Annotated in this window: 214 protein-coding genes, 2 pseudogenes and 2 riboswitches (1 of these 218 only partly in view); of the genes and pseudogenes, 112 read left to right on the top strand and 104 right to left on the bottom strand. The window is 74.0% G+C overall.

Annotated elements, in window-relative coordinates:
• Window positions 1–192: 192 nt before the first annotated feature.
• Complete coding sequence (locus AB0424_RS00005) at window positions 193–837, bottom strand: FMN-binding negative transcriptional regulator (RefSeq protein ID WP_366300902.1); 645 nt, start codon at window positions 835–837, stop codon at window positions 193–195.
• A gap of 15 nt (window positions 838–852) precedes the next feature.
• A complete protein-coding gene (locus AB0424_RS00010) occupies window positions 853–1,536 on the bottom strand; it encodes a pyridoxamine 5'-phosphate oxidase family protein (RefSeq protein WP_366300903.1) in 684 nt (227 codons plus the stop codon).
• Window positions 1,537–1,559: 23 nt separating this feature from the next.
• Here AB0424_RS00010 and AB0424_RS00015 point away from each other — a divergent pair, with 23 nt between their 5' ends.
• On the top strand, window positions 1,560–2,894 hold the full coding sequence (locus tag AB0424_RS00015) for an aminotransferase class I/II-fold pyridoxal phosphate-dependent enzyme (protein WP_366300904.1): 1,335 nt from the start codon (window positions 1,560–1,562) through the stop codon (window positions 2,892–2,894).
• Window positions 2,895–3,126: 232 nt separating this feature from the next.
• Here the strand turns inward: AB0424_RS00015 and AB0424_RS00020 are convergent, their stop codons facing one another.
• Entirely contained in the window at window positions 3,127–4,116 is a 990-nt protein-coding gene (locus AB0424_RS00020) for a DMT family transporter (RefSeq protein ID WP_366300905.1), read from the bottom strand.
• Window positions 4,117–4,190: 74 nt separating this feature from the next.
• Here AB0424_RS00020 and AB0424_RS00025 point away from each other — a divergent pair, with 74 nt between their 5' ends.
• The gene (locus tag AB0424_RS00025) at window positions 4,191–5,093 is read left to right on the top strand and encodes a LysR substrate-binding domain-containing protein (RefSeq protein ID WP_366300907.1); all 903 of its coding nucleotides are present in this window, start codon (window positions 4,191–4,193) and stop codon (window positions 5,091–5,093) included.
• Window positions 5,094–5,160: 67 nt separating this feature from the next.
• Here AB0424_RS00025 and AB0424_RS00030 read toward each other — a convergent pair whose 3' ends face one another.
• A complete protein-coding gene (locus AB0424_RS00030) occupies window positions 5,161–5,628 on the bottom strand; it encodes a pyridoxamine 5'-phosphate oxidase family protein (RefSeq protein ID WP_366300909.1) in 468 nt (155 codons plus the stop codon).
• Between the two features lie 76 nt (window positions 5,629–5,704).
• Here AB0424_RS00030 and AB0424_RS00035 point away from each other — a divergent pair, with 76 nt between their 5' ends.
• Complete coding sequence (locus tag AB0424_RS00035) at window positions 5,705–6,385, top strand: cysteine hydrolase (RefSeq protein WP_366300910.1); 681 nt, start codon at window positions 5,705–5,707, stop codon at window positions 6,383–6,385.
• On the opposite strand, the gene AB0424_RS00040 is transcribed toward AB0424_RS00035, so the two are convergent.
• On the bottom strand, window positions 6,372–6,779 hold the full coding sequence (locus AB0424_RS00040; protein WP_366300912.1) for a Rieske (2Fe-2S) protein: 408 nt from the start codon (window positions 6,777–6,779) through the stop codon (window positions 6,372–6,374). The genes AB0424_RS00035 and AB0424_RS00040 overlap by 14 nt on opposite strands.
• A 196-nt stretch (window positions 6,780–6,975) precedes the next feature.
• Here AB0424_RS00040 and AB0424_RS00045 point away from each other — a divergent pair, with 196 nt between their 5' ends.
• Window positions 6,976–8,040, top strand: a complete 1,065-nt coding sequence (locus AB0424_RS00045) for an AraC family transcriptional regulator (RefSeq protein ID WP_366300914.1) — start codon at window positions 6,976–6,978, stop codon at window positions 8,038–8,040.
• Window positions 8,041–8,190: 150 nt separating this feature from the next.
• Window positions 8,191–8,799 carry a signal peptidase I gene (gene lepB, locus AB0424_RS00050; RefSeq protein WP_366300916.1) on the top strand — a complete coding sequence of 203 codons (609 nt, stop codon included), beginning with the start codon at window positions 8,191–8,193 and terminating at the stop codon, window positions 8,797–8,799.
• A gap of 61 nt (window positions 8,800–8,860) precedes the next feature.
• Here lepB and AB0424_RS00055 read toward each other — a convergent pair whose 3' ends face one another.
• Window positions 8,861–9,502: a TetR family transcriptional regulator gene (locus AB0424_RS00055; RefSeq protein WP_366300918.1), complete on the bottom strand. Its 642-nt coding sequence runs from the start codon at window positions 9,500–9,502 to the stop codon at window positions 8,861–8,863.
• 190 nt (window positions 9,503–9,692) lie between these two features.
• Between AB0424_RS00055 and AB0424_RS00060 the strand changes: the two genes are divergently transcribed.
• The 6 genes from AB0424_RS00060 (at window position 9,693) to AB0424_RS00085 (ending at window position 13,441) form a co-directional block, all read left to right on the top strand.
• Window positions 9,693–10,373, top strand: coding sequence for a DUF6230 family protein (locus AB0424_RS00060; RefSeq protein WP_366300920.1), 681 nt, complete (start codon window positions 9,693–9,695; stop codon window positions 10,371–10,373).
• 102 nt (window positions 10,374–10,475) lie between these two features.
• Complete coding sequence (locus AB0424_RS00065; RefSeq protein ID WP_366300922.1) at window positions 10,476–10,973, top strand: DUF6114 domain-containing protein; 498 nt, start codon at window positions 10,476–10,478, stop codon at window positions 10,971–10,973.
• Window positions 10,970–11,746, top strand: a complete 777-nt coding sequence (locus AB0424_RS00070) for a DUF6230 family protein (protein ID WP_366300924.1) — start codon at window positions 10,970–10,972, stop codon at window positions 11,744–11,746. Before AB0424_RS00065 ends, AB0424_RS00070 begins: the two co-directional genes overlap by 4 nt.
• A complete protein-coding gene (locus AB0424_RS00075; RefSeq protein ID WP_366300926.1) occupies window positions 11,740–12,132 on the top strand; it encodes a DUF6114 domain-containing protein in 393 nt (130 codons plus the stop codon). The genes AB0424_RS00070 and AB0424_RS00075 overlap by 7 nt, the downstream gene beginning before the upstream one ends.
• Entirely contained in the window at window positions 12,129–12,743 is a 615-nt protein-coding gene (locus AB0424_RS00080; RefSeq protein ID WP_366300928.1) for a hypothetical protein, read from the top strand. The genes AB0424_RS00075 and AB0424_RS00080 overlap by 4 nt, the downstream gene beginning before the upstream one ends.
• Entirely contained in the window at window positions 12,740–13,441 is a 702-nt protein-coding gene (locus AB0424_RS00085; RefSeq protein ID WP_366300930.1) for a DUF6230 family protein, read from the top strand. Before AB0424_RS00080 ends, AB0424_RS00085 begins: the two co-directional genes overlap by 4 nt.
• A 66-nt stretch (window positions 13,442–13,507) precedes the next feature.
• Here AB0424_RS00085 and AB0424_RS00090 read toward each other — a convergent pair whose 3' ends face one another.
• From AB0424_RS00090 to AB0424_RS00105, 4 genes are all read right to left on the bottom strand, one after another.
• Window positions 13,508–14,266 (bottom strand): anti-sigma factor, encoded by a 759-nt coding sequence (locus AB0424_RS00090; RefSeq protein ID WP_366300932.1) that lies wholly within the window; start codon window positions 14,264–14,266, stop codon window positions 13,508–13,510.
• Complete coding sequence (gene sigK / locus AB0424_RS00095; RefSeq protein WP_366301823.1) at window positions 14,263–14,799, bottom strand: ECF RNA polymerase sigma factor SigK; 537 nt, start codon at window positions 14,797–14,799, stop codon at window positions 14,263–14,265. The genes AB0424_RS00090 and sigK overlap by 4 nt, the downstream gene beginning before the upstream one ends.
• A gap of 53 nt (window positions 14,800–14,852) precedes the next feature.
• Complete coding sequence (locus AB0424_RS00100) at window positions 14,853–17,126, bottom strand: MMPL family transporter (RefSeq protein WP_366301824.1); 2,274 nt, start codon at window positions 17,124–17,126, stop codon at window positions 14,853–14,855.
• Window positions 17,127–17,291: 165 nt separating this feature from the next.
• Entirely contained in the window at window positions 17,292–17,783 is a 492-nt protein-coding gene (locus AB0424_RS00105; RefSeq protein ID WP_366300934.1) for a MarR family winged helix-turn-helix transcriptional regulator, read from the bottom strand.
• Window positions 17,784–17,906: 123 nt separating this feature from the next.
• Between AB0424_RS00105 and AB0424_RS00110 the strand changes: the two genes are divergently transcribed.
• The 4 genes from AB0424_RS00110 (at window position 17,907) to AB0424_RS00125 (ending at window position 22,751) form a co-directional block, all read left to right on the top strand.
• Complete coding sequence (locus AB0424_RS00110; protein ID WP_366300936.1) at window positions 17,907–19,541, top strand: SDR family oxidoreductase; 1,635 nt, start codon at window positions 17,907–17,909, stop codon at window positions 19,539–19,541.
• Between the two features lie 171 nt (window positions 19,542–19,712).
• A complete protein-coding gene (locus AB0424_RS00115) occupies window positions 19,713–21,086 on the top strand; it encodes a deoxyribodipyrimidine photo-lyase (protein ID WP_366300938.1) in 1,374 nt (457 codons plus the stop codon).
• 110 nt (window positions 21,087–21,196) lie between these two features.
• A complete protein-coding gene (locus AB0424_RS00120; RefSeq protein WP_366300940.1) occupies window positions 21,197–21,814 on the top strand; it encodes a sigma-70 family RNA polymerase sigma factor in 618 nt (205 codons plus the stop codon).
• A 286-nt stretch (window positions 21,815–22,100) separates the two neighbouring features.
• Window positions 22,101–22,751, top strand: coding sequence for an alpha/beta fold hydrolase (locus AB0424_RS00125; protein WP_366300942.1), 651 nt, complete (start codon window positions 22,101–22,103; stop codon window positions 22,749–22,751).
• A 79-nt stretch (window positions 22,752–22,830) separates the two neighbouring features.
• Here AB0424_RS00125 and AB0424_RS00130 read toward each other — a convergent pair whose 3' ends face one another.
• The 3 genes from AB0424_RS00130 to AB0424_RS00140 form a co-directional block, all read right to left on the bottom strand.
• Window positions 22,831–23,418: a GNAT family N-acetyltransferase gene (locus AB0424_RS00130; RefSeq protein ID WP_366300944.1), complete on the bottom strand. Its 588-nt coding sequence runs from the start codon at window positions 23,416–23,418 to the stop codon at window positions 22,831–22,833.
• 124 nt (window positions 23,419–23,542) lie between these two features.
• On the bottom strand, window positions 23,543–24,544 hold the full coding sequence (locus AB0424_RS00135) for a MerR family transcriptional regulator (protein WP_366300946.1): 1,002 nt from the start codon (window positions 24,542–24,544) through the stop codon (window positions 23,543–23,545).
• A 43-nt stretch (window positions 24,545–24,587) separates the two neighbouring features.
• A complete protein-coding gene (locus tag AB0424_RS00140) occupies window positions 24,588–25,298 on the bottom strand; it encodes an adenosylcobinamide amidohydrolase (protein WP_366300948.1) in 711 nt (236 codons plus the stop codon).
• A gap of 213 nt (window positions 25,299–25,511) precedes the next feature.
• Between AB0424_RS00140 and AB0424_RS00145 the strand changes: the two genes are divergently transcribed.
• From AB0424_RS00145 to AB0424_RS00185, 9 genes are all read left to right on the top strand, one after another.
• Window positions 25,512–26,162 (top strand): fasciclin domain-containing protein, encoded by a 651-nt coding sequence (locus AB0424_RS00145; protein ID WP_366300950.1) that lies wholly within the window; start codon window positions 25,512–25,514, stop codon window positions 26,160–26,162.
• Window positions 26,163–26,344: 182 nt separating this feature from the next.
• Window positions 26,345–28,504 (top strand): hypothetical protein, encoded by a 2,160-nt coding sequence (locus tag AB0424_RS00150; RefSeq protein ID WP_366300952.1) that lies wholly within the window; start codon window positions 26,345–26,347, stop codon window positions 28,502–28,504.
• A 9-nt stretch (window positions 28,505–28,513) separates the two neighbouring features.
• Window positions 28,514–29,359 (top strand): HipA family kinase, encoded by an 846-nt coding sequence (locus AB0424_RS00155; RefSeq protein WP_366300953.1) that lies wholly within the window; start codon window positions 28,514–28,516, stop codon window positions 29,357–29,359.
• The gene (locus AB0424_RS00160; RefSeq protein ID WP_366300955.1) at window positions 29,356–29,739 is read left to right on the top strand and encodes a DUF3037 domain-containing protein; all 384 of its coding nucleotides are present in this window, start codon (window positions 29,356–29,358) and stop codon (window positions 29,737–29,739) included. The genes AB0424_RS00155 and AB0424_RS00160 overlap by 4 nt, the downstream gene beginning before the upstream one ends.
• Window positions 29,740–29,921: 182 nt before the next feature.
• The gene (fabG, locus tag AB0424_RS00165; protein WP_366300956.1) at window positions 29,922–30,683 is read left to right on the top strand and encodes a 3-oxoacyl-ACP reductase FabG; all 762 of its coding nucleotides are present in this window, start codon (window positions 29,922–29,924) and stop codon (window positions 30,681–30,683) included.
• A gap of 28 nt (window positions 30,684–30,711) precedes the next feature.
• On the top strand, window positions 30,712–31,479 hold the full coding sequence (locus AB0424_RS00170; protein WP_366300958.1) for an SDR family oxidoreductase: 768 nt from the start codon (window positions 30,712–30,714) through the stop codon (window positions 31,477–31,479).
• Window positions 31,480–31,627: 148 nt separating this feature from the next.
• Entirely contained in the window at window positions 31,628–33,205 is a 1,578-nt protein-coding gene (locus AB0424_RS00175) for an ABC transporter substrate-binding protein (RefSeq protein WP_366300959.1), read from the top strand.
• An 82-nt stretch (window positions 33,206–33,287) separates the two neighbouring features.
• Window positions 33,288–33,971 carry a uracil-DNA glycosylase gene (gene ung, locus AB0424_RS00180; protein ID WP_366300960.1) on the top strand — a complete coding sequence of 228 codons (684 nt, stop codon included), beginning with the start codon at window positions 33,288–33,290 and terminating at the stop codon, window positions 33,969–33,971.
• 70 nt (window positions 33,972–34,041) lie between these two features.
• Window positions 34,042–34,515, top strand: coding sequence for a hypothetical protein (locus tag AB0424_RS00185; RefSeq protein ID WP_366300961.1), 474 nt, complete (start codon window positions 34,042–34,044; stop codon window positions 34,513–34,515).
• 30 nt (window positions 34,516–34,545) lie between these two features.
• On the opposite strand, the gene AB0424_RS00190 is transcribed toward AB0424_RS00185, so the two are convergent.
• The 3 genes from AB0424_RS00190 to AB0424_RS00200 all read right to left on the bottom strand — a co-directional run bounded on the left by AB0424_RS00190 (window position 34,546) and on the right by AB0424_RS00200 (window position 36,526).
• Window positions 34,546–35,028: a hypothetical protein gene (locus tag AB0424_RS00190; protein WP_366300962.1), complete on the bottom strand. Its 483-nt coding sequence runs from the start codon at window positions 35,026–35,028 to the stop codon at window positions 34,546–34,548.
• A gap of 240 nt (window positions 35,029–35,268) precedes the next feature.
• Window positions 35,269–35,796, bottom strand: coding sequence for a DinB family protein (locus AB0424_RS00195; RefSeq protein WP_366300963.1), 528 nt, complete (start codon window positions 35,794–35,796; stop codon window positions 35,269–35,271).
• 100 nt (window positions 35,797–35,896) lie between these two features.
• The gene (locus AB0424_RS00200; RefSeq protein WP_366300964.1) at window positions 35,897–36,526 is read right to left on the bottom strand and encodes a TetR/AcrR family transcriptional regulator; all 630 of its coding nucleotides are present in this window, start codon (window positions 36,524–36,526) and stop codon (window positions 35,897–35,899) included.
• Window positions 36,527–36,628: 102 nt separating this feature from the next.
• On the opposite strand from AB0424_RS00200, the gene AB0424_RS00205 reads away from it, so the two are divergent.
• Window positions 36,629–37,861, top strand: a complete 1,233-nt coding sequence (locus tag AB0424_RS00205) for an FAD-dependent oxidoreductase (RefSeq protein ID WP_366300965.1) — start codon at window positions 36,629–36,631, stop codon at window positions 37,859–37,861.
• A 55-nt stretch (window positions 37,862–37,916) separates the two neighbouring features.
• Window positions 37,917–38,822 (top strand): Gfo/Idh/MocA family oxidoreductase, encoded by a 906-nt coding sequence (locus AB0424_RS00210; RefSeq protein WP_366300967.1) that lies wholly within the window; start codon window positions 37,917–37,919, stop codon window positions 38,820–38,822.
• On the opposite strand, the gene lnt is transcribed toward AB0424_RS00210, so the two are convergent.
• Window positions 38,767–40,380: an apolipoprotein N-acyltransferase gene (gene lnt / locus AB0424_RS00215; protein ID WP_366300968.1), complete on the bottom strand. Its 1,614-nt coding sequence runs from the start codon at window positions 40,378–40,380 to the stop codon at window positions 38,767–38,769. The two genes, AB0424_RS00210 and lnt, sit on opposite strands and share 56 nt — an antisense overlap.
• A 114-nt stretch (window positions 40,381–40,494) precedes the next feature.
• Window positions 40,495–40,938 carry a nuclear transport factor 2 family protein gene (locus AB0424_RS00220; protein WP_366300969.1) on the bottom strand — a complete coding sequence of 148 codons (444 nt, stop codon included), beginning with the start codon at window positions 40,936–40,938 and terminating at the stop codon, window positions 40,495–40,497.
• Window positions 40,939–41,018: 80 nt separating this feature from the next.
• Between AB0424_RS00220 and AB0424_RS00225 the strand changes: the two genes are divergently transcribed.
• Window positions 41,019–41,612 (top strand): flavin reductase family protein, encoded by a 594-nt coding sequence (locus AB0424_RS00225; protein WP_366300971.1) that lies wholly within the window; start codon window positions 41,019–41,021, stop codon window positions 41,610–41,612.
• A gap of 7 nt (window positions 41,613–41,619) precedes the next feature.
• Here the strand turns inward: AB0424_RS00225 and AB0424_RS00230 are convergent, their stop codons facing one another.
• Both AB0424_RS00230 and AB0424_RS00235 read right to left on the bottom strand, forming a co-directional pair.
• Window positions 41,620–42,492, bottom strand: coding sequence for an undecaprenyl-diphosphate phosphatase (locus AB0424_RS00230; RefSeq protein ID WP_366300973.1), 873 nt, complete (start codon window positions 42,490–42,492; stop codon window positions 41,620–41,622).
• 81 nt (window positions 42,493–42,573) lie between these two features.
• Window positions 42,574–43,056, bottom strand: coding sequence for a helix-turn-helix domain-containing protein (locus tag AB0424_RS00235; RefSeq protein ID WP_366300974.1), 483 nt, complete (start codon window positions 43,054–43,056; stop codon window positions 42,574–42,576).
• A gap of 124 nt (window positions 43,057–43,180) precedes the next feature.
• Here AB0424_RS00235 and AB0424_RS00240 point away from each other — a divergent pair, with 124 nt between their 5' ends.
• Window positions 43,181–44,350: a thiolase family protein gene (locus tag AB0424_RS00240; protein ID WP_366300976.1), complete on the top strand. Its 1,170-nt coding sequence runs from the start codon at window positions 43,181–43,183 to the stop codon at window positions 44,348–44,350.
• An 18-nt stretch (window positions 44,351–44,368) separates the two neighbouring features.
• Here AB0424_RS00240 and AB0424_RS00245 read toward each other — a convergent pair whose 3' ends face one another.
• Complete coding sequence (locus AB0424_RS00245; RefSeq protein ID WP_366300977.1) at window positions 44,369–45,124, bottom strand: TVP38/TMEM64 family protein; 756 nt, start codon at window positions 45,122–45,124, stop codon at window positions 44,369–44,371.
• A gap of 94 nt (window positions 45,125–45,218) precedes the next feature.
• Between AB0424_RS00245 and AB0424_RS00250 the strand changes: the two genes are divergently transcribed.
• A complete protein-coding gene (locus AB0424_RS00250; protein ID WP_366300978.1) occupies window positions 45,219–45,920 on the top strand; it encodes a DNA alkylation repair protein in 702 nt (233 codons plus the stop codon).
• Window positions 45,921–45,976: 56 nt separating this feature from the next.
• Window positions 45,977–46,822, top strand: coding sequence for a fused MFS/spermidine synthase (locus AB0424_RS00255; protein WP_366300979.1), 846 nt, complete (start codon window positions 45,977–45,979; stop codon window positions 46,820–46,822).
• A gap of 23 nt (window positions 46,823–46,845) precedes the next feature.
• On the opposite strand, the gene AB0424_RS00260 is transcribed toward AB0424_RS00255, so the two are convergent.
• Window positions 46,846–48,177 (bottom strand): MFS transporter, encoded by a 1,332-nt coding sequence (locus tag AB0424_RS00260; protein WP_366300980.1) that lies wholly within the window; start codon window positions 48,175–48,177, stop codon window positions 46,846–46,848.
• Window positions 48,178–48,235: 58 nt separating this feature from the next.
• Window positions 48,236–49,372: a hypothetical protein gene (locus AB0424_RS00265; RefSeq protein WP_366300981.1), complete on the bottom strand. Its 1,137-nt coding sequence runs from the start codon at window positions 49,370–49,372 to the stop codon at window positions 48,236–48,238.
• 82 nt (window positions 49,373–49,454) lie between these two features.
• Here AB0424_RS00265 and AB0424_RS00270 point away from each other — a divergent pair, with 82 nt between their 5' ends.
• Window positions 49,455–49,907, top strand: a complete 453-nt coding sequence (locus AB0424_RS00270; protein WP_366300983.1) for a DUF4442 domain-containing protein — start codon at window positions 49,455–49,457, stop codon at window positions 49,905–49,907.
• A gap of 246 nt (window positions 49,908–50,153) precedes the next feature.
• Complete coding sequence (locus AB0424_RS00275) at window positions 50,154–50,807, top strand: DedA family protein (protein WP_366300985.1); 654 nt, start codon at window positions 50,154–50,156, stop codon at window positions 50,805–50,807.
• 95 nt (window positions 50,808–50,902) lie between these two features.
• Here AB0424_RS00275 and AB0424_RS00280 read toward each other — a convergent pair whose 3' ends face one another.
• Complete coding sequence (locus tag AB0424_RS00280) at window positions 50,903–51,430, bottom strand: gamma carbonic anhydrase family protein (RefSeq protein ID WP_366300986.1); 528 nt, start codon at window positions 51,428–51,430, stop codon at window positions 50,903–50,905.
• A gap of 131 nt (window positions 51,431–51,561) precedes the next feature.
• Between AB0424_RS00280 and AB0424_RS00285 the strand changes: the two genes are divergently transcribed.
• Window positions 51,562–52,329 carry an acyltransferase gene (locus tag AB0424_RS00285; protein ID WP_366300988.1) on the top strand — a complete coding sequence of 256 codons (768 nt, stop codon included), beginning with the start codon at window positions 51,562–51,564 and terminating at the stop codon, window positions 52,327–52,329.
• Window positions 52,330–52,348: 19 nt separating this feature from the next.
• On the opposite strand, the gene AB0424_RS00290 is transcribed toward AB0424_RS00285, so the two are convergent.
• Window positions 52,349–53,212 (bottom strand): DMT family transporter, encoded by an 864-nt coding sequence (locus AB0424_RS00290; RefSeq protein ID WP_366300989.1) that lies wholly within the window; start codon window positions 53,210–53,212, stop codon window positions 52,349–52,351.
• Window positions 53,213–53,324: 112 nt separating this feature from the next.
• On the opposite strand from AB0424_RS00290, the gene AB0424_RS00295 reads away from it, so the two are divergent.
• Both AB0424_RS00295 and AB0424_RS00300 read left to right on the top strand, forming a co-directional pair.
• Window positions 53,325–53,897 (top strand): XRE family transcriptional regulator, encoded by a 573-nt coding sequence (locus tag AB0424_RS00295; protein WP_366301825.1) that lies wholly within the window; start codon window positions 53,325–53,327, stop codon window positions 53,895–53,897.
• A gap of 44 nt (window positions 53,898–53,941) precedes the next feature.
• Window positions 53,942–54,505, top strand: a complete 564-nt coding sequence (locus AB0424_RS00300; protein ID WP_366300990.1) for a YbaK/EbsC family protein — start codon at window positions 53,942–53,944, stop codon at window positions 54,503–54,505.
• A 149-nt stretch (window positions 54,506–54,654) separates the two neighbouring features.
• Here AB0424_RS00300 and AB0424_RS00305 read toward each other — a convergent pair whose 3' ends face one another.
• From AB0424_RS00305 to AB0424_RS00315, 3 genes are all read right to left on the bottom strand, one after another.
• Complete coding sequence (locus AB0424_RS00305; RefSeq protein ID WP_366300991.1) at window positions 54,655–55,095, bottom strand: CoA-binding protein; 441 nt, start codon at window positions 55,093–55,095, stop codon at window positions 54,655–54,657.
• A gap of 79 nt (window positions 55,096–55,174) precedes the next feature.
• Window positions 55,175–56,659 carry a carboxylesterase family protein gene (locus AB0424_RS00310; RefSeq protein ID WP_366300992.1) on the bottom strand — a complete coding sequence of 495 codons (1,485 nt, stop codon included), beginning with the start codon at window positions 56,657–56,659 and terminating at the stop codon, window positions 55,175–55,177.
• A 77-nt stretch (window positions 56,660–56,736) separates the two neighbouring features.
• Window positions 56,737–58,221 (bottom strand): long-chain fatty acid--CoA ligase, encoded by a 1,485-nt coding sequence (locus AB0424_RS00315; protein WP_366300994.1) that lies wholly within the window; start codon window positions 58,219–58,221, stop codon window positions 56,737–56,739.
• Window positions 58,222–58,444: 223 nt separating this feature from the next.
• On the opposite strand from AB0424_RS00315, the gene AB0424_RS00320 reads away from it, so the two are divergent.
• The 4 genes from AB0424_RS00320 to AB0424_RS00335 all read left to right on the top strand — a co-directional run bounded on the left by AB0424_RS00320 (window position 58,445) and on the right by AB0424_RS00335 (window position 64,936).
• Window positions 58,445–59,803 carry a helix-turn-helix domain-containing protein gene (locus AB0424_RS00320; protein WP_366300995.1) on the top strand — a complete coding sequence of 453 codons (1,359 nt, stop codon included), beginning with the start codon at window positions 58,445–58,447 and terminating at the stop codon, window positions 59,801–59,803.
• A 9-nt stretch (window positions 59,804–59,812) separates the two neighbouring features.
• Window positions 59,813–60,439: a YigZ family protein gene (locus tag AB0424_RS00325; protein ID WP_366300997.1), complete on the top strand. Its 627-nt coding sequence runs from the start codon at window positions 59,813–59,815 to the stop codon at window positions 60,437–60,439.
• A gap of 226 nt (window positions 60,440–60,665) precedes the next feature.
• Window positions 60,666–61,835 carry an exonuclease SbcCD subunit D gene (locus AB0424_RS00330; protein WP_366300999.1) on the top strand — a complete coding sequence of 390 codons (1,170 nt, stop codon included), beginning with the start codon at window positions 60,666–60,668 and terminating at the stop codon, window positions 61,833–61,835.
• Window positions 61,832–64,936, top strand: coding sequence for an SMC family ATPase (locus AB0424_RS00335; protein WP_366301000.1), 3,105 nt, complete (start codon window positions 61,832–61,834; stop codon window positions 64,934–64,936). The genes AB0424_RS00330 and AB0424_RS00335 overlap by 4 nt, the downstream gene beginning before the upstream one ends.
• On the opposite strand, the gene AB0424_RS00340 is transcribed toward AB0424_RS00335, so the two are convergent.
• From AB0424_RS00340 to AB0424_RS00350, 3 genes are all read right to left on the bottom strand, one after another.
• A complete protein-coding gene (locus AB0424_RS00340) occupies window positions 64,926–65,375 on the bottom strand; it encodes an Lrp/AsnC family transcriptional regulator (protein WP_366301001.1) in 450 nt (149 codons plus the stop codon). The two genes, AB0424_RS00335 and AB0424_RS00340, sit on opposite strands and share 11 nt — an antisense overlap.
• 88 nt (window positions 65,376–65,463) lie before the next feature.
• Complete coding sequence (locus AB0424_RS00345) at window positions 65,464–67,167, bottom strand: DUF885 domain-containing protein (protein WP_366301002.1); 1,704 nt, start codon at window positions 67,165–67,167, stop codon at window positions 65,464–65,466.
• A gap of 49 nt (window positions 67,168–67,216) precedes the next feature.
• Window positions 67,217–67,714 (bottom strand): Lrp/AsnC family transcriptional regulator, encoded by a 498-nt coding sequence (locus AB0424_RS00350; protein WP_366301003.1) that lies wholly within the window; start codon window positions 67,712–67,714, stop codon window positions 67,217–67,219.
• 59 nt (window positions 67,715–67,773) lie between these two features.
• Between AB0424_RS00350 and AB0424_RS00355 the strand changes: the two genes are divergently transcribed.
• Entirely contained in the window at window positions 67,774–69,000 is a 1,227-nt protein-coding gene (locus tag AB0424_RS00355; protein ID WP_366301004.1) for an aminotransferase class I/II-fold pyridoxal phosphate-dependent enzyme, read from the top strand.
• Here the strand turns inward: AB0424_RS00355 and AB0424_RS00360 are convergent.
• From AB0424_RS00360 to AB0424_RS00380, 5 genes are all read right to left on the bottom strand, one after another.
• Window positions 68,912–70,369 carry a GNAT family N-acetyltransferase gene (locus AB0424_RS00360; protein ID WP_366301005.1) on the bottom strand — a complete coding sequence of 486 codons (1,458 nt, stop codon included), beginning with the start codon at window positions 70,367–70,369 and terminating at the stop codon, window positions 68,912–68,914. The genes AB0424_RS00355 and AB0424_RS00360 overlap by 89 nt on opposite strands.
• Before the next feature lie 97 nt (window positions 70,370–70,466).
• The gene (locus AB0424_RS00365; protein ID WP_366301006.1) at window positions 70,467–73,235 is read right to left on the bottom strand and encodes a DUF6493 family protein; all 2,769 of its coding nucleotides are present in this window, start codon (window positions 73,233–73,235) and stop codon (window positions 70,467–70,469) included.
• 92 nt (window positions 73,236–73,327) lie between these two features.
• Window positions 73,328–74,713, bottom strand: a complete 1,386-nt coding sequence (locus tag AB0424_RS00370) for an SWIM zinc finger family protein (RefSeq protein ID WP_366301007.1) — start codon at window positions 74,711–74,713, stop codon at window positions 73,328–73,330.
• A 126-nt stretch (window positions 74,714–74,839) separates the two neighbouring features.
• Window positions 74,840–76,444: an alkaline phosphatase D family protein gene (locus AB0424_RS00375; RefSeq protein ID WP_366301008.1), complete on the bottom strand. Its 1,605-nt coding sequence runs from the start codon at window positions 76,442–76,444 to the stop codon at window positions 74,840–74,842.
• Window positions 76,445–76,925: 481 nt separating this feature from the next.
• Window positions 76,926–78,332: a PLP-dependent aminotransferase family protein gene (locus AB0424_RS00380; RefSeq protein ID WP_366301009.1), complete on the bottom strand. Its 1,407-nt coding sequence runs from the start codon at window positions 78,330–78,332 to the stop codon at window positions 76,926–76,928.
• 150 nt (window positions 78,333–78,482) lie between these two features.
• Between AB0424_RS00380 and AB0424_RS00385 the strand changes: the two are divergent.
• A pseudogene (locus AB0424_RS00385) lies at window positions 78,483–78,887 on the top strand (EamA family transporter); the annotation flags it as partial.
• Window positions 78,888–79,367: 480 nt separating this feature from the next.
• Here AB0424_RS00385 and AB0424_RS00390 read toward each other — a convergent pair.
• Window positions 79,368–80,198 (bottom strand): alpha/beta fold hydrolase, encoded by an 831-nt coding sequence (locus tag AB0424_RS00390; RefSeq protein WP_366301010.1) that lies wholly within the window; start codon window positions 80,196–80,198, stop codon window positions 79,368–79,370.
• 139 nt (window positions 80,199–80,337) lie between these two features.
• Between AB0424_RS00390 and AB0424_RS00395 the strand changes: the two genes are divergently transcribed.
• Window positions 80,338–81,234: an RNA polymerase sigma-70 factor gene (locus AB0424_RS00395; protein ID WP_366301011.1), complete on the top strand. Its 897-nt coding sequence runs from the start codon at window positions 80,338–80,340 to the stop codon at window positions 81,232–81,234.
• Window positions 81,235–81,477: 243 nt separating this feature from the next.
• A complete protein-coding gene (locus tag AB0424_RS00400) occupies window positions 81,478–82,218 on the top strand; it encodes a GntR family transcriptional regulator (RefSeq protein WP_366301012.1) in 741 nt (246 codons plus the stop codon).
• A 281-nt stretch (window positions 82,219–82,499) separates the two neighbouring features.
• Here the strand turns inward: AB0424_RS00400 and AB0424_RS00405 are convergent, their stop codons facing one another.
• Window positions 82,500–83,657: an ROK family transcriptional regulator gene (locus tag AB0424_RS00405; RefSeq protein WP_366301013.1), complete on the bottom strand. Its 1,158-nt coding sequence runs from the start codon at window positions 83,655–83,657 to the stop codon at window positions 82,500–82,502.
• A 140-nt stretch (window positions 83,658–83,797) separates the two neighbouring features.
• On the opposite strand from AB0424_RS00405, the gene AB0424_RS00410 reads away from it, so the two are divergent.
• A complete protein-coding gene (locus tag AB0424_RS00410) occupies window positions 83,798–84,247 on the top strand; it encodes a hypothetical protein (protein WP_366301015.1) in 450 nt (149 codons plus the stop codon).
• Here the strand turns inward: AB0424_RS00410 and AB0424_RS00415 are convergent.
• The 4 genes from AB0424_RS00415 to AB0424_RS00430 form a co-directional block, all read right to left on the bottom strand.
• Window positions 84,238–84,360, bottom strand: a complete 123-nt coding sequence (locus tag AB0424_RS00415; RefSeq protein ID WP_366301016.1) for a hypothetical protein — start codon at window positions 84,358–84,360, stop codon at window positions 84,238–84,240. The two genes, AB0424_RS00410 and AB0424_RS00415, sit on opposite strands and share 10 nt — an antisense overlap.
• A 23-nt stretch (window positions 84,361–84,383) precedes the next feature.
• Window positions 84,384–84,881: a G/U mismatch-specific DNA glycosylase gene (mug, locus tag AB0424_RS00420; RefSeq protein WP_366301018.1), complete on the bottom strand. Its 498-nt coding sequence runs from the start codon at window positions 84,879–84,881 to the stop codon at window positions 84,384–84,386.
• 62 nt (window positions 84,882–84,943) lie between these two features.
• The gene (gene purB, locus AB0424_RS00425; RefSeq protein WP_366301019.1) at window positions 84,944–86,386 is read right to left on the bottom strand and encodes an adenylosuccinate lyase; all 1,443 of its coding nucleotides are present in this window, start codon (window positions 86,384–86,386) and stop codon (window positions 84,944–84,946) included.
• 73 nt (window positions 86,387–86,459) lie between these two features.
• Window positions 86,460–87,269, bottom strand: coding sequence for an SGNH/GDSL hydrolase family protein (locus AB0424_RS00430; protein WP_366301021.1), 810 nt, complete (start codon window positions 87,267–87,269; stop codon window positions 86,460–86,462).
• 64 nt (window positions 87,270–87,333) lie between these two features.
• On the opposite strand from AB0424_RS00430, the gene AB0424_RS00435 reads away from it, so the two are divergent.
• Window positions 87,334–88,470: a maleylpyruvate isomerase N-terminal domain-containing protein gene (locus tag AB0424_RS00435; protein WP_366301022.1), complete on the top strand. Its 1,137-nt coding sequence runs from the start codon at window positions 87,334–87,336 to the stop codon at window positions 88,468–88,470.
• 55 nt (window positions 88,471–88,525) lie between these two features.
• On the opposite strand, the gene AB0424_RS00440 is transcribed toward AB0424_RS00435, so the two are convergent.
• The 8 genes from AB0424_RS00440 to bioB form a co-directional block, all read right to left on the bottom strand.
• Window positions 88,526–89,545, bottom strand: a complete 1,020-nt coding sequence (locus AB0424_RS00440; RefSeq protein WP_366301024.1) for a hemolysin family protein — start codon at window positions 89,543–89,545, stop codon at window positions 88,526–88,528.
• On the bottom strand, window positions 89,542–90,894 hold the full coding sequence (locus tag AB0424_RS00445) for a hemolysin family protein (RefSeq protein WP_366301025.1): 1,353 nt from the start codon (window positions 90,892–90,894) through the stop codon (window positions 89,542–89,544). The genes AB0424_RS00440 and AB0424_RS00445 overlap by 4 nt, the downstream gene beginning before the upstream one ends.
• A 314-nt stretch (window positions 90,895–91,208) precedes the next feature.
• Window positions 91,209–91,634 carry a GNAT family N-acetyltransferase gene (locus AB0424_RS00450; RefSeq protein WP_366301027.1) on the bottom strand — a complete coding sequence of 142 codons (426 nt, stop codon included), beginning with the start codon at window positions 91,632–91,634 and terminating at the stop codon, window positions 91,209–91,211.
• Between the two features lie 138 nt (window positions 91,635–91,772).
• The gene (locus tag AB0424_RS00455; RefSeq protein ID WP_366301028.1) at window positions 91,773–92,363 is read right to left on the bottom strand and encodes a class I SAM-dependent methyltransferase; all 591 of its coding nucleotides are present in this window, start codon (window positions 92,361–92,363) and stop codon (window positions 91,773–91,775) included.
• An 82-nt stretch (window positions 92,364–92,445) separates the two neighbouring features.
• Complete coding sequence (locus tag AB0424_RS00460) at window positions 92,446–92,790, bottom strand: VOC family protein (protein WP_366301029.1); 345 nt, start codon at window positions 92,788–92,790, stop codon at window positions 92,446–92,448.
• Window positions 92,791–92,833: 43 nt separating this feature from the next.
• Window positions 92,834–93,550: a dethiobiotin synthase gene (bioD, locus tag AB0424_RS00465; RefSeq protein ID WP_366301031.1), complete on the bottom strand. Its 717-nt coding sequence runs from the start codon at window positions 93,548–93,550 to the stop codon at window positions 92,834–92,836.
• Between the two features lie 50 nt (window positions 93,551–93,600).
• Window positions 93,601–94,881, bottom strand: coding sequence for an adenosylmethionine--8-amino-7-oxononanoate transaminase (locus tag AB0424_RS00470; RefSeq protein WP_366301032.1), 1,281 nt, complete (start codon window positions 94,879–94,881; stop codon window positions 93,601–93,603).
• Window positions 94,874–96,142, bottom strand: coding sequence for a biotin synthase BioB (bioB, locus tag AB0424_RS00475; RefSeq protein ID WP_366301033.1), 1,269 nt, complete (start codon window positions 96,140–96,142; stop codon window positions 94,874–94,876). Before bioB ends, AB0424_RS00470 begins: the two co-directional genes overlap by 8 nt.
• 143 nt (window positions 96,143–96,285) lie before the next feature.
• On the opposite strand from bioB, the gene AB0424_RS00480 reads away from it, so the two are divergent.
• On the top strand, window positions 96,286–97,464 hold the full coding sequence (locus AB0424_RS00480; protein ID WP_366301034.1) for an 8-amino-7-oxononanoate synthase: 1,179 nt from the start codon (window positions 96,286–96,288) through the stop codon (window positions 97,462–97,464).
• Between the two features lie 212 nt (window positions 97,465–97,676).
• Window positions 97,677–98,114: an ATP-binding protein gene (locus tag AB0424_RS00485; protein WP_366301035.1), complete on the top strand. Its 438-nt coding sequence runs from the start codon at window positions 97,677–97,679 to the stop codon at window positions 98,112–98,114.
• Window positions 98,115–98,357: 243 nt separating this feature from the next.
• Here the strand turns inward: AB0424_RS00485 and AB0424_RS00490 are convergent, their stop codons facing one another.
• From AB0424_RS00490 to AB0424_RS00500, 3 genes are all read right to left on the bottom strand, one after another.
• The gene (locus tag AB0424_RS00490) at window positions 98,358–98,834 is read right to left on the bottom strand and encodes a C40 family peptidase (protein WP_366301036.1); all 477 of its coding nucleotides are present in this window, start codon (window positions 98,832–98,834) and stop codon (window positions 98,358–98,360) included.
• Window positions 98,835–98,837: 3 nt separating this feature from the next.
• Window positions 98,838–99,044: riboswitch (cyclic di-AMP (ydaO/yuaA leader) on the bottom strand.
• A 314-nt stretch (window positions 99,045–99,358) separates the two neighbouring features.
• Window positions 99,359–99,664, bottom strand: a complete 306-nt coding sequence (locus tag AB0424_RS00495) for a hypothetical protein (protein WP_366301038.1) — start codon at window positions 99,662–99,664, stop codon at window positions 99,359–99,361.
• A gap of 7 nt (window positions 99,665–99,671) precedes the next feature.
• Window positions 99,672–100,199 carry an ATP-dependent Clp protease proteolytic subunit gene (locus AB0424_RS00500; RefSeq protein ID WP_366301039.1) on the bottom strand — a complete coding sequence of 176 codons (528 nt, stop codon included), beginning with the start codon at window positions 100,197–100,199 and terminating at the stop codon, window positions 99,672–99,674.
• Between AB0424_RS00500 and AB0424_RS00505 the strand changes: the two are divergent.
• Together AB0424_RS00505 and AB0424_RS00510 are read left to right on the top strand one after the other, a co-directional pair.
• Window positions 100,186–100,815 (top strand): annotated as a pseudogene (locus AB0424_RS00505) (aminotransferase class I/II-fold pyridoxal phosphate-dependent enzyme); the annotation flags it as partial. The gene AB0424_RS00500 and the pseudogene AB0424_RS00505 sit on opposite strands and share 14 nt — an antisense overlap.
• A gap of 212 nt (window positions 100,816–101,027) precedes the next feature.
• Entirely contained in the window at window positions 101,028–101,465 is a 438-nt protein-coding gene (locus AB0424_RS00510; protein ID WP_366301035.1) for an ATP-binding protein, read from the top strand.
• Window positions 101,466–101,708: 243 nt separating this feature from the next.
• Here AB0424_RS00510 and AB0424_RS00515 read toward each other — a convergent pair whose 3' ends face one another.
• The 3 genes from AB0424_RS00515 to AB0424_RS00525 form a co-directional block, all read right to left on the bottom strand.
• Window positions 101,709–102,185, bottom strand: coding sequence for a C40 family peptidase (locus tag AB0424_RS00515; protein ID WP_366301036.1), 477 nt, complete (start codon window positions 102,183–102,185; stop codon window positions 101,709–101,711).
• A 3-nt stretch (window positions 102,186–102,188) separates the two neighbouring features.
• A riboswitch (cyclic di-AMP (ydaO/yuaA leader) is annotated at window positions 102,189–102,395 on the bottom strand.
• A gap of 314 nt (window positions 102,396–102,709) precedes the next feature.
• The gene (locus tag AB0424_RS00520) at window positions 102,710–103,015 is read right to left on the bottom strand and encodes a hypothetical protein (protein ID WP_366301038.1); all 306 of its coding nucleotides are present in this window, start codon (window positions 103,013–103,015) and stop codon (window positions 102,710–102,712) included.
• A gap of 7 nt (window positions 103,016–103,022) precedes the next feature.
• The gene (locus AB0424_RS00525) at window positions 103,023–103,646 is read right to left on the bottom strand and encodes an ATP-dependent Clp protease proteolytic subunit (protein ID WP_366301040.1); all 624 of its coding nucleotides are present in this window, start codon (window positions 103,644–103,646) and stop codon (window positions 103,023–103,025) included.
• A gap of 58 nt (window positions 103,647–103,704) precedes the next feature.
• Between AB0424_RS00525 and AB0424_RS00530 the strand changes: the two genes are divergently transcribed.
• Complete coding sequence (locus tag AB0424_RS00530; protein ID WP_366301041.1) at window positions 103,705–103,983, top strand: type II toxin-antitoxin system Phd/YefM family antitoxin; 279 nt, start codon at window positions 103,705–103,707, stop codon at window positions 103,981–103,983.
• Window positions 103,984–104,055: 72 nt separating this feature from the next.
• Here the strand turns inward: AB0424_RS00530 and AB0424_RS00535 are convergent, their stop codons facing one another.
• A complete protein-coding gene (locus AB0424_RS00535) occupies window positions 104,056–105,051 on the bottom strand; it encodes an ABC transporter permease (protein WP_366301042.1) in 996 nt (331 codons plus the stop codon).
• A gap of 103 nt (window positions 105,052–105,154) precedes the next feature.
• Between AB0424_RS00535 and AB0424_RS00540 the strand changes: the two genes are divergently transcribed.
• From AB0424_RS00540 to AB0424_RS00575, 8 genes are all read left to right on the top strand, one after another.
• Window positions 105,155–105,787, top strand: coding sequence for a helix-turn-helix domain-containing protein (locus AB0424_RS00540; RefSeq protein ID WP_366301043.1), 633 nt, complete (start codon window positions 105,155–105,157; stop codon window positions 105,785–105,787).
• Between the two features lie 163 nt (window positions 105,788–105,950).
• Window positions 105,951–106,253, top strand: a complete 303-nt coding sequence (locus AB0424_RS00545; RefSeq protein ID WP_366301044.1) for an urease subunit gamma — start codon at window positions 105,951–105,953, stop codon at window positions 106,251–106,253.
• Between the two features lie 14 nt (window positions 106,254–106,267).
• Complete coding sequence (locus tag AB0424_RS00550) at window positions 106,268–106,627, top strand: urease subunit beta (RefSeq protein ID WP_366301045.1); 360 nt, start codon at window positions 106,268–106,270, stop codon at window positions 106,625–106,627.
• Window positions 106,620–108,341 carry an urease subunit alpha gene (locus tag AB0424_RS00555; protein ID WP_366301047.1) on the top strand — a complete coding sequence of 574 codons (1,722 nt, stop codon included), beginning with the start codon at window positions 106,620–106,622 and terminating at the stop codon, window positions 108,339–108,341. Before AB0424_RS00550 ends, AB0424_RS00555 begins: the two co-directional genes overlap by 8 nt.
• Before the next feature lie 10 nt (window positions 108,342–108,351).
• Window positions 108,352–109,017, top strand: a complete 666-nt coding sequence (locus tag AB0424_RS00560; RefSeq protein ID WP_366301049.1) for an urease accessory UreF family protein — start codon at window positions 108,352–108,354, stop codon at window positions 109,015–109,017.
• Between the two features lie 38 nt (window positions 109,018–109,055).
• Complete coding sequence (ureG, locus tag AB0424_RS00565) at window positions 109,056–109,733, top strand: urease accessory protein UreG (protein ID WP_366301050.1); 678 nt, start codon at window positions 109,056–109,058, stop codon at window positions 109,731–109,733.
• Window positions 109,730–110,473: an urease accessory protein UreD gene (locus AB0424_RS00570; RefSeq protein ID WP_366301051.1), complete on the top strand. Its 744-nt coding sequence runs from the start codon at window positions 109,730–109,732 to the stop codon at window positions 110,471–110,473. Before ureG ends, AB0424_RS00570 begins: the two co-directional genes overlap by 4 nt.
• A gap of 169 nt (window positions 110,474–110,642) precedes the next feature.
• Window positions 110,643–112,220, top strand: a complete 1,578-nt coding sequence (locus AB0424_RS00575) for an alpha/beta hydrolase (RefSeq protein ID WP_366301052.1) — start codon at window positions 110,643–110,645, stop codon at window positions 112,218–112,220.
• Window positions 112,221–112,277: 57 nt separating this feature from the next.
• On the opposite strand, the gene AB0424_RS00580 is transcribed toward AB0424_RS00575, so the two are convergent.
• The gene (locus AB0424_RS00580) at window positions 112,278–113,315 is read right to left on the bottom strand and encodes an NAD-dependent epimerase/dehydratase family protein (RefSeq protein ID WP_366301053.1); all 1,038 of its coding nucleotides are present in this window, start codon (window positions 113,313–113,315) and stop codon (window positions 112,278–112,280) included.
• 64 nt (window positions 113,316–113,379) lie between these two features.
• Window positions 113,380–114,099, bottom strand: coding sequence for a lysophospholipid acyltransferase family protein (locus AB0424_RS00585; RefSeq protein ID WP_366301827.1), 720 nt, complete (start codon window positions 114,097–114,099; stop codon window positions 113,380–113,382).
• A gap of 78 nt (window positions 114,100–114,177) precedes the next feature.
• Between AB0424_RS00585 and AB0424_RS00590 the strand changes: the two genes are divergently transcribed.
• On the top strand, window positions 114,178–115,209 hold the full coding sequence (locus AB0424_RS00590; protein ID WP_366301054.1) for a DUF3048 domain-containing protein: 1,032 nt from the start codon (window positions 114,178–114,180) through the stop codon (window positions 115,207–115,209).
• 43 nt (window positions 115,210–115,252) lie between these two features.
• On the opposite strand, the gene AB0424_RS00595 is transcribed toward AB0424_RS00590, so the two are convergent.
• From AB0424_RS00595 to AB0424_RS00615, 5 genes are all read right to left on the bottom strand, one after another.
• Window positions 115,253–115,462: a hypothetical protein gene (locus tag AB0424_RS00595; protein WP_366301864.1), complete on the bottom strand. Its 210-nt coding sequence runs from the start codon at window positions 115,460–115,462 to the stop codon at window positions 115,253–115,255.
• Window positions 115,463–115,654: 192 nt separating this feature from the next.
• Window positions 115,655–116,599 (bottom strand): cytochrome c oxidase assembly protein, encoded by a 945-nt coding sequence (locus AB0424_RS00600; RefSeq protein ID WP_366301055.1) that lies wholly within the window; start codon window positions 116,597–116,599, stop codon window positions 115,655–115,657.
• 104 nt (window positions 116,600–116,703) lie between these two features.
• Window positions 116,704–117,729: a 6-phosphofructokinase gene (locus AB0424_RS00605; RefSeq protein WP_366301057.1), complete on the bottom strand. Its 1,026-nt coding sequence runs from the start codon at window positions 117,727–117,729 to the stop codon at window positions 116,704–116,706.
• Between the two features lie 158 nt (window positions 117,730–117,887).
• The gene (locus tag AB0424_RS00610) at window positions 117,888–118,616 is read right to left on the bottom strand and encodes a glutamine amidotransferase (RefSeq protein WP_366301059.1); all 729 of its coding nucleotides are present in this window, start codon (window positions 118,614–118,616) and stop codon (window positions 117,888–117,890) included.
• A 19-nt stretch (window positions 118,617–118,635) separates the two neighbouring features.
• Window positions 118,636–119,883 carry a MurT ligase domain-containing protein gene (locus tag AB0424_RS00615; RefSeq protein ID WP_366301060.1) on the bottom strand — a complete coding sequence of 416 codons (1,248 nt, stop codon included), beginning with the start codon at window positions 119,881–119,883 and terminating at the stop codon, window positions 118,636–118,638.
• Between the two features lie 126 nt (window positions 119,884–120,009).
• Between AB0424_RS00615 and def the strand changes: the two genes are divergently transcribed.
• On the top strand, window positions 120,010–120,570 hold the full coding sequence (gene def / locus AB0424_RS00620; RefSeq protein ID WP_366301061.1) for a peptide deformylase: 561 nt from the start codon (window positions 120,010–120,012) through the stop codon (window positions 120,568–120,570).
• A 66-nt stretch (window positions 120,571–120,636) separates the two neighbouring features.
• On the opposite strand, the gene AB0424_RS00625 is transcribed toward def, so the two are convergent.
• On the bottom strand, window positions 120,637–121,284 hold the full coding sequence (locus tag AB0424_RS00625; protein WP_366301062.1) for a TetR family transcriptional regulator: 648 nt from the start codon (window positions 121,282–121,284) through the stop codon (window positions 120,637–120,639).
• A gap of 162 nt (window positions 121,285–121,446) precedes the next feature.
• Here AB0424_RS00625 and AB0424_RS00630 point away from each other — a divergent pair, with 162 nt between their 5' ends.
• The gene (locus AB0424_RS00630; RefSeq protein WP_366301064.1) at window positions 121,447–122,661 is read left to right on the top strand and encodes an acyl-CoA dehydrogenase family protein; all 1,215 of its coding nucleotides are present in this window, start codon (window positions 121,447–121,449) and stop codon (window positions 122,659–122,661) included.
• Between the two features lie 19 nt (window positions 122,662–122,680).
• On the opposite strand, the gene AB0424_RS00635 is transcribed toward AB0424_RS00630, so the two are convergent.
• Together AB0424_RS00635 and AB0424_RS00640 are read right to left on the bottom strand one after the other, a co-directional pair.
• Window positions 122,681–122,857 (bottom strand): hypothetical protein, encoded by a 177-nt coding sequence (locus tag AB0424_RS00635; RefSeq protein WP_366301066.1) that lies wholly within the window; start codon window positions 122,855–122,857, stop codon window positions 122,681–122,683.
• A gap of 264 nt (window positions 122,858–123,121) precedes the next feature.
• Complete coding sequence (locus tag AB0424_RS00640; RefSeq protein ID WP_366301068.1) at window positions 123,122–123,616, bottom strand: VOC family protein; 495 nt, start codon at window positions 123,614–123,616, stop codon at window positions 123,122–123,124.
• A gap of 144 nt (window positions 123,617–123,760) precedes the next feature.
• On the opposite strand from AB0424_RS00640, the gene AB0424_RS00645 reads away from it, so the two are divergent.
• The gene (locus AB0424_RS00645; protein ID WP_366301070.1) at window positions 123,761–125,140 is read left to right on the top strand and encodes a cytochrome P450; all 1,380 of its coding nucleotides are present in this window, start codon (window positions 123,761–123,763) and stop codon (window positions 125,138–125,140) included.
• Window positions 125,141–125,194: 54 nt separating this feature from the next.
• Here AB0424_RS00645 and AB0424_RS00650 read toward each other — a convergent pair whose 3' ends face one another.
• The 4 genes from AB0424_RS00650 to AB0424_RS00665 all read right to left on the bottom strand — a co-directional run bounded on the left by AB0424_RS00650 (window position 125,195) and on the right by AB0424_RS00665 (window position 130,032).
• Window positions 125,195–126,403 (bottom strand): helix-turn-helix domain-containing protein, encoded by a 1,209-nt coding sequence (locus tag AB0424_RS00650; RefSeq protein WP_366301071.1) that lies wholly within the window; start codon window positions 126,401–126,403, stop codon window positions 125,195–125,197.
• A gap of 216 nt (window positions 126,404–126,619) precedes the next feature.
• Window positions 126,620–127,564 (bottom strand): hypothetical protein, encoded by a 945-nt coding sequence (locus AB0424_RS00655; protein ID WP_366301072.1) that lies wholly within the window; start codon window positions 127,562–127,564, stop codon window positions 126,620–126,622.
• A gap of 65 nt (window positions 127,565–127,629) precedes the next feature.
• A complete protein-coding gene (locus tag AB0424_RS00660; RefSeq protein ID WP_366301074.1) occupies window positions 127,630–129,267 on the bottom strand; it encodes a DUF6801 domain-containing protein in 1,638 nt (545 codons plus the stop codon).
• A gap of 129 nt (window positions 129,268–129,396) precedes the next feature.
• Window positions 129,397–130,032 (bottom strand): hypothetical protein, encoded by a 636-nt coding sequence (locus AB0424_RS00665; RefSeq protein WP_366301076.1) that lies wholly within the window; start codon window positions 130,030–130,032, stop codon window positions 129,397–129,399.
• Between the two features lie 580 nt (window positions 130,033–130,612).
• Between AB0424_RS00665 and AB0424_RS00670 the strand changes: the two genes are divergently transcribed.
• Genes AB0424_RS00670 through AB0424_RS00730 form a run of 13 tightly spaced genes read left to right on the top strand, consistent with a single transcriptional unit; the run spans window position 130,613 to window position 142,700 of the window.
• Entirely contained in the window at window positions 130,613–131,626 is a 1,014-nt protein-coding gene (locus AB0424_RS00670) for an ATP-binding cassette domain-containing protein (protein WP_366301079.1), read from the top strand.
• Window positions 131,623–132,387 (top strand): ABC transporter permease, encoded by a 765-nt coding sequence (locus AB0424_RS00675; RefSeq protein WP_030316734.1) that lies wholly within the window; start codon window positions 131,623–131,625, stop codon window positions 132,385–132,387. The genes AB0424_RS00670 and AB0424_RS00675 overlap by 4 nt, the downstream gene beginning before the upstream one ends.
• A gap of 2 nt (window positions 132,388–132,389) precedes the next feature.
• Window positions 132,390–133,196, top strand: coding sequence for an ABC transporter permease (locus AB0424_RS00680; protein WP_030316736.1), 807 nt, complete (start codon window positions 132,390–132,392; stop codon window positions 133,194–133,196).
• Window position 133,197: 1 nt separating this feature from the next.
• Window positions 133,198–134,451, top strand: coding sequence for an MCE family protein (locus tag AB0424_RS00685; protein ID WP_366301081.1), 1,254 nt, complete (start codon window positions 133,198–133,200; stop codon window positions 134,449–134,451).
• Window positions 134,448–135,503, top strand: coding sequence for an MlaD family protein (locus AB0424_RS00690; RefSeq protein WP_366301082.1), 1,056 nt, complete (start codon window positions 134,448–134,450; stop codon window positions 135,501–135,503). The genes AB0424_RS00685 and AB0424_RS00690 overlap by 4 nt, the downstream gene beginning before the upstream one ends.
• A complete protein-coding gene (locus AB0424_RS00695) occupies window positions 135,500–136,546 on the top strand; it encodes an MCE family protein (RefSeq protein ID WP_366301083.1) in 1,047 nt (348 codons plus the stop codon). The genes AB0424_RS00690 and AB0424_RS00695 overlap by 4 nt, the downstream gene beginning before the upstream one ends.
• Entirely contained in the window at window positions 136,546–137,586 is a 1,041-nt protein-coding gene (locus tag AB0424_RS00700) for an MCE family protein (RefSeq protein WP_366301084.1), read from the top strand. The genes AB0424_RS00695 and AB0424_RS00700 overlap by 1 nt, the downstream gene beginning before the upstream one ends.
• Window positions 137,583–138,794 carry an MCE family protein gene (locus AB0424_RS00705; RefSeq protein WP_366301086.1) on the top strand — a complete coding sequence of 404 codons (1,212 nt, stop codon included), beginning with the start codon at window positions 137,583–137,585 and terminating at the stop codon, window positions 138,792–138,794. Before AB0424_RS00700 ends, AB0424_RS00705 begins: the two co-directional genes overlap by 4 nt.
• Window positions 138,791–140,065, top strand: a complete 1,275-nt coding sequence (locus tag AB0424_RS00710) for an MlaD family protein (RefSeq protein WP_366301087.1) — start codon at window positions 138,791–138,793, stop codon at window positions 140,063–140,065. Before AB0424_RS00705 ends, AB0424_RS00710 begins: the two co-directional genes overlap by 4 nt.
• The gene (locus tag AB0424_RS00715) at window positions 140,062–140,577 is read left to right on the top strand and encodes a hypothetical protein (RefSeq protein WP_366301090.1); all 516 of its coding nucleotides are present in this window, start codon (window positions 140,062–140,064) and stop codon (window positions 140,575–140,577) included. Before AB0424_RS00710 ends, AB0424_RS00715 begins: the two co-directional genes overlap by 4 nt.
• Window positions 140,574–141,326, top strand: a complete 753-nt coding sequence (locus AB0424_RS00720; RefSeq protein ID WP_366301091.1) for a hypothetical protein — start codon at window positions 140,574–140,576, stop codon at window positions 141,324–141,326. The genes AB0424_RS00715 and AB0424_RS00720 overlap by 4 nt, the downstream gene beginning before the upstream one ends.
• Before the next feature lie 26 nt (window positions 141,327–141,352).
• Window positions 141,353–141,895, top strand: coding sequence for a nuclear transport factor 2 family protein (locus AB0424_RS00725; RefSeq protein ID WP_366301093.1), 543 nt, complete (start codon window positions 141,353–141,355; stop codon window positions 141,893–141,895).
• A 46-nt stretch (window positions 141,896–141,941) separates the two neighbouring features.
• Window positions 141,942–142,700, top strand: a complete 759-nt coding sequence (locus tag AB0424_RS00730) for a hypothetical protein (protein WP_366301094.1) — start codon at window positions 141,942–141,944, stop codon at window positions 142,698–142,700.
• A gap of 76 nt (window positions 142,701–142,776) precedes the next feature.
• Here AB0424_RS00730 and AB0424_RS00735 read toward each other — a convergent pair whose 3' ends face one another.
• A complete protein-coding gene (locus AB0424_RS00735) occupies window positions 142,777–143,559 on the bottom strand; it encodes a putative protein N(5)-glutamine methyltransferase (protein WP_366301095.1) in 783 nt (260 codons plus the stop codon).
• On the bottom strand, window positions 143,552–144,034 hold the full coding sequence (locus tag AB0424_RS00740; RefSeq protein ID WP_366301098.1) for a glutathione peroxidase: 483 nt from the start codon (window positions 144,032–144,034) through the stop codon (window positions 143,552–143,554). Before AB0424_RS00740 ends, AB0424_RS00735 begins: the two co-directional genes overlap by 8 nt.
• Before the next feature lie 36 nt (window positions 144,035–144,070).
• Between AB0424_RS00740 and AB0424_RS00745 the strand changes: the two genes are divergently transcribed.
• Complete coding sequence (locus AB0424_RS00745; protein WP_366301100.1) at window positions 144,071–144,292, top strand: DUF6011 domain-containing protein; 222 nt, start codon at window positions 144,071–144,073, stop codon at window positions 144,290–144,292.
• Between the two features lie 134 nt (window positions 144,293–144,426).
• Complete coding sequence (locus AB0424_RS00750) at window positions 144,427–145,497, top strand: RNA ligase (ATP) (RefSeq protein WP_366301102.1); 1,071 nt, start codon at window positions 144,427–144,429, stop codon at window positions 145,495–145,497.
• Window positions 145,498–145,540: 43 nt separating this feature from the next.
• On the opposite strand, the gene AB0424_RS00755 is transcribed toward AB0424_RS00750, so the two are convergent.
• The gene (locus tag AB0424_RS00755) at window positions 145,541–146,404 is read right to left on the bottom strand and encodes an acyl-CoA thioesterase II (RefSeq protein WP_366301103.1); all 864 of its coding nucleotides are present in this window, start codon (window positions 146,402–146,404) and stop codon (window positions 145,541–145,543) included.
• 12 nt (window positions 146,405–146,416) lie between these two features.
• Window positions 146,417–148,930, bottom strand: a complete 2,514-nt coding sequence (locus tag AB0424_RS00760) for a DUF3516 domain-containing protein (RefSeq protein WP_366301104.1) — start codon at window positions 148,928–148,930, stop codon at window positions 146,417–146,419.
• 132 nt (window positions 148,931–149,062) lie between these two features.
• Here AB0424_RS00760 and AB0424_RS00765 point away from each other — a divergent pair, with 132 nt between their 5' ends.
• Together AB0424_RS00765 and AB0424_RS00770 are read left to right on the top strand one after the other, a co-directional pair.
• On the top strand, window positions 149,063–149,854 hold the full coding sequence (locus AB0424_RS00765; protein WP_366301105.1) for a metal-dependent hydrolase: 792 nt from the start codon (window positions 149,063–149,065) through the stop codon (window positions 149,852–149,854).
• A 23-nt stretch (window positions 149,855–149,877) separates the two neighbouring features.
• On the top strand, window positions 149,878–150,711 hold the full coding sequence (locus AB0424_RS00770) for a DUF429 domain-containing protein (RefSeq protein WP_366301106.1): 834 nt from the start codon (window positions 149,878–149,880) through the stop codon (window positions 150,709–150,711).
• Window positions 150,712–150,788: 77 nt separating this feature from the next.
• On the opposite strand, the gene AB0424_RS00775 is transcribed toward AB0424_RS00770, so the two are convergent.
• Both AB0424_RS00775 and AB0424_RS00780 read right to left on the bottom strand, forming a co-directional pair.
• Window positions 150,789–152,570, bottom strand: a complete 1,782-nt coding sequence (locus tag AB0424_RS00775) for an ABC transporter ATP-binding protein (RefSeq protein ID WP_366301108.1) — start codon at window positions 152,568–152,570, stop codon at window positions 150,789–150,791.
• Window positions 152,567–154,372, bottom strand: a complete 1,806-nt coding sequence (locus AB0424_RS00780) for an ABC transporter ATP-binding protein (protein ID WP_366301109.1) — start codon at window positions 154,370–154,372, stop codon at window positions 152,567–152,569. The genes AB0424_RS00775 and AB0424_RS00780 overlap by 4 nt, the downstream gene beginning before the upstream one ends.
• Window positions 154,373–154,573: 201 nt before the next feature.
• Here AB0424_RS00780 and AB0424_RS00785 point away from each other — a divergent pair, with 201 nt between their 5' ends.
• Complete coding sequence (locus AB0424_RS00785; protein ID WP_366301111.1) at window positions 154,574–156,193, top strand: peptide-N4-asparagine amidase; 1,620 nt, start codon at window positions 154,574–154,576, stop codon at window positions 156,191–156,193.
• 56 nt (window positions 156,194–156,249) lie between these two features.
• On the opposite strand, the gene AB0424_RS00790 is transcribed toward AB0424_RS00785, so the two are convergent.
• The 3 genes from AB0424_RS00790 to AB0424_RS00800 all read right to left on the bottom strand — a co-directional run bounded on the left by AB0424_RS00790 (window position 156,250) and on the right by AB0424_RS00800 (window position 161,367).
• Window positions 156,250–157,656 (bottom strand): Gfo/Idh/MocA family oxidoreductase, encoded by a 1,407-nt coding sequence (locus AB0424_RS00790; protein ID WP_366301112.1) that lies wholly within the window; start codon window positions 157,654–157,656, stop codon window positions 156,250–156,252.
• A gap of 253 nt (window positions 157,657–157,909) precedes the next feature.
• Entirely contained in the window at window positions 157,910–160,834 is a 2,925-nt protein-coding gene (locus AB0424_RS00795) for an FAD-binding and (Fe-S)-binding domain-containing protein (protein WP_366301113.1), read from the bottom strand.
• Window positions 160,835–160,875: 41 nt separating this feature from the next.
• Complete coding sequence (locus AB0424_RS00800; protein ID WP_366301114.1) at window positions 160,876–161,367, bottom strand: MarR family transcriptional regulator; 492 nt, start codon at window positions 161,365–161,367, stop codon at window positions 160,876–160,878.
• Window positions 161,368–161,457: 90 nt separating this feature from the next.
• On the opposite strand from AB0424_RS00800, the gene AB0424_RS00805 reads away from it, so the two are divergent.
• Window positions 161,458–163,368, top strand: coding sequence for an ABC transporter ATP-binding protein (locus tag AB0424_RS00805; RefSeq protein WP_366301116.1), 1,911 nt, complete (start codon window positions 161,458–161,460; stop codon window positions 163,366–163,368).
• A gap of 379 nt (window positions 163,369–163,747) precedes the next feature.
• Window positions 163,748–164,584, top strand: a complete 837-nt coding sequence (mltG, locus tag AB0424_RS00810) for an endolytic transglycosylase MltG (RefSeq protein WP_366301829.1) — start codon at window positions 163,748–163,750, stop codon at window positions 164,582–164,584.
• A gap of 7 nt (window positions 164,585–164,591) precedes the next feature.
• Here mltG and AB0424_RS00815 read toward each other — a convergent pair whose 3' ends face one another.
• The 5 genes from AB0424_RS00815 to AB0424_RS00835 all read right to left on the bottom strand — a co-directional run bounded on the left by AB0424_RS00815 (window position 164,592) and on the right by AB0424_RS00835 (window position 169,699).
• On the bottom strand, window positions 164,592–165,659 hold the full coding sequence (locus AB0424_RS00815; protein WP_366301831.1) for an NAD(P)-binding domain-containing protein: 1,068 nt from the start codon (window positions 165,657–165,659) through the stop codon (window positions 164,592–164,594).
• A 139-nt stretch (window positions 165,660–165,798) separates the two neighbouring features.
• Entirely contained in the window at window positions 165,799–167,010 is a 1,212-nt protein-coding gene (locus AB0424_RS00820) for an LLM class flavin-dependent oxidoreductase (RefSeq protein ID WP_366301117.1), read from the bottom strand.
• Complete coding sequence (locus AB0424_RS00825) at window positions 167,010–168,041, bottom strand: ABC transporter substrate-binding protein (protein ID WP_366301119.1); 1,032 nt, start codon at window positions 168,039–168,041, stop codon at window positions 167,010–167,012. The genes AB0424_RS00820 and AB0424_RS00825 overlap by 1 nt, the downstream gene beginning before the upstream one ends.
• 90 nt (window positions 168,042–168,131) lie before the next feature.
• Window positions 168,132–168,866 (bottom strand): ABC transporter ATP-binding protein, encoded by a 735-nt coding sequence (locus AB0424_RS00830; RefSeq protein ID WP_366301121.1) that lies wholly within the window; start codon window positions 168,864–168,866, stop codon window positions 168,132–168,134.
• Window positions 168,839–169,699 (bottom strand): ABC transporter permease, encoded by an 861-nt coding sequence (locus AB0424_RS00835; RefSeq protein WP_366301122.1) that lies wholly within the window; start codon window positions 169,697–169,699, stop codon window positions 168,839–168,841. Before AB0424_RS00835 ends, AB0424_RS00830 begins: the two co-directional genes overlap by 28 nt.
• Window positions 169,700–170,105: 406 nt before the next feature.
• Between AB0424_RS00835 and AB0424_RS00840 the strand changes: the two genes are divergently transcribed.
• Together AB0424_RS00840 and AB0424_RS00845 are read left to right on the top strand one after the other, a co-directional pair.
• Window positions 170,106–170,654 (top strand): FABP family protein, encoded by a 549-nt coding sequence (locus AB0424_RS00840; protein WP_366301123.1) that lies wholly within the window; start codon window positions 170,106–170,108, stop codon window positions 170,652–170,654.
• Window positions 170,655–170,656: 2 nt separating this feature from the next.
• Complete coding sequence (locus AB0424_RS00845) at window positions 170,657–172,675, top strand: prolyl oligopeptidase family serine peptidase (RefSeq protein ID WP_366301124.1); 2,019 nt, start codon at window positions 170,657–170,659, stop codon at window positions 172,673–172,675.
• A 42-nt stretch (window positions 172,676–172,717) separates the two neighbouring features.
• Here AB0424_RS00845 and AB0424_RS00850 read toward each other — a convergent pair whose 3' ends face one another.
• Window positions 172,718–173,701 (bottom strand): LuxR C-terminal-related transcriptional regulator, encoded by a 984-nt coding sequence (locus AB0424_RS00850; protein WP_366301125.1) that lies wholly within the window; start codon window positions 173,699–173,701, stop codon window positions 172,718–172,720.
• Window positions 173,702–173,851: 150 nt separating this feature from the next.
• On the opposite strand from AB0424_RS00850, the gene AB0424_RS00855 reads away from it, so the two are divergent.
• From AB0424_RS00855 to AB0424_RS00880, 6 genes are all read left to right on the top strand, one after another.
• Window positions 173,852–175,264, top strand: coding sequence for an aminopeptidase P family protein (locus tag AB0424_RS00855; RefSeq protein WP_366301833.1), 1,413 nt, complete (start codon window positions 173,852–173,854; stop codon window positions 175,262–175,264).
• A gap of 208 nt (window positions 175,265–175,472) precedes the next feature.
• Complete coding sequence (locus AB0424_RS00860; RefSeq protein ID WP_366301835.1) at window positions 175,473–176,666, top strand: sialidase family protein; 1,194 nt, start codon at window positions 175,473–175,475, stop codon at window positions 176,664–176,666.
• A 162-nt stretch (window positions 176,667–176,828) separates the two neighbouring features.
• Window positions 176,829–177,272 carry an STAS domain-containing protein gene (locus AB0424_RS00865; RefSeq protein ID WP_366301126.1) on the top strand — a complete coding sequence of 148 codons (444 nt, stop codon included), beginning with the start codon at window positions 176,829–176,831 and terminating at the stop codon, window positions 177,270–177,272.
• A gap of 151 nt (window positions 177,273–177,423) precedes the next feature.
• A complete protein-coding gene (locus AB0424_RS00870) occupies window positions 177,424–177,939 on the top strand; it encodes a PadR family transcriptional regulator (RefSeq protein WP_366301128.1) in 516 nt (171 codons plus the stop codon).
• A gap of 127 nt (window positions 177,940–178,066) precedes the next feature.
• Window positions 178,067–179,251, top strand: coding sequence for a DUF2306 domain-containing protein (locus tag AB0424_RS00875; protein WP_366301130.1), 1,185 nt, complete (start codon window positions 178,067–178,069; stop codon window positions 179,249–179,251).
• Between the two features lie 56 nt (window positions 179,252–179,307).
• Window positions 179,308–180,318, top strand: a complete 1,011-nt coding sequence (locus tag AB0424_RS00880; protein ID WP_366301132.1) for a hypothetical protein — start codon at window positions 179,308–179,310, stop codon at window positions 180,316–180,318.
• A gap of 85 nt (window positions 180,319–180,403) precedes the next feature.
• Here the strand turns inward: AB0424_RS00880 and AB0424_RS00885 are convergent, their stop codons facing one another.
• Entirely contained in the window at window positions 180,404–181,030 is a 627-nt protein-coding gene (locus tag AB0424_RS00885) for a hypothetical protein (protein ID WP_366301133.1), read from the bottom strand.
• A 130-nt stretch (window positions 181,031–181,160) separates the two neighbouring features.
• Between AB0424_RS00885 and AB0424_RS00890 the strand changes: the two genes are divergently transcribed.
• Window positions 181,161–181,739, top strand: coding sequence for an isochorismatase family protein (locus tag AB0424_RS00890; protein ID WP_366301134.1), 579 nt, complete (start codon window positions 181,161–181,163; stop codon window positions 181,737–181,739).
• Between the two features lie 66 nt (window positions 181,740–181,805).
• Here AB0424_RS00890 and AB0424_RS00895 read toward each other — a convergent pair whose 3' ends face one another.
• Window positions 181,806–182,468 carry an NAD(P)-binding domain-containing protein gene (locus AB0424_RS00895; protein ID WP_366301137.1) on the bottom strand — a complete coding sequence of 221 codons (663 nt, stop codon included), beginning with the start codon at window positions 182,466–182,468 and terminating at the stop codon, window positions 181,806–181,808.
• A gap of 173 nt (window positions 182,469–182,641) precedes the next feature.
• Complete coding sequence (locus AB0424_RS00900) at window positions 182,642–183,445, bottom strand: AraC family transcriptional regulator (protein WP_366301139.1); 804 nt, start codon at window positions 183,443–183,445, stop codon at window positions 182,642–182,644.
• A 50-nt stretch (window positions 183,446–183,495) separates the two neighbouring features.
• Between AB0424_RS00900 and AB0424_RS00905 the strand changes: the two genes are divergently transcribed.
• Window positions 183,496–183,930, top strand: a complete 435-nt coding sequence (locus tag AB0424_RS00905; protein ID WP_366301142.1) for a DUF2000 domain-containing protein — start codon at window positions 183,496–183,498, stop codon at window positions 183,928–183,930.
• A gap of 169 nt (window positions 183,931–184,099) precedes the next feature.
• The gene (locus AB0424_RS00910; RefSeq protein ID WP_366301144.1) at window positions 184,100–187,294 is read left to right on the top strand and encodes a LuxR family transcriptional regulator; all 3,195 of its coding nucleotides are present in this window, start codon (window positions 184,100–184,102) and stop codon (window positions 187,292–187,294) included.
• On the opposite strand, the gene AB0424_RS00915 is transcribed toward AB0424_RS00910, so the two are convergent.
• Together AB0424_RS00915 and AB0424_RS00920 are read right to left on the bottom strand one after the other, a co-directional pair.
• Window positions 187,276–189,087 (bottom strand): serine/threonine-protein kinase, encoded by a 1,812-nt coding sequence (locus tag AB0424_RS00915; RefSeq protein WP_366301145.1) that lies wholly within the window; start codon window positions 189,085–189,087, stop codon window positions 187,276–187,278. The two genes, AB0424_RS00910 and AB0424_RS00915, sit on opposite strands and share 19 nt — an antisense overlap.
• A complete protein-coding gene (locus AB0424_RS00920) occupies window positions 189,042–190,727 on the bottom strand; it encodes a hypothetical protein (RefSeq protein ID WP_366301146.1) in 1,686 nt (561 codons plus the stop codon). The genes AB0424_RS00915 and AB0424_RS00920 overlap by 46 nt, the downstream gene beginning before the upstream one ends.
• A 293-nt stretch (window positions 190,728–191,020) precedes the next feature.
• On the opposite strand from AB0424_RS00920, the gene AB0424_RS00925 reads away from it, so the two are divergent.
• A complete protein-coding gene (locus AB0424_RS00925; protein WP_366301148.1) occupies window positions 191,021–193,015 on the top strand; it encodes a SpoIIE family protein phosphatase in 1,995 nt (664 codons plus the stop codon).
• A gap of 18 nt (window positions 193,016–193,033) precedes the next feature.
• Here AB0424_RS00925 and AB0424_RS00930 read toward each other — a convergent pair whose 3' ends face one another.
• The gene (locus AB0424_RS00930) at window positions 193,034–193,666 is read right to left on the bottom strand and encodes a DinB family protein (RefSeq protein ID WP_366301149.1); all 633 of its coding nucleotides are present in this window, start codon (window positions 193,664–193,666) and stop codon (window positions 193,034–193,036) included.
• Between the two features lie 265 nt (window positions 193,667–193,931).
• Complete coding sequence (locus AB0424_RS00935; protein ID WP_366301151.1) at window positions 193,932–194,417, bottom strand: Lrp/AsnC family transcriptional regulator; 486 nt, start codon at window positions 194,415–194,417, stop codon at window positions 193,932–193,934.
• Window positions 194,418–194,593: 176 nt separating this feature from the next.
• On the opposite strand from AB0424_RS00935, the gene AB0424_RS00940 reads away from it, so the two are divergent.
• Window positions 194,594–196,297, top strand: coding sequence for a protein kinase (locus AB0424_RS00940; protein WP_366301153.1), 1,704 nt, complete (start codon window positions 194,594–194,596; stop codon window positions 196,295–196,297).
• 161 nt (window positions 196,298–196,458) lie between these two features.
• Window positions 196,459–197,277 (top strand): ribonuclease BN, encoded by an 819-nt coding sequence (locus AB0424_RS00945; RefSeq protein ID WP_366301154.1) that lies wholly within the window; start codon window positions 196,459–196,461, stop codon window positions 197,275–197,277.
• Between the two features lie 170 nt (window positions 197,278–197,447).
• On the opposite strand, the gene AB0424_RS00950 is transcribed toward AB0424_RS00945, so the two are convergent.
• Window positions 197,448–198,512, bottom strand: coding sequence for a substrate-binding domain-containing protein (locus tag AB0424_RS00950; protein ID WP_366301156.1), 1,065 nt, complete (start codon window positions 198,510–198,512; stop codon window positions 197,448–197,450).
• A 541-nt stretch (window positions 198,513–199,053) separates the two neighbouring features.
• On the opposite strand from AB0424_RS00950, the gene AB0424_RS00955 reads away from it, so the two are divergent.
• Together AB0424_RS00955 and AB0424_RS00960 are read left to right on the top strand one after the other, a co-directional pair.
• Window positions 199,054–200,553, top strand: a complete 1,500-nt coding sequence (locus tag AB0424_RS00955; protein WP_366301837.1) for an FUSC family protein — start codon at window positions 199,054–199,056, stop codon at window positions 200,551–200,553.
• A gap of 201 nt (window positions 200,554–200,754) precedes the next feature.
• The gene (locus AB0424_RS00960; RefSeq protein ID WP_366301157.1) at window positions 200,755–201,810 is read left to right on the top strand and encodes a lactonase family protein; all 1,056 of its coding nucleotides are present in this window, start codon (window positions 200,755–200,757) and stop codon (window positions 201,808–201,810) included.
• A 187-nt stretch (window positions 201,811–201,997) separates the two neighbouring features.
• On the opposite strand, the gene AB0424_RS00965 is transcribed toward AB0424_RS00960, so the two are convergent.
• Both AB0424_RS00965 and AB0424_RS00970 read right to left on the bottom strand, forming a co-directional pair.
• Window positions 201,998–202,918: a hypothetical protein gene (locus AB0424_RS00965; protein WP_366301159.1), complete on the bottom strand. Its 921-nt coding sequence runs from the start codon at window positions 202,916–202,918 to the stop codon at window positions 201,998–202,000.
• Between the two features lie 180 nt (window positions 202,919–203,098).
• Window positions 203,099–204,094 (bottom strand): BadF/BadG/BcrA/BcrD ATPase family protein, encoded by a 996-nt coding sequence (locus AB0424_RS00970; protein ID WP_366301161.1) that lies wholly within the window; start codon window positions 204,092–204,094, stop codon window positions 203,099–203,101.
• Window positions 204,095–204,257: 163 nt separating this feature from the next.
• On the opposite strand from AB0424_RS00970, the gene AB0424_RS00975 reads away from it, so the two are divergent.
• Entirely contained in the window at window positions 204,258–204,935 is a 678-nt protein-coding gene (locus tag AB0424_RS00975; RefSeq protein ID WP_366301163.1) for a uracil-DNA glycosylase, read from the top strand.
• A 13-nt stretch (window positions 204,936–204,948) separates the two neighbouring features.
• Window positions 204,949–205,236, top strand: a complete 288-nt coding sequence (locus tag AB0424_RS00980) for a hypothetical protein (RefSeq protein ID WP_366301164.1) — start codon at window positions 204,949–204,951, stop codon at window positions 205,234–205,236.
• Between the two features lie 43 nt (window positions 205,237–205,279).
• On the opposite strand, the gene AB0424_RS00985 is transcribed toward AB0424_RS00980, so the two are convergent.
• Both AB0424_RS00985 and AB0424_RS00990 read right to left on the bottom strand, forming a co-directional pair.
• Window positions 205,280–206,362, bottom strand: coding sequence for an exo-alpha-sialidase (locus AB0424_RS00985; protein WP_366301166.1), 1,083 nt, complete (start codon window positions 206,360–206,362; stop codon window positions 205,280–205,282).
• Window positions 206,363–206,516: 154 nt separating this feature from the next.
• The gene (locus tag AB0424_RS00990; protein ID WP_366301168.1) at window positions 206,517–207,599 is read right to left on the bottom strand and encodes an NADH:flavin oxidoreductase/NADH oxidase; all 1,083 of its coding nucleotides are present in this window, start codon (window positions 207,597–207,599) and stop codon (window positions 206,517–206,519) included.
• A gap of 121 nt (window positions 207,600–207,720) precedes the next feature.
• Between AB0424_RS00990 and AB0424_RS00995 the strand changes: the two genes are divergently transcribed.
• Window positions 207,721–208,095, top strand: coding sequence for a transcriptional regulator (locus AB0424_RS00995; protein WP_366301170.1), 375 nt, complete (start codon window positions 207,721–207,723; stop codon window positions 208,093–208,095).
• 42 nt (window positions 208,096–208,137) lie between these two features.
• Here the strand turns inward: AB0424_RS00995 and AB0424_RS01000 are convergent, their stop codons facing one another.
• Window positions 208,138–208,788 (bottom strand): DUF305 domain-containing protein, encoded by a 651-nt coding sequence (locus AB0424_RS01000; protein ID WP_366301172.1) that lies wholly within the window; start codon window positions 208,786–208,788, stop codon window positions 208,138–208,140.
• Between the two features lie 281 nt (window positions 208,789–209,069).
• Here AB0424_RS01000 and AB0424_RS01005 point away from each other — a divergent pair, with 281 nt between their 5' ends.
• Window positions 209,070–210,491, top strand: coding sequence for a hypothetical protein (locus AB0424_RS01005; protein WP_366301839.1), 1,422 nt, complete (start codon window positions 209,070–209,072; stop codon window positions 210,489–210,491).
• On the opposite strand, the gene AB0424_RS01010 is transcribed toward AB0424_RS01005, so the two are convergent.
• The 4 genes from AB0424_RS01010 to AB0424_RS01025 all read right to left on the bottom strand — a co-directional run bounded on the left by AB0424_RS01010 (window position 210,479) and on the right by AB0424_RS01025 (window position 213,886).
• Entirely contained in the window at window positions 210,479–211,141 is a 663-nt protein-coding gene (locus AB0424_RS01010) for a helix-turn-helix domain-containing protein (protein ID WP_366301173.1), read from the bottom strand. The two genes, AB0424_RS01005 and AB0424_RS01010, sit on opposite strands and share 13 nt — an antisense overlap.
• A gap of 129 nt (window positions 211,142–211,270) precedes the next feature.
• Entirely contained in the window at window positions 211,271–212,026 is a 756-nt protein-coding gene (locus tag AB0424_RS01015) for a phosphatase PAP2 family protein (protein ID WP_366301174.1), read from the bottom strand.
• A gap of 240 nt (window positions 212,027–212,266) precedes the next feature.
• Window positions 212,267–213,202 (bottom strand): M56 family metallopeptidase, encoded by a 936-nt coding sequence (locus tag AB0424_RS01020; RefSeq protein WP_366301175.1) that lies wholly within the window; start codon window positions 213,200–213,202, stop codon window positions 212,267–212,269.
• Between the two features lie 117 nt (window positions 213,203–213,319).
• Complete coding sequence (locus AB0424_RS01025; RefSeq protein WP_366301176.1) at window positions 213,320–213,886, bottom strand: DUF5134 domain-containing protein; 567 nt, start codon at window positions 213,884–213,886, stop codon at window positions 213,320–213,322.
• A gap of 186 nt (window positions 213,887–214,072) precedes the next feature.
• Between AB0424_RS01025 and AB0424_RS01030 the strand changes: the two genes are divergently transcribed.
• The 5 genes from AB0424_RS01030 to AB0424_RS01050 all read left to right on the top strand — a co-directional run bounded on the left by AB0424_RS01030 (window position 214,073) and on the right by AB0424_RS01050 (window position 218,728).
• Window positions 214,073–214,624, top strand: coding sequence for a GNAT family N-acetyltransferase (locus AB0424_RS01030; RefSeq protein WP_366301178.1), 552 nt, complete (start codon window positions 214,073–214,075; stop codon window positions 214,622–214,624).
• Window positions 214,625–214,780: 156 nt separating this feature from the next.
• Window positions 214,781–216,181, top strand: a complete 1,401-nt coding sequence (locus AB0424_RS01035; protein WP_366301179.1) for a DUF6421 family protein — start codon at window positions 214,781–214,783, stop codon at window positions 216,179–216,181.
• Between the two features lie 35 nt (window positions 216,182–216,216).
• Window positions 216,217–216,978 (top strand): SDR family oxidoreductase, encoded by a 762-nt coding sequence (locus AB0424_RS01040; protein WP_366301180.1) that lies wholly within the window; start codon window positions 216,217–216,219, stop codon window positions 216,976–216,978.
• Window positions 216,975–218,054, top strand: coding sequence for a low specificity L-threonine aldolase (locus tag AB0424_RS01045; protein WP_366301841.1), 1,080 nt, complete (start codon window positions 216,975–216,977; stop codon window positions 218,052–218,054). The genes AB0424_RS01040 and AB0424_RS01045 overlap by 4 nt, the downstream gene beginning before the upstream one ends.
• Before the next feature lie 77 nt (window positions 218,055–218,131).
• Window positions 218,132–218,728, top strand: a complete 597-nt coding sequence (locus AB0424_RS01050; protein ID WP_366301182.1) for a transglutaminase family protein — start codon at window positions 218,132–218,134, stop codon at window positions 218,726–218,728.
• Between the two features lie 73 nt (window positions 218,729–218,801).
• On the opposite strand, the gene AB0424_RS01055 is transcribed toward AB0424_RS01050, so the two are convergent.
• On the bottom strand, window positions 218,802–219,524 hold the full coding sequence (locus AB0424_RS01055; protein ID WP_366301183.1) for a lysophospholipid acyltransferase family protein: 723 nt from the start codon (window positions 219,522–219,524) through the stop codon (window positions 218,802–218,804).
• A 221-nt stretch (window positions 219,525–219,745) separates the two neighbouring features.
• On the opposite strand from AB0424_RS01055, the gene AB0424_RS01060 reads away from it, so the two are divergent.
• From AB0424_RS01060 to AB0424_RS01080, 5 genes are all read left to right on the top strand, one after another.
• On the top strand, window positions 219,746–220,057 hold the full coding sequence (locus AB0424_RS01060; protein ID WP_366301184.1) for a thioredoxin family protein: 312 nt from the start codon (window positions 219,746–219,748) through the stop codon (window positions 220,055–220,057).
• A 305-nt stretch (window positions 220,058–220,362) separates the two neighbouring features.
• Window positions 220,363–220,887, top strand: a complete 525-nt coding sequence (locus AB0424_RS01065) for a flavin reductase family protein (protein WP_366301185.1) — start codon at window positions 220,363–220,365, stop codon at window positions 220,885–220,887.
• Window positions 220,888–221,086: 199 nt separating this feature from the next.
• On the top strand, window positions 221,087–221,872 hold the full coding sequence (locus AB0424_RS01070) for an electron transfer flavoprotein subunit beta/FixA family protein (RefSeq protein WP_366301187.1): 786 nt from the start codon (window positions 221,087–221,089) through the stop codon (window positions 221,870–221,872).
• Between the two features lie 54 nt (window positions 221,873–221,926).
• The gene (locus tag AB0424_RS01075; RefSeq protein ID WP_366301189.1) at window positions 221,927–222,889 is read left to right on the top strand and encodes an electron transfer flavoprotein subunit alpha/FixB family protein; all 963 of its coding nucleotides are present in this window, start codon (window positions 221,927–221,929) and stop codon (window positions 222,887–222,889) included.
• Window positions 222,890–223,042: 153 nt separating this feature from the next.
• Window positions 223,043–223,056: the beginning of an aldolase/citrate lyase family protein gene (locus AB0424_RS01080; RefSeq protein WP_366301191.1), read on the top strand. Its footprint extends 1,276 nt past the window's final position; 14 of the gene's 1,290 nt are visible here — the first part of the coding sequence; it begins with the start codon at window positions 223,043–223,045; the stop codon falls past the right edge of the window.

The following is a 223,056-nucleotide window of genomic DNA, read 5'->3' on the forward strand; positions in this document are numbered from 1 at the left end:
CGTACGGGGCGTACTCGCGCTTTCGCCCGGTGCGGCGAGAGCGCGTGCCAGGCGTCGCGGGGCAGAGGGGAATGTGACGACAGGCCCTAGGGGGCGTCTCGTCGGCCGGCGCGAGCCCTGCCTGATCGACAAGCCTCCCAAGGGGGGGGCGAGGGCACGGGCCGCCCGGCCCGTGCCCCCGTCGGCTCCGTCTCAGCCTGTGGTGCGGCGGCGGAGCTGGTGGGCGCGGGCGGCCAGGTCGCCGGGACCGGAGCGCTCGGCGAGTCGGTCCGCCACGCGGTCCTGGACGTCCTGCGGCTTGTTGCCCGCGTACTTGAACTTGGCCCGCACCTCGGTCACCTCGAGGCTCAGCACCCGGATGCCCGGCAGCATCCGGCCGAACGGGGCCTCGCCGGGAACGGCCGGCGCGGTGCCGCCGTCCGGCTGGAAGTGGGCGACCTGCAGGTTGAGCAGCTCGGCCTTCTCCGCCGCGTCGTCGACCACGCGTGCGGTGCAGCGCAACTGGACGGCCGCGTAGTACGAGGTGGGGGTGCCGTGCTCGGCCGGGGCGCCGGCAGGGGCCGTCCAGGTGCCCGGCACGAAGACGTAGTCGTCGACCACGCTCAGCAGCACCACGGGGTCGGCCTCGACGGCCCGCCACAGCGGGTTGGGGCGGGCGAGGTGGGCCAGCACCCGACCGTACGGGCCCGGCTCGGCGTCGTACCGGAAGTGCAGCGGCTGCACCCACGGCGGGTCGCCGGGGAGGCCGTTGACGGCGAGCTGGCCGAAGTCGTGGCGGGAGAGCCACGCGCGCCACTCGCCCTCGTCGTGGGCGGCGTCCCAGGGATGGATCAGCATCGGGTCCGTCCGTCCTCAGAGCGCGGCGAGGTAGTCGGGCAGGGCGACGGCCGGGTCGAGGTCGTCGGCCGGGACCGGGGCGCCGTAACCGCCCTGCAGGGGGACCACGCCGGACCAGTGGGGCAGGCCGAGGTCCTCGGCGTCGTCGTTGGGACCGCCGGTGCGGACCTTGGCCGAGACCTCGTCCAGGTCGAGCCGGATCACGGCCGTGGCGGCGAGCTCCTTGGCGTTCGCGGGCCGCGAGTCGGCGGATCGGCCCGGGACGACCTGGTCGACGAGGGCGTCGAGGGCGGTGCGCAGCTCCTCCGGGTCGGTGACCTGGTGGGCGGTGCCGTGGACGACGACCGAGCGGTAGTTGAGCGAGTGGTGGAACGCCGACCGGGCCAGGACCAGGCCGTCGACGTGGGTCACGGTCAGGCAGACGGGCAGGCCGGGGGCCTTCACCCCGTCGCCCGTGGCGCGCAGCGGGCGCGAGCCGGTCGAGCCGTGGACGTAGAGCCGGTCGCCGACCCTGCCGTAGAGCGTGGGAAGCACGACGGGAGCCCCGTCGCGGACGAAGCCGAGGTGGCAGACGTACGCCTCGTCGAGTATCGAGTGGACCAATGCCTTGTCGTACGACGCACGCTGCCTGGAGCGGGTGGGCACGGTCCGGTCGGTGGGCGTGTAGGTCTCGGCGGCGGCGGTCATTGCGTACTCCATTGCACTAGTGCATAATCTCTTTTGTGCTAGGAGAGTATCGGATCGAAGGTCGTCGCGCATCGGACATCGCCGCCAGCGTGGAGCGCGGAGTCGGCACGGGAGCCCTGGAGCCCGGTCAACTGCTGCCGCCCATGCGCGAATTGGCCCAGACGCTCGGCGTGAACGCCAATACGGTCGCCGCCGCCTACCGCACCCTGCGGGAACGCGGCGTCATCGAGACGGACGGACGGCGCGGCAGCCGCGTCCGGCCCCGGCCCGCCACGACCGCGCGCGGCTCCATCCGGGTCGACGCCCCCGCCGGCGTGCGGGACGTGAGCAACGGCAGCCCCGACCCCGCCCTGCTGCCGCCGCTCGGCGACGCCCTCGCCGAGGTCGCGCGGCGGTACGCCGAGCACCCCGGCCTGTACGGAGAAGCCCCGGTCGACGAGGAGTTCGCCCGGCTCGCACGTGCCGCCTTCGACGCCGACGGGGTGCCGGACGGACCCGTCGGCGTCGCCTCCGGCTCCCTCGACGCCGTCGAGCGCGTCCTCGCCGCCCACCTCAGGCCCGGCGACGCCGTGGCCGTCGAAGACCCCGGCTGGGGCAGCCTCCTCGACCTCGTCCCCGCGCTCGGCCTGCGGCCCGTCCCCGTCCCCGTCGACGACGACGGGCCGCTCCCCGAGGACGTCGAACGCGCCATCCGGCAGGACGGCGCCCGCGCCGTCATCGTCACCGACCGCGCGCAGAACCCCACCGGAGCGTGCGTCACCGCGGACCGCGCCCACGCCCTGCGCCGCGTCCTCGCCGCCCACCCCGACGTCCTCCTCGTCGAGGACGACCACGGCCACGGCATCGTCTCCCAGCCGCTCCACCCGCTCGCCGGCGTCACCGACCACTGGGTCCTCGTCCGCTCCGTCGCCAAGGCGTACGGCCCCGACCTGCGCATCGCCGCCTTCACCGGCGACCCCGAGACCCTCGACCGCGTCCTCGGCCGCCAGCAGCTCGGCCCCGGCTGGGTCAGCCGCCTCCTCCAGGGTGCCGTCGCCCACCTGTGGGCCGCCGACGCCGTCGACCCCTCCGCCGTCTCCCGCTCCTACGGCAGGCGCCGCGACGGCCTCGTCCGCGCCCTCGCCCGTCGGGGCGTCCCCGCGCACGGCCGCGGCGGCATGAACGTCTGGGTCCCCGTCGCCGACGAGACCGCCGCCGTCGCCCGGCTCATCGCCGAGGGGTGGGCGGTCGCGCCCGGTGCGCGCTTCCGCATGAACACGGGGCCGGCCGTCCGGCTGACCGTCTCCTTCCTCTCCCCGTCCGACATCGAGCCGCTGGCGGATGCGGTGGCGGGGGCGGCGCGGAGGGGGGTGGCGCGGAGCTTCGGGTAGGGATGCCTGGAGCCTAGGCCCGGCAGGGGGCGCTGTTCCGTTGTGCCCACCCTCCCCCAAGCTCTCGGCTTCGCTCGAGCAGGGGGGACCCCCATCGCCCCAGCGGAACGATTGCCCACAACGAGGTGGACCCCTTGGCCCCGTCCGATGGGTGGGCCCGCCCCGGCGGAACGATTGCCCACAACGGGGTGGGCCCACGGCCCCGTCCGAGGGTGGGCCCGCGCCGGCGGGGTCAGGGGCGGGGGCGGCGGGAGGTTCGGGTTTGGGTGAGGGCGGCGCCGGCGAGGACGACGAGGGCGCCGACGGGGGTGTTCCAGGTGAGGTGTTCGTCGAGGAGGGCGACGCCGGCGGTGGTGGCGATGACGGGGATGAAGTAGGTGACCATCGAGGCAGTGGTGGGGCCGACCTCGGCGACGACGCCGTACTGGAGGAGCATCGCGTACCCCGTGCCGAGCGCGCCGAGCGCGATGACGGCGAGGAGGGGGAGCAGTTCGACGGAGTGGGGGACCGAGGTGAAGAGCGGGGTGACCACGGCGAGCTGGAGGGTGGCGAGGCCCACCTGGGAGCCGGCGAGGGAGAGGTGGGAGGCGCCGGTGTCGGCGAGGGTGCGGCGGACGTAGATCCAGCCGACCGCGTAGCTGAAGGAGGCGAGCAGGGCGAGCGCCGTGCCGGTGACGTCGAGGCCGGAGAAGCCCTGCCAGGCGCCGAGGACCGTGAGGACGCCCATGAAGCCGATGCCGAGGCCGGCGGCGCGGACCCGGGTCGGGCGGTCCTCGGAGAGGGCGACGAGCGAGAGCAGCATGCCCCAGAGCGGGGTGGTGGCGTTGCAGATGCCCGCGAGGGTCGAGGGGATCGTCAGCTCCGCGTACGCGAACAGCGAGAACGGCAGCGCGTTGAGGAGGAACGCCGCGACCGTCAGGTGGCCCCAGACGCGGGCTCCCCGCGGAAGGCGGTCACGCTTCACGACGAGGGCGACGGCGAGCACCGCCGTGCCGAACAGCAGCCGCCCGAAGGTGACCTGGAACGGGGCGAAGCCCTCCGTGCCGACCTTGATGAAGAGGAAGCTGAAACCCCAGATCAGCGCCAGTGCGCCGAAGCGGACCCGCCAGTCGAGCAGCCGTGCGCCACGGCCGGGACCGGCGGGGGTCGCGCGGGCGGCGGAGGCGGGGGCGGGGGCGGCGGTGCGGGCGGGTGACGGCGAGGGCGGTGCTGCGGGGCTCATGCCCCTCAGGGTGACCGGACCGACGTCGTAGAACAAGCGAGAATTCCTCGACCCCTTCCCTTAGCATCGCTTACATGTTGAATATGGAGCGCCTGCGCACGCTCGACGCCCTCGCGCGGCACGGTTCGGTCAGCGGCGCGGCCGACGGACTGCACGTCACGACCTCGGCCGTCTCCCAGCAGCTGTCCAAGCTGGAGCGCGAGGTGGGGCAGCAGCTGCTCGCCAAGAACGGCCGGGGAGTGCGCCTCACCGACGCCGGCCTCCTGCTCGCGGAGCACGCCGCCCGCATCCTCTCCCAGGTCCAGCTGGCCCAGGCCGACATCGAGGCCCAGCGCGGACAGGTCGTGGGCGAGGTACGGGTCGCGGGCTTCCCGACGGCCGCCCGCGGGCTCTTCCCCACCGCGCTCGCCGCCCTGCGCGAGGGGCATCCCGAGCTCCGCGTCCGCACGACGGAACTCGAACCCGAGCAGGGTGTCCGCGCGGTGCTCCGCGGCGACGCCGACCTCGCGCTCGTCCTGGACTGGAGCAACAAGCGGGCACCTGTCCCCGGCGGCCTGCAGCGCGCCCACCTCCTCGACGACACCGCCGACGTGGCCCTGCCCGCCGGGCACCGGCTCGCCGGGCAGGACGCCGTGGACCTGGTCGACTTCGCCGACGAGGAGTGGGTGTCCTGGCCCGAGGGCGAGTTCTGCCACGACTGGCTGATGTTCACCCTGCGGTCGCAGGGCATCGAGCCGCGCATCGGCCACCTGGCGGGGGAGCACCACACCCAGCTCGCGCTCGTCGCGGCGGGCCTCGGCGTCTGCGTGACCCCGCGGCTCGGCCGCGCGGTGCCGGACGGCGTCGTCTTCGTTCCCGTACGCCAGCAGGTCCGCCGCCACATCTACGCCACCTGGCGCGCCGACGCGGGCCGCCGCCCCTCCGTACGGGCCGTGGTGAGCGCCCTGCGCGCGGCCGCCGGGCCGCTGGAGAGCTGACCTGCGCCGGAAGCCCCGGCCGTCGCGGGCCGGGAGCCCGCGGTGCCGGCCGGGGTGGACGGGCCCGTCAGAGGGCGGCCAGTTTGCGGAAGTCCCACGACGCGACCGCGTCCGGGGTGAGGCGGAGCCAGGCGTGGCGTCCGTCGTGGGGCATCTCGGAGAGGCCGAAGTTCTTGGCGGCGAAGAGCTGTTCGGGGACGTCGAGTTCGGGACAGGGGGCGCCGGTGCGCGGCGCCTCGCCGACGAAGACGGCGGTGCCCGACAGCTCGACCCCGCGCAGGTCGCCGTACTCCTCGCCGTCGTCGATCACGACCGCGATCCGCGGATCGGCCCTGAGCTCCGCCCAGCGGCGGCTACGGGTGATCGAGTACAGCCACAGGGAGGTTCCGTCCCAGGCGAACCAGAGCGCGCTGACGTGTGGTCGGCCGTCGGCGGAGACGGTGGCGACCCGGCAGGTGCGCTGTTCGGCGAGGAAGGAGTCGAGCTCGGCCGGGGTCATCATGATCCGGCGTCCGCGGCGCTGTGCGACGCTCATCGTGCGCACCCTTCTAGATTTCTGACGAGACGTCAGAAAGCATGGAGGGCCATCCGCGCGCGTGCAAGGGGAGACCATGGGTCAGAGTTCGACAGAACGGCTCGGGGAGCGGCTCCGGCCGGACGGCGGGGTCGTGCTGCTCACCGTCGAATGCCAGCAGGGGGTCGTCGGACCGGAGAGCGCCCTGCCCGAACTGGCCCTGGCGGCCCGCAGGTCGGGCGCCCTGAGGAACGTCGCGCGGCTGGTCGCCGCGGCGCACGAGGCCGACGTCCAGGTCGTCCACGCCGTCGCCGAGCGGCGTCCCGACGGACGGGGCGCCAACTCCAACGCGCGGCTGTTCCGGGCCGCCGCCCGGCTGCCCGTGCAGCAGCACAGCGGCAGTACGGCGGTACGGATCGCCGAACCGATCGAGGTCGCCGACGAGGACCTCGTCGTGCGGCGTCTGCACGGGCTCTCGCCGCTCGCCGGCACGGACGTCGACGCGCTGCTGCGCAACCTCGGCTGCCGGACGCTGATCGTCACCGGCGTCTCCGCCAACGTGGCCGTGCCCAACGCGGTTTTCGACGCCGTGAACCTCGGCTACACCGTGGTGGTGCCCGGGGACGCCATCGCGGGGGTGCCGGCCGACTACACCCCCGCGATGATCCGGCACACCCTCGCGCTGGTCGCCACGATCACGACGACCGACGACGTCCTGGCGTGCTGGAAGGCGCCCAGGGGCGCCGGGCGTCCCGGAGGCGCCGTCAGCCGAGGCTGATCTCCTCGCCCACCACCTGGATCGGCATCGGCGGCAGCGGGGCGGTCGCCGGGCCGGACTTCACACTGCCGTCCGACACGTCGAAATGGCTCTGGTGGCACGGGCAGACGATCGCGCCGCCCTCGACGGCGCCCACGGCGCACCCCGCGTGCGTGCACTTCGAGGAGAACGCCTTGAACTCGCCGGCCTTCGGCTGGGTGATCACCAGCCCCCGGTCGGCGAGTACCTTCCCGCCGCCCACCGGGATGTCCCCGGTCTTGGCCAGCGGGGCGTCCGTCGGCGTGTCCGCCGCCGTGTTCTTGTCGTCCGCGCCGCCCCCGCAGGCGGCGAGCGCCGCCGCCAGGCCCGCGCTGCCCGCCGCCGCGACCACCGTCCGGCGTGCCACTCCGCTCATGTACTGCCCCTCTTCCCTCGGTGCACTGCTGTCGGCACCTGACGGTACGGCTGTGAGCTGTGTCCCGTTCACAGGATGGGGTCTTCGACCGCCTTACAGTTCGCAGTAGAGTGTCGGAAGTTGGACATCCTTCGATGAAAGTGTCCAGCCCTGGCTGCCCGGGGCTGCCCGACGTCGCCGGAACGGGGGCCCGTACATGCCGACGCACTCGGTCGGCGCCCATCACGTACGGGCCGTGCTCCTGGGCGCGGAGCGGCGCGGGATGGCCGCCACGTCGCTGCTCACGCGCGCCGGGCTGCCTGCCGCACTCGTCGACGACCCCCGCGCGCGCGTGTCGGCCGACCAGTTCTGCCGGCTCCTTCGGATGCTGTGGGCCACGCTGGACGACGAGTTGATCGGCTTCGGCGGGGCGCCCAGCAAGGTGGGCACGTTCGCGATGATGGCCCACGTCGCCGTCCACGGCAGCCGGGACCTGCGCGAGGCGCTCCGCCGCTGCCAGACCTTCTACTCCCTGTTCCCCGCCGGACCGCGCTTCCGGCTCGTGGAGCCCGTACCCGGCGGGGACGGCGAACCCGACGAGGCCCGCGTGGAGTTCGACGTCTCCGCGTACGACGATCCGCTCCACTTCGGCGCGGAGTCCACAGTGCTCGTCGCGGACCGCTTCGCCGGCTGGCTCATCCGGCGCCGGATCGGGCTGCGGCGGGTCGAGTTCGTCCATCCCGCCCCCCGGCACGCGCGCGAGCACGCCCTTCTGTTCGGAGCCCCTTGCGTCTTCGGCGCGGCCCGCACCGTCGCCGTCTTCGACCGCGCGGACCTCGACGAACCCGTGCTGCGCGACGCGGCGGCGCTCAAGACCTTCCTGCGCCGCGCCCCGGTCGACGTGCTCGTCCGCGCCGACCACGGCGCCACGGTGACGGGCCGGGTGCGCCACCTCATGGGCCGCGCCCTCCCCGCCGGGCCCGTGCCCACCCCCGAACAGCTCGCCGAGCGGCTGGCCGTCAGCCCGCAGACCCTCCGCCGCCGACTGGCCGCCGAAGGCACCACCTACCAGCGCCTCCGCGACCAGGTGCGGCGCGACCACGCCATCGCGGAGCTGGCCGCCGGCCGCGTCTCCATCGAACGCCTCTCCCACCGACTCGGCTTCTCCGAACCCAGCGCCTTCCACCGCGCCTTCCGCCGCTGGACCGGCGAGACCCCCCGCGCCTACCGCGCCCGCCCCGGGACGGCGGCCCCCCTCTCCCAGGGCGGCCGCCACGAGTGAGGCACCGGCCGCCCGCCCGCCGGCGCCCCCGGGGTCAACAACCCTGAGCGGTACGGTCACGGCCGTGGTGCGTGGGTGGGCCTACCGTCCCGGCATGACCGAAAGGGACGGGTCCGGGGGCGCGAGGGCTCCGGGCGGGGAGTGTGGCCGGTGAGGGCGGGGCGGGCGGTCGGGGTCGCCGCGGGGGTGGTCGTGCTGCTCTGCGCGGTGGCCGGGGTGGCGGTGACGGCTCTGGCGGTGCGGGTGGACGGGACGAGCATGGCGCCGACGCTCCGGCCGGGGGACCGCGTACTCGTGGCGCCGGGGTCGGACGGGGAGGCGCACCGGTTCGACGTGGTGCTGCTGCGGGCGACGGGCAGGGACGCGCTGCTGGTCAAGCGGGTGATCGGGCTGCCCGGTGATCGGGTGGCGGTGGTCTCCACTCCCGACGAGCCGTTCGTGGTCCTGCTCCAGGAGGGCGGGCGGGGGCCGGTGTACCGGGTGGTGGCGCCGCAGTGGGACGCGCAGGCCCGGCGTACCGGGGCCTGCTGTGCGCCGGACGGGACGCGGTCGGGGCGGCCGGGGCTGAGGACCGTCCCCGAGGGTGCTTTCTTCTACCTGGGCGACAACCCCGACCTGTCGGACGACTCGCGGGTGTACGGCTGGGGGGAGATCGGCCGGGTCGAGGGGAGGGTCGGACTGCGGGCCTTCCCCGTCGCCTCGGCGCGGGACATCGGCCACCGTCCCGTGCTGGAGGAGTACCGGGGGGCGAGCCCGTGACGGCCGGGCCCCGCGCGGCGGGCGCGATCCGGAGAGCGGCGCCTGGGGGGTGTCCTGCCGATCATGCCGGGCTCGCGGCGTCCGGCACCGCGCCTCGCGGCCCCTGGTGCGCGTTCTCGTGGCCGGTGCTCAGGGCGACCCGGACGACGGTGTCGGCGATGCGACGGGCCGACACCTCGGGTGAGGGGCCGGCCTGGACGATGTGGCTGGCGGTGAGCCGGACGGCCGCGTCCACGGCGAGTTCGCGGGCGACGGGGTCGACGCTCGGCCATGCCTCGGTGACGTAGGCGTCCGCCATCGCCGTCGCCGTGTCGAAGGCCGCCGCGGAGCGCGTGGTCAGGTAGGAGAGGAGTCCGTCCTCGCCGGTGCTGGTCAGCATGGCCTTGATCAGCGGATTGCGGCCGGCGAGCGTGAGGGTGAAGCCGACGGCCGCCTCGACGGCCGCGTGCAGGTCGTCGGGGTGCGCGTCCAGGCCCTGCTGGATGCCGACGAGGCAGCGCTCCAGCTCGCGTCGGAAGAGGGCCTCGCCGACGGCCTCCTTCGAGGGGAACTCGGAGTACAGCGTCTGGCGGCTGACGCCGACCGCGTCGGCCAGGTGCGCCATGCGCAGCTTGTCGAAGCCGCGGTCCGCGACCGCCTCGTACGCGGCGTCCAGCAGCCGCTCGCGCAGCAGTGTCCGGACCGTCTCCCTGAAGCGTGGCATCGGCCAAGCCTAGTGCCGGCGCAATTCTTCCCAGGATTGTCCGAAGTGTTGACACTCCCTCCAAGAGTGTCCAATTCTCGAACAGGCAGCCGCACGGTGTCATCCGTCTCGGACCATCCGGCCGCGGGACGTACGGCTGCGTTCGCCTCCCCACCCGCGCGCCTCGTGCGGGACGACGGTTGGAGATCACATGCAGAACGAGACCAGGGGCGTCACCCGCTGGCGGAGATCGGCCTTCCTGGCCCTTCCGGCGACCGCGGCCGTCGCCGCGATGGCCACGGCGATGGTCCAGGGTGCGCTCGCCGCGAACCTCTCGCTGACCAGCGTCCCCTTCACCCTCAGCTCGAAGACCGTCGCCGCGCCCCAGGGCATCGGCGCGGTGATGCACACCATCGACGCCGGCGGGGCCAAGGGCGCCGCCGAGGTCGGCATCGCCAAGGCGGGGCTCGACGGCATCTGCGTCCACGCCGTCCAGTCCGTGAACCTCCCCGTCATCGGGAGTCTGGGCACCTGGTCGCTCAACATCTCCTCGCCCGCCGCGGCGACCCCGCTCACCAGCGACCAGCTCGTCTCCGGCGCCGGGCTCCAGGCCAACAAACTCGTCCTGGACGCCCAGTCGCTGAAGGCGGCGACGGCCACGCTGAACGCCGGCGACGCCACCCCGAACGTCATCGGCGCGGCCGCCGACGGCGCCGGGATCAAGGGCACCGGCATCAACGACGGCACCCCGGGCCAGTTCGGCCTCGACGCCACCGGCGGCCGGACCGACATCAGGAACCTCAGCGCCGACGCCAACGGCGCCACGATCTCCGGCGCGATCACCCTGCCCGACCTCGCCATCGCCATCGCCCACGGCGACAAGGGCTGCTGACCCCGCGCGCCACCCGCCACCCTCACGGACCGGGTCCCCGCGCGACCGGTACGCGCGCGGGGACCCGGCCCCTCCCCCCCGACCCACCGCTGAGAGGCAGCCATGACCACCGATCCGCCGCCCGAGCCGACCGAGGGGCCCGCCCCGAGCCGACAGCGCCGCGCGCGCCGCGCGTTCCGCCGCTGGCGCCGCACCCGGCCCTTCTGGGCGGCCCTGTGGACCGGCGCCGGCGGCTTCGTCGTCTTCTTCCTGCCGATGGCGCCGCTCGGCAAGATCCTCCAGGTCGGCGTCGGAGGGATCGCCGGCATGGCCGGCGGCGTCGTCCTGATGGCGATGGCCGCGCTGATCCTGCTGATGCCCGGCCAGCGGCACACCGCCGGCGTCCTCGCGGTGATCGCGGGGGTCGCCTCCTTCCCCCTGTCCAACCTCGGCGGCCTGTTCGTCGGCATGTTCCTCTCCGTCCTCGGCGGCTCCATGGCCTTCGCGTGGCTCCCCGAGAAGCCGGCCGGGAGGAGCGGCGGCGGCCTGCTGCGCCGTACGCGACGGCCGGCCGGCCCACCGCCCGTGCCCCCCGTGTCGGTCGGGAGCGGATCCGTATGACACGCCGGACAGACCGCATCGGGCGGTCCCTCGCCCGGGCCCGCGCCGCCGGCCCGCGCGCCGTCGCCGACTGGAACGCCCGGATGCTCGCCGAGGCGGCCGACGGCACCCGGCGGGGCACCCGCTGGGGGCGCGGCGCGCTCGCCCTCGTCCCCTCGGTCCTCGCCATCGGCGCCCTGGGCACCGCGCTGGCGCAGGGCGCGCTCGCCGCGAACTTCAGCGTCACCGGGCAGCCCTTCAGGCTGACCTCCAACGGAGTCGAGGGCACCGGCTTCGGAGCGATCGTCAACACCCCCGCCGTGGGGCGGCCGGACGGCACCTCGACCACCGACACGGCCATGGCGCGGGTGGGCTTCGCCAGCGCGGGGCTCGCGGGACTGTGCGGCATCGTCCACCAGACCATCGCCGGAGTGCCGTACTCGCTGCTCCTGACGGGCGGCCAGAAGGTGGCGGCGACTCCACCGGGGAGCTTCACCACCGACATCGACGCCTCCAACCTGTACATCCAGGCCACCGAACTCCAGGCGTACGGACCGACCACCCTCCAGAACGCGGTGCTCGGCCAGTCCGCCGACCAGGTCACCGTCGCCGGCAAGCCGCTCACCGGCGCCCTGCCCGGCGGCTTCGGGCTCGGCTCGGCGGGCGGCGAGGGCGGCAGCTCGATCAGGCTCCACGGCCTGAACGCCACCGCGTACGACGCGGAGATGGCCGGGGCGCTGGTCCTGCCCGACCTCAGGATCAGGGTCGTCGCGGGATCGGCGACGACATGCTGAGCCGGGCGAGGGCGGCGCGCCTGTGGTTCCGCGCCTTCCGCCGCACCCGGCCGTTCTGGGGCGGGGTGTGGCTGGTCGCGGGCGGCTGGACCGTCCTCAGGTTCTCCCTCAGCTCGCTCCAGCTGATCGTCAGCACGGGGTTCGGGGGGATCGCCGGCTACCTCGTCGGCGGCGGGATGATCCTCTGCGGGCTCATCCCGATCGCTCTGCCCGCCCAGCGGTACACCTTCGGGCTGATCGGCGCGGTCCTCGCGGTCGTCTCGCTGGTCGTCTCCAACCTCGGCGGGTTCCTCCTCGGCATGGCGCTCGGGGTCCTCGGCGGCTCGATGACGGTCGGCTGGGGCGCCAAGCGCCCGTGCCGGACGCGCGAGGCGGTGGACGGGTGAGCGCCCGGGCGCGTCACAAGGCGCTCGCGGTGCCGGCCGCCCTGCTGCTCGCCGTCGTGACGGCCCTCTGGTCCGGGCAGCCGAGCAGCGCCGCCGGACCGGCCGCCGCCCCCCAGCCGCTGGGTGTGCCCTTCCTGCCCGCCCCCGACCCGCTGCACGTGACGATCTCCAGCATGGTCGCCGTCTCGATGACGGTGGACAAGAACGTCACGATCCGGCTCTCCGACGGCACGACGCGGACCACCACCCAGTACACCTTCACCAAGCTCAAGATCCGCTCGCACATGAACGTGACCCAGCGCGCGGCCGGTCACACCGTCACCATCGACGTGCCCGGGGAGGGCTCCCTCGGCGGCTACGACAGCGCGGGGAAGCCCGAGACGACCACGATGTGGGGGAACATCACCCACGTCTGCGTCCGGGTCCTCGTCAGGATCTGCGGGGTGCAGGGCCTGCTCGACTTCTTCGGCTCGTTCATCCCGCTCACCGCAGGCGCGGAGGATTTCGTCGGCGACATCTACGCGATCCGCACGGTCGACGACCACGCCGCACTCGACTCCACCGACAACCCCGTCCACCTCCCCGGGACCATCACGGTGACCACCCCGTGAGCCCCGGCCACCGCCTCGTCGAGGGACGCACCCACTGGCGCCGCTCCCTCGCCGTCGCCGTGCCGGCGCTGCTCGCCGCCGGCGGCATCGGCACCGCCATGGCCGGCGGAGCGCTGGCCGTCGGGCTCCGCATCCAGGACCGGCCGGTCGACTTCACCACCAGCAGCCTCTACGGGACGCAGTACGGTGCCGCCGTCGTCGACCAGACCGTCGTACGGCCCGACGGGAGCACCGCCACCGTACGGGTGCTCCGCATGGGCTTCGCCGACGGCGTGCTCAACGGACTGTGCCTGAGCCGGCGGCAGGAGATCGCGGGAGCGACGTACACGCTGCTGCTGACGCTCGGCGACGACGACCCCGGCTCCTGGGAGATCAGGACCAGGAACACCGTCCTCGACCTGCGCAGCGCCACCGGGGTCCTCGACATGGACGGCGTCGTCGACCTCAACGTCAACGGCGCCGACGTGAAGACCGTCAAGGACGCGGGAGGCGCGTACGTGGTCAACCCGCTGGACAGCCCCCCGCACCGGTTCGGGATCCAGGCGCGCTACGCGAAGTTCGACCGGATCGTCGGCACGGCCCAGGACTTCCAGATCCCGGGCCTGCTCACCACGCCCGAGCTCAAGCTCGCCGTCCGGCCGGGAACGGTGGCCTGCCCCGCCCCGGCCGCCCCGACGGGCACCCCGGGGACGCCGTAGCGGCGGCTCCCGGGGCCGTCGGACCCGGGACCCGCCGCGCGTGGACGCCTTCCCCGCGGGGCGCCGTCACACCTTCGGCATGGCCATGGTGGCGACCGGTGCCGAGGTCGGGCGGGGCGAGCCGCCCTCGGGCTCCACGGTGATGCCGATGCCCGAGGACCCGTTCACCGCGCCCGCGAGGAGGGTGGCGGAGCTCTCCGTCCCCGTGGGCATCAGACCGGCCGGCCGCATCGTCCCGGAGTCGTCGTACCAGAGCTGGTAGACCTTGCCGGGGGGCGGCGTCGGCATCCCCGCGGCCGCGAACACCGCCCGGTCCAGGGACGGGGAGTGGACGAGCGTGCCCACGGCGCCGTCGGCGAGGCGAGCCGTCGACACCCGGGCGTCCGGCGCGGCCAGGACCGCCGCCACGGCCGCCGCCTGGGCCTCGGCCCGGGCCGCCTGCCGGTCGGCGTCCTCCGCGCGCCGGTACTCGATCCCCGCCACACCGGCCAGCGCGACCACCCCGGCGACCGAGGCGGCCAGCGCCCAGCGCGGCAGCCGGCGCAGGCCGAGGCCGCCGCCGGACGCGCGCCCGGAGTGCGGGGTCACCGGGGCCAGCTGGCGCACCCCCTGGATCCGGCGGAGCACCTCGGCGCGCAGCGCGGCCGGGACCGGTTCGGCGGCGGCGAGCCCGAGCCGGGCCGCCGTCTCCGACAGCTCGCGCACCTCGGCGGCGCACGCGGAGCACTGGGCCAGGTGCCGCTCCACGGCGTCCCGCTCCTCGACGCCGTCCAGGGCGTCGAGGACGTAGGCGCCGGTCAGCGTGTGCAGGTCGTCGACGGTCACGCCGTCACCCCCAGGCAGTCGCGGAGCCGGATGAGTCCGTCGCGCATCCGGGTCTTCACGGTCCCCAGCGGCAGCGAGAGCAGCTCGGCGACCTCCCGGTAGGTCAGGCCCCGGTAGTAGGCCAGGGTGACGGACTGCCGCTGGCGCTCGGTCAGACCGCGCAGGCAGCGTCGTACCCGCTCGCGGTCCAGCCGGTTCTCCACCTCCTCGGTCACCTCGTCGTACGCCGGTGTGTGATCGAGCAGCGCGACCCGGCGGGCCCGGTCCGAGGCCGCCTGCTCGGAGCGCACCCGGTCCACCGCCCGGCGGTGGGCGAGGGTGAGCGACCAGTTCAGGACCGTGCCCCGGTCGGAGCGGTAGCGGGCGGCGGAGCGCCAGAGGTCGACCATCACCTCCTGGGCGACCTCCTCGGACTGCGCGGGATCGCGCAGCACCGAGCGGACCACGCCGAGGACGGGCCCGGAGACCCGGTCGAAGACGGCCGCGAAGGCGTCCTGGTCCCCCTGCGCGACCCGGGCCATCAGCTCGGGCAGCGCCTCGTCGCCCTGGTCCGGGGCCCGGCCTGCGCCGACCCGTGCGTGCTCTCTCACCGGATGTGCCCTCCTGTGTTTCCTGGGGTGCACTCCTCCTTCGGAGCGGAGGAGGCCGCGGATTGGTCGGACCGCTCGCCGTCTTCGGGAAGGCGGCTGAGCGCGCCCGGCCACCAGGCCCGGGGACCCAGGTCCCGCACGAGCGCCGGGACGAGGAGCGAGCGGACCACGAGGGTGTCGAGCAGGACGCCGAAGGCGACGATGAACGCGATCTGCACCAGGAAGGCCAGCGGGATCACGCCGAGCGCGGCGAACGTGGCGGCCAGCACCACGCCGGCCGAGGTGATCACGCCGCCGGTCGCGGTCAGACCGATGCGCACGCCCTCGCGCACCCCGTGGCGCAGCGACTCCTCCCGGACCCGGGACATCAGGAAGATGTTGTAGTCGACCCCGAGCGCGACGAGGAAGACGAAGCCGTACAGCGGGACCGAGGCGTCCGTGCCGGTGAAGCCGAGGACGTGCTCGAAGACGAGCGCCGAGACGCCCAGGGTGGCGGCGAAGTTGAGCGCCACCGTCAGGACGAGGAGCACGGGCAGCACCACGGCGCGCAGCAGCGCCATCAGGATCAGCAGGATGATCGCCAGGACCACGGGGACGATGAGCGCGCGGTCCCGCGCGGCCGTGCGCTGGGTGTCGTACTGCTGGGCGGTGGAACCGCCGACCAGTGCGTTCGCCTCCGGGACGGCGTGGACGGCGGTACGGAGGCGGGCGAGCGTCTCCCGGGCGGCGTCGCTGTCGGACGAGGCGCCGAGCGTGGCGTCGATCCGCACCCGGCCGTCCACGACGAGCGGCGCCGTGGGAGCCGGGCGGCCCGTGGCGTCCACCGGGGACGCCGAGGCGACGCCGGCCACGCCCTCGGCTGCGGCCACCACCCGGTCGGCCGCCCCGGCGTCGGCGATGATCACGGCCGGGTTGCCCGCGCCGCCGGGGAAGTGCCGGCCCAGGGTCTCCTGCGCGGCGACGGACGGCGCGTCGTTCACGAAGATCTCGTCGAGCGGCACGCCGCGGGAGTCGAGGGCGGGTGCGAAGGCGGCGCAGGCCAGCAGGCCGGCGAGGGTGACCGCCCACACCTTGCGGGGGGCGCGGTCCACGAGGTCCGCGATGCGCTGCCAGATGGCCTGGCCGCCCTTCGCGACGGAGGGGGCCGCCTTCGCTCCGGCCGTGGTCCGGCCGGTGACAGTGGGCGCGTCCGCCGTGTCCGGGGTGCCGGTCACGGGGGCGTCCGGGCCGGCCTCGGCGGGGAGCGACGTCGGGCGGGCCGGCCAGTACGCGGCGCGGCCGGCGAGGACCAGGGCGGCGGGCAGGAAGGTCAGGGTGCTGACGACCGCGCAGACGATGCCGATCGCGCCGACGGGGCCGAGCGCCCGGTTGTTGGCCAGGTCGCTCACGAGGAGGGCGATCAGGGCGAGGGCCACCGTGGCAGCGCTCGCGACGATCGGCTCGACGGAGCGGCGCAGGGCCTTGCGCATGGCGGCGTAGCGGTCCGCGCCGGGGGCGGCGAGCTCCTCGCGGTAGCGGGCGGCGAGCAGCAGGGCGTAGTCGGTCGCGGCGCCGATCACCAGGATGGACAGGATGCCCTGCACCTGGCCGTCGACCCTGACCAGCTCCGCGTCGGCGAGCACGTAGACGATCGCGCAGGCCAGACCCAGGGCGAAGACCGCCCCCAGGATGATCATCAGGGGTAGCAGGACACTGCGGTAGACGACGAGCAGGATCAGCAGCACCGCGATCAGCGCGACGCCCAGCAGGAGTCCGTCGATCCCGGCGAACGCGCCGGCCAGGTCGGCCTGGCTCGCCGCGGGCCCCGCGATCCACACGGTCGTTCCCGGCACCGCGGCCGCCGCCGCGCGGACCGTGTCGAGCGTCTCCGGCAGCGTGTCGCCCAGGTCGGGGCGGAGCGGCACGACGGCCCGCAGCGCCCGGCCGTCCTCCGAGGCCAGTGCGGGGGAGGGCGGGCCGGCGACGCCCGGACGTCCCGCCAGCGCGGCGACGGCCTCGGTCGCCTCGGCCGCCGAGCCGGTGACCGGCGCGTCACCGTCGCGGGCCGTCCACACCACGATCGCGGGCACGGTCTCCCCGGCGCGGAAGGGCTTCTGCTCCTCGATGACGCGGGTCGACTCGGCGCTGCGGGGCAGGAAGGCGGCCTGGTCGTTGGTGGACACCTCGCCGAGCCGGCCGGCGAAGGGGCCGAGGCCGCCTCCGACGACGAGCCAGACGGCGAGGAGTGCCAGGGGTAGGAGCAAGCGGGTCCGGCGCAGGGCGCGGGGCATGGGGACTCCGAACTGTGTCTCGACCATTAACTATCTCAATGATTGAGAGAAATATGTATCACGACGGCTCCGCTCACGTGTCCTGCGGGTACGACGAAGCCGACCGGTACGAGACTGCTCTCGCCCGCCACTTCGGGCGCGCCCGCCCGAACGGATGCACCCGATTCAGCGACGGGGGACGCGGAGCGCCCCGAGCTCCTCGTTCAGCGTGTTCAGGAAGCGCAGGGCCACCAAGAGCTCCTCGGCGTCGAACTGCTCGCGCGCCCGCTCCGCGGCCTCCGCGAGCGGCAGGAAGTACCGGCGGGCGGCGGCCTTCGCCCCGTCCTCGTACCGGACGTGCACGACCCGACGGTCCGTGCTGTCCCTGGACCTGCGGATGTGGCCGGCCCTCTCCAGCCGGTCCAGACAGGCCGTCACCGCGCCGGAGGTGAGGCCGAGATGCTCCCGCAGACGGCCGGGCGTCAGCGGCTCCGGACTGTCCAGGACGACCGCCAGCGCCTGCACGTCCGTGGGATGCAGCCCCTGCGTCTGAGCGAAGCCGTGGACCAGGCGGTTGATCTCGCCCTGCGTCCGGCGCAGCGCGACGGCGAAGCTCTGCAGGTCACCCGCCGTGCCCCCGGGGGCGGCGGTAGCGTCTCGGTCATCTTCGCGGGCCACAGGCCCAGCCTATAGACGTCGCTCCCGCGCATCCGTCCCGGCCGTCGGGAGAGAAGAATCCACGTGGCGACCGCCCGCGCGGCGCCGCGGCCACCCCCCCCGGGACGGAACGGAGCACATCCCATGGCGACGCACCCCACCCCCGCGCCATCCGACCCGGGACCGGACCCGGCCCCCGGCCCGCCGTCGCCCGACCCGGTCTCCGGCCCGTCCTCGCCCGACCCGGTCCCCGACACCTCGCTCTGCCTCGTGACCGGCGCCGGCGGGTACATCGGCGGGCGCCTCGTCCCCGAGCTGCTCGGCGCGGGGCACCGCGTCCGCTGCCTGGCCCGTACGCCGGCCAACCTCCGGGACCACCCGTGGGCGGACGAGGTCGAGGTGGTGCGGGGCGACGTCACCGACGCGGAGACGCTCCGTCCCGCGTTCCGCGGCGTGGAGGTGGCCTACTACCTGGTGCACTCCCTCTCCTCGGGTCCCGACTTCGAGGAGACCGACCGCCGCGCCGCCCGGACCTTCGCCGAGGAGGCCCGCGCCGCGGGGGTGCGCCGCATCGTCTACCTCGGCGGCCTCACCCCGGCCGGGATCCCGGAGCAGGAGCTCTCGCCGCACCTGCGGTCACGGGCCGAGGTCGGCCGCATCCTCCTGGACTCCGGCGTCCCCACGGCCGTCCTGCGCGCCGCCGTGGTCATCGGCTCCGGCTCCGCCTCCTTCGAGATGCTCCGCTACCTCACCGAGCGGCTCCCCGTGATGGTCACGCCGAGCTGGGTCGGCACCCGGGTCCAGCCCATCGCCGTGCGGGACGTGCTGCGCTACCTGGTCGGCAGCGCCCGCATGCCGGCGGACGTCAACCGGGCCTTCGACATCGGAGGACCCGACGTCCTGACCTACCACGACATGATGGTCCGCTACGCGGAGGTCGCCGCCCTCCGCCCGCGGGTGATCGTGCCCGTCCCGATGCTCACCCCGCGTCTCTCCAGTCACTGGATCGGGCTCGTCACCCCCGTGCCGGCGGCGCTGGCCCGCCCGCTCGCCGAGTCGCTGCGGTACGAGGTGGTCTGCGCCGAGCACGACATCGCCGACCACGTGCCCGACCCGGCAGGCACCCCCGTCCCCTTCGACCGCGCCCTCCGGCTCGCCCTCCAGCGCGTCAGGGAGGCCAGGGTGACCACCCGATGGTCCTCCGCCTCGCTGGCCGGGGCCCCGAGCGACCCGCTGCCCACCGACCCCGACTGGGCCGGCGGCAGCCTCTACACCGACGAGCGGGAGCGGACCGTCGAGGCGGGCCGGCAGGAGCTGTGGCAGGTCATCGAGGGCATCGGAGGACAGAACGGCTGGTACTCCTTCCCCGTCGCCTGGGCCGTACGAGGCTGGTTCGACCGGCTCGTCGGAGGCGTGGGCCTGCGCCGCGGACGGCGCGACGCCCAGCGGCTCAGGGTCGGCGACGCCCTCGACTTCTGGCGGGTCGAGGAGATCGAGCGCGGCAGCCTGCTCCGGCTGCGCGCCGAGATGCGGCTGCCCGGCCTCGCCTGGCTGGAGATGCGCGCCGAACACGACGACGCCACCGGCCGCACCCGCTACCGCCAGCGCGCCCTCTTCCACCCCCGCGGCCTGGCGGGGCACGCGTACTGGTGGAGCGTCGCACCCTTCCACGCCGTCGTCTTCGGCGGCATGGCCAGGAACATCGCGCGGACGGCGGAGAAGGCCGCCGCGGCCCGGGCCCCCGTGCCCGACGCGCCCGTGGCGGGCGAGGCGGGGTAGCCGCGGGGCGCAGTCGGGCGGCCGCATCCGGCGGGGGCCCGCGAGCGGAAGGGGAGTGCAGGACACCACCACGCAGCACGTCCGTACTCAGCCCACCAGCACAGCACCCCGCCGGGTGCGCCCGGTCCCCGTGGCCCGACCTCCCGGTGACCGAACCCCGGGAGTGGCGCCATGACCGTCTCCGTCGTCCTCTTCACCTCCGATCTCCGCGTGCACGACCACCCGCCCCTGCGCGCCGCCGTGGAGGAGGCGGACGAGGTGGTGCCGCTGTTCGTCCGCGACCCGGCCGTCGACCGGGCCGGATTCGCGGCGCCGAACCGGCTCGCCTTCCTCGCGGACTGCCTGGCCGGCCTGGACGCCGGCCTGGAGGAGCGCGGCGGGCGGCTGATCGTGCGCGGTGGCGACCTGGTGACCGAGGTGTGCGCGGTGGTGCGGCGGGCGGAGGCCGACGAGGTCCACATGTCCGCCGGGTACTCGGCCTTCGCGCGGGCGAGGGAGGCGCGGCTGCGGGAGGCCCTGGAGTCCGCCGGATGCCGGCTGTACGTGCACGACGCCGTCACCACCGCCGTACCCCCCGGCGACGTCACCCCGCAGGGCTCGGACCACTACGCCGTCTTCACTCCTTACCACAAGCGCTGGTCGGCGGAGCAGCTGCGCAGCCCCCTCGCGGCCCCGCGGGCCGTGCGGGTGCCCCTCGGGCTGCGCTCGGAGCCGCTGCCGGACCGGTCCTCGGTGGCCGACGTGTCCGAGGGCCTGGCCACCGGTGGCGAGGCGGAGGGCCGGCGCAGGCTCGGAAGCTGGTTGTCCCGGCACGTCGACACCTACGAGAAGACCCACGACGACCTCGCGGGCGACGAGACCTCGCGCCTCTCGCCCTACCTCCACTTCGGCGCGGTCTCGCCGACCGAGGCTGTCCACCGGGCCCGGGCCCGCGGCGGTCCGGGCGCCGACGCCTTCGTCCGCCAGCTGTGCTGGCGGGACTTCCACCACCAGGTGCTCGCCGCACGCCCCGAGACGGCCGTCGAGGACTACCGGCCGCGGCTCGACCACTGGCGGCGGGGGCAGGAGGCGCAGGCGGACCTGGACGCGTGGCGGGAGGGCCGGACGGGCTACCCCGTCGTGGACGCCGCGATGCGTCAACTCGCCCACGAGGGCTGGATGCACAACCGGGGCCGGCTGCTCACCGCCTCCTTCCTCGCCAAGACGCTCTACGTCGACTGGCGCGAGGGCGCCCGGCACTTCCTGGGCCTCCTCGTGGACGGCGACGTCGCCAACAACCAGCTCAACTGGCAGTGGGTGGCCGGCACGGGCACCGACACCCGGCCCCACCGGGTCCTCAACCCCGTCCTCCAGGGCAAGCGGTACGACCCCGACGGCGCCTACGTCCGCCGCTGGATCCCGGAACTCGCCGAGCTGCCCGGCTCCTCGATCCACGAACCGTGGCGGCTCAAGGGCCTCGACCGCGCCTCGTACGACTACCCCGACCCGATCGTCGACCTCGCGGACGGCCTCGCCCGCTTCCGGCACGCCCGCGGCAGGGACTGACCCCCGGCGCACAAGTCGACGCACGAACGATGCGAATTGCGGCGGCGCCTCCTCCCACCGGACGCTGAGGAGGCCGGGAGCACCGGGCTCCGGGCGGAGGAGAGCCCGCCATGACCACCACAGACCAGCCCGCCCGCGCCGACCGGCCCGTGCGTCCCGGCGACCCGTACGACACGCTCTCGGACGAGGAGATCGGCCGCGGGCTCGTCGAGGGCGACGAACGCTGCCTCGCCCTCGCCCACCGGCGCTGGAGCACCCTGGTGCACACCCTCGCGGCCCGCGTCCTCGGCGACCCGCGCGAGGCCGAGGACGTCACCCAGCAGGTCTTCCTCGCCGCCTGGCGCGGCCGGGCCGGATACGACCCCCGGCGCGGCCCCGTGCCCGCGTGGCTGGTCGGCATCACCCGGCGCAAGACCGCCGACGCCCTGACCGCCCGGACCCGCCGGCACGACCTGGTCGCCGCGGCGGGCGCGGCCCTGCCGCCGGCCTCCGCCTCGGCCTCGCCGGAGGAGCCCGGACACGTCCTCGACCGGATCGTCGTCACCCGCGAACTGGCGCGCCTGCCGAGCGTCCAGCGCGACGTGCTCGCCCTCGCCTTCTTCGCCGACCTGACACAGGTGCAGATCGCCGACCGGACGGGACTTCCCCTGGGCACGGTGAAGAGCCATGCCCGCCGGGGCCTCCAGCGCATGCGCCGGGTCCTGGTCGCCGAGGCGGTCGGCGCCTGACCCGCCGCGCTTCGGACCCGGACCCGGCCGACCGGCCCGCGGCACCGAAGTACCCGTCGACGGACCGCTCACCACCACGTGACTCCCCGCCGCCGCGCCCCACCCCGCGGGCGCTGTTCCTGACGGCGTGGAGGAACTGGCAGACTGCGGGCCTCACCTTTCTCTCCCCGCGCGTGACGGCCGGACCGCTCGCCGCGGGGAGTGCCCACCGACTCCTGGAGGCCCCCATGGCGCAGCGGCCCGGTCACGCGGCCGGCACGGCCCGTACGAGCGGGACGGCCGCGCGATGACGGGGTGCAGGACCCGCCGGGCCGGCGGTCCCGGCACGCTCCTCGTACGCAACGCGCCCGAGGCGCCCACGGCCGCCGTGCTGCTGCTCCACGGCGGCCGCGCCGACGGATCGGAGCCGCCGCCCGCGCTGAACCTCCCCGCACTCCGCATGCGCCCCTTCGCCGCCGCCGTGACGCGCGCCGTCCGGGGCCGTGACGTGCTGATCGCCGAGGTGCGCTACGAGCACCGCGGCTGGAACGGCGACCGCGCCGACGCCGCCCGGGACGCCGAGGCCGCCCTGGCGCGGCTGCGCGAGGAGGCGGGCCCCGTCCCCGTCGTCCTGCTGGGACACTCCATGGGCGGCCGAGCGGCGCTCCGCACCGCCGGCGACCCGGCCGTCCGCGGGGTCGTCGCCCTCGCCCCCTGGTGCCCCACCGGCGAACCCGTCGACCACCTCGGCGGCCGGCGGCTCTACCTGCTGCATGACGAGGCCGACCGCGTGACCTCGGCCCGCGAGTCGTGGGAGTTCGTCCGCAGGGCCCGGGCGGCCGGCGCGGACGCGGCGGGCATCCCCATGCCGATCGGCGGACACGCCATGATCCGCGGCGCGGCCCTCTGGCACCGCCGCGCGGCCGAGCTCACCGCGGCGCTGCTCTCCCACGGCTGACACCGGCCCTTCCGGAGGACGGACGCCCTCCAACCCTTCCCGCGGGCGGGCCGGGGTCAGGCGCCGCTCTCCGGACGGCTCACCGTCCCGGCGTCCTCGCCGGTCCGGCATCCTTCTCGCCACCGTCCTCCCCGCCCGGGTACGCGTACCGGAGCACGTCGCGCGTGCCGGTGCCGATCCGGAGGCCGTCCCGCAGCAGCCCCTCGCGGCGGAAGCCGGCGCGTTCGGCGGTCCGCACGGACGCGGTGTTCCACGGTTCGACCTGCAGTTCGAGACGGGTGAGCCCCAGGTCCCGCAGCGCCCAGCCGGCCACGGCCCGCAGCGCGCTCAGCGCGGCGCCGCGGCCGCGTGCCGACGCCACGACCCAGTAACCCACCGACGCGAGGCCGGGGTCCGGCCTCGTCCAGAGGCCCGCGTTGCCGACCGGGCGTCCGTCCGGGTCCACGAGGACGAACGGGTAGCCCGTGCCCACCGCGGCCCTGCCCCACTGCCGTTCGACGAACGCCACCCCCGCCGGATCGGAGTACGGCGTCGGGACCGTCGTGATCGTCGGGATGTACGGGTCCTCCGACGCCTCCCGCACCAGCGGAAGATCGGAGAGGCGCCAGGGCCGCAGCGTGAAGCCGCGCTCGGCGGCGAGTTCGGGCACCTGGAGGTCGCGGTCCATCGGCCCATCGTGCCCGGTCCGGAGCCGGTCCTGCCCGGCGGGTGATGCCGTCCGGAGCCGGGGCCGGAGCCAGGGCCGGGGCCGGAGCGGGGGCCGTAGCCGGGCCGCCGACCGGCTCCGGCGGTCACCCGGCCTCGGCCGGGGTCCCCGCTTCCGCGTAGAGGCGGCCGAGGAGGCCGAGCGCCTCCCGCAGCCCCGTCGGGCGCGCCATGCCCGGCGCCGGGGCGCGGCCCGCCCATCCCGGGCCGGCGAGCACCACGAGGGGGCGGGTCCGTGCCCCCTTGACCCCGAACGCGCTGGTGGCGATCTGCCCGGCGAGCGCGTGATGCGCCGTCGAGCGTGCCTGGGACCAGAGGACGACCGCGGCCGGCCCCATGCGCCGCACGGCGGCGTCGAGCGCCTCGGCGGGGACGGCGGCCCCGAACATCCGGGTGGGCAGGCCGCGTTCGTGGAGACCGGCCGCCAGCGCCTCCAGCGGCAGGGTGTGCTGCTCGCCGGGCACGCACGCGAGGAGCACCGGGGGAGAGGCACCCGTCGGACCGGGCCCGACGGGCGGGGCCTGCCGGAGCGCGGTGGACACGTGCCAGGACAGCAGGTGTTCCACCTCGACGTAACGGTCTCCCGAGGACTCCCACTTCCGGCCGACCGCGTGCAGCGTGGGCGCCATCACCTCCTCCCAGGCGGTGACGAGACCGTGTTCCGCCACCACCTCCCGGAGCAGCGCGTCCAGGGTCGGGCTGTCCAGCCGCACGGCGGCACGGGCCAGCCCGCGGCACTCCAGGCGTACGTCCCCGAGGGGCAGTCCGTTCCCGGAACCCGGCTGGCGGGCCGGGCGGCGCGGGTCGTCCCCCGCCGCGACGGGCGGGGGCGGTGTCTCGTCGGCCGGGTCGACGCGTGTCCGCCGGGCCGTCCTGGCCGCCTCCGCGGGCGGGACGCCCGAGGCGGTGAGCCGGCACATCTCCTCCAGCGCCGCGACGTCGGCCGGGGCCCAGCGCCGGTGGCGGCCGTCCTCCCGTGCCGCGGGGCCGATGCCGTACCGCCGGTCCCAGGAGCGCAGGGTGGTCGGCGACACCCCGAGGCGGCGTGCCACCGCCCCGGTCGTCAGGCCGTGCGCGGAGTCGGACATGTGGCCAGGTTACGACGCACGAACGATGCGAGGGCGCAGAGCCTCACCTCCGCTCCGCCGCGAGCAGGTCGGCGCAGGCCGCCAGGGTCGCCCGGTGCACCGCGCGGGCGAGCCGGGCGCCCCAGAGCGAGCGGGGTCCGGCGAACGACTCGGTGCCCGGCCGGAGGGAGGCGTCGCCGCCGGCCGCGGGCGACGGGGCGGCGACGCAGACCGCGTCCGTGGGGGTGCCGGAGGCGTCCGCGCCGAGCTCGACGAGCGCCTGCGTCTTGGCCTCGGTGGCCGTCGCGACGGCGTTCACCAGGGCGGCGTCGGTGAGCGGCACGGGCAGCGACACGATGATGTTGATCGTTCCGGGGCGCGGAGGCGCGATGTCCCCGGCCTCCGGCGCGGCGGCCCAGCCGCGCACCCCGATGCCGGCGGTGACCAGGGCCTCGGCTCCGCCGTCCGCCGCGTGGCGCCGGTCCGCGACCGAGGCCGCCGTCATGAGCCCCACGCCGGGGCCGTCGAGCCCCGCCCCGGAGGCGAGGCCGCGAAGATGGGCGACCGGGTCGAGGCGGCCGTAGCCGGGGGGCACCTGGGCGTTCAGCACCCAGGCCCGCTCGCCGATGCCCCCGCCGAGGACGGCGCTCGACACCATCCGTACGCCAGGTCCCGGTGCCCATACCAGGAGCGGCCACTCGCGCTCCTGCTCCGTGTGGGAGAGGAGGACGGAGTCGGCGAGGGAACGGCTGGTGAGAAGGGTCCGCGGAAGCACCCCCCACCCTAACGCGGGCCCTTTTCTCACTCGATCGGGTGAGAGACCCATCCGGTCGGCCGTGGGATCCGAAACACCCACGACACCAGGGCCACGGGCGGGAGTTCCCGCCGGCGGCCCGGACACGTCGTCACACTCCCGGCCGGGGTGGTCGTTCGTCTCTCCGCACCGTGCGCGGTCCCGCCGCGCATCCGATCCAAGGGGTTCCTCCTCATGAACGCTCTCCGCCTCCGCCGTGCCGCCGTCGCCGCGGCCGCCGCCACCGTGCTGCCCTTCGCCCTGGCCGCGTGCTCGGACTCCGGCGCGGACACCAAGGCCGAGGCCGGTTCCGAGGCGTCGGCGTCCACCGGTTCGGCGAACACGCCGTCGACCGGGACGGACATGGCCGCCGACGGCCCGTTCGGCCCGGCCTGCGCCTCCGTCCCGAAGGACGGCGCCGGCTCCTTCGACGGCATGGCGAAGGACCCGGTCGCGACCGCCGCCTCGAACAATCCGGCCCTGTCCACGCTGGTCGCCGCCGTGAAGCAGGCCGGGCTCGTCGACACGCTCAACAACGCCAAGGACATCACCGTCTTCGCGCCGACGAACGACGCCTTCGCCAAGATCCCGAAGGCCGACCTGGACAAGGTCCTCGCCGACAAGGAGACGCTGACCAAGATCCTCACGTACCACGTCGTCGGGCAGAAGCTGACGCCGAAGCAGCTGGAGAACGGCTCCTTCACGACCCTGGAGACCGGCAAGGTCACCACCAAGGGCTCCGGCGAGGACTACACCGTGAACGCCACCTCCAAGGTGGTCTGCGGCAACGTCCCCACGGCCAACGCCACCGTGTACATCGTCGACACCGTCCTGATGCCCAAGTAGCGGTCCACCGGGGGACCGGGGCCGGGCCGGAGCCGGCGGGGCCTGTCACGCGACCACGCGCGACGGGCCCCGCCGCCGTGCCGTCCCGCCGCGACTCCCTGCCTCCCGTCGTACCGCTCACGGGGAGTCGTACGGCCACAGGTCCGATGTGACGCCGCGGCCCCCGGGCTCGTTGGTCGGTCATGCTGTCCCGCCGCACGACCCACGACATCTCGATATCCGACCGCCGTCCCGCCCGGGAGGCCGCAGAGGCCGCGCTCGTGGAGAACTACTCCGGGCTGGTCCGCCTCGCCTATCTGATCCTGCCGCCCGCACTGGGCCGTCACCGTCGCGTCCTGACCGCCCACACCCTCGTGCAGCGCGCCCTCCCCGCCGCCGCCCGCCGGAGCGGACCGGAGGCGTCCGGCGCCGGGACGCCGCACCCCGTTCCCCCCGGCGCCGGATCCCCGGACGCGCCGGAGACCGGCTCCCCGCCCGCTCCGTCCGTTCCGGGGCAGCGCGGGGGCGAACGCCCCGCCCACTCCCGGCTCCGTGCCACCGTGGTCGCGGCCGCGCTCCACCCGACCCGCCGGTACGCGGCGCTGGTGCCGCTGCCCCTCGTCCTGGGGCTGAGGCTCTTCCCCCGGGCCGGCGGCTCCGAGGAACTCGCCCTCGACCGTGCCCTGGCCGGGACGTCGCCGGAGGTCCGGGCCGCCCTCGCCCTCCGTACCCTCGAACACCTCACCGAGGACGCGGTGGTGCGTCTTCTCGCCTCCGCCGGTGTCGCCGAACCGTCCGCCGCCCTGCGCGGTGCGGACCTGATCGTCGCCGACTCCGGAGCCGACGTCGAACGTCTCCTCAGGAGCGCCGAGTTCGACCCGTGCACCGTCCAGACCCGCCCCACCGACCTCCTGCGCCGCAGCCGGCACGGGCGGCTCGCCGCGCTCGCGGGCGCCCTGCTGCTCGCCGCCACGGCCACCGTCGCGACCGGGGGGCTCCGGTCCGCACCCGACCCGGGGCCCGCGGGACCCGTCGGCAGCGTCTCCGTCGCCGGCTCCCCACCCTCCCTCGACCCCGCGGCCCTGGTCCGCGCGCCCGCCGACCGCTGGGCCGACACCGCGCGGGTCGACTTCACGGCCTGGCCGGCCCGCGGACCCCGCACCGGGGACACGGCCCTGCTCGGCCGCGCCCTGATCGCCTGGGGGCGGGGCGCCGACGGCGGCGCGCGCGTGACGGCGACCCCCGGGACACCGACGTCCCCACCCGCCGATCCACCCCGGCTCCTCTTCGCGGGCACCGTCGACGACGCCGCCGTGGTCCTCCTGCACGACGGGCGGCGCCTCGCCCGGTACGCCGAACCGCGCGACGGACGGGGACCCGTCGTCCTCGACCTCGCGCGGGCGGACGACGCCGACGTCACCACCGGCGCGGCCGTCGTCGTCGGCCGGACCGGTGCCGGGACCCGGTTCCTCCTCGCGCCCTGGATCGCCGGGGCCGGCACACGGGACCTCGGCTCGCCCGGCACCGCCGCCGGCCCCCTGGCGGTCGATCCGGACGGCGTGACCGCGCCCGTGCCCTACGACGGCGCCCCGGCCGCGGCGGCCGCCTGCCCCCGCACGACCGCGCTCCAGCTGCGCTCCTCCACCCGGATCGTCGAGGACCACGCCTTCCTCCTGGCGGACCTCGGGGAGCTCACCCCCGTCCACCTGACGTGGACGCCCCCGCCGGGGACGGGCGCTCCGGCGCGCGCGCCGCGCGAGGCGACCGGTGCCCGGGGGCTCGCCGCCTGGGCCCGATCCGCCTGCTCCCTCGCGGGGCTGCACGGCGCCGGCGTCCGCGCGGTCAACCGGTGGGAGTACGCCGAGCAGGCACTGCCCGAGCGGGCCGGCCGAGCCGTGTGGGTGTGCACCCGCGCGGACACCTGGGAGGGCGGCGGCCGGGTGGCCCTGTCGTTCGAGGTCCCGGCCTGGCGCCGGGTGGCCGAGGTCAGGGACACGGCGGCGTGCAGCCGCTTCGGCCAGCACGTCCTCGCCGGCGGGTACTGGACGGCGCCGTCGGGCACGCGGTACTTCCTCGCCGCCGGCAGCCGCCACGTCACGGGCGTCACCGCCGGGGGAGCGGTCTCCGCCACCGGACGGGGGCCGGTGCTGGCCGCAGCGGCCGGCGCCGAGGGTCCCGTACGGCTCACCGGGCGGCTCACCGACGGCTCGGACCTGTCCGGCCTGACCGCGGGGCCGGACCCGGCGGCCGGTGCCGGCGCGACGGCGGGCGACCCTGCCGCGGCCGGGGGCGGCGGTCCGGCGGCGGACGGGGGGCCGGGCCGCCCCGGCAGGCCGTCACCGCCCGCGGTGAGCGGCGGATAGCCTGGCCGGATGCTCACCGAAGTCACTGCGACCCGGTATGTGACGCCGCTGCGTGAGGGCGGCTCGCTCCCGGGCATCGTCGAGGCCGACGACCTCGGCACCTACGTCATGAAGTTCACCGGCGCCGGCCAGGGTCGCAAGACCCTGGTCGCCGAGGTCGTCTGCGGGCAGCTCGCGCGCAGGCTCGGCCTGCGGGTGCCGGAGCTCGTCACCATCCAGCTGGACCCGGTCATCGGGCTGTCCGAACCCGACCAGGAGGTGCAGGAGCTGCTCAAGGCGAGCGGCGGGCTCAACCTGGGCATGGACTTCCTGCCGGGCTCGCTCGGCTTCGACCCGCTGGCCTACGAGGTGGACTCCCGTGAGGCCGGCCGGGTCGTCTGGTTCGACGCGGTGATCAACAACGTCGACCGGTCCTGGCGGAACCCGAACATGCTCGTCTGGCACGGCGAGCTGTGGCTCATCGACCACGGCGCCACGATGATCTGGCACCACAACTGGCCGGGCGCGCAGACGTCGGCCGCCAAGCCGTACGACGCTTCGGACCACGCCCTCGCCCCGTTCGCGCCGGACGTGGCGGCGGCCGCCGCCGAGCTGGCGCCGCTCGTCACCCGCGCGCTCCTGGAGGAGGTCGCCGCCGACGTGCCCGACGAGTGGCTGCTCGACGAGCCGGGCTTCGCCGGACCGGACGAGGTGCGGGCGGCGTACGTCGACGCGCTGCTGCCGCGCGCCGCCACCATCCACGAGCGGATCACGCTCGGCCCGCGTACCGAGAACCGGCCCCAGCAGCCGCCCGGCTGGCTCGCCGAGCGCCTCGCGCCCCGCGCGCACTCCACCGAGAAGGACAGCACCACGTGACCGACCGCGATGTCTTCGAGTACGCGCTGCTGCGCGTGGTGCCGCGGGTCGAGCGCGGCGAGTGCTTCAACGCGGGCGTGGTCGTCTACTGCCGCGCCCGGTCCTTCGTGGCCGCCCGCACCCATCTGGACGAGGCGAAGCTGTCGGTGCTCGACCCGGCGGCCGACGTGATCGGCGTACGGGCCGCGCTGCGCGCCGTCGAGGGCGTCTGCCTGGGCGGCGACGCGGCGGGCCAGGCGGCCCGGGACGACGCCGGTCGGCGGTTCCGCTGGCTGATCGCGCCGCGCTCCACGGTGGTGCAGCCGGGCCCCGTGCACACGGGGCTGACCACCGACCCCGAGGCGGAGGTGGAGCGCCTCCTGGACCTGCTGGTGCGCTGAGGGCGCGCGCCCGGGGACGGAGAGTGACCTGGTGCACCCGATGGGCCGTTGACACCGGGTGCCAGGGCTTCTAGCGTCTCGTTCTGCGGACGATACTAAGCGGTCGCTCATGTGCGGGACGCAGGAGCGGGTGACCGGTTCGGCCGCGACCAGGGACGATCCAAGGGCGAGGAGAACCAAGCATGTCCACCACCGAGCAGCGCGTAGCCGTCGTCACGGGTGCCGCACGGGGCATCGGAGCCGCCACCGCGCTCCGCCTGGCGGCCGAGGGCCGCGCCGTCGCCGTCCTCGACCTCGACGAGGCGGCCTGCAAGGACACCGTCGAGAAGATCACCGCCGCGGGCGGCACCGCCCTCGCGGTCGGCTGCGACGTCTCCGACGGCGCCCAGGTGGAGGCCGCCGTCGCGCGGATCGCCGCCGAACTCGGCGCGCCGACGATCCTCGTCAACAACGCGGGCGTGCTCCGCGACAACCTGCTGTTCAAGATGAGCGAGTCCGACTGGGACCTCGTCATGAACGTGCACCTCAAGGGCGCCTTCCTGATGTCGAAGGCGTGCCAGAAGCACATGGTGGACGCGGGCTTCGGCCGGATCGTGTCGCTCTCCTCCTCCTCGGCGCTCGGCAACCGCGGCCAGGCCAACTACTCGGCGGTCAAGGCCGGTCTGCAGGGTCTCACCAAGACCCTCGCCAAGGAGCTCGGCAAGTTCGGCGTCACCGCCAACGCCGTCGCCCCGGGCTTCATCGTCACCGAGATGACCGCCCAGACCGCCGAGCGCGTCGGCATGGGCTTCGAGGAGTTCCAGGCGGCCGCCGCCTCCATGATCCCGGTCCAGCGGGTCGGCCGCCCGGAGGACGTCGCCAACGCGATCGCCTTCTTCGCGGGCGACGACGCCGGCTTCGTCTCCGGCCAGGTCATGTACGTGGCCGGCGGCCCGCTCAACTGACGTCGGGAAACAGCGAGAGGAGACGGACATGACCGCGAACGAAAGGCCGGCGCTCTCCGGCAAGGTCGCCCTCGTCACCGGCGCGAGCCGGGGCATCGGGTACGGCGTCGCCGAGGCGCTGGTCGCCCGCGGCGACCGGGTCGTCATCACCGGGCGCGGCGAGGAGGCCCTCAAGGAGGCCGTCGAGCGGCTCGGCGCCGACCGGGCGATCGCCGTCCCCGGCAAGGCGCACGACGAGGCCCACCAGGCGGCCGCCGTCGAGGCGGCGATGGACGGCTTCGGCCGGCTCGACTTCCTGATCAACAACGCGGGGACGAACCCGGTCTTCGGCCCCATCGCCGATCTCGACCTGGGTGTGGCCCGCAAGGTCTTCGAGACCAACGTGATCTCCGCGCTCGGCTTCGCCCAGCGCAGCTGGCACGCGTGGCAGAAGGAACACGGCGGAGCGATCGTGAACATCGCCTCGATCGCCGGCGTCTCCGCCTCTCCGTTCATCGGCGCATACGGAATGAGCAAGGCCGCGATGGTCAATCTCACTCTGCAATTGGCGCACGAATACGCGCCGCTCGTCCGGGTCAATGCAATTGCCCCGGCCGTCGTGAAGACGAAATTCGCACAGGCGCTCTACGAGGGCCGGGAGGCGGAGGCGGCCGCCTCGTACCCCCTCGGCCGGCTCGGCGAGCCCGAGGACATCGGCGGCGCGGCCGCCTTCCTGACCTCGTCCCAGTCGGAGTGGATCACCGGTCAGACGCTCGTCGTCGACGGCGGGATTTTCCTGAACGCCGGAGTCGGGTGACCGATAACCGGACACTTTCCGGATTTGGTGTCCGGATTGACCCCGGTTATACGTTGAATGCCTCAAGTGCCCCGTCAGGCTCGAACATTGACCTGACGGGGTGCTGCGGTATCGTCGGCCGACCCCTGGCTGAACGAGGAGCGTGCACGTGTTCAACCGGACCAGTCTGCAGGCCGCTGCAGCCCTTGTGTCCATATCCCTGGTGTCCGGATGCGGTGTCTTCTCGGACAGTGATTCCGCCGGGGATCAGAGAATCGTCATCGGTACGACGAGTTCTCCCACCACGCTTGATCCGGCCGCCGCCTGGGACAATTCCTGGGAGCTGTTCCGGAATGTGTTCCAGACCCTGGTGAGTTTCCCGACCGGCAGTACGACGCCGCAATCGGACGCCGCCGACTGCAAGTTCTCCGACACTTCCAGCCGGGTCTTCGAGTGCAAGCTGATCGAGGGACTCACGTTCTCCAACGGCCACAAGCTGGACGCCAAGGCCGTGCAGTACTCGATCGAGCGCATCCGGAAGATCGACCAGGAGGGCGGCCCCAACGGGATGCTGGGCTCCCTCGACAAGATCGAGACCGTCGGCGACCGCACGGTCGTCTTCCGGCTCAACAAGCCGGACGCCACCTTCCCGTACGTGCTGGCGACCCCCGCCATGTCCCTGGTGGACCCGGCCGACTACCCGGCCGACAAGCTCCGCAAGGACGGCAAGGTCACCGGCTCCGGCCCGTACGTGCTCGACTCGTACGAGGAGCGCAAGGTCGCGGAGCTGACGAAGAACCCGACGTACAAGGGATTCGCCGACCGCAAGAACGGCGGCGCGACGATCAAGTACTTCAACGACTCCGACGCCATGGTCGCCGCGCTCAAGAAGGACGAGATCGACGCCACCTACCGCGGCCTCACCGCCGAGGAGGTCGTCGCCCTCCAGGAGGACACCCCCGAGAACAAGGGCCTCCAGCTCGTCGAGTCCACCGGCGCCGACATCCGCTACCTCGTCTTCAACGCCCAGGACCCCTCGGTCGCCAAGCTCCCCGTCCGCAAGGCGATCGCCCAGCTCGTCGACCGCGACGAGCTGGTGAACAAGGTCTACCAGGGCACCGCCGAGCCGCTGTACTCCATGGTGCCCAAGGGCATCGCCGCTCACACCACCAAGTTCTTCGACCGCTTCGGCTCGCCCAACGCGGCCAAGGCCAAGAAGATCCTGCGGGACGCCGGCATCGACGACCCCGTCGAGCTGACCTTCTGGTACACCACCGACCGGTACGGCTCCTCTACCGCCGCCGAGTTCGCCGAGCTCAAGCGGCAGCTGGAGGAGCAGGGCCTCTTCAAGATCACCCTGAAGGGCAAGCCCTGGAAGGAGTTCCAGGAGGGGTACCAGCAGGGCCAGTACCCGGTCTTCGGCCGCGGCTGGTTCCCGGACTTCCCGGACCCGGACAACTTCGTCGCCCCGTTCGTGGGCAAGGAGAACGTCCTCGGCACGCCGTACGTCAGCCCGCGGATCACCAACGAGCTGCTGCCGAAGTCCCGCCGCGACAGCGACCGCGGGACCGTCACGGACGAGTTCGTCGAGGCCCAGGAGATCATGGTCCAGGACGTCCGTCTGCTGCCGCTGTGGCAGGGCAAGCTGTACATCGCGGCCGGCGAGGACATCGGCGGCGGCGAGCGCGCCCTGGACCCGCAGACGGTCATGCAGCTGTGGGAGCTGTACCGCCGGGCGAGCTGGTAGACACCTGCGGGGGCCACTGTCAGTGGCCCCCGGTAGGTTCTCGGACGGAGAGACAGGAACCGTCCACCGGAGGTTGTTGACCGTGACCGACACCAGCATGCTGCCCGACTCCTGGCGAGGCGTCCTCGGCGAGGAGCTGCAGAAGCCGTACTTCGCGCAGCTCACCGAGTTCGTCGAGCAGGAGCGCGCCGGCGGGCCGGTCTTCCCGCCGAAGGACGAGGTCTTCGCCGCCCTCGACGCCACCCCGTACGACAAGGTGAAGGTCCTGATCCTCGGTCAGGACCCCTACCACGGCGAGGGCCAGGGGCACGGCCTCTGCTTCTCCGTCCGGCCCGGTGTGAAGACCCCGCCCTCCCTGCGGAACATCTACAAGGAGATGCACGCCGAGCTGGGCCACCCGATCCCGGACAACGGCTATCTGATGCCGTGGGCCGAGCAGGGCGTCCTCCTGCTCAACGCCGTGCTGACGGTCCGGTCCGGCGAGGCGAACTCGCACAAGGGCAAGGGCTGGGAGAAGTTCACCGACGCGGTCATCACCGCCGTCGCCTCCCGCCCCGACCCGGCCGTCTTCGTCCTCTGGGGCAACTACGCGCAGAAGAAGCTGCCCCTCATCGACGAGGAGCGGCACGTCGTCGTGAAGGGCGCCCACCCCTCGCCGCTCTCGGCGAAGAAGTTCTTCGGCTCGCAGCCCTTCACCCAGATCGACGCGGCCGTCGCGGCCCAGGGACACGAGCCGATCGACTGGCGCATCCCCGACCTCGGCTGAGCCTCGGCCCGATCCGGGCCGGCGGCGGCTAGCGTCGTGCCTCCCAGTGGACGACCGGGTGGAGTGCGCGGTGACCGAGCAGCAGCAGGTGTCGGACGACGGGGTCATGACCAGGATCGGGCAGGCCCTGATGCTGCTCCACGGCGGGGATCCCGAGGAGGCCCGGAACCGGTTCGGGCTGCTCTGGCAGCAGATCGGTCCGGACGGCGACCCGCTCCACCGGGCCACCCTCGCGCACTACATGGCGGACGCCCAGGACGACCCGGACACCGAGCTGGCCTGGGACCTGCGGGCGCTGGGTGCGGCCGAGGAGCTCGCCGGGGAGCGGCTCCCCGCCCACGGCTCGGCCGTCGCCCTGCGGGCGCTCTACCCCTCGCTCCACCTCAACCTCGCCGCCGACTACGCGAAGCTCCGCCGTCCCGACGCCGCGCGGGTCCATCTCGACCGGGCCCGCGCGGCCTCGGAGACGCTCGACGACGACGGCTACGGCAACGGGGTGCGGGCCGCGATCGAGCGGCTGGAACTCCGGCTGCGGGGCGAGTGAGGGGGCCGGGGGCGGGAACGGCCCGAGGGGTCACCGGCCCTGGACGCCCCGGCAGATCCTCGTGGGCCCGCTCCGGGCGTCCCAGCCGCCGTACCGCTCGCCGAGCGCGCAGAGGTCGTCGCGGGAGACCGGCGGGACCTTCGGCAGGCCGGTGAGATCCGGCAGCCGGGTCGGCAGCGGGCCGGCCGTCGGGAGCGGGCCCCGCCCCCGCGGGGGCACGGCGACCGGACGGGGAGCCTCGGGCGGCCGCGGTGCGGTCGCCCGGCGCTGCGCGCCCTGCTCCGGTGTCCCCTGCGGCCGCGCGGGCGGGGGAGGGGCGGGCAGTGCCGCTTCGAGGGCGTCGAGGGCCGGGCCCTCGACGATCTGCGGGGCCACCTGCCGGGCGGGCCGTACGGTCTCCGCCGCGGGCGCGGTGACGGGCGCCGTCGGCGGCGCGTCCACCGAGACGCAGCCCGCCAGGGCGGCGACCGCCGCCCCGACCAGGATCTTCGCTGTGGTTCGGGTTCCATGCACCCGCGCCACTCTGCTGTCCCGACGGCGATCTTCGCGCCCCTACCGGCGGGGAATGCCCCGCACGGGTGCCACCGGGGCACCGCCTTGACCGGCCCGGTGGCGTGCCGCCGACCGGCCGGGGGCGTTCCGTCACGGCCGGTGCCCGGGCGGCAGGCGCGGCTCCCGCCGCCGCCTCCCGTCCGTGACGGGGGCGTCGTCGCGGTCCGCCGCCTCCCGTCCGTGACCGGGGCGCCGTCGCGCTCAGTCGCCGGTCGCGCCGTCGATCCGCTCCCGGATCAGGTCCGCGTGGCCGTTGTGGCGGGCGTACTCCTCGATCATGTGGAGGTAGATCCAGCGCAGGTTGAAGCTCTCCCCGGACCGGTGCTTGCCCACGCCGATGTCGTCGAGGCCGCGGTCGGCGGCCAGGGTGCGGGCGTGCGCGATCTCGCCCTGCCAGGTGGCGTGGGCCTCCTCGTACGTGTCCTCGTCGGAGGCGTGGATGTCCCCGTCGGGGTCCTCCTCGGTCGAGTAGATCCAGGGCGCGTCCTCGCCGGCCAGGACGCGGCGGAACCAGCCGCGCTCGACCTCCGCCATGTGCCGGACCAGGCCCAGCAGGTTGAGGTCCGAGGGCGGGGCGGACGGGGTGCGCAGCCGGGTGTCGTCCAGCCCCTGGCACTTCTGCGCGAGGGTGACGCGGTGGAAGTCGAGCCACTGCTCCAGCGCCTCGCGTTCGCCCGAGGTGGTGGACGGGTCGACGCGGGTGACGGTGTCGGTGCGTTCGGTGGTCATGCGCGGCATCGTCCCCCATGTCCGGGCACCGCGCCAGGCAATTGCCGGTCGGCCGGGAGCGCGCCTCACGCGCGTCGGCGGCCCGGCGCCGGTGTGCCCGTCAGATGCGCTCCGCGGCCCGGCCGCCGAGCATGCCGCGGAGCAACTCCTCGAACCCGGTCCGCAGTTGCGCCCGGCTGGGCACGGTCGCGTGGAAGGAGCCGGCCGCGCAGGAGAACATCAGGCCCTCGCACCAGGCGACCAGGGACAGCGCGTGCCGCTCGGGCTCGGGCGAGCCGGCGGCGGTCATCATCGCGACCAGCGGGGTGCGGAAGGCCGAGCCGGCCGCGTCGAAGAAGGTGCGCAGTTCGGGGCGGCGGGTGGCTTCGAGCGCCAGCTCGTACCGGGAGACCAGCAGCGAGCGGTGGTCGGTGAGATAGCGGTGCAGGGCGAGGGCGAGCGCGTCGACGAGCGCGTCGTCGCCGCTGTCCGGTCCGGGCATCCCGTGCGGCGTGAGGACCTCCGACTCCCGCTCCACCTGGCGCCGGACGGCCGTCTCCAGGAGGGCCTGACGGGTACGGGCGTGGTTGGAGGTCGACCCCTGGGGCAGCCCCGCCCGCTCGTCCACGGCGCGGTGCGTGAGGCCGCGCATGCCCCGCTCGACGAGGAGGTCGAGGGCGGCGTCGCCGATCCGCTCGGCGCGGGAGGCGGGGGACTCCGGGGCCGGGGTTCCGGCGGTGGCGGGGCTCATGAGGACAACCTACCGCCGCCCCCTGCCCCGCTCACTACACCTGTAGTACGGTCGGCACGTCGGACTCACTACACCTGTAGTTCCCGGATCCGAGGAGCAGCCATGGAACAGCAACGCGCCGTCGTCGTCGGAGCCGGCATCGGCGGACTCACCGCCGCCGTCGCCCTGAGCCGAAGCGGCTGGCGGGTCACCGTCCTCGAACGCGCCGCCGCCCTCACCCCCGTCGGCGCCGGCATCGGCCTCGCCCCCAACGCACAGCGCGCCCTCGACGTCATCGGGCTCGGCGACCGCGTCCGCGACCTCTCCGCCTGGCAGGGCGACGGAGGCATGCGCACCCCCGGCGGCCGCTGGCTCGCCCGCACCGACTCCCAGGCGGCCGCCGCCCGATTCGGCGGGCCCCTCGTGCTCCTCCACCGCGCCACCCTCGTCGAGATCCTGACCTCGGCCCTCCCCGGGGGAGCCGTCCGCACCGGCGTCACCGCAGCCGTCACCGACCCCGGCGACGACCGCCGCCCCGCCCGCGTCACCCTCGCGGGCTCCGGGGCCGGACTCCCGGGCGAGCTGGAGGCCGAACTCGTCCTCGCCGCCGACGGCATCCACTCGGCGACCCGCCGGGCGCTCTTCCCCGGCCATCCCGGTCCCCGCTACTCCGGCAGCACCAGCTGGCGCGTCGTCGTCCCCGCCCCCGCACGGCCCTTCGCCCCGCACGAGACCTGGGGCGCCGGCCGGCTGTGGGGCAGTCAGCCCCTCAAGGACGGCCGGGTCTACGCGTACGCCATGGCCCTCGCCCCCGAGGGCGCCCGTGCCCCCGACGACGAGCGGGCCGAACTGCTGCGCCTCTTCGGCGACTGGCACCACCCCCTCCCCGAGATCCTCGACGGCGTCGACCCCGACCGGGTCCTGCGGCACGACGTCCACCACCTGCCCGACCCGCTGCCCGCCTTCCACCGGGGGCGCGTCGCCCTCCTCGGCGACGCCGCGCACGCGATGATGCCGAGCCTCGGCCAGGGCGGGAACCAGGCCGTCGAGGACGCGGTCGTCCTCGCCCACCACGCCCGCTCCGCACCCGACTTCCTGCCGAGCCGCGCGCTCGCCGCGTACACCGCCGACCGGCTCCCGCGCACCACGACCCTCGTCCGCAAGGCGGCCCGCACCGGCGCGCTCACGATGCTCTCCGCCCGCCCCGCGGTCGCCCTGCGGACCGCGCTCGTCGGAGCCGTCTCCCGCTTCGGCCCCGGACTCGTCCTGCGCGGCTTCGACGGCGTCTGCGACTGGCGCCCGCCCGTCGGGCCGCCCCGGGCCGCCGGGACCCCGATTCCGCCCCGCGTAAGCTGACCAGCGCGAACGGCCCGGCCGACCGCGGCCGGTGAACGACGACAAGGGAGACCCCGTGAAGGTTGGCTGCATCGGACTCGGCGACATCGCGCAGAAGGCATATCTCCCCGTCCTCGCCACCCTGCCCGGGGTCGAACTCCACCTGCAGACCCGCACGCGCACGACCCTGGACAGGGTGGCGGACACCCTGCACCTGCCCGCCGCACAGCGCCACGGCGACCTCGACTCGCTCCTTTCCGCCGGACTCGACGCGGCGTTCGTCCACGCCTCCACCGCCGCGCACGCGGAGATCGCCACCCGGCTCCTCGACGCCGGGGTGCCCACCTACGTCGACAAGCCCCTCGCCTACGACTACGCCGACTCCGAGCGGATCGTGGAACTCGCCGAGAAGCGCTCGGTCGCCCTCGCCGTCGGCTTCAACCGTCGCCTCGCGCCCGGCTACGCCCAGTGCCTGGAGCACCCGAGGGACCTGATCCTGCTGCAGAAGAACCGGATCGGGCTGCCCGAGGACCCGCGCACCCTCGTGCTCGACGACTTCATCCACGTCGTCGACACCCTGCGCTTCCTCCTCCCCGGCGAGATCGAGCACGTCGACGTGCGGGCCCGCGTCCGCGGGGGGCTCATGGACCACGTCGTGCTCCAGCTCTCCGGTGACGGCTTCACCGCCATCGGCATGATGAACCGGATGAACGGCTCCACCGAGGAGGTCCTGGAGGTCTCGGGCCAGGACGCCAAGCGCCAGGTGCTCAACCTCTCCGACGTGATCGACCACAAGGGCCAGCCGACCGTGCGCCGGCGCGGGGACTGGGTGCCGGTGGCCCGGCAGCGCGGCATCGAGCAGGCCGTACTCGCCTTCCTCGACGCCGTGCGCGAGGGCCGGGTGCTCAGCGCCCGCGACGCCCTCCTCACCCACGAACTGTGCGAGCGCGTGGTCCGCGAGGCGCTGGCGCAGTCGTCCTGAGCGCGCCGCCGGCTCCGGCGGCGCACACCGCGCCGACCACCGCGAGCGCGCCGTACACGGGCCAGTCGCCCCAGCGGACGTAGAGCGTCGTCGCTTCCGACAAGGGGAGTTCGCGCACGACGGCGGCGCTCGCTCCGGTGCCCAGCGAAGGGCCGCCCGGCCGCCCGTCGGGGCCGTACGCGGCACTGATCCCGGTGAGCGTCGCGTGGACGACGGGGCGGCCCGTCTCGGCCGCCCGCAGGGCCGCGAGGGAGGCGTGCTGGGCAGGTGCCCAGCTGTCCTGGAAGGTGCTGGTGGACGACTGCACGACGAGCAGTGCGGCGCCTTCGCGGACCAGGTGGCGGCTCATGTCGGGGAAGGCCGACTCGAAACAGACCAGCGGACCGACCCGCAGCCCCGGCACGCCCGCCTCGCGGGCCGGCAGGGACATCACGACGGGCTCGGTCCCGCGCCGCCGGTCCTCCTCGGCGGCTCGACCGGCCGAGGTCACCCAGCCGAGCAGACCGCGGGCGGGAACGTACTCGCCGAAGGGGACCAGCCGCATCTTGTCGTAGCGGTCGCCCGTGAGACCGCCGGGCCCGACGAGGACGGCGCTCTTGTGGATGCCGGGACGGTCGGCGCCCCGCGCGTCCACGTTCACCAGGAGGGGCGCGTCCACCGCCCGGGACAGCGCGGCGAGCCGGGCCGCGAGCGCCGGGTCGCCCGCCGGGTCGGCGCCCACGCCGCTCTCGCCCCACACGACCAGGTCGAGCCGCTCGCCGGCGAGCGAGCGGGTCAGCTCCTCGGCGCGGGCGAGGCGCCGCCCGGGACCGTCCGGCCCGTCGAACACCCCCGGCTGCACCATGGCGACCCGCACCGTCCCGGTCCCGCGCGGGACGGGCACGCCCCAGGCCGCCGTCGCCGCCACCAGCGCGCAGGCGGTGAGCCCGGCGAACCCGACGGAACGCGGCCCCACCGCCAGCAGGACGGCGGCCGTGTTCACCGCCACCACCACGAAGCTCACCAGCCACACCCCGCCGACCGAGGCGAGCCGGAGCGCCGCGGGGACCTGCCACTGACTGGCTCCGAGCAGCCCCCACGGGCCGCCGAGCCCCTCCCAGGACCGCACCAGCTCGACCAGGAGCCAGCCCGAGGGCACCGCGAGCAGTGCGGCGACGGCCCGCGTCGCCGACGGCGGGCCGCCCAGCAGCGCGCGGACGAGCACGCCCCACGGCAGCCACAGCAGGCCGAGGAGAGCGGCGAGCGGGAACAGGAACACGTGCAGGCTCGGCAGCAGCCAGTGGTGCAGGGCCAGCACGAAGCCGAGCCCGCCGAGCCACCCGTCGAGGCCGGCGCGGCGGGCCCCCGGCGCCGTACGGATCAGCAGCAGCCACGGCACCAGCGTGAGGTACGCCCACCACCACAGACCGGGGGCGGGGAAGGCGAGTGCGGGAAGGGCGCCACAGCCGACGGCGAGCAGCGAACGCCCCACCGCGCGGCCCGCGCCGCGGGCCCCGGGCGCCGCGTGGCCCCCGTCCCCGGCCCGGCCTCCGCGGCGGCTCGTGAACGGACCACGCATGACGTGCCTCCCGTCGCTGCTTCCAGTGTCCGCGCTCCGGACGGCCGGGGCGCCGCGGGGCCGTCGGCCCGGGGCGCCCCGGCGCCTCCGCGCGGGCCCCGAGGGGGCCGTCGTTCAGAGGCGGCGCCACCGCTCGTCGACGACGACCGAGCGGAGCCGCCAGCCCTCGGCGGTGCGCCGCGCCGTGAAGGCGTAGCGCCCGCCGCAGACGAAGTCCTCGCCGGAGGAGAAGCGCATCGGGTTGACGTAGTCGGCGCGGACCGACGCCTCGTCGCCCGGCTGCGGGTAGCCGCCCGGCGCCCGGAAGGAGACCAGCCGGTTGACGATCAGGTGCTGGCGGACCGGGAAGAGCGTCATCGTCTCGGCGAGCCATGCGGCCACCTCGCCGGCCGGGCCCTCGATCCCTCCCGAACCCCGGTAGTCGGCCCGGCCGTCCGGGACGAAGAGGGCGCGGTAGGCGGTCCAGTCGCCGTCGTCCACGGCCGCCGCGTACCCGGAGACCAGGTCGTCGACGGCGAGGCGGTCCATCACGGTCGCGAGGTCCACGCGCTGCGTCATCGGCACAGTGTCGGGCAGCGGGGGCCAGGGGCCAAGAGGCGTGCGCGGGGGAGTGGCGGGGCGCGGTCATACTGGCGGACATGCGCGTGAACATCGATCCCCGTCAGAGCGACGCCGCCACCTTCTACCGGCTGCTCACCGCCACCGTCGTGCCCCGGCCCATCGCCTGGGTCTCGACGACGTCCGCCGACGGGACGGACAACCTCGCCCCGCACTCCTTCTTCACCATCGCCTCGGTCACGCCGCCGGTCGTCCAGTTCACGTCCGTGGGGCGCAAGGACTCGCTGCGGAACGTGGAGGAGACGGGGGAGTTCGTCGTGAACCTCGCCCCGCAGGACCTCTTCGAGCAGATCAACGCGACGGCGACGGACTTCCCGCGCGGGGTGAGCGAGTTCGACGCCTGCGGCGTGGAGCGGGAGCCCAGCCTGCTCGTCAAGCCGCCGCGGGTCGCCGGGTCGCCGGTGGCGCTGGAGTGCGAGCTGCACAGCACCCTGCGCATCGGCGACTCGACGGTGGTCTTCGGCCGGGTCGTGCACGCGGCCGTGGAGGAATCGGTCCTCGTCGACGGCCACCCCGAGATGACGCTCCTGCGCCCGCTGTCCCGCCTCGGCAGGAACGAGTGGGGCACCCTGGGCGGCATCGAGGAGATCGCCAGGGTGCCCTACCGGGACTGAGGCCGGGTCAGCCCGCCGACTCCCCCGCGTGGGGGCTCAGGACGTCGGTGCCGACCAGGACGAAGAGCAGGATGCCGAGCAGGATGCGGTAGATCACGAAGGGCATGAAGCTCTTGGTGGTGATGAACTTCATGAACCAGGCGATCACCGCGTAGCCGACGGCGAAGGCGATGATCGTGGCGAAGATGGTCGGACCCCAGGCGACGTGCCCCTCGCCCGCGTCCTTCAGCTCGAAGACGCCGGACGCGAGGACCGCCGGGATCGCCAGCAGGAACGAGTAGCGGGCGGCGGACTCGCGGGTGTACCCCATGAGCAGACCGCCGGAGATCGTCGCGCCGGAGCGGGAGACGCCGGGGATGAGCGCCATCGCCTGGCACATGCCGTAGATGAGGCCGTCCTTCACGCCGAGGTCCTTGAGCGTCTTGCGCTCGCGGACCACCCGGTGCCGTCCGCCGATCTCGTCGCGGGCGGCCAGCCGGTCGGCGACGCCGAGGACGATGCCCATGACGATCAGGGTGGTCGCGATCAGCCGCAGGTCGCGGAAGGGGCCCTCGATCTGGTCCTTGAACGTCACGCCGAGGACACCGATCGGGATCGAGCCGACGATCACCAGCCAGCCCATCTGGGCGTCGTGGTCGGACCGCATCGCCTTGTCCGTCAGCGAACGGAACCAGGCCGAGACGATCCTGGCGATGTCCTTGCGGAAGTAGATGAGGACAGCGGTCTCCGTGCCGATCTGGGTGATCGCGGTGAAGGCCGCGCCCGGGTCGTGCCAGCCGGCGAAGGCCGCGGTGAGACGGAGGTGCGCGCTGGAGGAGATGGGAAGGAACTCCGTCAGCCCCTGGACGAGCCCGAGGATGAACGATTCGAACCAACTCATGGGGCTAGGGCCGTCCCGTTATGTACGTGTGCGGTCAGAAGGTCGAGCGCAGCGTACCTTCCCAAGATGACGGGGAGGCCCTCAGGTCCGGGGACCGTCCGGGACGGGGTCCACCGGCCCCGCGGTGGTCCAGCCGGGTGACCTGACGTGGTGGCTGAGACGCGTCCGGTCGGCCTCGCCTCCGCAGTGCGCGCACACCAGCCGGGGGCTGAGCACCTCGCCGCAGTCGTGCTCCAGGACGACCGGGCGGTCGTCCGCGTTGAGGTGGCGGTCGCCCCAGGCCATCAGGGTCACCAGGACCGGCTGGAGCTCCTCGCCGGCCGCCGTGGCGCGGTACTCGAAGCGCGGCGGGCGCTCGCTGTACGGCACCTTCTCCACGATCCCGGCTTCGACGAGCCGCTTCAGCCGGGCGGTGAGGATGTCGCGGGGCGCCCCGGTGTTGCGGGCGATCCGGTCGAAGCGGTGCACGCCGAGAGAGATCTCGCGGAGGACGAGCAGTGCGTACTTCTCGCCGACGAGCGCGAGGGTGTCGGCGATCGAGCAGGGGCGGGGGGCGGCCTTCATGGGGCCAGCCTAAACCGGCCACGACCCAGTGGGTCCAGGAATCCAACGAAGTGGGTTTGAAAAGCCAACTCGCTGGGCTATGTTACCCACCAGTCGGTCCACTTCTCCCACTCAGGAGCCTGTCATGCGCGACGCCGTCATCGTCGAAGCCGTCCGGACGCCCATGGGGAAGGGCAGGACGGGCGGGACCCTGTCCCACGTCCACCCCGTGGCCCTCCTCTCGCACACCCTGCGCGCCCTCGTCGCACGCAGCGGCATCGACCCCGCCCTCGTCGACGACGTGATCGGCGGCACCGTCGACCAGGTCGGCGAGCAGGCCATGAACACCACCCGCTACGCCTGGCTCGGTGCCGGATTCCCCGACTCGGTGCCCGCCACCACCGTCGACCGCCAGTGCGGCTCCTCCCAGCAGGCCGTCCACTTCGCGGCCCAGGGCGTGCTCTCCGGGGCGTACGACATCGCCATCGCCTGCGGGGTCGAGTCCATGAGCCGGGTCCCCATGTGGTCGAACGTGCCGCCGGGCGCCGACCCCTTCGGGCCCGGCGTCGCCGAGCGCTTCCCCGAGGGGCTCGTCCCGCAGGGCGTCAGCGCCGAACTGATCGCCGCCAAGTGGTCGATCGGCCGCGAGGCCATGGACGCGTTCGCCACCGCGTCGCACACCAAGGCGGCCCGCGCCTGGGAGGCCGGGCTCTTCGACCGGGAGGTCGTGCCCTACGAAGACGTCCGCCGCGACGAGTCGGTGCGCCCCACGACCACCCCCGAGATCCTCGCCGGCCTGCGCCCCGCCTTCGAGGACCCCGCCTTCGCCACGCGCTTCCCGCAGATCGACTGGTCCGTCACCGCCGGCAACAGCAGCCCCGTCAACGACGGCGCCTCCGCCGTGCTCGTCATGGAGGCCGAGACCGCCCGCCGGCTCGGTCTGAGCCCCCTCGCCCGGCTGCACGGCTTCGCCGTCACCGGCTCCGACCCGCTGCTCATGCTCACCGGCGTCATCCCGGCCACCGAGAAGGTGCTGCGCCGCACCGGCCTCGGCCTCGCCGACATCGACCTCTTCGAGATCAACGAGGCGTTCGCCAGCGTGGTGCTCGCCTGGCAGCAGGAGACCGGCGCCGATCCGGCCAGGGTCAACGTCCACGGCGGCGCCATCGCCCTCGGCCACCCCCTCGGGGCCAGCGGCACCCGCCTCACCACGACCCTCGTCCACGCCCTCCGGGCCCGCGGCGCCCGCTACGGCCTCCAGGCCATGTGCGAGGCCGGCGGCCTCGCCAACGCGATGGTCGTCGAAGCGCTCTGAAGGGGGCTTCGGGGCTCGTCAGCCCGCGGTGCCCACCGGCTCCCGCTCCGGCGCGGGGGCCGCGACGGCGGCGGGGGCGCGCAGGCCGTGGCGCTTGCGCCAGGCCACCACGGCGGCGGCGAGCCCCGACAGGACGATGAACCCCGCCGAGAAGAGGAAGGCCGGGGACCCCGGAGAACCGGCCTGGGCGCCCGCGACCACGTACGCCGCCGTGTTCGGCACGGTGCCGAGCGCCGTCGCGAGGAGGAACGGCACGTATCCCATGCGGGAGACCGCGGCGCAGTAGTTGGCGGCCGCGAACGGCACACCGGGGAACAGGCGGATCGCCAGCATCGAACGGAACCCGTGCCGGCTCAGCTGGCCGTCCGCCGCCTTCAGCCAGCGGCCCCGCAGCAGCGGCCGCAGCGCGTCCTGACCCAGGTACCGCCCCAGGGTGAAGGAGATCCCCGCGCCCAGCACCGTCCCCGCGACCGCCGCCGTCAGCCCGAACGCGGAGCCGAACACCGCGCCGGCCGCCAGATTGAGCACCGGCCGCGGCACGAAGGCCGCCGTGCACACCCCGTACGCGAGGCCGAACAGCAGGACCGCCCCGGCGCCGTTCGCCTGCGGCGACCAGCCAGAGGAGAGCAGCCGCTGTGGCTCGTACAGCACCACGAGGGCCGCCGCGGAGAGCAGCAGCAGTGCCAGCAGGGAGAGCCGCGAGCGGGGCGAGAGCAGGGCCCGGGAGCAGCGGACGGCCAGGGAGCCCGGCGGCCGGGGGACGGGAGCGAGCATTCGGGGAGAGTAACGGACGCGTCCATATGATCGCCGTAATGTGCGTCATGTCCGTCCGGGCCCATCCGGAGCGCTCCATGGCCGAAAGAGCTCCATGACCGACACCGCGCCCCCCGACAGCGCCCTCGCCGACACCGTCCTGGAGCGGCTCACCGCCCTCTACCCGGCCGCCGGAAACCCGTTCAGGGCGCAGGAGATGGTGGCGTACATGAAGGGCGTGGCCCCCTTCCTCGGCGTCCGCACCCCCGAACGCCGCGCGCTCTCCCGCACCGTCCTCGACGGCACCCCGCGCCCCGACCAGCGCGACTGCACGGCCGTCGCCCTGCGCTGCTTCGCCCTCCCCGAGCGCGAGTACCACTACTTCGCCGTCGACTACCTGCGCCGCCATGTGAAGCGCTGCTCCTCGGACTTCCTCCCCGTCGCCCACCGGCTGGTCACCACCGTCTCCTGGTGGGACACCGTCGACCACCTCGCCGCCCACGTCGTCGGCCCCCTCGTCGCCGCGGACCCGTCCCTCGCGGTCCGCATGGACGAGTGGATCGAGGACGACGACCTGTGGGTCGCCCGCACCGCGCTCCTGCACCAGCTCCGCTTCAAGGAGTCCACCGACGCCGACCGGCTCTTCGCCTACTGCCTCCGGCGTGCGTCCGACACCGACTTCTTCCTCCGCAAGGCGATCGGCTGGAGCCTGCGGGAGTACGGCAAGACCGCGCCCGCGGAGGTCCGGTCCTTCGTCGCCGCGCACCGCGCACGGCTCTCCCCGCTCTCCGCGCGCGAGGCACTGAAGCACCTGTGACCCGCCCCGGCCCACCGGCCCGCGGCCCGTGTCCCCGGGACCGGCACAATGAGGGCGTGAACGAGCACATCCCCGTCATCCGCGAGGTCGACCAGGGCACCGCGCGCCTCATGCCCGACGTGGACCGGGAGCGGGCCTGGCTCCTGACGGTCGACGGCGCCCCGCAGTCGTACGTGGACCTGGACGACCCGGCCCACCTGGAGTTCGAGTACGCGCGGCGCCTCGCCCACGTCGCCGACGGCGCGGCGGGCGAGGGGGAGCCCCTCGACGTCCTGCACCTCGGCGGCGGGGGGCTCTCGCTGCCGCGGTACGTCGCGGTCACCCGGCCCGGCTCGCGCCAGGACGTCGTCGAGGCGGACCGGGGTCTGCTCGACCTGGTCGCCGAGCACCTGCCGCTGCCGGACGCCTCGGGGATCACCGTGCACGGAGCGGATGCCCGCGGCTGGCTGGAGGCAGCGCCCGCCGCCTCCGCCGACCTGATCGTGGGCGACGTCTTCGGCGGCTCGCGGGTCCCCGCGCACCTCACCTCCGTCGAGTACGCGCGCGAGGTACGGAGGGTCCTGCGGCCCGGCGGCCTCTACGCCGCCAACCTGGCCGACGGCAGGCCCTTCGCCTTCCTCCGCTCCCAGCTCGCCACCTTCGCCGAGGTCTTCCCCGAGCTGGCGCTGGTCGCCGAGCCGGCCGTCCTGCGCGGCCGGCGCTTCGGCAACGCCGTCCTCGTCGCGTCCGCCCGCGGGATCGACATCGCCCACCTCGCCCGCCGGGCCGCGGCGGACGCCTTCCCCGCGCGCGTGGAGCACGGCGCGAGCCTGGACCGGTTCACGGCGGGCGCCGCACCGGTCCAGGACACCGGGGCCGTACCGTCACCGGTTCCTCCCGACGGGGCCTTCGGCATCGGCTGACGCCCCCGACGCGGCGTCCGCGCTCAGGCCCCCTGCGGCGCGGCCGCCTGCTCCCGTTCGGCCGAGGGGTCGAGCGGGGAGCCCGCGACCTCCTTCGTGTGGACACGGCGGGTCAGGTTCCGCACGTCCGGCACGAGAAGGACGAGGGCGGTGACGACCACCATGAGGACGGCGGCGCCCCAAAGCGCCTCGCTGCGCCCGAAGGCGATCTCCGCGGGACCGGCGAGGGCGGTGGAGAGGGGCAGCAGGGCCGTCGAGCCGAACCAGTCGTAGGCGGAGACCCGGGAGAGCTTGTCCTCGGGGATCTCCTGGTGCAGGGCCGTCATCCAGGAGACGCCGAAGACCTCGATGGCCACGCCGCTGACGAACATCGCGGCCGTCAGCCCCAGCGCCGGCAGCGGCACGGCGAGCGCCGCCGAGGGCAGCGCGATCGGGAAGACGCACAGGGTCCCGACGTAGAGCAGGCGACGGGGCTTCCAGCGGGTCATGAGGACGGCTCCGGCCACCGTCCCGACGCCGTAGGCGGCCAGCGCCAGGCCCCAGGGGCGCGCGCCGCCGAGCTGGTCGCGGGCGACCAGCGGCCCGAAGACCGACTCGACCGCGCCGATCAGCGCCACCACGACCGAGAACTGGGCGACGATCGACCACAGCCACGGCCGGCCGACGAACTCCTGCCAGCCCTCGCGCAGATCGGCGAAGAGCCCGCCGCTCGGGGCGCGCTCCGGGATGCCGTCCACGTCGAGGAAGGCGCGCAGGCCGCCCGCGACGGCGAAGGCGAGCGCGTCGACGGCGAGGACCCAGCCGGGTCCGACGAAGGCGACGAGCGCGCCGCCGAGCGCGGCCCCGCCGATCCCGGCGCCGTGCATCGCCATCCGGTAGACGGCGAACGCCCGGCTGGCCTGCTCCCCGCTGACGCTGGACATCAGCATCGCCTCGGCCGCGGGGTTGAAGAACGCCTGCCCGGTGCCGCAGAGGGCGGTGAGGACCATCATCTGCCAGAGCTGGGCCTGGCCGGAGATGACGAGTGCGGCGAAGACGGCCTGCGAGACGCAGTTGAGGGCGTTCGCCGCGACCATCACCCGGTGCCGGGGTATCCGGTCGGCGACGGCGCCGCCGATGAGCAGGAAGAGCACGAGCGGCAGGAAGCGCGCCATCGCCACGAGACCCGCGTCCCCCGCGTCGCCGCCGGAGTCGAAGACCGCCCAGGTCGTGGCGATCAGCGCGCCGTGCGCGCCGAGGTTGGTCACGATCGTGGCGGCGGTCAGCAGGACGTAGTTGCGGCCCGCCCACGCGGGGCGCCGCGAGGAGAGCGGGGCGCGGCCGGGGGAGGCGGGGGAGTCGGCGGGATTGGTCACCCCGGGACTATCCCTGTCGCCTCCCCCTCCTGCCAAACCGGTATCCGGTGCGGACGCCTCAGGAACCGGACGCGAGCCGGACCGTGGAGAGGATCTGGCGGATCGTCGCGTCGGGCAGCTCGTCCTTCACGCCGTCCGCTCCGTAGAGGACCCAGGTGGTGAAGTCGCCCGCGGCGTTCTTGAAGGTGAAGGCGAACGCCTTGCCGTCCGTCTCGCACTTGTTGCGCTTCTTGACGTTCGGCGCCGTGGCGGTCGACAGGCTGCCGACGAGGCCCGACTTCGTGGTGTAGGGCACCGCCTTGGTGATCTTGATGGTGTTCTGCGGCATGTGCTGCGCGTAGCCGCCCCAGACCCAGGTGCCGGCCTCGTTGTACGCGGCCTCCGAGGTGTTCTTGGCGCCCTGGCCGCCCTTGGTGCCCGCGGTGCTCAGGCCCCAGGTCTCCTCGGTGCCGTTCTTGTCGGTGTCGTAGGTGCACCACTTGCTCTTGAAGCGGGTGGGGCTGGACATCGTGACGAGCGGCGAGCCGTCGTTCTTCTTCTCGTCGTCGAAGTAGGTGATCGACCCCGGCTTCATGACCTCCCACTCGGGCGGAACGTCGAAGAGGGTGCCGTACTTGGGGTTGTGGACGACCTTCCAGCCCGGGATGGTGGGCTGCTGCGCGGCTCCGTCGCGGGGGTTGTCGAGCGACGGAGAGGTGCTGGGCGTCGCATCCCCGGAGGGGGCCGAGGTCGTCGCGGACGGCTTCGGGTCGCCCGCGTCGGTGGTCTTGTCGTCGTCCTTGCCGAGCACCAGGTAGCCGGTGACGCCGGCGGCGACGACGACCGCGGTCGCGGCGACGATCGCCACGAGGGTCGTCTTCTTCTTCCCGTCACCCGGGCCGCCGGGCTGCCCCGGGCCGGGCACCGCGTACTGCTGGGGCACGGTCGGCTGCTGGTACGGGTTCGGCTGCCCGTATCCGGGCTGCTGGCCGTATCCCTGCTGCGGATAGCCCGGCGCGGCGGGCTGCTGCGGGTAGCCGGGCTGCGTCGGCGGCTGCTGCGGATAGCCGGGCTGCGTCGGCGGCTGCGGGTACCCGGGCTGGGCCGGCGGCTGCTGGTACGGGTTCGGCTGCTGGTACCCCGACTGTTGGTAGGGGTTCTGACTCTGGTCCTGCGGGTTCTGCTCGCCCCCGGGCGGCTGCTGTCCTGGCCACATGGCCAGTAACCATAGAGGTGTGCGGCCGGTCGGACCACGAGAGGGATGGCCAACGCTGCTACTGGTGGGTAACATCACGGCCATGAGCGCAGACCAGATGAACGTCGGCGAGATGCTCGCCGCCACGGTCCCCATGGCCGGAACCCTCAACCTGGAGTTCCTGGAGACCACCGCCGAGCGGGCCGTCGTGCGCCTGCCGGACCAGCCCGCCTACCACAACCACGTCGGCGGCCCCCACGCCGGAGCGATGTTCACCCTCGCCGAGTCCGCCAGCGGTGCCATCGTCCTCGCCGCCTTCGGCGACCAGCTCGGCCGCGCCGTCCCCCTCGCCGTCAAGGCCGAGATCGGCTACAAGAAGCTCGCGATGGGCCCGGTCACCGCGACCGCCACCCTCGGCCGCCCGGTCGCCGACGTCGTCGCCGACCTCGACGCCGGGCAGCGCCCCGAGTTCCCGGTCCACATCGACGTCACCCGCGAGGACGGCGCCGTCACCGGCGAGATGACGGTCGTCTGGACCCTCCGCCCGAACGGCTGACGGCCGGACCGGTCGCCGCGAACCGCCCCCGCGCCCCTCGGGTGCGGGGGCGTCGTGCTTCCCGCAGCCGGCGCGACGCCGGCCGGAGCGCCCCGCCCCGGGCGCCCGGAGCGCGCTCGCCCTCGCGCGGGGGCCGGGTGACCCAGGACTCACCACGGGCGTCGAGGTCCGTCCGTTCCGACCGATAGGCTGCCCGGGCGTGCCCGACGCGGTGCACGCCGGGCGGCCGACACGGGAGGAACCGCGTTGCACGTGCAGGAATGGCTGGAGACGATCCCGGCGGTCGCGATCTACGCGCTGGTGGGCGTGGTGATCGGCCTGGAGAGCCTGGGCATCCCGCTGCCCGGGGAGATCGTCCTCGTGAGCTCGGCGCTGCTCGCCTCGCAGCACGGCGAGATCAACCCGTACGTCCTGGGCGCCTGCGCCACCGCCGGCGCGATCATCGGCGACTCGATCGGCTACGCCATCGGCCGCAAGGGCGGCCGGCCGCTCCTCGCCTGGCTCGGCAGGAGATTCCCCAAGCACTTCAGCGAGGCCAACATCGGGCTCGCCGAGCAGTCCTTCCAGAAGTGGGGCATGTGGGCGGTCTTCTTCGGCCGCTTCATCGCCCTGCTGCGGATCTTCGCCGGACCGCTCGCGGGCGTCCTGCACATGCCGTACTGGAAGTTCCTCGTCGCCAACGTCCTCGGCGGCATCCTCTGGGCCGGCGGCACCACGGCCGTCGTCTACTCGGTCGGCATCGTCGCCGAGGCGTGGCTCAAGCGCTTCTCCTGGCTCGGTCTCGTCCTCGCCGTGCTGATCGGCGTCGCCTCGATGCTGGTCGTCCGCAACCGCGCCAGGAAGGCGGCCGCCGAGCGGGCCGCCGCCCCCGAGGCGGAGCCGGTCCCGGTCGCGGACTGACACCCGGACGAAGCGAGTGGAGGGCGGCACCCCGGCCGGGGTGCCGCCCTCCACGCCTTCCGCCTGACGGGCGCGCGCCCGGCGGATCGTACGGCTCAGTCCTCGAACGCCTCGGCGTGGCCCTTGGCGAGCAGCAGGTACATCTCGGCGTTCAGCTTGATGCCCTCCTTCTCCTCGTCGGTGAGGGGGCGGCGGACCTTCGCCGGGACGCCCGCGACCAGGGAGCCCGGCGGGATCACCATCCCCTGCGGGACGAGCGCCTGGGCGGCGACCAGCGAGCCGGCGCCGATCCGGGCCCCGTTGAGGACCGTCGCGCCCATGCCGACGAGCACGTCGTCCTCGATGACGCAGCCGTGCACGGTCGCGTTGTGGCCGACGGTCACCCGGTCGCCGATGGAGACGGGGAAGCCCGGGTCGACGTGGACGGTGGAGTTGTCCTGGATGTTGGAGTCCTCGCCGATCGCGATCGGACCGCAGTCCGCGCGCAGCACGGCGTGGTACCAGATGCTCGCTCGGGCGCCGAGCGTCACCTCGCCGAGCACCACGGAGGTCGGGGCGGTGAAGGCGGTCGGGTCGATCACCGGCTCCTTGCCGCCCACACCCTTGATCAACGCCTCTGTCATGGTTCGCTCCTGATCGTCAGCCGTCGTGTCGCGCCCGCGGACACTCCCGGCCGCAGCCTATGCCGTGCTCATGACGGACATCACAGCGCACCGCACTGATCAGGCACGACGGCGCCGACTACGGTGGCCGGGTGCCCAGGAACAGAAACACGTTCTCCTCTCTCGCCGCCTGGCGACGCCGGGTCCTGGCCAACGCCGTGCAGGGCGGCTGGCGCTGGGTGCAGCGGGCAGGCTCCGTCACCGCGGAGCATCCCGGGCGGCTGCGCTTCCGCAGGCTCGGCGCCGGCACCCGGCTGGCCTTCCCGCAGGGCACGGTCTTCGGCGAACCGTGGATCGAGATCGGCGAGTGCTGCATCATCGCCGAGCAGGTCACGCTGACGGCGGGGATGCTGCCGGACCTCGACCTCGGGCCGGACACCGTCCTGACCCTGGGGGACGGGGTGGTCCTCGGCCGGGGCAGCCACGTCATCGCCGACGCGCGGGTCTCCATCGGCTCGGACACCTACTGCGGGCCGTACGTCTACATCACCTCGACCAACCACAGCTACGACGACCCGGACGAGCCGGTCGGCCGCCAGTGGCCGCGCTCCGAGCCCGTCTCCATCGGGCCCGGCTGCTGGCTCGGCACGGGCGCCGTGATCCTGCCCGGGGCGCGGCTCGGCCGGAACGTGGTGGTCGCGGCGGGCGCGGTGGTGCGCGGCGAGGTGCCCGACCACTCGGTGGTCGCGGGCGCGCCCGCCAGGGTCGTCCGCAGCTGGGACCCGGAGAAGGGCTGGCAGCCGCCGATCCGCACGCCCGCCCCGGTGCCCATCCCGGAGCACGTCACCCCCGAGCAGCTCGCGGCGCTGGCGGCCTGGGAGGCCCAGCGGGCCGAGCCCACGGAGTCCGTGCCGTCCTGACCGGCCCGGGCGCGACCGGCTAGCCGGTCGCGAGGAGGACCGTGCCCACCAGCGCCAGGCCCGCGCCTGCCGCCTGGACCGCGCGCAGCCGTTCCTTGAGGACGCCGCGGGCCGCGAGCGCGGTGACGACGGGGTAGAGACTGGCCAGCACCGCGGCCACGGTGACCGGGCCCTGCTGCGCCGCGATCGCGTACGTGCCGTTGGCGGCGACGTCGGCGAGGCCCACGAAGGCGAGGGCGGGCAGGGCCGCGCGGACGACCGCGGGGCCGCCCTCCGGAAGCGCCCGGCCGCCGCGGCCCACCGACGCGAGGAGGGCGGCGCCGCCCACCAGGACGTTCGTGACGCGCTGGACGAACAGGGCGAGGAAGAGGCCGGTGACCGTGGTGGACGCCTCGGAGATGAGGGCCATCACCGAGCCGAAGCCGATGGCGGCGAGCAGGGTCAGCAGGACGGCCTGGCGCCGGACGGGCGCGCCGCGCAGTTCGGGGCCGCCCGCCAGGACGACGCCGAGGACGGCCACGCCGATGCCGGCGAACTGGAGCAGACCCGGCCGGTCCCCGACGAGGAGTCCCACGGAGACGGGGACGACCACGCCGAGCGAGCCCAGCGGGGAGACGACGCCCATGGGGCCGAGGGCGAGGGCCTTGTAGAAGGCGAGCATGGCCGCCGGACCGACGACGCCGGCCCCGACCGCGTACCAGAGTCGGGGTCCCGCCTCGCTCCCGGCCCCGGTGGCGAGGACGATCGTGCCGAGGACGAGGACCGCGAGGACCTGGGAGACCACGACGACCGTGAGGGCGGGGATCCGGCGGGTGAGCAGTCCGCCGCCGAAGTCGGCGAGCCCCCAGAGCAGACTGGTGGCCAGGGCGAACAGGGCGGTCATGGAAGCCTCGCAGTCGCGTACGGCGGGACGCAGTACAGTGCGGTGAACGATCGGGTACACCCCACCGTAGTTCAGTTTGTTGAACTCTGTCATCCAGAATATTGGACGGAACGTGTCGGACCTCGACCAGCTGACGCAGTCGCTCGCCCGCAACCTGAAGCGCTGGCGCAAGGAACGGGGCTTCACCCTGGACGCGCTCGCCGCACGTGCGGGGGTCAGCCGCGGGATGATCATCCAGATCGAGCAGGCCAGGACCAACCCCAGCGTCGGCACCACGGTGAAGCTGGCCGACGCGCTCGGCGTCTCCATCACGACCCTCCTCGACTACGAGCAGGGCCCCCAGGTCCGGCTGGTCCCGCCCGGCCAGGCCGTCCGCATGTGGTCCACCTCCACCGGCAGCCACACCACCCTGCTGGTCGGCACCGAGGCCCGCGGCCCCCTCGAACTCTGGTCCTGGACCCTCATGCCGGGCGACGGCAGCGCCTCCGACCCGCACCCCGAGGGCACGACCGAGCTCCTCCACGTCACCGCCGGCGTCCTCACCCTCGTCGTGGACGGCGAGGAGCACACCCTGCCCGCCGGCACCTCAGCCGTCTTCGAGGCCAACGTGGCGCACGTCTACCGCAACGACGGCGACGAGCCGGCCGAGATGACGATGGCCGTCTCCATCCCGCCCGTACGCTGAGACGAACGCCCCCGCCCCGGCTCCGGGTTGTTAGCGTGAGGCCCATGCGCGCACCCCTCGGAGACTTCGACGACGCCCGGCCCGCCCCCGACTGCCTGGACCTGCTGACCGGCCCCGTCGCCGCCGCCGTCCGCGCCTGGACGGGTCCCGTCCCGGCCGACCGACTGCTGTACGTGGACACCGACCCGGCCATCGCCGACACCGCCGACTTCGTCGCGCACCACGGCCCCGACCTGCTCGACGCGTCCGCCAACTGCGTGGTCGTCGCGGGCAGGCGCGGCCAGACGACGACCCTGGCCGCCTGCGTCGTGAAGTCCGCGACCCGGGTCGACGTCAACGGGGTGGTGCGGGGGCACCTCGGCGCCCGCAAGGCGTCGTTCGCGCCGATGGAGGCCGCCACCGGCGAGACCGGCATGGAGTACGGCGGCATCACGCCGATCGGCCTCCCGGCCGACTGGCCCCTGCTCGTCGACGCGGCCGTCCTGGACACCGAGTGGGTCCTCGTCGGCAGCGGACGCCGCCGCGGCAAGCTCATCCTGCCCGGCAAGGCATTCGCCCAACTGCCGGGCGCGGTCGTCCTGGAGGGCCTCGGCGTCCCGGCCGGCTGACCCGTCCCGGTCCGCCGGCCCCGGCACCGTACGACGACGGCCCCCGCGGGTACGACGGCCTCGCCCCGGTACGACGACGGCCCCTGCGCCGTACGACGACGGCCCCGTCCGGCGCCGCTCGGGCGCCGACGGGGCCGGTCCGCGCGCGGTCAGCCGAGGCGCGGGATCTCGATCGCGGGGCAGCGGTCCATCACCATGTCCAGGCCGGCTGCGCGGGTCCGGGCGAAGGCGTCGTCGTCGATGACGTCCAGCTGGAACCAGACCGCCTTGGCGCCGATCGCGACCGCCTCGTCGGCGATGCCGCCCGCCTGGTCGCCGTTGACGAACACGTCGACGACGTCGACCGGGAAGGGGATGTCGGCCAGGGAGGCGTACCCCTGCTCGCCGTGGACCGTCTCCGCCTTCGGGTGGACCGGGACGATCCGCTTACCGAAGCGCTGGAGCACGGCCGCCACGCCGTACGCGGCCCGCGCCCGATTGGAGGAGAGCCCCACGACGGCCCAGGTGTCGCCCGTGGACGTGAGGATCCGCCGTACCGTCTCCGCGGCGGAGGAGCCGGTCGGCTCGGTGGTCGTGGTGTCGACGCTCATCGTTACTGCTGCCTCTCCTCGGCGCGGCCCGTCCACGAGGAGAACGAGCCGCGCGGCGCGGTGATTCCCGGTGGACGCCTCAGACGTCCCAGGCGAGCCGTTCGGCCTCGCGCGGGGCCTCCACGAGGGACGGAGCGCCCGGGCCGAAGGTCATCACCGGGCGGGCCGCGTCCCAGGCGCGCCAGCCCGGGTCGCCGGTCGCGGCGAAGGCCGTCCAGGCCGCGTGCATCGCCGTCGCCAGCTCCCTCGGCGCGTCCGGACCGGTCAGGGCGCGGGTCTCCGGCAGGTCCAGCGTGTCGAAGACGAAGCCGAGCTCCAGCGCGTGGCAGGCACCGAGACCGAGGACCGGGGAGCGCCAGCCGAACTCGTAGAGATGCGTGCCGCCGGGAGCGCCCGCTCGCAGACGGGCGTCCGCCAGCCGGTTCAGCGGGATCCGCAGCAGCTTGTCCGTGGCGATCGCGCCGAGCACCTCGCCCGGCTTCTCCCGCCGCCGGCCCGCCCGGTACACCCGGGCCGTCCGCGACGGCACCCCGGTCTTCCACAGCAGCAGGCGCTGGGTGAGGGAGCCGATCCGGTCCACCACACCGCCGGGCACGAACCAGAGCCGGTACTCCTCGGTGGTCGTCCCCATCAGGACGTCCACCCCCTCCGAGGCCCCGGCCGCCAGCGCCTCCGCCGGATCGCGCGGCAGGACCTCCCCGTCCACGGCGATCTGGAAGGAGTGTCCGCCGGTCAGCGGCGAGCCCTTGCCCGTGACCTCGGTCTGCGCCGCGAGCAGGTGCTCCCGGTCCACCCGCCCGAACGCCTCCGCCGTCGCCGGCACCCCGAGCCGCGCCGCCACCGCCTCGGTGGTCCGGCGGGCCCCGGCCAGCGGCAGCGCCATCGGAGCCCCGCTCTGCAGCACCGCCCGCCGGAACAGGCCCTCGGCGAGCGGCGAGGCGAGGAGCGCCGCGATCGATATCGCCCCCGCGGACTCGCCGAACACCGTCACCCGCTCCGGGTCGCCGCCGAACGCCGCGATGTTCTCCCGCACCCAGCCGAGCGCGGCGATCTGGTCGCGCAGCCCCGGATTGGCGGGGGCGTCCGGGAAGACCCCGAACCCCTCGACGCCCAGCCGGTAGTTGACCGAGACGAGCACCACGCCGTCGCGGGCGAAGGCGGTGCCGTCGTAGACGGGGACCGACGAGGAGCCGTGGACCAGCGACCCGCCGTGGATCCAGACCATCACCGGCCGCCCGCCGGCCGCCACGGCGTCGTCCGACGGCCCCGAACCGTCCCACGGCGCCCACACGTTCAGGTTGAGACAGCCGTCGCCCGCGACCGAGGGGTCGGGCAGGAGCGCGTCGAGCGGTGGCGCGTAGGGCCGCTTCGGCGCCGTCGGCCCGAAGGCGGTGGCCTCCCGCACGCCTTCCCAGGGCTCGGCGGGCTCCGGTGCCCGGAAACGCAGCGCACCCACGGGCGGCCGCGCGTACGGGATTCCCAGGAAGGAGGCCACCCCGTCCTTCAGGGAGCCGCGCAGCGCGCCGGCGCGCGTCCGCGCCTCGGCAGGAACGTGATCCGACATCGATGCGGGCCTTTCTCGCGGACGACGCGACCGGGACGACGGCAGGGGGTCGACGGGACCCGAGGACACGGACACCCCTAGCTCCCCGACACCAGTGCGCGCTTGAGGACCTTGCCGGTCGGGCCGAGCGGCAGCGCGTCGACGAAGCGCACGATCCGGGGGTACTTGTGGCGGCCAAGCCGCTCGCGGGACCACTCCACGAGCGCGTCCTCGGTGAGCGGGGAGCCCTCGCGGCGGACGACCACCGCGCAGACCTCCTCGCCCTTCCGCTCGTCGGGGACGCCGATCACCGCCACCTCCGCGACCGACGGATGGCGGACCAGGACCTCCTCGACCTCGCGCGGGTAGATGTTGAACCCGCCGCGGATCACCAGGTCCTTCTTGCGGTCCACGATCCGCAGGAAGCCGTCCTCGTCGCGGGAGCCCAGGTCGCCCGTACGGAACCAGCCGTCCACGACCGCGGCCGCGGTCGCCGCCGGGTCGTCGAGGTACCCGGCGAAGACGTTGTGCCCGCGCACCACGACCTCGCCGACCTCGCCGTCGGCCAGCAGACGGACCTCCCCCTCGACGGCCGCGTCGGCGACGCCCACCTCGACCCCCCACACCGGATGCCCGACCGTCCCCGGCCGCCGTCCCAGGTGCGGCTGGTTGAAGGTGGCCACCGGCGACGTCTCCGTCAGGCCGTATCCCTCCAGCACCTGCGTGCGGAAGGCGTCCTCGAAGCGCTCCAGGACCGCGACCGGCAGCGCCGCGCCGCCCGACACCGCGGCGCGCAGGGCCGCCGGCCGCAGCTCCGACCCCGCCGCCGCCTCCACCAGGGCGTGGTACATCGTCGGCACCCCCATGAAGACCGTCACCCCCTCGTCGGCGAGGATCCGCAGCGCGGCGGGACCGCTGAACCGGGGCATGAGGACGAGCGTCGCGCCCCGCCGGAGGGTGCCGTTCATCGCGCACGTCTGGCCGTAGCTGTGGAACAGCGGCAGACAGCCGAGGACCACGTCGCCCTCGCCGAGGCCGAGGAGGTCCTGCGACGTCACGGACGCGTTCATGACGATGTTGAGATGGGTCAGCAGGGCGCCCTTGGGGCGGCCCGTCGTCCCGCTCGTGTACAGCACCACGGCGACCCCGCCCGGCTCGGACGGCTCCGGCGCGGCCAGCGGCTCCGCGGCCGACGGAGCACCCTGGAAGGCGCGCACCCCGGCGGCCCGGGCCGCCTCGTCGGCCACCGTCCACAGGGGCCCGCCGCTGACGATCCCGACGGCGCCGCTGTGCTCCAGGACGTAGCGCACCTCGTCGGCGACGAGCAGCGCGTGCACCGGCACGACCGTCGCACCGGCGGCGAGCGCCCCGTAGTACACCCGCAGGAACTCGACGGTGTTCGGCAGCAGCACGGCCACCCGGTCGCCCGGCTTCACCCCGGCCTCCCGCAGCCCCGCGGCGCACCGCAGCGCCTCCGTCCACAGCTCTCCGTAGGTGAGCCGGGTCGCCCCCTCGACGACCGCGATCCGGTCGGGGAAGTGACGGGCGGACTCGCCCAGCACACCGGCGACGCTCAGTGACATGACACGCTCCAGGGACACGGAGCCGGCGGCGCCGCGGAGACCGCTCGGGGAAGCGGAGGCGACGGCGCCGTCGACCATCGGCTGACACGGCACAGACTCCGCCGAGACCCCGCCCGCGCGCCATGTGCAGACGCCCACCATGTGACGGACCGAGCTGGGCAGCGGCCCCACCGTCCGGCCCGAACCGTGGCATCCGCCAAATTCCGGCGTTACCGTGCGACCCATGACGCACAGCTCGGCCGCACCCGGCGAGCCCCCAGGGGCGCGCTCCGGCGGAAGCCACACCCCCCTGGGCGGCGCCGGAGGCTCCGGCGCGCTCCGCCGCTCCCTCGCCACGGCCATGCTCGGCGAGGTCGACCGGCTCACCGACCGCGCCGTCGACGACATCCGCGCCCACTCCGGTACGTACGCCTCCGGGGCTCCCGTCACCCGCGAGGACCTCTGGGAGATCTGCCGGGACAACCTCATCCGGGCCCTGGAGGACTTCGGCGGCCTGGAGGCGACGGGCGGCGACTTCGAGTGGGCGGCCCGCGAGACGGGCCGCCGCCGCGCCGAGCAGGGCGTGCCGCTCGACACCGTGCTCCAGGCGTACCGGCGCGGCGGCCGGATCCTCTGGCAGGTCATGGCCGAGCACCTCCGGGTCCGGGCCGGCCGGGGCTCCGACAGCCGGGACATCGAACTCGACATGGCCGGCGGCGTCTGGGAGACCATCGACCGCTTCTCGGTCGCCATGGCCGACGCGTACCGGATCGCCCAGCTGGAGCTGCAGAGCCGCCAGGACACCCGGCGCGTCGCCCTCTTCGAGGCCCTCCTCGACGGCCGCGCCGACGACCCCGCCGTCGCCTCGGCGGCCGCCGCCGCGCTCGGCGTCCCGGCGGTCGACCGCTACGTGGTCGTCGTCGCCGCCCAGGACCCGGCCGCCCCGCCGCATCTCGCGCCGGTCCTCGACGCCCACGGCCTCTGGTCCTTCTGGCGGCCGCGCTCCGGCCGGTACGCCGGGATCGTGCGGCTGCCGGGCCGCGCCACGCCCCCCGGCCGGTCCGCGACCGGCCCCGGCGTGGCCGACCCCGTGGCGCCCGGCCTGCTCACCGCCCTGCGCGAGCGGACCGGCGTGACCGCCGGCGTCTCCCCGGAGTTCGAGCGGCTCTCCCAGGCCGGCCGCGCCCTGCGCCTCGCCGAACAGACCCTGCGTACCCTGCGGGCCGGCAGCGGCGAGGTCGCGGGCTTCGACGCCCGGCTCGCCGAGGTCCTCCTCAGCGGCCGTACCGACATCGCCGAGCGGATCGTCACCGTCCACCTCGGCCCCGTCCTCGCCACCGGCGGCGAACGGGCCGCACTCCTCACCACCCTGCGCGCCTGGCTCGACCACGGCTGCTCGGCCTCCCGCGCCGCGGAGCAGCTCTACTGCCACCGCAACACGGTCCTCAACCGCATCGGCCGCATCGCCGAGCTCACCGGCCGCTCCAGCGAGTCCGGTGAGGCCCGCCTCGGCTGGGCCCTGGCCCTGCGCGCCCTGCCGTACGCCGGCCGCACTCCCGCGCCCGCACCGGCCGCGGGAGAACGGCGGACCGACGGAACGTAGGCTGGCCGGATGCAGGAGCAGTACCGCACCCTGGCCCGCGAGGGCGTGCACGAGACCGAGATCAACCGCTCGCGCTTCCTCTGCGCGCTGGCACCCGTCGCCGACGAGAGGGAGGCGCAGGAGTTCGTCGCCCGCATCCGCCGCGAGCACCCGACCGCCAGCCACAACTGCTTCGCGTACGTCCTCGGCGCCGACGCCTCCGTCCAGAAGGCGAGCGACGACGGCGAACCCGGCGGCACCGCCGGCGTCCCCATGCTCCAGATGCTGCTCCGCCGCGAGATGCGGTACGTCGCCGCCGTCGTCACCCGCTACTACGGCGGCGTGAAGCTCGGCGCCGGCGGCCTCATCCGCGCCTACGGCGGCGTGGTGGGCGAGGCACTCGACGCCCTCGGCACCGTGACCCGCCGGCGCTACCGTCTCGCCACCGTCACCGTCGACCACCAGCGGGCCGGCAAGCTGGAGAACGACCTGCGCGCCACCGGCCGAGCCGTCCGCGACGTCCGCTACGCCGACGCCGTCACCCTGGAGATCGGCCTCCCCGACTCCGACGTCCCCGCCTTCCGCGCCTGGCTCGCCGACGCGACCGCCGGCACGGCCACCGTCGAACTCGGCGGAGAGGCGTACGGCGACGCGTGATCCCGCGCGGCGCCGCCGCGGTGTGACACGCCCCACCCGCCCGCGGCGCCACCCGCACGGATGGTCCGCCCACGACCCTTGTCCGGCGCGCGATCGCGGTGCGGCGGTCCGCCGGCACCGGTTTCCCGGACGGCCTCGCCCACCCCGTCCGCCGGGATAGCGTGGAGGCCGCACAGGACGGGACGAGCGGGCGAGGAGCGGCGCACATGCGGGGTGGGACGGCATCGTGAGGCTCCTGCACACCTCGGACTGGCATCTCGGCCGGTCCTTCCACCGGGTCGGTCTCCTCGACGCCCAGGCCGCCTTCCTCGACCACCTCGTGGCGGCCGTCCACGAGCACGAGGTCGACGCCGTCCTCGTGGCCGGGGACGTGTACGACCGGGCCGTGCCGCCGCTGCCCGCCGTCGAACTCTTCGACACCGCCCTGCACCGCCTCGCCGAGGCGGGCGTCCCCACCGTCATGATCTCCGGCAACCACGACTCCGCCCGCCGCCTCGGCGTCGGCGCGGGGCTCATCCGGCGGGCCGGCATCCACCTCCGCACCGACCCCGACGGCATCGGCACCCCCGTCGTCCTCGCCGACGGACACGGCGACGTCGCCCTCTACGGCCTGCCCTACCTCGAACCCGCCCTCGTCCGCGACCGGCTCGGCGCGACGAAGGCGGGCCACGAGGCCGTGCTCGCCGCCGCCATGGACCGGGTCCGCGCCGACCTCGCGACCCGGCCCCCCGGCACCCGCTCGGTCGTCCTCGCCCACGCCTTCGTCGCCGGCGGCGCGCCCAGCGACAGCGAGCGGGACATCACCGTCGGCGGCGTCTCCGCCGTGCCCACCGGGGTCTTCGACGGCGTGGACTACGTGGCCCTCGGCCACCTCCACGGCAGCCAGACCCTCACCCCCCGCGTGCGCTACTCCGGCTCACCCCTCGCGTACTCCTTCTCCGAGGCCGACCACCGCAAGACGATGTGGCTGATCGACCTCGGCGCGGACGGCGCGGTCACCGACGCCGTGCGCCTCGACTGCCCCGTCCCGCGGACCCTCGCCCGGATCCGCGGCCGGCTCGACGACCTCCTCGCCGACCCCGCGCTCACGCCCCACGAACAGGCGTGGGTGGAGGCCACCCTCACCGACCCGGTCCGGCCGGCCGAGCCGATGAACCGGCTCACCGAGCGGTTCCCGCACACCCTCCACCTCGTCTTCGACCCCGAGCGGACCGCCGACGACACCGGCGCCTCCTACGCCCAGCGGCTCCGGGACCGCAGCGACCGGCAGATCGCGGAGGACTTCGTGGCCCACGTGCGCGGCGGCGCGACCCTCGACGGCGCCGAACGCGCCGTCCTCTACGGGGCGTTCGACGACGTGCGCGTCGACACGACCGAACGGGAGGCGGACCGATGAGGCTGCACCGCCTGGAGATCACCGCGTTCGGGCCCTTCGGCACCACGCAGTCCGTCGACTTCGACGCCCTGTCCTCGGCGGGACTCTTCCTCCTGCACGGACCGACCGGCGCCGGCAAGACCTCCGTCCTCGACGCCGTCTGCTTCGCCCTGTACGGCAGCGTCCCCGGCGTCCGCCAGGCCCCCGGCACCACCCTGCGCAGCGACCACGCCCCCGTCGGCACCTCCACCGAGGTCCTGCTCGACCTCACCGTCGGGGAACGGCGCCTGGAGATCACACGGCGGCCCGCCCAGCAGCGGCCCAAGAAGCGCGGCGGCGGGTTCACCACCGAGAAGGCCCAGACCTGGCTGCGCGAGTACGACCACGCCACCGGCGAATGGACCGGCCTCAGCCGCTCCCACCAGGAGACGGGGGAGGAGATCACCCAGCTCGTCGGCATGAGCCGCGAGCAGTTCTGCCAGGTCGTCCTGCTCCCGCAGGGCGACTTCGCGAAGTTCCTCCGCGCCGACGCCGAGGCCCGCGGCAGGCTCCTCGGACGGCTCTTCGACACCCGCCGCTTCGCCGCCGTCGAGGAGCGCCTCGCCGACCTGCGACGCGCCGCGCTCCAGCAGGTGGAGCAGGGCGACGGGCGGCTGCTCGCCCTCACCCACCGCATGACGCAGGCCGCGAGCGGCCTGGACGCCGCCCGCACCCCGGTCGAGGGGCGGCCCGGTGAACCCGGCCTCGCCGACGCCGCCCTCGCCTGGGCCGCCGTCGCCCGCACCGAGGCCCGCGAGGCCCTGGACATCGCCGGCGTGCGGTGCGCCGGAGCCGAGACCGCCCAGGCCGCCGCGCGCGCCGCGCTCGACGCCGAGAACGACCTCGCCGCCCGCCAGGCCCGGCACGCCGACGCGCTCCGGCGCCGCGAGCGCCTGACCGCCCAGGCCCCCGAGCGCGACCGCCACCAAGCCGCGCTCGACCGCGGCCTCAAGGCCGACCGCGTCGCCCCCGCACTCGGTCTGCGCCGCGACGCCGAGCGCGAGCACGCCGGCGCGCACGCCGCCCGCGACCGCTCTCGCGCCCAGCTGCCCCCCGACCTCGGCGACGCCGGGGCCGAGCAGCTCTCGGCGCTCGAACACCGCCTCCGCGAGGACCTGGGCGGCCTCGAAGCCGCCCGCCGCGCCGAGCGCCGTGCCGCCGTCATCGCCGACGAGCGGGCCGTCCTGACCCGCGAGGCCCGCGCCGACGAGGACGCCCTCCAGGACGCGGCGGGCTGGCTCGCCGGCTGGGAGCCGCGCCGCGCCGGGCTCGTCGAGAGAGTCGAGGCCGCGACGGACGCCGCCGCGCGCGCCGAACACCTCGCCGGGCGGCTGGAACCCGCCCGCCGTCGGCTCGCCGCCGCCCGCCGGCGCGACGCCCTCGCCGACTCCACCCGGGCGGCCGAGGAGCGCCTCGCGGACGCCCGCGAGCTCCGCAACTCCGCGCACGAGACCTGGCTCGACGTCAAGTCCCGCCGCCTGGAGGGCATCGCCGCCGAACTCGCGGTCACCCTCGTGCCGGGCGACCCCTGCCAGGTCTGCGGCTCCACCGCCCACCCGGCTCCCGCCCGCACCACCGCCGGCCACGTCGACCGGGCCACGGAGGACGCCGCCTATGCGGCGTACACCGCGGCCGAGGAGACCCGCACCGCGGCCGAGCGCGAGGTCGCCGGCGCCCGCGAAGCCTGGTCCGCGGCCCGTGCGGAGGTCCTCGCGGTGCCTTACGGGGCGGAACGCGACACCACGGCCGGCGGCCGGTCCGCTGCCGAAGCCGCCGTGCGGACTTCCCCCGACGAAGCGCCCGAGCCCACCGTCGACGCACTGGCCCGCGAGGTCGAGGAGCTGGCGCGGCTGCACGCCGAGGCACACGCGCTGGCCGGGCGGACACACGGCGCGCGGGAGGCGCTCGCGCGGGCCGAGCGGGAGCACGAGGAGCGGGTGGGCGCCCAGCGGGAGGCCGAGCGGCGGGTCGCCGCGAGGACCTCGCGGCGGGAGGCGCTGGATCGCGAGCAGACCGCGCTGGACGAGGAACTCGCCCGCGGACGCGGCACGTTCGCCTCCGTGGCCGAGCACGCCACGGTGCTGGAGCGGCGGATCGCCCTGCTGGTCGACGCCGCCGGGGCCGTACGCTCCGCCGAACTCGCCGCCCAGCGGCTCAAGGAGGCCGACGACCGGCTCGCCGACGCGGCCTACCGTGCCGGCTTCACCACCCCGGAGGAGGCTTCCGGCGCGCTGCTCGACGAGCGGGAGCGTCGCGACCTCCAGCACCGCGTGGACGCCTGGCGGGCCGAGGCCGCCGCGGTCGCCGACCGGCTGGCCGAACCCGGCACCGAGGAGGCCGCCGCCCTCCCGCCCGCCGACCCCGCCGCGGCGCAGGCCGCCCACACGGCGGCGGAGCGTGCCCTGCGCACGGCCGCCTCCGCGCTGTCCGCGGCGCGGGAACGCGCCACGGGCCTGACCGCGCTGTCCCGGGAGGCCGCCGCCGAGGTCCGCCGACTGGGCCCGCTGCGCGAGGAGTACGACCGGGTGGCCCGGCTCGCCGGCCTCACGGCGGGGACCTCCGCCGAGAACGAGCGCCGGATGCGCCTGGAGTCGTACGTGCTGGCCGCCCGGCTCGAACAGGTCGCCGCGGCGGCGACCGCCCGGCTCCAGCGGATGTCCGCGGGCCGTTACACACTCGTCCATTCCGACGCGCGCTCCGGCGGCAAGCGGGCCGGCCTCGGGCTGCACGTCGTGGACGCCTGGACCGGCAACGAGCGGGACACCGCCACCCTCTCCGGGGGCGAGACGTTCTTCGCCTCGCTCGCCCTGGCGCTCGGCCTCGCCGACGTCGTCACCGACGAGGCGGGCGGCGTCCGGCTCGACACCCTCTTCATCGACGAGGGGTTCGGCAGCCTCGACGAGCAGACCCTCGACGAGGTGCTCGACGTCCTCGACTCGCTGCGCGAGCGCGACCGCAGCGTCGGCATCGTGAGCCACGTGGGCGACCTCCGCCGCCGCGTCCCCGCCCAGCTGGAGGTCGTCAAGGCGCGGCACGGCTCGGCCGTGCGGCTGCGGACCGGCGCGGAGGCGCTCAGCGGCTGACGGCGCGCCGGGCCAGCGGCGAGGAGTAGACGACGCTCGTCGTCACCGAGCCGAGTGTGGAGATCTTCCCCGTGATCTCCTCCAGGTGCCGCATCGACCGGGCGGCGACCTTCAGCACGAAGCAGTCGTCACCGGTGACGTGGTGCGCCTCCAGGATCTCCGTCGTGGCGTCGAGCAGGTCGTGGAAGGGCTTGTAGTTGCCGTGCGGATAGCGCAGCCGCACGAAGGCCAGGATCGGCATGCCCAGCCGGTCCTGGTCGACGATCGCGGTGTACCCGGCGATCACCCCCGCCTCCTCCAGACGCCGCACCCGCTCGGTCACCGCGGACGGCGACATCGACACGGCGCGCGCCAGCTCGGCGAAGCTGGCGCGGCCCTCGCTCTGCAGGGCCTCCAGGATGCGCCAGTCGGTGGCGTCCGGGGTGTAATCGTTGCTCATGGCAGAGACCCTGCCGGGGAATCCCCGGCCGATCAAGAAGACGGCCGGGGATTCTCATGATGCGGAAGGGCTTCCGCGACGGGTCGTGTCAGAGGCGCGACAGCTCCTCGACCAGGTCGTCGAGGCCCAGCGGACCCTGCGACAGCGCCGCCATGTGCCATGCCTTCGCGTCGAACGCGTCGCCGTGCGCCGCCATCGCGTTGGCGCGGCCGAGCAGCCAGGCGCGCTCGCCCAGCTTGTAGCCGATGGCCTGACCGGGCATCGAGAGGTAGCGGGTCATCTCGCTCTCCACGAAGGCCGCCGGACGGCTGCTGTGCAGCTGGAAGAACTCCTGGGCGAGTTCCGGGGTCCACGTCTCGCCCGGGTGGAACGGCGAGTCCGCCGGGATCTCCAGCGCGAGGTGCATGCCGATGTCCACGATGACGCGACACGCGCGCATCATCTGGCCGTCGAGGTAGCCGAGGCGCCGCTCCGCGTCCGGCAGGAAGCCGAGTTCGTCCATCAGCCGCTCCGCGTAGAGCGCCCAGCCCTCCACGTTCGCGCTGACCTTGCCGAGCGTGGCCTGGTAGCGGGAGAGCCGGTCGGCGACGTGCACCCACTGCGCGATCTGCAGGTGGTGGCCGGGCACGCCCTCGTGGTACCAGGTCGACACCAGGTCGTACACCGGGAAGCGGGTGGTGCCGTCGACCGGCAGCCAGGTGCGGCCGGGGCGCGAGAAGTCCTCGGACGGGCCGGTGTAGTAGGGGGCCGCCGCGCCGCCGGGCGGGGCGATCCGGGACTCCACCCGCCGGACCCGGTCGGCCAGTTCGAAGTGGGTGCCGTCCAGTGCCTCGATGGCCTCGTCCATCAGCCCCTGGAGCCAGACGCGGACCTCCTCCGTGCCCTCGATGTGCGTGCCGTGCTCGTCGAGGTGGGCGAGCGCCTCCCAGGGGCCCGCGCCGGGCAGGATCCGCTCGGCCTCGACGCGCATCTCGGCGAGCAGCCGGTGGTACTCGGTCCAGCCGTACGCGTACGCCTGGTCGAGGTCGAGGTCGGTGCCGTTGAAGTAGCGGGTCCAGCGCTGGTAGCGCTCGCGGCCCACGGTGTCCGGCGCGCCGGCGACGGCGGGCGCGTACACGTCGCGCATCCAGTCGCGCAGCGCGGCGACGGCGGCGGTGGCGTCCTTGCCCGCCGCCGCGAGCTCGGCCCGGAGCGCGGCGGGCAGCGAGTCGGGCCCGGAGGCGGCGAACTCCTCGAACCAGCCCGGCTTCGCGGCCGGTCCGCCGGACCACTCGGTGAGCTGGCCGATGAAGGTGTCGGTGGGGCGGGGGCCGCCGAAGAGCTTGCGCTCCAGGCCGAGTTCGAGGGAGGAGCGGTATCCCTCCAGGGCCGCGGGGACCGCGCGCAGCCGGGCGGCCACCGCCGTCCAGTCCTCCTCGGTCTCGGTGGGCATCACCGTGAAGACGATCCGGACGCTGTGCGCGGGGGAGCGCATGTTGCTGACCGCGCAGAGGCTCTCCTCGGCCTCGTGGACGGCGAGTTCCGCCGTCAGGCGCTCGCGCAGCAGGCGGGCGCACCGGCGCTCGGCCTCGCCGTCCGCGCCGGGAGCGCGCTCCGCCTCGTCGAGGCGGGCGAGGGTGCGGCGTGCGAGGTCGGCGACGGCCCGCTGCCCGGCGGGTGAGAAGTCGGGCAGCAGTCCGGCGCTCTCCTTGACTCCCAGGTACGTTCCGGTGATCGGGTCGAGGGCGATGAGTGCGTCGACGTGATCGTCGGCGACCTGGCGGGGCAGCGCGCTGCTGGAAGTCTCTGGCATGGGGGTCATCCTGGCGCCTAGGACGGGCCCGCGTCACCCTCGTCCGGCCTCAGTCGGCTGACATGGAGGGGCTCGGCCCCGGCGGCAGAAGCGGCCCGCACTCCCACTGCTGGAAGATCAACCGGGTCTCCACCCGGGCGACCTCGCGGCGCGAGGTGAACTCGTCGAGCACGAGTCGTTGCAGGTCGGCGGGGTCCGCCACCGCCACGTGGACCAGGTAGTCGTCCGGGCCGGTGAGGTGGAAAAGGGCCCGGGACTCGGGAAGGGCGCGGATGCGGTCGACGAACGGACCGATCAGTTCCCGCCGATGGGGGCGGACCTGGACGAGAAGCAACGCCTCGAGCCCGCGGCCGAGTTTGGCCGGATCCAGTCGTAGCTGGTGTCCGAGGATCACGCCGGTGCGGCGCAGGCGGGCCACCCGGTCCAGGCAGGTCGAGGGCGCCACGCCGACTTCGGCGGCGAGTTCGCGGTAGGTGGTCCGGGCGTCGTTCTGCAGGAGGCGAAGAATGTGCAGATCGACCGCGTCCAGTACGACAGAATCGGCCATTCGCCGAACGTAGCACGGTCATTTTCCGCTACTTCCCGGTATCCGTTCACAGTGCCGCCATGGACGCCATGGACTACGGCACCTCGGCCACCCCGAGGGCCCTTGCCACCGATGCCGTGCACGCCGGCCGCGAGGATCTCGCCGGGCTCGGACTGCACGCCCCGCCGCTCGATCTGTCCACCACCTACCCCTCGTACGACGCCCGGGCGGAGGCCGCCCGGATCGACGAGTTCGCCACCACCGGCGCCCGCCTCGACGGGCCGCCGGTCTACGCCCGGCTCGACAACCCCACCGTCGCCCGCTTCGAGGAGGCACTCGCGCGGCTGGAGGGTACCGAGGCCGCCGTCGCGTTCGCCAGCGGCATGGCGGCGTTCACCGCCGTCCTGCTCGCCCGGGCGAGCCAGGGCCTGCGTCACGTGGTGGCGGTCCGCCCGCTCTACGGGTGCAGCGACCACCTCCTCGACGCGGGGCTGCTCGGCACCGAGGTCACGTGGACCGACCCGGCGGGCATCGCGGAGGCGATCCGTCCCGACACCGGCCTGGTCATGGTCGAGTCGCCCGCCAACCCGACCCTCGCCGAGGCGGACATCCGGGCCCTGGCCCACTCCTGCGGATCGGTGCCGCTGCTGGTCGACAACACCTTCGCCACCCCGGTGCTCCAGCGCCCCGTCGAGCAGGGTGCCCGCATCGTGCTGCACAGCGCGACCAAGTACCTGGGCGGCCACGGCGACGTCATGGGCGGGATCGTCGCCTGCGACGAGGAGTTCGCCCGGACGCTCCGTCAGGTCCGCTTCGCCACCGGCGGGGTGCTCCACCCGCTCGCCGGCTACCTGCTGCTGCGGGGTCTCTCCACCCTGCCGGTACGGGTGCGGGCGGCCTCGGCCTCGGCCGCCGAACTCGTCCGGCGGCTCGCCACCGACCCTCGGATCGCCCGGGTGCACTACCCGCGGATCGGCGGCGCGATGATCGCCTTCGAGGTGTACGGCGACCCGCACGACGTGATCGCCGGGGTCCGGCTCATCACCCCGGCGGTCAGCCTCGGCAGCGTCGACACGCTCATCCAGCACCCGGCCTCCATCAGCCACCGGATCGTGGCCGAGGGAGACCGGCGCTCGGCGGGCGTCAGCGACCGCCTGCTGCGGATGTCGGTCGGCCTGGAGGACGTCGAGGACCTGTGGCGGGACCTGACCCAGGCGCTCAGCGCTCCGCCCGCCGCGCCCCTCCGTGCGGCTGCTCCTGCTGCGTCCGGCCGGCAGATCGCTGCGCCGAGGCCAGCCGGGCGGTGATCACCAGGGTGCCCTCCTCGATCTGGTAGTCGAGGGGCAGGTTCAGCGCCCGCATCGCGGCCACCATCCCCGTGTTGGAGGACTGCGTCACGGCGTACACGCTGTCGCAGCCGGCCTCCTCGGCCATCGCCACGAGCCGGCCGAGGAGTTCGGAGCCGATCCCGCGCCGCTGCCAGTCGTCCTCGACCATGAGGGCGACCTCCGTCTCGTCGCCGTCCCACAGCAGGTGGCCGAGGGCGACGAGACGGCCCGACGTCGTCTGCACGGCGAGGGTGCGCCCGAAGCGGGGGCTGAGCAGGTGGTCGAGGTAGCGGTCCGCGTCACCGACCGGGCCGTGGTACCGCAGGCTCAGGGTGCGGGCCGAGCAGCGGTCGTGCATGGCGCGCGCGGCGGCCAGGTCGCGCTGGTCGGCACGGCGGACGGTGATCTCGTTGCCCTCGGGCAGGGTCAGCACGTCCTGGCTGCGCGGCACGCGCGGGCCGAGCCGGGCGTCGAGCTCCACGAGCGCCCGGGCCCGGGCGAACTCGGTCGGGGTGAAGGCGAGGTAGGGCCGCTCGATGACGATCGAGCCGCCGTGCGGGTCGCGCAGCCGCATCACGGTCTCCTCCAGGACCCCTTCGACCGGCGCCTGCTCGCCGATCGGGCGGCCGGTGAGCGAGACGGCGGGCACGGAGTGGAGCGTGCAGCGGCCGAGGAGCTGGCGCAGCGCGAGCGGGAGTTCGGCCGCGTCGAGCGCGGTACGGGTGGCCAGGCCGAGGACCCGGGTGGGCGTGTCCACCAGGTCGTGGGCGTCGGCACGTTCGGTCCAGGTGTCGCGGCCGCCGGCCGCCGCGGTCTCACGGGCGAGGGCGTGGGCGGAGAGGTCCGCCGGGGCGCGGAGCAGGAACTCGTCGACCGTGCCGTCGGCGAGCGGGTGCGTCTGGAGGGTGAGGATGTCCACCCGCAGGCGGGCGAGGACGGTGCACAGGGCTGCGAGGCTGCCCGGGGTGTCCGCGACCGTGGTCCGCATCCGCCACAGCACCGTCTCGGCCGGCGCCCCCGACCGGTCCTGCGCCTCCGGGGCATCCCGTCCTTCGCCGGTCGACGGTGCGGTGGTGGAACGCCCGTCGGTGACACCGGGTGTGTCATCGCCGGGCGGGGCATGGCTGGCATGGCCGTGGCGCCGTGCCCACCAGGTGTGGAACGTGGCCGTGGCGGCCAACGCGATCGCCGAGAAGACCAGCAGGTAGGGTCCGTCCGGGCCCTTGGCGATGGTCTTGGCGATCGTGTCGGCCACCACCACGGCGGTGAACAGCGCGGCCAGCTCGATCAGGTCGTGCCGCCAGTGGTGCGGGCGGCGGGTGCTCTTCGAGGACGTCACATCGGTCATGCCCTCACTGTGACCCAGCGGTGTTGCGTGATCACGAACGCTTTGTGACTGACGGGTTAAGCGGCGATCTGGAGCCTTAACGACCGATTCAGGCCGTTTATGGCGTGGTCTGACCGGTCCCCTGGTGGAGTGCGTTCAGCAGCCGCTTCGCCTGGGTCACCAACCGGGTGGAACCTCCACGCGCCACCAGCGCGGACAGCCCCGACGGCACGCCGTCCGCCCCGCACCGCTCCACACAGTCCGCCGCCACCGCGAGCACCTCGCCCAGGCCCCGGACCGGCTTCTCCGGGACCAGCGTCGCCGGCAGGGCCGCCGCCAGGACCGCCCAGACCGTCGCGTACGCACCCGCGTCCGCCGCCGTCCGAGCCGCGTCCGCCAGCCGGTTCGGCTTGACGGTGCCCTCGGCGACCAGCCACCCGAGCTCTTCGCCCACCCCGCGCGCGTCCAGATCGCCCCGGGCCGCGAGCACCAGCAGGGCGTCCACCGCCCGCAGCCGGTCGTCCGCGTCCCCCGCGCCCAGCCCCAGTGCCAGGGCCAGGGCGACGGCCCGGCCCACCCGACCCTCGGTCTCCGCCAGCGGGGCCAGCGGCTCCGTCGACTCCCGAGAACTGTCGAGGGTCCGCGCCACCGACGGCAGCACGCAGGCCGCGAGCACCTCGCGGTCGGCCGGCAGGACCGCCGCCCAGTGCTCCATGCCGGTGACCCAGTGGGGACAACGGCGGGGCGTCGCCTCCAGGGTGCCGCCCAGCCACCGGAACGCCGCCGGGAACTCCTCCCGCAGGACGGTACGGTCGGCGAGGTCGACGACCAGCCGATCCCGGATCGACCACCTCGTCAGCGACCGGTCCCCGTCCCTCCGGAGGAAGCGCACGCTCGCGGCCATCGGCTCGTCCGCCCGCAGCCACGCCGCCAGCCGCCGGCCGGCCCCGGTCCCCAGATCCGCCGCCTGGACGGCGGCCTCCCCGGCCTCCGGATCGTCCCGCAGCACCCTCAGCAGCGCCTGCGCGAGGTCCGCCGGAGCGGGCTCGACGCCCGCGTCCCGCAGGGCGCGCAACCGCTCCACCAGCACCCGCGGGGCGATACCGCCGCCGTCCAGGGTCGGCGCGGCGAGCAGGAACGGCAGCGCGTCCGTGCCGACGAGCGCCGCGGCCTCCCACAACCTGGTGTCCGTGATCTCCGTCAGGCCCTGGTGCAGACAGTCCGGCGTCGCCCCGCCCCGAGCGAGCCGGGCCGCGATCCACGCCGGCTCCGCGATGCCGAGCAGCCCCGCGAGGACCGCGTGCAGCCCGTGGGAGTGGTGCGTGAAGTGGTGCGGCTGCTCCCACTCCACGGTGGCGAACGCCTCCCGCACCGCACGCGCCACACCCTCCCGGTCCCGGTGGGCGTGCCGCACCAGTCCGTCGAAGGCCCGCTCGAACCGGACGGGGTCGTCGGAGACCCCCTTCGCCAGCAACTCCTCCACCAGCGCCTCCACCGACGTCGCCGGCGGCTCGACGCGCCGCGGTCCGGTCACCGGCGGGAGGATCTCCTCGTACGGCTGACGGCTCCGCGCGACCGGCGCCGTCCCGAACAGGTCCGCCACGGCCTGCCCGTGCACCGGCCCCGACTGTCCGGCCCGGTCGGCCAACTCCCTCCGCACCGAGGCGTCCACCGCCGACAGGTGCCGGCCCACCAGCTTCAGCGCCCGCTCCTGCAGCGCGGTGTCCTCGTGCCCGAACACCTCGGCCACGGCCGGCAGCAGCACGTCCGCGGCACCCGGCTCGCGCACCAGCACCTTGCCGACCAGGACCAGCTGCGCCTGCACCAGCTTCTTCTCGCTACGGAAGAACACCGCGCTCGTCATCTCGGCCAGCGCGGAGGTCGGCAGCCTGCCTTCCAGCGCGAGTGCGGCCAGCGCCTCCTGCGCGTACCCGGCGACCGGCGACGGAGCGTCCGCCGCGATCCCGATCAGGTCCGGGACCCGTTCGCCGAACTCCGCCGCCGTCGGTCCGAGCAGCCTCAGCACCTCCAGCGGGAACCGCAGGTCGTGCAGACGCCCCCCGCGCAGCAGCCGGGAGAGAGCCGCGTCCACGACCTCCGTCCGGTCCACCACGCCCTCCCCGACGAGCGTCGCGACCGCCGTCGGCCAGTGCCTCGGCGAGTCGGCCTCGACCGACCAGGTCAACTGCTCCGCGGGCTCCGGCATGGACAGGGCGTGCACCACGAGGAACGGCGTCTGCGGATCCACCCGCAGCCGCTGCACGAGCGGCGGAGCCTCGTCCGCCCGATGCACCCAGCGCCCGCCGGGCGTCACCTCACGCGCCCAGCCCCGCACATAGCCGTCCGAGGCGGGCACCGCGCAGCCCGACCGCTCCACCAGACGGCGGATCAGTCCGTAGCTCCGCTCCGCCACGGCCGGCCGCGCGGCGAGCCGGCCCGCCAGCTCCGCCTGCCACTCCGCGCTCCGCCCGGCCACCACCCGCAGCACCAGGCCCGCGTCCTGCGAACGCCAGGCCGGCAGGTCACGCCCCCCGAGCCAGGTGGCCGCCCCCGCCGCCCCCGGATGACAGCCGGCCCCGGCGACGTACAGCCCGCGTCGCACGAGAGCCGCCTCCCGCTCCCGCGTGCCCGCCCAGCCCCGCACCTCCGTGCGCAGCGCCTTCAGCCGTCCGAGTGCCGCCTTCCGCCCGGCCGCGTCCAGCGGTTCGAGCAGGACGGGCACCTCCTGGAAACTCCCCGCCCGTACGGCCTCGACCAGCGCGTCGACCCCCACGGCCCTCCCGGTGTCCATGCCCTTCCCGCCCCCCACGGCCTTCGTTCCTTCCCCGGCCTTCTCGGTCCCGGTCTCCACGGACCCCTCACTCCCCGGTGCCTCGTCGTTCCCCATGGCCCGCTCCTTCCTCCCGCCCCTCGTCGACGTCCCGGCCCCGCCCGTACGCGCGCCTTCCCCCTTCCCCGGTACTCCCGCCCCGCGCTCCGTCATCGCACCGCTTCCCGCGCCGCCGTCCCCGCGGCCGTCGCGCCCCGCCGGACCATCCGGACCGCGAGCGCGTGCTTGCAGGGCCCGCGCCGCCCCTGATGGTCGGACCACCAGCGGCAGGTGCAGCTCAGGACACCGTCCGCGTGACGGACCCGGTGGAGCCGGTCGCCCGAGGCGACCGTCGCCAGGTCGCCGTCGAGTGCCACCGCGTCGTCCGCGACCAGCCTCCGGGCCTCCAGCAGGCGCGGGTTGTGCCGCTCCGCGCGGTCCGCGTCATAGGGCAGCTCGCGGTGGAACCAGGCCGCTTCGGCCGCGTCGTACCCCACCCGGCCCGCCGTCCCGAGCCGCGTCAGTGCCGCGCGGACCCGGTCGACGGTGAGGCCCGCCCGCGCCGCCAGATCCGCCGGGTCGATCCGGGGCTCCCAGGCCAGCAGCACGGCGACCAGCTCCGCGTCCCCGGCCGCCTCCTCCGTCGCGAGTGCCTCCAGGACCCCGCCCTCGCCGGAGAAGCCCCGCGCGGGGTCGGGCGACAGCGTCAGGGTGAGCCGCATGCCGGGCAGGGTCACTTCCCAGGCGCTCGCAGCGGCCGCACCGTCCGGCACCTGCCCGTACACCCGCAGTCCCGTCGCGTGCCGAAGGACCCGCTCCAGGGCGGCCAGCCGGTGCGGCCCCGCCAGGCACACCGCGTCCGGGCCGGGCCGCGTCGTGGGGCGCAGGGACCGGCCCGACGGAACCAGCCACACCGGGCCGCGTCCCCGGCCCTGCGCGCGCGGCAGGGACCGCAGGAAGCGGACGGCCTCCGGCCCGGGCAGCTCGGCACGCGGGTCGAAGCGGGCCGAGGCGACCTGCGCCTCGGCGAAACCCCGCAGCCAGCGGTCCGGCAGCGGTACCTTCTTCTCCACCACCGCCCCCGCGAGGGTGGTCACCGCCATCTCCTCGGGGCCGACCCGCAGGTACAGCGGATCGTCCCCCGTCATCCGCGACAGCGCCTCGCGCAGCGGGTCGTTCACGTCGACGTTCGTGGTGCCGTGCCCCGTCGCCGCCCCGCCGAGCCCCTCGCCCAGCACGTCCAGGCGCGCGTACACCCCGCCGCAGCCCGAGAACGACTCGAACCGCAGCCGGTCGCCGCTCCCCGTCACCACCGGGTCCAGCGAGCCCGGACCCGTCCTCTGGTGGTAGCGCGCCGCCGCCACGTCGGCGACCGCGAGCAGCCCCCGTGCGGCCGCCTGCGGCGCGGCCAGGAACCCCGCGAAGAACCGCGGGCGGGCCTCGGCACCCCGGGGGGTGAGGCCCCCCGAGGTCTCCAGGCCGAGCCGCCGCCCGGAGCCCGAGGACTCCAGCACGGAAGGGCGTGCGTAGGCGAGCGCCTGTACGGATCGCGTCATGGGAACGACGGTAGGGCCCGCCACTGACACTCACCCGGGACGGACCTCCGCACTGCCGCCGACCAGGAGTTCCGCACTGCCGACAGCACCCGAGGGCAGGTGCCCGACGTGCGTCCGGGGATGCCTCTACTGCCCCACGAGCCCCGGACGCAGCACCTTGCCGAACAGCACGGTGCCGCCCTCGGCCCGCAGCCGAACCGTCAGCTCGCCGCTGTGGCCGTCGATGTCGACCTCGCCGAAGTACTGCGGGCTCTCCATCGGCGACACGTTCGCCCGCTCCGGCGCCCGGACGAACACACGGTCCGGACCGAACGTCCCGTCCAGCGCGTTCGCGGGGAACCCGCCCGCGGCCAGCGGCCCGGACACGAACTCCCAGAAGGGCGCGAAGTCCTGGAACGCCGCGCGCTCCGGCGCGTAGTGCTGCGCCGAGGTGTAGTGCACGTCCGCCGTCAGCCACACGGTGCCGGTGATCCGGCGGTGCTTCACGAACCGCAGCAGCTCCGCGATCTGGAGCTCGCGGCCCAGCGGCGCGCCCGGGTCGCCCTGCGCGACCGCCTCGAAGTCCGTCGCGCCGTCCGGCACGACCAGACCCAGCGGCATGTCGGCGGCCAGCACCTTCCACACCGCGGTCGACGCGGACAGCTCCCGCTTCAGCCATGCCAGTTGCCCGGCCCCGAGGATGCCGGTGGAGTCGTCGGCCTGGCGGCCGGGGGAGTTGGCGTTCCGGTACGAGCGCATGTCCAGGACGAACACGTCGAGCAGCGGCCCGTACCGCACCACCCGGTGCATCCGGCCCCCGCTCCCTGCCCCGTGCCCGCCCTCGCGCGCGTGGAGGGTGGACACCGGCGTGTACTCGCCGAAGGCGCGCAGCGCCCGCGCGGCGAGGACGTCCACGTCCTTCTCCGTGTAGCGCGCGTCGTCCAGGATCTGCCCCGGGTACCAGTTGTTCCGCACCTCGTGGTCGTCCCACTGCACCACCGACGGCACCTGCGCGTGGAAGGCGCGCACGTGGTGGTCGAGCAGGTTGTACCGGAAGTTGCCCCGGTACTCGTCGAGCGTCTCGGCGACCTTCGCCTTCTCGGGAGTCGTGACGTTCCGCCAGATCCGCCCGTCCGGCAGCGTCACGCTCGGTTGGATCACCCCGTCCGCGTAGATCGAGTCACCGCTGCACAGGAAGAAGTCCGGATCGAGCCGCCGCATCTCCTCGTACGCGCGGAACCCTCCGATGTCCGGGTTGATGCCCCATCCCTGGCCCGCGATGTCCCCCGACCACAGGAACCGCACCCCGTCGCGCCGCCGCTCCGGCGCCGTGCGGAAGCTGCCGAGCACCGGCTCGGACGTACGGCGGGGGTCATCCGGATCCGCCAGCGTCACCCGGTAGTGGACCCGCTCCCCGGCCGGCAGACCCCGCAGGGCCGTCGTGCCGGTGAAGTCCGTCCCCGCCCCGACCAGCGGCCCCTGATGCCTCCTCACCCGCCGGAACGACTCCGTCGCCGACGTCTCCACCACCACGCGCGCCGGCCGGTCCGACCTCACCCACACCAGCCCCGAGGACGCCGTGACATCCCCCGTCTGCACCCCCCACCCCGCCCTCGGCCTCCCCGACAGCGCGAACGCCGGCGCCACCGCCGACCCCGCACCCCCCACCGCCAGCGCGGCCGACACGGCCAACGACCCCCTCAACAAACCCCGTCGCCCAGGCGACGGCACATCAGGCACGGCGTGCGACATGAACGGCCTCCGACATCGAATCCCTGCGGTCATAGTGCGCCGCCCCATCCCTAACGACCCGGAACGGCGCCCACACGAACCCCACATGAACACCACCCCGGCCGTCGCCGGCCCGCCCCCGTTGTGGGCTTTCGTCCCTCTGGGGCGGCGCCCCCCCTCACGGTCGATCCGGGTCCCCCCCCCGTTGTGGGCAACTGTTCCGCTGGGGCGGAACGGGTGGGCACAACGGAACGGCGCCCCTTGCCGGGCCCAGGCTTCCGCGCCCGGGCCCGCACCCCGTGCGCGTGGCACTACGAGTGCGGGCCAGGGCACAAGGGGCGGGGGCGCGGCCGAGCGCGCCGTCCCGTGTGCCCACCCGTCCCGCCCGGCGGGACGATTGCCCACACGGCGGGGGGCCCTGACGCCTGGCCGCCCAAGTCAGGCCAGACACCGGCCTACACGGCGAGGGGCCCGGCCGCGTGCCCGCTTCGGACCCGCGGCGTCACCGCGTCGCCGCCTCCGCCGCCGCCCGTACCCCCCTCTCGATCGCCGAGGGCGAGAGATGGGCGTAACCGATGACGAGCCGCACGTCGCCGTCGGCGGGCCGGGCGGTGCCGTAGTCGTCGAGGCTGCGGAGGGCGACGCCGGCGTGGGCGGCGCGGGTGAGGAAGCGGGGTGGGGGGCCGAAGCGGGCGGGGACGCGGGCGATGACGTGGAGGCCGGCGGCGATGCCGCTGACCCGGGTGCCGGGGAGGTGGCGGTCGAGGGCGGCGAGGAGGGCGTCGCGGCGCTCGCGGTAGGCGCGTTGGCAGCGGCGCAGCTGGCGGTCGTAGCCGCCGCGGGTGACGAACTCCGCGAGGACGGCCTGGTCGAGGACGGGGTTGCCGAGGTCCATCGTGCGCTTGCGTTCGACGACGTCGCCGAGCAGCTCGGCCGGGACGAGCATCCAGCCCAGCCGCAGGCCAGGGGCGAGCGACTTGCTGACCGAGCCGGTGTAGACGACCCGCTCGGGGTCGAGGCCCTGGAGGGCGCCGACGGGGGCGCGGTCGTAGCGGAAGTCGCCGTCGTAGTCGTCCTCCAGGACGTAGCCGTCGACGGCCCTGGCCCAGTCGAGGAGGGCGGCGCGTCGTCCGGCGGACCAGCTGATGCCGGACGGGAACTGGTGGGAGGGGGTCACGACGACCGCGCGCACCCCGGAGGTGGCCAGGGGCCCGGGGACCAGCCCTTCGTCGTCCAGCGGAAGCCAGACGGTGTCCATGCCGGTCGAGGCGAACAGCCGCCCGTGTTCGGGGCTGCCGGGGTCCTCGATGCCGATCTCGCGCAGGCCGCGAGAGCGGAGGACGAAGCCCAGCAGGGTCGACGCCTGCGCCACGCCCGAACAGACCACGAGCCGCTCGGGGTCGGCGACCACGCCCCGTCGCCGTGCCAGCATGCCGGCCAGTGCCTCGCGGAGTTCGGGGAGTCCGCGGGGGTCGGGGTAGCCGAGGGACGGGTGGGGCAGCCGTGCCAGGACGGACCGCTGGGCGGCTCCCCACGCGGCCCTCGGGAACATCGACAGGTCCGGGGTGCCCGGGTGGAAGTCGACGTGGACGCCCGAGGCGCCCGGCGCCAGGTCGTGGACACCGCGCACGGCCGCTCTGGCCGCGCCGCTCACCCAGGTGCCCGCGCCCCGGTCGCTGCGCAGGTACCCCTCGGCGGTGAGCTGCTCGTACGCCTCGGTGACCAGGCCGCGCGACACGCCCAGGTCGGTGGCGAGCTCGCGGGTCGACGGCAGGCGGGTCCCGGCCGCGAGCCGCCCCGAACGCACCGCCTCGCGCAACGCCTCCTGAAGGGCGCGACCGCGCCGCCGCGCCGGGGCGCCGGCGGCCGGGAGCAGCAGCTCCCAGGCCGCCTTTCCGTGGCTCGTCATCAGGTGGGCCCTCCCTCGGTCTCCGCGCCGGACCCCCGTGCGTCCCGGCGCGGTTCCATGATTCGGCATCCGCGGTTGCCGAAGTGGTCCCCGATGGCGTCGTCGAAGTGGACCTTAACGGGGGCCGGGCCGGTTTCTAGCGTCGGAGGCATGAACGCGAACTCCCTGCGAGGGGTCCTGCTGGTGACCCTCGCCTATGCCCTGGTCGGTGCCTCGTTCACCGCGAACAGTCTGCTCGGCGACTACCCGTACGCGGGTGGGCAGGCGTTGCGGTACGGGGCGGCCTGTCTGCTGCTGCTTCCGCTGCTCGGGCGCGGAGGACTGGCGCCGCTGCGGCAGTTGACCGTCCGTCACTGGCTGCGGCTGGGGGCGCTGGCGGGGGTCGGGATGGTGGGTTTCAATCTGGCGGTGCTGGCCGCGGAGCGGACGGCGGAGCCGGCCGTGCCCGGGGTGCTGGTCGGCTGCGCTCCGGTCGTGGTCGCGGTGCTGGTGCCGTTGACTGAGGGCCGGAGGCCCGCGCCGGCCGTGTTGTACGGGGCGCTGCTGGTGGCGGCCGGGGCGTTCACCGTGCAGGGCTGGGGGAGGACGGACGGCGCGGGCATCGGCTGGTCGGTGGCGGCGCTCGCGGGTGAGGTGGGGTTCACGGTGCTCGCGGTGCCGGTGTTGAGGCTGTTGGGGCCGAAGCTGCTGACGGCCGCCGTCTGCGGGGTGGGTGCGGTGGAGGCGGCGCTCGTGGGCCTGGTGGTGGACGGGGCGGGCTTCGTCCGGGTGCCGACGGCGGTCGAGACGGGGGCCCTGGTGTGGCAGGCGGCGCTGGCGACGGTGGTCGGGTTCGTCCTCTTCTACATGGGGGTGCAGCGGGTCGGCATGGAGAGGGCCACTCTCTATACGGGTGCGATCCCGGTCGCTGCCGCGCTGAGCGCCGCGCTGGTCGGGCACGCCGTGTTCGGGCTTCCGCAGGCGGCCGGGAGCCTGCTGGTGGGGGCCGGTGCCGCGCTGGGCACCGGCCTGTTCAGCCGTCGGTCCCGCGCGGGGTCAGCGGCTGCCGTCGAGGATCACGCGCGCGACGAGGGCCGGGTCGTCGTTCATGGGCACGTGGCCGCAGCCGGGCAGCCGGACGAGGCGCGCGCCGGGCAGGGTGTGCTTGGCGCGGACGCCCTGGCGGCGCAGGAGCAGCCGGTCGCGGGTGCCCCAGGCGATGGTGACGGGGACGGAGGGGACGTCGTCGCGGAAGAGTACGTCGCGGCCCGAGGCCAGGGTCTGGTGGAAGCCGGTGGCCCCGCGCAGCGCGAGCGTCTCGGCGACGACGGCCTCGGGTGAACGGCGGCCGGGCTTCGCGTAGATGGTGCTGGTGAGCGCGGTGCGCCCGGCGGCGGTGCGGGAGAGGCGTTCGATCACCGGCACGGGCAGCGAGCGGGCGGCGCCGCGCATGGCGCGCAGCGTCCCGAAGGCGTAGCGCCGCTCGCCCTCGGACCAGAAGCCGGCGGGGGAGAGGGCGGTGACCGAGCGGACGCGCTTCTCGCGGCCGAGCTCCAGGGCGAGCAGCCCGCCGAGCGAGTTCCCGGCCACGTGCGGGCGCTCGGCTCCGACGGCCTCGCAGAAGGCGCCGAGCACGGGGACGACGGTGGACAGACCGTACGGCGAGCCGTCCGGGAGGGCGTCGGAGGCGCCGAAGCCGGGGAGGTCGACGGCGATCACGTCGCGCTCGGCGGCCAGCACGTCGAGGACGGGCTCCCACGCCTGCCAGTGGTGGCCGATGCCGTGGAGCAGCAGCAGGGGTTCCCCCGCCCCCCTCCGCTCGTACGTCATCGACGTCGTACGGGGACCCGTGGGGGTCTCGATCGTGAACGCGATCCGTGCGGGCATACCGGCTCCCTGTCCTGAACACCTGGCGTGCGACGTCTCTTGGACGGCTTGTCAGCAAGAGCATTACCGCTCGGTAGCCAGGAGTTCAAGACCACGTCCGAAACTGGACAGGAGGGTGCCCTTGGGCTGGGATGGGCGGGTGTCCACCCACACTCCGACCGACTCCCTGACCGATCTCTTCGAGGAGCACCGGCCGATGCTCCTCGGCGTCGCCTACCGGATGCTCGGCCGCACGGCCGACGCCGAGGACGTCGTCCAGGAGGCATGGCTGCGCTGGACCGCCCAGGAGCGGGCCGACGTCCGTGAACCGCGCGCCTTCCTCGTACGGATCACCACCCGGCTCGCCGTCGACCGGCTCCGGCACGTCCAGAGCCGCCGCGAGTCCTACGTCGGCCCCTGGCTGCCCGAACCCGTCGTCACCGACTTCGGCCCGGCCGCCCCCGACACCGCCGAGCGCGCCCTGCTCGCCGACTCCGTCTCGCTCGCCGTCCTCGTCGTCCTCGAAGCCCTCTCGCCCCTGGAGCGGGCCGTCTTCGTCCTCCGCGAGGCGTTCGGCTTCCCGTACGGGGAGATCGCTACCGCCCTCGACCGCTCCGAGGCGGCCGTGCGCCAGCTGGCCGGCCGGGCCCGCCGTCACGTCGACGAGGGCAGGCCCCGCTACGACGTCGACCCGGCCGAGCGGCGCGACCTCACCGAACGCTTCCTCGCCGCCGCGGGCGGCGGCGACCTCGGCGAGCTCCTCGCCCTGCTCGCCCCCGACGTGCGCCTCGTCGGCGACAGCGGCGGGAAGTCCAAGGCGCCGCTTCGGGTCATGGACGGCGCCGACAAGGTGGGCCGCTTCCTGTTCGCGGTGGCCGACGGGGCCGGGGTCCCGTACGACTTCCGCTTCGCCGAGCTCAACGGCGGGCCGGCGCTGGTCGCGCTCGTCGACGGACGGCCCGACTCCGTCTTCCAGGTCGAGGTCCGCGACGGGCGCATCCAGTGCCTCTACATCCTGCGCAACCCCGACAAGTTCCAGGGCCTCGCCGGCCTCTGATCGCACCGTCCCACGCCCCGTCCCCCGGCCCGGGGGACGGGGCTCTGTGCTGCGCGGGCCTCACGGGGGCGCGAACGTCCTGTGAACGATCTAGGTCAGAGGGTCACATTCGGGGGCGTTCGGCGGAGGATTGGTCTTGACCAAGGGGGTGGCTCGCCTTATGGTCGCAGAGTTAGTGCAGGAACCTTTAATAAACAAGGGCGCGGAAACGCCGCGGGACACGGCGAATTGCGGAGGATCAGGGTGGGGACCACGCAGCTGGCATCGGTACCGGAACCGAAGTACCAGCACCTCAAGACAGTGATCGGCGAAGCGCTCGACTCGGACTTCGCGGTCGGGGAGATCCTCCCCAACGAGCGCGAGCTCGCGGCACGCTTCGGCGTCGCCCGTGCCACGCTCCGGCAGGCCCTGGAGCAGCTGGAGCTGGAAGGCCGGCTCCAGCGCCGCCGCGGCGTCGGCACCACGGTCGCCCCGCCGCGCGTCGGCGTGGACGTCTCCACCACCCAGCACGCCTGGCCCGGCGTCGGCGACGACGTCTGGCAGTCCCTGGACTCCGCCGCCGACGTGGCCCCGGCCACCGTCGCGCGCGTCCTGGAGACGGGCGCCGAGGAGCGCGTGCACGTCGTGCGCCGCCTCCGCATCTCCCAGGGCCAGCCGGTCGCCGCCGAGCTCCTCTACGTGCCCACGGCCTCCGTTCCCGGTCTCACCGCGATCGACATGCCCGCCGGGCCGGCCCGCGCCCGCGCGGTCCTGCGCGAACTCCAGCACCTCGCCCTCGACGGCCAGGACCGCGCCGTGGAGCTCGGCTCCGCCCGCGCCGACGACGCCAAGGAGCTCGACCGGCTGCCCGGCGCCCCGGTCCTCGTCGTCACGACCCGCTACCTCTCCGGAGGGCGTACCGCCGCCGTCTCCGTGGCCACCTACCGCGCCGACACCTGCCGCCTCACCTTCGGCGACTCCGGCGACCTGGTCATGGCCTCGTAACACCCGCGGCGGCACCGCCGTCCACGCAGCGCGGCCCACGGCCCGTCGCCGGGAGCATGCTTCCCAGCGGCGGGCCGTCACCGTGCCGTCGCCGGGGACATGCTTCCTAGGGCCTGTCGTCACATTCCCCTCTGCCCCGCGACGCATGGCACGCGCTCTCGCCGCACCGGGCGAAAGCGCGAGTACGCCCCGTACGAGCACTTCCACCCGGCACACCGAGAGCACGCACCAGACGCCGCAGGGCCGCCCTTCGGGCAACGAGGGGAATTTGACGACAGGCCCTAGCGGCGGGCCGTCACCGTGCCGTCGACGGCGAAGAGCTGCTCCTCGACGTGGTCGAGGGCGAGCCGGAGGGCACCGGTGCCGACGGCGGCCTCGCCGAGCAGGGACAGCACCACCCGCGGCGGGCGCAGACAGAAGCGGGCCAGCTCCTCGCGGAGCGGCGGGAGGACGCCGTCGAGACCGGCCGCCCAGCCCCCGACCACGACCAGTTCGGGGTCGATGGCCAGGACCAGTGCCGCCACGTCGTGCACGAGCCGCTGGATGAAGCGCTCGACCGCCGCCTCCGCGCGCGCGTCGCCCTTGCGGGCCAGCGCGAACACCTCGGCGACCGCCTGCTCGTCCAGCGGGTGCAGCGGCTCGTCGGTGGTCGACAGCAGGTGCTCGGGGGTGACCCCGCGGCCCAGCAGGTGCAGGGCGCCGATCTCGCCGGCCGCCCCGCCGTACCCGCGGTGCAGCCGGCCGCCGATCAGCGAGCCGGCGCCCGGACTCAGCCCGGCGAGCACGAAGACGATGTCGTCCGAGTCGGTCGCCGCGCCCTTCCAGTGCTCGGCGACGGCGGCCGCGTTCGCGTCGTTCTCGACGATCACCGGGCAGCGGAAGGAGCGCCGCAGCCGCTCGCCGAGCGCGAGGCCCGTCCAGCCCGGCAGAGCCGTGCCCAGGCGCACCGTGCCGTCGGCCTCCACGATGCCGGGGGTGCCGACACCGACGGCCCGCAGGTTGGACCGGGCGACCCCGGCCCTGCGCAGCACGTCGGCCACGACCGTCCGCACCTTGTCCAGACGCTCGTCCTCCGGCGCCGTCTCCGACACCTCGCGGGACCCGGCGCCGATGATCCGGCCGTCCAGACCCGAGAGCAGCGCGGCCACCCGGTGCGGGCCGATCTCGATGCCGAGCAGATGACCCGCCTCCGCACGGAAGCGGAACCTCCGCGCCGGACGGCCCTGCCGCCGCGCCTCGCCCTCCTCGGGCGCCGACTCGACGACGAGTCCGCCTTCCATGAGACCCTCGACGACCCCCTCGACCGTGGGCCGTGACAGCCCCGTGATCCGGGTCAGGTCCGTGAGCGTGGGCGCGTCGGCGCCGCGCAGCGCATGGAGTACCACCGCGGAGTTGATCCGCCGCAGCAGAGACGGATCCCCGCCGGTCAGCCGCCCCACAGTGTGTCCTCCCAGCTCGTGCACCTCTTCGGCGGATGGTACTCAATGGGCCGGTTCCCGGCGAGCGCCGCCCCCGGCCCGGACCCTCCCGGGCTCCTGACGCGACGCCAACTGTCAGTGCCGAGGGCTTTACTGGCTCCATGGCGACCACCGCGCACCACCTGGCGACGATCGATTTACTCAGGGCCCGCGGCTTCGACGGGAGTCCGGGCTTCCACGTGGCCGAACTGGCGACCAGCGAGGACTTCTGGGAGGACGACGGGACGCGCCGGGAGGCCGTCGAGGACCAGTACGAAGCGGAACGGCAGGGGCTCGCCGTCCTCCTCGCCGCGCGGTGGGGCCCGCCTCTGCGCTTCCGCCTCTGGTCCGTCCTGGAGCGCTCGACCGAGGGCGAGGAGATGCCCGAGCCCTGGTCCACGCTCAGCTGCCACACTCCCGACCTCTACCTCTGGCGGGCCGACGGCGCCTGGGTCGGACTCGGCGTCTCGCAGTGGGACAGGGAACTCCCGTTCCAGCTCCTCGCCGTGGTCACGACGGTCGACCCGCCGGCGGAGCCGTCCCCGGACCCGCGCGGACGGCCTCAGGCGTAGCCCATGATCACCGGATGCCGGTGGGAGACGTCCCGCACGCCCGCCCGCGAGCGGTAGAAGGTCCAGGAGAGTCCCGGGGCCCTCCTCCAGCGGCCGGAAGGTCCGGTAGTCACCCCATTCCGCGGGCGCTCCTTCGCTACGGGCCGGGCACCTCGGCGGCCTCCCGGAGACGGGCGTACTCCTCGGCCATCGTCGCCGCGGTCCAGTGCGCGTTGAGGCCGCTCGGGTTGGGCAGCGCCCAGACCCGGGTGGATCCGATCATGCGCCGCTGCGGCCCGATCGCGGCCTTCGGCTCGCCGAACGCCGTGCGGTACGCGGTGACGCCGACGACCGCCAGCCACCGGGGCGCGAGCCGCTCCACCTTCGAGGAGAGGATCCGCCCGCCCTCGACGTACTCCTCACGGCTCAGCTCGTCGGCCCGGGCGGTCGCCCGCGCCACGACGTTCGTGATCCCGAGGCCGTACGCCAGGAGCTCGTCCTGCTCGTCCGGCCGCAGCTGCCGCGGGGTGAAGCCCGACAGGTGCAGCACCGGCCAGAAGCGGTTGCCCGGCCGCGCGAAGTGGTGGCCCGTCGCCGCCGTCATCAGACCCGGGTTGATCCCGCAGAAGAGAACGGAAAGGCCGCCCGCGGCCACGTCGGGGACGACGCGGTCGCGGGCGGCCTCCAGCTCCTGCTGGGTGAACCGGGGGGTCCGGGTCAGAGGATCGCCCCGGGGGCGTAGGCGGCGGCCTCCGGGTGCTGCTTGAGGATCTCCTCGATCCGCGCGACCACGGCCGCGACCTGGTCGGCGGCCGCGCCCGTGAAGGACAGCTTGTCCGCCATCAGCTCGTCGAGCTGCGCGCGGTCGAGCGGGATCCGCTCGTCGGCGGCCAGCTTGTCGAGGAGCTCGTTGCGCTCGGCGCCCTGCTCGCGCATGGCCAGGGCGGAGGCGACGGCGTTCTCCTTGATGGCCTCGTGGGCGACCTCGCGGCCCACGCCGGCGCGGACGGCGCCCATGAGGACCTTGGTGGTCGCGAGGAACGGCAGGTACCGGTCGAGCTCGCGGGAGACGACGGCCGGGAAGGCGCCGAACTCGTCGAGCACGGTCAGGAAGGTCTCCAGCAGACCGTCCAGCGCGAAGAAGGCGTCCGGCAGCGCGACCCGGCGGACCACGGAGCAGGACACGTCGCCCTCGTTCCACTGGTCGCCGGCCAGCTCGCCGGTCATCGACGCGTAGCCGCGCAGGATGACCATGAGGCCGTTCACGCGCTCGCAGGAGCGGGTGTTCATCTTGTGCGGCATCGCCGAGGAGCCGACCTGGCCGGGCTTGAAGCCCTCGGTGACCAGCTCGTGGCCCGCCATGAGGCGGATCGTCTTGGCGATCGACGACGGGGCCGCGGCCAGCTGCACCAGCGAGGTCACGACGTCGTAGTCGAGCGAGCGCGGGTAGACCTGGCCGACCGAGGTGAAGGCGTGCGCGAAGCCGAGGTGACCGGCGATGCGCCGCTCCAGGTCGGCCAGCTTGTCGGCGTCGCCGCCGAGCAGGTCCAGCATGTCCTGCGCGGTGCCGACCGGGCCCTTGATGCCGCGCAGCGGGTAGCGGCCGAGCAGCTCCTCCAGGCGCGCGTACGCCACGAGCAGCTCGTCCGCGGCCGTCGCGAAGCGCTTGCCGAGGGTGGTCGCCTGGGCGGCGACGTTGTGCGAGCGGCCGGCCATGACCAGCTCCGCGTACTCGGCGGACAGCTTGCCGAGGCGGGCCAGGACGGCGACCGTACGGTCCCGCATCAGCTCCAGGGAGAGCCGGATCTGCAGCTGCTCGACGTTCTCGGTGAGGTCGCGCGAGGTCATGCCCTTGTGGACGTGCTCGTGGCCGGCGAGGGCGTTGAACTCCTCGATCCGGGCCTTCACGTCGTGGCGGGTGACCTTCTCGCGCTCGGCGATGGAGCCGAGGTCGACCTGGTCGAGAACGCGCTCGTAGTCGGCGAGGGCGGCGTCCGGGACCTCGATCCCCAGGTCCTTCTGCGCGCGGAGCACGGCGAGCCACAGCCGGCGCTCCAGCTTCACCTTCTGCTCGGGGGACCAGAGGACGGCGAGCTCCGCGGAGGCGTAGCGGCCGGCCAGAACGTTGGGGATGCGGGGCTTCGCAGTCTCAGCAGTCACGTGGAGAGAGTCTACTGGCGGTTTCTGCAGGCCAGCGCCACGGTCCGATGTGGAGCTTGCTACGAGACGCAGCTCACGCGCGCGGGGGCCCGGCGTCCGTCACGGGGGCGGCCTGGGACGCGTACGGCAGCAGGTCGGGGCGCTTGGGCGCCCGGCCGTCACCGGAGGACCGGCCGGTCAGCCGGCGTCCGATCCACGGACCGAGGTGCTCCCTGGCGAACCGCGCGTCCGCCAGCCGGCGGCTCGCCCAGCCCGGTTGCGCCGACGGCGGCAATGGGGTCCGCCAGTCCTCCTCCGGCGTCAGACCGAGGCTCTGCCACACGGCCTCGGCCACCCGCCGGTGGCCCTCGCCGGTCAGGTGGAGCCGGTCCACGTCCCACATCCGGGGATCGCCGAGGGAAGGGGCGCCGTACAGGTCGACGACGAGCGCGCCGTGCCGGTCGGCGAGCCCGTCGACGTGGGCGAACAGCTCCTCCATCCGGGGCCGGAAGCGCTCCATGACCGGCCCGTTGCGACCGGGGCTGCGCATGAGGACCAGCTGCCCGCAGGCCGGTGTGAGGCGTTCCACTGCCTCGGTGAGGAGGTCCCGCACGCGCACCATGTCGACCTTGGGCCGCAGGGTGTCGTTGAGTCCGCCGACGAGGGTCACCACATCGGCCTTCATCGTTGCGGCCAGGCCGACTTGCTCCTCGACGATCTGCCCGATGAGCTTCCCGCGCACGGCGAGATTGGCGTAGCGGAAGTCGTCCGAGCGGGCGGCCAGCCGGCCCGCGAGGACGTCGGCCCACCCCCCGTAGGAGCCGTCGGGCTTCAGGTCCGACATACCCTCGGTGAAACTGTCGCCGAGGGCGACGAGACTGTTGTACGTGGCATTGATCTCCATGACGGAGCGATCATACCGTGCGGTATGCACGGGATGCCGTTGGAGACCCGGGAGGGGAAACCCGATGAGCGAGACGCTGTCGGCCACGCTGGCCGATGCCCTGGCAGAACTGGTGGCGGCGGTCGAGACCTGCGGAGACGGGGGCGTCGACCCCGGTACGGCGACGACCTGGCTGGAGTCCACGGCCCGCACCCTCTCCGCGCTCCCGCCGGCCGACCGCCGCACCCTCGACGGCCTCGTCCGCCGGGCCGCGCTCCGCCGCCCCGAAGGCCCCCGCCGCGACGCGCTGCTCCGCGTCCCGGCCCGTATCGGCGCCACCCAGGCCCCCGGTCCCGCCGGGCCGGCCACCGCCCTGACGGCCTCGGTCGTCACGGAAGCCCCCGCGACCGGTACCGGCGTGCCCGGCCCCGACGGGCCCCTCGGCCACGCCACCACACCCGCCGCCCACGTCGCCGTGTGCGACGCCGTCGCCGCGCGCGTGCGGCGCTTCGCCGCCGTCGTGGCGGACGCCGACCCGGCGACGCCGGTCCCCACCTGTCCCGGCTGGACCCTCGCGGACCTCACCCGGCACCTGGGAGCCGTGCACCGCTGGACCGACCGGCTCGTCCGCACCCGGGCCACGGTCCGCGTCCACGTCGCGGACGTCCCGCTCGACCTGCCGGCGGACCCCGCCGCGTACGCCGGATGGCTCACCGACGGCGCCGAACGGGTCCTCGCGACCCTGCGCGCCACCGACCCGGACCTCCCGGTCTGGTCCCCGGGTGCCGACCCGCACGCCCGGACCTACCCGCGGCGCCTGCTCGACGAGGCGGTCGTCCACCTCGCCGACGCCGAGATCGCGCTCGGCGGCGCCGCCGCACCGCTCGACCCCACCACGGCCGAGGACGCGATCGACCGGTTCCTCGCCGACGCCCCCTACATTCCCTGGATCGCCGAGCCCGTCGCCCACCTGGACCGGGAGGGCGCCGTCCTGCGCCTCACCGCCCGCGACAGCGGCGCCGTGCGGACCCTGACGCTCGGCGGCGGCGGGTTCACCTGGACCCGGGGGAGCGGGGCCGCCGCGCCGACCGCCGCGGTCGAGGCGGACGCCGGGGAGCTGCTGCTGCTCCTGCACCGGCGGTACGCGGCCGACGACCCGCGCTTCACGCACTCCGGCGACCGGGACCTGCTCGACGACTGGCTCGCCGCCACCGCGCTCTGACACGCCCGAGGGGCCCCGGGATCGATCCCGGGGCCCCTCGTCGTCAGCGGTTCGGTCACGGCGCCGCGGGGCGCCCCACCAGCTCGCGCAGCACGTCCTCCATCGTCACGAGGCCGGCCGGCTTGCCGTCCTCGTCGAGCACGGCCGCCAGGTGCGTCCGGCTGCGGCGCATCGCCGTCAGGACGTCGTCCAGCGGCGTGGCGGCCCGGACCCGGGCGATCGGCCGCAGGGCCGACACCGGGAACGGGACGTCCCGCGGGGAGACGTCCAGCGCGTCCTTGACGTGCAGGTAGCCGAGGATCTGCCGCTCGGGGTCGACCACGGGGAAGCGTGAGAAGCCCGTCCGCGCGGCCAGCGCCTCCAGCTCCTCGGCCGTGGTGCCGACCCGTGCGTACACGACCTTCGCCGCCGGCATCACGACGTCCCGGACGGGACGGCGGCCCAGCTCCAGGGCGTCGTGCAGCCGCTCGGCGGCGCGGTCGTCGAGGAGACCCGCATGGCCCGCGTCGGTGACCAGCCTGGCCAGCTCGTCGTCCGAGAACGTCGCCGCCACCTCGTCCTTGACCTCCACGCGCATCAGCTTGAGCAGCGTGTTGGCGAACGCGTTGATCGTGAAGATCACCGGGCGCAGCGCCCGTGCGAGCGTCACCAGCGGCGGGCCGAGCAGCAGCGCGGAGCGCGTCGGCTCGGCGAGCGCGATGTTCTTCGGGACCATCTCGCCGAGCAGCATGTGCAGGTACGTCGCGACCGACAGGGCGATCACGAACGAGATCGGGTGCACCAGGCCGTGCGGGACGCCGAGCGTGTCGAAGACCGGCTCGAGCAGGTGCGCGATGGCCGGCTCGGCGACGATGCCGAGCACCAGGGTGCAGAGCGTGATGCCGAGCTGCGCGGCGGCGAGCATCGCGGAGACGTGCTCCAGGCCCCAGATGACGCTGCGCGCCCGCCGGTCCCCGTTCTCGGCCAGCGGCTCGATCTGACTGCGGCGGACCGAGATCAGGGCGAACTCGGCGCCGACGAAGAAGGCGTTGACGACCAGCGTGAGCAGACCGATCAACAGCTGGACGGCGATCATCGGCGGGCCTCCCCGGTCTCGTCCCCGGTCTCGTCGGCCGGGTCGTGGGCGGGCGCGTGCATCAGCACGCGCGCGGCGCGGCGGCCCGAGGCGTCGACGACGTCGAGTCGCCAGCCGGCCAGCTCCACGGTGTCGCCGACCGCCGGGATGCGGCCCAGCTCGGTGGCGAGGACGCCCGCGAGGGTCTCGTACGGTCCGTCCGGCAGGCGGAGGCCGATCGCCTCCACCTGGTCCGTACGGGCGGCGCCGTCCGCGGACCAGAGCTCGCGCCCGTCCGCGTCCTCGCCCGCCCGCGCCAGGTCCGGGGTCTCGTGCGGGTCGTGCTCGTCGCGGACCTCGCCGACGACCTCCTCGACGATGTCCTCCAGGGTGACGACGCCGGCCGTGCCGCCGTACTCGTCGATGACCACGGCCATCGTCTGCTTGCCCGAGAGCCGGTCGAGGAGGCGGTCCACCGTCAGGGTCTCGGGGACCAGCAGCGGCTCGCGCAGCATCTCGCCGATGCGGCGGCGCGGCCGTTCGGCGGCCGGTATGGCGAGCACGTCCTTGATGTGGGCGATGCCGACGACCGAGTCGAGGCTGCCGCGGTAGACCGGGAAGCGGGACAGGCCCGTCGCGCGGGTCGCGTTCGCCACGTCCTCGGCGGTGGCCTGCACCTCCAGGGCGGTGACCTGGACGCGGGGCGTCATCACGTTCTCGGCGGTCAGCTCGGCGAGGTTGAGGGTACGGACGAACAGCTCGGCCGTGTCCGCCTCCAGCGCGCCCTCCTTGGCGGAGTGCCGGGCCAGCGCCACCAGCTCCTGCGGGGAACGGGCGGAGGCCAGCTCCTCGGTCGGCTCCATGCCGAGACGGTGCAGGATGCGGTTGGCGGTGTTGTTGAGGTGACTGATCAGCGGCTTGAACGCGGCCGTGAAGACCCGCTGCGGGGTGGCGACCACCTTCGCGACCGCGAGGGGCGAGGAGATCGCCCAGTTCTTCGGGACCAGCTCGCCGACGACCATCAGGACGACGGTCGACAGCGCCGTGCCCAGGACGAGGGCCACCGAGGAGGCGACGGCGGGGGAGAGGCCGAGGGCCTCGACGGGACCGCGGATCAGCTTCGCGATCGACGGCTCGGCGAGCATGCCGACCACCAGGTTGGTGACGGTGATGCCCAGCTGGGCGCCGGAGAGCTGGAAGGTCAGCGACTTCACTGCCTTCAGGGCGCTGCCCGCCCCGCGTTCGCCGCGCTCCGCGGCGGCCTCGAGCTCGCCGCGCTCGACGGTCGTGAGCGAGAACTCGGCCGCGACGAAGGCACCGCACGCGAGGGAGAGGAGGAGCGCCAGGAGGAGCAGGAGCACTTCGGTCATCGGTTCACCTCCGTCCCATGATCAGTCAGCGGGAGAAGGATCGCTCGGTGTCGGCCGTCGAAGCCGGAGCTGTCGGAACCAGTGCTACTGGGAGGCTCGCCCATGGGCGGACGCTCACACCTTTCGGTCGTGGGGATGAGCCACCATGGTAAAGGACGGGCAAAGCGAGGAGGTGATCACCCCCGCGCGCAGACCCCGAGTGTGGTGGTGATCACCCGCGGGCGGAACCGGGACACGGTGTCCGTCACCTCCCCCGGGCCGTACCGGGCAAACCCGCGACGGCGAGGCGACCACCGCGCGCCCGCGGTCCGGACTCACCCCTTCAGCGGCTTCACCCAGCGGCGCCAGTGGTCCTCACGCCCGTACCCCGCGGCCGCCCACAGCCGCCGTCCCGTCTCGTTCGCCTCCAGGACCATGGCGTCCGCGCGGCGGCCGCCCAGCGCGACGAATCGCTCCTCCGCCGCCCGCAGCAGCGCGGTGGAGATCCCCCGCCTGCGGTGCGAGGGCAGGACGGCGAGCCGGTAGAGGGAGGCGCGCCAGCCGTCCCAGCCGGCGATCACCGACCCGACGATCCGTCCGTCGGCCAGGGCGAGGACCAGCGCCTCGGGGTCGCGCGCGACGAGCCGGGTCACCCCGTTCACGTCGTCCGAGATCGAGGTCCCCTCGGCCGACTCCTTCCAGAAGGTCAGGACGTCCTCGGCGTCGGCGGCGGTGGCGGCACGTATCTGAAGATCGCTCATGGCCGGATCCCACCACGGCCGACCCCGGCGCTGCCACGGAGTTCCGCGGGCCGGGACGGACGCCGTTCGCCCCCGAGGGGGCGTCCTGCCGATCGTGGGGGTTCGCGGCCTGATCCGGCCTGATCGACAAGACACCCCCTAGACCCGGGCGGTGCCCAGGAAGCAGGGCGAGGACGGCAGGCGCGGGCCGTTCTCCGGCAGGTCGAAGGAGCGGGACGACACGACGGTGAGGCCGGCCGCCCCGAGAGCGGCGATCGGGTCGCGGGAGGTGTGGCAGCCGCCGAAGAGCAGGGGCCAGACCGTGCGGTCGAGACCCCGCTGCACGCGCGCGAGGCCGGGCGAGTCCGCCGCCCCGTGCTCCAGGAAACGGAGCTCGCCGCCGGGGCGCACCACCCGGCGCACCTCCGCGAGGGCCGCGGGCACGCTGCGCACCGTGCACAGCACCAGCGAGACGACGGCCGCGTCGAAGGAGTCGTCCCCGGCCGGCAGGGCCTCCGCCGTCCCCGGCAGCACGGTCACCGGGACGGGCGCGCGGCGCGCGGCCTCCTCGGCGAGGCGCCGCAGGTGGTCCTCGGGCTCGACGGCGACGACCTCGGTGACACCGTCCGGGTAGTGCGCGAAGTTCAGGCCGTTCCCGGCGCCGATCTCCACCACCCGGCCGCCGAGCCCGGAGAGCAGCTCCGCGCGCAGGGCGCCGACGCCGCCGTGGACGTCCGCCGACACGCTCACGCGCGCGTAGAACCGTGCGAACAGGGGGTGATGGACGCGGGGCGCCCGGCCACCGGGCCGCGGCGAGGTCACCGTACGCCCCTCACCCGGTCACGAAGCAGAACTCGTTGCCCTCCGGGTCCCGCATGACCTGGAAGGAACCCTGCTCGTCGGTGACGAGCCCGCCGACCCTGACCGCGCCGGACACGAGCGCCTCGTCGGCGGCCCGCTCCGGGTCCTCGACCTCCAGGTCGAGATGGAGCCGGTTCTTCGCGGCCTTGCCCTCGGGCACCCGCTGGAAGGCGATCCGGACGAACTCCGGCGGGTCGACGTACGACCAGTCCTCGCTCCGGTCGACGGGTTCCCCGCCGAGCAGCCCGGACCAGAACCGGACGAGTGCCGCGGGACCGGCACAGTCGAAGACGATCTCCTGAACGTGAGCGCGCATGGCCCCAGCCTACGGATCGACCGTCGCCGGGGCCGTGCGGACGTCAGACCCCGACTGCCGCGGCGAACGCCTCCGCGTCCCAGCGGCCGCCGAGCGCCGGCGCCAGCCAGTCGCCGGCCGCCGCCCGGAACTCGGCCGGAGCGAGCGACCCCGAACCCTCCGGTACGGCCCCCAGCAGGGGCGCCTGCGCCGACCGGGGCAGGTCGGCGAGGTTGCAGCGCGCGGCGAGGTCGGGAGCGTCCGGCCAGCTGCCGACGACGACGCCCAACTGCTCGACGCCGCGCGCCCGCAGCGCCTCGCCCGTCAGGGCGGCGGTGTTGAGGGTTCCCAGGCCGGCCGGGACCACCACCAGGACCGGGGCGCCGAGGAGCGATGCCACGTCGGCGAGCGTGCCGCCCTCCTCGTCGAAGCGGACCAGGAGGCCGCCGGCGCCCTCCACGACCACCAGGTCGTGATCGGCGGCGAGCTTCCGGGCGGCCTCGGCGACCTCGGAGGGACCGACCGGGGCGAGGCCCGACCGCCGGGCGGCCGTGTCCGGGGCCAGCGGCTCCGGGAAGCGGGCCAGCTCGGCGGAGGTCACGGCCCCGGACAGCCGGACGACCTCGTCCGCGTCCCCCCGCTCGTCCGGGCCGACGCCCGTCTGCGCGGGCTTCAGGACGGCGACCGACCGTCCCGCCGCGGTCGCGACGGCGGCCACCGCCGCCGTGACGACGGTCTTGCCGATCTCCGTCCCCGTACCGCTGACGACGATGATTCCCACTGCTGCCCCGCTCCTTCCGTCCATCCTGATCGGTCTTCCGTGCGGGCCGGTCAGCCCGCCGCGGCCGCCGCGAGGACCGCCCCGCAGATCCTCGCCAGGTCCTCCTCGCCGGTCACGTACGGCGGCATCGTGTAGACGAGGTCCCGGAACGGGCGCAGCCACACGCCCTCCCGGACCGCCGCGCGCGTCGCCGCCTCCATGTCGACCGGGTGGTCGAGCTGCACGACGCCGATCGCGCCGAGCACCCGCACTTCCCGGACGCCCGGCAGGTCGGCCGCCGGAGCGAGGCCCGTCCGCAGCCCGGTCTCGATCCGCTTGACCTCGACCTCCCAGTCCTGGGAGAGCAGCAGGTCGAGCGAGGCGAGGGCCACGGCGGAGGCGAGCGGGTTGCCCATGAAGGTCGGCCCGTGCGCCAGGATCGGCACCTCGCCCTGCGAGATCCCGTCGGCGACGCGGCTCGTGCAGAGCGTCGCCGCCATCGACAGGTAGCCGCCGGTCATCGCCTTGCCCACGCACATCACGTCGGGGGAGACGCCCGCCTGGTCGGCGGCGAACAGGCGGCCCGTACGGCCGAACCCGGTCGCGATCTCGTCGAAGACGAGCAGGACGTCGTGTGCGTCGCACGCCTCGCGCAGCACCCGCAGGTACGCCGGGTCGTGGAACCGCATCCCGCCCGCGCCCTGCACCACCGGCTCCACCACCACGGCGGCCAGCTCGTGCGCGTGGCGCCCGATCTCGGCCCGCAGCAGCTCGGCGTACGACTCCTCGAAGGCGGCCGGCGGCGCGTCCACGAAGACCTGACGCTGGAGGACGCCGGTCCACAGCTCGTGCATCCCGCCCTGCGGGTCGCAGACCGACATCGGCTGCCAGGTGTCGCCGTGGTAGCCGCCGCGCCAGGTCAGCAGCCGCTGCTTCTCGGGGCGGCCGAGGGAGCGCCAGTGCTGCAGGCACATCTTGACCGCCACCTCGACGGAGACGGATCCCGAGTCGCTCAGGAAGACGTGCCGCAGCGGCTCGGGCGTGATCTCGACGAGCCGGGCCGCGAGCCGCACCGCGGGCTCGTGGGTGAGCCCGCCGAACATGACGTGGCTCATCCGGTCCAGCTGGCCGCGGATCGCCTCGTTGAGCACGGGGTGGTTGTAGCCGTGGATCGCCGACCACCACGACGACATGCCGTCGACCAACTCGTCCTGGCCCTCGGCCGGTTCGGCGAGCCGGAGGCGCACACCGGAGGCGGACGCGACGACCAGCGGTTCCGCGCGGCCCGGCATGGGGCCGTACGGGTGCCAGACGTGCGCCCGGTCCAGGGCGAGCAGTTCGTCGTTACGCATTCGGGGCCAGGTCGGTGCCGGCGCCCCGGCGGCGCACCGCCACCAGGTCGGGACGGGCGCCGTTCGCGGCGGCGTCCGCCTCGGCGGCGGGGGCCTGCGCCGGCTCCGCCGCGTGACCGCCGCAGGGACCGCAGCCGCCGCCGGCGTGTCCGCCGCAGCCCGCGTCGCCGTCGGCCGTCGCCTGCGTACCGCAGCCGCCGCCCCCCTCGGTCGCGCCGTGCGAGCCGCAGCCGCCGCCCGCCGCGGCGAGTGCGTCCGCGCGGTGGGCCGGCAGCGTCGTGGTGCCCGCGCCCTCCACCTCGAAACCGGCGTCCGCGATCATGTCGAGGTCGGCCTGGCCGGCCTGGCCCTCGCTGGTCAGGTAGTCGCCGAGGAAGATCGAGTTCGCGATGTTCAGCGCCAGGGGCTGCATCGAGCGCAGGTGCACCTCACGGCCGCCCGCGATCCGCACCTCGACGTCGGGGCAGACGAACCGGACCATCGCGAGGATCCGCAGACAGCGCTGCGGGGTGAGGTTCCACTCCTTGGCGAGTGGGGTCCCCTCGAACGGGATGAGGAAGTTGACCGGGACCGAGTCCGAGTCCAGCTCGCGCAGCGCGTAGACGACGTCGACCAGGTCCTCGTCGGTCTCGCCCATGCCCGCGATCAGACCCGAGCACGCCGACAGACCGGCGGCGTGCGCCTTCTGCACGGTGTCCACGCGGTCCGCGTACGTGTGGGTCTTGGTGATGCCCCCGTACGTCGCCTCGGACGTGTTCAGGTTGTGGTTGTACGCGTCGGCGCCGGCCTCGCGCAGCCGCTCCGCCTGGCCGTCCGAGAGCAGACCGAGGCAGGCGCACACCTCGACGCCCTCGTTCTGCTCCTTGATGGCCTCGATGGTCCTGCCGACGCGCTCCACGTCCCGGTCCGTCGGGCCGCGGCCGCTCGCCACCAGGCAGACCCGCTTGGCGCCGCCCGCGACGCCCGCGGCGGCGGCCTGCGACGCCTCGTCCGGCTTGAGCCAGGTGTACTTGAGGATCTCGGCCTTGGAGCCGAGGCGCTGCGAGCAGTACGAGCAGTCCTCGGGGCAGAGCCCGGACTTCAGGTTGACCAGATAGTTGAGCTTCACCCGTCGGCCGAACCACTGGCGGCGCACCTTGCCGGCCGCGGCCACCACATCGAGCAGTTCGTCGTCGGTCGTCGCCAGCACGGCGAGCGCTTCTTCACGGGTCGGCAGCTCGCGCCGCAGCCCCTTCTCCACCAGCGTGTTCAGCAGGTCCATAACCGCTGATCCTTGCCTACAGCCCACCCCCGGGCCAAGGAGGAACCGAACAAACGCCCCCGATCGGGGTGTGTGGATGACCACATCCCGACCTCGGCCTCCTCCGGCTAGTGTCTGTGCGCTGCCTACAAAAGGATCGCCGCATGCCACAGGCCGACGACGCGCGGGCCGCGGGCCCGCGCCGTACCGCGTTCGACTGGACCGACGCCGAGGCGCGCCGCCGGGCGGAAGCCGGTCTGGTCCGGACGCTGCGGCCCCGGGCGGCCGAGTCGGACCTCCTCGACCTGGCGGGCAACGACTACCTCGGGCTCACCCGCCGGCCGGAGGTCACCGAGGCGGCGGCCGAGGCGGCACGGCGCTGGGGCGCCGGCTCCACCGGCTCGCGCCTCGTCACCGGCACCACCCGGCTGCACGCCCGTCTGGAGCGCGAACTCGCCGACTTCTGCGGCTTCGAGGCAGCCCTCGTCTTCTCCTCCGGCTACACCGCCAACCTCGCCGTGCTCACCGCGCTCGGCGGCCGGGACTCCCTGATCGTCTCCGACGCCGCCAACCACGCCTCGATCGTCGACGGCTGCCGCCTCGCCCGCGCCGAGACCGCCGTCGTCCCGCACGCCGACCCCGAGGCCGTGCGCAAGACCCTGGACGCGCACCCCGGGCGCCGCGCCCTGGTCGTCAGCGACTCCGTCTTCTCCGTCGACGGCGACAAGGCGCCGCTGCCGGAACTGGCCGCGGCCTGCCGCGCGCACGGCGCCGGTCTGGTGGTGGACGACGCCCACGGCTTCGGCGTGCTCGGCGAAGGCGGCCGGGGAGCCCTGCACGAGGCCGGTCTGGCCGGCGACGAGGACGTCGTCGCGACCCTCACCCTGTCCAAGTCCCTGGGCAGCCAGGGCGGCGCCGTCCTCGGGCCCGCCCGGGTCGTCGAGCACCTGGTGAACGCAGCCCGCACCTTCATCTTCGACACCGGGCTCGCCCCCGCCGCCGCGGGCGGCGCGCTGGCCGCCCTGCGGGGGATCGCCGCGGAACCGGGCCTCGCCGAGCGGGCCCGGACCGTCGCGACCGTCCTGCACCGGCGGCTCACCGACGCCGGGCTGACCGCGGCCCGCCCCGACGCCGCCGTCGTCTCGGTCCGCGCCCCCTCCCCGGAGGCCGCGCTCGCCTGGGCCGCGGACTGCCGCGAGCAGGGCCTGGTCGTCGGCTGCTTCCGGCCGCCCTCGGTGCCCGACGGCATCTCGCGGCTGCGCCTGACGGCCCGGGCCGACCTGACCGACGCGCAGATCGAGTGCGCGGTGGAGACGATCCTGCGGACGGCGCCCGTCGGCTGAGTCGCCCGGCGCCGCCCGGACGGGGCGGCCGGATGCCCGCCGGCCGACGCGACGGCGGCCCAAGCGTGTGCGCGGGCCGCAGAGTTCACCGCTTCGGGCGACAGACAGGGACATATCTTGGTGGAACCCCGCCCGGGGCGGCACGATCGGTGGCACTCTGACGCGAAGTGCAATCCGGGACGATGTTCCCGGCGGGAAAGGGACAGCGTCGCATGGCAGATCACCAGGAAGCATCCGTCACGCTGCCGAGCGAGCCCGCCTCGGTCCCCACGGCCCGGCGGTACGTCGCGGACGTCCTCACCGGCTGGGGACTCGACGACACCGCGGACACCGCCGACGCGATCCGTCTGATCGTCTCGGAACTGGCCACCAACGCCGTCCTCCACACCTTCGGCCTGTCGCCGACGTTCACCGTCGACGTCCGTCTGGTGCGCGAGGAGGTCCTCCACATCGGGGTGACCGACAGCCACCCCCGCAGGCCCCGCCGTCTGCCGGCGGCGGTCCAGCAGGACAACGGCCGCGGCCTCGTCATCATCCGCTCGCTCGCGGCCGAGGCGGGCGGCCGGTTCTCCGTCACGCCGACCGACGACGGCGGCAAGACGGTCTGGATCACCCTCCCCTGGACGGCCGCCCCCGTACCGATCCGCTGACCCGCCCGCAGGGGCCGGCCGGCCGCCGGGACGGGGCGGCCGCACGGTGGTGCGGGGAGGGGCGGTCGTACGGGGCTCCGGCGGCTCGTGGAGGTTCCACGCCGGTGGTGCCGACGGGGACACCGGGGTGCCGGGGCGGTGGTCCGGCCGGAGAGCGGGGCGGCGCCACCCCGCTGCTCATGCCGGTCCGAGAGGCCGTGTCAGCGGCCGGGGGCCGTCAGGGACGCGGCCGTACACGGGTCGTCATCGGACGCGGCCGTAGTAGACCTTCGACGACCAGATCCTGTCGAGCTTCACCCACGAGCCCGTCTTGGGCGAGTGCCAGATCTTGCCCGCCCCGGCGTAGATGCCCACGTGGTAGACCCTCCCACCGGAGTGGAAGAAGACCAGGTCCCCCTGTTGTCTGCTGGACGCGGCGATGTGCCGGGTCTTGTTGTACTGCTGCTGCGCGGTGCGGGGCAGCGACTTGCCCGCCTTCTTGTACGCGTAGAGCGTCAGGCCGGAGCAGTCGAACCGGGTGGGTCCACTGGCTCCGTACCGGTACGGGGCTCCCTTCTTGGACTGGGCGACGCTGAGTGCCTTGTACGCGTGTGAGGTGGCTGCCTGGGCCTCCGGCGCCGCTCCCGGTGCGAGCAGCGTGCCGCCGACGGCGGCGAGGGTGAGAGCCGAGACGGCTCCGGCCCGGGACAGCAGGGACGGGACGTGCATCTGCGCAGTCATGCGCAACCCTTCGTCAGCCGCCTGCGAAGGATGACCTGTCGGGTTCGGGCTGGCGAAGATGCCCGGCCGCGGCTGCGGCTTCACCCCAAGGAGCGGCCTCGCTGCCGGAACAGCGCGTACGCCCCGTAAAAATCGGGTCCTCCACTCCTGCCGATCCACTCCTGTCGACCAGACGTCCGGGACAGCGGCAGGACTCGGCGTCCGCCCGGACCGCCCCGCCGCGGCGGCGGGGGCTTGTCGTCGTCAGGGATCTTGACTCACGACATGGGCGAAAACCGAGTTGAAACGGCGATATGTGAGGCTCCTCACGACTGATCCATTCAGGTGGACAGGCAGCCTTTGTGATCTTCCGAGGTTTGGCCGACGAGCCCCGCACCAGCGATGGAACGTTCGATTCCGCCAGATGTGTACACCTGCTGCGCAACTCACCCGCTGCATTTGTCGACTCGTCGACTACGCCGAACGAGCGAGGGATTCTGCGGCGCGCGTCGGCCGTCCGGCCCTCGACACGACACGCGGGAATGTCAACTCGCGCGGGTGTCGGGGACGGTGACCCGCCCCGTCCGGCGCTCGCCGTCCAACACCCGCAGGGCGCGCGCCAATGTGTCCGCGTGCACCTCGTTCTCGCCCCGCATGTGCATGAGCGTCAGGGCGGCACGCAGCGCCTCGACTCGCCCCACCAGGGCTTGTGCCGCCCGCAGGGCCCCATAGGTATGCGAACCCCTGGATGGGTTGATCTTCCCCAGGAGGTCGACGACTTCGAGGTAGGCGTCGACGAACTCGCCCTCGGCCCGGGTCAGGGCGGGCAGCGGCGGCAGCTCGGGGACCACGTCGGTCTCACCGCGCCACGCCGCCGGCGGGAGCCCGCCGGCGGCTGACGAGGTGGTCGACCAGGCCGTACGCGACCGCCGCGGGGGCGTCCAGGACCGTGAGGCGGTCCAGGTCGGCGTCGATCCGCTCCCGGCTCCGCCCCGTGTGTTCGGTGAGCATGGCGGCCACCAGGGCGCGCTGCCGCAGCAGTTCGCGCGCGTGGACGTCCAGATCGCTCGGCTGTCCCCGCATCGGCTCGTCCAGGGCGGGCTGTTCGAGCGTGACCCGGGCGCCGGGGAGGACCATGCGCTTGCCCGGGGTGCCGGCCGCGAGCAGCACGGCCGCGGTGGACTCGGCGCGGCCCAGGCAGGTCGTCTCCACGTCGGAGTGGAGCGAGCCCATCGTGTCGTGGATCGCCGTCATCGCGGTGACCGCTCCGCCGGGGGAGTTGATGTACAGCGCGATGTCCTGCCCCGGGGACGCGTGGTCGAGGTACAGCAGCTGCGCGATGACGTCGTTGGCCGAGGTCTCGTCGATCGGAGTCGACGGCGACAAGGCGCCGCTGCCGGAACTGGCCGCGGCCTGCCGCGCGCACGGCGCCGGTCTGGTGGTGGACGACGCCCACGGCTTCGGCGTGCTCGGCGAAGGCGGCCGGGGAGCCCTGCACGAGGCCGGTCTGGCCGGCGACGAGGACGTCGTCGCGACCCTCACCCTGTCCAAGTCCCTGGGCAGCCAGGGCGGCGCCGTCCTCGGGCCCGCCCGGGTCGTCGAGCACCTGGTGAACGCAGCCCGCACCTTCATCTTCGACACCGGGCTCGCCCCCGCCGCCGCGGGCGGCGCGCTGGCCGCCCTGCGGGGGATCGCCGCGGAACCGGGCCTCGCCGAGCGGGCCCGGACCGTCGCGACCGTCCTGCACCGGCGGCTCACCGACGCCGGGCTGACCGCGGCCCGCCCCGACGCCGCCGTCGTCTCGGTCCGCGCCCCCTCCCCGGAGGCCGCGCTCGCCTGGGCCGCGGACTGCCGCGAGCAGGGCCTGGTCGTCGGCTGCTTCCGGCCGCCCTCGGTGCCCGACGGCATCTCGCGGCTGCGCCTGACGGCCCGGGCCGACCTGACCGACGCGCAGATCGAGTGCGCGGTGGAGACGATCCTGCGGACGGCGCCCGTCGGCTGAGTCGCCCGGCGCCGCCCGGACGGGGCGGCCGGATGCCCGCCGGCCGACGCGACGGCGGCCCAAGCGTGTGCGCGGGCCGCAGAGTTCACCGCTTCGGGCGACAGACAGGGACATATCTTGGTGGAACCCCGCCCGGGGCGGCACGATCGGTGGCACTCTGACGCGAAGTGCAATCCGGGACGATGTTCCCGGCGGGAAAGGGACAGCGTCGCATGGCAGATCACCAGGAAGCATCCGTCACGCTGCCGAGCGAGCCCGCCTCGGTCCCCACGGCCCGGCGGTACGTCGCGGACGTCCTCACCGGCTGGGGACTCGACGACACCGCGGACACCGCCGACGCGATCCGTCTGATCGTCTCGGAACTGGCCACCAACGCCGTCCTCCACACCTTCGGCCTGTCGCCGACGTTCACCGTCGACGTCCGTCTGGTGCGCGAGGAGGTCCTCCACATCGGGGTGACCGACAGCCACCCCCGCAGGCCCCGCCGTCTGCCGGCGGCGGTCCAGCAGGACAACGGCCGCGGCCTCGTCATCATCCGCTCGCTCGCGGCCGAGGCGGGCGGCCGGTTCTCCGTCACGCCGACCGACGACGGCGGCAAGACGGTCTGGATCACCCTCCCCTGGACGGCCGCCCCCGTACCGATCCGCTGACCCGCCCGCAGGGGCCGGCCGGCCGCCGGGACGGGGCGGCCGCACGGTGGTGCGGGGAGGGGCGGTCGTACGGGGCTCCGGCGGCTCGTGGAGGTTCCACGCCGGTGGTGCCGACGGGGACACCGGGGTGCCGGGGCGGTGGTCCGGCCGGAGAGCGGGGCGGCGCCACCCCGCTGCTCATGCCGGTCCGAGAGGCCGTGTCAGCGGCCGGGGGCCGTCAGGGACGCGGCCGTACACGGGTCGTCATCGGACGCGGCCGTAGTAGACCTTCGACGACCAGATCCTGTCGAGCTTCACCCACGAGCCCGTCTTGGGCGAGTGCCAGATCTTGCCCGCCCCGGCGTAGATGCCCACGTGGTAGACCCTCCCACCGGAGTGGAAGAAGACCAGGTCCCCCTGTTGTCTGCTGGACGCGGCGATGTGCCGGGTCTTGTTGTACTGCTGCTGCGCGGTGCGGGGCAGCGACTTGCCCGCCTTCTTGTACGCGTAGAGCGTCAGGCCGGAGCAGTCGAACCGGGTGGGTCCACTGGCTCCGTACCGGTACGGGGCTCCCTTCTTGGACTGGGCGACGCTGAGTGCCTTGTACGCGTGTGAGGTGGCTGCCTGGGCCTCCGGCGCCGCTCCCGGTGCGAGCAGCGTGCCGCCGACGGCGGCGAGGGTGAGAGCCGAGACGGCTCCGGCCCGGGACAGCAGGGACGGGACGTGCATCTGCGCAGTCATGCGCAACCCTTCGTCAGCCGCCTGCGAAGGATGACCTGTCGGGTTCGGGCTGGCGAAGATGCCCGGCCGCGGCTGCGGCTTCACCCCAAGGAGCGGCCTCGCTGCCGGAACAGCGCGTACGCCCCGTAAAAATCGGGTCCTCCACTCCTGCCGATCCACTCCTGTCGACCAGACGTCCGGGACAGCGGCAGGACTCGGCGTCCGCCCGGACCGCCCCGCCGCGGCGGCGGGGGCTTGTCGTCGTCAGGGATCTTGACTCACGACATGGGCGAAAACCGAGTTGAAACGGCGATATGTGAGGCTCCTCACGACTGATCCATTCAGGTGGACAGGCAGCCTTTGTGATCTTCCGAGGTTTGGCCGACGAGCCCCGCACCAGCGATGGAACGTTCGATTCCGCCAGATGTGTACACCTGCTGCGCAACTCACCCGCTGCATTTGTCGACTCGTCGACTACGCCGAACGAGCGAGGGATTCTGCGGCGCGCGTCGGCCGTCCGGCCCTCGACACGACACGCGGGAATGTCAACTCGCGCGGGTGTCGGGGACGGTGACCCGCCCCGTCCGGCGCTCGCCGTCCAACACCCGCAGGGCGCGCGCCAATGTGTCCGCGTGCACCTCGTTCTCGCCCCGCATGTGCATGAGCGTCAGGGCGGCACGCAGCGCCTCGACTCGCCCCACCAGGGCTTGTGCCGCCCGCAGGGCCCCATAGGTATGCGAACCCCTGGATGGGTTGATCTTCCCCAGGAGGTCGACGACTTCGAGGTAGGCGTCGACGAACTCGCCCTCGGCCCGGGTCAGGGCGGGCAGCGGCGGCAGCTCGGGGACCACGTCGGTCTCACCGCGCCACGCCGCCGGCGGGAGCCCGCCGGCGGCTGACGAGGTGGTCGACCAGGCCGTACGCGACCGCCGCGGGGGCGTCCAGGACCGTGAGGCGGTCCAGGTCGGCGTCGATCCGCTCCCGGCTCCGCCCCGTGTGTTCGGTGAGCATGGCGGCCACCAGGGCGCGCTGCCGCAGCAGTTCGCGCGCGTGGACGTCCAGATCGCTCGGCTGTCCCCGCATCGGCTCGTCCAGGGCGGGCTGTTCGAGCGTGACCCGGGCGCCGGGGAGGACCATGCGCTTGCCCGGGGTGCCGGCCGCGAGCAGCACGGCCGCGGTGGACTCGGCGCGGCCCAGGCAGGTCGTCTCCACGTCGGAGTGGAGCGAGCCCATCGTGTCGTGGATCGCCGTCATCGCGGTGACCGCTCCGCCGGGGGAGTTGATGTACAGCGCGATGTCCTGCCCCGGGGACGCGTGGTCGAGGTACAGCAGCTGCGCGATGACGTCGTTGGCCGAGGTCTCGTCGATCGGAGTGCCGAGGAAGACGATCCGCGACTCCAGCAGCTTGGAGTACGGGTCGAGGGTGCGGGTTCCGAAGCCGGTCCGCTCCGTGAACGAGGGCAGGACGTGTCGGGCGTCCATGACGGGCACCTCCATCTGTAAAAAATGTACAGGACGTACAGGCCGTAAGATGAGGAGCATGACCTACGAGATCCCGGTGACGCAAGCCCGGGCCGAGCTCGCCGACCTCATCAACCGCGTCGTCTACGGCGGGGAGCGCGTCGTCGTCACCCGCCACGGCAAGCCGCTGGTCGCCCTCGTGTCCGCGGCTGACCTGGCCGAACTCGAAGCCGCCGAGAAGCCCGCCGACGAGCAGGTCGTCAGCTCCCTCTCCGGCCTCCACGCCGTCGACTCCGCTCCCGGCGAACAGCGCCGCTTCGGCATCGCCGCGCACCACCGCGAGCCCGGCGCCCCCTGAGCGGCGCCACGCGGAAGCGGCGTGCCCCCGACCGTCTCGGTCGGGGGCACGCCGCTTCCGGGGCAGGGGTGCTCAGGACGCGAGCACCGGTGCCGGAGTCGCCGCAGGGGCCGCCGAGCCCCGGCGCCGACGGTCGCCGAACACCGTCAGGGCGAGGCCCGCGGCCGCCCAGACGGAGAGGACGAGGAGGGGCCGGCCCGCCGCCGCCCCGTCGAAGGCGGACACCGAGCGGAGGGCTGAGCCCGCGGCGCCGGGCGGCAGCCACTGGCCGAGCGCCCCGATGCCGGTGGGCAGCATCTCGGGCGCGCTCGTCACGCCCGAGAACGCGTTGCCGACCAGGATCGTCAAGACCGCCGCGAGCCCGAACCCGGGCTTGCCGAGCAGGGTGGCGAGCCCCGCGAAGGCCGCTCCGATCGCGAGTACGGTCAGGCCGACCACCCCGGCCTCCGCCCACCAGTCGCCGGTCAGCACGCCGAGCCAGCTGTCGGCGAGGGCGGCGACCGTCACTCCCGCGAACGCCGCCGCGCCCGCCAGGGCCGCGGCCGCGCGTGCTCCGCGCAGCCCCGTCAGGACCGTGACCACGCCGGTGGCCGCCCCGATGAGCGCGAGGGGGAGCAGGCTGGCGCCGAACGCGGCGCCCCGGGGGTCGTCCGCCGGGGCGGCGACCACGTCCGTGACCCGGACCTGCGCCCCGGCCGGCGCCTGCGCGGCGACGGCCTCCCGCAGCAGGCCGGCCACCACCGGGCCTCCCGCGGACGCGGTCAGCAGCTCCGTGCCGCCGGCGGTGACGACGACGGCGCCGTATACATCGCGGTGCTCGACGGCTGCCCGGGCGGCCTCCGCGTCCGCGTAACGGTGGACCTCGAAGGCGCCCTCGTGCCGTCCGAGCTCCTTCTCGACGGCTCCGGCCGCGGCGGCGGGCCCGGCCACGCCGAGCGGCAGGTCGCGAGGGGCGATCCGGGCGGCCGGCCAGGCGAAGACGGAGAGGGCCAGGGCCGCGACGACCGGTATGAGGACGAGCACCGCGAGGGTTCTGCGCCCCGCGGAGGGGGCGGTGGCGGTGGGCATGACGGTCTCGATTCAAAGAGAAGGATCGTTCGTTTTACGTTCGTCACTGTGCGCCGGGGGTCGGCGGTTGTCAAGAATGAATATTCGTTTTAGATTTCGGACCATGGCTCGTGTCTCCCAGGAACACCTCGACGCCCGGCGGCGCCAGATCCTCGACGGCGCCGCCCGCTGCTTCGCCCGCACCGGCTTCCACGCCTCGTCCATGCAGGACGTCCTCGCCGAGGTGGGCCTGTCCGCGGGGGCGGTCTACCGCTACTTCCGCGGCAAGGAGGAGCTGATCGCCGCGATCGCGTCCGAGGCGTTCGCCGCGATCCGCAGCGCCTTCGAGGAGGCGTCCCGCGCCACGCCGCCGCCGACCCCCGACGTCCTCCTCGGTGCGGTGCTCCGGCTCTTCCTGGAGGAGCGGATCGCGGGCGCCGACCGGCAGGCGTTCGCGCGCCTGATCATCCAGGTGTGGACGGAGACGCTGCGCAACGAGGAGCTGGCCGGCACCCTGACGGAGGGGTACGACGGGATGCGCGCCGCCTGGACGACCCTGGTGACCGCGTACCGCGAGAACGGCCTGATGGCCGCCGACGTCCCGGCCGACCACGTGGCCCGCACGCTCATCGCGACCGCCCAGGGGTTCATCGCCCAGCAGGCGCTGTTCGGCGACGTGAGCGTGGACGTCCTGGAGGGCGGGCTGCGCGGACTGATGTCCATGTCCGGTTCCCCGGACGCCGAATCGAGCCGATGATCATAAAAATGCAAAGGCGCAGTTAACGAGCCGGAAAAACTTGCGCCCTAACGTGCAATCTCTCGCCGCGCACCGCATCTCCGCCGTTCAACACCCTGTTGACGGTCGGTAGGGTCCGCAGCTGTCCGGGTGCCGTCCCGGTCGACGACTGTGAGGTGGAAGAGTGCAACTGAGCCCGCACGAGCAGGAGCGCCTGCTGGTCCATGTGGCGGCGGACGTGGCGGAGAAGAGGCGGGCGAGGGGGGTGCTGCTGAACCACCCGGAGGCCGTCGCGCTGCTGACCTCGCACATTCTGGAAGGCGCGAGGGACGGGAGGACCGTCGCGGAGCTGATGGCCTCGGGGCGCAAGGTGCTCACCCGTGCCGAGGTGATGGACGGGATCCCGGAGATGATCCACGACGTGCAGGTCGAGGCCACGTTCCCGGACGGTACGAAGCTGGTCACCGTCCACGACCCGATCGTCTGAGCGGGCGGCCGCCGATGATCCCCGGAGAGATCCTTCACGGGGACGGGCCCGTCGTCCTGAACGAGGGGCGCCCCGTCACCCGCCTGACCGTGCTGAACGCCGCCGACCGGCCCGTCCAGGTCGGTTCCCACTACCACTTCGCCGAGGTCAATCCCGGTCTGGAGTTCGACCGGGTCGCCGCCTACGGGCTGCGGCTGCACATCGCCGCCGGGACCGCCGTCCGCTTCGAGCCCGGCATCCCCGTCGACGTCGAGCTCGTGCCCCTGGCGGGCCGCAGGATCGTGCCCGGTCTGCGCGGCGCGACCGCCGGCCCCCTGGACCCGGCACCGACCCCCGCGACGGACCCGGACGTGAACGGAGCCTCCCGTGCCTGAGCTGCATCGCGCCGTATACGCCGACCTGTTCGGACCGACGACCGGCGACCGCATCCGCCTCGCCGACACCGATCTGCTCGTCGAGATCGAGGAGGACCGCTGCGGCGGCCCGGGGCGGGCGGGGGAGGAGGCCGTGTTCGGCGGCGGCAAGGTCGTCCGGGAGTCGATGGGGCAGGCCAGGACGACCCGGGCCGAGGGGGCGCCGGACACCGTGATCACCGGTGCCGTGGTCATCGACCACTGGGGCGTCGTCAAGGCCGACATCGGCATCCGGGACGGCCGGATCACCGCCCTGGGCAAGGCGGGGAACCCGGACACCATGGACGGCGTCCATCCGGACCTGGTCATCGGGCCCGAGACCGAGATCATCGTCGGCAACGGGCGGATCGTCACGGCCGGTGCCGTCGACGCCCATGTCCACTTCATCTCCCCGACCGTCGTGGAGCAGGCGCTCGCCACCGGGGTCACCACCCTCGTCGGCGGGGGCACCGGGCCCGCCGAGGGCACCAAGGCGACCACGGTCACGCCGGGCCCCTGGCACCTGGCCCGGATGTTCGAGGCCCTGGACACCTTCCCGGTCAACATCGGCCTGCTCGGCAAGGGCAACACGATGTCCCGCGACGCCATGCACTCCCAACTGCGCGGCGGGGCGCTGGGATTCAAGATCCACGAGGACTGGGGGGCGACCCCGGCCGTCATCGACACCTGTCTGGACGTCTGCGAGGAGACGGGCGCACAGCTCGCCATCCACACCGACACCCTCAACGAGGCGGGCTTCGTCGGCGACACCCTGGCCGCCATCGCCGGCCGCACGGTCCACGCGTACCACACCGAGGGCGCGGGCGGCGGGCACGCGCCGGACATCATCACCGTCGTCTCGGAGCCCTACATACTGCCGAGTTCGACCAACCCGACGCGGCCGCACACCGTCAACACCATCGAGGAACACCTCGACATGCTGATGGTCTGTCACCACCTCAACCCGGCCGTCCCCGAGGACCTGGCCTTCGCCGAATCCCGCATCCGGCCCTCCACGATCGCCGCCGAGGACGTCCTGCACGACCTGGGGGCCATCTCGATCATCTCCTCCGACTCCCAGGCCATGGGCCGGATCGGCGAGGTCGTCATGAGGACCTGGCAGACCGCGCACGTGATGAAGAAGCGGCGCGGAGCGCTGCCCGGCGACGGCCGCGCCGACAACCACCGGGCCCGCCGCTACGTCGCCAAGTACACGATCAACCCCGCCGTCGCCCAGGGCATGGACCACCTCATCGGCTCGGTAGAGCCCGGCAAGCTCGCGGACCTGGTGCTGTGGGAGCCCGCGTTCTTCGGGGTGAAGCCGCTCACCGTCCTCAAGGGTGGTCAGATCGCGTACGCGCAGATGGGCGACGCGAACGCCTCCATCCCCACCCCCCAGCCGGTGCTGCCCCGACCGATGTTCGGCGCCCTCGGCCGGGCCGCGGCGGCCGGTTCCGTCAACTTCGTCGCCCCCGCGGCGATCGAGGACGACCTGCCGCGCAGACTCGGACTGCACAAGGAGTTCGCCGCCATCGGCTCCACCCGCCGGGTCACCAAGGCCGACATGCGCGAGAACGACGCCCTGCCCCGGGTCGAGGTCGACGCCGACACCTTCTCGGTGACCATCGACGGCGAACCGGTCGAACCCGCACCGGCCGCCGAACTGCCCATGGCCCAGCGCTACTTCCTCTTCTGACGGGGCTCCGATGACCTCACGATCGGCTCTGCTCGTCCTCGCCGACGGGCGGTTTCCCGCCGGGGGGCACGCCCACTCCGGCGGCGCCGAGGCCGCTGTCCGGGCCGGCCGGATCACCGACGCCGCCGGTCTGGAGTCCTTCTGCCGGGGGCGGCTGCACACCACGGGCCTCACCGCCGCCGCGCTCGCCGCCGGGGCCGCGCACGGCCTCGACGCGGACGAGCTCGACGCGGCCGCCGACGCGCGCACCCCCTCGCCCGCCCTCCGCGCCGCCGCCCGGCGGCTCGGCCGTCAGCTGATGCGGGCCGCCCGCGCCACCTGGCCGGGCCCCGAACTCGACGCGCTCGCCGCCGCGTTCCCCCGCGGAGCCCACCAGCCCGTCGTCCTGGGCGTCGCCGCCCGGTCCGCCGGACTCGGCCCGGAGGACGCCGCGCACTGCGTCGCGTACGAAACGGTCGGCGGCCCGGCGACGGCCGTCGTCCGCCTGCTCGGCCTCGACCCCTATCAGGCCACCGCCGTCCTCGCCCGCCTCGCGCCCGAGATGGACCGGGTCGCCGCGGAGGCGGTGGCCGCCGCCCGGCGGGGCGTCGACGCGCTGCCCGCCGCCTCCGCGCCCCTCCTCGACATCACCGCCGAACAGCACGCGGCCTGGCCCGTCCGCCTCTTCGCGTCCTGACACCCGGTCCCACCACCCGAAGCCCCCCGGAGCAGCCCATGCACCTCGACCACGGCCACACCCACCACGGCGCCGTCTCCGCCGACGCCCACCGCCCCGACGGCACCCGCCGCGCCCTGCGCATCGGGCTCGGCGGCCCCGTCGGCTCCGGCAAGACCGCGACCGTCGCCGCCCTCTGCCGCGCCCTGCGCGACACCCTCTCCCTCGCGGTCGTCACCAACGACATCTACACCCGGGAGGACGCCGAGTTCCTCCTCCGCAACGCGGTCCTGCCGCCCGAGCGCATCCAGGCCGTCGAGACGGGTGCCTGCCCGCACACCGCCATCCGCGACGACATCTCCGCCAACCTCGAAGCCGTCGAGGACCTGGAGGAGAGCGTCGGACCGCTCGACCTCATCCTCGTCGAATCCGGCGGCGACAACCTCACCGCCACCTTCTCCCGGGGACTGGTCGACGCCCAGATCTTCGTCATCGACGTGGCCGGGGGAGACGACATCCCCCGCAAGGGCGGCCCCGGCGTCACCACCGCCGACCTCCTCGTCGTCAACAAGACCGACCTCGCCCCGTACGTCGGCTCGGACCTGGAGCGGATGGCCGCCGACGCCAAGGAGCAGCGCGGGGACCTGCCCGTCGCCTTCACCTCGCTGCGCGCCGAGAACGGCGTCGGGCCCGTCGCCGACTGGGTCCGCGCCCAGCTGGGGGCCTGGACCGCGTGAGCCTGCGCGCCACCGCCCGGATCGCCGCGACCGCCGACGGCGGGCTCCCGCTCCTCGTCAGTGACGGGCCCCTCGCCCTGCGCCGCACCCGCGGCACCGGTCCGTACACCCGGGTCACCGTCGTCGGGGCGATGAGCGCCCCGCTCGGCGGGGACCGGCTCGCGATCGAGACCGAGGTACGGGACGGGGCCCGGCTGCTGGTCGACTCGGCCGCCGCCACCCTCGCCCTGCCGGGCCGGAGCGCCGAGCCGGCGGCGTACGACCTCCGGATCTCCGTGGGCGCGGACGGCGAGCTCCGCTGGCTGCCCGAGCAGCTGGTCTCCGTCCAGGGCTCGGAGCTGAGGATGCGCACCACGGTCGAACTCGCCCCCACGGCTCGGCTGGTCCTGCGCGAGGAGCAGGTCCTCGGACGGCACGGCGAACCCTCCGGCACCCTCCTCACCCGGCTCACCGTCCGCCGCGGAGGCCGCCCGCTCCTCGACCAGGAGCTGGCCTTCGGGCCGGGAGCCCCCGGCGGCTGGGACGGCGGAGCGGTGCTCGGCGGGCATCGCGCCACCGGGCAACTCCTCGTCGTCGAGCCCGCGTTCGCCGACAAGCCGGTCGAAGCCCGGCCGCTGGGGGAGCTGGCGGCCGTCGCCCCGCTCGCCGGCCCCGCCGCCCTCGTCACGGCCGTCGCGCCGGACGCACGGGCGCTGCGCCGTGTGCTCGACGCGGCTCTGGCCGAGCTCGCCCCGTTCTGACCCGCTCCGGCGGGTGCACCGCTCAGCGGTACACCCCTCACCGGTTATTGGTTCGGCAAAGAAACAGGCGTTCGCTCTTTCATCGTGTGCCCCAGGGACGAAAGGATCCCCCGGACAACCCGATACGCGGCGCTGCCACGGGGGCGGCGCCCACCCTGGGGGAGGACCATTGAGACGTACCGCAGTGCTCGGCTCGGCCGGCACTCTGATAGCGGGCACGCTCGTCGCGGGCGCGATCGCCGCCCCGGCGGCCAACGCCGACAGCCGTCACCTGCGCGACGCGGAGTCGATCGGCGTCGCCGTCGCCGCCGCCCGCGCCGCCCAGACGGGCATCGACTGGCAGGACTGCCCGGCGGACTGGGGCCTGGAGAAGCCGATCCAGTGCGGCTGGGTCAGCGTCCCGGTCGACTACGCCAAGCCCAACGGCAAGAAGATCAAGATCGCGGTCGACCGCATCAAGTCCACCGGCACCCCCGCCGAGCGCCAGGGCGCCCTGCTCTACAACCCGGGCGGCCCCGGCGGCTCCGGCCTGCGCTTCCCGCGCCGGGTCACCACCAACAACAAGATCTGGGCGAACGCCGCCAAGGCGTACGACTTCGTGGGCTTCGACCCGCGCGGTGTCGGCCACTCGGCCCCCATCTCCTGTGTCGACCCGACCGAGTTCGTCAAGGGCCCCAAGGCCGACCCGGTCCCCGACAGCGAGGCCGACAAGCGCGCCCAGCGCAAGCTGGCCGCCGAGTACGCCAAGGGCTGCGCCGAGAAGAGCGGCGACATGCTGCCCTTCATGACCACGCCGAACACCGCGCGCGACCTCGACGTCGTCCGCGCCGCCCTCGGCGAGAAGAAGCTCAACTTCGTCGGCGTCTCGTACGGCACCTACCTGGGCGCCGTCTACGGCACCCTGTTCCCGACGCACGTCCGCCGCATGGTCCTGGACAGCGTCGTGAACCCCTCGACGCGCAACATCTGGTACGAGGCCAACCTCGGCCAGGACGTCGCCTTCGAGGGCCGGCTCACCGACTGGATGACCTGGGTCGCCCAGAACGACGCCACCTACCACCTCGGCGACACCCTGGCGGAGGTGCGACAGCAGTGGACCACCCTGCGCGCCGCCGCCAAGAAGGCGCCCCTCGGCGGCAAGGTCGGACCGGCCGAGCTCATCGGCTTCTTCCAGAACGCCCCGTACTACGACTCCATGTGGGCCCCGGTGGCCGAGGCGTGGAGCGCGTACGCCGCCGGTGACCCGCAGCCGCTGATCGACAACGCGGCCGCCGACCTCACCGACACGGCCGGCAACATCGCCTCGGAGAACGGCAACGCCGTCTACACCGCGGTCGAGTGCGCCGACGCCCCGTGGCCGACCAGCTGGAAGAAGTGGGACCGCGACAACTCCCGCCTCCACCAGAAGTACCCGTTCATGACCTGGGCCAACGCCTGGATGAACCTGCCCTGCGCGACCTGGTCCGGACCGAGCGTGCGCCCGACCGTGGTGACGACGAACAAGGGCCTGCCGCCCGTGCTCATCACCCAGTCCGAGCGCGACGCCGCCACCCCGTACGAGGGCGCCGTCGAGCTGCACAAGCGGTTCAAGGGCTCGCGTCTGATCACGGAGAAGGACGCCGGCTCGCACGGCATCACCAACCTGGTCAACCCCTGCCTCAACACCAAGGTCGAGGCGTACCTGCTGACCGGTCAGCTGGACGCCAAGGACCAGACGTGCGCTCCGCACGCCGCACCGCAGCCGTAACGGCCCGCACCGCGGCATGAGAGAGGGGCGGCCGTCCGACGACGGCCGCCCCTCTCGCTACGCCCGGGACGCCAGCCAGGCGTCCTCCGCCGCGTAGTCGAAGAAGTCCACCCCGTACCTGGCGAGTCCGGGGAAGGCGTCCCGCCACTCCCGGCCCGCCAGCCGCCCGGTCAGCCACTCCACCGTCTCGGGCAGCGACCCGGCGTACGACACCACCGGCCGGTAGCCCACCTCCCGCTCGGCCGCCGTCATGTCGTAGACGACGGGGTGGTCCGCGGTCCACGGGGTGAGCCCCACCAGGCCCTCCGGCGGAGCCCCGTCGATCAGCACCGACTCGCTCTCGACCCCCATGACCGCGTCGATCGCGGCACCGATCTCCGCCACCGTCGGCGCCTCGGGGTCGGCGCCGTTGAGCACCCGGCTGCCCGGCCTCGCCGCCGCGAGCCGGACGATCTCCGCGAGGTTGTCCACGTGCGCCGGGTGGAACCGCGACAGCCCGCCGAACGAGAGCGGACGCACCCTCCGCCCGTCGAGCACCCGCTTGACGAACCACAGCTCGCGCGGCCCCGGACAGAACGGCCCGTGGATCGCGCCCGCCCGCAGCAGCGTCGTCGGCAGCGCCTCGCCCGCCCCGAGCAACTCCCGCTCCAGGGCCACCTTCCGGGTGCTGTACGTGGTGTCCCCCGGCGCGACCGTCGGCCACTCCTCCGCCACCGGCACCGGGAAGGCGGGGAAGCCGTCCGGCCGGTCCTGGGTGTCGAAGCTGCGGCCCTGCTCGTCCTCGTAGACCGCGCCGCTCGACACCACGACCGCGGAGCCGATCCGGCCGGAGAGCCCGGTCAACTGCCGCCCGTGCGCACCGTCGTAGGCGACGATGTCCACCAGCACGTCGACCCCGTCGCCGAGCGCCGCGGCGAGCGCGCCCTCCTCGGTCCGGTCGAGCCGCACCGTCCGGACCTCCTCGCTCCACCGCGCGTCCCGGCCGCCCCGGCGCGATGCCGCCGTCACCTCCCACCCGTCCGCGACGAGGGCCCGCACGGCCGCCCGTCCCACCTGTCCCGACCCACCCAGTACGAAAGCGTGTCCCTTGGTCATGAGCGAGACGCTACGGGCGCGACGGCGTCAGGTCGGGGCGATTGCGCCGTGCGCGGATCCGCCCTCAGCGTTCACCGCGGGGGAACTTTCGCGTCGGCCCGTCGTCCGGCGCCTCCGCGGCCTTCACCACCGCCGCGTAGTCGTCCACGTACTCCTGCCCGGACAGCCGCAGGATCTCGTACATGATCTCGTCGGTCACCGCGCGCACCACGGTCCGTTCGTCCGCCGAGCCCTCGAACCGGGAGAAGTCCAGGGGCGCCCCGAAGCGGATGGTCACCCGGCGGATCCGCGGCACGACCTTCCCCGGCGGCTGGATCTCGAACGTGCCGACCATCGCGCACGGCACCACCGGCACCCCGGCGGTCAGCGCCATCACCGCCACCCCCACCTTGCCCTTGTACAGCCGCCCGTCGTGCGAGCGGGTCCCCTCCGGGTAGATGCCGAGCAGCTCGCCCTTGCCGAGCACCCCGAGCCCCTCGCGGATCGCCGCCTGTCCCGCCTCCTTCCCCGAGCGGTCCACCGGGATCTGGCCCGCCGCCCGGAAGAAGGCGGCCGTCAGCCTGCCCTTGATGCCCGGCCCCGTGAAGTACTCCTGTTTGGCGAGGAAGGTGATGCGCCGGTCGAGCACGGCCGGCATCAGGAAGTGGTCGGAGAAGGAGAGGTGGTTGCCCGCGACGATCGCCGCGCCCTCCTCCGGGACGTGTTCGAGCCCCTCGATCCGCGGCCGGAAGAGCAGCCGCAGCAGCGGTCCGAGCAGTACGTGCTTCATCAGGTGGTAGAACACCCGCGGCCCCCGTTCGTCGTCGTCCGTCCCGTTGTATCCGTGCGCGGGCCCGTGGTCCACTGGTGGGGGAGCGTCACGATGACCGGCGAGCACGGAACCAGACGCCCCGGCCGCGCCCTCACCGCGCTCCTGTGCGCCGTGACGGCGGCCGGGCTGTACGGCTGCTCCGGCTCGGGGCCCGAACCGGCCCCGACCCCGACCGCCACCCCCACCACCCCGCCGACCGCGACGCCCACGGCCCCGCCCACCACCACGGCCCCCGGGCGCTCGCCGTTCACCGGCCTCCCCGCCCGGCCCGCGCCCGTCGTCGCCGTGAAGATCGACAACGTCACCGCGGCCCGCCCCCAGACCGGGCTCGGCGCCGCCGACCTCGTCTACGTCGAACAGGTCGAGGGCGGCGTGACCCGGCTGCTGGCCGTCTACTCCTCCCGCCTCCCCGACCGCGTCGGCCCGGTCCGCAGCGCCCGCGAGTCCGACATCTCCCTGCTCCGCCCCTTCGGCGAGCCCGTCCTCGCCTACTCCGGCGCCCAGTCCGCCCTCCAGCCGCTGCTGCGCGCCGCGCCGCTCCACCCCGTCACCGAGAGCACGGCCCCGCAGGTCTTCCTGCGCTCGCCGGAACGCCCCGCCCCGCACAACCTCTACCTGCGGCCCGGACGCGCGCTGGCCACCGACCCCGGCGCCGCCAACGCCCGGGACATAGGCTTCCGCTTCGGCCCGGCCCCGGCGGGAGGCACCGCGGTGGAGTCCTCCACCGCCCGCTTCCCGGCCGCCCGCTACACCTTCACCTGGTCCGCCGCGGACCGCGCCTGGAGGGTGGCGATGGACGGCCGCGAGGCCCGCGCCACCGACACCGGACCGGTCCGTCCCGCGACGGTCGTCGTCCAGCGCGTCACCGTCCGCCCGTCGGCCTTCCACGACCGGTTCGGCTCGGTCTCGCCGTACACCGAGACCGTCGGCAGCGGGACCGCCGTGGTCCTGCGCGACGGACGCGCCTACGAAGCCCGCTGGTCGCGGCCCACGGCCGACTCGGGCACCACCTTCACCACCCCCGCCGGCGCACCGCTCGCCTTCGCCCCGGGCCAGGTATGGGTGGTCCTGGCGCCGCGCTGAGGGGCGCCGGGCCGGTCAGGCCGCCGCCGCGTGTCGGGCCGGATCAGGGCCGCGTGGGGCCCGGCCGTCCCCGCGGGCGCCCCGGGGGCTGCGGCACCGAGCTGTCGGCCGCGGCCATCCCGATCGTGGCCACGATCAGCACCATCAGACCGAACCAGAGCCAGCCGCTGCTGCCGAGCGCCACCGTGTACGCCGTGGTCAGCACCAGCGCCGCGCAGGTGAGCACCGCCATCGTCTTCGTGGGACCGGACATGCGTCCGCCCTCCTCCCGACCGGGGTCGTGGAAGCCTCCTGCCCATCGTGACCCCCGAAGAGGGGCGCGCGCTACTCCCCGGACGCTCCGGCGTGCGCCCGGCACCCGCACCGTGCCGCGCCCGGAACGCGGACCGGGCCCGGCGCCGCGTGCGGCACCGGACCCGGAGGAGGTTCGCGGAGGGGGTCGGCGTCAGCGACTCCGGAGCGAGGCCAGGTAGGCGTTGTACGCCTCCAGCTCCTTGTCCCCGTCCCGGTCGGCGGCCCGGTCCTTGCGGACCGCCTGCCGCTGCTCGGAGTGGTACCACTGGTAGACCAGCGCGATCAGCACCAGCACCGAGGGGATCTCGCTGAACGCCCAGGCGATGCCGCCCGCCGCGTTCTGGTCGGTGAGCACGTCGATCCCGAGCGACGCCGGGGGGTTCCGGTACGCCTCGACCATCGGCTCCGAGGCCATCATCAGCGCGATGCCGAAGAACGCGTGGAACGGCATGCCGGCGAACAGCTCCAGCATCCGCATCACGTAGCCGGGCCGGTGCGGCCCCGGGTCCACGCCCATGATCGGCCAGAAGAAGACCACGCCGACCATCAGGAAGTGCACCATCATGCCGATGTGCCCCGGCTTCGACCCCATGAGGAAGTCGAAGAGCGGCGTGAAGTACAGGGCGTAGAGGCTCGCGATGAACATCGGGATCGTGAAGCCGGGGTGCGTGATCACCTTCATGTACCGGCTGTGCAGCAGCTTCAGGAGCAGCTCGCGCGGCCCCGTCGACCCCCGGCCGGCCACCGGCAGCGCCCGCAGCGCGAGGGTGACCGGCGCGCCGAGCAGCAGCAGGATCGGCGACAGCATGGAGATCACCATGTGCTGCACCATGTGCACGCTGAACATGACCATGCCGTAGTCGTTGAGCTTGGTGCACATCACCAGGGCGACGGTCAGCACGCCGAGGACGAAGAAGACCGTCCGGCTCACCGGCCACGCGTCCCCGCGCCGCCGCAGCCGCGCCACGCCCCATCCGTACAGGCCGAGCGCCGTGAGGCAGCCGATCAGGAAGAAGAGGTCGGGAGAGAACTCCAGGCCCCGCCCCAGCGTGAACGGCGGCAGATCCGTGGTCATGCCGTGCCCGCTGTGATCCATCGTGAGTACTCCTGGAGCCCGATTCGCGCTTGTTGTCCGCACCAGACTAGAACCGCCCCCGGTCGCGGCCGCGACCGGGGGCGGAACTCACGCCGTGGCGTCGGTCAGAGCACGCACTCCGCCTCGGCGTAGCGGTCGGACGGGACCGTCTTCAGGGTCTCCACGGCCTGGGCCAGCGGGACCATCGTGATCTCCGTGCCGCGCAGCGCGGTCAGCATGCCGAACTCGCCCCGGTGCGCGGCCTCGACCGCGTGCCAGCCGAAGCGGGTGGCGAGGACGCGGTCGTACGCGGTCGGGGTACCGCCCCGCTGGACGTGGCCGAGGATGACCGGGCGGGCCTCCTTGCCGAGGCGCCGCTCCAGCTCGACGGAGAGCTGGTTGGCGATCCCGGTGAAGCGCTCGTGGCCGTAGATGTCGGTCCCGGCGGTCTTGAAGTCCATCGAGCCCTCGCGCGGCTTCGCGCCCTCGGCGACGACCACGATCGCGAACCGCTTGCCGGCCTCGAAGCGCTCGCCGACCCGGGCGGTCAGCTCGTCGATGTCGAAGGGGCGCTCGGGGACGACCACGGCGTGTGCGCCGGCGGCCATGCCGGAGTGCAGCGCTATCCAGCCGGTGTGGCGGCCCATGACCTCGACCACGAGGACGCGCTGGTGCGACTCGGCGGTGGTCTTGAGCCGGTCGAGGGCCTCGGTGGCCACGGTGACGGCCGTGTCGAAGCCGAAGGTGACGTCCGTGGAGGCGATGTCGTTGTCGATGGTCTTCGGGACGCCGACGATCGGGAGACCGGCCTCGGAGAGCAGGTTCGCCGCCTTCAGGGTGCCCTCGCCGCCGATCGGGATGATGGCGTCGAGACCGAGGTCGGCGACATGGCCCTTGGCGCGCTCGACGCCGCCGACCAGGTGCGCGGGCTGGACCCGCGAGGAGCCGAGGATGGTGCCGCCCCGGGCGAGGATGCCGCCGACCGCGTCGAGGTCGAGCTTCCGGTAGTCGCACTCCAGCAGGCCCCTCCACCCGTCGTGGAAGCCGATGACCTCGTCGCCGTGGTCGACGACGGCGCGGTGCACGACGGAACGGATGACAGCGTTGAGACCGGGGCAGTCTCCGCCGGAGGTGAGCACGCCAATGCGCATAGCCCGAAAACCTTTGCAACGTGGGCCGACTCCCGGACCACGTCGTCCGGCTGGATCCCCGCCACCCTATCGCCGCAGGGTGGCGGGGCCGAACCGGATGTCCGCACAGTGGACAACGTACGTTCGTACGAGGCGCCTCAGGAGGCCCGTGCGGTGCCTCAGGCGGGCTGCGTGGCCGCCGCGATGCGCTCGGCGCGCAGCGCCTCGTACCACCGGTCGTCGGTCGGCGGCAGCGCGTTGACGTCGAGGGCCAGCTTCAGGAGCAGGTCCGCGATCTGCGGGTTGCGCGCCATGACGGGGCCGTGCATGTACGTACCGAAGACCGTGTCGTTGTACGCGCCCTCGGTGCCGTCGCCGGTGCCGTTGCCGTTGCCGAAGACGGTCCGCGCGAACGGCCGGGCCGTCGGGCCGAGATGGGTGATGCCCTGGTGGTTCTCGAAACCGGTCAGCTGGGGCAGGTTGAGGCGCGGGTCGATGTCCGCCAGGACGTCGCCGACGCACCGGGCGCCCTCGCCGCGGGTCGTGATCACGTCGAGCAGGCCGAGGCCGGGCTGGCGCTCGCCGACGTCGTTGATGAACTCGTGGCCCAGGATCTGGTAGCCGGCGCAGACCGAGAAGATGATCGCGCCGTTGGCCGCGGCGCGGGGCAGACCGCCGTCCCGCAGGAGCCGCTCGGCCGCCAGTCGCTGCGGGCGGTCCTCGCCGCCGCCGATCAGGTAGATGTCGCCGGACGTCGGGATCGGCTGGTCGCTGCGGACGTCCACGCGCTCGACGCTGAGGCCGCGCTGCTCGGCGCGGCGCTGCACGACGAGGACGTTGCCCTGGTCGCCGTAGGTGCTGAGCAGGTCCGGGTAGACCCAGACCAGGCGCAGACTGCTGTCACTCATGCTGCAAGTCCTTTACGGGTCAGTTGCCGACGCGGCGGCGGACGTCCTGGAACGCGGTGTAGTTGGCGATCAGCTCGATCTGCCCGGGCGGGGCCATCGTGACGGCCTCGTCCAGCGTGTCGCAGACGCGGAAGTCCACGCCGGCGACCTCGAGCCGGACCGCCAGGTCGAGCCTGCGGTCGCCGATCACCATGATCGGGTGGCCGGCGAGCCGGCCGTAGTCCACGTCCCACAGCCAGGAGGTGTCCGTGCCGTCGGCGCCCCGCGCGTTCACGGAGAGGATCACCGGGGCGGGCGGCCCGTCGATGAGGGAGAACGTCTCGAGCCAGCCCGCCGGGTTCTTCGCGAGCAGCAGACGCAGGTCGCGGCCCTGGAAGGACACGACGTCGTAGCGTCCGGCGACGGCCTGCACCTGGTACATGCGCTCCAGGGCGACCTGCGGCGGCACGCCGAAGACCGCGGCGACGGCGGCCGACGTGGCGGCGTTCGCCTTGTTGGCGCGGCCGGGCAGCTGGAGGCGGATCGGCCAGGCCGAACCGTGCGGGTCGAGCACGTGGTCGCCGCTGAGCGCCCAGCTCGGGGCCGGACGGCGGAAGCCGCACTCGCCGCAGAACCAGTCGTCGCCCGGGCGCTGCATCACACCGCCGCAGGCGGGGCACGACCAGGCGTCGTCCTTCCACTCCTGGCCCGCGGCGACCCACACCACGTTCGGGGAGGAGGAGGCGGCCCACACGATCAGCGGGTCGTCGGCGTTGGCCACGACCACGGCCTTCGTGCCGTTGAGGCCCTCGCGCCACTTCTCGGCGAGCATCCGCGTCTCGGCGGCGCGGTCGAGCTGGTCGCGCGAGAGGTTGAGCAGCGCGATGACCTTGGGGGTGGTGTCGCGGGCGACGCCGGCGAGGTACTTCTCGTCGACCTCGATGACGCCGTACTTGGACTCCGAGCCGCCTGCCAGCGCCGAGGTGATGCCCGCGGGCATGTTGGCGCCGAGTGCGTTGGAGACCACGGGTCCGGCGGCCCGCAGGGCCTCCGCGATCAGCCGGGTCGTCGTCGTCTTGCCGTTGGTCGCCGACACCAGGACGACGTCCAGATGCTGCGCGAGCCGCCCGAGCAGGTCCGGGTCGAGCTTCAGCGCCACCCGGCCGCCGATCACCGATCCGCTGCCGCGCCCCGCCGCACGCGACACCGCGGCCGCGGCCTTGCCCGCCGTCACGGCCAGCTTGGCGCGCGGCGACAGCGGCTCTGGATTACCGGGGTGTCCTGACATCGTTCTTGTTCCTCCTTGCGTCGGTCCGGGCTCAGCCTATCGAGATCCGGCCAGCAGCCCGAACAGCGGCACCGTAGAGCGGCCGCCCGAAACCGGGAGGTCACAGCGGACCGTACCCTTACGGCCATGCGAAACCGCCCCATCCCCGGCAGTTCCGGCCTCGTCCGAGCGATGACCCTCCTCGGCGACCCCGTGCTGCACACCCCCTGCGCGCCCGTCACCGACTTCGGCCCCGAACTGGCCCGGCTCGTCGAGGACATGTTCGCCACGATGTACGCGGCGAACGGCGTGGGCCTGGCGGCGAACCAGGTCGGTGCGGGCCTGCGCGTCTTCGTGTACGACTGCCCCGACGACGAGGAGATCCGTCACGTCGGGCACGTGGTGAACCCGCGTCTGGTCGAGGCGGACGGCGAGGTGATCCGGGGTCCCGAGGGCTGTCTCTCGCTGCCGGGGCTGGAGGCCCCGACGCCCCGCCACGACCGGGCGGTGGTCGAGGGCGTGCGCCTGGACGGCACTCCCGTGCGGATCGAGGGCACGGGATTCTTCGCCCGCTGCCTCCAGCACGAGACCGACCACCTCGACGGCGGGGTCTACGCCGACCGCGTCACGGGGTGGCGCAAGTCACGTCTGCTGCGCACGATCCGCAAGCAGCCGTGGGGCGCGAAGGCGGCCGTCCTGGACGCCTGACGGGTCCGGCGCGGGCGGCGAGGCGTGGTGCCGGACGGCTCCCTGATCCGGCCTGATCGACAGGCCCTAGAAGCCCGGGCCGCCCGGGAGGTCGTCGGCCGCGGCGAGGCGGCCCCAGAGCAGGTCGGCCAGGCTCTCGACGAGCTCGGCGCGGGTGCAGGGCCGTTCGCCGAGCCACCAGTCGCCGGCGGCGTGCATCATGCCGACGATGCCGTGGCCCCAGATGCGGGCCTGGACCTGGGCGGCGGGGCCGAGGTCGACGCGCTCGGCGATGACCTGGCCGAGCTCCTCGCCCATGCGGCGCAGCAGCGGGGCGGAGTGGCGGCCGACGTCGAAGCTCTGCTCGGCCTGGTGGGACTCCTCGGCGGGGTGCATGAGGAACCGGTAGACCTGGGGCATCGCCTCGATCGAGGCGAGGTACGTGTCGAGGGTGGCCTCGACCCGGCGGCGCCGGTCGGAGGGGGCGTCGAGGGAGGCTCGCAGGGCGGACAGGAGGGCGTCGGTGTGCCGGGTCGCGAGGGCGCGGTACAGGCCGCCCTTGTCGCCGAAGTGGCGGTAGAGGATCGGCTTGGTGATGCCGGCCTCCGCCGCGATCGCGTTCATGGACGCCTTGGGGCCGTCGCGGAGGACCACCCGGTCCGCCGCCTCCAGCAGCTCGCGGCGCCGCTGCTCGGCGGGCGTCTGCCGGTCGGTGGTCCGGTGTGCGATGTCCATAGCGTGTCTCCCCGCCCGTGCGATTCCGTGAGGCTGTCGCAACGTAACACCCGGCCGGGTGCGGACGCCGGTCGGGCCGAAGTGCTCCGCTGCTGGTTGACAGCCCCTACCGACCGGTAACAGACTGGTGTTACCGCAAGTAACATAACGCTGGGAGGGCACATGGGCGAGTTCGCGCTCGAACTGAACGAGGACCAGAAGCAGGTCCGCGACTGGCTGCACGGATTCGCCGCCGACGTGATGCGCCCCGCGGCCGCCGAGTGGGACGAGCGCGAGGAGACCCCCTGGCCCATCATCCAGGAAGCCGCCAAGCTCGGAATCTACTCCCTCGACTTCTACGCCCAGCAGTTCTTCGACCCGACCGGTCTCGGCATCCCGATGGCGATGGAGGAGCTCTTCTGGGGCGACGCCGGCATCGCCCTCTCCATCGTCGGCACCGGCCTCGCCGCCGTCGGCGTCCTCGCCAACGGCACCGAGGAGCAGATCGGCACCTGGGTGCCCCAGATGTACGGCGACGCGAACGACGTCAAGGTCGCCGCCTTCTGCTCCTCCGAGCCCGACGCCGGCTCGGACGTCGCCTCCATGCGCACCCGCGCCGTCTACGACGAGGCCAAGGACGAGTGGGTCCTCAACGGCACCAAGACCTGGGCGACCAACGGCGGCATCGCCAACGTCCACGTCGTCGTCGCGGTCGTCGACCCGGAGCTGGGCTCCAAGGGCCACGCCTCCTTCATCGTGCCCCCGAACACGCCCGGCCTCTCCCAGGGCCAGAAGTTCCAGAAGCACGGCATCCGCGCCTCCCACACCGCCGAGGTCGTCCTGGAGGACGTCCGCGTCCCCGGCCACTGCCTCCTCGGCGGCAAGGCGAAGCTCGACGAGCGCCTCGCCCGCTCCCGCGAGAAGGCCAAGGCGGGCGGCGAGCGCGTGAAGAACGCCGCCATGGCCACCTTCGAGGCGTCCCGCCCCGCGGTCGGCGCCATGGCCGTCGGCACCGCGCGCGCCGCCTACGAGGTCGCCCTGGACTACGCGAAGACCCGCGTCCAGTTCGGCCGGCCCATCATCGAGAACCAGGGCGTCGCCTTCCAGCTCGCCGACATGGCCACCCAGATCGACGCCGCCCGGCTCCTCGTCTGGCGCGCCTCCTGGATGGCGACCGCGGGCAAGCCCTTCACGGCCGCCGAGGGCTCCATGTCCAAGCTCTACGCCAGCGAGGTCGCCAAGAAGGTCACCGCCCAGGCCATCCAGATCCTCGGCGGCAACGGCTACACCCGCGAGTACCCGGTCGAGCGCATGCACCGCGACGCCGCGATCTACACCATCTTCGAGGGCACCAGCGAGATCCAGCGGATGGTCATCAGCCGGGCCATCGCGAAGTAGCGGGCCGGCGGCGTGCGGGTCAGGCGGCGAGCTCCTGCTCGGCCCGCATCGCGGCTTCCCAGGCGAGGAGCAGCCGACCGTATTCCTCGCGACCGGCCGCGGACAGGGCGCCGTTGCCCAGGAGGGCGCGGATCCGGCAGTTGATGACGGCGGGATCGGCGGTCTGGGGGTCGGTGGTCTCACGGCGGTCGAGCATGGGGCAAGCCTACGAGGCCGCACTGACAGTGGATGACGCTCAGGTGTCGCTCCGGGAGCGGTGCGTACACGAAGCGTGGTCGTGCGGGAAGGCCGGGGCGTGCGGCCTGCGCGAATGCTGGCGGCGCGGCTCCGGGCAGGGTCACGTACAGCCACACTCGTGACCAACCACACATGATCGGACGCGTGGTCCTGTGCGGTTGTGCGGCGGGTCGGCCGGGGTTCCGCGGCCGGTCCGGATCCCGGACCGGCCGCGGACCTCCGCTCAGACCAGGCAGAACTCGTTGCCCTCGGGGTCCTGGAGGACGACCGCGTAGTAGTCCATGCCGCCCGGCTCGTCCATGGCGTAGAGGACGGTGGCGCCGAGAGCGGTCAGACGGGCGACCTCGCCGTCCACGCGGGTGCGCCGCAGGGCCAGGGGGACGTCGCGCCCGCCGCCGACCTTGAGGTCGAGGTGGACGCGGTTCTTGACGGTCTTGGGCTCGGGGACGCGCTGGAACCAGACGCGGGGACCCACGCCGACGGGGTCCACGATGGACTCCGGCAGCTCGCCGGCGTCGTCGCCCAGCTCGTCCTCGGGGACGCCGATCGCCTCCCAGTACGCCCGCCACGTCGCGTGGCCGGCCGGCGGCGGATCGGGGACGTACCGCAGGGCCTCCAGCCAGAAGGGGACCAGGCGCTGGGGGTCGGCGCAGTCGATGGTGAGCTGCAGGGTCGGCTCGGGTCGTTCGGCCTGCTCGGCCGGTTCGGGTCGCTCCATGCGACGAGCCTGTCAGAGGCCACTGACAACCGAACGATTCGAGCCAACAGGCCACATTCGGTCCACTGTTCGGGCGGCCCTCCCCGCAGGTCGCCCGCCGGGGGCAGAATCGGCCCGCAGGTGACGATCGAGGGGGAACCGTCCATGACCACCACCACCACCACCGCGACCGAAGCGCCCCGCCTGCCGGGGCATCCGCTGTTCGGCTCGATGTCGGACCTCAGGAAGGACTCCCTGGGAACCTTCCTGCGGGCCCGGCGCGAGCTCGGCGACGTCGTGCGGTTCACCGCGGGGCCGCCCGGCGTCCGCGCCACCGTCTACGGCGTCTTCTCCGCCGAGGGCGCCCAGCAGATCCTGGCCGGGGAGTCGGCCAACTTCCGCAAGGACAACGCCTTCTACCAGGAGATCCGCGAGTCCTTCGGCAACGGACTGCTCACCAGCCAGGACGAGGACTACCTCCGCCAGCGCCGGCTGGTCCAGCCCCTCTTCACCAAGCGCCGCGTCGACGGGTACGCCGCGGCCGTCGCGGCCGAGGTCACCACCCTGACCGGCGAGTGGGAGGCCGGCGCCGCGGAGTCCGTCGACGTCCTGGACGAGATGACCCGCCTCGCCCTGCGCGCCGTCGCCCGCATCCTCTTCGGCACCGACGTCGACACGGCCGTCGAGATCGTCGAGCAGAGCTTCCCCCAGCTCGGGGAGTACGTCCTGAGCCGCGGCTACTCCCCGCTCAAGGTCCCCCGCGACTGGCCCACCCCCGGCAACCGCAGGGCCGCCGCCGTCCACGAGGCGCTCTACGCGGTGTGCGACCGGATCATCGCCGAGCGACGGGCGGCCGACCGCGCCCCCGGCGACGGGGACGACCTCCTCACCCTGCTCGTCGAGGCCGAGAGTGCGGAGGACGGCAGCTTCGACGCGACCGAACTGCGCGAGCAGGTCCTCGTCTTCCTGCTCGCCGGCCACGAGACCACCGCCACGTCCCTCGGCTTCGCGCTCCACCTGCTCGGCAGGCACCCGGAGGTGCAGAAGCGGGCCCACGAGGAGATCGACCGGGTGCTCGCCGGCCGTACCCCCGGCGCCGCCGACCTCGACGCGCTGCCCTACGTGACCCAGGTCCTCAAGGAGGCCATGCGGCTCTTCCCGGCCGCCCCGGTCATCGGCCGCCGCGCCGTCGCGGCCACCGAGGTCGGCGGAGTCGTCATCCCGGCCGGTGCGGACGTCATCGTCGCCCCGTGGGTGACCCACCGGCACCCCGCGTACTGGGAGGACCCGGAGCGCTTCGACCCGGACCGCTTCACCCCCGAGGCCGAGGCGGCCCGACCCCGCTACGCCTGGTTCCCCTTCGGCGGTGGCCCCCGCGCCTGCATCGGCCAGCACTTCTCGATGCTGGAGTCGGTCATCGCCCTGGCGATGATCCTCCAGAAGTACGGCTTCGAGGCCGTCGACACCGAGGTGCCCGTCGGCTCCGCCATCACCCTCACGACGGCCGGCCCGGCCCGCTGCCGCCTCACGCCCAGGACGGCGTAGGCGGACTCGTCCCCTGGTGCGGGCCGCGTCGCGCACGCGCGTCCGCGGCCCGGCTCAGTCCGTCCGCCTCCCGCCGAGGTGGAGTGCGCGCAAAGCCGCTTCGAGGGCGAACCGGTGGTCGGGGTCGAGGAGCCGGTCGCCGAAGTGGCTGTCCAGGTTGCGCAGCCGGTAGCGGACCGTCTGCGCGTGCACGCCGAGCATCTCGCCGACCTGCTCGGCGGGCCCCCGGGTGGAGATGTGGACGCGCAGGGTCTCGATCAGCCGGTCGCGCCGCGTGCCGGACAGCTGGTCGAGCGGGGCGAGTTCGCGCCGGGCGAGCTGGGTCATCAGCGCCGGGTCGGACAGGAGCCACAACGTTGTCAGGTGGTCCTCGCACTGCACGAGGGGAGCGTCGGCGACGACGCCGTCGTCGATGAGCTGCAGGACGCGCCGGGCCCAGCGGATGGAGTGCGCGGCCTGGGCCGGCGGCACGGTCAGTCCGACGACGGCGGAGGTGCCGGCGAGGGCGGAGCCGAGCATCGCGCGGCGGTCGGCGCTCAGGGGGCCGGGGACGAGCAGATACGGCTGGGGAAGGCTGAGGTCCGCGAGGACGTCCCGGTCGAGCCCCGCCTGGACGCGTTCGACGAGCGGCGGGCGGAGGGCGACCAGGGTGCACTCGGCGGGGAGCTGCCAGGAGGCGTCCCGGCACAGCTCGGCGAGGGTCGCCCGGGGCAGCGGCGGGCCGGCGACGACCAGGTGGAGTAACTGTCTTCGCAGGGCGGCCACGTCGGACACCGCGCGGTTCTGGACCATGACGTAGCCCTCGCGGGACAGGGCCTCCAGTTCGTCGACGTAGGCGAACAGGGCGTCCGCGAAGGCGAGGATCAGGGTGGGGGAGAGGTTGTACGTACGCCCGATGATCTTGGCCCGGCGCAGGGCGACGCGCGCGCCCAGGCGGTAGGCGCCCAGTAACGTGTCGAGGTCGCGCCCCTCGTACGCCTCCACGCGGCCGAACTTGCGGAGCAGTTCGTCCCTGAGGGCCGAGTTCGTCCCGGGGTCGGCGACCCGCTCCACGAAGGCGGCGAGCGCCTGTTCCACACCCTGGCGGATCGCGTCCGAGTGCGGCCCGTTGAAGAGATGGGCGTACACGGGGTAGGTCCGCTGGACCTCGATGCCGATCTCCTTGATGAGGCCGGGGATCTCCGGCCTCATCAGGGCGGCGAACTCCCTGGGGAGCGGTTCGAGCGGTTCACCGATGTCCGGCGACTGGGCGATTGCGGGCATGAACCGATCCCTTGCTCTCCTGCGCGACCGGTGGGGGAGCGACGGTGCGGAGCCCAGCCTGGCGGGGTGGGCGCCGCCTGGGTCGTCAGGTGCGTACCAACGTGATTCGTCGAAGCTAGGTCAACTGCTGTGTGGTGTACACACGTTGCGCAAGAGTTGGCGTGCCGGAGGGGTACGCGCTTACCTAGTAGGCCGGGAATCGACCCTGGATGGCTGTTACCGGACGGCCGAGTGCCAGTTGCGGGAGAGGGTCCTGCCGGCGTCGGGGGCGGCGAGACCGGGGGCGAAGAGGCCCGTCAGGTGGGTCTGGGTGTTGTTGAGGGTGAGGCTGTTCTTCCCGGCGGCCGAGGGGAGCCCCGTCTTGAGGTTGATGGCCGCGTCGATCAGGCCGAACCAGCCGAGGCCGCAGCCGCTGGCGCCGGGGACGGCGAAGGTCTTGTCGCTCTGGGTGGAGCCGAGGATGTTGAGGCGGCTCATGTCGCCCTCCTCGTTCGGGGAGCCGTCGCCGTTGAAGCGCTCGACGCCGAAGTCGGGCGAGGTGAGGTTGCTCGGGCGCAGGATGATCGGGTTGGCCTTGGTCCCGATGTAGCAGTTGCTGCCCAGGAAGGGGTTCTCCAGGCGGATGCGGACCGGGATGGAGACGATCGGCTTGTCGGTGAGGACGCCGGCGATCTGGTCGAAGTCGGAGGGCGTGCCGACCGACTCCATGGTCGCGGTGATCTTGTTGAGCTTGGCGTCGGTCAGCTGCCGGCAGATGTCGCTGATGAACGGGATGTCGCTGGGACACATCAGTCCGAGGAGGCCGCCGGGGACATTGGCCGGGGCGGCGATGAGCGCGCCGTCGGCCGGGGCGGTGACGGTGCTGGTGCCGTCGGAGTTCTGGACGACGCCGATCTGGAGGTTGGTGTTGCCGGTCGGCACGGTGGTGTTGCCCAGCTTGATCGAGCCGCTGGTGGAGTAGGAGACGACGCACTGGGGCGAGGTGTCGAGACCGTCCGAGGCGAGCATGGCCCCCGCGTCGACGGGGCAGCGGGTGGACGGCCCCCAACCGCCGTTCAGCTGGGGGTTGCCGGCCGTCGCCGTGCCGATGGAGGCGAAGGCGCCGAGCGCCGTCAGGGCGGAGAGCGTGGCGAGGCGCGTGCGGGAGGAGACGAGGGGCATGACGATGCCTTTCGTTGAGGGGGGGATGCGGGGTGCGAGGCGGGCCGTGGAGCGGGTGCGCGGGCTCAGCGCTCGGGCCTGGGGACCACGTACGGCTGGCGGTCCGCGGTGCACTGGCCCTCGGTGGGCACCTCCACGCCCACCGCGCAGGTCTGGCCCTGGATCTGCCTGATGTGGTTGCCGGGCCCGGAGATGGAGGCGGTGAGGAGGCGGTCGAGGTTCTCGCCGGCGACGCCGCATCCCTTGAACGCGGGGATCGTCACCTCGCCGGTGAGCGGGCCACCGCTGGTGAGGACGTAGCCGGTGGCGTCGGTGCCGTTGAGGAGCTGGCCCTTGCCGAGCAGCACCAGGTGGTCACCCGGGTACTTGGCGGGCTGGGGCTCGGGGGAGGAGAGCGGCGTGGCCGTGCGGCAGTCGGGGCCGACGGCCAGCGGGGTGCCGTTGACCTCGACGTCCAGCACCCGCAGGACGAGGGGCACCCGGACGTAGGTCTCGGCGATGTTGTCGGGGAAGACGAGGAGGACGTCCGACTCGACGGTCAGGGGTCCTGCCTGCTCCAGCACCAGGGTCGCCGTGGTGGGAGCGAAGCCGAAGGTCAGGAAGGTGGACCTGAAGGGCGGGGACTGCTTGCGCCCCTGGTACAGGAGGGAGCCCTCCGACTTCTGGAGCAGGTGCAGGGTGCCGTCCGGGCGGAAGTCGATCACCGGCTCGCCCTGTTCGAGCTGGACGCAGGACACCGGGATGAGCGAGGCCCCGTCGAGCTTGCGCACGTTGGAGTAGCCGGTGATGTACGCGGAGAGCGAGGTCGAGGTCGGCTTCTCGGTGACACAGGGCGGTGCCTTCGGGCGGTCGGCGGTCGCGCCGGGCGCGTGCCCGGTGGCCACCCTCGGGCCCCTGCCGGCGTCCGTGGCGGATCCCGGATCCCGTGCCCCGGTCGTCCCCGCCGTCTCCCGGCCTGCCGGGGCCGACGGCTGCCCGGAGGGGCCGGCCGAGGCCGACGCCGAGGAGGAGGGCGGGGGCGAGGAGGGGGCGGTCGGGGGAGCGGACGGCGTGCCGGGACTCGGGGTGCCGGTGGAGCCCGTCGTGACGGGGATCCCGGCGAGCAGCGTCCGGCCCTCCGCGTCAGGTCCTGGGACGCAGCTGACGGAGAGGGACGCCGGACCGGTGGGCGTGCCGTCGGCCTTGCTCGGGGCCAGGCCGACGGCGAGGGCTCCGGCGTCGAGGGTCAGGTCGCCGGCGGTCCCCGTCGTGAGCGCGGGGACGTCGCCGGTGCTCGTGAGCGTGAGCGGCCCTTCGGCGGGGACGGCGGCGGGCCGGGCCGTGCCGCGCCATGTGACGTCCGTGCGCGCGCCGTTCTGGCCCACGCCGACCGTGAGCGTCGTCTCCGCCCGTACCGTGGCGGCCTCGAGGGCGGTGAGTTCGGCCGCGACCGCGGCGGGGAGTTCCAGTGTCGTGCTGACGTCGGTCGCCTCGATCGTCTCGCCGACGGTCGCCCGGTCGGGGACGGTCGCCCTGATCCGTACCGTCGCGGTCTGCGGGCCCGAGGGCAGGGTGCAGAGGTAGGGGAGCCGGGTGTCGACCTCGTGCGAGCCGAGGGCCACGGCCGCCGCGGGGAGAAGGGGGGCGAGTGCCACGAGTGCGGCGATCGCCGCGCCGCGCGTCCGGGCGCGGGTGGGCCGCTGGGCGGCTCGCTGGCCTCTCATCTGTGCTCCGCTCGGATTGTGCGCGCGAGCGTCGTGGGCGCGGGCGCGAAGGGAGGACCGTCGGGGGCGCGGACGGCCCGCGTCCGCCCGGCCGGGGTCGCCGGCCGGGCGGACGCGGGCTCTCGCGGCCTACGGGTTGGAGCCGACGATCGTCGGGATGGTGGTCGAGTTGGCCACCTTGACCAGGTAGTCGCCCTTGAAGAGCGGCTTGGCGCCGACCGGGACGGCGGAGCCGCAGTTGGTCGAGGAGACGACGGTGAGCTCGCCGGTGACGCTGTTGACCGCCAGCTTGCCCGTCGAGTTGGTGTACGTGCCGGACGCCTTGCCCGTCACGCGGAAGACGCAGGCGCCGACCGTCACCTTGGCGTCGACGTTGCCGACGTAGCCCTTGGTGACCCCGGTCCCGGCGGTGTAGTCCTGCGCCACCACGGTCCACGGGGTGGTCGCGACGGTGGTGACGTTGCCCAGGACGCTGGTGCAGGGAGCGCCGGTGGCGCCGAAGGCGATGGCGCTGATGGAGGCGACGGTCGCCGGGTTGCCGGTGGCGCTCGCCATGGTGCCCGAGGCGTTCGACTTCGTACACGTCATGGCGATGCCGTTGACGCTCAGCACGACGTTGCCGCTGTTGACCGCGGTGAAGCTGGCGGGCGTCGGGTTGACCGTCCATACCGTCGAGGGCACGGCCGAGGCGGGGCCGGCGGCGAGGGCGAAGGCGGCGGTGGCCGCACCGGCGACGACGGCGAAGTGTGCGATCTGCTTCTTCATGGGTCCCGGACTCTCCTTGGGGATTGACCAGCTGAGGGTGCGACCGCGGTGGGGGAGCGGCCGGCGGCCCGGTATTTCTCGGCCGCGAAACCTGACGTTACTTGCGAGAAACTTAGCTGAACAATGGCGCAGTCCATGATTCTTTGAAGAAGACTAATTGCCTGTCAAGCGGGTGAGCGGTGGCCGGAATCGCCTTGGTTCCGCGGTGCGCAATGTCGACAATTATGATCGATCAGGGATGGCTGGATTCGGCATTGCTCTCCCCGGTGACAAGCGCCGAAAGGGAATTGTCTCCCGACTGATAAACGCCCCGCCCTCGGCAGCCTGTCGCCGAAAACTCCGGATCCGGTATTGCCGCAGGAGGTTACTCGGCCGTAACGTTCCCCCGGCGGCCACCAGAGTCGCAGGTCGGCCCGCACGTGTGTCTCCGTCGAGACAAAGTCGCACCCAGGCTTTGTCTCCGCGGTGACAAATACAGAAGCGGATCAAGGATTTTGCGCCACGCCTCTTGTCCAAGTGATCCGCACCGACTTAACGTGCGCCCGCGGCGCACCCCCGACGCACGCTTGCTGGAGGTGGGATGGGAATCGAAGTGGTCGTTGAGGGTCTGACCATGTCCTTCGGCAAGCAGAATATCTGGCAGGACGTGACCCTGACCTTGCCGGCCGGAGAGGTGAGCGTGATGCTCGGCCCTTCCGGTACCGGGAAGACGGTCTTCCTGAAATCGCTCATAGGGCTGCTCAAACCCCAGCAGGGCCGTGTCCTCATCAATGGTGTCGACATGGTGAGCAGCCCGGAACGGGACATCTACGAGACCCGGAAGCTCTTCGGCCTCATGTTCCAGGACGGAGCCCTCTTCGGCTCCATGACCCTCTTCGACAACATCGCCTTCCCGCTGCGCGAGCACACCCGCAAGCGGGAGTCCGAGATCCGGCGCATCGTCATGGAGCGGATCGAACTCGTCGGCCTGCTGGGCGCGGAGGGGAAGCTGCCGGGCGAGATCAGCGGCGGCATGCGCAAGCGCGCCGGCCTCGCCCGCGCCCTGGTCCTCGACCCGCAGATCGTCCTCTGCGACGAACCGGACTCCGGGCTCGACCCGGTCCGCACCGCCTATCTGTCACAGCTGCTCATCGACCTCAACGCCCGCATCGACGCGACGATGCTGATCGTCACCCACAACCTGGACATCGCCGCCACCGTCCCCGACAACATGGGGATGTTCTTCCGGCGCGGCCTCGTCACCTTCGGCCCCCGCGAGGTCCTCCTCACCAGCGACGAACCGGTCGTCACCCAGTTCCTCGCCGGCCGCAGGGAAGGCCCCATCGGCATGTCCGAGGAGAAGGACGCCGCCCTGCTCGCCGCCGAGATGGACAACCCCGCCCACCACCCGGCGGCGCCCCGCGTCATCGTCCCGCAGCTCGAACCCTCGCCCGGCCTCCCGCCGCGCGCGGCGGTCGGACGCAGGCGCGAGCGCGTCCTCGCCATGCTCGACCGGCTGCCGCACGCCGCCCAGGCCGCCATCCGCGACACCTACGCCAGGGACGCGGCGTACACCCTGCCCCAGCGGCAGCGGACCACCGGGAGCGGCTCGTGATCACCGGCGCGCTGCGGCAGACCGGCCGGCTCTTCGCCCTCGCCGCCGAGGTGACCCGGGCCGTCTTCCGGCGCCCCTTCCAGTTCCGGGAGTTCGTCGAGCAGTTCTGGTTCGTCGCCAGCGTCACCATCCTGCCGGCCGCGCTCGTCTCCATCCCGTTCGGCGCCGTGATCGCCCTCCAGGTGGGTTCGCTCACCCAGCAGCTGGGGGCCCAGTCGTTCACCGGCGGCGCCAGCGTCCTGGCCGTCATCCAGCAGGCCAGTCCCCTCATCGTCGCCCTCCTGATCGCCGGCGCCGGCGGCTCCGCCATCTGCGCCGACCTCGGCTCCCGCAAGATCCGGGAGGAGCTCGACGCGATGGAGGTCATGGGCGTCTCGCCCGTGCAGCGGCTGGTCGTCCCGCGCGTCCTCGCCACCATGGCGGTCGCCGTCCTGCTCAACGGGATGGTCTCCGTCGTCGGCACGCTCGGCGGCTACTTCTTCAACATCATCCTCCAGGGCGGCACCCCCGGCGCCTACCTCTCCAGCTTCTCCGCCCTCGCCCAGCTCCCCGACCTCTACATCAGCGAACTCAAGGCGCTGATCTTCGGGTTCATCGCCGGCATCGTCGCCGCCTACCGGGGACTCAACCCCCGCGGCGGCCCCAAGGGGGTCGGCGACGCCGTCAACCAGTCCGTCGTCATCACCTTCATGCTGCTGTTCTTCGTGAACATGGTGCTGACGGGCATCTACCTGCAGATCGTCCCGCCGAAGGGAGGCTGAGCATGGCCTCCCCGTTCGTCTGGCTCGACCGGTCCGGTGACCAGCTCCTGTTCTACGTCAAGGCCCTGCTCTGGGTCCCGCGGACCCTGCGCCGCTACCTCAGGGAGGTGCAACGCCTGCTCGCCGAGGTCGCCTTCGGCTCCGGTGGCCTCGGCGTCATCGGCGGCACCATCGGCGTCATGATCGCGATGACGCTCTTCACCGGAACCGTCGTCGGCCTCCAGGGCTACGCCGCCCTGGAGCAGATCGGCACCGCGGCCTTCACCGGCTTCGTCTCCGCCTACTTCAACACCCGCGAGATCGCCCCGCTCGTCGCCGGGCTCGCCCTCTCCGCGACCGTCGGCGCCGGATTCACCGCCCAGCTCGGCGCCATGCGCATCAACGAGGAGGTCGACGCCCTCGAAGGCATGGGCATCCGCTCCATGCCGTACCTCGTCACCACCCGCATCATCGCCGGCGTCGTCGCCATCGTCCCGCTGTACGCGATCGGCCTGCTCTCCTCCTACCTCGCCTCGCGCTATGTGACGGTCCTGTTCAACGGACAGTCACAGGGCACGTACGACCACTACTTCAACCTCTTCCTGTCACCGACCGACGTCCTGCTCTCGGTGCTGAAGGTGCTGATCTTCAGCGTGATGGTGATCGTCGCCCACTGCTACTACGGCTTCCGCGCCTCCGGCGGCCCCGCCGGCGTCGGCATCGCGGTCGGCCGCTCCGTACGCAACGCCATCGTGCTGATCAGCGTGACGGACTTCTTCCTGTCGCTGGCCCTCTGGGGCGCGACCACGACCGTGAAGGTGGCGGGGTGAGATGAGCGACTCACGTGCCGAGACCCTGCGCCGCCGGTTCGCCGGCGTGGTCTTCCTCCTGGTGCCCGCCCTGCTCGCCTGGCTCGCGATCGCCGTCTACGACAAGAAGTTCACCGACTCCGACCCGATCGTCGTCGAGACCGGCAGCGTCGGCAACGAGATGCACCTCGGCGCCGAGGTCAAACTCCGCGGGGTCGTCATCGGCGAGGTCCGCGCCATCGACGCCACCGACGGCGGCGCCCGGCTCACCCTCGCCATGCGCCCCGGAACCCTCCGCCACGTGCCGTCCGACGTCCGCGCCCAGATGCTGCCCACCACCCTCTTCGGCGAACGGTTCGTCGCCCTCGTCCCGCCCGGGAACTCGACGGCCGAGCCGCTGGGCCCCGGCGCCGTCATCCCCGAGGACCGCTCCGGCAACGCCGTCGAACTCCAGCAGGTCCTCGACAACGTCCTGCCCCTGCTCACCGCCGTCCAGCCGCAGAAGCTCTCGGCCACCCTGTCGGCCGTCTCCCGGGCCCTGGAGGGGCGCGGCGACAAGCTCGGTGACACCCTCGCCCAGCTCGACGCCCACCTCCGGGAGTTCAACCCCCACCTGCCCGCCCTCACCCGCGACCTGAAAGAACTCGTGAAGGTCAGCCACCTCTACGCCGACGTCGCACCGGACATCGTCACGGCGCTCACCGACTTCACCACCACCAGCGGCACCCTCGCCGAGAAGGAGGCCGACCTCGCCGGCGCCCTCGGCTCCGCGACCTTGACGGCCCGGGACCTGACCGCGTTCCTGCGCCAGAACAAGGACAACATCATCCGGCTCAGCGCCGCCGGCCGTCCCACGGTGGAGCTGCTCGCCGAGTACGCGCCCTCCTTCCCCTGCACCCTGCGCACCCTCGCCCAGTTCGTACCGGCCATGGACAAGGCCCTCGGCAAGGGAACGAACCAGCCGGGACTGCACGTCGACGTCACCACGGTGCCCTCACGCGGCGCGTACGTGCCGGGTCGTGACACACCGTCGTACGGCTCCGGCGGCGGCCCGCGCTGCTACCCCGTCCCCTACCTCGGCATCCCGGTCGCCCCCGCCGTCCGGGCCTCCGCCGCCGCCGACCAGGACCTCGGCCCCGCCAACTCCCCGCAGGAGAACGACCTCGTCAACGAACTCCTCGCCCCCGGGGCGCGGAAGCGGCCGGGCGACCTCCCGGACTGGAGCAGCACGCTCGTCGGCCCGGCGTTCCGCGGCGCGGAGGTGACCCTCCGATGACGAGGACTCCCCACCCCACCCGCCGACGCGGACTGACCGGCACGCTCCTGAAGTCCCTCGCCTTCGTCCTGGTCACGGCGCTGGCCACCACCCTCCTCGGCCTCAGCATCGCCAACACCGGCGTCGGCACCGCCACCCGCTCCTACAAGGCGCTGTTCACCGACGTCACCGGGCTCGTCGAGGGCGACTCCGTGCGCATCGCCGGAGTGAAGGTCGGCGAGGTGACCGAGGTGCGCGTCGTCGAACGGCGCACCGCCCAGGTCACCTTCTCGGTCCGCGAGGACCGCTCCGTGCCCCGCTCGGCGACCGCCGCCGTGAAGTACCTCAACATGGTCGGGCAGCGGTACGTCTCCCTCGGCCGGGGCAGCGGCGACCTGACCGGCACCCTGCACGACGGGGACACCATCCCGCTCGACCGCACCACCCCCGCCCTGGACCTCACCCTCCTCTTCAACGGGTTCAAGCCGCTCTTCGAGGGCCTCTCGCCCGCCGACGTCAACGACCTCGCGGGATCGCTCGTGCAGGTCCTCCAGGGCGAGAGCGGCACCGTCGACAGCCTGATGCGCCACATCGGCTCCCTCACCAGGACCGTCGCCGCCAAGGACCAGGTCATCGGCCAGGTCGTCACCCACCTCAACACCGTCCTCACCACCCTCAACAACCGCGAGGCGGCCTTCGGCGACCTCGTCGTCACCCTCCGGAAACTCGTCACCGGCTTCAACGCCGACCGCAAACCCCTCGGCGAGGCGGTCCAGGCCATCGGAGACCTCACCACGACGACCGCCGGACTCTTCCAGGAGGCGCGGGCCCCCCTCAAGAAGGACATCCGCGAACTCGGCCGGCTCTCCGGCACCCTCGGCGAGCACACCCCCGCCATCGAGGCGTTCCTGGCCCGCACCCCCGCCAAGATGACCGCCCTGGCCCGGCTCTCCTCGTACGGATCGTGGTTCAACCTCTACCTCTGCGAGGCGCGCGTGACCGGCGTGGGAACCTCCGACGGATCGAAGCCGCCGACCGGAATCGCCGTGACCGAACCGAGGTGTCGCGGATGAGCCCCCGTCCCCGGCTCAAGCCGGTGAAGGAGCGCAACCCGATCGCCGTCGCCGTCGCGGGCCTGCTGCTCCTCGCCCTGGTGGCCGCCCTCGCCTTCAACGTGGAGCGGCTGCCCCTCGTCGGCGACGACACCACCTACAGCGCCGACTTCTCCGAGGCCGCCGGACTCGACGCCGGCGACGAGGTCCGCATCGCCGGCGTCAAGGTCGGCAAGGTCACCGAGGTCTCCCTCGACGGAGCCAAGGTCAAGGTGACCTTCGAGGTCGGCGACGCCTGGGTGGGCGACCGCTCCACCGCCGCCATCGCCATCAAGACCCTCCTCGGCGAGAAGTACCTGGCGCTCGACCCCCTGGGTTCCGAGCGGCAGGACCCGGGAACCCGCATCCCGCAGTCGCGCACCACCTCCCCGTACGACGTCACCCAGGCATTCCAGGACCTCAGCGGCACCGTCGACGCCATCGACACCGCCGGACTCGCGAAGAGCTTCCAGACGATCTCCGACACCTTCAGGAACTCGCCGCCGCACGTCCGCAACGCCGCCACCGGCCTCTCCGAGCTGTCGAAGTCCGTCTCCAAGCGCGACACCGAACTCGCCCGGCTCCTGGCCGGCAGCAGGAAGTTCACCAAGACCCTCGAGAACAAGAAGTCCAGCTTCGAGACCCTCATCGAGGACGGCGGTTCCCTCCTCGGCGAGCTCCAGAAGCGCCGCGACGCCATCCGGGCCCTCCTCAAGGGGAGCAGGGCGCTCGGCACCGAACTCGGCGGCGTCGTGAGCGACAACGACCGGCAGCTCGGCCCCACCCTCAAGGCCCTCGGCCGCGTCACCGAGGTCCTGGAGAGGAACAGCGGCCGGCTCGACCGGACCCTCGCGCTGGTCGGCCCGTACTACCGGCTCGTCGGCAACACCCTCGGCAGCGGCCGCTGGTTCGACAGCTACCTGTGCGGCGTGGTGCCCCGCACCTACCTGCCCGAGACCTCGCAGCCCACGACCGGATGCCTGCCGCCGCGACAGAAGGCGACGGCCAAGGGGAGCGGTGAATGATGACCAGACCCAGAAGATCCCTCGTCACCGGGCTCGCCCTCGTCCTGCTCGCCGCCTGCGGTCTCGTCGCCGTCCGCGTCCTCGACGACGACAGCACCAGGATCACCGCCTGGTTCGACCGGACGGTCGGCATCTACGCGGGCTCCGACCTGCGCGTCCTCGGCGTCCGCGTCGGAGAGGTCGAGTCCGTGGAGCCGCAGGGCACCCGGGTGCGCGTCCGGCTCCTCCTCGACGAGGGCGTCCGCGTCCCCGCCGACGCCCGGGCCCTCATCGTCGCCCCCAGCATCGTCGCCGACCGGTACGTGCAGCTCACCCCCGCGTACAGCACCGGCCCCACTCTCGCCGACGGCGCGGAACTGCCCGCCGCGCGCAACCGCACCCCCGTCGAGATCGACCAGCTCTACGACTCGATCACCGAACTGAGCCGGGCACTGGGACCGGACGGTGCCAACTCCACCGGGGCCCTGTCCGAACTCCTCGACACGGGCGCGAAGAACCTCAAGGGCAACGGCACGTCCATCGGAACCTCCATCAAGGAGTTCGGCAAGGCCGCCAAGACCCTCGACGGCAGCAGCGAGGACCTCTTCGCCACCCTCGGCCAGCTCCAGACCTTCACCACCATGCTCAAGGACAAGGACGGCGACGTCCGCACCGCGCAGGAACGCCTCGACGAGGTCGTCGGCTACTTCGCGGAGAACAAGGACGACCTCGCCGGCGCCCTCAAGGAACTCGGCAGGGCACTCGTCAAGGTCAAGGCGTTCATCAAGGACAACCGCGGCGAACTGAAGAAGAACATCGACCGCCTCGTCCCCCTCACCCAGACCCTCGTCGACCAGCGCGCCTCGCTCGCCGAAGCCCTCGACGTCGCCCCGCTCGCCGCCGCCAACGTCGTCAACGCGTACAACAAGGACACCGGCACCCTCGACGGCCGCGCCAACCTCAACGAGATCAGCCTGGGCGGACCGCTGCTCCCGCTGCCGGTGACCGGCGGCTCCGCCTCGGCCGGCGGCTCCCCGGCGACCACCGGAGGGAAGCGATGAGACGCCCCACCCCGCCGACCCGGCGCGCCGCCGGAGCCGGAGCCCTCGGAGCGATCGCGCTCGGCGTCGGGCTCGCCGTCGTCCTCGGCGTGACCCCGGGCAACCCCCTCCGGTTCGACGGCATCGAGGACCTGCCGCTGCCCGGCGGCGCCGACCTCGGCTCCCGCCCCTACACGGTCACCGCCGAACTCGACGACGTGCTCAGCCTCGCCCCGCAGTCCGCGGTGAAGGTCAACGACGTCGCCGTCGGCCGCGTCACCGCCATCGAGCTCGGGACGACCGACACCTGGTCCGCCCGCGTCACCCTGAAGATCAACGGCGACGTCCGGCTGCCCGCCGGCGCCGGCGCCCGCCTGGAACAGTCCAGCCTCCTGGGCGAGAAGTACATCCAGCTCGTCGCCCCGCCGAAGGACGACGGCGGACGGCTCACCGACGGCAGCGTCATCCCGCTCGCCCGCACCAGCCGCAACACCGAGGTCGAGGAGGTCTTCGGCGCGCTCTCCCTGCTCCTCAACGGCGGCGGCGTCAACCAGCTCAAGACCATCACCCGCGAACTCAACGCGGCGCTCGGCGGACGCGAACCCGAGGTCCGCTCGATGCTCCGGCGGGTCGACACCCTCGTGACGACCCTGGACGCCCACCGCGGCGACATCACCCGTGCCCTCGACGGCCTCAACCGGCTCACCGCCACCCTCGCCGGCCGCAAGAAGGACGTCGACACGGTCCTCACCGGACTCTCGCCCGGCCTCAAGACCCTGGAGAGCCAGCGGGGTTCCCTGCTGACCATGCTGCGCGCCCTGGACACCCTGTCCGGGGTCGCCGTCACCACCATCGACGCCAGCAGGAAGGACATGGTCGCCGACCTCAAAGCCCTCGCGCCCACCCTCACGGCACTGGCCGACGCCGGTTCCGACCTGCCCGAATCGCTCCAGGTACTGCTCACGTACCCCTTCACCGACGAGGTGCTGCGGGGCGTCAAGGGCGACTACCTCAACACCTATCTGCACCTCGCCGCCGCCCCGGGAACGCAGGTGATCCCGCCGTTGATCCCCAGGGCCGAGCCCACGCCCACCCCCGCACCCACCCCGCCCGAGCCGGACCCCGGCGCCCGCCGGGGAACCGGGGCGAGCGGCGGCCTCCCCCGCACGGACCCGCCGCTGCCACTGCCCCCGGCCACCCCGCCGAAGGACGGAGGGGAGACCCGGTGATCACCCGTACCGTACGACTCAAGAACCTCGCCTTCCTCGTCATCGCGGTCCTCGTCCTCGGCTTCGTCGGCGTCCGCTACGCCGACCTCGGCCGCTACGCCGGCGTCGCCGACCACTACACCGTGCGGGTCCACCTCGCCCGCACCGGCGGCCTGTTCACCCACTCCGACGTCACCTACCGGGGCGTCTCCGTGGGACGCGTCGGAGACATCGACCTGACCGCCGAAGGCGTCGTGGCCGAACTGCGCATCAAGAAGTCCGCCCCCAGGATCCCCGCCGACGCGCGGGCCGTGGTCGCCGGGCTCTCCGCCGTCGGCGAGCAGTACATCGACCTGCGCCCCGAGAGCGACGGCGGGCCCTACCTCGCCGACGGCGCCCGCATCGAACAGGCCGACACCCAGGTACCCGCACCGGTCACCGACGTGCTCGCGAGCATGAACGACCTCACCGGCTCCGTCCCCCTGGAGTCCCTGCGCACGGTCGTCGACGAACTCGGCAAGGCGTTCCAGGGACACGGCGACGACCTCCAGGCCCTCCTCGACAGCGGCAGCCGGTTCGTCCAGGCCGCCGACCACGCGCTGCCGGCCACCACCCGGCTCATCGACGACGGGGAGGTCGTGCTGCGCACCCAGGCCGAGGAGAGCCGCGCCATCCGGGACTTCGCCACCGGCGCGCGCACCCTGGCCACCACGCTGAAGGGATCCGACGGCGACCTGCGCCGCCTCCTCGCCGTCACTCCCGACGCCACCGGCCAGGTCAGCGGGCTCCTGCGCGATCTCGACCCGAGCCTCGGCGTCGTCCTGGCCAACCTCCTCACCACCTCCGAGATCGCCGTCACCCGGCAGCGCGGCATGGAGGAACTGTTCGTGAAGTTCCCGGCGGCCGCGGCGGCGGGAGCCACCGCCGTCCAAGGAGGCCGGATGAACTTCGGCATGGCCGTCACCTTCTTCAAGCCCCTGCCCTGCACCTCGGGATACGGCGCCACGCGCTACCGCAACGGGCTCGACCTGGGAACCGCACCCGCCCTCAACACCGGTGCCGCCTGTACGGGATCGGCCGCGGCCGGGGTCAACGTACGGGGCTCGGCGCACGCGCCCAAGGGCGGCGCCGTCCCCGTGCCGGCCCGGCCCGGGTCCCTGCCGTCGGGCGGCGCGACCACCACGACGCACACCCGGCAGACCCTGCCCGGCGCGCTCGCGCTTCCGGGCCAGAACGGCGGGCCGACCGACATGGCCGGCCTCCTCGGCCTGCGCACCGGGGGCACCCGATGAGGCGGGGCCGGCTCCTGGGCGCCGGAGCCCTCGTCGTCGCCCTGGGCTTCTGCGGCACCGGAGCCTGGACCTACGCACAGGCCCGCACCGACGAAGCACTCGCCTTCGGCCGGGAGCGGGACACGGCGCTCACCGAGGGCCGCGACCGCCTCACGGTCCTCAACTCCCTCGACGCCTCGACCCGCGAGCACGCCGAAGCGGGCATCCGGGCCTGGCGCGACGCGTCCACCGGACCGCTCCGCACCGAACTGGGGCGCACCGCACCCGCCGTGGGCGCCTCGGCGCGCGCCACGGTCACCGAGGCCGCCCTCACCGCGCTCGACGCGAGAGCCGGTACGGCGAAACTCATCGCGACCGTCCGCGTCGACGTCACCCCGCGCGGAGGCGGCGCCGCGACCACCGACCGCAAGCGCCTGGAGGCCGTCCTGAACCGCACCGGCGAGAACACGTGGAAGGTCGCGGCGCTGAGCGCGGTGCCCGTCGCCGGGGCCGAGGAGAGCGAGGACGAATGACGCGACTCCTGCGCAGGGCCGCGAACGCCCGGTCGGCCGAGCCCGTCACCGACGGGGGAGGGGCGGCGGAGCGACCGGAGGAACCGGCCGCCGCGACGACGAAGGCCGAGGCCGACGCCGCGGCCGAGACCCCTGTCGAGGGCGAGTCGGCGGTCGCGGACGGGGACGACGACGTCGACGCAGTGGCCGTGGACGGCCCCGAGGTCTCCACGGCGGTCGCCGCCCGCCCCTTCGCCGTCACCTGGCGGAGGGCCGCCCTCGCGGCGGCCGTCGCCGTCCTGCTGCTCGCCGGGAGCGCCTTCTTCCACGGCGCCCACCGGCTTCGGTCCACCCCCGCGGCGCGCAACACGGCGCTCACCGACGCCGGGGCCACCGCCCGCGTCGGCGGCGACGTCGGCGAGGGCCTCGCCCGGATCTTCTCCTACACGCCCACGAGCGACGACGCCGTCGAGCGTTCCGCCGGAACCGTCCTCGCCGGGCGCGCGGCCCGCCAGTACACGGACCTCTTCGCCCAGGTCCGCGCGCAGCTCGTCGAGCAGCGCATCACCCTCAGCACCCGGACCGTCCGCACCGGCGTGATCGAACTCGCCGGGGACAGCGCGCGCCTCCTCGTCTTCCTCGACCAGACCTCGCGCCGGGACGACGCACGTCAGGGCAGGGCGACCGTCACGTCCGCCGCGGCCCAGCTCACCGTCACCGCGACCTTCCGGGGAGACCGGTGGCTGATCGTCGACATCAAGGCCCGCTGACCATGAGCGGGAGACGGGAGCACCCCATGACACGACCGGTCCGCACCCCGGCGGGCATCCGACCGGCCCTGGCCGTGGCCCTCGCGCTCACCCTCGCCGCGGGTGCCTCCGCGGCCTGGACCGGCCGGGACTGGTACGCCGCCGCCCACGACGACTCCGCCGCGTACGCCGTGCAGCGCGACGAGGCGCTCGCCGCCGGGGAGCAGGCCGTGCAGAACCTCAACACCCTGGACCACCAGCGGGTGGAGCAGGGCCTCGACCTCTGGGAGTCCTCCACGACCGGCGAACTGCACAAGCAACTCGTCCAGGGGCGCGCGGAGTTCACCGGCCAGGTGCGGGCCGCGCGGACGGTGACCACCGCCCGGGTGCTGTCCGGGGCCGTCACGGAACTCGACGACCGGGCGGGACGGGCCCGACTGCTCGTCGCCCTGCGCATCACCGTCACCACGCCCGACAGCAAGAGCACGGACAAGGACAGCCGCATGCTCGGCGAACTCACCCGCACCGACGGCCACTGGAAACTCAGTGCGCTGGGGCAGGCCCCGGTGGGCGGCACGGCGGTCGGCTGACCGGGCCGTACCGCGACAGCCGCCCGCACCCGAAAGGACACGCACGATGCCGACGCCCCGCCACCACCTCAACCGCCAGCGCCGCCGCCAGGCCGCCCTCGCCGACCGGCAGGCCCCCGGCGGCCGGCTCCGTACGCCCGCGGGTGTGCTCACGGAACCCGCCCCGAGGACCGGGGAACGACCGGCGGCGAAGCCCCCGCGGGAGACTCCCGCCGGTCCGAAGGGGGAGACGGGGGCCCGTGCGAGGGCCGGCGGCCGGAAGGGCGGCCGCGTCCCGCTCGCCGTCCTGTGCGCCCTGACGCTTCTCCTCGGCGGCTTCGCCGGGCTGGCGTACGGCAGGGCGGCCGAACTCCGTGGCGACCCGGCGCGCGCCAACACCGCGCTCACGGACCTCGCCCGCACCAGCGAGCTGAAGGGGCAGACGGGCGCCGCCGTCGCGGCGCTGTTCTCGTACGACCACGCCGACACCGCACCCTTCGAACGGGCCCGCACGACGCTCCTCACGGGCAAGGCCGTCGCCCAGCACCGGACGCTGCTGGGCGGGGTGCTCGCCAAGGCGGCCCAGCAGAAGACGGTGATCACCACGACCGTCACCGACAGCGCGGTGGAGCGGATCGACGGCGACCGTGCCCGCGTCCTGGTCTACGCCGACCAGAGCAGCGTGAGCACCGCCGGCCGGCCGGCGAAGGGCACGGCGGCCACGGCCGCGGACCAGGGCGTCTACGCGGGCGCGATGTTCGCCGTGGACGTCGTGCGCCGCGACGGTCGCTGGATCGTCGAGAACATCGACACCTTCGGCCGCTGACCCGGGCCGGAGGAGCCGGCCCGGGCTCGGCAGCCCGGGACCGGCCGCCGTCGCGGCCCCGCACCAGCAGGCCCCGTCAGCCCGCCCAGGTCGCGACGAGGACGGTCGCGTACCGGTCCTCGCAGCTCAGGACGCGTGCCTCCAGACCGCACGCGGTGACCACGTCCGCGGCCGGCCCGGCCTGCCGCTCGCTCGTCTCGACCAGGAGCCGGCCGCCCGGCGCCAGCCACCCCGGTGACTCGGCGGCGACCCGCCGCAGCACGTCGAGACCGTCCGGGCCGCCGTCGAGGGTGACGAGCGGCTCGTGGTCGCGGGCTTCCGGGGGGAGCAGCCCGATGTCCCCGGTGGGGACGTACGGCACGTTGGCGACCAGGACCTCGACCCGGCCCCTCAGTTCCCGGGGCAGCGGGGCGAAGAGGTCACCCTCGTAGACCCGTCCGCCGCGCGGTTCGACGTTCCGGCGGGCGCAGCGGACCGCCGCCGGCTCGATGTCCGAGGCGTGCACCTGCGCACCCTCGACCCGGTCGAGCAGGACCGCGCCCGCCGCGCCGGAGCCACAGCACAGATCGACGCAGACGGCGCCCGGCCGGGCCAGGTCCACCGCGTGCTCCATCAGGAACTCCGTACGGCGCCGGGGGACGAACACCCCGCCGTCCACCTCGATGCGCAGCCCGCCGAACTCGGCCCAGCCCACGACGTGCTCCAGGGGCAGGCCGGAGGCCCGTCGCCCGACCATCAGGTCGAGTTCGGCGGGCCCGGTCGCCGCCGCGAGGAGCATCTCCGCCTCCTCCTCGGCGAAGACGCACCCCGCGGCCCGCAGCCGCTCGACGACCCCCGTGCCGTCCACGACGTCAGACAAGCTGGGCCTCGATGGCGGAGACGATCTCGGGCGCGCCGGGCTCGGTGCGCGGGCGGAAGCGGGTGACCGTGCCGTCGCGGCCGATCAGGAACTTCTCGAAGTTCCACTGCACGTCACCGGCCTCGCCGTCGGCGTCGGCGACCTGCACCAGCTCCGTGTAGAGCGGGTGGCGCGCCTCGCCGTTGACGTCGAGCTTCTCCAGGAGCGGGAAGGAGACTCCGTACGTCGTCGAGCAGAAGGTCCGGATCTCCTCCGCGCTGCCCGGCTCCTGGCCCGCGAACTGGTTGCAGGGCACGCCGAGCACGGTGAAGCCGCGGTCGCCGTACTCCTTCTGCAGCTTCTCCAGACCCTCGTACTGCGGGGTCAGACCGCACTTGGAGGCGACGTTCACGACCAGGACCGCGCGGTCCCGGTAGTCGGCAAGGGAGACCGGGTCGCCGGTCAGGCTCTTCAGCGGAATGTCGTACAGGCTCATGGACAGCTCCTCGTCGGAATGAGGTTTGATCTCAGCATGGGAGACGAACCACTGGCAATCTCGATCGATTCCTCGGCGGCCGGGCGACCACGCAGGGTGACCTGCCGACTCTGCGGCCGCCCCCTGACCGGGAGCGAGTCGCGCCGCACCGGTCTCGGTCCCACCTGCGACGCCAAACTCCACCCGCCGGCCCCGGACATCCGCACCCGGCGGCACGAGGTGGACCAGGACACCCTGCCGGGCCTCGGCGAGCCGTAGCGGGCGTCCCGACCGCGGGGGCGTCCGCGCGGTCCGGCGACGCTACCAGGCGGTAAATCGATCGCCCACGGAGATTCCGCTCGGCACAGTGGGCCGCGATGAGAGCGAAACCCGAGCGACCGGAGTCCTGAACCATGTCGACCCTGCGCGTCACCGCCGAAGTCCTGACCGTCCATCCCCACCCGAACGCCGACGCCCTGGAGCTGGCCCAGATCGGCCTGTACCGGGCCGTCGTCGCCAAGGGCGCGTACCGGACGGGCGACACCGCCGTCTACATCCCCGAGCAGGCCGTGCTGCCCGCGGTGCTCGTCGACGAGCTGGGACTGACCGGACGGCTCGCCGGGGGCGACGCGAACCGCGTGAAGGCGGTACGGCTGCGCGGGGAGCTGTCGCAGGGCATCGTCTGCCGGCCCGGCGCGCTCGCCGACGTCGACCTGGAGCGGGCAGCGGCCGACGGGACGGACTTCGCGGAGACGCTCGGGATCGTGAAGTGGGTGCCGCCGATACCGCCGACGATGAGCGGGGACGTGGAGGCCGCCCCCGACCTGCTGCCCTGGGTCGACATCGAGAACCTCCAGCGCCATCCGGACGTCTTCGAGCCCGGCGAGCCCGTCGTCCTCACGGAGAAGCTCCACGGCACCGCCTGCCTGCTGACCTACCGCGCCGAGGACGGGCGCGTGCAGGTCTCCTCCAAGGGGTTCGGGGCCAAGGGCCTCGCCCTCCGGGAGGACCCGCGCAACCTGTACTGGCGCGCCGTCCACGGCCACGGTCTCGCCGAGGTCGCCGCGCGGCTGGCCGAGCGGCTCGGCGCCCGCCGGGTCGGGCTCTTCGGCGAGGTGTACGGCGCCGGCGTCCAGGACCTGGCGTACGGCGCCGACGGCCGCGGCGAGACCGTCGGCTACGCGCTGTTCGACGTCTCGGCCGAGATCGACGGCCAGGTCCGGTGGCTCGACCCGGCGGAGGTCCTGGAGCCGGGCGAGGTCCCGGTCGTGCCGCGGCTCCACACCGGGCCGTACGACCTCGACACCGTCCTGGCGCACGCGAGCGGCCGGGAGACCGTCTCCGGCCGGGAGGCGCACCTGCGGGAGGGCGTCGTCATCCGGCCCGTGACCGAGCGGCACAGCCCGGTCGTCGGCGGCCGGGCCATCGCCAAGGCGGTCAGCCCGGCCTATCTGACCCGCAAGGGCGGCACCGAGTTCGAGTGACCCGCCCCGAGGGCCCGCCCGCGGGCCCTCACGGCTGTGGCCCTCACAGCTTGCGGAACAGACCCTCCTGGACCACCGACACCAGGAGCCGGCCCTCACGGTCGTAGATCCGGCCCCGCGCGAGTCCCCGGCCGCCCGTGGCGATCGGGGACTCCTGGTCGTAGAGGAACCACTCGTCCGCGCGGAACGGCCGGTGGAACCACATCGCGTGGTCCAGCGAGGCCATGTCGAAACCGCGCGGACCCCACAGCGGCTCGACCGGGATGCGCACCGCGTCCAGGAGCGTCATGTCCGAGGCGTACGTCAGGGCGCAGGTGTGGACCAGCGGGTCGTCGCCCAGCGGCCCCACGGCCCGCATCCACACCGCGCTGCGCGGGTCGGCCCCCGTCACCTCGTCGGCGTTCCAGCGCAGCCGGTCCACGTACCGGATGTCGAAGGGCTGGCGGCGGGCCATCCGCTCCAGCGCCTCCGGCAGCGCGCCCAGGTGCTCGCGGATCTCGTCGGCGAGGTTCGGCAGGGTGTCCGGGTCGGTCAGGTGCCGCGGCGGAAGCTGGTGCTCGAAGCCCGCCTCCTCCGGCTTGTGGAAGGAGGCCGTCAGATTGAAGATCGTCCGCCCCTCCTGGATCGCGGTGACCCGCCGGGTCGTGAACGACCGGCCGTCCCGCACCCGCTCCACCTGGTAGACGATCGGCACGCCGGGACGGCCCGGACGCAGGAAGTAGGCGTGCAGCGAGTGCACCGGACGGTCGCCGTCGGTGGTGCGGCCGGCGGCCACCAGGGCCTGCCCGGCCACCTGCCCGCCGAAGACCCGTTGCAGCGACTCCTGCGGGCTGCGCCCGCGGAAGATGTCGACCTCGATCCGCTCCAGGTCGAGCAGGTCCACGAGCCTCTCGGCGGGACTGGTCACCACAGATCTCCTCTACAGCTGTCCGACGGACGTCACGCGGACGACCGCGCGGCCCTCCTCGTCGGAGGCCGCGAGATCCACCTCCGCGCCGATGCCCCAGTCATGGTCGCCGTTCGGGTCGGCGAAGGTCTGCCGGACGCGCCACAGCCCGTGCGCCGCGTCCTCCTCGATGGCGAGCAGCTTCGGGCCGCGCGCGTCGGGGCCCGTGCCGAGGTCGTCGTACTCGTCCCAGTACGCGTCCATCGCCTCGCCCCACGCGTCCGCGTCCCAGCCCGCCTCGGCGTCCATCTCGCCCAGCGCGTCGACGTTGTCGAGCGCGGCCAGCTCCACCCGGCGGAACATCGCGTTGCGCACCAGCACGCGGAACGCGCGGGCGTTCGCCGTGACCGGCTTGACCTGGTCGGCCTTCTCCTGGGCCTCCTCGGCCGTCTGGATCTCCGGGTTGGCCAGCTGCTCCCACTCGTCGAGGAGCGAGGAGTCGACCTGGCGCACCATCTCGCCCAGCCAGGCGATCAGGTCCTCCAGGTCCTCGGTCTTCAGGTCGTCCGGGATGGTGTGGTCGAGCGCCTTGTACGCGCTCGCGAGGTAGCGGAGGACGATGCCCTCGGTCCGCGCCAGTTCGTACCAGGAGGTGAACTCCGTGAAGGTCAGGGCGCGTTCGTACATGTCACGGATGACCGACTTCGGCGACACCGGGTGGTCGCCGACCCACGGGTGGGACGTCCGGTAGACGTTGTAGGCGTGCCAGAGGAGCTCCTCCAGCGGCTTCGGGTACGAGATGTCCTGGAGCCGCTCCATCCGCTCCTCGTACTCGACGCCGTCCGCCTTCATCTGCCCGACGGCCTCGCCGCGCGCCTTGTTCTGCATGGCCGCGAGGATCTGGCGCGGGTCGTCCAGCGTCGACTCCACGACGGAGACCATGTCCAGCGCGTACGAGGGCGACTCGGGGTCCAGCAGGTCGAAGGCGGCCAGCGCGAACGTCGACAGCGGCTGGTTGAGCGCGAAGTCCTGCTGGAGGTCGACCGTCAGCCGGATCGTGCGGCCCTCGGCGTCCGGCTCGGCCAGCTGCTCCACCACACCGCCGTCGAGCAGCGAGCGGTAGATCGCGATGGCCCGGCGGATGTGGCGCAGCTGGGCCTTGCGCGGCTCGTGGTTGTCCTCCAGGAGCTTGCGCATCGCCTCGAAGGCGTTACCCGGCCGCGCGATCACCGAGAGCAGCATGATGTTCGTGACCTTGAAGCGGGAGGTCAGCGGCTCCGGCTCGGCGTCGATCAGCCGGTCGAACGTGGTGTCGCTCCACGCGACGAAGCCCTCGGGGGCCTTCTTGCGGACGACCTTGCGGCGCTTCTTCGGGTCGTCGCCGGCCTTCGCCAGCGCCTTCTCGTTCTCGATGACGTGCTCGGGTGCCTGCGCCACGACCAGACCGGCCGTGTCGAAGCCGGCCCGCCCGGCCCGGCCGGCGATCTGGTGGAACTCACGGGCGCGCAGGGTGCGCACGCGGTTGCCGTCGTACTTGGTGAGCGCGGTGAAGAGCACCGTGCGGATCGGCACGTTCACGCCGACGCCGAGGGTGTCCGTCCCGCAGATCACCTTCAGGAGGCCCGCCTGCGCCAGCTTCTCCACCAGACGCCGGTACTTCGGCAGCATGCCCGCGTGGTGCACGCCGATGCCGTGGCGCACGTACCGCGAGAGGTTCTGGCCGAACTTGGTGGTGAAGCGGAAGTTGCCGATCAGCTCGGCGATCTTGTCCTTCTCCTCGCGCGTGCACATGTTGATGCTCATGAGCGACTGCGCGCGCTCCACGGCCTGCGCCTGCGTGAAGTGCACGATGTAGACGGGCGCCTGCCTGGTCTCCAGCAACTCCGTCAGGGTGTCCGTGATGGGGGTGAGCCGGTACTCGTACGACAGCGGCACCGGACGGGTCGCCGAGCGGACCACCGACGTCGGCCTGCCCGTGCGCCGGGTCAGGTCCTTCTCGAACATCGACACGTCGCCGAGCGTCGCCGACATCAGGACGAACTGCGCCTGGGGGAGCTCCAGGATCGGGATCTGCCACGCCCAGCCGCGGTCCTGCTCGGCGTAGAAGTGGAACTCGTCCATCACGACCTGGCCGATGTCGGCGTACTTGCCGTCCCGCAGCGCGATCGAGGCCAGCACCTCCGCCGTACAGCAGATCACCGGCGCGTCCGCGTTCACGGAGGCGTCGCCGGTCAGCATGCCGACGTTCTCCGTGCCGAAGAGCTTGCACAGGTCGAAGAACTTCTCCGACACCAGCGCCTTGATCGGCGCGGTGTAGAAGGTCACCTGGTCGTTGGCGAGCGCGGTGAAGTGCGCCCCCGCCGCGACCAGCGACTTCCCGGAGCCGGTGGGGGTGGACAGGATCACGTTGGCCCCGGAGACGACCTCGATCAGCGCCTCTTCCTGGGCCGGGTAGAGCGTGATGCCCCGGTCCTCGGCCCAGGAGGAGAAGGCGTCGAAGAGGGCATCGGGGTCGGCGGTCGGCGGCAGCTGATCGATAAGGGTCACGCCCCCATCTTGCCCGCATTCCGCTCGGATGAGGGAACCGGCCGTCGGCCTCCTTGATCACGGACGATAGGCTCGCCTGTCGACCGGTCGTCAACTGAGCGCCGGCACACGAGAAACGGGGCGGCAGCGACCATGATGGGACCCGCGCACTCACTGTCCGGAGCGGCGGCCTGGCTGGGTGTGGGAGCGGCCGCGGCCGCCTTCGACAAGCCGATGCCCTGGCCGGTCCTCGTCGTCGGCGCGCTCATCTGCGCGGGCGCCGCCCTCGCCCCCGACCTCGACCACAAGTCCGCGACCATCTCGCGCGCCTTCGGTCCCGTCTCCCGGCTCCTCTGCGAGATCGTCGACAAGCTGTCGTACGCCGTCTACAAGGCCACCCGCTCCACCGCCGACCCCCGCAGGTCCGGCGGACACCGGACGCTCACCCACACCTGGCTGTGGGCGGTCCTCATCGGCGGCGGCGCCTCGGCCGCCGCCGTCACCGGAGGCCGGTGGGCGGTCCTCGCCCTCCTCTTCGTCCACCTCGTCCTCGCGGTGGAGGGCCTGCTCTGGCGGGCCGCCCGGATGTCCAGCGACGTCCTCGTCTGGCTGCTCGGCGCCACCAGCGCCTGGATCCTCGCCGGTGTCCTCGACAAGCCCGGAAACGGCTCGGACTGGTTCTTCACCGGCCCCGGCCAGGAGTACCTCTGGCTCGGCCTGCCGATCGTCCTCGGCGCCCTCGTCCACGACATCGGCGACGCCCTCACCGTCTCCGGCTGCCCGATCCTCTGGCCCATCCCCGTGGGCCGCAAGCGCTGGTACCCCATCGGCCCGCCGAAGGGCATGCGCTTCCGGGCCGGCAGCTGGGTCGAGCTGAAGGTCCTCATGCCGGCCTTCATGGTCCTCGGCGGCGTCGGCGGAGCGTCGGCTCTCGGGTTCTTCTAGCCGCGCGAAGGGAGGACCGGAACATGGGTCGGGCCGAGACCGCGGGCCACCGGGAGACGGCCCGGGGCGACGGCGCCATGGTGACCGTGGGGATCGATCTCGCCGGGCACACCGGCACCACCGGGGTGTGCCGCGTGACCTGGTCCGATGAGCCCGCCGTCGAACTCCTCCCCGGCAGGAGCGACGAGGACCTGCTGGCCGCGGCGCGTTCCGCGGACCGGACGGGACTCGACTCGCCGCTCGGCTGGCCCCTCGCCTTCGCCGCCCTCGTCGCCGCGCACCGGGCGGGCGCCGCGCTGCCCGCGAAGGACGGCTACGGGACGCGGGAGGACGGCAGGCCCGGCCTGGGCAACAGGTTCACCCACCGCCTCACCGACGACGTGGCCTGGAAGCGGACCGGGGCGGGCAGGCAGCGGCCCCTCTCGGTCTCGACCGACAGGCTGGGCGTCGTCGCCATCCGCGCCGCCGAGCTGATGGAGCGGCTCGCGGACGGCGGCCCTGCCCTGCCCCGCGACGGCTCCGGCCCGGTCGTCGAGGTCTATCCCGCCTACGCGCTGCTCCAGTGGGGGCTCGCGCCGGCGGGGACGTACAAGGGGAAGGACGGGGGCCCCGCCCGTGAGGTGATCGTCGGGGCGCTCGAAGCCGGCCTGGGGTTCGCCCTGCCCGCACGGGTGCGGGAGCGCTGCGTCGACAGCGACCACGACCTCGACGCCCTCGTCTCCGCGGTCGTCGCCCGCGCCGCCGCACTGGGCCTCACGGATCCGCCGGAGACCGACGAGGAGCGGGCCGCCGCCGCGGTCGAGGGCTGGATGCACCTGCCGCGCCGTGGTGCGGCGCTCGCCGCACTCCGCGCCTGACGGGACGCGCCCTCGGCCCGGGGACACGGGAAGGGGCCCGCACGGTACACCGGTGCGGGCCCCTTTCCGTGTCCGGGTCAGCCGTGCCACGACCTCCACAGGGCCGCGTACGCGCCCTCGGCCGCGACCAGTTCGTCGTGCGTGCCGAGTTCGGTGATGCGACCGGTCTCGACGACGGCGATGAGGTCGGCGTCGTGCGCGGTGTGGAGCCGGTGGGCGATGGCGACGACCGTGCGGCCGTCGAGGACGCGGCCGAGGGAGCGCTCCAGGTGCCGGGCCGCACGTGGGTCGAGGAGCGAGGTGGCCTCGTCGAGGACGAGGGTGTGGGGATCGGCCAGGACGAGCCGGGCCAGCGCGATCTGCTGGGCCTGGGCGGGGGTCAGCGCGTGGCCGCCCGAGCCGACCTCGGTGTCCAGGCCCTCGTCGAGCGCGCGGGCCCAGCCGTCCGCGTCGACCGCCGTGAGGGCGGCCCACAGGGCGGTGTCGTCGGCACCGGTCCGGGCGAGCAGCAGGTTGTCGCGCAGGGAGCCGACGAAGACGTGGTGCTCCTGGTTGACCAGGGCGACGTGCTCGCGGACCTGCTCGGCGGGCATCCGCGCCAGTTCGGCGGCGCCCAGGGTCACGGCGCCGGTCCTCGGGGCGTAGATGCCGGCGAGGAGCCGGCCGAGCGTGGACTTGCCCGCTCCGGACGGCCCGACCAGCGCGAGCCGCGTTCCGGGCGCCACCTTCAGCGACACCTCGTGCAGCACGTCGACGCCCTCGCGGTAGCCGAACCGGACGTCGTCGGCCCGGACCGCCCGCCCCTCGGGCCGCACGTCGGGGTCGCCCGCCTCCGGCTCGATGTCCCGGACGCCGACCAGCCGGGCCAGGGAGACCTGGGCGACCTGGAGCTCGTCGTACCAGCGCAGCACGATGCCGATGGGGTCCACCAGCATCTGCGACAGCAGGGCGCCCGTCGTCAGCTGGCCCACGTCGATCCAGCCCTGGAGCACGAACACGCCGCCGAGCAGCAGCACCGCGAGGAGCACCGTCGTGTGGGTGAGGTTCACCACGGGGAAGAGCACCGAGCGGAGGAAGAGCGTGTACCGCTCCCAGGCCACCCACTCCGAGATGCGCCGGTCCGACAGGGCGATCCGGCGCGCGCCCAGGCGGTGCGCCTCGATCGTGCGGCCCGCGTCGACGGTCTCGGCCAGGGCGGCGGCGACCGCCGCGTACCCCGCGGACTCCGAGCGGTACGCGGCGGGCGCCCGCTTGAAGTACCAGCGGCAGCCGACGACCAGCAGGGGCGCGGCGAGCAGCGCGGCGAGCGCCAGCGGGGGCGCCGTCACGGCGAGGCCACCCAGCAGCAGCCCCGCCCACACGACGCCGATGGCCAGCTGGGGCACGGCCTCGCGCATCGCGTTGGAGAGCCGGTCGACGTCCGTGGTGATGCGGGAGAGCAGGTCGCCCGTCCCCGCGCGTTCGAGGACGCCGGGCGGCAGTCCGACCGCGCGGACGAGGAAGTCCTCGCGCAGGTCGGCGAGCATCTCCTCGCCGAGCATCGCCCCGCGCAGCCGCACGAGCCGCACGAAGGCGGTCTGCACGAGCAGCGCGCCCGCGAACAGGGCGACCGTGCGTTCCACGTGGAGCTCGCGGGCCCCGTCCGCCAGGCCGTCCACGACCGAGCCGAGCAGGTACGGGCCGGCCATCGAGGCGATCACGGCGACCGCGTTCACCCCGATGAGCAGGGCGAACGCCCGGCGGTGGCGGCGCAGGAGCGACCGGACGTAGCCGCGGACGGTGGCGGTGGCGGCGACGGGCAGTGTCGTCGCCGTCGTCGGGGCCGCCGGGTCGTACTCCGGCGGCGCCAGGCCGATCATGCCGATTCCCCTTCCAGTGCTTCGAGTTCGCCGACGCGGCCGGCGGCCGTGGCGAGTTCCTCGTCGGTCTCGCGGGTGACCACCGCCCGGTAGCGGGGCTCCCGGGCGAGCAGCTCGCGGTGGGTGCCGACGGCGACCGCCTGGCCCTCGTGGACCAGCACGACCCGGTCGGCGCGGTCGAGGAGGAGCGGCGAGGAGGCGAGGACGACGGTGGTCCTGGCCTTGCGCAGCTCCTTGAGGCCCGCCGCGACGCGCGACTCGGTGTGGGCGTCGACCGCCGACGTCGGCTCGTCCAGGACGAGGACCTCCGGGTCGGCGACCAGGGACCGGGCGAGGGCGAGCCGCTGGCGCTGGCCGCCGGAGAGCGACCGGCCCCGCTCGGTGATGCGGGCGCGCATCGGATCGCCGCCGGTGTCCACGGACGCCTGGGCCAGCGCGTCGAGGACGTCGTCGCACTGCGCGGCGGCCAGCGCCTCCGCGCCCGCCACCGCGCCCGACGACGGCACGTCGAGCAGCTCGCGCAGAGTGCCGGAGAGCAGCACCGGGTCCTTGTCCTGGACGAGGACGGCCGTGCGCGCCGACGCCAGGGGCAGCTCGTCGAGCGGGGTCCCGCCGAGGAGCACCGAGGTGTGGCCGGCGTCCGGCTCGGTCGGGTGGCCGCCGAGCCGGTCCGCGAGCCGCCCGGCGACGTCGGGGTCGCCGCAGACGACGGCGGTGAAGCGGCCGGACGGGGCGAGCAGCCCGGTCAGCGGGTCGTAGAGGTCGCCGGTCGCCGCGCGTCCGCCGTCGTCGGCGGTGGCCGTCGTCGTGCGGGCCAGGGCGAGGACCCGGGCGGCCCGTTTCGCGGACGGGCGGGAGAAGGAGTACGCCATGGCGATCTCCTCGAAGTTGCGCAAGGGGTGGTAGGTGAGGGCCACGGCGCTGTAGACCGTGACGAGTTCGCCGACCGTGATCCGCCCGTCGAGCGCCAGCCGTGTCCCGTACGCCACCACGGCGATCAGCAGGACGCCGGGCAGCACGACCTGGATGGCGGCGATCAGGGCCCACATCCGGGCGCTGTGCACGGCGGCCCTGCGGACCTCCTGGGAGGCGGCGCGGTAGCGGCCGAGGAACAGGTCCTCGCCGCCGATGCCGCGCAGGACCCGGAGTCCGGCGACGGTGTCGGAGGCCAGCTCGGTGGCCTTGCCGGCCTTCTCGCGCTGGACGTCCGCCCGGCGCGTCGCGCGGGGGAGGAGGGGGAGCGCCGCGAGGGCCAGGACGGGCACGCCGACGGCGACGAGGACGCCCAGGGCGGGCTGGTAGACGAGGAGGCCCACGCAGACGACGACCAGGGCGACGGCTCCGGCGGCGAACCGGGAGAGCGCCTCCACGAACCAGCCGATCTTCTCGACGTCGCCGGTGGAGACCGCCACGACCTCGCCCGCCGCGACCCGCCGGGTCAGGACGGAGCCCAGCTCGGCGGTCTTGCGGGAGAGGAGCTGCTGGACCCGGGCCGCCGCCGTGATCCAGTTGGTGACGGCGGTGCGGTGGAGCATCACGTCGCCGGCCGCGATCGCGGCGCCGAGCGCCACGAGCAGCCCGCCGGCGAGCGCGAGCCGCCCGCCGTCGCGGTCCACGACCGCCTGGACGGTGAGGCCGATGCCGAGCGGGAGGCCGGCGATGCCCAGGTGGTGCAGGAGTCCCCACAGGAGGGACTTCACCTGTCCGCCGAGCTGCTGACGGCCGAGCCAGACGAGGAACCGGGTGCCCGAGCGGACGTCGGGGACCCCTGGGTCGGCGTAGGGAAGATCGCGAATCTGCATGGCGTCCCAGGGGCTCCGGGTGTGTCTGGGGGACCGCGCGCCGAGGGGGTGCGACGGCGGGGCGGGTGGGGGAAACCGTGCAAGGTTCGCTTCCTTCCCCGGAGGGCGGCAATCGATTTTCCCCAGGAGGGAACAGATCGCGCCATGTCCGCTCATCGTCCTCTGGACCGTCCCGCGGTGACCGCGCTTCACTTCCGGCCCATGAGATCACTCAAGATCATGAGCATGATCAGCGGTCTGATCCTGGCCGCCGGCGCACTGCTCGCCGCCCAGCCGGCCGCCGCCGACGGTCCGAACGGCCCGACGCCCCCCGCCGAGTTCACCACCGACTGGCACGACCCGGTCACCGCCGCCCCGCCCGTCGCCACCCCCGGCACCCGCAGCTGCACGATCACGCTCGCCGCCGCCCAGTTCCGCGACTTCACGCCCTACCAGGGGAGTTACACCCCTCCGAAGGAGTGCGGCACCCGCTGGAACAAGGTCGTCCTGCGCCTCGAAGGAAGCGTGAAGGGCCGCCAGTACGACCGGCTCGGCCACCTCACCGTCGGCGGCGTCGAGATCCTCCGCACCTCCACGCCCCAGCCCTCGCCCGACGGCATCGCCTGGTCCGTCGAGAAGGACGTCACCCGCTACCGCGACACCCTCAGCCGCCCGCAGCCCGTCGAGATGCTCATCGGCAATGTCGTGAACGAGACCTACACCGGCGTCCTCGACGTCCGCGTCACCCTCACCTTCCACACCGCCGAGGGCCGCGCCAAGCCCGCCGCCGGCACGCCCGACCGGGTGCTCCCCCTCACCGACGCCGTCCTCACCGTCCCCCGCAACACCGAACGCGTCCTCGTCGAGGTGTACGCCACCGGCTCGGGCGGCGGCTGCGAGGAGTACTGGTACCTCTCCGTCCCCGACGGAGCCCCCTACTCCTGCACGGCCGGCGAGGGGCCGCACCGCGAGGTCCGCATCGCCGTCGACGGCCGGCTCGCGGGCATCGCGGCGCCCTTCCCCACGGTCTGGACCGGCGGCTGGTCCAACCCCTTCCTCTGGTACGTCACCCCCGCCCCGCGCGCCTTCGACGTGCAGCCGATCGTCTACGACCTCACGCCCTTCGCCGCCCTTCTCAATGACGGCCGCGCCCACCGCGTCGACGTCACCGTCGCCGGCGTCCCCGCCGGCCTCGGGGGCTGGTCCACCCCCACCAACGTGCTGCTCTGGCAGGACGAGGGCAGCCGGGTCGTCACCGGCGGCCTCGACCGGCACGAGGAGGGCGCCCCGCGCAACACCTCCGTCCACACGGCCGACGGCGAGGGCGCGACGCCGCACCGGCTCGACACCGAGGCCGCGCACCGGCTGACCGTCGCCGGCCACCTGAACACCTCCCACGGCCGCGTCTCGACCACCGTCGAACGGGCCGTCGCCCACGGCTCCGTCCACCGCTGGGGCGAGGGGGAGAACCCGGACGCGTACACCGCGCGCTGGACCGACGACGAGACCGTGACCGCCGGCCGCTCCACCATCCGGGTCCACCGCGTCCACACGATGGACGGCGAGACGACGGTCGGCGCGGGCGACCGGCTCCGGACCGTCCTCGCCCTCGGGGACCGGGCCGACACCGTGGTCCTCCGCGACGGCCGGCGCGTCTCCTGGTCTCACCTCGACGACCGCTACACCGGCGACGCCACGTACACGACCGGCGTCCCGCGCGACCAGCGGCACGCGGTCGGCACCACGACCGAGCGCTACCGGCTGTACGGCTCCGGCGGCTGCCACGACCGGACCCTGACGACCGTCCAGGGCACGCTCACCCGCGACCTGCGGCGCTGCTGACACGGGCCGCCGCCCGGCACCGGACCCCCGGAGGGAACGGTGCCGGCGGCCCCGCGTCAGGTCGGCTTGACCGAGTCCATGCCCGGGCGGGACCTGGTCCACTCGCCGCGCGTGAAGTCGGGGATCTCCTGGGGCGCGCCCTTGGCCTTGATCGACTCGTGGCTCAGCGGCACCGGGGCGGTCCAGGTGGCGGCGTCGTAGACGTCGAAGTCCGGCGGGAGCCCCAGCTGGAGACACTGCATCAGCCGGTAGACCATGATGTAGTCCATGCCGCCGTGACCGCCGGGCGGGTTGGCGTGGTCCTTCCACAGCCAGTGGTCGTAGGCGTCGGCATAGGCCGAGAAGTCGCCCCACTGGTCGTCCTTGTGGTCCGGCTCCAGATAGATCCGGGCCGGGTAGTCCTCGAAGACCCCCCGGGTGCCGCCCAGGCTGTTGATCCGGCTGTACGGGTGCGGGGTGGAGACGTCGTGCTCGAGCCGGATCACCCGGCCCTTGGCGGTCTGGACGACGCTGATCGTCCGGTCGCTCTCGACGTACGTCTCCTTCCAGCTCGGGTCGCCGGACGGCATGTGCTCCTGGCGGTACTCGGCGAGGCCGAGCGCCGGGGTGCCGAAACTGCTGATGCTCACCGCCCGGTCGCCGCGGTTGACGTCCATGTAGTTGGCGACCGGCCCGAAGCCGTGGTTGGGGTAGAGGTCACCGCGCAGCCGGGTGTGCCACAGCCGGCGCCAGGGCCCTTCGTAGTACGTCGGCGAGAACATCAGGCTGCGCAGGTCGTGGTTGTACGCGCCGGCGCCGTGCAGCAGGTCGCCGAACTTGCCGGCGTGCGCCATCCGCAGGACCCGCATCTCGTTCCGCCCGTAGCAGCAGTTCTCCAGCTGCATGCAGTGCTTGCGGGTCTCCTCCGACAGGTCGACCAGGGACCACAGTTCGTCCAGCCGCATCGCGACCGGACACTCCACGCCGACGTGCTTGCCGTTCAGCATCGCCGACCGGGCGATCGCGTAGTGGCTGTCCCAGGGGGTGGCCACGTGGACGAAGTCGACGTCCGTGCGGGTGCAGAGGTTCTCGTAGTCCGTCTCGCTCTTGGTGTAGACGGCCGGTGCGGGCTGTCCGGCGGCGACCACCTTCGCGGCGGCCCGCTCGGCCTTCTCGCGCACCGGGTCGCAGACGGCGACCACCCGCACCCAGGGGAGGGCGAGGTAGAGGCCGATCATCGCGCTGCCCCGGTTGCCGAGCCCGACGAGGCCGACGCGGACCGTGGAGCGGCCCTCGAAGGGCACTCCCGCCATGGTGGCGCCGCGGCGGCGGGGTGCGGCGGGGGTCTCGGGAGCCGCGGGAGCCGCGGGCGCGGCGGCCGCCTGCGTTCCGGCGGCGGTGAAGGCGATGCCCGTCCCGGCAGCCGCCGCGGTCGTCCTGAGCACCTTGCGGCGGCTCGGAGTGCGCGGTGTCCGCTCGTCCATGGAACCTCCCGAAGCTGTGGGCACGGCTGTCTCATGAATCCCGCACAGGACCCTGGCCTCGGTGGCCCAAGGCGCGCAAGGCGCCGACAGGACACATGTGACGGGTAGTCGGACCTTACTGTTCCGGATATCGCACCGGGCCGTAGCCGCCGTCGATGATCACCCGAACATACGAAGGACCCCTCACCACCGGGGGTGAGGGGTCCTGCTGCCGGGCTCTTCGGTGCCTCGCCGAGGGTCCGGTGACGGTCGGTCAGGGACGGGTCGCGCGCTCCAGGGCCAGCAGCGCCGACTGGTAGCTGCGGCCCGTCGCGCGGTCCATCCCGATCTCGCACATGCGGTTGGCCGAGAGGTGGACGTCGAACGGGCGGGCCGTCACCTCGGCCGCCTCGCGGGCGGTCGCCGAGGCGGTCAGCTCCGGATGCAGCATGCCCCGGTCGCCGGCGAAGGCGCAGCAGCCCGCGTCGGCCGGGACCACGACCTCGTCGGCGCAGGCCCCGGCGAGCGCCGTCAGCTTCTCCTCGTCGCCCAGGTGCCGCATCGAGCACGTCGGATGGACGACGGCCGATCCGACCCGGCGGCGGACGGAAAGCCGGGGGAGCAGCTCGTCCGCCGCCCACACCAGCGAGTCGACCACCGTCAGCTCGGCGTGCAGCCGTCGGTTGTCCTCCGTCAGGTACGGGATCACCTCCTCGGCGATGCCGAGGGTGCAGGACGAGGCGTCCACGACGAGCGGCAGCGCCCCGCCGGCCGTCCACCCCCAGGCGGCCTCGACGATCTTGTTGGCCATCACCTCGTTGCCGCGCCGGTACCCCTTCGAGTGCCAGATGGTGGCGCAGCACGTGCCGGCCACGTCGTCCGGGATCCACACGGGCCTGCCCGCCCGGGCCGACACGGCGACCACGGCCTCGGGGAGGGAGGGGCCGGTCCGTCCGTCGGGTCCGCCGAAGATGCGGTTCACGCAGGCGGGGTAGTAGACGGCGACGGCCGCCGGACGGTGGGTGCGGGGCAGCCGCCGGGCCGCGGCGCCGGGGATCTCCGGCAGCCACTCCGGTACGAGGTCGGGGCGCACGGCCTTGCGTGCCAGACCCGTGACCGACTCCAGGACCCGGTCGCCGATCCGGTCCGCCGCGGCGACCGCGAGCCGCGCGGAGGTCTCCACCGCGCGGAAGTTCCGCGCGGCCAGGGCGGCGATCCGCTCCTCCCGCGGCGAGTGCCGCTCGTGCCGGAAGTCCTTCATCAGCGCGCCCGTGTCGATGCCGACCGGACAGGCCAGCTTGCAGGTGGAGTCGCCCGCGCAGGTGTCCACGGCGTCGTAGCTGTACGACGCCAGGAGGCGGCTCTCGACGGGCGAGCCCGCGGCCTGGCGCATCATCTCCCGGCGCAGCACGATCCGCTGGCGCGGAGTGGTCGTCAGGTCGCCGCTGGGGCAGGTCGGTTCGCAGAAGCCGCACTCGATGCAGGGGTCGGCGATCCGCTCCACGGCGGGGATCGTCTTCAGACCGCGCAGATGGGCGTGCGGGTCGCGGTCGAGCACGATCCGCGGCGCGAGCACCCCGTCGGGGTCGATGGCCTCCTTGACCCGCCACATCAGGTCGGTCGCCCGCGTCCCCCACTCCAGCTCCAGGAAGGGCGCGATGTTGCGGCCGGTGGCGTGCTCGGCCTTCAGCGAGCCGTCGAAGCGCTCGACCGTGAGCTTGCAGAACTCGTCCATGAAGGCCGCGTACCGCTCGACGTCGGAGGGGTCGGCGGCGTCGAAGGCGAGGAGGAAGTGCAGGTTGCCGTGGGCCGCGTGACCGGCGACGGCCGCGTCGAACCCGTGCCGGGACTGCAGGTCGAGCAGGGCGGCGCATGCCTCCGCGAGGCGGTCCGGCGGCACCGCGAAGTCCTCGGTGATCAGGGTCGTGCCGGAGGGGCGCGAGCCGCCCACCGCGGTCACGAACGCCTTGCGGGCCTTCCAGTAGCCGGAGATCGTCCCCGGGTCGCGGGTGAACGCGTTCGCCACGGAGGGCACCGGGGCCACCAGGTCGAGCCCGGCGAGGACGGCCTCGGCCGCCCGCTCGTACGCCTCCCGCGCCGCCGCGTCCGGCGCCCGGAACTCGACCAGCAGCGCCGCCGTCTCCTTGGGCAGGTCCGCCCAGTCGGCGGGTACGCCCCGGACGCTCACCGAGGCCCGCAGGGTGTTTCCGTCCATCAGCTCGACGGCCAGCGCCCCGGCCTCGTTGAACAGGGGCACGGCCGCGGCGGCGGCCGGCAGCGAGGGGAAGAAGAGCAGGGCGGTGGAGACCTCCCGGTCCAGCGGCAGGGTGTCGAAGACGACCTCGGAGATGAAGCCGAAGGTGCCCTCGGAACCGACCATGAGGCCCCGCAGGATCTCCGCGGGCGTGGCCCCGTCGAGGAAGGCGTCGAGCCGGTAGCCGTTGGTGTTCTTGAGGGTGTACTTGGCCCGGATCCGGGCGGTGAGCTCGGCGTCGGCCTCGATCTCGGCCTTCAGCGCGAGCAGCTGCGCGCACAGCCTCGGCTCGGCGTGCGCGAGCAGCGCGTCGGCGTCCGGGTCGCCGGTGTCGACGACGGTGCCGCTCGGCAGCACGAAGGTCAGGGAGGAGACGGTCCGGTAGGAGTTCCGGGTCGTCCCGGCCGTCATGCCCGAGGCGTTGTTGGCGACGACGCCGCCGATCGTGCAGGCGACGGCGCTGGCCGGGTCGGGCCCCAGGACCCGCCCGTGCGGGGCGAGCGCGGCGTTGGCCCGGACGACGGTCGTGCCGGGCCGGACGCGGAGGCGGGCTCCGCCGTCGAGGACCTCGGCGCCCACCCAGTGGCGGCGGACGTCGACGAGGATGTCCTCGCCCTGCGCCTGTCCGTTGAGGCTGGTCCCCGCGGCCCGGAAGACGACCTCGCGGCCCTTGCCGTGGGCGTAGGACAGGATCGTGGAGATGTCGTCGATGTCCTCGGCGACCACGACGACCTGCGGCACGAAGCGGTACGGGCTCGCGTCCGAGGCGTACCGCACGAGGTCGGAGATCCTGGACAGGACCTTCTCCGGGCCGAGGAGCTCGTGCAGCTCCTCGCGGAGCCGCCGGGGCGTGCCCCGGGCCTGGAGCTCGGGGACCCGGTCCGGCGCCGGGGTCCGCTTCGTCGCGGGGCGGAGGGACTGCGGGTTCGGCTCCAGCAGCGGCATGTCAGGGCTCCCCATTCCGCGCGTCCCCGTGCCCGGTCGGATCAGCAGCCGCTCTCCGGCGCCTGGTCGACCAGGGCGGACAGCAGACCTCCGAGCACCTCGCGCTGTTCGACGGTCAATGGAGCAAGGATGTCCTCTGCGGCCGCCCGGCGCGCGCTGCGCAGCTCGCGCAGCGTGGCGCGGCCGGCGTCGGTGAGCTCGATCCGTATCACCCGGCGGTTGTTCGGGTCGGGGACCCGGCGCACCCGGTCGCCCGCCTCCAGGCCGTCGACGAGACTGGTCACGGCCCGGGGGACGACCTCGAGCCGGGCCGCGAGGTCCGCCATCCGGGGCGGCTGTCCGAAGTGCGCGACCGTGCGCAGCAGCCGCGACTGCGCGGGGGTGATGCCGACCGGTTCCAGGTGGTGCTTCTGGATGCGGTGCAGGCGGCGGGTGAGCCGCAGCAGCTGCTCGGCGAGGAGCCCGTCGGCGTCGGTCCCGCCCGGGCCGTCACCCGTGCGGGCGGCCGCGCTCGTGCGGTCGGAGGTGGTCATGGGGGAACAATATCAGGACCTGGTTCATTGTGAGTATAGGTAACAATGAGCTATGCTCTGCTCGAATCGCCTCATTTCCCGAAGGAGCCCATGCATCCCCACGACCAGTCCGACTGGACGCCACCGTCCCGTGACTCCACCCGGCCGAAGGAGCCCGCCCAGGTGCGGCGCATCCTGCGGCTCTTCCGTCCCTACCGCGCGCGCCTCGCGCTCGTCGGCCTCCTGGTCGGCGCCGCCTCGCTCGTCTCGGTCGCCTCGCCGTTCCTGCTCAGGGAGCTCCTCGACGTCGCGATCCCGCAGGGCCGCACCGGGCTGCTGAGCCTGCTCGCCCTCGGCATGATCGCCACCGCCGTGCTGAACGGCGTGTTCGGCGTGCTCCAGACCCTGATCTCCACCACCGTCGGCCAGCGCGTCATGCACGACCTGCGCACCGCGGTGTACGAGCAGCTCCAGCGGATGCCTCTGGCCTTCTTCACGCGCACCCGCACGGGCGAGGTCCAGTCCCGGATCGCCAACGACATCGGCGGCATGCAGGCCACCGTCACCTCGACGGCCACCTCGCTCGTCTCCAACCTCACCGCGGTCGTCGCGACCGTGGTCGCCATGCTCGCCCTCGACTGGCGCCTCACCCTCGTCTCGCTGCTCCTGCTGCCCGTCTTCGTCTGGATCAGCCGGCGCGTCGGCCGCGAGCGCAAACGGATCACCACCCAGCGCCAGAAGCAGATGGCCGCGATGGCCGCGACCGTCACCGAGTCCCTCTCGGTCAGCGGCATCCTGCTGGGCCGCACCATGGGCCGTTCCGACTCCCTGACGAAGTCCTTCGCCGAGGAGTCCGAGCGCCTCGTCGACCTCGAAGTGCGCTCCTCCATGGCCGGGCGCTGGCGCATGTCCACCATCAGCATCGTCATGGCCGCCATGCCCGCCCTGATCTACTGGGCCGCCGGCATCGCGCTCGGCCCCGGCGGCGCCACCCTCTCGCTCGGCACGCTCGTCGCCTTCGTCACGCTCCAGCAGGGCCTCTTCCGGCCGGCCGTGAGCCTGCTCTCCACCGGCGTGCAGATGCAGACCTCCCTCGCGCTCTTCCAGCGCATCTTCGAGTACCTGGACCTGCCCGTCGACGTCGCCGAGCCCGCCGAGCCCGTCAGCCTCCCGCTCGTCAGGGGCGAGGTCTCCTTCGAGAAGGTCGAGTTCCGCTACGACCCCGAGGAGACGGGCCGGGCGACCCTGGAGTCGATCGACCTCACCGTCCCCGCCGGCGGCAGCCTCGCCGTCGTCGGTCCCACCGGCTCGGGCAAGTCCACGCTGAGCTACCTGGTGCCGCGGCTGTACGACGTCACCGGCGGACGCGTCGCCCTCGACGGCGTCGACGTGCGCGACCTGGACTTCGACACGCTCGCCCGCGCCGTCGGCGTCGTCTCCCAGGAGACCTACCTCTTCCACGCCTCCGTCGCGGACAACCTCCGCTTCGCCAAGCCGGACGCCACCGACGAGGAGATCGAGGCCGCCGCGCGCGCCGCCCAGATCCACGACCACATCGCCTCGCTGCCCGACGGCTACGACACCCTGGTGGGCGAGCGCGGCTACCGGTTCTCCGGCGGCGAGAAGCAGCGCCTGGCCATCGCGCGCACCATCCTGCGCGACCCGCCCGTGCTCATCCTCGACGAGGCGACCAGCGCCCTCGACACCCGGACGGAGCACGCGGTGCAGCAGGCCATGGACACCCTGTCCGAGGGTCGCACGACCATCACCATCGCCCACCGGCTCTCGACCGTCCGCGACGCCGACCAGATCGTCGTCCTGGAGGCGGGCCGGATCGCCGAGCGCGGGACCCATGACGAGCTGCTCGCGCGCGACGGCCGCTACGCGGCCCTGGTCCGGCGGGACGCCCGCACGGCGGAATCGGCTGCCGCGGACCCCTCGGCGGGCGCCGGGGAGGCCGCTTCGACAGGGCGTGCGGGCGAACAGACGAACGTGGGAGCGGTTGTTCCCCAGAACGTGTGATCGTTCCGGGAGATCGTTGTCCCTTCCCCGTACCGCGTCGGATGATGACGGAGTGCGAGCGGCGTGCTGCAGAACGCGATCGCACCGTCCCACTGATGCACCTGTACGAGGAGAAGCACCACCATGAACGTCATCACCAACCTGCTCGCCGGCGTCCTGCACTTCCTGGGCTGGCTCGTCTGACGATCGCAGTGCCCGGCGCCGTCGGTTCCCCGTCCCAGGGAGCCGGCGGCGCCGCCGCGTGCGCGGGTTCCCCGGATTCCCGGACGGACCGGGTTAGCGTGCGGCCATGACCTACCGGTCGCCGTCCCCGTACGCACCCCCGCGCCGCGTCCACCGCGCGCTGCCCGCCCTGGGCCCCCGCCGCCCCGCGTCGCCCATGCCGCCCCGGCGCGGACGCCGCCCCCGGCTCACCCGGCGCGGCCGTCTCGCCCTGCTGCTCGGCGCCGTCCTCGCCGTGGCCGCCGCGGTCACCGTGCCCCTGCTGCCCGCCCACGACGAACCGGTCGCCGAAAAGCCCCGCTCGCTCCTCGTCCCCGAGGGCTGGCGGGCCGGTCAGGTGTACGCGGCCGTCGACCGGTCCCTCGGTCTGCCCCGGGGCACCGCGCGGAAGACCGCGATGGCGCCCGGCACGGTGCTTCCGCTGCCCGCCGAGGCCGACGGCAACCCGGAGGGCTACCTCTTCCCCGCGACCTACCCCGTGCTCACCGCCACCAGCCCGGAGGTGCTGCTCCGCTTCATGGTGGACACCGCCTCCCGCCGCTTCGGGACGGCGGCGATCGCGGAGGGCGCGCGGGCGCACGGACTGAGCGTGTACCAGACGGTGATCGCGGCGAGCATCGTCCAGGCCGAGGCCGACAACCCCGAGGACATGGCCAAGGTGGCCCGCGTCGTCCACAACCGGCTCGCCCGCGGCATGGCCCTCCAGATGGACTCGACGCTCAACTACGCACTGGACCGCACCACGGTGGACACGACCTACGAGGACACGCGGAGCTCCAGCCCGTACAACACCTACGAGCGCAAGGGGCTCCCGCCGACGCCGATCGGGAATCCGGGGGACCAGGCGCTGGACGCCGTCATCCGTCCGGCGGACGGCGACTGGCTGTACTTCGTCACGGTCGCCCCCGGCGACACCCGCTTCACCGCCGACTACGCGGCCCACCGGGAGAACGTGGCCGAGTTCAACGCCAACCGGAGCGCGGCGAAGCAGTGACGCGGGCTCAGCCGGCGGCGACGCCGGCCGGCTCGCGGGCGAGGAGGCGGCGGATGTCGGAGACGGCGGCCCGGCCGGCCCGGTTGGCGCCGATCGTCGACGCCGACGGGCCGTAGCCGACGAGGTGGACGCGCTCGTCGCGCACCGCCCGCGTCCCCTCGACCCGGATCCCGCCGCCGGGCTCCCGCAGCCGCAGCGGGGTCAGGTGGTCGATCGCCGCCCGGAAGCCGGTCGCCCACAGGATCACGTCCACGTCGGCGGTCCGGCCGTCCGCCCAGGCCACCCCGGTCGGGGTGATCCGGTCGAACATCGGAAGCCGGTCCAGGATCCCGCGCTCGCGCGCCTCGCGGATCGCGTCGTTGAGGGGGAGTCCGGTGACCGAGACGACGCTGCGCGGCGGGAGCCCGCGCCGGACGCGCTCCTCGACGAGGGCGACGGCGGCGCGCCCCTCCTCCTCCCCGAACGGCCCCTCGCGGTAGACGGGCTCGCGCCGGGTGACCCAGGTCGTGCCGGCGGCGACCTCGGCGATCTCCATCAGGTGCTGGGTGCCGGATGCGCCGCCCCCGACGACGAGTACGCGCTTCCCGGCGAACTCCGCCGGCCCCGGGTAGTCGGCGGTGTGCAGCTCGCGGCCGCGGAAGGTCTCCTGGCCCGGGTAGCGCGGCCAGAAGGGGCGGTCCCAGGTGCCGGTGGCGTTGATCAGGGCACGGGTCGCGTAGACCCCCTCCGAGGTCTCCACCCGCAGCCGCCCGTCCTCGCCCTCCCCGACGGCGGTGACGTCGACGGGCCGGTGGACCCGCAGGTCGAACGTCCGCTCGTACGTGTCGAAGTACGCGCCGATCACCTCCGAGGAGGGCCGCGCGGGGTCCGCGCCCGTCAGCTCCATGCCCGGCAGCGCGTGCATGCCGTGGACCTTGCCGTACGTCAGGGACGGCCAGCGGAACTGCCAGGCGCCGCCGGGGTGGGGGGCGTGGTCGAGCACCACGAAGTCGCGGTCCGGCTCCAGACCGGCGCGCCGGAGGTGGAAGGCGGCCGAGAGACCGGCCTGGCCGGCGCCGATGACGACGACGTCCACCGTCCGTGGCCCGTCGCCGCCTGCCGCGACCGTCCCCGGAGCCGCTCCGACCGTCCCGACCGCTTCGACCTCGAAATCGTTCACGCTTCTACCAACCGGGGTGGGGGTGCGGATCTTCCCGCACCCCCGCCCCGGCGCTCTACCGCCCGCCGGGCACCAGCAGCGGCGCCCCGCCCGGGGCCGAGGCCGGACGGCCGTTCACCGCGGGGACCCCGAGCAGCGGGGAGGCCGGGACCTTCGGCAGCAGCCCGCGCGCGGCGAGCTCGGGCGTCACGCCCTCGCCGAACCAGTACGCCTCCTCCAGGTGCGGGTACCCGGACAGCACGAAGTGCTCCACGCCCAGGTCGTGGTATTCCTCGATCCGGTCCGCGACGTCGGCGTGGCTGCCGACGAGCGCCGTCCCCGCCCCGCCCCGCACCAGACCGACCCCCGCCCACAGGTTCGGCGAGATCTCCAGCTTGTCCCGGTCGAGCGAGCCGCCGCGGTGGAGGGCCAGCATCCGCTGCTGGCCGACGGACTCACTGCGGCCGAGCAGCTCCTGGGCCGAGGCGACCGTCTCGGCGTCGAGATCGGAGAGCAGCCGGTCGGCCGTCGCCCAGGCGTCCCGCGCCGAGTCCCGCGAGATGGTGTGCAGGCGGATCCCGAACCGGACCGTCCGGCCCCGCTCCTCCGCGAGCCCCCGGATCCAGTCGATCTTCTCCTTCACCTGCCAGGGCGGCTCGCCCCAGGTCAGATAGACGTCGGCGTGCTCCGCCGCGACGGGACCGGCCGCCTCGGAGGAGCCGCCGAAGAAGATCTCGGGCAGCGGGTCGGGCGGCAGCGCGGTCAGGCCGCCGTCGATCCGGAAGTGCTCGCCCTCGAAGTCGAACGGCCGGCCGCTCCAGGCGCCCCGCACGACCGAGAGGAACTCGGCCGTCCGCGCGTACCGCCGGTCGTGGTCCAGGTGGTCGCCGAACCGCCGCTGCTCGGCGGAGTCGCCGCCCGTCACCACGTTGAGGAGCAGCCGCCCCCGGGTGATCCGCTGGTAGGTGGACGCCATCTGGGCCGCGAGGACCGGTGAGATCACGCCCGGGCGGAAGGCCACCAGGAACTTGAGCCGCTCGGTGTGCTGGGCGAGGGCCACGGTCGTCAGCCAGGCGTCCTCGCACCACGTCCCGGTCGGGGTCAGCACCGCCTCGAAGCCCAGTTGTTCGGCGGCCTTGGCGATCTGGACCAGATAGTCGATGTCGGGCGCGCGCACCCCGGACACGGTCCGGCTCCGGGTGATCCCGCCGTCGGTGTAGGCGTGCCGGTCGACGAGGGTGCGGCCGTCGCCGCCGGTCGGCAGGAACCAGTGCAGGTGGACGGTCATCAGGATGCCTTTCCGTACGTGCGCGCCGGGGTGGTCGACGGCGGCAGGTCCTTGTTGAAGCGGCGGTCGACGAAGTCGTCGAACCGGAAGGTGCGAGGGATCAGCCCGAGCCGGGCGAAGGTGTCGGCGATCCGCTGCTCGGAGGCGACGGCCGCGTCGTCGAGGGCGACCGGGACCCGGGTGCCGTTGCTGCGCTTCACGGCGGCGAGGGCCACCGCGTACGGCAGACCGGTCTCCTTCGCCCAGACCTTCGCCCAGGCGTCGGGGTGCTCGAACACCCAGTCCTGGGCGCGCCGCAGCCGTTCGAGGTAGTCGCCGATGGCGGCGGCCTTCTCCTTGTCGGCGAGCGCGGCGGGGGCCGCGACCTGGAACGCGAGGCCGTTGACGATGCCCCGGCCGTCGGCGAGCACCCGGCCCCGGCCGCTCTCCAGGACCTGGGAGGTGTACGGGTCCCAGACCGCCCAGGCGTCCACCTTGCCGCCGGAGAAGGCGGCGAGGGCGTCGGCCGGCTGGAGCAGGGTGGGGTGGATGTCGCCGAGGGTGAGCCCGGCCTCGGCGAGCGCGGCGATCAGCTGGTAGTGCGCGGCGCTGCCCTGGGCCACGGCGACCTTCTTCCCCTTCAGATCGCGGGCGGTGCGCAGCGGGGAGTCCTTGGGGACGAGGATCGCCTCACCGGCCGAGTCGCCGTGGGTGGCGGCGACCACGGTGATCTTGGAGGAGGCGCCGGCGGCGAACACCGGCGGGGTGTTGCCGACACCCCCGATGTCGACGGCCTCGGCGTTCACGGCTTCGAGCAGGGGTGGGCCCGAGGTGAACGTCGACCATGTGACGCGATAGGGCAGGTCGTCGAGTTCGCCCGCGGCGCGCAGGACGGCCTCGGAGCCGCCCTTCTGGTCGCCCACGCGCAGGACGAGGCTCCCCTTGCCGTCGGAGTTCGCGTTCTGCCCGGCGGCCGAGGCGCCGGAGCAGGCGGAGACGAGGAGGGCGAGGGGCACCAGCAGTGCCGCGGCGGACAGACGGGGGGACTTCACGGGTTCTCCTCGGGGTCGGGGTCGGCGTCGGGGCCGGTTTCGGTGTCGGGACGTCGCAAGAGCGGGGCGGGAGGGGCGGGACGGTGCCGATCAGGCCGCGGTGGGCGCGGCGAGCCCGTCCTCGGTGACGCCGAGTTCGGCGAGCAGGCGGGTGCGGAGCCCGGCGAGCTCGGGGTCCCCGGGCGAGCGGGGCCGTGCGAGGTCGACCGGGGTGTCGTACGCGATGACCCCGTCCCGCATCACCAGGGCGCGGTCCGCGAGCAGCAGCGCCTCGTCCACGTCGTGGGTGACGAGCAGAACCGTGCAGCCGCGCCGCTGCCACAACTCCGCCACCAGGCGCTGCGCCTTGATCCGGGTCAGGGCGTCGAGCGCGCCGAACGGCTCGTCGAGCAGCAGCAGATCGGGATCGCGTACCAACGCACGGGCGAGGGAGGCGCGTTGGGCCTCACCTCCGGAGAGGGTCTTGGGCCACGCCCCGGAGCGGTGGCCGAGTCCGACCTCCTCCAGGGCCTTCTCCGCGACCGCGCGGCCGGGCTTGCCGGGCAGTCCGAGCAGCACGTTGCGCCAGACCCGCTTCCACGGCATCAGACGCGGCGCCTGGAAGGCGACGGCCCGCCGCCGCGGCACGAGGACGGTGCCGGAGATCTCCCGGTCGAGCCCCGCGAGCACCCGCAGGAGCGTGGACTTGCCGCAGCCACTGTGACCGAGGAGCGCGGTGAACTGCCCGGCCCGCAGGGTCAGATCGAGTCCGTCGACGACCGGGCGTCCGTCGAAGGAGCGGGTGAGACCCTGGACGGTCACTGCCCGGTGAAGGTCGGTCGCCATTGCAGCAGCAGCCTTTCGAGAGAGCGGACGACGGCGTCGGCGAGCAGGCCGAGGAAGGCGTAGACGACCAGGCAGACGACGATCACGTCGGTGCGGAAGAACTCGCGTGCCTGGTTCATCAGGAAGCCGATCCCGGCGTCGGCGTTGATCGACTCCCCGAAGACCAGCGCGAGCCAGGCGGTGGCGAGCGAGTAGCGCAGCCCCGTCATGGCCCCCGGCAGGGCGCCGGGCAGCACGACGTGCCGGACCAGACCCCACCGGCCCAGCCCCAGCGACTCGCCCGCCTCGACGAGTCGGGCGTCCACGCCGCGTATGCCGGCGTACACGTTCAGATAGAGGTGGAAGGCCACCCCGAGGGCGATCAGCGCCACCTTGGGCGCCTCGCCGATCCCGAGCCAGATGATGAAGAGCGGGATGAGGCCGACCCACGGGACCGTCCGCAGCATCTGCACGGGAGCGTCGACGAGGTCCTCGCCGAGCCGCGACAGCCCCGACACCAGGGCGAGCGAGACCCCCACGGCGCCGCCGATCAGCAGCCCCACGGCGACCCGCCACAGCGAGACCCCCATCGCGGTCGGCAGCGTGCCGTCCGCGATCAGCCCGCCGCCGGCCCGGGCGATGGTCCCCGGCGAGGCCAGCACGTCGGAGGGGAGGACGCCCGCCGTACTGAGGGTCTGCCACAGCGCGAGTAGCAGCACGGGTCCGACACACCGGCGCAGCCAGCGCGGAACGGCGGGGCCGCGACCGGGCCCGCGTGCGGGGGCGAGGGACTCGACATCCGGCAAAGGCGATATGTCGGGCGGAGAGAGGGGTGGGGCATGGCCGACCGTCATGGCGGGGCTCCGGGGTCTCTGGGAGAGAACGGGGTGGAGGTACGCCTCAGCGCCCGCGGGCGCGGGAGGAACACGCGCGCACTGCGGTCAGGGCGTCAGGGGTGATGCGGGTGAGAGGGCGTCAGCAGCCGCGGCGACACGCGGCGGAGGCCACCCGCAGCAGGTCGATGTGACCGCGCGAGGTGAGCAGGGCTGTACGCAACATGGCGCGAAGGTAGCGGCCGTCACCGGTGCGGTCAACGCCCGTCTCGCAGCGTGGACCCGCCCACCCGACCGCGACGGGGGCCCACGGACGCGGCCCTCGGGCGATCGCGGCAGGTGGCGTGGCCGGAAGGCCCCGGCACCCGGGCGGCCGACACCCCCTAAGCTGCGATCCGGCACAGGCCCCGACCCAGGAGCGCACCTCATGTTCGACCGCGAGCCGCACCACCCCTACCCCGACGCCCTGCGGCCGGACGGGACGCCCGCGCCGCACGAGCTGCTGGCGCCGGTGACCGGCCTGCTCGGCACCTGGACGGGCCGGGGCCGCGGCGAGTACCCGACCCTCGCCGAGGGGTTCGCGTACGAGCAGGAGGTCACGTTCGCCCACGACGGCCGGCCGTTCCTCCGCTACGAGGCCCGCGCCTGGCTGGTCGACGCGGACGGCACCCCGCTGCGGCCCGCGGCGCGGGAGAGCGGATGGTGGCGGCTGAAGCCGGACGGCGCGGTGGAGGCGCTGATCACCCAGCCCACGGGCATCGCGGAGATCATGGTCGGCCGGGCGCAGGACGGCACGGTCGACCTCGCCACCCACACCGTCGCCCTCGCCCCCACCGCCAAGGACGTCGAGGCCACCCGGCGCCGCTATACCCTCGCCGACGACGGCACGCTCGACTTCGTCCACGACATGGCGGCGGTCGGGCAGCCGCTGCGGCACCACCTTTCGGCACAGCTGCGACGCGAGGACGGGAAGTAGCCATGGGAGAACCGACCGACGACGACCCGTACCTCTGGCTGGAGGAGGTCACCGGCGAGGACGCGCTCGCCTGGGTGGCCGAGCGGAACGCCGAGACGGCCGACGCCCTCGCCGCCGACCCCGGCTTCCTCCCGCTGAAGGAGCGGCTGCGGGAGGTGCTGGACGCCTCGGACCGCATCCCGTACACCACCCGGCGCGGCCCGCACCTGTACAACTTCTGGCGGGACGCCGCGCACGTCCGCGGGCTCTGGCGGCGGACGACCCTGGAGCAGTACCGCAAGGACGTCCCCGAGTGGGACGTCCTGCTCGACCTCGACGCGCTCGCCGAGGCCGAGGGCGAGAAGTGGGTGTGGGACGGCGCGCGGGTCCGCCGCCCCGACCACGACCTGGCCCTGATCCGGCTCTCCCGGGACGGCGGTGACGCCGTCGTGGTCCGCGAGTTCGACCTCGCCGCACGGGAGTTCGTCGAGGACGGCTTCCGGCTCCCGGAGGCCAAGACGCGGATCGGCTGGATCGACGCCGACACCGTCTTCGTCGGCACGGACACCGGCCCCGGCTCGCTCACCGACTCCGGCTACCCGCGCCAGGTCCGCCGCTGGCGGCGCGGCACCGAGCCGGCGGAGGCCGAGCTCGTCTTCGAGGCCGGACAGGCCGACGTGTCGGCCTGGGGACAGCACGACAGCACCCCCGGCTACGAACGCGACTTCGTCGGCCGGTCGCTGGACTTCTTCCGCAGCGAGACCCACTGGCTGCGGCCGGACGGCACGCTCGTCCGGATCGACGTCCCCGACGACGCCCTCGCCTACGCCCACCGGCGGCACCTGATCGTCACCCTCAAGTCCGACTGGCTGGGACAGCCGACGGGCTCGCTGCTCGCCTTCGACTTCGACGCGTTCCTGGCGGGCGACCGCACCCCCGAGGTGCTGTTCACCCCGGACGAGCGGACGGCCCTGGCCGGCCACGCCTGGACCCGCGGCCACCTCGTCCTGGAGACGCTGCGGGACGTCAGCACCCGCATCGAGGTCCTCACCCCCGCACCCGACGGAGGATGGACCCGCGAGCCGCTCGTCGGCGTCCCCGAACTCTCCGCCGTGAGCGTCGTGGACACCGACCCGGACGTCTCCGACGAGTTCTTCCTCGACGTCTCGGGCTTCCTCCAGTCCTCCACGCTCCACCGCGGCCGCATCGGCGGCGACAGCGAGACCCTCAAGCAGGCCCCCGACCGCTTCGACACCACCGGCCTCTCCGTGGCGCAGCACTTCGCGGTCTCCCGCGACGGCACACGCGTCCCGTACTTCGTCATCGGACCCGACCACGCCGTCACGGGCCCCGGGCCCACCCTGCTCTACGGCTACGGCGGGTTCGAGGTCTCCCTCACCCCCTACTACGGCGCGGTCACGGGCCGGGCGTGGCTGGAACAGGGCGGCACCTACGTCATCGCGAACATCCGGGGCGGCGGCGAGTACGGGCCGGACTGGCACCAGGCCGCCCTCGGCGCGGACCGGCCGCGGGCCTTCGAGGACTTCGCCGCCGTCGCCGAGGACCTCGTCACCCGCGGGATCACCACCCCGGCCGCGCTCGGCGCGGCCGGCGGCAGCAACGGCGGGCTGCTGATGGGCGCGATGCTCACCCGCTACCCGGAGCTGTTCGGCGCGATCGTCGCCCAGGTGCCGCTGCTCGACATGACCCGCTTCCACAAGCTCCTCGCGGGCGCGTCCTGGATCGCCGAGTACGGCGACCCGGACGACGAGGCGGACCTCCCGCACCTGCTCGACGTCTCCCCGTACCACCGGATCGCCGCGGACCGGCGCTACCCCCCGGTGCTCCTCATGACGTCGACCCGCGACGACCGCGTCCACCCCGGCCACGCCCGCAAGGCGGCGGCCCGGCTGCGGGAGCTCGGGCATCCGGTGCTGTTCCACGAGAACACCGGAGGCGGCCACGCGGGCGCGGGCGACAACGAGCAGGCCGCCCACAACAGCGCCCTGATGTACACCTTCCTGCGGCGGCACCTGGCCTGACGGACCGCCCGCCCCGGGGCCGGGAGCACTCCCGGCCCCGGGTCACAGCCAGCCCGAGCGCTGCGCCTGGAGCGCCAGCTGGAACCGGTTCGTCGCGCCGAGCCGGGCCATCAGGACCTGGATCCTGCGGAACAGCGTGCGGCGGCTCACGCCGAGCTCACGGGCGATGACCTCGTCGGCGGCGCCGCCGGCGAGCAGCCGCAGCAGCCGCCGGTCGGCCGGCAGGAGCCCGGCCGGCCGCGTGGTGCGGCCGTGGAAGGGCAGCGCGCCCTGCCACACCTGCTCGAAGAGCGCCACCAGCGCGGAGAGCAGCCCGCACGGCTGCACCACCATCATCGCGTTGTGCACGTCCGCCTCCCTGATCGACAGGGAGACCATCGCGTACGCCTCGTCGATGATCACCAGCTTCACCGGCACCGACGGCAGCACCCGGGCCTGCTCCCCGGCCTCGATGCACGGCTCGATGGCCGTCTCCAGGTTCCCCGGCAGCTCCAGCGACGCCCGCGAGTACACCACCCGCTGGGTCACCCCGCGGGCCAGTGTCGCCAGCGCGTCGTCCGTCGCGCCCGGGATGGGGAAGTACGGCGGCGAGTCGAGCTGCCGGATCTGCTCGCGCGCGCTCGCCCACGCCTGCCGCATCCGCAGCCCGACGGCGTCCCCGGTGACGACCTCCACGAGATGGTCGCCGTGGGTGGCGAGCCGCTGCCGACGGAACGTCTCGAACGCGCCGCCGACCGTGATCCGGGACTCGTCCAGCTCGGCGGCCCGGTGCCGGCCGAGGATCTCCAGACCGGCGGCGGGCGGCACCGGCGCCACCACCTCCGGGCCCTCCTCGGCGGCGCTCGCGAGACCGGCGTCGACCAGCTCCCCGTACGCCGCCGCCAGCGCGCCGCCCGACAGCCCCGCCGCCGACCCGACGGCGCTCAGCGGCGCGGGCCCGAGCTCCAGGAGCTTGAGGTAGACCCGGCCGGCCTCGTCGCCGATCCCCAGAAGCCGCAGGGCCTCACTGAGCTTCGCGTTCGCCATGGACCGCATTATCGACCCCTTCCGGCACCCGTGCGTGGCCGATCCGTGCCACTGACACTCCTGGGCACCCGGCGGGGTCGTACGGGAGTACCGTCCGGGTGCCGCCGACGACCGGTGGCCGAGGAACTCACCGGGAAGAAGGTGCAGGACGTGGCGAAGGGTCGCAAGAACGGCCTCTACGGAGGCGTCTCCGAGGAGCTTTCCGCCCTCATGCGGACGGGCTGGGCGGACACCGAGCGGCACGGGCTCGAGCCCGACGAGCAGGCCCCGCACGCGGCCCGCCGCCGCGCGGCGCTCTCCGCCCTGTTCCCCGGCGAGCGCCTGGTGATCCCGTCGGGCAACCTCAAGACGCGCTCCAACGACGACACGTACCCCTTCCGCGCCCACTCCGGCTACGTGCACATGACCGGAGACCAGGCCCGCGACGGCGCCCTCGTCCTGGAGCCCCGCGCCGACGGAGGCCACGACGCCTCCAGCTACCAGCTGCCCCGCGACGGCCGGGACACCGACGAGTTCTGGATCGGCTACACCGCCGAGCTGTGGATGGGCCGCCGCCGCACCCTCGCGGAGTCCGAGGTCGTCCTCGGCCTCGCCTGCCGGGACGTCCGCACCCTCGCCGACGACCTCGCCGCCGGAGCCGGCGTCCCCACCCGCATCGTCCGCGGGGTCGACCCGGCCCTGGAAGCCGCCGTCACCACCGACGAGGAGCGCGACGCCGAGCTGGAGGGCGCGCTGAGCGACCTGCGGCTCGTCAAGGACGCGTGGGAGATCGGCGAGATGCGCAAGGCGGTCGACTCCACCGTCCGCGGCTTCACCGACTGCGTCGGCGAGCTCTCCCGGGCGGTCGCCTCGTCCGAGCGGTGGATCGAGGGCACCTTCTTCCGCCGGGCCCGCCTGGAGGGCAACCACGTCGGATACGGCTCGATCTGCGCCGCCGGCGAGCACGCCACGATCATGCACTGGACCGACAACGACGGCCCGGTGCGCCCCGGCGAGCTGCTCCTCCTCGACGCCGGTGTCGAGACGCACTCCCTCTACACCGCCGACGTCACCCGCACCCTCCCCATCAGCGGCACCTTCAGCGACGTGCAGCGCACGGTGTACGACGCGGTGTACGAGGCGCAGGAGGCCGGCATGGCCGCCGTGAAGCCGGGCGTCCCGTACCGCGCCTTCCACGAGGCGTCCCAGCGGCATCTGGCCGCGCGCCTGGTCGAGTGGGGCTTCATCGAGGGCCCCGTCGACCGCGCCTACGAGCTCGGCCTCCAGCGCCGCTTCACGATGGCGGGCACCGGCCACATGCTCGGCCTCGACGTCCACGACTGCGCGCAGGCACGCACCGAGGAGTACGTCGACGGCGTCCTCGAACCGGGCATGGTGCTCACCGTCGAGCCGGGCCTCTACTTCCAGCCGGACGACCTCACCGTGCCCGAGGAGTGGCGCGGCATCGGCGTCCGGATCGAGGACGACCTGCTCGTCACCGAGGACGGCCACGAGAACCTCTCGTCGGGCCTGCCCCGCTCCTCGGCCGACGTCGAGGCGTGGATGGCGAGGTTCGCGGGCTGACCGCCCCGCGCCGCCCGCGGGTTTCGTCTCCGCGAGGCCCGGCGTTGTCCCCGCGTTCAGGTCGCGGTCTCCCGTGCCGGTGATCTTCGGGCGGTGAGCCGTGACGCGGCTCGACGGCGCGGCGGCAGGGAGACCCGTGAGGCGTGGAGTCGTGGCGGCGACGGCGGTCCTCGCCGTCACCGCCGCGGGGCTGTCCGCCACGGGGACCATCGGACCACCGGGACGGGGGGAACCGGCGCCGGGCCGTGCGGGGCCCGGCGCCGGCTGTACGACGTCCGTCCCGTACGCCGCCGGGACCGGCGGGTACGCGGGCTACCGCATCCCCGCCGTCGTGCGCACCCCGGCCGGCACCGTGCTCGCCTTCGCGGAGGGACGGACCGCGGGGGCGGGGGACAGCGGCGACATCGACATCGTGGTCCGGCGCTCGGAGGACGGCGGCTGCACCTGGGACACGCCGCGGGTGGCCGCCGACGGCGGCGGCGACACCCGGGGCAATCCCGCGCCGGTCGTCGACCCCCGCTCCGGCGACGTGGTCCTCGTCAGCTCCTTCAACGGCGCAGAGGCGACGGAGAGCCGGATCCTGGGCGGCGAGGTCCCGGCCGCACGCGGCCGCCGCGTCTTCGTGCAGCGCAGCTCCGACGACGGCCGGACCTTCTCGGCGCCGCGGGAGATCACGGCGTCGGCCAAGCGACCCGACTGGCGCTGGTACGCCACCGGACCCGGCCATGCCCTGGCCCTCGCCCGCGGCCCGCACGCCGGGCGCCTGGTCGTCCCCGCCGACCACTCGGCGGCGCCGCCACCGGGCTCGCCGGACACCGGCCGCGAGCCCCGGTACTACGGAGCGCACGCCCTCCTGAGCGACGACGGAGGCCGGAGCTGGAGGATCGGACTCGTCGACGACACCTACGACGGCGTCGTCAACTCCAACGAGTCCACCGCAGCGGAACTCCCGGACGGGAAGGTCTACTTCGGCACCCGCGACCAGCTGGGCACCGGACCGGGCAACCGCGCGGACGCGGTCTCGGCCGACGGCGGCGCCACCCTCGCCCGCCCGTTCGCGCCGCAGCGGACCCTCGACGGCGTCCCCGTGGTGCAGGGCAGCCTGCTGTACGTCGGCGGGCGCGACCGCACCCTGCTCTTCTCCGCCCCCTCCGTCCCGACCGAACGGGCCGACCTCGCCCTGTGGAGCAGCAGGGACGGCGGCCTGACCTTCGGCCGGCTCCTCACCGTCGCCCGGCGCAAGGCCGCCTACTCGGACCTGGTCCGACTGGACGCGCGCACGGTCGGCCTCCTCCACGAGACCGGGGCCCGGAGCCCGTACGAGACCGTGGAGTTCCGGCGGATCGCGCTCCCCGCGGACCAGGGAGGTCCCGCCGGTCGGCACGGCGGCACTCCGCCCTGACCGGCGCTGCCGCGCGCCCGTTCGCCGTTCGGCCGGGGAAGCGGAGGAGGAGGGGGAGGCGATTCACCGATTCAGGTGACAGCAGTCGAGGTGAAACGTCCCTGCATTTCCGGACACGGCCACCCTCGACGTGACACATGGAGCCACCCTGTGGAGCGTCCGATGCAGCTGATCCCCCGTCACGACCCGTACCTCGTGGTCCGCTCGACCGACGGTGTCACCGTCGCCGCGCTCCGCGGCGAGCTCGATCTCGTCCTGGTCCGGCACCTGCGGCCCGAGCTCGACGCCCTCGTGCGGGAGTCCGACGCCCTGACCGTCGACGTCCGGCGCCTCACCTTCTGCGACGCCACCGGACTCGGCCTCCTCGCCCACTGCGCCGGGGACGCCGGGCGTCGCGGCACGCGCTGGCGGCTCCTCTGCGACCAGCCCTGGATCCTCCGCCTCATCCGCCTCTCCGCGCTCCACGACCTGCTGCGCCCGGAGCACGCCCCGCCGGACGGTCGCGCGGCCGAGCCGGAGGAGTCGTTCGCGCCGCTCCCGGTGTCGGCCCCGCTGCCCGACGCGCCCCGGTGGACCGGGCCCGGCGCCCCGCGACCGGCGCCGTAGGCGTCTCGCCGCAGGGGGGCGAGGGCGGACCCGGCCGGAATGCGCGACGGTGTGGAGTCCGCCGCGGGCGTGGCGGGTTCACGACCGTCGGGCGTGGCGGGTGGCCGCCTCACCAGGGACTTCGGCCGCTCTGCGCGATACGGTCGGCGGCATGTCTGAAGTCCGCTTGACCACGCCGTCCTTCCTCGTGCTCGGTATCATCGACACCTTGGGCGAGGCCAGTCCGTACGACGTGAAGGTCGAGGCGGCGCGGACCGTGGCGCCCTTCTGGTCGATGCCGCACGCGCAGGTCTACGCGCAGTGCGACCGGCTCCTGGAAGCGGGGCTCCTGTCGGAGGTCCGGCAGGCGGGTGGCCGGAACAGGCGCCTGATGCGACTCACGGAGGCCGGGTCGGCGGCGCTCCGCGACTGGCTGGCCGACCCCGCTTTCGTCCCGGTCGAGGCCCGCGAACGCGGCATCCTCAAGCTGTGGTTCGGCGCCAGCCCGCGGGTGCACGCCCCCGTGCAGGTCGGGGAGCACCGCCGGACGCTCGACGAGTACGAGGCGCTCGCCGCCGACGTGGGCGAGCTGCTGACGCGGGGTCAGCGCGAGGCGCTGGAGTTCGGCATCCGCTATGAGCGGATGATGGTCGATTTCTGGCAGTGGGTCGAGACCCGCGAACCCTGAGTTCGTCACCGACCGGTTGACCGCGCCGTGGCCTCGCCCTACCTTCCTCCATAGTCCAGAAAGGACTATGCGTGTTCGGAGGAGGGGGACCGTCGTGGGGCGTCCGACAAGCACGAGACGGGGGAGGGTGGCCACCGTCGCGGTGACGGCGGTCTGTCTGGCGTACGCGCCGATCGCCATGACCGAACTCTGGCCCTACGCAAGCCCCGGAGCCCCGGCCGTCGGCGAGTGGATCCTCGGCCGCTCCGTCTCCCCGGAGTTCGTCGCCGAGGCCGTGCGCGACCGGATCGGACCCTACGGGCGCAGCCTCGTCCCGCTGATCGTGCACTCCGTGCTCGGCGGCCTCCTGATGCTGCTCGGCCCTGTCCAGTTGCTCTCCGCCGTCCGCCGCCGCGTCCGGCTGCACCGCGTCACCGGGACCGTCTTCGCCGTGACCGTGTACGTGTCGATGGGCGGCGCCGCGCTCTACCTCGTCCGCACCCCGCCCGAAGAGGCGTTCAGCGGGGCCGCGTTCTGGATCGTGCTCGCCACGATCCTCGTCGGCACCGTCGGCAGCGTCACCTTCGGCATCCTCGCCGCCGTCCGCGGCTTCCCCGACCTGCACCAGCGCTGGATGCTGCTCTGCTACGGCTTCCTCATGACCGCCCCGCTGCTCCGGCTCGAATGGGGCTTCCTGCCCTCGGTCTACCCGGGGCTCGACATGCTCGACATCAACCGCGTCGCGATCATGCACCTCGGCTCCCTCGTCGCCTTCGGCGCGCTCCTCGCCTCCCGCGCCCTCGACCGGCGCGACACCGTCCCCGGCCTGACCGGCACCTGGTGCCCCGCGCCGGTCCAGGCGGCGGCCCACCTCGCCGGCGCCGCGGGCCTGGCGTGGATCACGTACGCCCTCCTCGACGGGGGGACCGCGGGCAGGCGGCTGCTCGTCGCCTACCTCGTCCCGTACGCCGTGGTCTACGCCGTCGTCGCGGTGCGGGCACTCCGCGCCGGCGCGCGGGGCGCCGCCTGGGCGGCCGAGGAGTGGCGGCTGCACCTCGTCGCGCTGTGCCTGGCCCCCGCGTTCTCGGCGGTGACCGTGCCCGTACTGGAGCGCTCCATGCACCTCGACCGCCCCACCGCCCTGCTGGCGGGCGTCGGTATCGGCGGCGGCATGCTCGCCTACGCCGCCGTCACCGCCGTCAGTCTTCGCGTCCTGTACGCCCGTGAACTCCTCAAGCGCCAGGGCACGTTCGTGGAGCCGACGGCCCGGCGGTCCGACGTGATCGCGGTTCCGGCCTCCGTCGGCACGGCGCAGGAAGGGCGGCAGGCATGAGCGGGGGCGGACATCGGACGAGCCAGGGATCCGGCGCGGGGGAGGCGACCGGAGGCGTGGTGGGGACCGAGGGCGCGGAGGAGAGCGCCGGTGCGGAGAAGAGCGCCGATGTGCCGCGGACGACACCTGAGGCCGGTGGAGCGTGGGCCGGACGTGAGCTGTCGCCCGCCGTCGTGCTCCTGAGCGGCGCCGTCGGCGGGATCAGCCTCGCCGTCGGCGGGCTCCTGGCCGGGACGAGCCTCCTCGGCTACCGGGCGGGGGCCTGGGTGTCCCCGGAGGCGCTGAGCCCCGGACTCGTCGGCGCGGCCATGCTGGGAGTGGCGCCCGCCCTGTTCACGGTCGGCCGGGCCCGCCTCTGGGAGGAGGTGCGGAGCCTCACCCTGCCGCTCGTGACGGTCCTCGTCGGCCTGTTCGCGGTGAGCCTGCTCAACGCGGGCAGCCTCCAGGCGTTCCGCGGCGGCCCGATCTTCCTCGCCCTGTTCAGCCTCGGCTGGGTCGCCACCCTGGGCGCCCTCGCCCTCGCGGCCGTGGGATGCCTCGTAGCCCAGTACCGCCGACCGGTCCGGCCCGGGCGTCCGGGCGGGCCCGCGGCCGGGGGCGAGACCGGGATCACGCAGGCCGGACCGGGCGCGGGCGACGCACCGCGTCCTCGTCCGGTCGCCCCGCTGCCCGGCTGGTCCAAGCCCCCGCTCGCCGTGCTCGGTTCGGGCTGGCTCGGCATCGGGGCCGGGCTCCTGGCCTTCCCGGCCTTCTGGGGGCCCCTGGTCCCCTGGACCGTGAACCGCGCCGACGCACAGGGCCTGGGCGTCTGGGCGCTGTCCCTGGGCGTGGGGGTGCTCGCCTCCCTGGCGGAGGACGACCTCGGCCGCACGCGTCCCGCGCTCCGCGCCGTCCCGGCGGTCGCCCTCGCGTCCGGTCTCGTGCTCGCCGTGCACGCCGGCTCCGTCGACTGGGCCTCGGGCCCCGGTGTCTCCCTGGTGGCCCTGGTGCTCGGCCTGCTCACGACCGGTGTCTCCGGGCACCTGCTCCTGTCCCGGGCCGCGCGCCGGAGTGCTGCCGGCCGGTGACGGGTACGGGCGCTGCCGCCAGGCCCTGCCTTCAGGGCCGTGCGGGGCGGCCGGGGGAGGCCGACGCCGTGCCGCGCCGGCCGCGTCAGGACCGCAGGCGCGGAGCCGTGTCGTCGGGGTCGTCCGGACTCGCGAAGTGGAACGGCACGGAGAGCGCGGCGGCCAGCGCTCCCCCCACCTGCTCGGCCACGGCCGCCGACGGATGGCGGCGGCCCCGGACCGCCCCGCCGCCGCGCTGTCGGCGCCTGACCTCGGACGTGGTCGCGGCCTCGGTTCCGGCCCCGCGTGCGGCGTCGGTCCGCTCGGCTTCCAGGTACCGCTCCGCCGTACCGCGGTAGACGGTCGCCAGCGCGCGCTCGCCGACGGGATCGTCGGTGAGCGCGAGGAGGTTCACGAACCAGTCGTGCACGGTGTCGCCGTCCCACACCGCCTCGATGGCGACGACCCGACCGGGACAGCCGGCGGCCCGGGCCACCAGGGACTCCTGGTCGAGCGGGCTGTCGGGGGTGCGGGCGACCCGGTCGCCGTGGTGGAGGTAGCGGCCGTGGACGAGGCGTTCGGCGTCGTGCAGGCCCAGACCACGGGCGCGCGTCACCTCCAGGACGGCGAGGACCGCCCGCATCCGGGCGTCCTGGAGGACGAAGCCGTCGACCTCGTCGCGGATCCCGGCCGGCAGCAGCTCCCACCACTCGGACGTGTCCGTGTCCGTCATGTCCCACCCCGTTCGTGCTTCTCGTCGGCGGGTCAGGCTAACCCGCCGACTCCGGGGCGTGCGCGGGCATTTCGGCCCGGCCGGCGGTAACTCCGTGGCGCCGGCGGCCGGTGGCGGACAGGATGGCGGGATGACCCAGCTCGCGCAGCCCGTGGACGCCCTGATCGTCGTGGACGTGCAGTCGGCGTTCGTCACCGGGGAGGGGGCCGTGCCCGCCGCCGCCCGGCTCGTCGACCGGACGAAGGACCTGATCTCCCGGGCCCGGCAGGAGGGGGCACTCGTCGTCCACCTGCAGAACGACGGCCCACCCGGATCCGAGGACGAACCCCACACGCCGGGCTGGGAGCTCCACCACCCCGTCGAGCCGGGCCCGTCGGAGGTGGTGATCCGCAAGCCGCGCGACGACGGCTTCCACGGGACGTCACTCGGCGGCGTCCTCGCCGACGCGGGGGTGCGGGCGGTCGCCGTCTGCGGCGTCATGTCGGAGATGTGCGTCCAGGCCACCGCCCGTACGGCCCTGGAGCGCGGCTACCGCGTGGTCGTGCCGCACGACGCGCACGCCACCCAGGACTGCCCGGCGGTTCCCGGGGTCAGCGAGCTGGTCCCGGCCGCGACCGTCTCCCGTGTCGCCGCCTACGCGCTCGGGAGCGACGCGGAGGTCACCGTGTCCGCCTCCGCCGTCACCTTCACGGCGGCCGGGGCACGCTGACCCCGCCCCTCCGCTCCGGGGCGGCCCGGACGGACGTCGTCCGCCGGACCTCCCGGTGACGGGACATCAGCCCCTGAAGCCCGCCGGGCGCTCGGGCGAGGCATCGGCGAGCGCCTTGGTCACGGAGTCCACGCCCTCGCGGAGCCCGTAGACCGGGGTGTCCGGCTGCTGACGCCACGAGTCGTCGATCCCGCCCGCGTCCACGGTGTCGAAGCCGAGTTCGTCGATGAGGCTGCGCACCCGCTCCTTCGCCGCCGCGTCGTCGCCGGCGACCGGAAGCGCGAGCCGGTCGGGGTCGCCCGCCGGGCGCGGCCGGTCCAGGATGTCCTGCGCGTAGGTCCCGTTGAACGCCTTGACCACCGGGTGGCCGATCTGGCGCTCGGTCCAGCGGCTCTCCGTGAGCCCCTCGTCCTCGATGGCGTCGATGCGGCCGTCGCGCTCCCGCGGGTAGTAGTTGCCGGTGTCGATGACGACGAACCCCTCGGCGGCACCGGCGAACAGCCCGGACGGCAGGTCGGGGACGTTCTTGAGCGGCACGGTCACGACGACGACCTCGGCGCCGCGGGCGGCCTCGGTGACGACGACCGGGGTGGCGCCCGTCTCCTCGGCGAGCGCGCCGAGGGTCTCGGGGCCGCGGGAGTTGGCCACGGAGACGTCGTGGCCGAGTGCGGTGAGGCGGCGGGTGAGGTTGCCGCCGATGTTGCCGGCTCCGATGATGCCGATCTTCATGGTGCTTCCTTCTGTTCCGGCTGGATTCCGGCGAGCAGGTTGAAGGCGCCCGTCAGGAGGTGGAGAGTGACGACAGGCACAACCCCCTTGATCACGCGGTTGTTCCGGCCGTGCGCCCCGTGTTTCGGCCATGTCGTCGTCGCGGAGCGCCGCCGGTCCGGCGTCGCTTCCGGTCAGCCCCGTCGCTGCCGGGCGAAGCGTCCGGGCGTGGTCCCCACGATCTTCCGGAAGGCGCGGCCGAGGTGCGACTGGTCGTAGAAGCCGGTCGCGGCGGCGACGTCGCCCGGGGCCTGCCCGTCGAGCAGCAGCCGGCGGGCGCGGTCGACCCGGCGGGCCGTCAGGTACTGGTGGGGTGCGATGCCGAAGGCGCCGCTGAACGCCCGTACCAGGTGGGCGGGATGGGCGTGCAGCAGCCCCGACGCCTCGTCCAGGGACAGTCCCTGCGGCAGCCGTTCGTCGAGCAGCTCCCGCAGCCCGTGCGCGACGCCGGGATCCGCCGCGGGGCGCGCCCCGGCCGCGATCCCCGGCCGCAGGTGGCCGCGCAGCCGTTCGCCGACGAGCGCGAGCCGGCTCTGCGCCTCCAGCTCGCCGCCCGGATCCGCGAGCGCCGTGTGCAGCTGCCCGACGCGGCGGCGCAGCAGCGGGTCGACCAGATCCGGCCCGTCCACCGCCGGACCGATGAAGGTCTCGTCCAGCTGTGTCAGGTCCAGGTACAGGACTCGTTTGCGGAAGCCGTGGGACGTGGCGGGGGAGCCGTTGTGCGGGACCTGCGGCGGGAGCAGCGACACCGTGTCGTGCGGAGTGCCGCGCTCGCGGCGGTTCAGGTCGTAGCGGACGGCGCCGTCGTCGACGATCAGCAGCGTCCACACGTCGTGGACGTGCATCGGGTACGCGTGCTCGGTGAAGTGCGCGTGGAAGACCTCCACGACCCCCGGTACCCGCGGCCGCCACGCCGAGATCTCTTGCCTGGCAGGCATGCAAAGAATGTACAAGACCGCGAGGCGGGACGGTCGGCAGTCTCGAGGGCATGAACACCACCGACACCGCGCCCGTCCGCTTCGACACCAAGATCGCCGTCCTGCTCCGCGAGGACCTGGAGACCTGGCAGCGGCTCAACGTCACCGCGTTCCTCGTGAGCGGCCTCGGCGGACGGCTGCCCGAGGTGATCGGCGAACCGTACGCCGACGCCGACGACATCCCGTACCTGCCGATGTTCCGTCAGCCCGTCCTGGTCTTCGAGGGCACCAAGGAGGTCCTGACCGCGGCCCACGGAAGGGCGCTCTCCCGCGCGCTGCCCCGGGCCGTCTTCACCTCCGACCTCTTCGCCACCGGGAACGACCGGGACAACCGGGCGGCGGTGCGGGCCGTGCGGACGGACCACCTCGACCTCGTCGGTCTCGCCGTGTACGGGCCGCGCAACGCGGTCGACAAGGTCCTCAAGGGCGCGCGCATGCACCCCTGACGGCGGCCGTCCCGCCGTGCCGTGTCCCCTCGCGGCCGGCCCCTCCCACCGCCCTGGGCCCGCACGGCAGACCGACGGCCCCGCTGTCGGTGCCGTGCCGTACAACTGGGACCGGGGAAGACACAGACGGCACACGGCGCGACGCACGACCGTACGAGGGGGACTGTACGTGGACACTTTCGCGGACCCGGGGTGCGTCGACCGCGCGCCCCTCGTCGGGCGGGACGGGGAGCTCGACCGGCTCGACGCGGCCCTGCGGAGCCGGTCCGGGGGGACGGGCCCCGTGGTCGTGGACGTCACCGGCGACCCCGGCATCGGCAAGACCCGGCTGCTCACCGAGTTCGCGGCCCGTGTGCGCGGCCGAGGGACACCCGTCCTGCACGGCCGTCCGGGAGCGGCGGGCGGCGCCCGCCCCGCCGTCCCCTTCCACGTCCTCGCCGACGCCTTCGCCGACCTCGACCACCGGGACCGCGCCGCGGCGCCGGTCCTCGCGGCCCTCGCGGAACTCGTGGAGGGGCCGGCGGCCGACCCCTCGGCCCGGGCGGGCCATCGGATGGAGGCCGGTCACCGAGTGGAGGCCGGCCGTCGGACGGAAGCCGGTCATCGAGTGCAAGCCGGCCTCCCGGCGGCCGGATCGGGAGCGGCCGGATCGGGAACAGTCGGATCGGGAGCGGCCGGACCGGGAGCGGCCCGTACCGCCCGCGTACGCCGGATCGCGACGGCGCTGGGCCGGGTCCCGGATCCCGGGCTCCTCGTCGTCCTCGACGACTTCCACGACGCCGACCCGGCGTCCGTCGAGCTCCTCGACCACCTCCTCCGCCACCCCCGCCGGGCCCCCGTCCTCCTCGTGGTGGCCCGCCGGGAGCGTCAGACCCCGCCCGGCCTCGCGTCGGTCCTGGCCCGCGCGGCCGACGACGGAACCGCCTCCCCGCTGGCCGTCGGACCGCTGGACGCGCGGGAGTGCGCGGCGGGACTCGCCCCCGGCCTGCCGCCCGGGACGGCCCGGGAGCTCCACCTCGACAGCCTCGGCTTCCCCCTCTACTACCGAGCCCTCGCGGCTGCCCGGACACGCCGGGACGAAGCGGCCGGCCGGGGGCCGGTGGCCGTGGTCCTCGACGAACTCACCCCCCTCGGCGCGGCCGAGCGCGCCGTCGTCGACGCGATCGCCGTCCTGGGGGAGCGGGCCACGGCCGACCTCGTCGCGGCCGTCGCCCCGACCGGCCCCGGCCCCCGGCACGCCACCGATCCCGACGATCGCCGCACGGCGGGTCCCCGCGACCGGCGCGCCGCGGGCGCCGACGGCGGGGACCCGGCGGATTCCGGCGACCGGGACACGGGAGGCTCCGACGGCCCGGTTGCCACGGGCTCCGGCCACCGGCATCCGGGGGGCTTCGACGGCCGGGACACGGCGGCCGCGGCCCTGCGCGCGCTGGCCCGTCGCGACCTCGTCCGGCACGACGACGACGGACACCGTCTCCGGCTGCGCCACCCCGCCCTGCCGGAGCTCGTCCAAGGCGCCCTCGACCCCTGGCGGCGCAGGGAGCTGCACCGGCGCGCCGCCGACGCCCTCGCCGCGGCGGGAGCGCCCGTCACCGCGCGCGCCCCGCACCTCGTGCGCGCCGCGACGACCTGGGACCCGGCCACCGGCGCCGACCTCGTCGAGGCCGCCGAGCGGGTCGCAGTCGCCGACCCGGCCCGCGCCGCCGACTGGCTCGCCGCCGTCCTCGCGCTCCTCCCCGACACCCCCGATCACCGGACCACCCGCACGGACCTGCAGCTGCGACGGGCCCGCGCCCTGGGCTGCGCGGGACGCGTCGCCGAGAGCCGGGACCTCCTCCACCGGCTCATCGACGCCGGCCGCGACGACGACACCGCCGCCACCCCCGAGGCACGCACCTCCGCCGTGCTGCTCTGCGCCTTCATGGAGCGCCACCTCGGCCGCTATCCCGAGGCGGACGCCCTGCTCCGCCGCGAACTGGAGCGGAACCCGGGGCCCCGGTCCGACCTGCGGACCTGGCTCGTCGTGGAATGGGGCTGCCGCGCCCTCTTCGCCGCCCGGTACCCCGAAGTGCGCCCCGTGGTTGCCGACGCCCTCGACGACGCCGTCCGCCGCGGCGACGAGCCGGGCACGGCCGAAGTCCTGACGCTGGCCGCGCTCGGTGAGATGTACGAGGGCGAGACCTCCGCCGCCCGCGTCCACGCGGCCCGGGCCGCGGCCCTCACCGACTCCTTCACCGACGGCCGCCTCGCCGGCCACGCCGAGTCGCTCGTGCGCCTCGGCTGGTGCGAGGTCTTCCTGGAGCAGTACGCGGCGGCCGAGCGACACGCCACCCGCGGGGTCGCGATGGCCCGCCGCACCGGCCGGCCCTTCGCGCTCTCCCAGCTCCTGCTCTGCTCGGCGTACGTCCACTTCATGACCGGCAGGATCGGCACCGCGCTCGACCTGGCCGACGAGTCGGTCTCCGTCGCCCGCTCCCTCGGCGGCGCCGAACTCCTCGGCTTCAGCCGGGCGATCCGCGCCACCCTCCTCCTGCACGCCCGCCCCCTCGGCGACCCCGAGCCGCTGGCCGCCGCCGAGGAGGCCGCGGCCACCGTGGGGACCGCCGAGGGCTGGTGGGCCACCCAGGCCCGCTGCCTGCTCGGCTACAGCGTCCCGCTCGCCCAGGACCCGCACCGGGTCCGGGAGGTGCTGACGCGGGCCGGGGGCGACCGGGACCTGTCCCGGCTCCAGTCCTCCCTGCGCCCCGGCTATCTCGAACTCCTCTCCGGGGCCGCGCTCGCCGCCGGTGACCTCGCGGAGGCCGAGCGGGCCGCCCGGCGCGCCCGGTCCGAGGCGGACTCCCTGGACCTGCCCGTCCAGCGGAGCGCGGCGACGCGCGCCCGGGGCCGGGTGCTGTCGGAGAAGGGCGAACCCGCGGCGGCGGCGGAGGCGTTCACCGAGGCCGCGCGCGAGAGCGCACGCTCGGGCGCCGTCGTCCGCGAGGCCCACAGCCTGCTCCTCGCCGCCCCTCAGCTGCGGGCCGCGGGCGACGCGCGCCAGGCCGCGGCGGCGTGGCGACGGGGCCGCCGCCTGGCCGCCCAGAGCGGGGCCCGCATGCTGGTCGACCTCGCCGACCGGACCCGCCCGGACCCGCCCGCCGCCGGCGGGCTCGCCGACCTCACCCCGCGCGAGCGGGAGATATCCGTCCTGGTGGCCGAGGGGCTCACCAACCAGGCGGTGGCCGACCGGCTCTGCCTCAGCCCCCGCACGGTCGAGAGCCACGTCGCCCGCGTCTACCGCAAGACGGGCGTGGAGACCCGTGCCGGACTCGCCTCGCTGGTGGTGCGGTCCGGAACGGGCGGCGGTCAGTTCGCGCGCGGGTAGGTGGCGATCACCCGGCCCTTCGCGTCGGCCTTGAGATAGCCGGAGCCGTACGAGTCGGAGAGGTAGACGCTCAGCCCGGGATCGCTGCCGAGCAGGGTCGACGCCGGCGTGACGATCAGATAGCGGCTCGTCGGCTGCGTGACGCCCAACTCCTTGTCGGCGCGCTTCAGGAGCGCCGGCAGGACGTCCCAGTCGAAGGCGTTCAGGTCCGCGGGCACCGAGCCGGGGAACGCGGTGCCGCCCGGACCCTGCCGGACGGCCACGTCCTCGCCCCGGTACACGTACCGGTCGTACCGCTTCGAGCTGCCCTTGACGAGTGCCTCGGCCACCGCGTAGTCCGGGTACACCACGAACCCCGTCACCTTGGCGCCGCCCGTAGCCGCGTGCACCGCCGCCACGGCCGCCCGCACCCCGTCGGGGGTCAGCAGGTCGCGCTGGACCGGCGTCGTGGGCTCCTTCGGCGGCGTCGCGGCCGCCGTGGCCGCTCCGCCGCCCGCGCCCTGCTTCGGCGGGGGCGCGGAGGTCGGGTTGCCGCCGGGTTCGCCGGGCCGCCAGTCCCAGGTCATGGCACCGACGGGGATCCCCACCGCGAGGACGACCACGACCGCCGCCCCCAGGAACCGGCCGGTGCGCCCACGACGTCGCCCGCCGTCGGCGCGCACCGGGGAGGCCGCGGTGGCCGCGGCGGACGGACCGGCGGTGAACGGACCGCCGGCGAACGGGTTCCCGCCGGGAGCGACGGCGGACGGCGCCGCCACCGGCGCCGGACCCGTGGAAGACGGCTTCGCGGGGGCCGCCAGGTGGAACGAGGTGGCGTCCGCCGCGCCCGCGTCCGCGCCCGTCGTCCGCGGGTCCGCCGCGGCTCCGGGACGCGGCCCGCGGGGCGGTGCCGCGTCCCCTGCCTCCTGCTCAGGGGGTGTCGACGGATCGGCGTGCGCGGCCGCCGCGAGGGCGCGGTCGAGCTCCTCCGGCCCGGGCCGGGCGGCCGGATCCCGCACCAGCAGCCGGGAGAGGATCCCGGCCAGCGGGCCGGCCCGCAGCGGAGGCGGGACGTCGTCGGAGATGACCGCCGCGAGGGTCGCGAGGGTGTTCTCCCGGCGCAGCGGATGGTGCCCCTCGACGGCCACGTACAGGAGCATGGCGAGGGACCACAGGTCGGCCGCCGGACCGCTGGTCCCGCCGCGGATGCGCTCGGGCGCCATGTAGTCCGGCGAGCCGATGATCGAGCCCGAGGCGGTGAGGACGGTGGACTCGCGGATGGCCGCGATGCCGAAGTCGGTGAGCACCGGACGGCCGTCCGGCCGCAGCAGGACGTTGGCGGGCTTCACGTCGCGGTGCTCGATGTCCCGCCCGTGCGCCGCGCGCAGCGCCGACAGCAGCCCACGGCCGAGGACGGCGGCCTCGGCCGGGGCCATCGTGCCCCGCTCCAGCCGGTCCTGGAGGGAGCCGCCGGTGACGAGCTCCATCACGAGCCACGGATAGGTCCCCTCGCCCGCGTCCACGATGTGATGGATCGTCACCACGTTCGGGTGGTCGATCCGCGCCAGGGCCCGCGCCTCGCGCAGCACCCGGGCGCGCAGCGTCCGGGCCCCCTCCGCGTCGTGCTCGGCGAGGGAGGGACCGGGCGGGATCACCTCCTTGAGCGCCACGTCGCGGTGGAGGGCCAGGTCGCGGGCGCGCCAGACCGTGCCCATGCCGCCCCCGCCGAGCCGCTCCGTCAGCTCGAAGCGGCCGTCGATCACTCTGTTCACACACACCCCTGTACTCGGGTCCTCGGGGCGGCCGCGGCCCATCGGCCCCTCCCGCCCACATCGCCGTACACGTTCACCTGATAACGCCCGGGCCGCCCGTACGGCTCCGGAAGCCCGGACAGCCCCGGCCACGGACCGGTGCCCTCCCCACCCGTACGCATCGCCCCGGTCTCCTGCCCGCGCGCGTCCCCGCCTCCGAGCGGGCTCCCGTCCCCCCGCCCGCTCCCGCGGCGGGCCTCGCGGCGGGCCTCGCGGCGGGCCTCTTCGAGGATCACCTCCGCGGCGGCCTCGCCCAGGACGGCCGACACCTGCCGGGCCCGGCCGCGCAGCGCGCCCGCCGCGGCACCGTGGTCGCCCGCCGCGCGCCAGAGATCGGCCGCCCGCTCGTAGGCGCGTGCCGAGCGCTCCGGCGCCCCGGACTCGGCGAAGGCGTGTGCCGCCCGATGGACGAGCGCGGCGGCGTGCCGCCGGTCACGCCAGCGCCCGCACCGTCCGGCCGCGAGCGTGTACTCGCGTGCCGCCCGACCGGGTTCGCCCAGACACAGCGCGGACTGCGCGAGCCAGGCCCTGGCCCGTACGAGCGCCGCCTCGTCGCCGCTCGCCGCGAACGCCGACAGGGAGTCCTGGAGGAGGGCGGCGGCCTCCCGGCAGCGCCCCCGCTCCGCGTACACGGAGCCGAGCCACAGCCGGGCCAGCGCCGCCGGACGCGGGTCCTCGGCGGCCCCGCCCGCCCCGTCCAGGGCCTCCACCAGCAGCGACACCTCCTCGTCCCCGATGCCGCGACCGCCCCGCCCCACGGACGCCGGTTCCGCGAGCGTCCGCGCGAGCGCCAGAGCGAGGCGGGTCCGGTCGGAGGCTCGCAGCGGGGCCGCGGGGCCGTCGGCGCGCAGCGCCGACCTCAGCACTCCGGCCGCCTCCTGGTGGGCCCCGACGGCACGCAGCACCCCGGCGAGCAGCAGCTCGTGCCGGGCGGCCCCCCACGGCCGTCCCCCGGCCCGCTGGTCCGCCACGGCGGCCCGCAGATGGACGAGGGCCGCGGCCGGGTCGTCCGGCGCGGTGATCCGGCCCAGCAGCGCCCGCGCGTCGGCGAGCGGACCGAGCACCGCGGGATCGGCCCGGTGCGGCGCCGCGAACGCGATCAGCCGGCCGAGCTCCCCGCGCAGCGCCACCGCCTCGGCCCCCGGATCGGGCATGCCGTCGAGGAGGTCGGCCCACGCCCGGGCGCGCAGCACCAGCACCCTCGCCGTCTGGGCGACGGTGGCCCGACCCGTCCGGTGCAGGGCGACGGCGCGTTCGCACAGCTCCGCCAGCTCGGCGCGGCCCGCGGGCCCCGGATCCTGGCCGGCCACGACCGCCCGCGCCCGCGAGACGAGCGCCTTGCCCCGCTGCCCGGCCCGCTCGTGCAGGTCGGCAGCCCGGGAGTAGAGCGGGCTCGCGGCGGGCCGCGCCCCGCCCCGGCAGTCCAGCGCCGTCGAGTCCAGGGCGTCCGCGTGGTCCCCCGGCGTGATGGTGCCGCCCGCGCGCCGCAGGGCCGCCGCCGCCCGCTCCCACGCCCTGCCCGCCGCCGGGTGCCCCTCGGCCGTGAGCCGGCGGGCCCGGTGCAGCAGCTCGTGCGGGTCCTCCGGCTCCCCGCCGTACGCACGCGCGCCGGGCCGGGACTCGTCGGGCCGGCGGCTGCTCATGGGGAGGGCTCCGGGCGTGCTCGGGACGGACGGGGGCGTGCTCGGACCTGCGTACGCAGAGGTCGGACCGACTCTGGCAGGCCGGAGCCGCCCCGCACATCCGTAGAACTACGGAACCCCTCCTCCATCGACCGGCCGCATTGCGCAGGGCTCCCGGTCGACGTCTCGGATAGGGTGATTCGGTAGGGAATGCCCCCTGGGGCCTGGGTGATGCGTAGGTCGATGCGTTGGAGACTCACCAGACGTCGAGCAGGGTTCCGCAGCCGCCCAGGGCGGCCGTCGGGGACGCCGGCGTGCTCCGCGAGCTCCTGCCGATCGCCCTGTGGCGGGAGGACGCGGACGGCCGGATCGTCGAGTGGTCACTCGCCGCCCAGGACCTCCTCGGCCACCGCCCCGAGCACGTGCTCGGCCTCCTGGCCGCCCCGCTCCTCGTCCCCGACGCCAACCGCGAACTCGCCGAGCGGCTCACCGACCGGGTCCAGGCGGGCGAGACGATGGTCGGCACCCTGCCCGTCCGGCACCGCGACGGCCACACCATCGCCATGGAGATGTGGATCGTGCCGGCCGCCGACCCGGCGGGCCGGCCCGGGGCCATGCTCATCGCGGTCGAGACCTCCGAGGTCCTGCGCATGCGGGAGAACCTGGCCGCGATGGAGACCCTCTTCACCCAGTCGCCGATCGGCCTCGCGCTCCTCGGCCCGGACCTGCGCTTCCTCCGCGTGAACGACGCCCTCGCCCGGATGAACGGGGTCCCGGCCGCCGAACACGTCGGCCGCCGGCTCACCGAGGTCGTGCCCGGGGTCAACGCCGCCTCCCTGGAGGCGCTGATGCGCCAGGTCCTCGGCAGCGGGAACGCCGTCGTGGACGCCCGTCGGGTGGGCCGCACCCCGGCCGACCCCGACCGCGACCACATCTGGTCCTGCTCCTACGCACCGCTCGTCGACCGGGCCGACAGCCGGTCGCTGGGGCTCATCGCCTCCCTCGTCGACATCACCGAGAGCCAGGAGGCCCACACCGAGGTCGAGCGGGCCCGGCACCGCTTCGCCCTGCTGGCCGAGGCGGGCGCCCGGATCGGCACCACCCTGGACCTGAAGACGACCGCCGAGGAGGCCGTCCGTTTCCTGGTCCCGCAGCTCGCCGACTCCGCCGACGTGCAGATGCTGGAGTCCGTCCTCGAACCGGACGACCCGGCCGCCTCCACCCGGGGCGTCCTGCGGCGGCTCGCCGCCCGCTTCCCCGACCCGACCGCCCCCACCGCGCTCCTCGCCCCGGGTCAGACCTTCCAGATCCCCCTCGACTCGGTGTACGAGCAGGTCGTCCTCCGCGGCCGGCCCACCAACCTCTACAACTCCGACATCCCCGAGCTCTTCACCGACCCGCGCACCGAGGCCCTCCGCACCTACCTCGCCACCCGCCTCGGCTCGGCCCGGCTGGTGCCCCTCGTCGCCCGCGGACAGGTCCTCGGCGCGGTGACGGTGACCCGGCTGCGGACCCGCGAGCCCTTCGACGAACAGGACTGCGTCCTCATCGACGAGGTCGTCGCCCGCGCCGCGCTCAACATCGACAACGCCCGCCTCTACACCACCCAGCGGGAGGCGGCGATCACCCTCCAGCGCAGCCTCACCAACAGCGAACTCCCCGCCGTCACCGGCCTCGAACTCACCGGCCGCTACCTGCCCGCCAGCGCTCACGACGTCGGCGGCGACTGGTTCGACGTCATCGCCCTGCCCGGCGGCCGGACGGGCCTGGTCATCGGCGACGTCATGGGACACGGCATCCACGCGGCGGCCGTCATGGGCCAACTCCGGACCGCCGTCAGGACCCTGGCGCGGCACGACATCTCCCCGGCCCGGATGCTCAGCTCCCTCGACGAGGTCGTGGCCGACCTCGGCGAGGACGAGATGGCGACCTGCGTCTACGCGGTCCACGACCCGGCCACCCGGGAATGGGTCATCGCCCGGGCCGGGCACCCCCCACCCGCGGTGGCCACCCCCGACGGCACCATCACCTTCCTCGACGGCCCGCCCGGCACCCCGCTCGGCACCGGAGCCCACGACTTCGGCACCCAGGAGGTCGCCCTGCCCGAGGGCGGCCTGGTCGTGCTCTACACGGACGGACTCATCGAAGCGCGCGACCGCGACCTCGACGAGGGCATGCGCCAGCTCGCCGGCGCGCTCCGCCCGCTCAACCGGCCGCTGGACACGCTCTGCGACGAGGTCCTGGGCAGGCTCCTCGCGGCTCCCGCCCAGGACGACGTGGCGATGCTGCTCGCCCGGACGACCCGCTGACCCGGCGCGCGAGGCCGGTCAGGCGCCCGCGTGCCCGAGCCGGTACAGGTCCCGGAGCAGGGCGATCTCCGCTCCGTGGTGCAGGAGTTCCTGGTTCACCCACCACACGACGTCGAGGAACACCTCCTCGGAGTCGCCGCCGTGCGGATAGGTGCTGTGGCCCACGGTGTCGAGGACCGTGTCGTCGGCGGCGAGCAGGGACTCCCGCCAGGCGGTGGCAGCCGAGTCGAAGGCCGCGACGGCGGTGGCGGCGTCGCCGCCGACCGCGTAGTCGTCACGGGTCAGCGAACGGCTGCCGTGCGTGTGGTCCGCGCGCAGCGCGAGCAGCTCGCTCAGATGCGTCAGCCGCCACGCGATCGTCGTGAACGGCGGCGGAGCGGGGTGCGGCGGCGGTGCCGAGTCCCGGCCGAACTCCCCCCTGCCCGTCAGGACCGTGGCCCGCGGCCCCGGCCCGTCAGCTCGGCGCCGCACCGACCAGCACCCCGGCCCCGGCTCCCACAGGTACTCCGCGTCGGTCATCGGGCCGACCTCGACCTCCGTGCCGTTCCCGCTGTTCATCACCGGGCCGGCCATCCGGTCGGCGAGCCGCTGCCGGGCGAAGTCGAACTCGGCGAGGAGAGGGGCCAGTCGGGCGGGCACGTGGTCGGCCATCGGGCGCTCCGGATCACGGGGGACAGGGCGCTCGTACCCTCGCACAGGGCGCCATCCGCGCGCCCGTGAATTCCCTCCGGCCCGCGGCCAGGCCCTTCCGCACGGGCGCCGGTCCCCGCGAACGCCGCACCGGCCCCCGCACCGGCCCCCGCACCGGCTCCCGCGCCGGCTCCCGCACCGGCTCGCGTGCCGCGAACCCCGCGCCGCCGCCCGTGTGGCCGGCCCCGCCCCGGCTCCGCCTCGTGTGCCCTCGCCGCCGCCGAGGTCAGGGCTGCGGTGCGCCCGACCGTCCGCCGATCGATTCCACCAGCGGCAGCAGCCGGTGCGCCACGCGCTCGCGCAGCGCGATCTCCGTCCGGGTGCGGACCACGCCCGGCAGTCGGATGAGCCGCTGGATGACGTCCTCCAGATGACCGGCGTCCCGCGCCACCACCCGGGTCAGCAGGTCACCGCCGCCGGTGATGGAGAACGCCTCGACGATCTCGGGGACGCCGGCGAGCGCGTCGCCGACCTCGTCGAGACGGCCCTGGGTCACCTCGACGTGCACGAAGGCGAGGACCGGGTGCCCGAGCGCCGCGGGGGAGAGGACCGGTCCGGTGGAGGTGATCACGCCGTCCCGCTCCAGCCGGTCGATCCGGGCCTGCACGGTGCCCCGCGCCACCCCCAGGATCCGCGCGTACTCGCGCACGCTCGTCCGCGGCTGCTCCATGAGCAGCCGCAGGATGCGGGTGTCGAGCTCGTCCACCGCCATGACCCGTGGGCCTCCTCAGTCACCGCTCGCCCGGCCGAAACGCTTCGAACCGTCCACATCCGGCGAACGGGGGCGAACACCTCTGATTCCCGACTGTACCGATGCGCCCGCGCCGCATCCCGTACGGTCGGTGCGTCCGGACAGCGGGGCTCCGGGCCAGGGGGAACAGGAGCGTCATGACGGGTGAGCCGTGGCTGCGGCCGTTGCAGGGGGACGACCCGGAGCGGCTCGGCCCGTACCGGCTGATCGGCCGGGTGGGCTCGGGAGGAATGGGCCGGGTCTACCTCGGCCGCACCGTCAGCGGCCGGCTCGTCGCGGTCAAGACGCTCCTCGCGGAGGGCGAGGTCGCCGAGTCCGACCGCCGCCGGTTCGCCCGCGAGGCCGCCTTGGCCCGCCGGGTGACCGGCATGTTCACCGTGCCCGTCCTCGACGCGGACGCCGACGCCCCCAGACCCTGGATGGCCACCGAGTACGTCCCCGCCCCCTCTCTCGCCGAACTGGTCCGCGCCGGCGGCGCCCTGCCGCCGGCGGCCGTGCGCTGGATCGCCGCCGGGACGGCGGAAGCGCTGGTGGACCTCCACCGGGCGGACATCGTGCACCGCGACGTGAAGCCGGCCAACGTCCTCCTGCCGCTCACCGGACCCCGCCTCATCGACTTCGGGATCTCCCACGCCGTCGACCTCACCCGCACGTCCCTCACACTCGGCACGATCGCCTTCACCTCGCCCGAGCAGGCGCGCGGAGAGACGTCCACCCCCGCCTCCGACGTGTACGCGCTGGGCGCCACCCTCTTCCACCTCGCGACCGGCCGGCCTCCCTACCCGCCCGGTGCCGACGCCTTCCTGCTCCTCGCGCGCGTGCAGCGCGCCGAGGTGGCGCTCACCGGCCTGCCCCCCGAGCTGGACGACCTCATCCGGCCCCTCCTGCGGCTCGACCCGGCGCTCCGCCCCACCCCGGCCGACGTCCTCGCCGCCTTCGAACGCGAACCCCTCGGCGGCAGCGAACTCCTCTCCCCGTCCTGGACGTCCCTGATCCGCTCCCACCACGCGTACGTGCCCCCGGCCCACCCCGAAACCCTCCGTCCGCCGGGCGACCCCCGCACACCCACACCCGCACCCACCACCTCACCCACACCCGAACGCCCCGCGCCCCCCGAGTCGACCGCGTCCCCTGGCCCGACCGAGACCCCCGTGCCCGCCGCGCCCGCCGGGACACCGTCCCGGGCCGCCGCCCCCGCGCTGCCCGGGACGCCCGCCTCGGTGCACCACGCCGCCACCCGCACGGCCCCACCGCGGCGGACCCCGGCCGAACCTCCTGTCCTCCCCGAGGCCCGTGCCGCGTCACGAAGCCGTTCCCGTCGCCTCCTGATCCCGCTGCTGTCCGCCCTCGCGGCGGCCGTCCTCGTCGGCGGCTACCTGGTCTACGACGGTCTCGGCGACGACGACCAGGGACTCGCGGTCGGGGCCTGCCTCTCCAACACCCGTACCGGCCCGGCGGTCTTCACCCCGGCCGAGGCGCGCGAGGCGGACTGCTCGAAGCCGGACGCCCGCCTCACCGTCACGGCGGTGCCCGGCGCCGACGACTCGTGTCCGAACGAGGGCCACCCCGGCGAACGCCTCGGGACCCGGAACCTCTGCGTCGGCCCGCACGTCCGCGAAGGGGACTGCCTCGACGCCACCCGCGGCACCCAGGGCGTCCTCCCCGCCGACCTGCTCTGGACGGTACGCCCCTGCACCGGCACCACCCCCGAACTCCGCGTCGTCGACATCGGCGACTCCGTCTACAACCTCGTCGACTGCGGCCCCGCCTACTCCTCCACCCCCGACAGCCTCCCCTGGACCGAGACCAGCCGCACCGACTACTGCCTCTCGACGGCCTGAGGGCCTGACGGCCTGACGGTGCTCGGCGCTCCTGGTGCCGCCCTGTCGGGCCGGTTCTACCGTGGAGGGACGGGCAGTCCCCTGGAGCGCGTCATGGTCGTCGTCCCGAACGCCGTCGTCCTGAGTGCGGTCGTCGCGAGGCCGTCGGGTGCGGCGGCGCGATGAGGGCCGGGCGGACCGCGGGGCGGGGGGCGTGGTTCGGCAGGGCGCGGAGTGCGGTGCGGCGGCTGAGGGCGGGCCATCGCTGGGCGAGGGTGGACGACCTGGAGCTGTGGCCCAGGGCACTGGGGTTCGCGGCGCTGGGGTTCCTCACGCTCGTGCCGTTGCTGCTCGTCGTGTCGGCGGCGGGTGCGGGCAGCGGGCAGGGGTTCGCGCAGTGGCTGGGGGACGGGATCGGGGTGTCGGGTCCGGCCAGGGCGGAGATCGAGCGGCTGTTCGCGCTGCCGGGGCAGGTGCGGCGGACCACGACGGCGTTCGGTCTGGCCCTGCTCGCCGCGTTCGGGCTCTCCTTCGGCACGGTGGTGCAGAGCGGGTACGAGAAGGTCTGGGACCTGGAGCCTTCGCGGTGGTGGGCCCGGTGGCGGCACGCGCTGTGGCTCGCGGTGCTGATCGGGACGCTCTACCTGTTCGCCGTCTCGCCGTTCGGGCGGGACAGCCCCGCCCGCGGCGTCGCCACGCTGGTCAGCGGCGTGCTGTTCTTCTGGTGGTCCCAGCGGCTGCTGCTCGGCGGCCGCGTCGCGTGGCTCGCCCTGCTCCCGGGAGCGGTCTGCACCGCCCTCGGACTGCTCGGCCTGAGGATCTTCTCCCGGCTCGTCTTCTCGCCCCTGATCGCGTCCAGCGCCGTCACCTACGGTCCCTTCGGCGCCTTCCTGGTCATCGAGACCTGGCTCGTCGCCGTCGGTGTCGTGGTCTTCGGGGCCGCGCTGGCCGGCCGGATGATCGGCGACGAGCTGCCCCACCGGTGGAGACGGCGGCGGTAGGGGTCCGGCGGCCGGTCCGCCGCTGACCGGGCCGGTGCCGTACGGACCGGAGTCGTACGGACCGGAGTCGTACGGCACCGGTGTGTACGGCACCGGAGGCGACCGAAGTCGACCGGATCGGCCGCCCGTGCCGTACGGGACGAGGTCCGCAGGCACGGGCAGGGGCGGGGCTACTTGATGCCGAGCTCCGCGCACTCGGAGGCGAGGTCCGCCGTGCAGAGCTCGGCGGCCGTGTAGATGCCGTCCTTGACGACCGTGGTCCGGATGTTGCTCCGGTCGACGACCACGGGGTCGAGGAGGATCGACGGGACGCCGTCGGTGTGGGTCTGGGGACGGATCGGCAGGTCCTTCAGGAGGTCGACGGCGAATTCGGCGGCCTTGGGTGCCAGTTCGAGCGGCGACTTGTAGATCGTGAAGGTCTGGGTGCCGGCGATGATCCGCTGGACGCCCGCGAGCTCGGCGTCCTGGCCGCCCACCGGGATGCCCTTGATGCCCGCGTTCTCCAGCGCGGTGACGATGCCGCCGGCCATGCCGTCGTTGGCGGAGTAGACCGCGTCGATCCTCTTCTTGCCGAGTTTGGCGACGGCGGCGGCCATCTTCTCGCCGGCGATCTTCGGGTCCCACTCGCCGGACGCCTCGTAGGCGATCTTGCCCACCATGCCGTCGAGGGAGATGTGGGCGCCCTTCTTGAAGAGCCCGGCGTTCGGGTCCTTCTCGGCACCGTTGATCATGACGATCCGGGCCGTGGACGCCTTCCGGCCGAGGGCGGAGAGCAGGGCCTCGCCCTGGAGCTCGCCGACCATGCTGTTGTCGTGGCTGACGTAGGCGTCGGCGCCCGCGATCGCGCGGTCGTACGCGACGATCTTCACGCGCTGGGCCTTCGCGCCCTCGACCCAGCCCGCCGCCTTCCCGGCGTCCACCGGGTCGAGGGCGATGACCTTGACGCCGGCGGCGACCAGCTGGTCGAACTGCTGCTTCTGCTTCACCACGTCGCCGACGGCGTTGTTGTACACGACTTCGCATCGGGGGCAGGCGGCCTTGACGGCCTGCTCGAACTGCGGCTTGTCGAGTGCCTCGTAGCGTGAGGTGGTGTTCTCCGGGAGGAGCAGGCCGATCTTCGTCGTGCTGCCCTTGTCCCCGCTCTCCTCGTCGCCGGCCTGGCCACAGGCGGCGAGCGAGAGAGCCATCGAGACCGCGGCCGTCGCTATGACGGCACGACGCGTCCCTGCGTTCATGTGGGTTGCCTCCCTGACGAGGCCGCGACGTTGCGGCCGAGGTGTCCCGAAGTCAACGCGGCCCCGACACTGAGCGTCAAGAAGTAAACACTTAACAGGACGGCAACGATGGCGGTCATTCGTTAAGTGAAGAAGGGTGGCCGATCCTGCCCCTATGGATCCGGCCGAATCGCGACGGTCCGTCCGGCAGGTGCCGGCCCCGGCGTCGAGAGGCCGGCGGCGGCGCGTGGGGGTGACGCCCGCCACGCCGTCGCGGCAAGGGCCCGTCCACGTGGGCCAATGGCTCCGCCCGGTCACTCCCGCGGCCATGGGGCTGGGCCAATGGACCAGCGTTTCGTCCGCCGGTTGAGCCGTCGTACCCCCTTTCGTCTATCCTTGTAGCCATCACATATCTTCGGCGCCGCGCAGCGCCGTCCGGCGACGAGGCCGGACCGGCCCGCGGTGCCTTCGTCGTGTCCGAGCCCCCACCACCCCAGGGGAGACTCGCGCGTCGAGGAACAGATCAAGGGGGGCGGGATTGGCCGCCGTGCGGAAGTACTTCATGGCCCCGGATCCGGGGCTCGTCCGGTTCCGGATCTCGCTTCGCGCCGTCCTCGGCATCGCGCTCGCGGTCGCCCTGGCCGAGCTGTTCGGTCTGTCCCTCGTCGCCTCCATCACCGCCGGCCTGGCCGCGCTGCTGGCCCTCTTCACGGTCGCCGACCCCACCGTGCGGCGCCAGGCCGTGACCACCGCGCTGCTGCCGACCGTCGGCTTCCCCGTGCTCGCCCTCGCGACCCTGCTCCACGACGCGCCGGCGCTCCGCGACCTCACCTGGCTCCTCGTCGTCTTCGCCGGTGTGTACGCCCGGCGCTGGGGGCCCCGCGGTCACGCCCTCGGCATCTTCGCCTTCATGCAGTTCTTCGTGACCCAGTTCCTCCACGCGCTCCCCGCGCAGCTCCCCGAGCTGTACGCGGCCGTGGCCCTGGCGCTGCTCGCCGCCGGAGCCGTCCGCTTCGGCGCCTGGTGCATCGAGCGCCGCGTCCCGCCGCCCGCCGCGCCGGCGCCACTGCCGGGGTCCGGCCTGGCCCGCGCCACCACCCGCCAGGCGGTGCAGGCCACCGCGGCCTGCGCCATCGCGCTCGCCGCCGGTCAGCTGATCTCCCACGACCGCTGGTACTGGGCCGTCGGCACGGCCTGGTGGATCTTCGTCAACACCGCCTCGCGCGGGGAGACGCTCGTCCGGGGCTTCCGCCGCGTCCTCGGCACCGTCACCGGCATCGCCGCCGGGTTCCTGATCGCCGTCCCGCTCGGCGGCGCGCCCGCCCCGACCGCGCTCCTCGTCGCGGTCTGCGTCTTCGGCATCTTCTACACCGCCCCGCTCTCGTACAGCTGGATGATGCTGTTCGTGACCGTCATGGCCGGCCTCCTGTACGGGCTCCTGGGCGTCCTCCACCCGGGCCTGCTGCTCCTGCGCTTCCAGGAGACCGCCGTCGGCGCGATCGGCGCGGCGATCGGCGTCGCCCTGCTGCCGGTGACGACGCACGCCGCCACCAACGCGTGGATCGAGCGGGCCGTGACCTGCGTGCACACCTGCACCACCGCGGCCGCCCGCCGGCTCGCCGGCGACCCCGCCGCCGACCCGGCACCGCACGCCCGCGAGCTGGAGGTGCTCCTGGGCAGGGTCCGGCTCTCCCTCGCCCCCCTGGTGCACCCCCTCAGCCCGCTGCGCGCCCGCAAGGCCCGGGCCCGCCGGGTCCTCGCGCTGCTCGACGACTGCGCGCGGGAGATCAGGGGCCTCGCCGCGGTCGCCGCCGACCGGGACGCCTCGCACGACGCCCGGCTCGCGGCCGCCGCCTGGCGCGTCGAGGCCGCCGTCCACGCCCTCGTTCCTCCGACCCGCCCCCTCCCGGCCGAGGCCACGGCCGCCGCCGACGGCGTCCCGCAGCACCACCCGGGCGCCGAGACCGCCCTCGGTCACCTGCACGGTCTGGAGCAGGCGCTCGTCGACCTCGCGGCCCCGCTCCGCACCTCCCCGCGCGCGCCCCTGGTCCCGGCCGCCTGAGCCGTCGTCTCCGGGGGCCGGGAGGTGTCTTGCCGATCATGCCGGGCTCGACAGGACACCCCCTGGGGCCCACCGACCGGCCCGGCCCCGCAAGCCCCGCCCACCCCACCCGCTTTGGTCTAGACCGCCTGCTACCGTCGCCCCGACGGACGACGACGAGGGCCGGTCGCGCGCGACCGGCCCCGGCACAGGGGAGGCGCCATGGGCGGCAGCGGCACGGAGGCGGTACGGGGCGGGACGCGGGCCTACATCGGCTCGTTCACGTCCGGCGGCGGGCGCGGTGTGCTCGCCGCCGATGTGGACGAGGAGACCGGCGCGCTGACCGTGACCGGGGCGAGCGACGCCGTTCCCGACCCCTCGTTCCTCGCCCTGGCCGGGCCCGTGCTGCACGCCGTCTCCGAGACCCGGGACGGGGCGGTGGCCGCCTTCGACGTCACCGGCCCCGTACCCCTGCCGCTCGGCTCGCCCGTCCCCGTCGGCGGCGCGGCCCCCACGCACCTGGCGCTCGCCGGCGGCCACCTCCTCACCGCCAACTACACCTCCGGCAGCGTCACCGCCCTGCCGCTGGCCGAGGACGGCACCGCGCGCGCCGCCGCGGCGGTCCTGACGCACGAGGGCAGCGGCCCCGTCGCCGACCGCCAGCGCGGCCCGCACGCCCACCAGGTGCTCCCCGACCCCAGCGGCCGCTGGGTCGTCAGCGTCGACCTCGGCACCGACTCCGTCCGGATCTGCGCCCTCGACCCCGTGAGCGGCGCGCTCACCCTGCACGGCGAGACGCGGCTGCGCCCCGGCACCGGCCCCCGCCATCTCGCGTTCCACCCGGCGGGCACGCACGCCTATGTGCTGAACGAGCTGGAGCCCACCCTCACCGTCTGCCGCTGGGACGCCGCGGACGGCGTGCTCGAACCGCTCGGCGAGACGGCCGTGGTCCCCGAGGGCGCCGCCGGGCCGAGCTACCCCTCCGAGGTCGTCGTCGCCCCCGACGGGCGCTTCCTGTGGGTCGCGGTCCGCGGCGACGACACCCTCGCCGTGCTCGCCCTCGACGCGGACGGCGCCTCCGCCGCGCTGGCCACCACCGTGCCCTGCGGCGGCACCTGGCCGCGCGACCTCGCCCTCGCCCCGTCCGGACGGCACCTCTACGCGGCGAACGAGCGCTCCGGCGACGTCACCTGGTTCACCCTCGACCCCGAGAGCGGCGTCCCCGCCCGCGCCGGATCGGTCGAGGCGCCCGCGGCCTCCTGCGTCGTCTTCGGCTGACCGGGTCGGCACCGCGGGGGGTGGCGGGACCTTCCGGACGGGACCACCGGCCCCGACGGGGCCACCGGAGGCGGCGGCGCGGTCCCGACCGGACCACCGGCGGCGGCCGGACACGCGGAAGGGCCCGCACCGGCTGTCCGGTGCGGGCCCTTTCCACGCGCGACGCGACAGGCGCGTCGAGGGGCGTCTAGAGCGACGGGCCCTGCGCCTGCTGCGTCGGGATGCCGAGCGCGGCCGTGTACTGCGAGAGCACGAGCTTGCCGATGGCCGGGTAGGCGCCCAGCGGTTCGGCGGCGGCGCACCCGGCCTCCTTCGACGCCACGTCGAGAAGGCCGTCGGCCAGCTCCGGGCCGATCAGGTGCGGCGCGAGGGCCAGCTGCTCGGCGCCGGCGGCGCGCAGCTGGTCGGCGATGGAGGCGATCGAGCCCTCCTGGTCCAGCGCGGCGGCCATCACCGGCACGGCGAGGCGCGCGGCGAGCAGCATGCCGGTGATCCCGGCGGCCTGCACGGCCTCCTCGCCGCCGACCGTGGCCAGGATGATGCCGTCGGCAGCCGTGGCGACCGTGAACAGCCGGGCGCGGTCGGCGCGCGCCAGACCCGCTTCGGAGAGGCGCACGTGGAGCGCCTCGGCGAGCAGCGGGTGGGGGCCGAGGACGTCGGTCAGCTCGGCGGTGTTGCCGCCGTCCATGACGGCCTGGCGCACCAGGCGCATGTGGGCGCTGTCCGGGCCCGCGAGGAGCGGGACCACGACCGCGGCGGGACCCGCGGGGGCGGCGACCTCGCGGCCGGCGGCCACGGCCAGCTCGTACCGCTGGGTGCGCAGGGCGTCGACCGACGTCAGCACGGAGGCCAGCGAGGGGTACTCGACGTCGTCGCCGTCGAGGAAGCCGATCACGGCCTCCAGACCGGGCAGCTCGGAACGGGCGATGCTCACGACCTCTTCGGCCAGCGAGCGTATGGCGGCGGAAGGCGCGCCGGGAACGGCCAGAACCAGTGCGGGAGCGCCCTCGGGCGCCGCCGCGGGTTCGGGGCGACGGTGCCGCCCGGACTGGCGGGGTCGAGGCATTCGTACAGGCAGGCCGGAAGCAGGCCCAGTGGGGGAGCTCATGGCGCCGCATGCTACTGGTTTCGTCCGCGGCGCCGTCGGCTGAGGTGCCGTCGCGCGCCTTCTGCCCCTGTATGTCCGGTCAGGTCGTCCTTTCCCAGCCGCTCCGCACCCTCATACCGGTCCCCACCTGGGCGGATGCCCCGGGCCGACGCGGCCGCGCCGCGCGCCACCGGGCCTCGCCTACGCCGGTTCGCCGCCGAACAGGCGGAGCAGCGCGGGATCCTCCGGCAGCCGCAGCGTGCCGCCGGCGAGCCCCGCGGCGAGGGCGACGGCCCCGGCGAGCGGGTCCCCCGCGGCGGTCACCGTACGGGCGTGCGGGACCAGCTCCGCGAGCGCGGCCCGCAGCGGGACGAGCAAGGGGTCGCCGAGCCTGAAGAGGCCGCCGGTCAGCGCCACCCGGGCGTCCGGTCCGTCCGGACACACGGCCTCGGCGGCCTCGGCGACGTGCCGTGCGGCCCGTCCGAGGATCCCGGCGGCCACCGGGTCGTCCGCCGCGCACCGTCCCACCTCGGGGGCGAACGACGCGAGCACGGCGGGCCGGTCCGTCCGCGGGTAGAGCGCGCCCGGCAGCCCCGCCGCGGGCCCGAAGAGCTTCTCCGCCCGGGCCAGCAGAGCCTCGGAGCCGCCCCGCCGCCCGTCGTGGGCGCGCATCGCCGCCTCCAGGCCGGCCCGGCCGATCCAGGCGCCGCTGCCGCAGTCGCCGAGGAGATGGCCCCAGCCGTCGGCCCGCCGCCAGGACGCCAGATCCGTGCCGAGCGCGATCATCCCCGTCCCGCCCGCGACGACCGCGCCGGGATGCTGCCCGAGCGCCCCGGCGTACGCGGTGACGGCGTCCGCCGCCAACGCGAGCCGCCGCACCCCCCACGCCCCGGCGAACGCCCCCGGCAGCTCGGCCCGCAGCTCCTCGCCCAGCGTCGCCATGCCCGCGGCTCCGACGGCCACGGCGAGCACCGGGCGCGTTCCGTGCGGCGCCAGGAGCTCCCGCACGGCCGGCAGGACCTGCTCCAGGAAGTGCGCGGCGGAGATCCCGCCGGGCCCGGTCCGCACGGGCTCGCGCGAGGCGACGGTGCCGAGCACCGCGCCGCCCGTCGCGTCGGCCAGCGCGATCCGGAGCCCCGAACCGCCGGAGTCGACACCCACCACCAGGCCCTCGGCGTGTTCGTCCACGGAATCCACGGTGCACCGTCCTCACTGCCGAAGGGTCGGGAGTGCACGGAGTCTAGGGGGTGTCCCGGCCGTGTCCGGAGTGCCGCCCGGTCCGCGGGTGGGCAGTGCCGACTTCCCGACCTCCTCGGTGATCCGGACCCGTTGTCACTGTAGGCCGGTAGAGTGACGGACCGTGACAGCGCGACCCTTGAACGAACTGGTGGAGCCCGGCTGGGCGGAGGCCCTGGGCCCCGTGGCGGGCCGTGTGGCGGCGATGGGCGACTTCCTGCGGGCGGAGATCGCCGCGGGCCGTACGTACCTGCCGTCCGGGCAGAACGTACTGCGGGCCTTCCAGCAGCCCTTCGACGAGGTGCGGGTCCTGATCGTGGGTCAGGACCCCTATCCGACACCGGGCATGGCGATGGGGCTGAGCTTCTCGGTGGCCCCCGAGGTCCGCTCGCTCCCCGGCAGCCTGGAGAACATCTTCCGGGAGCTGCACACCGACCTGGGTCTGCCCCGCCCCTCGAACGGCGACCTGACCCCCTGGACCCGCCAGGGAGTCCTCCTCCTCAACAGGGCGCTGACCACGGCCCCGCGCAAGCCCGCCGCCCACCGGGGCAAGGGCTGGGAAGAGGTGACCGAGCAGGCCATCCGCGCCCTCGCGGCCCGCGGCAAGCCCCTCGTCTCGATCCTCTGGGGCAGCGACGCCCGCCGGGCCCGCCCGCTCCTGGGCGATCTTCCCGCGGTCGAGTCGGTCCACCCCTCCCCGATGTCCGCCGACCGCGGCTTCTTCGGCTCCCGCCCCTTCAGCCGGGCCAACCAACTCCTCCTGGAACAGGGCGCCGAGCCCGTCGACTGGCGCCTGCCCTGACGGTCGCCACCGTGTGCGCAGGAAACAGCCGGTCGTCTTCCTCGGCAACGAAGGCGAGGCGGCGGTCGTCGCCCCGGACCTCGCCGCCTTCCTCCGGCTCCTCGCCGACGGTCTCGGCCCCTGCGAGGCGGCTTCCCCCTACGGACCCGTCACCGACGCCGACTCCCGGCCGCACGAGGACCTGACGGCCGTCGTCCTGCGGTACGCCCCGGACCGCCGGGCGTCGGCACCGGCGGTCATCGCGGCGGCCGCGCGGGAGTTCCCCGACTTCGGGACCACCGTCATTGAGCTGTGCCGCTGAACCGCTCGCGCCGAGAGCGGGATCCGTCCGCGGGGAGCTCCGCTCAGATCACCGCCGCCCGCACGCACAGGACGTCCGGGAGGTGTTCGGCGAGCTGCCGCCAGGTGTCGCCGTCGTCGTCGCTCGCGTACACCTCGCCGTTGCGGTTGCCGAAGTAGACGCCCGCGGGGTCCGCGTCGTCCGTGCAGAGGGCGTCGCGGAGCACGGTGCCGTAGTGGTCGCCCTCGGGGAGGCCGCGGGTGAGGGGTTCCCAGGTGGCTCCCGCGTCGGTGGTGCGGTAGACGCGGCAGCGGTGGTCGGCGGGGACGCGGTCGGAGTCGGCGGTGATGGGGAAGACGTAGGCGGTGTCGGCACGGTGGGGGTGCGCGGCGACGGCGAAGCCGAAGTCGGAGGGGAGGCCGGTGCCGATGTCGGACCAGCTGCCGCCCGCGTCGTCGCTGCGGAAGACGCCCCAGTGGTTCTGGAGGTAGAGCCGGTCGCGGTCGGCGGCGTCCTGGGCGATCTTGTGGACGCACTGCCCGAACTCGGGGTTCGGGTCGGGCAGGAAGACGGCGGACACGCCGTGGTTGGAGGGCTCCCAGGCGGCCCCGCCGTCGTGGGAGCGGAAGACGCCGGCGGTGGAGACGGCGACCGTCAGCGCGTCCGGGTCGCGGGGGTCGGTGACGACGGTGTGGACGGCCTCGCCGCCCCCGCCGGGCACCCACCGGGAGCGGGTCGGGTGCTCCCACAGCGGCCGGACGAGCTCGAAGGACTCCCCGCGGTCCGCCGACCGGAAGAGCGCGGCGGGTTCGGTTCCCGCGTAGACGACGTCGGGGGAGTGGTCGGGGGCCGGGTGGAGCTGCCAGACGCGCTCCAGGGAGGCGCCGGTGTCCTCGGGGAACTTCACGGCGGGCCGGGCCGGCTCCGTCCAGGTCTTGCCGAGGTCGTCGGAGTGGAAGACGGACGGCCCCCAGTGGGAGCTGTCGCCGCCCACGAGCAGGCGCGGGGTGGGCCGCCGGGTGTCGATGGCGACCGAGTAGACCGCCTGGGCGGGGAAGCCGGGATCGTCGAACTCCCATCGTCCGTCGTGCCTGCGGCCGATGAAGAGCCCCTTGCGGGTGCCTACGGTGAGGAGTACGTCGGGCATGTCTGCCACCTCCAGGACGCCGTTGTCGCGGATAGGGGCCAGTCTGCACCCGCCCACTGACAACGGCCCCCGGACACACCCGCCCCCGGTCACGGAGGGTGCGGACGCCTGCCGCGCGCAGGCGGCCGGCGGTCCGGACCGCGTCCCGTCCGGGTCAGATGGCCCAGGCGTAGGGAGAGGGCGCGTGGGTCCGGGCGCCCAGTTCGCGGGCGGCGCGGCGGGGCCAGGAGGCGTCGCGCAGCAGCTCCCGGCCGAGCAGGACCGCGTCGGCCTCGCCGTCGGCGAGGATCCTCTCCGCCTGCCCGCTCTCGGTGATGAGGCCGACGGCGGCCACCGGAAGCCCGGTCTCCGCCTTGACGCGCGCGGCGAAGGGCACCTGGTAGCCGGGGCCCACCGGGATCCGGGCCGGTCCGCCGTTGCCGCCGCTGGAGACGTCGAGGAGGTCCACGCCGTGGTCGCGCAGCAGCGCGGCGAAGCGCACGGTCTCGTCGACCGTCCAGCCTTCCTCCTCCAGCCAGTCGGTGGCGGAGATGCGGAAGAAGACGGGCAGCTCCTCGGGCCACACGGCCCGCACGGCGTCGACGACCTCCAGGGCGAGCCGGGTCCGGTTCTCGAAGGGGCCGCCGTACTCGTCCGTGCGGCGGTTGCTGTGCGGGGAGAGGAACTCGCCGATGAGGTAGCCGTGGGCGCCGTGCACCTCGACGACCTCGAAGCCCGCGTCGAGGGCCCGGCGGGCCGCGTCGGCGAATTGGGCGGTGATCTCCCGGATGCCCTCCGCCGTCAGCTCGGTCGGCACCGGGTAGCCCTCGGCGAACGCCACCGGGCTGGGGCCGACGGGCTGCCAGCCGGGACCGCCCGGTGCGACGGGGCCGCGGCCCTCCCACGGGCGGTCGGTGGACGCCTTGCGGCCGGCGTGGCCGATCTGGATGCCGGGGACGGTGCCGTGCTCCTTGAGGAAGCCGGCGATCCGCCGCAGGCCCTCGGTCTGGGCGTCGTTCCACAGCCCCAGGTCCGCCGGGCTGATCCGGCCCTCGGGTGAGACGGCGGTCGCCTCGACGAGGACGAGCCCGGCGCCGCCGGTGGCACGGGCGGCGTAATGGGCGAAGTGCCAGTCGCCGGCGACACCCGCGAGGGGCCCGGTCGTGTCCGCGGAGTACTGGCACATGGGCGCCATCCAGACCCGGTTGGGCACGGTCAGGGAACGCAGGGTGTAGGGCTCGAACAGGGCGACGCTCATGACGGACTCCGTTTCGGGGTGCCTCGACGACACTCGTACGATACTCATCGTAGTACGGCACCTGTCAAACTACGAGGGTTCTCGTACAATGGGCGCACCCGGATGAAGTGGAGCCGCCGCGATGACGACCACCACCACCAGCGCCCGCGCCCTGGAGCACCCCACGCGCGACGAGATCCGCCTGGAGGCCGTGCTGCACGCGCTCGCGGACCCGGTGCGCCTGCTGATCGTGCGTGACATGGCGCGCGAGGGGGCGGAGTTGAGCTGCTCGTACTTCGACCTCCCGGTCACCAAGTCGACGACGACGCACCACTTCCGGGTGCTGCGCGAGAGCGGCGTGATCCGCCAGATGTACCGCGGCACGGCCAAGCTCAACGCCCTGCGCGGGGACGACCTCGACGCCCTGTTCCCCGGCCTCCTGGACGCCGTCCTGGCGGCGGCCGGCGCCCAGGCGGCCCGCGACGGCGGGAGCGGGGGCGGGGCCGGGGCGTCCTGACCTCCGGACCGCTCGCCCCCCGCGACCCCGCCCCGACGGCTGCTACAGCGACCGCATCCGGTTGATCTCCGAGGTCTGCTGCGCGATCACGTCGTTGGCCATCTCCTCCACGAGGGTGTTGTTCCCCTCGCCCAGAGCCTCCGCCGCCATCGTCACGGCGCCCTGGTGGTGCGTGATCATGAGCTTCAGGAAGAGCGCGTCGAAAGCCTTGCCCTTCGCGTTCGCCAGCTCCTTCAGCTGGGCCTCGGAGGCCATGCCGGGCATCGTGTGATGGTCGTGGCCGCTCTGCTCCCGCGGACCGCCGTTGTTTTTCAGCCAACCTTCCATCGCGCCGATCTCCGGCTGCTGGGCAGCCGAGATCCGCTCGGCCACCTTCTTGACCTGCGGCGAACTCGCCCGCTGCGGGACGAGGGCCGTCATGGTCAGGGCCTGGCGGTGGTGGACGAGCATCATCTGTACATAGCGGAAGTCGGCGCTGTTCGGGCTCTCGTCCGGAAGGAGGCGGGCGGCCTCCTCCGGGGATATCCGCCGGGCCGGTTCCCCGGGCTTCCCGGGCGCCACCACCGTGTTCGCGGTCGACCCCGCGGCCTGCGGCGCGGCCTGGTCCGGCCCCGACTCGCAGGCGGCCAGGGCGAGTACGGCGACGGCGGACACGAGTGCGGCGACGGCAGCACGCTGACGACGGATCAACAACGCGACCTCCAGGTGTTCTTACGGGGACAAGGACCGTTCCTAGCACTTTTCTCGGGGTGGTCGATCAAAATCCTTCATTACGTCTGTGTTGCCATCTGTTGAGATGTGCACGGCAAGGAAGATACTGCCGGGGTCCAACACCCGTTCAGGACTGAACGGATACCAGGGAGGACGGAGTGACTTCGTTGCGTACCCCGCGTACGACGCACGGCACGCGTGACCCGCGTGCACGGATCAGACGCCTGGGCGTGGCATCGGCCGCCGCCGGACTGCTCGCCGCCATGCTCGTGGCAGGCCCCGCGGCCGCCACGCCCGACCCCGGTGACGCGCCCGCGCAGGGCAAGGTCTCCGCCGAGCAGGCGGCCGAGGCGCGCTCCGCCATCCGGAGCGGCGAGATACCCGGCGTGGACGAGATCGTCCACAGCAAGAACATCGAGCACCTCGTCAACATCCCGAAGGACGCCCTCCAGGGCATCAACTCGGACCTCGCGTTCCAGGGCAAGTACGCCTTCGCCGGCAACTACGACGGCTTCCGGATCTTCGACATCAGCAACCCGAAGGCCCCGAAGACCGTCGCCCAGGTCCTCTGCCCGGGCTCCCAGAACGACATCTCCGTCTCCGGGGACCTGCTCTTCCTCTCCACGGACTCCTCCCGAAGCGACAACTCCTGCGCCAGCACCACGCAGCCCGCCTCGGTGAAGGAATCCTGGGAGGGCATGAAGATCTTCGACATCAGCGACATCACCAACCCGAAGTACGTCGCCGCCGTCGAGACCGCCTGCGGTTCGCACACCCACACGATCCTGCCGAAGCGCAAGGACGTGTACATCTACGTCTCCTCGTACTCGCCCAACGTCGCGTTCCCCGACTGCCAGCCCCCGCACGACGGCATCTCGGTCATCAAGGTGCCCCGCAAGGCGCCGGAGAAGGCCGCGGTCGTCGACTTCCCCGTCCTCTTCCCGGGCGAGGGCCCGGACGGCGGCGGAAACCCGGGCGCGCCCACCAACCCGGGTGTCTCCAAGACCACCGGCTGCCACGACATCACCGTGCTCCCGGAGAAGGACCTCGCGGCCGGCGCGTGCATGGGTGACGGCATCCTCTTCGACATCGAGGACCCCGAGCACCCGCGCGTGATCGACCGGGTCCAGGACAATGTGAACTTCGCGTTCTGGCACTCCGCGACCTTCAACCAGAAGGCGAACAAGGTCGTCTTCACCGACGAGCTCGGCGGCGGCGGCGCGGCCACCTGCAACGCCGTGGTCGGCCCGAACCGCGGTGCCGACGGCATCTACGACATCGTCGGCAAGGGCAAGCACCGCAAGCTCGTCTTCCGCAGCTACTTCAAGATCCCGCGCCACCAGGCCGACACCGAGAACTGCGTCGCCCACAACGGCTCGCTGATCCCGGTCAAGGGCAAGGACATCATGGTCCAGGCGTGGTACCAGGGCGGTGTCTCCGTCTGGGACTTCACCGACTCCTCCCGCCCGACGGAGATCGCCTACTTCGAGCGCGGCCCGGTCTCCGCGACCACCCTCGCCACCGGCGGCTCGTGGTCCGCGTACTACTACAACGGCTACATCTACTCCAACGACATCGCCAAGGGCTTCGACGTCCTCAAGATCTCCGACCGTCGAACCGACCCCGCGAAGCGCATCCGGCTGGACGAGCTCAACGTCCAGACCCAGCCGGACTACTTCGACTGACCCGGACCGTGAGGGCCCGCTGACGGCCCGAGCGCCGGCGTGCCGCCGGGCGGACCTCCGTCCGGCGGCACACCCATCTCCCAGTCCAGCCCGTACCGGTGGAACAGCTCCGCCCGCAGCCGCGCCAGGGGCATCGGGGCCCCCGGCAGAAGCACCGCCACCACGGCGCCCATCAGCAGCGCGCGCAGCAGCGGATAGTCCGTGTCGACGTCCGGCGAGCCGTACCGCGTGACCGTGTCCCGCAGCAGGAACGCGAGGCGCTGCTGCTCCTGGCACTGCACGAACCCGTCGGCCTGCAGGATGCCCGCCATGTGGGTCCGCATCAGCGTCGGCCGCGTCGCCGCCAGGCCCAGGATCGCGTCGATCGCGCGGGCCAGCCGCTCGCGCCCGTCCTCCGTGCGCGGCTCGCGTTCGAGCCCCGCCTCCAGCGTGAGGTGCATCAGCCGGTGCACCGCCGCCTGCAGCAGCTCGCGCTTGCCCGGGAAGTAGTACGAGATGAGGCCGCGCGCCGTGCCGGCCCGCTCCGCTATGTCGCCGAGCGTGGTCGCCTCGTAGCCCTTCGTGCCGACCAGGTCCACCGTGGCCTGCAGAATGCGCTCCCGGGACCGTCGTCTGAGCTCTTCATTGACCGATGGGCTACGCGGGGACATGCTGGGCTCCTGCGTTGACTGGCTGCCAGCCAATATACTCGGCGCAGCCGGTCGGCCCGCCTGTGTGGTGGGCTGTCGGGCATGCCGTCTGTTCTGGGCGACACGGGGGATCGTCCAGAACAGGCGGCATCATTTCCTCCCCTCCGTTCCGAGCCCGTCCGCCGGGCCGCCGGGCGGGTCCTCGCCGGGCGGCCTGCTGCCGCCGGTGGCCCTTCCGGGCGCACCGCCGCCGGACGGCCCGTTCCCCGCCGCGGCCCGCGTCGTCCGGGTCTCGCTCCACCGGTACGTGAGGACGGCCGCGGCCACGCAGCACCAGCCGAGGAGCCATCCCTCGACGACGTCCGAGGGCCAGTGCACCCCCAGGTAGACCCGCGTCCATCCGACGCCGAGGACCGAGACGACCGCGGCGCCCGCGATGACGCCCCAGCCGCGCCACTCGGCCCGCCAGTGGAGCGCCAGCACCCAGAGGACCAGTCCGCAGGTCACCGTCGCCGCCATCGCGTGCCCGGACGGGAAGGCGGCGTAGCGTGCCGAGTCGACCGGGACGGTCCACTCCGGCCGCTCGCGGCCCACCAGCGCCTTCATCCCCTGCTGGAGGCCGACGGCCACCAGGGTCGTGACCGCCACCCACAGGGCGAGCCGGAACGCGCGCCGGGAGCAGAGCAGGACCACGGTGGCGGCGGCCACCGCGCGCATCGTCCACGGGTCCCACACCCAGTCGGTGAGCACCCGGTTGAGGTGGGTGAACCCCGGGTGGGCGAGGGCGCTTCGGTGCAGCGTGGTGGCGACCGACCGGTCGAACGCGAGCAGCGGTGGCCACTCCGTCGCGACGAGGGCGAGCAGCAGGACGGACAGGGCGCCGGAGACCACGGCGGAGGTGCGCATGCGCCGATCCTGCCCGACGGACCGGCTCCACGGACCCTCCGCGCACGCCCCGCGCGCCGCGGAACGGCCGCCCGGACGCGGAGCCGTGGGGTCGAACGCCGTCCGGAGTGCCTCCGCAGGCGCGTGGGGCGTGCCCGGAAGGCCCGAGGGAACCCGCGGCGGTCAGGTCGCCGGGGAGCGTCCCGTCGATCAGACGCGGTGCCGGCCGTCGCGAGCCCGGCCCGATCGACACGACATCCCCTAGCCCAGCGCGCTGAGCGCCGGCACGAACGCGACGAGCACCGGGACGACGGGGACCAGGGAGGCGGCGGCGGTGAGGCGCAGGCGGCGTCCGGCGGTGAGCCGGGGCGCGGCCGTCAGCAGCCGGTTCACGCGCTGCGGCAGATCGCCGTCCGGGCCGGGTCCGGGGCCGAACACCCCGCGGTCCTCGTTGAGTTCGACGAGGGCGAGCGCGATGGTCAGGCGGCCGAAGCGGCGCGAGGCGACGTCGTCGGCGGCCAGTTCGACCAGCCGGTGCATCTCCTCGCGGAAGGAGGTGAAGACCGGGATCCCGGGAAACCCCTCGGCGAGCGCGGCCGAGCAGTGCAGCAGCCAGTCGTGCCGGGCCCGCGCGTGGCCCTGTTCGTGGGCGAGGACCGCGTCGAGCTGCCGCCCCTTCAGCCGCCGCAGCGCCGCGGTGGTGATGACCAGCCGGGGCGTGGTGCCCGGCAGCCACCAGACGTCGGCCCGTTCGCCCTCCAGGACCACGAGCCGTTCGCTGCCCGGCTCCTCGCCGGGCAGCAGCGGGGAGCGGACGAGGAGGTCGCAGCGGCGCTGCCGGCGCCGCGCGCGGGCCCGGCCGATCTCCCGGCCCAGCATCGCGCCGGACCACGCCCCGCCGGCCGCCAGGGCGACGGCGAGGACGCCGGACCAGGGCCCGGTGGTGCCGAGTTCGTACGCGTCGACCACCGCGCGCGGCGCGGGGGCGAAGAGCCGGCCCCGGACGGCCTGCCAGGCGGTGGAGGCGCTGAGCGTCATGGAGAGGGCGAAACTGAGGAGTACGGCCGCCACCACGCACTGCCACACCCACAGGGCCACCACGGGTTCTCGCTCCGCCCAGTCGGCCCGCGAGAGCAGCCGAGGGGCCGCCAGGGCGGTCAGGACGCCGAGCAGGAGCAGTGCGAGGGAGACCCACATGCCGTCAGCCTATGAGTGCGGTACGGCCGGGGGTATGGCCTGGCGGGGCAAGTGACGTACGCCACGGTTTCGTTGGGGGTACGCCCCGACGTGCCCGGCCCTCAGGGGCGTTTGCGGTCAGAGCGTGACGAGCATGGCCAGGGTCGCGAGGGCCATCGCGAGCCGGCAGGCGAGCGTGAACTCCGGCCGCGCCGCCCATGCCCGGACCGGAACGCCGCCGACGGCCGCTCCCGGGACGAGCCGGGTTCCCGCGCGCAGCACGTAGGCCGCGTAGTAGAGGAGCAGGGCGCCCGTCAGGACGGGTATGCCGCCGGCCGGTCCCGTCACGGCCGCGTGCGCCGCGTGCGCCCCCGGCGCGCCGGGGGCAGCCATCGCCACCGCCATGTAGAGCATGGCGAGCGAGCCGATCACGTGGTGCAGATGGTGGCCGCCGCGGCGGAGCGGCAGGAGGCCGTGCAGGGTCGCGCCGCCGAAGACCGCCGCGTAGACCGCCCAGCTCCAGCCGGGTGGCGGGAGGACGGCCGCGGGCACGGCCATGGCGGCCATCCCGAAGCCCATGACCGCCTCGCCGCGCGCGGCCCGCCGCTCCTCCCCGGCGGACGCCCGCATCCGGAGCAGACAGGACAGGCCGGTCGCCGCGCAGAGCGCGACCAGCAGCCACCCGGACAAGGCCGGTCCGTGCACGGAACACCTCCCCCTCGACGCCGTCCCGTCCGGGGAGGATGCCCGCCCACCGGGACCGGCACGCGGGCGCACGGGCGCGCACGGATGTACGAGGGGGAGTGAAGGGCGCGCGCGTTAGGCTCGGGACGATCGCGCACGGCGATCGTCAGCGCACAGGCGTCAGCGCCCGAGGGGAGTCCCGCTCACATGGAGACCGCCACGTCCCAGGAGTCCGGCCGGATCAGCTATCGAGAGGCGGTCCTGGACGACGTTCCCGCGCTCGTCCCGCTCGTCGAGTCGGCCTACCGGGGTGACGCCAGCCGCGGCGGCTGGACCACGGAGGCGGACATCCTCCAGGGGCAGCGGACCGACCCCGACGGCGTGGCCGCCGTCATCACCACCCCCGGCAGCCGGCTGCTGGTCGTGGAGCGCGACGGGGGCGTCGTCGCCTGCTGCCAGCTGGAGCACCGCGGCGAGGCCGCGTACTTCGGCATGTTCGCGGTCCGCCCCGAGCTCCAGGGCGGCGGTCTGGGCAAGCAGATCATCGCGGAGGCCGAGCGCCGGGTGCGCGAGCTGTGGGACGTCCGCGAGATGCACATGACGGTGATCTCCGTACGCGAGGAGCTCATCGCCTGGTACGAGCGGCGCGGCTACCGGCGCACCGGCCGGATGACCCCGTTCCCGTACGGCGACGAGCGCTTCGGCGTGCCGCAGCGTGACGACCTGGAGTTCGAGCTGCTGATCAAGCCACTGGACTGATCCCTGCGGCGGAAGCGTGGCCTCCTCCCTGCCTGACAGGAAAAACTTCCGTCGGCAGGGGGGTCCGGCAGGATAATTTCTCTTGCTCCCCTTGTGGTGAAGAACCGTGAATGGTTACGGTGGCTTGACGCGAGGTTCTCCTGTGGAGGAAGAGGAATGACGGAAATTCTTGTGCAGGACGTGACCGGTGGGGGCATAGCCGCCGACGCCCGGGTGATCGACCACCCTGCCTGGCCCGAGCTCAAGAATGCCGTGGAGGAGATCAGGGCCTGGCAGCGCGCCGACGGCTCCGTCGACCTCGACGGCGAGGGCGCGCCCGCGCGCTCCCTCGTCGAGCTGACCGTCGGCCGCGTCGTCGCCGCGGTGGAGCTGCTCTCCCCGCTGGTCCCGCACGACGGCGCCTACCACCGCGCGCTCGTCTCCGACCTGCGCAAGTGGGCCGAGGGCGGCTTCGAGGTCCCGGACTTCCTGGACTCGCTGCTGGCCTTCCAGCCGGCCGCCGACCGCGTCGACGGGCTCCAGCACCTCGTGCTCTTCCCGATGTACACGCAGAACGGCAACCCGGACCGCAACTTCGAGGCCGTCGTGCTGCGCATGGTCTGGCCGGAGTGGCTCTCCGAGCTGGAGCGCACCCGCTACGACAACCCGCTCTTCTGCGGCATCACCTTCGAGGACTTCACCGCCGGGTACGACACCAACTCGGCCGTCCTCTTCCCCGAGACGATCGCCGTCCGCGAGGCGCCCGAGCGCTTCAGCTGGGGCGGCATCTTCTGCGACCGCGAGGCCGCCCGCTTCCGCAAGGTCACCGAGGCCGCCGTCGACACCCTGGGCATCAAGCTGCCCGAGGACATCGCCGCGATGGTCGAGGACCAGACCCGCTGCGAGCAGGCGTTCGTGCTCTGGGACATGGTCCACGACCGCACCCACAGCCACGGCGACCTGCCCTTCGACCCCTTCATGATCAAGCAGCGCCAGCCGTTCTGGATGTACGGCCTGGAGGAGCTCCGCTGCGACCTCACCGCCTTCAAGGAGGCCGTGAAGCTGGAGTCCGAGGGCAACCCGCACGGCCGTGACGTGCAGTACGCCGTCCTCTTCGACCGGATGTTCCGCTTCCCGCTCTCCGGCGACCGCGTCCGCAACTACGACGGTCTCGGCGGCCAGCTCCTCTTCGCGTACCTCCACAAGCACGACGTGGTCCGCTGGACGGACAACACCCTCAAGATCGACTGGCAGCGCGCCCCGCAGGTCACCAACCAGCTCTGCGCCGAGATCGAGACCCTCTACCGCGAGGGAATCGACCGGCCCAAGCTCGTCCACTGGTTCAAGGCGTACGAGCTCGTCTCCACCTACCTCGCCCCGCACCCGGGATCGAAGTGGGCCAAGGGTCCCGACGCCCTGGACCTCTCCCTCCCGCCGCGCAAGCTGGTCGACGACGTGCTTCCGGACGAGTTTCCGCTCAGCATGTTCTTTGAGGCCCTCGCCAAGAAGCTGAAGGGCGTGATCGCCGACACCAAGGGGATCACCGCCGCCGACGTCTCTGGGCGGGTCGCCGCGTGAGCGAGTCGACGGAGCACACGGAGGAGGCGTCGCCCATGAACGCCAACGGAAACGGCGGGCCGCTGGACGGCGCCGTCATCGCGGTCGCCGGCGCGGCCGGTCCCGCGGGCCGCGCGACCCTGATCCGCCTCGCCGAGGCCGGCGCCACCGTCGTCGGCTCCGACGCGGACCCGGCACGCCTCGCCGAGGCCGTCGACGCCGCCCGCTACGCCCACGGCGGGGCCAAGGTCATCGGGGACACCGTCGACCTCCTCGACCTCGCCGCCACGCGTGACTGGGCCGCGAAGACCGAGAAGGAATTCGGCCGGATCGACGGCGTGGTCCACCTCGTCGGCGGCTGGCGCGGAGCCCCGTCCTTCACCGAGTCCGACCTCGGGGACTGGGACTTCCTGGAGAAGCTCCTGATCCGCACGGTCCAGCACACCTCGCTCGCCTTCCACGACGGACTGCTGCGCAGCGGCGGCCGTGGCCGCTACGCCCTGGTCAGCCAGGTCGGCGCCCACAAGCCGCTCGCCAACAACGCCGCGTACAACGCCGGCAAGGCGGCCGCCGAGGCGTGGACGCTCGCCATGGCCGACTCCTTCCGCAAGCTGGGGGGCGACGAAGGCCCGCAGGCGGCGGCTGCGATCCTGGTGATCAAGGCGCTGGTGCACGACGCCATGCGCGCCGAGCGCCCCAGCGCGAAGTTCGCGGGCTTCACCGACGTCAAGGATCTGGCCGACGAGATCGCCGGTCTGTGGGACAAGCCCGCCCAGGAAGTGAATGGACAGCGTCTGTGGCTGACCCCCAAGCCGTGACAGCGGCCCTCGGCCCCAGGACCGACGCACGTCGTCACCACGACCCGTCGGTCCGGGGCTTCGCCAGCGACAACTACGCCGGCGCCCACCCGGAGGTGCTCGCCGCACTCGCCCTCGCCAACGACGGCCATCAGGTCGCCTACGGCGAGGACGCGTACACCGACCACCTCCAGCGGATCATGCACAGCCACTTCGGCCCCACGGCCGAGGCGTTCCCGGTCTTCAACGGCACCGGCGCGAACGTGACCGCCCTCCAGGCGCTCACCGACCGCTGGGGCGCCGTGATCTGCGCCGAGTCCGCCCACATCAACGTGGACGAGGGCGGCGCGCCGGAGCGGATGGGCGGCCTCAAGCTGCTCACCGTGCCGACCCCGGACGGCAAGCTCACGCCCGAGCTGATCGACCGGCAGGCATGGGGCTGGGAGGACGAGCACCGCGCGATGCCGCAGGTCGTCTCGATCACCCAGAACACCGAGCTGGGCACGGTCTACACGGTCGAGGAGATCCGGGCGATCGTCGAGCACGCCCACTCCAAGGGCATGAAGGTGCATCTCGACGGGGCGCGGATCGCCAACGCGGCCGCCTCCCTCGACGTGCCGATGCGCGCCTTCACCAACGCCGTGGGCGTGGACGTGATCTCGTACGGAGGCACGAAGAACGGCATGCTCTTCGGCGAGGCCGTCGTCGTGCTCAACCCCGATGCGGTCAGCCACATGAAGCACCTGCGCAAGCTGTCCATGCAGCTCGCCTCGAAGATGCGCTTCGTCTCGGTGCAGCTGGAGGCGCTCCTCGCGAAGGACCTGTGGCTGCGCAACGCCCGGCACGCGAACGCGATGGCGCGGCGTCTCGCGGCCGGGGTGCGCGAGGTCGACGGGGTGGAGATCCTCTACCCGGTGCAGGCCAACGCGGTCTTCGCCCGGCTGTCGCACGACGTCACCAGGCGTCTGCAGGAACGCTTCCGATTCTACTTCTGGGACGAGGCCGCCGGCGACGTGCGCTGGATGTGCGCCTTCGACACCACGGAGGACGACGTCGACGCCTTCCTCCAGGCGCTGAAGGAAGAGCTCGCCCGGTAGTTCGACGTCATGCATGAATATACGGCCGGACGGAAAGTCATTGACTCCGTCCGGCCGTCTTCATAGGGTCGTCCCGCATGGAACTCATTCAGCGGGATCCCGACATCGCCGCCTACCTCGCCGCGAGCGAGTCCGTCGATCATGCGCACCCGCAGGTCAGGAGCGTGTCCGACCGGCTCTCCGCGGAGCATCCCGACGCATACTCATACGCAGAGGCGGCCTATGTGTTCGTCCGCGACACCATCCCGCACTCCGCGGACTCCGGCGACCTCCGGGTCACCTGGCGCGCCTCCGACGTCCTGGGGCAGCGCACCGGCATCTGCTACGCCAAGTCGATCGCGTACGCCGCCCTCCTGCGGGCCCGGGGCATCCCGGCCGCCCTCTGCTACCAGCGGCTCGCCGACGACGACGGCTCGCACCCCGTCCTCCACGGCCTCGTCGCCGTCCTGCTGCCGGGAGGGGAATGGGCCCGCCAGGACGTGCGGGGGAACAAACCGGGCGTCGACGCCCGGTTCTCGCCGGCGGGGGAGCGGCTCGCCTGGGCCGTGCGTCCGGAGTTCGGGGAGGTGGACTACCCGGACCTGTTCGCCGAGCCGCACCCGGCCGTCCTGGGAGCCCTCAGGGCCGCGCCCGACCGGGCCCACCTCTGGCGGACCCTCCCCACGGAGCTGTGACCCCCGGAGCCGTGACCCCCGGAACGGTGACCCCGGGAGCCGCGGCGCCGGGGGTGCCGTGGGAGCGGTCGGGTCAGCCCGCTTCCTTGACCTGGGCCGGCGTCGGGGCCGTACCGCCGAGGTGGGCGGGGATCCACCAGGTGTCGTCCGCGTCCTTGGGGCGGACCGGGTAGGCGCGCTGAGCGGCTTCCAGGAGCTCCTGGACCCGCTCGCGCAGCCGTCGGGTGATGGCGCCCGCGTACTGGTCGGCCGGCGCCTCGACGGGCTCGCCCACCCGGATCGTCACCGGGATGTGGCTCCGCTTGAAGTTCCGCGGGCGGCCCTTGGTCCACAGTCGCTGGGTGCCCCACAGGGCCATGGGGATCAGCGGCACCCCCGCCTCCTGCGCCAGGCGCGCCGCGCCCGTCTTGAAGCCCTTCAGCGTGAACGACTGGGAGATGGTGGCCTCGGGGAAGACGCCGACGATCTCGCCGGCCCGCAGCGACTCCAGGGCGTGGCGGTAGGCGTGCTCGCCCTGGGAGCGGTCGACGGGGATGTGCTTCATGCCACGCATGAGCGGGCCGGAGACCTTGTGCCGGAAGACCGAGTCCTTCGCCATGAAGCGCACCAGGCGCTTCTGCGGCAGGGCCGCGAGGCCGGTGAAGATGAAGTCCAGATAGCTGATGTGGTTGCTCACCAGCACGGCGCCGCCGGTGCGCGGGATGTGCTCCGAACCCTGGGTGTCGATCTTCAGGTCGAGCGCCTTGAACAGGGTGAGCGCGGCACCGACGACCGGTCGATAGACGAGTTCTGCCATCGGAGAGGAACCTCTTCTTCGTGTGCCCGGAGCGGGTTCTCCCGGCGAAGTTACGCGGCCGTAGGTTTTCGGCTTTGGGCAGATCGTGCCCCATGTGGGGCCCCGTGACCAGTCCAGGCGGCTTCGCACGGGGAGATTCTCGTCACTCGCGGTGGCCGTGGCGGGAATCGAACGGTGCCGTGCGACGCTGGAGCCGGAGACGGGTGCGGAAGGAGTGACGGATGGGCGAGATCCTGGGGCCGGAGGCGCTCGGCGCCGAACTGGGGGAGCGGGCCACGCTCGTGCAGTTCTCCACCGCCTTCTGTCAGCCCTGCCGGGCCACCCGCCGCACCCTCGCCGAGGTCGCCGCCATGGTGCCGGGCGTGGGGCACGTGGAGATCGACGCCGAGGAGCGCCTCGATCTCGTGCGTGAGCTGGGCATCTCCCGTACCCCGACCGTCCTCGTCCTCGACGGAGCGGGCCGTGTGGTCCGCCGGGCCGCGGGGCAGCCCCGTCGCGCGGACGTCATCGCCGCGCTGGGGCAGGCGGTCTGACGCTCCGCCACGCCGGTGCGCGCGAGGGCATCGCCGAGGGGTGCTCGGACCTGACGGATCCGGGGGTCGCGACAGGTGCTCGGGAACCCTTGAACATGACGCATCCCGTGCGGTGACGCTTCTCCCATATTGCGGTACACGCTTGACTGCACCCCGCAACGATCGTCACCCTGACGGAGTGCCCCTAGAACTCCTTCTCTACGGCCGCGTCCACGTGGACCTGGCCCGCAACGCGAGCGCGCGCTGTCCGGGTGTCTGAACACCCCACGACTCCTCTCATGCCGCCCTCGCAGAAGGACAATTCCATGACGGTTTCGCCCGAGCTCCGTTCCGTTCCCACGATCGGCGCACCCCGGCAGGCATCTCCCGATCTGCTCCGCTCCGTCTTCCGCCGCCACGCCGCCGGTGTGGCCGTGATCACCGCGCACGGCGAGCGCCCCGTCGGCTTCACCGCGACCTCGCTGAACTCCGTCGCCGCCGAACCCCCGCTGGTCTCCTTCGGCGTGGGCACCTCCTCCTCCAGCTGGCCGGTGCTGGCCGAGGCCGAGTTCATCGGCGTGCACATACTCGGCGAACACCAGCAGGAGCTCGCCTCCACCTTCGCCCGCAGCGGCGCCGACCGGTTCGGCGAGGACACCCGCTGGAGCGTGGGCCCCGAGGGCGTGCCGGTGCTCGACGGCGTCCTGGCCTGGCTGGTGTGCCGCGTGGTGGCCCGCGTGCCGGCCGGTGACCACCGGATCGTCATCGCGCAGGCGGTCGCGGGCGACCCGGACGGGGCGGGTCGGCCCCTCCTCTACCACCACGGCCGCTTCAACGCGCTGCGCGACTGAGGGTTCCCGTACGCGCCGCTCTCCGCGCGTTGGGCAGATCACACGCCTGAGCGCTTGCTTACTGGTAACAAACTGGGTGTACTGACGAGTAATATTCCGGTGGGGGCGTCCGGCGCCCCGACCGGAAACCCGCCCTTCAGGCGCCTATGCTGCGAGCAACAAGGCAGCCCAGTTATGACGATGCAGTAGGAGAGCCGGCGTGAGCTTGAGGATCGTTGTCTGTGTGAAGTACGTGCCCGACGCGACCGGAGACCGGAAGTTCGCCGACGACCTGACGGTCGACCGCGACGACGTCGACGGCCTGCTGTCGGAGCTCGACGAGTACGCGGTGGAGCAGGCCCTGCAGATCGCCGAGGAGGCGGACGACGCCGAGGTCACCGTGCTCACGGTCGGCCCCGAGGACGCCAAGGACGCGCTCCGCAAGGCGCTCTCCATGGGTGCGGACAAGGCCGTCCACGTCGAGGACGACGACCTGCACGGCACCGACGTCATGGGCACCTCGCTCGTGCTCGCCAAGGCGATCGAGAAGACCGGCTACGACGTCGTCATCGCCGGCATGGCCTCCACCGACGGCACCATGGGTGTCCTCCCGGCCATCCTCGCGGAGCGCCTGGGCGTCCCGCAGGTCACCCTGCTCTCCGAGGTCAAGATCGAGGACGGCAAGGTCACCGGCCGCCGTGACGGCGACTCCGCCTCCGAGCAGCTGGAGGCGTCCCTCCCGGCCGTCGTGTCCGTGACCGACCAGTCGGGCGAGGCGCGCTACCCGTCCTTCAAGGGCATCATGGCCGCCAAGAAGAAGCCGGTGGAGTCCCTGGAGCTGGACGACCTGGACATCGACGCGGACGAGGTCGGCCTCGCCGGCGCCTGGACCGCCGTCGACTCCGCCGCCGAGCGCCCGGCGCGCACCGCGGGCACGATCGTCAAGGACGAGGGCGAGGGCGGCAAGCAGCTCGCCGAGTTCCTCGTGAGCCAGAAGTTCATCTAAGGCTCGCGCGAGCCCCTCAGACCGTCCCTTTCGTTCGCAGGAGATTGAAGTCCCATGGCTGAGATTCTCGTCTACGTCGACCACGTCGACGGAGCCGTCCGCAAGCCCACCCTGGAGCTGCTGACCCTCGCCCGCCGCATCGGCGAGCCGGTCGCCGTCGCGCTGGGCAACGGCGCCGCCGACACCGCGGCCGTCCTCGCCGAGCACGGCGCGGTGAAGGTCCTCACGGCCGACGCCCCCGAGTTCGCCGACTACCTCGTCGTCCCGAAGGTCGACGCCCTTCAGGCCGCGTACGAGTCCGTGTCCCCGGCCGCCGTGCTCGTCCCGTCCTCCGCCGAGGGCAAGGAGGTCGCGGCCCGCCTCGCGGTCCGCATCGGCTCCGGCCTCATCACCGACGCCGTGGACCTGGAGGCCGGTGACGAGGGCCCGGTCGCGACGCAGTCCGCGTTCGCCGCCTCCTTCACCACCAAGTCCCGCGTCTCCAAGGGCACCCCGGTCATCACGGTCAAGCCGAACTCGGCCCCCGTCGAGGCCGCCCCGGCCGCCGGCGCGGTGGAGGCCCTCGCGGTCTCCTTCGGCGCGCTGGCCACCGGCACCAAGGTGACCGCGCGCACCCCGCGCGAGTCGACCGGCCGCCCCGAGCTGACCGAGGCCGCGATCGTGGTCTCCGGCGGCCGCGGCGTCAACGGCGCCGAGAACTTCGCGATCATCGAGGCGCTCGCCGACTCCCTCGGTGCGGCCGTCGGCGCCTCGCGCGCCGCCGTCGACGCCGGCTGGTACCCGCACTCCAACCAGGTCGGCCAGACCGGCAAGTCGGTCTCGCCGCAGCTGTACATCGCGTCCGGCATCTCCGGCGCGATCCAGCACCGCGCGGGCATGCAGACCTCGAAGACGATCGTCGCCATCAACAAGGACGCCGAGGCCCCGATCTTCGACCTCGTCGACTACGGCGTGGTCGGCGACCTCTTCGACGTCGTCCCGCAGCTGACCGAAGAGGTCAAGACCCGCAAGGGCTGACCTGCGGTTCTGTCGGGCCCGGGGGCCGCACGGTGATCTCTCGCCGTGCGGCCCCCGGCCGTTTCGGACAACCATTGACTCAGGTCCGGGCTGCCTACTAACTTCGCTATACGGATTGTTGATTCCGTGCAGCGGAAAACAGGAGGATGTGGGATGGGTCAGCAGGA

It is taken from the genome of Streptomyces sp. NPDC051180 (genome assembly GCF_040689545.1).
Taxonomy (GTDB): Bacteria; Actinomycetota; Actinomycetes; order Streptomycetales; family Streptomycetaceae; genus Streptomyces.

What these genes read in the sequence shown, in the direction of transcription:
- AB0424_RS00005 (WP_366300902.1), bottom strand. Translation starts at nt 837, where the DNA reads ATGCTGATCCATCCCTGGGACGCCGCCCACGACGAGGGCGAGTGGCGC.
- AB0424_RS00010 (WP_366300903.1), bottom strand. Translation starts at nt 1,536, where the DNA reads ATGGAGTACGCAATGACCGCCGCCGCCGAGACCTACACGCCCACCGAC.
- AB0424_RS00020 (WP_366300905.1), bottom strand. Translation starts at nt 4,116, where the DNA reads ATGAGCCCCGCAGCACCGCCCTCGCCGTCACCCGCCCGCACCGCCGCC.
- AB0424_RS00025 (WP_366300907.1), top strand. Translation starts at nt 4,191, where the DNA reads ATGTTGAATATGGAGCGCCTGCGCACGCTCGACGCCCTCGCGCGGCAC.
- AB0424_RS00030 (WP_366300909.1), bottom strand. Translation starts at nt 5,628, where the DNA reads ATGAGCGTCGCACAGCGCCGCGGACGCCGGATCATGATGACCCCGGCC.
- AB0424_RS00035 (WP_366300910.1), top strand. Translation starts at nt 5,705, where the DNA reads ATGGGTCAGAGTTCGACAGAACGGCTCGGGGAGCGGCTCCGGCCGGAC.
- AB0424_RS00040 (WP_366300912.1), bottom strand. Translation starts at nt 6,779, where the DNA reads ATGAGCGGAGTGGCACGCCGGACGGTGGTCGCGGCGGCGGGCAGCGCG.
- AB0424_RS00045 (WP_366300914.1), top strand. Translation starts at nt 6,976, where the DNA reads ATGCCGACGCACTCGGTCGGCGCCCATCACGTACGGGCCGTGCTCCTG.
- AB0424_RS00055 (WP_366300918.1), bottom strand. Translation starts at nt 9,502, where the DNA reads ATGCCACGCTTCAGGGAGACGGTCCGGACACTGCTGCGCGAGCGGCTG.
- AB0424_RS00060 (WP_366300920.1), top strand. Translation starts at nt 9,693, where the DNA reads ATGCAGAACGAGACCAGGGGCGTCACCCGCTGGCGGAGATCGGCCTTC.
- AB0424_RS00065 (WP_366300922.1), top strand. Translation starts at nt 10,476, where the DNA reads ATGACCACCGATCCGCCGCCCGAGCCGACCGAGGGGCCCGCCCCGAGC.
- AB0424_RS00070 (WP_366300924.1), top strand. Translation starts at nt 10,970, where the DNA reads ATGACACGCCGGACAGACCGCATCGGGCGGTCCCTCGCCCGGGCCCGC.
- AB0424_RS00075 (WP_366300926.1), top strand. Translation starts at nt 11,740, where the DNA reads ATGCTGAGCCGGGCGAGGGCGGCGCGCCTGTGGTTCCGCGCCTTCCGC.
- AB0424_RS00100 (WP_366301824.1), bottom strand. Translation starts at nt 17,126, where the DNA reads ATGCCCCGCGCCCTGCGCCGGACCCGCTTGCTCCTACCCCTGGCACTC.
- AB0424_RS00110 (WP_366300936.1), top strand. Translation starts at nt 17,907, where the DNA reads ATGGCGACGCACCCCACCCCCGCGCCATCCGACCCGGGACCGGACCCG.
- AB0424_RS00115 (WP_366300938.1), top strand. Translation starts at nt 19,713, where the DNA reads ATGACCGTCTCCGTCGTCCTCTTCACCTCCGATCTCCGCGTGCACGAC.
- AB0424_RS00120 (WP_366300940.1), top strand. Translation starts at nt 21,197, where the DNA reads ATGACCACCACAGACCAGCCCGCCCGCGCCGACCGGCCCGTGCGTCCC.
- AB0424_RS00125 (WP_366300942.1), top strand. Translation starts at nt 22,101, where the DNA reads ATGACGGGGTGCAGGACCCGCCGGGCCGGCGGTCCCGGCACGCTCCTC.
- AB0424_RS00130 (WP_366300944.1), bottom strand. Translation starts at nt 23,418, where the DNA reads ATGGACCGCGACCTCCAGGTGCCCGAACTCGCCGCCGAGCGCGGCTTC.
- AB0424_RS00135 (WP_366300946.1), bottom strand. Translation starts at nt 24,544, where the DNA reads ATGTCCGACTCCGCGCACGGCCTGACGACCGGGGCGGTGGCACGCCGC.
- AB0424_RS00145 (WP_366300950.1), top strand. Translation starts at nt 25,512, where the DNA reads ATGAACGCTCTCCGCCTCCGCCGTGCCGCCGTCGCCGCGGCCGCCGCC.
- AB0424_RS00150 (WP_366300952.1), top strand. Translation starts at nt 26,345, where the DNA reads ATGCTGTCCCGCCGCACGACCCACGACATCTCGATATCCGACCGCCGT.
- AB0424_RS00155 (WP_366300953.1), top strand. Translation starts at nt 28,514, where the DNA reads ATGCTCACCGAAGTCACTGCGACCCGGTATGTGACGCCGCTGCGTGAG.
- fabG (WP_366300956.1), top strand. Translation starts at nt 29,922, where the DNA reads ATGTCCACCACCGAGCAGCGCGTAGCCGTCGTCACGGGTGCCGCACGG.
- AB0424_RS00170 (WP_366300958.1), top strand. Translation starts at nt 30,712, where the DNA reads ATGACCGCGAACGAAAGGCCGGCGCTCTCCGGCAAGGTCGCCCTCGTC.
- AB0424_RS00195 (WP_366300963.1), bottom strand. Translation starts at nt 35,796, where the DNA reads ATGACCACCGAACGCACCGACACCGTCACCCGCGTCGACCCGTCCACC.
- AB0424_RS00200 (WP_366300964.1), bottom strand. Translation starts at nt 36,526, where the DNA reads ATGAGCCCCGCCACCGCCGGAACCCCGGCCCCGGAGTCCCCCGCCTCC.
- AB0424_RS00205 (WP_366300965.1), top strand. Translation starts at nt 36,629, where the DNA reads ATGGAACAGCAACGCGCCGTCGTCGTCGGAGCCGGCATCGGCGGACTC.
- lnt (WP_366300968.1), bottom strand. Translation starts at nt 40,380, where the DNA reads ATGCGTGGTCCGTTCACGAGCCGCCGCGGAGGCCGGGCCGGGGACGGG.
- AB0424_RS00220 (WP_366300969.1), bottom strand. Translation starts at nt 40,938, where the DNA reads ATGACGCAGCGCGTGGACCTCGCGACCGTGATGGACCGCCTCGCCGTC.
- AB0424_RS00225 (WP_366300971.1), top strand. Translation starts at nt 41,019, where the DNA reads ATGCGCGTGAACATCGATCCCCGTCAGAGCGACGCCGCCACCTTCTAC.
- AB0424_RS00230 (WP_366300973.1), bottom strand. Translation starts at nt 42,492, where the DNA reads ATGAGTTGGTTCGAATCGTTCATCCTCGGGCTCGTCCAGGGGCTGACG.
- AB0424_RS00235 (WP_366300974.1), bottom strand. Translation starts at nt 43,056, where the DNA reads ATGAAGGCCGCCCCCCGCCCCTGCTCGATCGCCGACACCCTCGCGCTC.
- AB0424_RS00240 (WP_366300976.1), top strand. Translation starts at nt 43,181, where the DNA reads ATGCGCGACGCCGTCATCGTCGAAGCCGTCCGGACGCCCATGGGGAAG.
- AB0424_RS00245 (WP_366300977.1), bottom strand. Translation starts at nt 45,124, where the DNA reads ATGCTCGCTCCCGTCCCCCGGCCGCCGGGCTCCCTGGCCGTCCGCTGC.
- AB0424_RS00250 (WP_366300978.1), top strand. Translation starts at nt 45,219, where the DNA reads ATGACCGACACCGCGCCCCCCGACAGCGCCCTCGCCGACACCGTCCTG.
- AB0424_RS00265 (WP_366300981.1), bottom strand. Translation starts at nt 49,372, where the DNA reads ATGTGGCCAGGACAGCAGCCGCCCGGGGGCGAGCAGAACCCGCAGGAC.
- AB0424_RS00270 (WP_366300983.1), top strand. Translation starts at nt 49,455, where the DNA reads ATGAGCGCAGACCAGATGAACGTCGGCGAGATGCTCGCCGCCACGGTC.
- AB0424_RS00280 (WP_366300986.1), bottom strand. Translation starts at nt 51,430, where the DNA reads ATGACAGAGGCGTTGATCAAGGGTGTGGGCGGCAAGGAGCCGGTGATC.
- AB0424_RS00290 (WP_366300989.1), bottom strand. Translation starts at nt 53,212, where the DNA reads ATGACCGCCCTGTTCGCCCTGGCCACCAGTCTGCTCTGGGGGCTCGCC.
- AB0424_RS00300 (WP_366300990.1), top strand. Translation starts at nt 53,942, where the DNA reads ATGCGCGCACCCCTCGGAGACTTCGACGACGCCCGGCCCGCCCCCGAC.
- AB0424_RS00305 (WP_366300991.1), bottom strand. Translation starts at nt 55,095, where the DNA reads ATGAGCGTCGACACCACGACCACCGAGCCGACCGGCTCCTCCGCCGCG.
- AB0424_RS00310 (WP_366300992.1), bottom strand. Translation starts at nt 56,659, where the DNA reads ATGTCGGATCACGTTCCTGCCGAGGCGCGGACGCGCGCCGGCGCGCTG.
- AB0424_RS00315 (WP_366300994.1), bottom strand. Translation starts at nt 58,221, where the DNA reads ATGTCACTGAGCGTCGCCGGTGTGCTGGGCGAGTCCGCCCGTCACTTC.
- AB0424_RS00320 (WP_366300995.1), top strand. Translation starts at nt 58,445, where the DNA reads ATGACGCACAGCTCGGCCGCACCCGGCGAGCCCCCAGGGGCGCGCTCC.
- AB0424_RS00325 (WP_366300997.1), top strand. Translation starts at nt 59,813, where the DNA reads ATGCAGGAGCAGTACCGCACCCTGGCCCGCGAGGGCGTGCACGAGACC.
- AB0424_RS00335 (WP_366301000.1), top strand. Translation starts at nt 61,832, where the DNA reads ATGAGGCTGCACCGCCTGGAGATCACCGCGTTCGGGCCCTTCGGCACC.
- AB0424_RS00340 (WP_366301001.1), bottom strand. Translation starts at nt 65,375, where the DNA reads ATGAGCAACGATTACACCCCGGACGCCACCGACTGGCGCATCCTGGAG.
- AB0424_RS00345 (WP_366301002.1), bottom strand. Translation starts at nt 67,167, where the DNA reads ATGCCAGAGACTTCCAGCAGCGCGCTGCCCCGCCAGGTCGCCGACGAT.
- AB0424_RS00350 (WP_366301003.1), bottom strand. Translation starts at nt 67,714, where the DNA reads ATGGCCGATTCTGTCGTACTGGACGCGGTCGATCTGCACATTCTTCGC.
- AB0424_RS00355 (WP_366301004.1), top strand. Translation starts at nt 67,774, where the DNA reads ATGGACGCCATGGACTACGGCACCTCGGCCACCCCGAGGGCCCTTGCC.
- AB0424_RS00360 (WP_366301005.1), bottom strand. Translation starts at nt 70,369, where the DNA reads ATGACCGATGTGACGTCCTCGAAGAGCACCCGCCGCCCGCACCACTGG.
- AB0424_RS00365 (WP_366301006.1), bottom strand. Translation starts at nt 73,235, where the DNA reads ATGGGGAACGACGAGGCACCGGGGAGTGAGGGGTCCGTGGAGACCGGG.
- AB0424_RS00370 (WP_366301007.1), bottom strand. Translation starts at nt 74,713, where the DNA reads ATGACGCGATCCGTACAGGCGCTCGCCTACGCACGCCCTTCCGTGCTG.
- AB0424_RS00375 (WP_366301008.1), bottom strand. Translation starts at nt 76,444, where the DNA reads ATGTCGCACGCCGTGCCTGATGTGCCGTCGCCTGGGCGACGGGGTTTG.
- AB0424_RS00380 (WP_366301009.1), bottom strand. Translation starts at nt 78,332, where the DNA reads ATGACGAGCCACGGAAAGGCGGCCTGGGAGCTGCTGCTCCCGGCCGCC.
- AB0424_RS00390 (WP_366301010.1), bottom strand. Translation starts at nt 80,198, where the DNA reads ATGCCCGCACGGATCGCGTTCACGATCGAGACCCCCACGGGTCCCCGT.
- AB0424_RS00410 (WP_366301015.1), top strand. Translation starts at nt 83,798, where the DNA reads ATGGCGACCACCGCGCACCACCTGGCGACGATCGATTTACTCAGGGCC.
- AB0424_RS00430 (WP_366301021.1), bottom strand. Translation starts at nt 87,269, where the DNA reads ATGGAGATCAATGCCACGTACAACAGTCTCGTCGCCCTCGGCGACAGT.
- AB0424_RS00435 (WP_366301022.1), top strand. Translation starts at nt 87,334, where the DNA reads ATGAGCGAGACGCTGTCGGCCACGCTGGCCGATGCCCTGGCAGAACTG.
- AB0424_RS00440 (WP_366301024.1), bottom strand. Translation starts at nt 89,545, where the DNA reads ATGATCGCCGTCCAGCTGTTGATCGGTCTGCTCACGCTGGTCGTCAAC.
- AB0424_RS00445 (WP_366301025.1), bottom strand. Translation starts at nt 90,894, where the DNA reads ATGACCGAAGTGCTCCTGCTCCTCCTGGCGCTCCTCCTCTCCCTCGCG.
- AB0424_RS00450 (WP_366301027.1), bottom strand. Translation starts at nt 91,634, where the DNA reads ATGAGCGATCTTCAGATACGTGCCGCCACCGCCGCCGACGCCGAGGAC.
- AB0424_RS00460 (WP_366301029.1), bottom strand. Translation starts at nt 92,790, where the DNA reads ATGCGCGCTCACGTTCAGGAGATCGTCTTCGACTGTGCCGGTCCCGCG.
- AB0424_RS00470 (WP_366301032.1), bottom strand. Translation starts at nt 94,881, where the DNA reads ATGCGTAACGACGAACTGCTCGCCCTGGACCGGGCGCACGTCTGGCAC.
- bioB (WP_366301033.1), bottom strand. Translation starts at nt 96,142, where the DNA reads ATGGACCTGCTGAACACGCTGGTGGAGAAGGGGCTGCGGCGCGAGCTG.
- AB0424_RS00480 (WP_366301034.1), top strand. Translation starts at nt 96,286, where the DNA reads ATGCCACAGGCCGACGACGCGCGGGCCGCGGGCCCGCGCCGTACCGCG.
- AB0424_RS00485 (WP_366301035.1), top strand. Translation starts at nt 97,677, where the DNA reads ATGGCAGATCACCAGGAAGCATCCGTCACGCTGCCGAGCGAGCCCGCC.
- AB0424_RS00490 (WP_366301036.1), bottom strand. Translation starts at nt 98,834, where the DNA reads ATGACTGCGCAGATGCACGTCCCGTCCCTGCTGTCCCGGGCCGGAGCC.
- AB0424_RS00510 (WP_366301035.1), top strand. Translation starts at nt 101,028, where the DNA reads ATGGCAGATCACCAGGAAGCATCCGTCACGCTGCCGAGCGAGCCCGCC.
- AB0424_RS00515 (WP_366301036.1), bottom strand. Translation starts at nt 102,185, where the DNA reads ATGACTGCGCAGATGCACGTCCCGTCCCTGCTGTCCCGGGCCGGAGCC.
- AB0424_RS00525 (WP_366301040.1), bottom strand. Translation starts at nt 103,646, where the DNA reads ATGGACGCCCGACACGTCCTGCCCTCGTTCACGGAGCGGACCGGCTTC.
- AB0424_RS00530 (WP_366301041.1), top strand. Translation starts at nt 103,705, where the DNA reads ATGACCTACGAGATCCCGGTGACGCAAGCCCGGGCCGAGCTCGCCGAC.
- AB0424_RS00535 (WP_366301042.1), bottom strand. Translation starts at nt 105,051, where the DNA reads ATGCCCACCGCCACCGCCCCCTCCGCGGGGCGCAGAACCCTCGCGGTG.
- AB0424_RS00540 (WP_366301043.1), top strand. Translation starts at nt 105,155, where the DNA reads ATGGCTCGTGTCTCCCAGGAACACCTCGACGCCCGGCGGCGCCAGATC.
- AB0424_RS00550 (WP_366301045.1), top strand. Translation starts at nt 106,268, where the DNA reads ATGATCCCCGGAGAGATCCTTCACGGGGACGGGCCCGTCGTCCTGAAC.
- AB0424_RS00560 (WP_366301049.1), top strand. Translation starts at nt 108,352, where the DNA reads ATGACCTCACGATCGGCTCTGCTCGTCCTCGCCGACGGGCGGTTTCCC.
- ureG (WP_366301050.1), top strand. Translation starts at nt 109,056, where the DNA reads ATGCACCTCGACCACGGCCACACCCACCACGGCGCCGTCTCCGCCGAC.
- AB0424_RS00580 (WP_366301053.1), bottom strand. Translation starts at nt 113,315, where the DNA reads ATGACCAAGGGACACGCTTTCGTACTGGGTGGGTCGGGACAGGTGGGA.
- AB0424_RS00590 (WP_366301054.1), top strand. Translation starts at nt 114,178, where the DNA reads ATGACCGGCGAGCACGGAACCAGACGCCCCGGCCGCGCCCTCACCGCG.
- AB0424_RS00595 (WP_366301864.1), bottom strand. Translation starts at nt 115,462, where the DNA reads ATGTCCGGTCCCACGAAGACGATGGCGGTGCTCACCTGCGCGGCGCTG.
- AB0424_RS00600 (WP_366301055.1), bottom strand. Translation starts at nt 116,599, where the DNA reads ATGGATCACAGCGGGCACGGCATGACCACGGATCTGCCGCCGTTCACG.
- AB0424_RS00605 (WP_366301057.1), bottom strand. Translation starts at nt 117,729, where the DNA reads ATGCGCATTGGCGTGCTCACCTCCGGCGGAGACTGCCCCGGTCTCAAC.
- AB0424_RS00610 (WP_366301059.1), bottom strand. Translation starts at nt 118,616, where the DNA reads ATGAGTGACAGCAGTCTGCGCCTGGTCTGGGTCTACCCGGACCTGCTC.
- AB0424_RS00615 (WP_366301060.1), bottom strand. Translation starts at nt 119,883, where the DNA reads ATGTCAGGACACCCCGGTAATCCAGAGCCGCTGTCGCCGCGCGCCAAG.
- def (WP_366301061.1), top strand. Translation starts at nt 120,010, where the DNA reads ATGCGAAACCGCCCCATCCCCGGCAGTTCCGGCCTCGTCCGAGCGATG.
- AB0424_RS00625 (WP_366301062.1), bottom strand. Translation starts at nt 121,284, where the DNA reads ATGGACATCGCACACCGGACCACCGACCGGCAGACGCCCGCCGAGCAG.
- AB0424_RS00630 (WP_366301064.1), top strand. Translation starts at nt 121,447, where the DNA reads ATGGGCGAGTTCGCGCTCGAACTGAACGAGGACCAGAAGCAGGTCCGC.
- AB0424_RS00635 (WP_366301066.1), bottom strand. Translation starts at nt 122,857, where the DNA reads ATGCTCGACCGCCGTGAGACCACCGACCCCCAGACCGCCGATCCCGCC.
- AB0424_RS00640 (WP_366301068.1), bottom strand. Translation starts at nt 123,616, where the DNA reads ATGGAGCGACCCGAACCGGCCGAGCAGGCCGAACGACCCGAGCCGACC.
- AB0424_RS00645 (WP_366301070.1), top strand. Translation starts at nt 123,761, where the DNA reads ATGACCACCACCACCACCACCGCGACCGAAGCGCCCCGCCTGCCGGGG.
- AB0424_RS00650 (WP_366301071.1), bottom strand. Translation starts at nt 126,403, where the DNA reads ATGCCCGCAATCGCCCAGTCGCCGGACATCGGTGAACCGCTCGAACCG.
- AB0424_RS00655 (WP_366301072.1), bottom strand. Translation starts at nt 127,564, where the DNA reads ATGCCCCTCGTCTCCTCCCGCACGCGCCTCGCCACGCTCTCCGCCCTG.
- AB0424_RS00660 (WP_366301074.1), bottom strand. Translation starts at nt 129,267, where the DNA reads ATGAGAGGCCAGCGAGCCGCCCAGCGGCCCACCCGCGCCCGGACGCGC.
- AB0424_RS00665 (WP_366301076.1), bottom strand. Translation starts at nt 130,032, where the DNA reads ATGAAGAAGCAGATCGCACACTTCGCCGTCGTCGCCGGTGCGGCCACC.
- AB0424_RS00670 (WP_366301079.1), top strand. Translation starts at nt 130,613, where the DNA reads ATGGGAATCGAAGTGGTCGTTGAGGGTCTGACCATGTCCTTCGGCAAG.
- AB0424_RS00680 (WP_030316736.1), top strand. Translation starts at nt 132,390, where the DNA reads ATGGCCTCCCCGTTCGTCTGGCTCGACCGGTCCGGTGACCAGCTCCTG.
- AB0424_RS00685 (WP_366301081.1), top strand. Translation starts at nt 133,198, where the DNA reads ATGAGCGACTCACGTGCCGAGACCCTGCGCCGCCGGTTCGCCGGCGTG.
- AB0424_RS00690 (WP_366301082.1), top strand. Translation starts at nt 134,448, where the DNA reads ATGACGAGGACTCCCCACCCCACCCGCCGACGCGGACTGACCGGCACG.
- AB0424_RS00695 (WP_366301083.1), top strand. Translation starts at nt 135,500, where the DNA reads ATGAGCCCCCGTCCCCGGCTCAAGCCGGTGAAGGAGCGCAACCCGATC.
- AB0424_RS00700 (WP_366301084.1), top strand. Translation starts at nt 136,546, where the DNA reads ATGACCAGACCCAGAAGATCCCTCGTCACCGGGCTCGCCCTCGTCCTG.
- AB0424_RS00705 (WP_366301086.1), top strand. Translation starts at nt 137,583, where the DNA reads ATGAGACGCCCCACCCCGCCGACCCGGCGCGCCGCCGGAGCCGGAGCC.
- AB0424_RS00715 (WP_366301090.1), top strand. Translation starts at nt 140,062, where the DNA reads ATGAGGCGGGGCCGGCTCCTGGGCGCCGGAGCCCTCGTCGTCGCCCTG.
- AB0424_RS00720 (WP_366301091.1), top strand. Translation starts at nt 140,574, where the DNA reads ATGACGCGACTCCTGCGCAGGGCCGCGAACGCCCGGTCGGCCGAGCCC.
- AB0424_RS00725 (WP_366301093.1), top strand. Translation starts at nt 141,353, where the DNA reads ATGACACGACCGGTCCGCACCCCGGCGGGCATCCGACCGGCCCTGGCC.
- AB0424_RS00730 (WP_366301094.1), top strand. Translation starts at nt 141,942, where the DNA reads ATGCCGACGCCCCGCCACCACCTCAACCGCCAGCGCCGCCGCCAGGCC.
- AB0424_RS00740 (WP_366301098.1), bottom strand. Translation starts at nt 144,034, where the DNA reads ATGAGCCTGTACGACATTCCGCTGAAGAGCCTGACCGGCGACCCGGTC.
- AB0424_RS00745 (WP_366301100.1), top strand. Translation starts at nt 144,071, where the DNA reads ATGGGAGACGAACCACTGGCAATCTCGATCGATTCCTCGGCGGCCGGG.
- AB0424_RS00750 (WP_366301102.1), top strand. Translation starts at nt 144,427, where the DNA reads ATGTCGACCCTGCGCGTCACCGCCGAAGTCCTGACCGTCCATCCCCAC.
- AB0424_RS00765 (WP_366301105.1), top strand. Translation starts at nt 149,063, where the DNA reads ATGATGGGACCCGCGCACTCACTGTCCGGAGCGGCGGCCTGGCTGGGT.
- AB0424_RS00770 (WP_366301106.1), top strand. Translation starts at nt 149,878, where the DNA reads ATGGGTCGGGCCGAGACCGCGGGCCACCGGGAGACGGCCCGGGGCGAC.
- AB0424_RS00775 (WP_366301108.1), bottom strand. Translation starts at nt 152,570, where the DNA reads ATGATCGGCCTGGCGCCGCCGGAGTACGACCCGGCGGCCCCGACGACG.
- AB0424_RS00780 (WP_366301109.1), bottom strand. Translation starts at nt 154,372, where the DNA reads ATGCAGATTCGCGATCTTCCCTACGCCGACCCAGGGGTCCCCGACGTC.
- AB0424_RS00785 (WP_366301111.1), top strand. Translation starts at nt 154,574, where the DNA reads ATGAGATCACTCAAGATCATGAGCATGATCAGCGGTCTGATCCTGGCC.
- AB0424_RS00790 (WP_366301112.1), bottom strand. Translation starts at nt 157,656, where the DNA reads ATGGACGAGCGGACACCGCGCACTCCGAGCCGCCGCAAGGTGCTCAGG.
- AB0424_RS00795 (WP_366301113.1), bottom strand. Translation starts at nt 160,834, where the DNA reads ATGCCGCTGCTGGAGCCGAACCCGCAGTCCCTCCGCCCCGCGACGAAG.
- AB0424_RS00800 (WP_366301114.1), bottom strand. Translation starts at nt 161,367, where the DNA reads ATGACCACCTCCGACCGCACGAGCGCGGCCGCCCGCACGGGTGACGGC.
- AB0424_RS00805 (WP_366301116.1), top strand. Translation starts at nt 161,458, where the DNA reads ATGCATCCCCACGACCAGTCCGACTGGACGCCACCGTCCCGTGACTCC.
- mltG (WP_366301829.1), top strand. Translation starts at nt 163,748, where the DNA reads ATGCCGCCCCGGCGCGGACGCCGCCCCCGGCTCACCCGGCGCGGCCGT.
- AB0424_RS00820 (WP_366301117.1), bottom strand. Translation starts at nt 167,010, where the DNA reads ATGACCGTCCACCTGCACTGGTTCCTGCCGACCGGCGGCGACGGCCGC.
- AB0424_RS00830 (WP_366301121.1), bottom strand. Translation starts at nt 168,866, where the DNA reads ATGGCGACCGACCTTCACCGGGCAGTGACCGTCCAGGGTCTCACCCGC.
- AB0424_RS00835 (WP_366301122.1), bottom strand. Translation starts at nt 169,699, where the DNA reads ATGACGGTCGGCCATGCCCCACCCCTCTCTCCGCCCGACATATCGCCT.
- AB0424_RS00840 (WP_366301123.1), top strand. Translation starts at nt 170,106, where the DNA reads ATGTTCGACCGCGAGCCGCACCACCCCTACCCCGACGCCCTGCGGCCG.
- AB0424_RS00845 (WP_366301124.1), top strand. Translation starts at nt 170,657, where the DNA reads ATGGGAGAACCGACCGACGACGACCCGTACCTCTGGCTGGAGGAGGTC.
- AB0424_RS00850 (WP_366301125.1), bottom strand. Translation starts at nt 173,701, where the DNA reads ATGGCGAACGCGAAGCTCAGTGAGGCCCTGCGGCTTCTGGGGATCGGC.
- AB0424_RS00865 (WP_366301126.1), top strand. Translation starts at nt 176,829, where the DNA reads ATGCAGCTGATCCCCCGTCACGACCCGTACCTCGTGGTCCGCTCGACC.
- AB0424_RS00870 (WP_366301128.1), top strand. Translation starts at nt 177,424, where the DNA reads ATGTCTGAAGTCCGCTTGACCACGCCGTCCTTCCTCGTGCTCGGTATC.
- AB0424_RS00885 (WP_366301133.1), bottom strand. Translation starts at nt 181,030, where the DNA reads ATGACGGACACGGACACGTCCGAGTGGTGGGAGCTGCTGCCGGCCGGG.
- AB0424_RS00890 (WP_366301134.1), top strand. Translation starts at nt 181,161, where the DNA reads ATGACCCAGCTCGCGCAGCCCGTGGACGCCCTGATCGTCGTGGACGTG.
- AB0424_RS00895 (WP_366301137.1), bottom strand. Translation starts at nt 182,468, where the DNA reads ATGAAGATCGGCATCATCGGAGCCGGCAACATCGGCGGCAACCTCACC.
- AB0424_RS00900 (WP_366301139.1), bottom strand. Translation starts at nt 183,445, where the DNA reads ATGCCTGCCAGGCAAGAGATCTCGGCGTGGCGGCCGCGGGTACCGGGG.
- AB0424_RS00905 (WP_366301142.1), top strand. Translation starts at nt 183,496, where the DNA reads ATGAACACCACCGACACCGCGCCCGTCCGCTTCGACACCAAGATCGCC.
- AB0424_RS00915 (WP_366301145.1), bottom strand. Translation starts at nt 189,087, where the DNA reads ATGGGCCGCGGCCGCCCCGAGGACCCGAGTACAGGGGTGTGTGTGAAC.
- AB0424_RS00920 (WP_366301146.1), bottom strand. Translation starts at nt 190,727, where the DNA reads ATGAGCAGCCGCCGGCCCGACGAGTCCCGGCCCGGCGCGCGTGCGTAC.
- AB0424_RS00930 (WP_366301149.1), bottom strand. Translation starts at nt 193,666, where the DNA reads ATGGCCGACCACGTGCCCGCCCGACTGGCCCCTCTCCTCGCCGAGTTC.
- AB0424_RS00935 (WP_366301151.1), bottom strand. Translation starts at nt 194,417, where the DNA reads ATGGCGGTGGACGAGCTCGACACCCGCATCCTGCGGCTGCTCATGGAG.
- AB0424_RS00940 (WP_366301153.1), top strand. Translation starts at nt 194,594, where the DNA reads ATGACGGGTGAGCCGTGGCTGCGGCCGTTGCAGGGGGACGACCCGGAG.
- AB0424_RS00945 (WP_366301154.1), top strand. Translation starts at nt 196,459, where the DNA reads ATGAGGGCCGGGCGGACCGCGGGGCGGGGGGCGTGGTTCGGCAGGGCG.
- AB0424_RS00950 (WP_366301156.1), bottom strand. Translation starts at nt 198,512, where the DNA reads ATGAACGCAGGGACGCGTCGTGCCGTCATAGCGACGGCCGCGGTCTCG.
- AB0424_RS00955 (WP_366301837.1), top strand. Translation starts at nt 199,054, where the DNA reads ATGGCCCCGGATCCGGGGCTCGTCCGGTTCCGGATCTCGCTTCGCGCC.
- AB0424_RS00960 (WP_366301157.1), top strand. Translation starts at nt 200,755, where the DNA reads ATGGGCGGCAGCGGCACGGAGGCGGTACGGGGCGGGACGCGGGCCTAC.
- AB0424_RS00965 (WP_366301159.1), bottom strand. Translation starts at nt 202,918, where the DNA reads ATGAGCTCCCCCACTGGGCCTGCTTCCGGCCTGCCTGTACGAATGCCT.
- AB0424_RS00985 (WP_366301166.1), bottom strand. Translation starts at nt 206,362, where the DNA reads ATGCCCGACGTACTCCTCACCGTAGGCACCCGCAAGGGGCTCTTCATC.
- AB0424_RS00990 (WP_366301168.1), bottom strand. Translation starts at nt 207,599, where the DNA reads ATGAGCGTCGCCCTGTTCGAGCCCTACACCCTGCGTTCCCTGACCGTG.
- AB0424_RS00995 (WP_366301170.1), top strand. Translation starts at nt 207,721, where the DNA reads ATGACGACCACCACCACCAGCGCCCGCGCCCTGGAGCACCCCACGCGC.
- AB0424_RS01005 (WP_366301839.1), top strand. Translation starts at nt 209,070, where the DNA reads ATGCTCGTGGCAGGCCCCGCGGCCGCCACGCCCGACCCCGGTGACGCG.
- AB0424_RS01010 (WP_366301173.1), bottom strand. Translation starts at nt 211,141, where the DNA reads ATGTCCCCGCGTAGCCCATCGGTCAATGAAGAGCTCAGACGACGGTCC.
- AB0424_RS01015 (WP_366301174.1), bottom strand. Translation starts at nt 212,026, where the DNA reads ATGCGCACCTCCGCCGTGGTCTCCGGCGCCCTGTCCGTCCTGCTGCTC.
- AB0424_RS01020 (WP_366301175.1), bottom strand. Translation starts at nt 213,202, where the DNA reads ATGTGGGTCTCCCTCGCACTGCTCCTGCTCGGCGTCCTGACCGCCCTG.
- AB0424_RS01030 (WP_366301178.1), top strand. Translation starts at nt 214,073, where the DNA reads ATGGAGACCGCCACGTCCCAGGAGTCCGGCCGGATCAGCTATCGAGAG.
- AB0424_RS01035 (WP_366301179.1), top strand. Translation starts at nt 214,781, where the DNA reads ATGACGGAAATTCTTGTGCAGGACGTGACCGGTGGGGGCATAGCCGCC.
- AB0424_RS01040 (WP_366301180.1), top strand. Translation starts at nt 216,217, where the DNA reads ATGAACGCCAACGGAAACGGCGGGCCGCTGGACGGCGCCGTCATCGCG.
- AB0424_RS01050 (WP_366301182.1), top strand. Translation starts at nt 218,132, where the DNA reads ATGGAACTCATTCAGCGGGATCCCGACATCGCCGCCTACCTCGCCGCG.
- AB0424_RS01055 (WP_366301183.1), bottom strand. Translation starts at nt 219,524, where the DNA reads ATGGCAGAACTCGTCTATCGACCGGTCGTCGGTGCCGCGCTCACCCTG.
- AB0424_RS01060 (WP_366301184.1), top strand. Translation starts at nt 219,746, where the DNA reads ATGGGCGAGATCCTGGGGCCGGAGGCGCTCGGCGCCGAACTGGGGGAG.
- AB0424_RS01065 (WP_366301185.1), top strand. Translation starts at nt 220,363, where the DNA reads ATGACGGTTTCGCCCGAGCTCCGTTCCGTTCCCACGATCGGCGCACCC.
- AB0424_RS01075 (WP_366301189.1), top strand. Translation starts at nt 221,927, where the DNA reads ATGGCTGAGATTCTCGTCTACGTCGACCACGTCGACGGAGCCGTCCGC.